This window comes from Microbulbifer sp. MKSA007, from assembly GCA_032615215.1.
Classification (GTDB): domain Bacteria; phylum Pseudomonadota; class Gammaproteobacteria; order Pseudomonadales; family Cellvibrionaceae; genus Microbulbifer.
Map to the genome: position 1 here is coordinate 1,288,874 of CP128433.1, position 230,686 is coordinate 1,519,559.

Annotated in this window: 219 protein-coding genes, 1 tRNA gene, 1 other RNA gene and 4 pseudogenes (2 of these 225 cut by a window edge); 93 read left to right on the forward strand and 132 right to left on the reverse strand. The window is 47.4% G+C overall.

What is annotated here, in order from left to right; genetic code table 11:
• The 12 genes and pseudogenes from nuoG to QT397_08410 all read right to left on the reverse strand — a co-directional run.
• A protein-coding gene (nuoG, locus tag QT397_08355; protein ID WNZ57335.1) for an NADH-quinone oxidoreductase subunit NuoG crosses the window boundary here: on the reverse strand, positions 1-1,522 show its 5' portion. 1,322 nt of this gene lie to the left of the window's left edge; only the first 1,522 of its 2,844 coding nucleotides appear in the window; its start codon is at positions 1,520-1,522; its stop codon lies beyond the left edge, outside the window.
• A gap of 69 nt (positions 1,523-1,591) precedes the next feature.
• Positions 1,592-2,092 (reverse strand): NADH-ubiquinone oxidoreductase-F iron-sulfur binding region domain-containing protein, encoded by a 501-nt coding sequence (locus QT397_08360; protein ID WNZ57336.1) that lies wholly within the window; start codon positions 2,090-2,092, stop codon positions 1,592-1,594.
• A 137-nt stretch (positions 2,093-2,229) separates the two neighbouring features.
• Positions 2,230-2,865, reverse strand: coding sequence for a hypothetical protein (locus QT397_08365; GenBank protein ID WNZ57337.1), 636 nt, complete (start codon positions 2,863-2,865; stop codon positions 2,230-2,232).
• The gene (gene nuoE / locus QT397_08370; protein WNZ57338.1) at positions 2,843-3,409 is read right to left on the reverse strand and encodes an NADH-quinone oxidoreductase subunit NuoE; all 567 of its coding nucleotides are present in this window, start codon (positions 3,407-3,409) and stop codon (positions 2,843-2,845) included. Before nuoE ends, QT397_08365 begins: the two co-directional genes overlap by 23 nt.
• Before the next feature lie 145 nt (positions 3,410-3,554).
• Positions 3,555-4,089, reverse strand: a pseudogene (locus QT397_08375) (hypothetical protein).
• Positions 4,083-5,228 (reverse strand): annotated as a pseudogene (locus QT397_08380) (NADH-quinone oxidoreductase subunit C). Before QT397_08380 ends, QT397_08375 begins: the two co-directional pseudogenes overlap by 7 nt.
• A gap of 165 nt (positions 5,229-5,393) precedes the next feature.
• Positions 5,394-6,041: an NADH-quinone oxidoreductase subunit B family protein gene (locus tag QT397_08385; protein WNZ57339.1), complete on the reverse strand. Its 648-nt coding sequence runs from the start codon at positions 6,039-6,041 to the stop codon at positions 5,394-5,396.
• 18 nt (positions 6,042-6,059) lie between these two features.
• A complete protein-coding gene (gene ndhC / locus QT397_08390) occupies positions 6,060-6,473 on the reverse strand; it encodes an NADH-quinone oxidoreductase subunit A (protein WNZ57340.1) in 414 nt (137 codons plus the stop codon).
• Positions 6,474-7,374: 901 nt separating this feature from the next.
• Positions 7,375-7,695 carry a cobalamin biosynthesis protein gene (locus tag QT397_08395; GenBank protein WNZ57341.1) on the reverse strand — a complete coding sequence of 107 codons (321 nt, stop codon included), beginning with the start codon at positions 7,693-7,695 and terminating at the stop codon, positions 7,375-7,377.
• A 97-nt stretch (positions 7,696-7,792) separates the two neighbouring features.
• Positions 7,793-8,266, reverse strand: a complete 474-nt coding sequence (locus QT397_08400; GenBank protein ID WNZ57342.1) for a CYTH domain-containing protein — start codon at positions 8,264-8,266, stop codon at positions 7,793-7,795.
• A 108-nt stretch (positions 8,267-8,374) separates the two neighbouring features.
• The gene (locus QT397_08405; protein ID WNZ57343.1) at positions 8,375-8,779 is read right to left on the reverse strand and encodes an ACT domain-containing protein; all 405 of its coding nucleotides are present in this window, start codon (positions 8,777-8,779) and stop codon (positions 8,375-8,377) included.
• A gap of 426 nt (positions 8,780-9,205) precedes the next feature.
• A complete protein-coding gene (locus QT397_08410) occupies positions 9,206-10,075 on the reverse strand; it encodes a LysR family transcriptional regulator (GenBank protein ID WNZ57344.1) in 870 nt (289 codons plus the stop codon).
• A 113-nt stretch (positions 10,076-10,188) separates the two neighbouring features.
• On the opposite strand from QT397_08410, the gene QT397_08415 reads away from it, so the two are divergent.
• The gene (locus QT397_08415) at positions 10,189-10,626 is read left to right on the forward strand and encodes a DoxX family protein (GenBank protein ID WNZ57345.1); all 438 of its coding nucleotides are present in this window, start codon (positions 10,189-10,191) and stop codon (positions 10,624-10,626) included.
• 300 nt (positions 10,627-10,926) lie between these two features.
• Here QT397_08415 and QT397_08420 read toward each other — a convergent pair whose 3' ends face one another.
• From QT397_08420 to QT397_08430, 3 genes are all read right to left on the reverse strand, one after another.
• Positions 10,927-11,298: a hypothetical protein gene (locus tag QT397_08420; GenBank protein WNZ57346.1), complete on the reverse strand. Its 372-nt coding sequence runs from the start codon at positions 11,296-11,298 to the stop codon at positions 10,927-10,929.
• A 143-nt stretch (positions 11,299-11,441) separates the two neighbouring features.
• On the reverse strand, positions 11,442-11,792 hold the full coding sequence (locus QT397_08425) for a hypothetical protein (GenBank protein ID WNZ57347.1): 351 nt from the start codon (positions 11,790-11,792) through the stop codon (positions 11,442-11,444).
• 58 nt (positions 11,793-11,850) lie between these two features.
• Positions 11,851-12,240 (reverse strand): hypothetical protein, encoded by a 390-nt coding sequence (locus QT397_08430; protein ID WNZ57348.1) that lies wholly within the window; start codon positions 12,238-12,240, stop codon positions 11,851-11,853.
• Positions 12,241-13,474: 1,234 nt separating this feature from the next.
• Between QT397_08430 and QT397_08435 the strand changes: the two genes are divergently transcribed.
• Both QT397_08435 and QT397_08440 read left to right on the forward strand, forming a co-directional pair.
• Entirely contained in the window at positions 13,475-14,887 is a 1,413-nt protein-coding gene (locus QT397_08435) for a DUF945 family protein (protein WNZ57349.1), read from the forward strand.
• Positions 14,888-15,815: 928 nt separating this feature from the next.
• A protein-coding gene (locus QT397_08440; protein ID WNZ57350.1) for an IS3 family transposase occupies positions 15,816-16,953 on the forward strand; the annotation gives its coding sequence in 2 pieces (ribosomal slippage) (positions 15,816-16,069 and positions 16,068-16,953; 1,140 coding nt in all).
• Between the two features lie 265 nt (positions 16,954-17,218).
• On the opposite strand, the gene QT397_08445 is transcribed toward QT397_08440, so the two are convergent.
• A complete protein-coding gene (locus QT397_08445; GenBank protein ID WNZ57351.1) occupies positions 17,219-17,836 on the reverse strand; it encodes a LysR family transcriptional regulator in 618 nt (205 codons plus the stop codon).
• A gap of 90 nt (positions 17,837-17,926) precedes the next feature.
• Between QT397_08445 and QT397_08450 the strand changes: the two genes are divergently transcribed.
• Positions 17,927-18,376 carry an SDR family NAD(P)-dependent oxidoreductase gene (locus QT397_08450; GenBank protein WNZ57352.1) on the forward strand — a complete coding sequence of 150 codons (450 nt, stop codon included), beginning with the start codon at positions 17,927-17,929 and terminating at the stop codon, positions 18,374-18,376.
• Complete coding sequence (locus QT397_08455; GenBank protein ID WNZ57353.1) at positions 18,373-18,675, forward strand: SDR family oxidoreductase; 303 nt, start codon at positions 18,373-18,375, stop codon at positions 18,673-18,675. The genes QT397_08450 and QT397_08455 overlap by 4 nt, the downstream gene beginning before the upstream one ends.
• A gap of 44 nt (positions 18,676-18,719) precedes the next feature.
• On the opposite strand, the gene QT397_08460 is transcribed toward QT397_08455, so the two are convergent.
• The 10 genes from QT397_08460 to QT397_08505 form a co-directional block, all read right to left on the reverse strand.
• Positions 18,720-18,953 carry a DUF5062 family protein gene (locus tag QT397_08460; GenBank protein ID WNZ57354.1) on the reverse strand — a complete coding sequence of 78 codons (234 nt, stop codon included), beginning with the start codon at positions 18,951-18,953 and terminating at the stop codon, positions 18,720-18,722.
• Between the two features lie 1,019 nt (positions 18,954-19,972).
• Positions 19,973-20,575 carry a class I SAM-dependent methyltransferase gene (locus tag QT397_08465; GenBank protein ID WNZ57355.1) on the reverse strand — a complete coding sequence of 201 codons (603 nt, stop codon included), beginning with the start codon at positions 20,573-20,575 and terminating at the stop codon, positions 19,973-19,975.
• A 465-nt stretch (positions 20,576-21,040) separates the two neighbouring features.
• Entirely contained in the window at positions 21,041-22,306 is a 1,266-nt protein-coding gene (locus QT397_08470; protein ID WNZ57356.1) for an amidohydrolase family protein, read from the reverse strand.
• A gap of 788 nt (positions 22,307-23,094) precedes the next feature.
• Positions 23,095-23,445: a hypothetical protein gene (locus QT397_08475; protein ID WNZ57357.1), complete on the reverse strand. Its 351-nt coding sequence runs from the start codon at positions 23,443-23,445 to the stop codon at positions 23,095-23,097.
• A gap of 60 nt (positions 23,446-23,505) precedes the next feature.
• The gene (locus QT397_08480) at positions 23,506-23,916 is read right to left on the reverse strand and encodes a hypothetical protein (GenBank protein ID WNZ57358.1); all 411 of its coding nucleotides are present in this window, start codon (positions 23,914-23,916) and stop codon (positions 23,506-23,508) included.
• 596 nt (positions 23,917-24,512) lie between these two features.
• On the reverse strand, positions 24,513-24,716 hold the full coding sequence (locus tag QT397_08485) for a cold-shock protein (GenBank protein WNZ57359.1): 204 nt from the start codon (positions 24,714-24,716) through the stop codon (positions 24,513-24,515).
• 837 nt (positions 24,717-25,553) lie between these two features.
• Complete coding sequence (locus QT397_08490) at positions 25,554-25,904, reverse strand: hypothetical protein (protein WNZ57360.1); 351 nt, start codon at positions 25,902-25,904, stop codon at positions 25,554-25,556.
• A 119-nt stretch (positions 25,905-26,023) separates the two neighbouring features.
• Complete coding sequence (locus QT397_08495; protein WNZ57361.1) at positions 26,024-26,506, reverse strand: YcxB family protein; 483 nt, start codon at positions 26,504-26,506, stop codon at positions 26,024-26,026.
• 668 nt (positions 26,507-27,174) lie between these two features.
• Positions 27,175-27,744 (reverse strand): hypothetical protein, encoded by a 570-nt coding sequence (locus QT397_08500; protein WNZ57362.1) that lies wholly within the window; start codon positions 27,742-27,744, stop codon positions 27,175-27,177.
• Positions 27,745-28,627: 883 nt separating this feature from the next.
• Positions 28,628-29,272: an SIMPL domain-containing protein gene (locus tag QT397_08505; GenBank protein ID WNZ58526.1), complete on the reverse strand. Its 645-nt coding sequence runs from the start codon at positions 29,270-29,272 to the stop codon at positions 28,628-28,630.
• 129 nt (positions 29,273-29,401) lie between these two features.
• Here QT397_08505 and QT397_08510 point away from each other — a divergent pair, with 129 nt between their 5' ends.
• Positions 29,402-30,529 carry an ISAs1 family transposase gene (locus QT397_08510; GenBank protein WNZ57363.1) on the forward strand — a complete coding sequence of 376 codons (1,128 nt, stop codon included), beginning with the start codon at positions 29,402-29,404 and terminating at the stop codon, positions 30,527-30,529.
• 589 nt (positions 30,530-31,118) lie between these two features.
• Here QT397_08510 and QT397_08515 read toward each other — a convergent pair.
• The 6 genes and pseudogenes from QT397_08515 to QT397_08540 all read right to left on the reverse strand — a co-directional run bounded on the left by QT397_08515 (position 31,119) and on the right by QT397_08540 (position 36,139).
• Positions 31,119-31,625, reverse strand: a complete 507-nt coding sequence (locus QT397_08515) for a HEAT repeat domain-containing protein (protein ID WNZ57364.1) — start codon at positions 31,623-31,625, stop codon at positions 31,119-31,121.
• A 771-nt stretch (positions 31,626-32,396) separates the two neighbouring features.
• Positions 32,397-32,879 carry a hypothetical protein gene (locus tag QT397_08520; protein WNZ57365.1) on the reverse strand — a complete coding sequence of 161 codons (483 nt, stop codon included), beginning with the start codon at positions 32,877-32,879 and terminating at the stop codon, positions 32,397-32,399.
• 597 nt (positions 32,880-33,476) lie between these two features.
• A complete protein-coding gene (locus QT397_08525; GenBank protein ID WNZ57366.1) occupies positions 33,477-33,800 on the reverse strand; it encodes a hypothetical protein in 324 nt (107 codons plus the stop codon).
• A 654-nt stretch (positions 33,801-34,454) separates the two neighbouring features.
• Positions 34,455-34,712: pseudogene (locus QT397_08530) on the reverse strand (energy transducer TonB).
• A 565-nt stretch (positions 34,713-35,277) separates the two neighbouring features.
• Positions 35,278-35,622, reverse strand: a complete 345-nt coding sequence (locus QT397_08535; protein WNZ57367.1) for a hypothetical protein — start codon at positions 35,620-35,622, stop codon at positions 35,278-35,280.
• Between the two features lie 82 nt (positions 35,623-35,704).
• Entirely contained in the window at positions 35,705-36,139 is a 435-nt protein-coding gene (locus QT397_08540) for a hypothetical protein (protein ID WNZ57368.1), read from the reverse strand.
• Between the two features lie 322 nt (positions 36,140-36,461).
• On the opposite strand from QT397_08540, the gene QT397_08545 reads away from it, so the two are divergent.
• The gene (locus QT397_08545) at positions 36,462-37,448 is read left to right on the forward strand and encodes a transposase (GenBank protein WNZ57369.1); all 987 of its coding nucleotides are present in this window, start codon (positions 36,462-36,464) and stop codon (positions 37,446-37,448) included.
• Between the two features lie 441 nt (positions 37,449-37,889).
• Here the strand turns inward: QT397_08545 and QT397_08550 are convergent, their stop codons facing one another.
• Together QT397_08550 and QT397_08555 are read right to left on the reverse strand one after the other, a co-directional pair.
• Positions 37,890-38,693 carry an MAE_28990/MAE_18760 family HEPN-like nuclease gene (locus QT397_08550; GenBank protein WNZ57370.1) on the reverse strand — a complete coding sequence of 268 codons (804 nt, stop codon included), beginning with the start codon at positions 38,691-38,693 and terminating at the stop codon, positions 37,890-37,892.
• Entirely contained in the window at positions 38,693-39,775 is a 1,083-nt protein-coding gene (locus QT397_08555; protein WNZ57371.1) for a DUF262 domain-containing protein, read from the reverse strand. The genes QT397_08550 and QT397_08555 overlap by 1 nt, the downstream gene beginning before the upstream one ends.
• Before the next feature lie 851 nt (positions 39,776-40,626).
• Between QT397_08555 and csrA (QT397_08560) the strand changes: the two genes are divergently transcribed.
• Complete coding sequence (csrA, locus tag QT397_08560) at positions 40,627-40,815, forward strand: carbon storage regulator CsrA (protein WNZ57372.1); 189 nt, start codon at positions 40,627-40,629, stop codon at positions 40,813-40,815.
• Positions 40,816-40,945: 130 nt separating this feature from the next.
• On the opposite strand, the gene QT397_08565 is transcribed toward csrA (QT397_08560), so the two are convergent.
• Positions 40,946-41,200 (reverse strand): hypothetical protein, encoded by a 255-nt coding sequence (locus QT397_08565; protein WNZ57373.1) that lies wholly within the window; start codon positions 41,198-41,200, stop codon positions 40,946-40,948.
• Between the two features lie 718 nt (positions 41,201-41,918).
• Here QT397_08565 and csrA (QT397_08570) point away from each other — a divergent pair.
• Positions 41,919-42,125, forward strand: coding sequence for a carbon storage regulator CsrA (gene csrA, locus QT397_08570; protein WNZ57374.1), 207 nt, complete (start codon positions 41,919-41,921; stop codon positions 42,123-42,125).
• Between the two features lie 83 nt (positions 42,126-42,208).
• On the opposite strand, the gene QT397_08575 is transcribed toward csrA (QT397_08570), so the two are convergent.
• From QT397_08575 to QT397_08600, 6 genes are all read right to left on the reverse strand, one after another.
• A complete protein-coding gene (locus tag QT397_08575; GenBank protein ID WNZ57375.1) occupies positions 42,209-42,613 on the reverse strand; it encodes an ABZJ_00895 family protein in 405 nt (134 codons plus the stop codon).
• A gap of 96 nt (positions 42,614-42,709) precedes the next feature.
• Positions 42,710-43,333, reverse strand: coding sequence for a suppressor of fused domain protein (locus tag QT397_08580; protein ID WNZ57376.1), 624 nt, complete (start codon positions 43,331-43,333; stop codon positions 42,710-42,712).
• 545 nt (positions 43,334-43,878) lie between these two features.
• Positions 43,879-46,653, reverse strand: a complete 2,775-nt coding sequence (locus tag QT397_08585; protein ID WNZ57377.1) for a valine--tRNA ligase — start codon at positions 46,651-46,653, stop codon at positions 43,879-43,881.
• A 173-nt stretch (positions 46,654-46,826) separates the two neighbouring features.
• Entirely contained in the window at positions 46,827-47,627 is an 801-nt protein-coding gene (locus QT397_08590; protein ID WNZ57378.1) for a hypothetical protein, read from the reverse strand.
• 113 nt (positions 47,628-47,740) lie between these two features.
• The gene (locus tag QT397_08595) at positions 47,741-48,163 is read right to left on the reverse strand and encodes a DNA polymerase III subunit chi (GenBank protein ID WNZ57379.1); all 423 of its coding nucleotides are present in this window, start codon (positions 48,161-48,163) and stop codon (positions 47,741-47,743) included.
• A 129-nt stretch (positions 48,164-48,292) separates the two neighbouring features.
• The gene (locus QT397_08600; protein WNZ57380.1) at positions 48,293-49,759 is read right to left on the reverse strand and encodes a leucyl aminopeptidase; all 1,467 of its coding nucleotides are present in this window, start codon (positions 49,757-49,759) and stop codon (positions 48,293-48,295) included.
• 189 nt (positions 49,760-49,948) lie between these two features.
• Between QT397_08600 and lptF the strand changes: the two genes are divergently transcribed.
• Complete coding sequence (lptF, locus tag QT397_08605) at positions 49,949-51,082, forward strand: LPS export ABC transporter permease LptF (GenBank protein ID WNZ57381.1); 1,134 nt, start codon at positions 49,949-49,951, stop codon at positions 51,080-51,082.
• Positions 51,075-52,136 (forward strand): LPS export ABC transporter permease LptG, encoded by a 1,062-nt coding sequence (gene lptG, locus QT397_08610; protein ID WNZ57382.1) that lies wholly within the window; start codon positions 51,075-51,077, stop codon positions 52,134-52,136. The genes lptF and lptG overlap by 8 nt, the downstream gene beginning before the upstream one ends.
• A 13-nt stretch (positions 52,137-52,149) precedes the next feature.
• On the opposite strand, the gene QT397_08615 is transcribed toward lptG, so the two are convergent.
• Positions 52,150-52,644: an RDD family protein gene (locus QT397_08615; protein ID WNZ57383.1), complete on the reverse strand. Its 495-nt coding sequence runs from the start codon at positions 52,642-52,644 to the stop codon at positions 52,150-52,152.
• A gap of 88 nt (positions 52,645-52,732) precedes the next feature.
• A complete protein-coding gene (locus QT397_08620; GenBank protein WNZ57384.1) occupies positions 52,733-53,221 on the reverse strand; it encodes a hypothetical protein in 489 nt (162 codons plus the stop codon).
• 165 nt (positions 53,222-53,386) lie between these two features.
• Between QT397_08620 and QT397_08625 the strand changes: the two genes are divergently transcribed.
• Entirely contained in the window at positions 53,387-53,539 is a 153-nt protein-coding gene (locus QT397_08625; protein ID WNZ57385.1) for a hypothetical protein, read from the forward strand.
• Between the two features lie 26 nt (positions 53,540-53,565).
• Here the strand turns inward: QT397_08625 and QT397_08630 are convergent, their stop codons facing one another.
• On the reverse strand, positions 53,566-54,255 hold the full coding sequence (locus QT397_08630) for a class I SAM-dependent methyltransferase (protein WNZ57386.1): 690 nt from the start codon (positions 54,253-54,255) through the stop codon (positions 53,566-53,568).
• 84 nt (positions 54,256-54,339) lie between these two features.
• On the opposite strand from QT397_08630, the gene QT397_08635 reads away from it, so the two are divergent.
• Genes QT397_08635 through QT397_08650 form a run of 4 tightly spaced genes read left to right on the forward strand, consistent with a single transcriptional unit; the run spans position 54,340 to position 57,696 of the window.
• Positions 54,340-55,977, forward strand: a complete 1,638-nt coding sequence (locus QT397_08635) for a GMC family oxidoreductase N-terminal domain-containing protein (protein WNZ57387.1) — start codon at positions 54,340-54,342, stop codon at positions 55,975-55,977.
• Positions 55,974-56,777, forward strand: coding sequence for a methyltransferase domain-containing protein (locus QT397_08640; GenBank protein WNZ57388.1), 804 nt, complete (start codon positions 55,974-55,976; stop codon positions 56,775-56,777). Before QT397_08635 ends, QT397_08640 begins: the two co-directional genes overlap by 4 nt.
• A gap of 39 nt (positions 56,778-56,816) precedes the next feature.
• Positions 56,817-57,272 (forward strand): tRNA adenosine(34) deaminase TadA, encoded by a 456-nt coding sequence (gene tadA, locus QT397_08645; GenBank protein WNZ57389.1) that lies wholly within the window; start codon positions 56,817-56,819, stop codon positions 57,270-57,272.
• Positions 57,259-57,696: an ion channel gene (locus QT397_08650; protein WNZ57390.1), complete on the forward strand. Its 438-nt coding sequence runs from the start codon at positions 57,259-57,261 to the stop codon at positions 57,694-57,696. The genes tadA and QT397_08650 overlap by 14 nt, the downstream gene beginning before the upstream one ends.
• A gap of 11 nt (positions 57,697-57,707) precedes the next feature.
• Here QT397_08650 and QT397_08655 read toward each other — a convergent pair whose 3' ends face one another.
• Positions 57,708-58,811, reverse strand: a complete 1,104-nt coding sequence (locus QT397_08655) for a glycosyltransferase family 25 protein (GenBank protein WNZ57391.1) — start codon at positions 58,809-58,811, stop codon at positions 57,708-57,710.
• Between the two features lie 281 nt (positions 58,812-59,092).
• Between QT397_08655 and QT397_08660 the strand changes: the two genes are divergently transcribed.
• Positions 59,093-60,298, forward strand: a complete 1,206-nt coding sequence (locus tag QT397_08660; GenBank protein WNZ57392.1) for a multidrug effflux MFS transporter — start codon at positions 59,093-59,095, stop codon at positions 60,296-60,298.
• 100 nt (positions 60,299-60,398) lie between these two features.
• Here QT397_08660 and QT397_08665 read toward each other — a convergent pair whose 3' ends face one another.
• Positions 60,399-60,899 (reverse strand): lactoylglutathione lyase family protein, encoded by a 501-nt coding sequence (locus QT397_08665; protein WNZ57393.1) that lies wholly within the window; start codon positions 60,897-60,899, stop codon positions 60,399-60,401.
• A gap of 90 nt (positions 60,900-60,989) precedes the next feature.
• Here QT397_08665 and QT397_08670 point away from each other — a divergent pair, with 90 nt between their 5' ends.
• Positions 60,990-61,859, forward strand: coding sequence for a LysR family transcriptional regulator (locus tag QT397_08670; GenBank protein ID WNZ57394.1), 870 nt, complete (start codon positions 60,990-60,992; stop codon positions 61,857-61,859).
• Positions 61,850-62,725: a nucleoside deaminase gene (locus tag QT397_08675; GenBank protein WNZ57395.1), complete on the forward strand. Its 876-nt coding sequence runs from the start codon at positions 61,850-61,852 to the stop codon at positions 62,723-62,725. The genes QT397_08670 and QT397_08675 overlap by 10 nt, the downstream gene beginning before the upstream one ends.
• A gap of 8 nt (positions 62,726-62,733) precedes the next feature.
• Here QT397_08675 and QT397_08680 read toward each other — a convergent pair whose 3' ends face one another.
• Positions 62,734-63,636 carry a LysR family transcriptional regulator ArgP gene (locus QT397_08680; GenBank protein ID WNZ57396.1) on the reverse strand — a complete coding sequence of 301 codons (903 nt, stop codon included), beginning with the start codon at positions 63,634-63,636 and terminating at the stop codon, positions 62,734-62,736.
• 130 nt (positions 63,637-63,766) lie between these two features.
• On the opposite strand from QT397_08680, the gene QT397_08685 reads away from it, so the two are divergent.
• Positions 63,767-64,387, forward strand: a complete 621-nt coding sequence (locus tag QT397_08685) for a LysE/ArgO family amino acid transporter (GenBank protein WNZ57397.1) — start codon at positions 63,767-63,769, stop codon at positions 64,385-64,387.
• A 97-nt stretch (positions 64,388-64,484) separates the two neighbouring features.
• Here QT397_08685 and QT397_08690 read toward each other — a convergent pair whose 3' ends face one another.
• The 7 genes from QT397_08690 to QT397_08720 all read right to left on the reverse strand — a co-directional run bounded on the left by QT397_08690 (position 64,485) and on the right by QT397_08720 (position 69,916).
• The gene (locus QT397_08690) at positions 64,485-65,591 is read right to left on the reverse strand and encodes an acyltransferase (protein ID WNZ57398.1); all 1,107 of its coding nucleotides are present in this window, start codon (positions 65,589-65,591) and stop codon (positions 64,485-64,487) included.
• Between the two features lie 177 nt (positions 65,592-65,768).
• Positions 65,769-66,227 (reverse strand): hypothetical protein, encoded by a 459-nt coding sequence (locus tag QT397_08695; protein WNZ57399.1) that lies wholly within the window; start codon positions 66,225-66,227, stop codon positions 65,769-65,771.
• On the reverse strand, positions 66,224-66,427 hold the full coding sequence (locus tag QT397_08700) for a hypothetical protein (protein WNZ57400.1): 204 nt from the start codon (positions 66,425-66,427) through the stop codon (positions 66,224-66,226). The genes QT397_08695 and QT397_08700 overlap by 4 nt, the downstream gene beginning before the upstream one ends.
• 8 nt (positions 66,428-66,435) lie before the next feature.
• Positions 66,436-66,933 (reverse strand): patatin-like phospholipase family protein, encoded by a 498-nt coding sequence (locus QT397_08705; protein WNZ57401.1) that lies wholly within the window; start codon positions 66,931-66,933, stop codon positions 66,436-66,438.
• Between the two features lie 552 nt (positions 66,934-67,485).
• Complete coding sequence (locus QT397_08710; protein ID WNZ57402.1) at positions 67,486-68,505, reverse strand: cytochrome c peroxidase; 1,020 nt, start codon at positions 68,503-68,505, stop codon at positions 67,486-67,488.
• A gap of 463 nt (positions 68,506-68,968) precedes the next feature.
• Complete coding sequence (locus QT397_08715) at positions 68,969-69,346, reverse strand: hypothetical protein (GenBank protein ID WNZ57403.1); 378 nt, start codon at positions 69,344-69,346, stop codon at positions 68,969-68,971.
• 258 nt (positions 69,347-69,604) lie between these two features.
• Positions 69,605-69,916 carry a cupin domain-containing protein gene (locus QT397_08720; GenBank protein WNZ57404.1) on the reverse strand — a complete coding sequence of 104 codons (312 nt, stop codon included), beginning with the start codon at positions 69,914-69,916 and terminating at the stop codon, positions 69,605-69,607.
• A 1,701-nt stretch (positions 69,917-71,617) separates the two neighbouring features.
• Between QT397_08720 and QT397_08725 the strand changes: the two genes are divergently transcribed.
• Together QT397_08725 and QT397_08730 are read left to right on the forward strand one after the other, a co-directional pair.
• Positions 71,618-72,274, forward strand: a complete 657-nt coding sequence (locus QT397_08725; protein WNZ57405.1) for a class I SAM-dependent methyltransferase — start codon at positions 71,618-71,620, stop codon at positions 72,272-72,274.
• Positions 72,275-72,876: 602 nt separating this feature from the next.
• Positions 72,877-74,817, forward strand: coding sequence for an aconitate hydratase (locus QT397_08730; protein WNZ58527.1), 1,941 nt, complete (start codon positions 72,877-72,879; stop codon positions 74,815-74,817).
• Positions 74,818-74,873: 56 nt separating this feature from the next.
• Here the strand turns inward: QT397_08730 and QT397_08735 are convergent, their stop codons facing one another.
• The 5 genes from QT397_08735 to QT397_08755 all read right to left on the reverse strand — a co-directional run bounded on the left by QT397_08735 (position 74,874) and on the right by QT397_08755 (position 79,494).
• Positions 74,874-75,890, reverse strand: a complete 1,017-nt coding sequence (locus QT397_08735; protein ID WNZ57406.1) for a patatin-like phospholipase family protein — start codon at positions 75,888-75,890, stop codon at positions 74,874-74,876.
• 290 nt (positions 75,891-76,180) lie between these two features.
• A complete protein-coding gene (locus QT397_08740) occupies positions 76,181-76,540 on the reverse strand; it encodes a hypothetical protein (protein WNZ57407.1) in 360 nt (119 codons plus the stop codon).
• A 20-nt stretch (positions 76,541-76,560) separates the two neighbouring features.
• Complete coding sequence (locus tag QT397_08745) at positions 76,561-77,133, reverse strand: hypothetical protein (protein ID WNZ57408.1); 573 nt, start codon at positions 77,131-77,133, stop codon at positions 76,561-76,563.
• 599 nt (positions 77,134-77,732) lie between these two features.
• Entirely contained in the window at positions 77,733-78,206 is a 474-nt protein-coding gene (locus QT397_08750) for an NYN domain-containing protein (GenBank protein ID WNZ57409.1), read from the reverse strand.
• 343 nt (positions 78,207-78,549) lie between these two features.
• A complete protein-coding gene (locus tag QT397_08755; protein WNZ57410.1) occupies positions 78,550-79,494 on the reverse strand; it encodes an alpha/beta hydrolase in 945 nt (314 codons plus the stop codon).
• Between the two features lie 170 nt (positions 79,495-79,664).
• On the opposite strand from QT397_08755, the gene QT397_08760 reads away from it, so the two are divergent.
• Positions 79,665-80,393, forward strand: a complete 729-nt coding sequence (locus tag QT397_08760) for a WYL domain-containing protein (GenBank protein WNZ57411.1) — start codon at positions 79,665-79,667, stop codon at positions 80,391-80,393.
• Positions 80,394-80,514: 121 nt separating this feature from the next.
• On the opposite strand, the gene csrA (QT397_08765) is transcribed toward QT397_08760, so the two are convergent.
• The gene (csrA, locus tag QT397_08765; GenBank protein WNZ57412.1) at positions 80,515-80,694 is read right to left on the reverse strand and encodes a carbon storage regulator CsrA; all 180 of its coding nucleotides are present in this window, start codon (positions 80,692-80,694) and stop codon (positions 80,515-80,517) included.
• Positions 80,695-81,564: 870 nt separating this feature from the next.
• Here csrA (QT397_08765) and QT397_08770 point away from each other — a divergent pair.
• The 4 genes from QT397_08770 to QT397_08785 all read left to right on the forward strand — a co-directional run bounded on the left by QT397_08770 (position 81,565) and on the right by QT397_08785 (position 84,208).
• Positions 81,565-82,062, forward strand: coding sequence for a hypothetical protein (locus QT397_08770; protein WNZ57413.1), 498 nt, complete (start codon positions 81,565-81,567; stop codon positions 82,060-82,062).
• A gap of 434 nt (positions 82,063-82,496) precedes the next feature.
• Complete coding sequence (locus tag QT397_08775) at positions 82,497-82,724, forward strand: hypothetical protein (protein ID WNZ57414.1); 228 nt, start codon at positions 82,497-82,499, stop codon at positions 82,722-82,724.
• Positions 82,725-82,749: 25 nt separating this feature from the next.
• Positions 82,750-83,016 carry a hypothetical protein gene (locus QT397_08780; GenBank protein WNZ57415.1) on the forward strand — a complete coding sequence of 89 codons (267 nt, stop codon included), beginning with the start codon at positions 82,750-82,752 and terminating at the stop codon, positions 83,014-83,016.
• Positions 83,017-83,530: 514 nt separating this feature from the next.
• Complete coding sequence (locus QT397_08785) at positions 83,531-84,208, forward strand: hypothetical protein (protein ID WNZ57416.1); 678 nt, start codon at positions 83,531-83,533, stop codon at positions 84,206-84,208.
• A gap of 262 nt (positions 84,209-84,470) precedes the next feature.
• On the opposite strand, the gene QT397_08790 is transcribed toward QT397_08785, so the two are convergent.
• The 5 genes from QT397_08790 to QT397_08810 form a co-directional block, all read right to left on the reverse strand.
• Positions 84,471-85,208 carry a LytTR family DNA-binding domain-containing protein gene (locus tag QT397_08790; protein WNZ57417.1) on the reverse strand — a complete coding sequence of 246 codons (738 nt, stop codon included), beginning with the start codon at positions 85,206-85,208 and terminating at the stop codon, positions 84,471-84,473.
• Entirely contained in the window at positions 85,205-86,236 is a 1,032-nt protein-coding gene (locus tag QT397_08795) for a histidine kinase (GenBank protein WNZ57418.1), read from the reverse strand. The genes QT397_08790 and QT397_08795 overlap by 4 nt, the downstream gene beginning before the upstream one ends.
• A gap of 151 nt (positions 86,237-86,387) precedes the next feature.
• On the reverse strand, positions 86,388-87,764 hold the full coding sequence (locus QT397_08800) for an amidohydrolase family protein (protein WNZ57419.1): 1,377 nt from the start codon (positions 87,762-87,764) through the stop codon (positions 86,388-86,390).
• A 174-nt stretch (positions 87,765-87,938) separates the two neighbouring features.
• A complete protein-coding gene (locus QT397_08805; GenBank protein WNZ57420.1) occupies positions 87,939-88,106 on the reverse strand; it encodes a hypothetical protein in 168 nt (55 codons plus the stop codon).
• A 276-nt stretch (positions 88,107-88,382) separates the two neighbouring features.
• Positions 88,383-88,649, reverse strand: coding sequence for a hypothetical protein (locus tag QT397_08810; GenBank protein WNZ57421.1), 267 nt, complete (start codon positions 88,647-88,649; stop codon positions 88,383-88,385).
• Positions 88,650-89,360: 711 nt separating this feature from the next.
• Between QT397_08810 and QT397_08815 the strand changes: the two genes are divergently transcribed.
• A complete protein-coding gene (locus QT397_08815; protein ID WNZ57422.1) occupies positions 89,361-90,260 on the forward strand; it encodes a hypothetical protein in 900 nt (299 codons plus the stop codon).
• Between the two features lie 516 nt (positions 90,261-90,776).
• Here the strand turns inward: QT397_08815 and QT397_08820 are convergent.
• The 3 genes from QT397_08820 to QT397_08830 form a co-directional block, all read right to left on the reverse strand.
• A complete protein-coding gene (locus QT397_08820; GenBank protein WNZ57423.1) occupies positions 90,777-91,433 on the reverse strand; it encodes a hypothetical protein in 657 nt (218 codons plus the stop codon).
• Positions 91,434-91,435: 2 nt separating this feature from the next.
• On the reverse strand, positions 91,436-91,855 hold the full coding sequence (locus QT397_08825; GenBank protein WNZ57424.1) for a hypothetical protein: 420 nt from the start codon (positions 91,853-91,855) through the stop codon (positions 91,436-91,438).
• 719 nt (positions 91,856-92,574) lie between these two features.
• Positions 92,575-93,006 carry a GFA family protein gene (locus QT397_08830; protein ID WNZ57425.1) on the reverse strand — a complete coding sequence of 144 codons (432 nt, stop codon included), beginning with the start codon at positions 93,004-93,006 and terminating at the stop codon, positions 92,575-92,577.
• Positions 93,007-93,501: 495 nt separating this feature from the next.
• Between QT397_08830 and QT397_08835 the strand changes: the two genes are divergently transcribed.
• Both QT397_08835 and QT397_08840 read left to right on the forward strand, forming a co-directional pair.
• Entirely contained in the window at positions 93,502-93,909 is a 408-nt protein-coding gene (locus tag QT397_08835) for a hypothetical protein (protein WNZ57426.1), read from the forward strand.
• Between the two features lie 30 nt (positions 93,910-93,939).
• Positions 93,940-94,188 carry a hypothetical protein gene (locus QT397_08840; protein WNZ57427.1) on the forward strand — a complete coding sequence of 83 codons (249 nt, stop codon included), beginning with the start codon at positions 93,940-93,942 and terminating at the stop codon, positions 94,186-94,188.
• Positions 94,189-94,239: 51 nt separating this feature from the next.
• Here QT397_08840 and QT397_08845 read toward each other — a convergent pair whose 3' ends face one another.
• The 4 genes from QT397_08845 to QT397_08860 form a co-directional block, all read right to left on the reverse strand.
• Positions 94,240-94,428: a hypothetical protein gene (locus QT397_08845; protein WNZ57428.1), complete on the reverse strand. Its 189-nt coding sequence runs from the start codon at positions 94,426-94,428 to the stop codon at positions 94,240-94,242.
• Between the two features lie 100 nt (positions 94,429-94,528).
• On the reverse strand, positions 94,529-95,602 hold the full coding sequence (locus QT397_08850) for a hypothetical protein (GenBank protein ID WNZ57429.1): 1,074 nt from the start codon (positions 95,600-95,602) through the stop codon (positions 94,529-94,531).
• 89 nt (positions 95,603-95,691) lie between these two features.
• Positions 95,692-96,132, reverse strand: coding sequence for a hypothetical protein (locus QT397_08855; GenBank protein WNZ57430.1), 441 nt, complete (start codon positions 96,130-96,132; stop codon positions 95,692-95,694).
• Positions 96,133-96,507: 375 nt separating this feature from the next.
• Positions 96,508-96,594: transfer RNA gene (locus tag QT397_08860), tRNA-Leu, on the reverse strand.
• Positions 96,595-96,772: 178 nt separating this feature from the next.
• Here QT397_08860 and queA point away from each other — a divergent pair.
• The 4 genes from queA to secF all read left to right on the forward strand — a co-directional run bounded on the left by queA (position 96,773) and on the right by secF (position 102,080).
• Entirely contained in the window at positions 96,773-97,846 is a 1,074-nt protein-coding gene (queA, locus tag QT397_08865; GenBank protein ID WNZ57431.1) for a tRNA preQ1(34) S-adenosylmethionine ribosyltransferase-isomerase QueA, read from the forward strand.
• Positions 97,843-98,979 carry a tRNA guanosine(34) transglycosylase Tgt gene (tgt, locus tag QT397_08870; protein WNZ57432.1) on the forward strand — a complete coding sequence of 379 codons (1,137 nt, stop codon included), beginning with the start codon at positions 97,843-97,845 and terminating at the stop codon, positions 98,977-98,979. Before queA ends, tgt begins: the two co-directional genes overlap by 4 nt.
• 219 nt (positions 98,980-99,198) lie before the next feature.
• Positions 99,199-101,067, forward strand: coding sequence for a protein translocase subunit SecD (gene secD, locus QT397_08875; GenBank protein ID WNZ57433.1), 1,869 nt, complete (start codon positions 99,199-99,201; stop codon positions 101,065-101,067).
• An 11-nt stretch (positions 101,068-101,078) separates the two neighbouring features.
• Positions 101,079-102,080, forward strand: a complete 1,002-nt coding sequence (gene secF / locus QT397_08880) for a protein translocase subunit SecF (protein ID WNZ57434.1) — start codon at positions 101,079-101,081, stop codon at positions 102,078-102,080.
• Between the two features lie 105 nt (positions 102,081-102,185).
• Here the strand turns inward: secF and QT397_08885 are convergent, their stop codons facing one another.
• The 3 genes from QT397_08885 to pyrC all read right to left on the reverse strand — a co-directional run bounded on the left by QT397_08885 (position 102,186) and on the right by pyrC (position 104,384).
• The gene (locus QT397_08885; GenBank protein ID WNZ57435.1) at positions 102,186-102,380 is read right to left on the reverse strand and encodes a hypothetical protein; all 195 of its coding nucleotides are present in this window, start codon (positions 102,378-102,380) and stop codon (positions 102,186-102,188) included.
• 170 nt (positions 102,381-102,550) lie between these two features.
• Positions 102,551-103,222 (reverse strand): ribonuclease T, encoded by a 672-nt coding sequence (gene rnt / locus QT397_08890; GenBank protein ID WNZ57436.1) that lies wholly within the window; start codon positions 103,220-103,222, stop codon positions 102,551-102,553.
• A 130-nt stretch (positions 103,223-103,352) separates the two neighbouring features.
• A complete protein-coding gene (pyrC, locus tag QT397_08895; protein ID WNZ57437.1) occupies positions 103,353-104,384 on the reverse strand; it encodes a dihydroorotase in 1,032 nt (343 codons plus the stop codon).
• A 319-nt stretch (positions 104,385-104,703) separates the two neighbouring features.
• On the opposite strand from pyrC, the gene QT397_08900 reads away from it, so the two are divergent.
• From QT397_08900 to QT397_08950, 11 genes are all read left to right on the forward strand, one after another.
• Complete coding sequence (locus tag QT397_08900) at positions 104,704-105,924, forward strand: argininosuccinate synthase (protein WNZ57438.1); 1,221 nt, start codon at positions 104,704-104,706, stop codon at positions 105,922-105,924.
• Positions 105,925-106,079: 155 nt separating this feature from the next.
• The gene (gene ccoN, locus QT397_08905; protein WNZ57439.1) at positions 106,080-107,534 is read left to right on the forward strand and encodes a cytochrome-c oxidase, cbb3-type subunit I; all 1,455 of its coding nucleotides are present in this window, start codon (positions 106,080-106,082) and stop codon (positions 107,532-107,534) included.
• An 11-nt stretch (positions 107,535-107,545) separates the two neighbouring features.
• Positions 107,546-108,163 (forward strand): cytochrome-c oxidase, cbb3-type subunit II, encoded by a 618-nt coding sequence (gene ccoO, locus QT397_08910; GenBank protein ID WNZ57440.1) that lies wholly within the window; start codon positions 107,546-107,548, stop codon positions 108,161-108,163.
• Between the two features lie 18 nt (positions 108,164-108,181).
• Positions 108,182-108,415 (forward strand): cbb3-type cytochrome c oxidase subunit 3, encoded by a 234-nt coding sequence (locus QT397_08915; protein WNZ57441.1) that lies wholly within the window; start codon positions 108,182-108,184, stop codon positions 108,413-108,415.
• Entirely contained in the window at positions 108,415-109,323 is a 909-nt protein-coding gene (ccoP, locus tag QT397_08920; protein ID WNZ57442.1) for a cytochrome-c oxidase, cbb3-type subunit III, read from the forward strand. Before QT397_08915 ends, ccoP begins: the two co-directional genes overlap by 1 nt.
• 139 nt (positions 109,324-109,462) lie before the next feature.
• The gene (gene ccoG, locus QT397_08925; protein ID WNZ57443.1) at positions 109,463-110,881 is read left to right on the forward strand and encodes a cytochrome c oxidase accessory protein CcoG; all 1,419 of its coding nucleotides are present in this window, start codon (positions 109,463-109,465) and stop codon (positions 110,879-110,881) included.
• Between the two features lie 85 nt (positions 110,882-110,966).
• Positions 110,967-111,491 (forward strand): FixH family protein, encoded by a 525-nt coding sequence (locus QT397_08930; GenBank protein WNZ57444.1) that lies wholly within the window; start codon positions 110,967-110,969, stop codon positions 111,489-111,491.
• Positions 111,488-113,398, forward strand: a complete 1,911-nt coding sequence (locus QT397_08935; protein ID WNZ57445.1) for a heavy metal translocating P-type ATPase — start codon at positions 111,488-111,490, stop codon at positions 113,396-113,398. The genes QT397_08930 and QT397_08935 overlap by 4 nt, the downstream gene beginning before the upstream one ends.
• A complete protein-coding gene (locus QT397_08940) occupies positions 113,350-113,919 on the forward strand; it encodes an HAD-IC family P-type ATPase (GenBank protein ID WNZ57446.1) in 570 nt (189 codons plus the stop codon). The genes QT397_08935 and QT397_08940 overlap by 49 nt, the downstream gene beginning before the upstream one ends.
• A gap of 34 nt (positions 113,920-113,953) precedes the next feature.
• Positions 113,954-114,139: a cbb3-type cytochrome oxidase assembly protein CcoS gene (gene ccoS / locus QT397_08945; GenBank protein ID WNZ57447.1), complete on the forward strand. Its 186-nt coding sequence runs from the start codon at positions 113,954-113,956 to the stop codon at positions 114,137-114,139.
• Positions 114,140-114,889 carry a sulfite exporter TauE/SafE family protein gene (locus QT397_08950; GenBank protein ID WNZ57448.1) on the forward strand — a complete coding sequence of 250 codons (750 nt, stop codon included), beginning with the start codon at positions 114,140-114,142 and terminating at the stop codon, positions 114,887-114,889. It begins immediately after the preceding gene.
• Positions 114,890-114,916: 27 nt separating this feature from the next.
• Here the strand turns inward: QT397_08950 and nadC are convergent, their stop codons facing one another.
• Positions 114,917-115,771 carry a carboxylating nicotinate-nucleotide diphosphorylase gene (gene nadC / locus QT397_08955; protein ID WNZ57449.1) on the reverse strand — a complete coding sequence of 285 codons (855 nt, stop codon included), beginning with the start codon at positions 115,769-115,771 and terminating at the stop codon, positions 114,917-114,919.
• 433 nt (positions 115,772-116,204) lie between these two features.
• On the opposite strand from nadC, the gene QT397_08960 reads away from it, so the two are divergent.
• From QT397_08960 to QT397_08995, 8 genes are all read left to right on the forward strand, one after another.
• Positions 116,205-118,664, forward strand: a complete 2,460-nt coding sequence (locus QT397_08960; protein WNZ57450.1) for a DUF1631 domain-containing protein — start codon at positions 116,205-116,207, stop codon at positions 118,662-118,664.
• A gap of 190 nt (positions 118,665-118,854) precedes the next feature.
• Entirely contained in the window at positions 118,855-119,412 is a 558-nt protein-coding gene (gene ampD, locus QT397_08965) for a 1,6-anhydro-N-acetylmuramyl-L-alanine amidase AmpD (protein ID WNZ57451.1), read from the forward strand.
• An 89-nt stretch (positions 119,413-119,501) separates the two neighbouring features.
• Complete coding sequence (ampE, locus tag QT397_08970) at positions 119,502-120,377, forward strand: regulatory signaling modulator protein AmpE (GenBank protein WNZ57452.1); 876 nt, start codon at positions 119,502-119,504, stop codon at positions 120,375-120,377.
• A 237-nt stretch (positions 120,378-120,614) separates the two neighbouring features.
• Positions 120,615-122,042: an aldehyde dehydrogenase family protein gene (locus tag QT397_08975; GenBank protein WNZ57453.1), complete on the forward strand. Its 1,428-nt coding sequence runs from the start codon at positions 120,615-120,617 to the stop codon at positions 122,040-122,042.
• 113 nt (positions 122,043-122,155) lie between these two features.
• Positions 122,156-123,142 carry a threonine/serine dehydratase gene (locus QT397_08980; protein WNZ57454.1) on the forward strand — a complete coding sequence of 329 codons (987 nt, stop codon included), beginning with the start codon at positions 122,156-122,158 and terminating at the stop codon, positions 123,140-123,142.
• A gap of 15 nt (positions 123,143-123,157) precedes the next feature.
• Positions 123,158-123,730, forward strand: coding sequence for a YbhB/YbcL family Raf kinase inhibitor-like protein (locus QT397_08985; GenBank protein WNZ57455.1), 573 nt, complete (start codon positions 123,158-123,160; stop codon positions 123,728-123,730).
• 92 nt (positions 123,731-123,822) lie between these two features.
• On the forward strand, positions 123,823-125,175 hold the full coding sequence (locus QT397_08990; protein ID WNZ58528.1) for an AmpG family muropeptide MFS transporter: 1,353 nt from the start codon (positions 123,823-123,825) through the stop codon (positions 125,173-125,175).
• 236 nt (positions 125,176-125,411) lie between these two features.
• The gene (locus QT397_08995) at positions 125,412-126,683 is read left to right on the forward strand and encodes an AmpG family muropeptide MFS transporter (GenBank protein WNZ57456.1); all 1,272 of its coding nucleotides are present in this window, start codon (positions 125,412-125,414) and stop codon (positions 126,681-126,683) included.
• Between the two features lie 20 nt (positions 126,684-126,703).
• On the opposite strand, the gene QT397_09000 is transcribed toward QT397_08995, so the two are convergent.
• The gene (locus tag QT397_09000; GenBank protein WNZ57457.1) at positions 126,704-127,009 is read right to left on the reverse strand and encodes an MGMT family protein; all 306 of its coding nucleotides are present in this window, start codon (positions 127,007-127,009) and stop codon (positions 126,704-126,706) included.
• Between the two features lie 241 nt (positions 127,010-127,250).
• Here QT397_09000 and QT397_09005 point away from each other — a divergent pair, with 241 nt between their 5' ends.
• Entirely contained in the window at positions 127,251-128,282 is a 1,032-nt protein-coding gene (locus QT397_09005; GenBank protein ID WNZ57458.1) for a DUF481 domain-containing protein, read from the forward strand.
• An 84-nt stretch (positions 128,283-128,366) separates the two neighbouring features.
• The gene (locus QT397_09010; protein ID WNZ57459.1) at positions 128,367-129,128 is read left to right on the forward strand and encodes an SDR family oxidoreductase; all 762 of its coding nucleotides are present in this window, start codon (positions 128,367-128,369) and stop codon (positions 129,126-129,128) included.
• Positions 129,129-129,218: 90 nt separating this feature from the next.
• Here the strand turns inward: QT397_09010 and cfa are convergent, their stop codons facing one another.
• Entirely contained in the window at positions 129,219-130,367 is a 1,149-nt protein-coding gene (gene cfa / locus QT397_09015; protein WNZ57460.1) for a cyclopropane fatty acyl phospholipid synthase, read from the reverse strand.
• A 144-nt stretch (positions 130,368-130,511) separates the two neighbouring features.
• Here cfa and QT397_09020 point away from each other — a divergent pair, with 144 nt between their 5' ends.
• The 5 genes from QT397_09020 (at position 130,512) to QT397_09040 (ending at position 134,240) form a co-directional block, all read left to right on the forward strand.
• Positions 130,512-130,997 (forward strand): FxsA family protein, encoded by a 486-nt coding sequence (locus QT397_09020; GenBank protein WNZ57461.1) that lies wholly within the window; start codon positions 130,512-130,514, stop codon positions 130,995-130,997.
• Positions 130,998-131,212: 215 nt separating this feature from the next.
• Entirely contained in the window at positions 131,213-131,506 is a 294-nt protein-coding gene (locus tag QT397_09025; protein WNZ57462.1) for a co-chaperone GroES, read from the forward strand.
• Between the two features lie 48 nt (positions 131,507-131,554).
• Positions 131,555-133,195, forward strand: coding sequence for a chaperonin GroEL (gene groL / locus QT397_09030; GenBank protein WNZ57463.1), 1,641 nt, complete (start codon positions 131,555-131,557; stop codon positions 133,193-133,195).
• Positions 133,196-133,435: 240 nt separating this feature from the next.
• The gene (locus QT397_09035; GenBank protein WNZ57464.1) at positions 133,436-133,852 is read left to right on the forward strand and encodes a PaaI family thioesterase; all 417 of its coding nucleotides are present in this window, start codon (positions 133,436-133,438) and stop codon (positions 133,850-133,852) included.
• 37 nt (positions 133,853-133,889) lie between these two features.
• Complete coding sequence (locus tag QT397_09040) at positions 133,890-134,240, forward strand: hypothetical protein (GenBank protein WNZ57465.1); 351 nt, start codon at positions 133,890-133,892, stop codon at positions 134,238-134,240.
• A gap of 84 nt (positions 134,241-134,324) precedes the next feature.
• Here the strand turns inward: QT397_09040 and QT397_09045 are convergent.
• Positions 134,325-135,304 (reverse strand): annotated as a pseudogene (locus QT397_09045) (IS5 family transposase).
• A gap of 236 nt (positions 135,305-135,540) precedes the next feature.
• On the opposite strand from QT397_09045, the gene QT397_09050 reads away from it, so the two are divergent.
• From QT397_09050 to QT397_09060, 3 genes are all read left to right on the forward strand, one after another.
• Positions 135,541-135,924 (forward strand): zinc ribbon domain-containing protein, encoded by a 384-nt coding sequence (locus QT397_09050; protein WNZ57466.1) that lies wholly within the window; start codon positions 135,541-135,543, stop codon positions 135,922-135,924.
• 132 nt (positions 135,925-136,056) lie between these two features.
• A complete protein-coding gene (locus tag QT397_09055; protein ID WNZ57467.1) occupies positions 136,057-136,830 on the forward strand; it encodes an SDR family oxidoreductase in 774 nt (257 codons plus the stop codon).
• Between the two features lie 18 nt (positions 136,831-136,848).
• A complete protein-coding gene (locus QT397_09060) occupies positions 136,849-137,847 on the forward strand; it encodes an AraC family transcriptional regulator ligand-binding domain-containing protein (GenBank protein WNZ57468.1) in 999 nt (332 codons plus the stop codon).
• 548 nt (positions 137,848-138,395) lie between these two features.
• Here QT397_09060 and QT397_09065 read toward each other — a convergent pair.
• The 3 genes from QT397_09065 to QT397_09075 all read right to left on the reverse strand — a co-directional run bounded on the left by QT397_09065 (position 138,396) and on the right by QT397_09075 (position 140,883).
• On the reverse strand, positions 138,396-139,841 hold the full coding sequence (locus QT397_09065) for a coniferyl aldehyde dehydrogenase (protein ID WNZ57469.1): 1,446 nt from the start codon (positions 139,839-139,841) through the stop codon (positions 138,396-138,398).
• Positions 139,842-140,078: 237 nt separating this feature from the next.
• Complete coding sequence (locus QT397_09070; protein WNZ57470.1) at positions 140,079-140,345, reverse strand: PepSY domain-containing protein; 267 nt, start codon at positions 140,343-140,345, stop codon at positions 140,079-140,081.
• A gap of 130 nt (positions 140,346-140,475) precedes the next feature.
• Positions 140,476-140,883: a hypothetical protein gene (locus QT397_09075; GenBank protein WNZ57471.1), complete on the reverse strand. Its 408-nt coding sequence runs from the start codon at positions 140,881-140,883 to the stop codon at positions 140,476-140,478.
• A gap of 149 nt (positions 140,884-141,032) precedes the next feature.
• Between QT397_09075 and QT397_09080 the strand changes: the two genes are divergently transcribed.
• Both QT397_09080 and QT397_09085 read left to right on the forward strand, forming a co-directional pair.
• Positions 141,033-142,064, forward strand: coding sequence for a Fe(3+) ABC transporter substrate-binding protein (locus QT397_09080; protein ID WNZ57472.1), 1,032 nt, complete (start codon positions 141,033-141,035; stop codon positions 142,062-142,064).
• Between the two features lie 122 nt (positions 142,065-142,186).
• Positions 142,187-143,872, forward strand: coding sequence for an iron ABC transporter permease (locus tag QT397_09085; GenBank protein WNZ57473.1), 1,686 nt, complete (start codon positions 142,187-142,189; stop codon positions 143,870-143,872).
• A 6-nt stretch (positions 143,873-143,878) separates the two neighbouring features.
• On the opposite strand, the gene QT397_09090 is transcribed toward QT397_09085, so the two are convergent.
• The 4 genes from QT397_09090 to QT397_09105 form a co-directional block, all read right to left on the reverse strand.
• The gene (locus tag QT397_09090) at positions 143,879-144,922 is read right to left on the reverse strand and encodes an ABC transporter ATP-binding protein (GenBank protein ID WNZ57474.1); all 1,044 of its coding nucleotides are present in this window, start codon (positions 144,920-144,922) and stop codon (positions 143,879-143,881) included.
• A 127-nt stretch (positions 144,923-145,049) separates the two neighbouring features.
• Entirely contained in the window at positions 145,050-145,511 is a 462-nt protein-coding gene (locus tag QT397_09095; protein WNZ57475.1) for a hypothetical protein, read from the reverse strand.
• 48 nt (positions 145,512-145,559) lie between these two features.
• Positions 145,560-145,871, reverse strand: a complete 312-nt coding sequence (locus QT397_09100) for a hypothetical protein (GenBank protein WNZ57476.1) — start codon at positions 145,869-145,871, stop codon at positions 145,560-145,562.
• Between the two features lie 928 nt (positions 145,872-146,799).
• On the reverse strand, positions 146,800-147,501 hold the full coding sequence (locus QT397_09105) for a type II CAAX endopeptidase family protein (protein WNZ57477.1): 702 nt from the start codon (positions 147,499-147,501) through the stop codon (positions 146,800-146,802).
• A gap of 255 nt (positions 147,502-147,756) precedes the next feature.
• Between QT397_09105 and QT397_09110 the strand changes: the two genes are divergently transcribed.
• Complete coding sequence (locus tag QT397_09110) at positions 147,757-147,921, forward strand: hypothetical protein (protein WNZ57478.1); 165 nt, start codon at positions 147,757-147,759, stop codon at positions 147,919-147,921.
• Between the two features lie 840 nt (positions 147,922-148,761).
• A protein-coding gene (locus tag QT397_09115) for an IS3 family transposase (protein WNZ57479.1) occupies positions 148,762-149,924 on the forward strand; the annotation gives its coding sequence in 2 pieces (ribosomal slippage) (positions 148,762-149,020 and positions 149,020-149,924; 1,164 coding nt in all).
• 27 nt (positions 149,925-149,951) lie between these two features.
• Here QT397_09115 and QT397_09120 read toward each other — a convergent pair.
• From QT397_09120 to QT397_09170, 11 genes are all read right to left on the reverse strand, one after another.
• Entirely contained in the window at positions 149,952-150,827 is an 876-nt protein-coding gene (locus tag QT397_09120) for an alpha/beta hydrolase (GenBank protein WNZ57480.1), read from the reverse strand.
• 910 nt (positions 150,828-151,737) lie between these two features.
• On the reverse strand, positions 151,738-152,226 hold the full coding sequence (locus QT397_09125) for a hypothetical protein (GenBank protein WNZ57481.1): 489 nt from the start codon (positions 152,224-152,226) through the stop codon (positions 151,738-151,740).
• An 837-nt stretch (positions 152,227-153,063) separates the two neighbouring features.
• On the reverse strand, positions 153,064-153,744 hold the full coding sequence (locus tag QT397_09130) for a hypothetical protein (protein ID WNZ57482.1): 681 nt from the start codon (positions 153,742-153,744) through the stop codon (positions 153,064-153,066).
• Between the two features lie 902 nt (positions 153,745-154,646).
• Positions 154,647-155,051, reverse strand: a complete 405-nt coding sequence (locus QT397_09135) for a DUF2007 domain-containing protein (GenBank protein ID WNZ57483.1) — start codon at positions 155,049-155,051, stop codon at positions 154,647-154,649.
• Between the two features lie 1,399 nt (positions 155,052-156,450).
• A complete protein-coding gene (locus QT397_09140; GenBank protein ID WNZ57484.1) occupies positions 156,451-157,137 on the reverse strand; it encodes a hypothetical protein in 687 nt (228 codons plus the stop codon).
• A gap of 815 nt (positions 157,138-157,952) precedes the next feature.
• On the reverse strand, positions 157,953-158,411 hold the full coding sequence (locus QT397_09145; GenBank protein WNZ57485.1) for a DUF2314 domain-containing protein: 459 nt from the start codon (positions 158,409-158,411) through the stop codon (positions 157,953-157,955).
• Positions 158,412-158,940: 529 nt separating this feature from the next.
• On the reverse strand, positions 158,941-159,465 hold the full coding sequence (locus tag QT397_09150; protein ID WNZ57486.1) for a hypothetical protein: 525 nt from the start codon (positions 159,463-159,465) through the stop codon (positions 158,941-158,943).
• A gap of 469 nt (positions 159,466-159,934) precedes the next feature.
• Positions 159,935-160,702 (reverse strand): hypothetical protein, encoded by a 768-nt coding sequence (locus tag QT397_09155; protein WNZ57487.1) that lies wholly within the window; start codon positions 160,700-160,702, stop codon positions 159,935-159,937.
• A 648-nt stretch (positions 160,703-161,350) separates the two neighbouring features.
• On the reverse strand, positions 161,351-161,806 hold the full coding sequence (locus QT397_09160; GenBank protein ID WNZ57488.1) for a GNAT family N-acetyltransferase: 456 nt from the start codon (positions 161,804-161,806) through the stop codon (positions 161,351-161,353).
• Between the two features lie 558 nt (positions 161,807-162,364).
• Positions 162,365-162,991, reverse strand: a complete 627-nt coding sequence (locus QT397_09165; GenBank protein WNZ57489.1) for a LysE family translocator — start codon at positions 162,989-162,991, stop codon at positions 162,365-162,367.
• 422 nt (positions 162,992-163,413) lie between these two features.
• The gene (locus QT397_09170; protein WNZ57490.1) at positions 163,414-163,749 is read right to left on the reverse strand and encodes a hypothetical protein; all 336 of its coding nucleotides are present in this window, start codon (positions 163,747-163,749) and stop codon (positions 163,414-163,416) included.
• A 286-nt stretch (positions 163,750-164,035) separates the two neighbouring features.
• Between QT397_09170 and QT397_09175 the strand changes: the two genes are divergently transcribed.
• Both QT397_09175 and rho read left to right on the forward strand, forming a co-directional pair.
• Positions 164,036-164,407: a hypothetical protein gene (locus QT397_09175; protein WNZ57491.1), complete on the forward strand. Its 372-nt coding sequence runs from the start codon at positions 164,036-164,038 to the stop codon at positions 164,405-164,407.
• Positions 164,408-164,932: 525 nt separating this feature from the next.
• Positions 164,933-165,871: a transcription termination factor Rho gene (gene rho / locus QT397_09180; GenBank protein ID WNZ57492.1), complete on the forward strand. Its 939-nt coding sequence runs from the start codon at positions 164,933-164,935 to the stop codon at positions 165,869-165,871.
• Between the two features lie 742 nt (positions 165,872-166,613).
• On the opposite strand, the gene QT397_09185 is transcribed toward rho, so the two are convergent.
• The 13 genes from QT397_09185 to QT397_09245 all read right to left on the reverse strand — a co-directional run bounded on the left by QT397_09185 (position 166,614) and on the right by QT397_09245 (position 177,242).
• Positions 166,614-167,471: a PA4780 family RIO1-like protein kinase gene (locus tag QT397_09185; GenBank protein ID WNZ57493.1), complete on the reverse strand. Its 858-nt coding sequence runs from the start codon at positions 167,469-167,471 to the stop codon at positions 166,614-166,616.
• Between the two features lie 524 nt (positions 167,472-167,995).
• On the reverse strand, positions 167,996-168,565 hold the full coding sequence (locus QT397_09190) for a hypothetical protein (GenBank protein ID WNZ57494.1): 570 nt from the start codon (positions 168,563-168,565) through the stop codon (positions 167,996-167,998).
• 823 nt (positions 168,566-169,388) lie between these two features.
• Positions 169,389-169,784, reverse strand: coding sequence for a hypothetical protein (locus tag QT397_09195; protein ID WNZ57495.1), 396 nt, complete (start codon positions 169,782-169,784; stop codon positions 169,389-169,391).
• Between the two features lie 69 nt (positions 169,785-169,853).
• Positions 169,854-170,339: a hypothetical protein gene (locus tag QT397_09200; protein WNZ57496.1), complete on the reverse strand. Its 486-nt coding sequence runs from the start codon at positions 170,337-170,339 to the stop codon at positions 169,854-169,856.
• Between the two features lie 558 nt (positions 170,340-170,897).
• Positions 170,898-171,290 (reverse strand): hypothetical protein, encoded by a 393-nt coding sequence (locus QT397_09205; protein WNZ57497.1) that lies wholly within the window; start codon positions 171,288-171,290, stop codon positions 170,898-170,900.
• Between the two features lie 123 nt (positions 171,291-171,413).
• Positions 171,414-171,887 carry a hypothetical protein gene (locus QT397_09210; protein WNZ57498.1) on the reverse strand — a complete coding sequence of 158 codons (474 nt, stop codon included), beginning with the start codon at positions 171,885-171,887 and terminating at the stop codon, positions 171,414-171,416.
• Positions 171,888-172,002: 115 nt separating this feature from the next.
• Positions 172,003-172,281 (reverse strand): hypothetical protein, encoded by a 279-nt coding sequence (locus tag QT397_09215; GenBank protein ID WNZ57499.1) that lies wholly within the window; start codon positions 172,279-172,281, stop codon positions 172,003-172,005.
• A gap of 17 nt (positions 172,282-172,298) precedes the next feature.
• Entirely contained in the window at positions 172,299-172,733 is a 435-nt protein-coding gene (locus QT397_09220; protein WNZ57500.1) for a hypothetical protein, read from the reverse strand.
• A 750-nt stretch (positions 172,734-173,483) separates the two neighbouring features.
• On the reverse strand, positions 173,484-174,017 hold the full coding sequence (locus QT397_09225; GenBank protein WNZ57501.1) for a hypothetical protein: 534 nt from the start codon (positions 174,015-174,017) through the stop codon (positions 173,484-173,486).
• A 579-nt stretch (positions 174,018-174,596) separates the two neighbouring features.
• Positions 174,597-174,890 (reverse strand): hypothetical protein, encoded by a 294-nt coding sequence (locus QT397_09230; GenBank protein ID WNZ57502.1) that lies wholly within the window; start codon positions 174,888-174,890, stop codon positions 174,597-174,599.
• On the reverse strand, positions 174,887-175,351 hold the full coding sequence (locus tag QT397_09235; GenBank protein WNZ57503.1) for a hypothetical protein: 465 nt from the start codon (positions 175,349-175,351) through the stop codon (positions 174,887-174,889). Before QT397_09235 ends, QT397_09230 begins: the two co-directional genes overlap by 4 nt.
• An 819-nt stretch (positions 175,352-176,170) precedes the next feature.
• Positions 176,171-176,896, reverse strand: coding sequence for a hypothetical protein (locus tag QT397_09240; protein WNZ57504.1), 726 nt, complete (start codon positions 176,894-176,896; stop codon positions 176,171-176,173).
• A gap of 175 nt (positions 176,897-177,071) precedes the next feature.
• Entirely contained in the window at positions 177,072-177,242 is a 171-nt protein-coding gene (locus QT397_09245; GenBank protein WNZ58529.1) for a transposase, read from the reverse strand.
• 114 nt (positions 177,243-177,356) lie between these two features.
• Here QT397_09245 and QT397_09250 point away from each other — a divergent pair, with 114 nt between their 5' ends.
• Positions 177,357-178,343, forward strand: a complete 987-nt coding sequence (locus QT397_09250; protein WNZ57505.1) for a transposase — start codon at positions 177,357-177,359, stop codon at positions 178,341-178,343.
• Positions 178,344-178,899: 556 nt separating this feature from the next.
• Here QT397_09250 and QT397_09255 read toward each other — a convergent pair.
• Both QT397_09255 and QT397_09260 read right to left on the reverse strand, forming a co-directional pair.
• Complete coding sequence (locus QT397_09255) at positions 178,900-181,974, reverse strand: AAA family ATPase (GenBank protein WNZ57506.1); 3,075 nt, start codon at positions 181,972-181,974, stop codon at positions 178,900-178,902.
• Between the two features lie 260 nt (positions 181,975-182,234).
• Positions 182,235-182,855, reverse strand: a complete 621-nt coding sequence (locus QT397_09260; GenBank protein WNZ57507.1) for a hypothetical protein — start codon at positions 182,853-182,855, stop codon at positions 182,235-182,237.
• Between the two features lie 1,323 nt (positions 182,856-184,178).
• Between QT397_09260 and csrA (QT397_09265) the strand changes: the two genes are divergently transcribed.
• Positions 184,179-184,367, forward strand: a complete 189-nt coding sequence (gene csrA / locus QT397_09265; GenBank protein WNZ57508.1) for a carbon storage regulator CsrA — start codon at positions 184,179-184,181, stop codon at positions 184,365-184,367.
• A gap of 124 nt (positions 184,368-184,491) precedes the next feature.
• Here csrA (QT397_09265) and QT397_09270 read toward each other — a convergent pair whose 3' ends face one another.
• The 4 genes from QT397_09270 to QT397_09285 all read right to left on the reverse strand — a co-directional run bounded on the left by QT397_09270 (position 184,492) and on the right by QT397_09285 (position 189,797).
• Positions 184,492-184,908, reverse strand: coding sequence for a hypothetical protein (locus QT397_09270; protein WNZ57509.1), 417 nt, complete (start codon positions 184,906-184,908; stop codon positions 184,492-184,494).
• Positions 184,909-185,312: 404 nt separating this feature from the next.
• The gene (gene bioA / locus QT397_09275; protein WNZ57510.1) at positions 185,313-186,584 is read right to left on the reverse strand and encodes an adenosylmethionine--8-amino-7-oxononanoate transaminase; all 1,272 of its coding nucleotides are present in this window, start codon (positions 186,582-186,584) and stop codon (positions 185,313-185,315) included.
• Between the two features lie 40 nt (positions 186,585-186,624).
• Positions 186,625-189,075 carry an FtsX-like permease family protein gene (locus tag QT397_09280; GenBank protein ID WNZ57511.1) on the reverse strand — a complete coding sequence of 817 codons (2,451 nt, stop codon included), beginning with the start codon at positions 189,073-189,075 and terminating at the stop codon, positions 186,625-186,627.
• Positions 189,075-189,797, reverse strand: a complete 723-nt coding sequence (locus QT397_09285) for an ABC transporter ATP-binding protein (protein ID WNZ57512.1) — start codon at positions 189,795-189,797, stop codon at positions 189,075-189,077. The genes QT397_09280 and QT397_09285 overlap by 1 nt, the downstream gene beginning before the upstream one ends.
• Positions 189,798-189,842: 45 nt before the next feature.
• Here QT397_09285 and QT397_09290 point away from each other — a divergent pair, with 45 nt between their 5' ends.
• Together QT397_09290 and ttcA are read left to right on the forward strand one after the other, a co-directional pair.
• On the forward strand, positions 189,843-190,511 hold the full coding sequence (locus tag QT397_09290; protein ID WNZ57513.1) for an arylesterase: 669 nt from the start codon (positions 189,843-189,845) through the stop codon (positions 190,509-190,511).
• Between the two features lie 120 nt (positions 190,512-190,631).
• Positions 190,632-191,549, forward strand: coding sequence for a tRNA 2-thiocytidine(32) synthetase TtcA (gene ttcA / locus QT397_09295; protein ID WNZ57514.1), 918 nt, complete (start codon positions 190,632-190,634; stop codon positions 191,547-191,549).
• Here the strand turns inward: ttcA and QT397_09300 are convergent.
• Positions 191,434-192,039: a hypothetical protein gene (locus QT397_09300; protein ID WNZ57515.1), complete on the reverse strand. Its 606-nt coding sequence runs from the start codon at positions 192,037-192,039 to the stop codon at positions 191,434-191,436. The genes ttcA and QT397_09300 overlap by 116 nt on opposite strands.
• Before the next feature lie 210 nt (positions 192,040-192,249).
• Here QT397_09300 and putP point away from each other — a divergent pair, with 210 nt between their 5' ends.
• The 3 genes from putP to QT397_09315 all read left to right on the forward strand — a co-directional run bounded on the left by putP (position 192,250) and on the right by QT397_09315 (position 194,953).
• On the forward strand, positions 192,250-193,716 hold the full coding sequence (gene putP / locus QT397_09305; protein WNZ57516.1) for a sodium/proline symporter PutP: 1,467 nt from the start codon (positions 192,250-192,252) through the stop codon (positions 193,714-193,716).
• A gap of 152 nt (positions 193,717-193,868) precedes the next feature.
• Positions 193,869-194,381 (forward strand): O-acetyl-ADP-ribose deacetylase, encoded by a 513-nt coding sequence (locus QT397_09310; GenBank protein WNZ57517.1) that lies wholly within the window; start codon positions 193,869-193,871, stop codon positions 194,379-194,381.
• A 107-nt stretch (positions 194,382-194,488) separates the two neighbouring features.
• Positions 194,489-194,953 carry a DUF962 domain-containing protein gene (locus tag QT397_09315; protein WNZ57518.1) on the forward strand — a complete coding sequence of 155 codons (465 nt, stop codon included), beginning with the start codon at positions 194,489-194,491 and terminating at the stop codon, positions 194,951-194,953.
• Positions 194,954-195,003: 50 nt separating this feature from the next.
• Here QT397_09315 and QT397_09320 read toward each other — a convergent pair whose 3' ends face one another.
• A complete protein-coding gene (locus QT397_09320; protein WNZ57519.1) occupies positions 195,004-195,489 on the reverse strand; it encodes an Lrp/AsnC ligand binding domain-containing protein in 486 nt (161 codons plus the stop codon).
• 195 nt (positions 195,490-195,684) lie between these two features.
• Here QT397_09320 and ald point away from each other — a divergent pair, with 195 nt between their 5' ends.
• On the forward strand, positions 195,685-196,830 hold the full coding sequence (gene ald / locus QT397_09325; protein ID WNZ57520.1) for an alanine dehydrogenase: 1,146 nt from the start codon (positions 195,685-195,687) through the stop codon (positions 196,828-196,830).
• A gap of 292 nt (positions 196,831-197,122) precedes the next feature.
• On the opposite strand, the gene QT397_09330 is transcribed toward ald, so the two are convergent.
• The 3 genes from QT397_09330 to QT397_09340 form a co-directional block, all read right to left on the reverse strand.
• Positions 197,123-198,514 (reverse strand): phosphate ABC transporter substrate-binding/OmpA family protein, encoded by a 1,392-nt coding sequence (locus QT397_09330; protein ID WNZ57521.1) that lies wholly within the window; start codon positions 198,512-198,514, stop codon positions 197,123-197,125.
• Positions 198,515-198,724: 210 nt separating this feature from the next.
• Complete coding sequence (locus QT397_09335; GenBank protein WNZ57522.1) at positions 198,725-199,441, reverse strand: 16S rRNA (uracil(1498)-N(3))-methyltransferase; 717 nt, start codon at positions 199,439-199,441, stop codon at positions 198,725-198,727.
• Between the two features lie 54 nt (positions 199,442-199,495).
• The gene (locus QT397_09340) at positions 199,496-200,356 is read right to left on the reverse strand and encodes a 6-carboxytetrahydropterin synthase (protein ID WNZ57523.1); all 861 of its coding nucleotides are present in this window, start codon (positions 200,354-200,356) and stop codon (positions 199,496-199,498) included.
• A 134-nt stretch (positions 200,357-200,490) separates the two neighbouring features.
• Between QT397_09340 and ffs the strand changes: the two genes are divergently transcribed.
• Positions 200,491-200,588: signal recognition particle sRNA small type (gene ffs / locus QT397_09345), an RNA gene on the forward strand.
• A gap of 250 nt (positions 200,589-200,838) precedes the next feature.
• Entirely contained in the window at positions 200,839-202,698 is a 1,860-nt protein-coding gene (locus tag QT397_09350) for a M2 family metallopeptidase (GenBank protein ID WNZ57524.1), read from the forward strand.
• 109 nt (positions 202,699-202,807) lie between these two features.
• Here the strand turns inward: QT397_09350 and QT397_09355 are convergent, their stop codons facing one another.
• The 6 genes from QT397_09355 to purM all read right to left on the reverse strand — a co-directional run bounded on the left by QT397_09355 (position 202,808) and on the right by purM (position 209,566).
• A complete protein-coding gene (locus QT397_09355; GenBank protein ID WNZ57525.1) occupies positions 202,808-204,124 on the reverse strand; it encodes a DUF1116 domain-containing protein in 1,317 nt (438 codons plus the stop codon).
• Between the two features lie 2 nt (positions 204,125-204,126).
• The gene (locus QT397_09360; GenBank protein ID WNZ57526.1) at positions 204,127-204,900 is read right to left on the reverse strand and encodes a type IV pili methyl-accepting chemotaxis transducer N-terminal domain-containing protein; all 774 of its coding nucleotides are present in this window, start codon (positions 204,898-204,900) and stop codon (positions 204,127-204,129) included.
• Between the two features lie 506 nt (positions 204,901-205,406).
• Positions 205,407-206,810, reverse strand: coding sequence for an outer membrane protein transport protein (locus QT397_09365; protein ID WNZ57527.1), 1,404 nt, complete (start codon positions 206,808-206,810; stop codon positions 205,407-205,409).
• Positions 206,811-207,054: 244 nt separating this feature from the next.
• A complete protein-coding gene (locus QT397_09370) occupies positions 207,055-207,759 on the reverse strand; it encodes a DUF3108 domain-containing protein (GenBank protein WNZ57528.1) in 705 nt (234 codons plus the stop codon).
• A 101-nt stretch (positions 207,760-207,860) separates the two neighbouring features.
• Positions 207,861-208,505 (reverse strand): phosphoribosylglycinamide formyltransferase, encoded by a 645-nt coding sequence (gene purN, locus QT397_09375; protein ID WNZ57529.1) that lies wholly within the window; start codon positions 208,503-208,505, stop codon positions 207,861-207,863.
• The gene (gene purM / locus QT397_09380) at positions 208,505-209,566 is read right to left on the reverse strand and encodes a phosphoribosylformylglycinamidine cyclo-ligase (GenBank protein ID WNZ57530.1); all 1,062 of its coding nucleotides are present in this window, start codon (positions 209,564-209,566) and stop codon (positions 208,505-208,507) included. Before purM ends, purN begins: the two co-directional genes overlap by 1 nt.
• A 277-nt stretch (positions 209,567-209,843) precedes the next feature.
• On the opposite strand from purM, the gene QT397_09385 reads away from it, so the two are divergent.
• The 5 genes from QT397_09385 (at position 209,844) to QT397_09405 (ending at position 215,476) form a co-directional block, all read left to right on the forward strand.
• Positions 209,844-210,941 (forward strand): DUF2066 domain-containing protein, encoded by a 1,098-nt coding sequence (locus tag QT397_09385; GenBank protein ID WNZ57531.1) that lies wholly within the window; start codon positions 209,844-209,846, stop codon positions 210,939-210,941.
• 1 nt (position 210,942) lies between these two features.
• Positions 210,943-211,656: a DnaA regulatory inactivator Hda gene (gene hda, locus QT397_09390; GenBank protein WNZ57532.1), complete on the forward strand. Its 714-nt coding sequence runs from the start codon at positions 210,943-210,945 to the stop codon at positions 211,654-211,656.
• A 274-nt stretch (positions 211,657-211,930) separates the two neighbouring features.
• Positions 211,931-212,863, forward strand: coding sequence for a universal stress protein (locus QT397_09395; protein WNZ57533.1), 933 nt, complete (start codon positions 211,931-211,933; stop codon positions 212,861-212,863).
• A 127-nt stretch (positions 212,864-212,990) separates the two neighbouring features.
• The gene (locus QT397_09400; GenBank protein WNZ57534.1) at positions 212,991-214,808 is read left to right on the forward strand and encodes a DUF885 domain-containing protein; all 1,818 of its coding nucleotides are present in this window, start codon (positions 212,991-212,993) and stop codon (positions 214,806-214,808) included.
• Positions 214,809-215,080: 272 nt separating this feature from the next.
• A complete protein-coding gene (locus QT397_09405) occupies positions 215,081-215,476 on the forward strand; it encodes a cupin domain-containing protein (GenBank protein ID WNZ57535.1) in 396 nt (131 codons plus the stop codon).
• Between the two features lie 224 nt (positions 215,477-215,700).
• Here QT397_09405 and QT397_09410 read toward each other — a convergent pair whose 3' ends face one another.
• The 3 genes from QT397_09410 to sodB form a co-directional block, all read right to left on the reverse strand.
• Positions 215,701-217,587: a DUF885 domain-containing protein gene (locus QT397_09410; GenBank protein WNZ57536.1), complete on the reverse strand. Its 1,887-nt coding sequence runs from the start codon at positions 217,585-217,587 to the stop codon at positions 215,701-215,703.
• 428 nt (positions 217,588-218,015) lie between these two features.
• A complete protein-coding gene (locus tag QT397_09415; GenBank protein WNZ57537.1) occupies positions 218,016-219,893 on the reverse strand; it encodes a DUF885 domain-containing protein in 1,878 nt (625 codons plus the stop codon).
• Between the two features lie 235 nt (positions 219,894-220,128).
• Entirely contained in the window at positions 220,129-220,710 is a 582-nt protein-coding gene (gene sodB, locus QT397_09420) for a superoxide dismutase [Fe] (GenBank protein WNZ57538.1), read from the reverse strand.
• A 332-nt stretch (positions 220,711-221,042) separates the two neighbouring features.
• Here sodB and QT397_09425 point away from each other — a divergent pair, with 332 nt between their 5' ends.
• Together QT397_09425 and QT397_09430 are read left to right on the forward strand one after the other, a co-directional pair.
• Complete coding sequence (locus QT397_09425) at positions 221,043-221,801, forward strand: hypothetical protein (GenBank protein WNZ57539.1); 759 nt, start codon at positions 221,043-221,045, stop codon at positions 221,799-221,801.
• 151 nt (positions 221,802-221,952) lie between these two features.
• Entirely contained in the window at positions 221,953-223,461 is a 1,509-nt protein-coding gene (locus tag QT397_09430) for a fumarate hydratase (protein WNZ57540.1), read from the forward strand.
• A 42-nt stretch (positions 223,462-223,503) separates the two neighbouring features.
• Here the strand turns inward: QT397_09430 and QT397_09435 are convergent, their stop codons facing one another.
• The gene (locus tag QT397_09435) at positions 223,504-225,327 is read right to left on the reverse strand and encodes a DUF885 domain-containing protein (protein WNZ57541.1); all 1,824 of its coding nucleotides are present in this window, start codon (positions 225,325-225,327) and stop codon (positions 223,504-223,506) included.
• A gap of 207 nt (positions 225,328-225,534) precedes the next feature.
• Here QT397_09435 and QT397_09440 point away from each other — a divergent pair, with 207 nt between their 5' ends.
• From QT397_09440 to QT397_09465, 6 genes are all read left to right on the forward strand, one after another.
• On the forward strand, positions 225,535-225,879 hold the full coding sequence (locus tag QT397_09440) for a 4a-hydroxytetrahydrobiopterin dehydratase (protein WNZ57542.1): 345 nt from the start codon (positions 225,535-225,537) through the stop codon (positions 225,877-225,879).
• A 155-nt stretch (positions 225,880-226,034) separates the two neighbouring features.
• Positions 226,035-226,508, forward strand: coding sequence for an OsmC family protein (locus QT397_09445; GenBank protein WNZ57543.1), 474 nt, complete (start codon positions 226,035-226,037; stop codon positions 226,506-226,508).
• Positions 226,509-226,590: 82 nt separating this feature from the next.
• Positions 226,591-226,986 carry a GNAT family N-acetyltransferase gene (locus QT397_09450; GenBank protein ID WNZ57544.1) on the forward strand — a complete coding sequence of 132 codons (396 nt, stop codon included), beginning with the start codon at positions 226,591-226,593 and terminating at the stop codon, positions 226,984-226,986.
• 120 nt (positions 226,987-227,106) lie between these two features.
• Complete coding sequence (locus QT397_09455; protein ID WNZ57545.1) at positions 227,107-227,847, forward strand: NUDIX domain-containing protein; 741 nt, start codon at positions 227,107-227,109, stop codon at positions 227,845-227,847.
• Between the two features lie 204 nt (positions 227,848-228,051).
• Positions 228,052-229,239, forward strand: coding sequence for an alpha/beta hydrolase-fold protein (locus QT397_09460; GenBank protein ID WNZ57546.1), 1,188 nt, complete (start codon positions 228,052-228,054; stop codon positions 229,237-229,239).
• 214 nt (positions 229,240-229,453) lie between these two features.
• Positions 229,454-229,630, forward strand: coding sequence for a hypothetical protein (locus QT397_09465; protein WNZ57547.1), 177 nt, complete (start codon positions 229,454-229,456; stop codon positions 229,628-229,630).
• Here the strand turns inward: QT397_09465 and QT397_09470 are convergent.
• Positions 229,619-230,122, reverse strand: coding sequence for a thermonuclease family protein (locus tag QT397_09470; protein ID WNZ57548.1), 504 nt, complete (start codon positions 230,120-230,122; stop codon positions 229,619-229,621). The genes QT397_09465 and QT397_09470 overlap by 12 nt on opposite strands.
• 374 nt (positions 230,123-230,496) lie before the next feature.
• Here QT397_09470 and QT397_09475 point away from each other — a divergent pair, with 374 nt between their 5' ends.
• Positions 230,497-230,686 carry the start of a DUF885 domain-containing protein gene (locus QT397_09475; protein WNZ57549.1) on the forward strand. It continues 1,502 nt past the right edge of the window, so 190 of the gene's 1,692 nt are visible here — the first part of the coding sequence; its start codon is at positions 230,497-230,499; its stop codon lies off the right edge, out of view.

Genomic DNA, 230,686 nt, shown 5'->3' on the forward strand with positions numbered 1-230,686 from the left:
AGATTCTTTCAGCTTCCTCCAGATTCTCTGCATTCAGTGAAGTTTTGTTGCTTTTAACCTCCAGAATATTATTGGCAATTGCCTGGCCGATTTGGGCAGCCTGTTCCGGCAGGGTATAGATCGCTTTACAGGTAATATCTGAGATCTGATTGAGTTCGGTGCCGATAAAAATAATCGGGCTGGGTTCACCCTCTAATTGTCGAACAGAAGCATCCTGCCACAAGGGTATTCTTAATGATTCAGCTTGTTCTTTTTGGCGGCTCCGTGCTGCTTGGCGAACTGCCAGGGCAACCCTGGGGGCTGTGTTGTAGATATCTTCTCCGAGTATCAATACAACATCTGAATTTTCTATCTCAGGGATGGTCGGGCTGTGGATATTGGCATCGCTCTGAATTCTATCGACAAGGTGTAGTAGCTGCATATCCCGCTGGTTGAGGCCAGAGAAGAAGTTATCCCGCCCTACAAACTTTAATAGGGCGAAGTTATTTTCCAATGATGCCCTGGGTGAACCTATGCCTATTAAGTGATGCTCACCTCTTTGCGCAGATGCGAGTTTTTCTGAAAGTGAGAACACCGCGTCCTTGGGAGAAACCTCTTTGTGCAAACGTTCATCAGTTTCTGCTGTAGAGCTAATCACATCATCTTTGCGCGCAGAAAGTACTTGGGTTATCCGGCTCTTACTGTTGACATATTCGTATCCAAAGCGCCCCCGATCGCAGAGAAAATAGCCGTTGATATCGTGGTGATATAAGTTGACCACACGGCGCAACATCGGGTCTTGGTTGTTGCCGGATTCCCTCGCTCCAGGCGCGGTGTTGCAACCCACGGCACAGTGTTCACAGACTGAGGCAGCTGTTTGCAAATCCCATTTTCGGACAAAGTGCTGGCTGAAGGTCTTATCGGTAAATACTCCGGTGGGGCACACTTCGACAAGGTTCCCACTAAAACCATTTTCCAGCATGCCCTCGGTATTGCGGCCAAAAAAGACCTGGTGATTGCGACCCAGTGCTTGCAAATCCTCGCCGCCGGCATAGTCGTGATAGAACCTGACACATCGATAGCAGGTAATACAGCGATTCATTTCGTGATTGATAAAGGGGCCGAGATACTGGTTTCGGTGGGTGCGCTTGGTACCCTGATAGCGGCGCATGGTATGACCGGACATTTCAGTCATATCCTGTAAGTGGCACTCGCCGCCCTCCTCACAAACCGGGCAATCGTGAGGGTGGTTGGTCATCAAGTCTTCTATCACAGAACCGCGAAAATCTTTCGCGGCTTCCAAACTGACACTGTAAATACCGCCGTCTTTTATCGGCGTCATACAGCTCATAATCAACCGGCCCCGTTGATCTTCGCTGTCCTTATGCTCGATAACCGCACATTGGCGGCAGGCGCCAACAGAACCCATGGCGGGGTGCCAGCAAAAATAGGGGACATTCAAACCCAGGGACAGGCAGGCAGTGAGCAGGTTTTGATCTCCATCAACCTGGTATTTATTACCGTCTATTGTGATGGTTGGCATTTGAAATCCATTTTCTTTTTATTAATGCTTTCAGGGGCAGGGTTGTTGTACTAAGTTAGTCGCGCTAATTTATTGGTAGGGGCAACAACCGCCTTCAATATGGTCGATAAAATCCTGTTCAAAAAGTTTTAACGCGCTTTGTATCGGCTCGGCGGCACCGGGAGCCAGGGCGCAAAAAGTATTGCCGGGGCCGATACGCTCGCACTGTTCCCTGAGGAGTTCCAAGTCTTCTTTAGTCCCCTGGCCAGACTCTATTCTCTCCAGAATTTTGACGGCCCAGGGCAAGCCGTCCCGACAGGGGGTACACCAGCCACAAGATTCCCGCGCGAAGAACTGGGTCAGGTTCAGTACCAGGCCTACAGGGCAGGTTTTATCGTCGAGCACGGTGATCGTGCCGGTCCCCATACGGCTGCCGGCCTTGCCGATAACGTCGTAATCCATGGGAAGATCGAGGTGGTCCGGGCCGAGGAAGTCGGTCGATCCTCCACCGGGAAGAATGCCCTTCAGTTGCAGGCCATCTTTCATGCCACCGGCATGTTGTTCAATAATTTCGCGAATGGGCGTCCCCATTGGGAGTTCCCAAGCCCCTGGATTATTAACCTTGCCGCTAACACCAAATATTTTGCTTCCCGCATCGTTACCCCGGCTAAGGTTTTTGTACCACTCCACGCCGTGGCTAATTAAATGGGGGAGGTTGCACAAGGTCTCTACATTGTTAACGACAGTGGGTTTGCCCCAAAGCCCGCTGACCTGTGGAAAGGGGGCTTGGCGCGGGGAATGGCCCGCTTGCCTTCAAGAGCGTTTAGCAGTGCGGTTTCTTCACCACAGATATAGTTACCGGCGCTGCGGTGCAGGCAGATCTCCAGATTAAAGCCACTGTCGAAAATATTTTCGCCAATCATGCCCTGCTGCTTGGCTTCATCGATTGCCTGTTCGAGCCGGTTTGCAGCCAGGTGGTATTCACCACGAATAAAAATATAGGCGTGAGAGGCGCCAATGGCATAGGCGGCTATAGCCATTCCCTCAAGGAGGAGGTGAGGATCTCGCTCCATTAGCAATCGGTCTTTGAAGGCGCCGGGTTCCATTTCATCGGCGTTACAGACAACGTACTTTTGCTTGGGCGAATCTTCACCCCTAGGTACAAAACTCCACTTCAGCCCAGTGTTAAACCCCGCTCCACCACGTCCGCGCAGGCCTGCATCTTTTACTTCGTTGATAATATCGTCCGGTACCATGGTGATGGCTTTGCGCCAGCCCTGGTAGCCGTCGTTTTCCACATATTGCTCTATAGTGGCGGCAATATTTTCACTGGAAATATTTTTAGTCAGTGGATTTGTCAGCATGGTATTTTTTCTTCTTATCGATTAATTCATCAATACCTTTCTCATCCAAGTGGCGGTGCATTTCCTCGCCAAGCATAAGGACTGGGGCTTTGTCACAATCTCCCAGGCAGGGCGTTTCCAGCAGGGTGAAAATCCCATCTTCGGAGGTCTCCCCAGGCTGGATATTTAAGCGCTCAGATATTTTTTTCTGCAAATTATCGCAACCCATAATCCAGCAGCTAGAGCTTTTGCACAGGTAGATCACTTCCTTGCCTACTGGTTGGCGGAAAATCAACTGGAAGTAGGTGGCGACACTCTCAAGTTCTGCAACGGGAATATCCAGATAATTGGAAATTGCCTGGAGGCTCTCATCGGAAATCCAGCCGCGATGTTTCTGTACAATCCGCAACGCCTCGAGCCCCACTGAAGTTTTCTCGTGGTAGTGGGTGGCTTCCTGATCAATCTCCTCTTTTTCTTGTACTGTTAAGGTCGCCAGGTTGTCTGCTGAATTGCTATTGCCTTGCTCCATTACTTCAATCAATTCCGGTTCTAATAAGCTGGACATAGTCGCCCCCGAGATAGAACTTGCGGAGGTTTCGTTGAGGCGCTGCTGCCATCTGTGTGTGCGATGACTGAAACGCTGGGTGTATTTCCGTGCACTTTTCTACTCCGCTGCTGTACGGCCCTGTGCCTGCCGTAGTTTTTTATTGTTATCTGTCCACATCCGCCATGACGAAGTCGATGCTGGCGATAATGGCAATAAGGTCAGCAATCAACAGTCCGTTGGACATCAACGGAATCATTTGCAGGTGTGGGAATGAAGGGGTGCGAATTCGGGTCCTGTATGAGGTGCTCCCCATCACTAACGATTTGGTAGCTGTTGATACCTTTAGTGGCCTCAATGGGATAACACACTTCGCCGGCTGGCATTACCGGTCCCCAGCTGTTATTCACAAAGTGCTGAATTAAAGTCTCGATATCCTCCATGGTGCGCCCCTTTCGCGGAGGGGTAGTCAAAGGATGGTCCGACTTATAAGGACCTGCCGGCATATTTTCCAGGCACTGGCGGATAATCCGCAGGCTCTGCCATATCTCGTCCACCCGGACCCGGCAGCGGTCGAAACAGTCCCCACCATCGTAGCTGGGAATCTCGAACTCGAACTGATCATAGCCGCTGTAAGGGCGCTTTTTGCGCAGATCCCAATCCAGGCCCGTGGCGCGAAGCCCTGGCCCGGTAACCCCCACTCAAACGCCTCCGCCGTATCGTAGACACCAATGCCACGGGTGCGGCGTTGCAGGAGTTTGTTTTTAATCACCATGCCGTCGTAATCGGCTAATCGTGCGGGCATATAGTCGAGAAATTCCCGCACCATCTTGTCCCAACCCTGGGGTAAGTCCTGCGCTACACCGCCGATACGGAACCATGCTGGGTGCATCCTGCCGCCGGTAATGGCCTCGACAATGCCAAACAGTTTTTCCCTATCGATAAACATATAGAACACGGGAGACATCTGCCCCACGTCCTGGGCAAAGGTGCCAAAAAATACCAGATGACTGGATATGCGGAAGAACTCGCACATCATCACCCGTATCATCTGTGCGCGTTCAGGGACCTTAATGCCGGCGAGCTGCTCCAGTGCCATCACATAGGGCAGGTTGTTCATGACACCGCCGAGGTAATCGATACGATCGGTGTAGGGCACATAGGTATGCCAGGCCTGGCGCTCGGCCATCTTCTCTGCACCGCGATGGTGGTAACCGATATCTGGCACTGCATCGATAATCTGTTCACCATCCAGCTGAAGGGCTACGCGGAACACCCCGTGCACACTGGGGTGATTCGGGCCCAGGTTGAGGAACATAAACTCTGAGTCTTCATTACTCCTGGCCATGCCCCAATCTTCCGGCCGGAACAGCAGGGCGTCTTGTTCTTTGCGCTCCTTCTCTTCTGACAGACTAAATGGGTCGACTTCGGTAGCTCGGGCGTGGTGATCCTTGCGCAGTGGATGCCCCTTCCAGGTCAGCGGCATCATGATTCTCTGTAAATGGGGGTGACCGGGAAAGTCGATACCGAATAGATCCCACACTTCCCGTTCATACCAGTTGGCATTCTCCCAAACGGCAGTAATAGTCGGTGCGCTCAGATCACTCTCGGGAAGAGCCACCTTGATACGGATAAATAAATTGCGGGTAAATGAAAGTAGTTGATATACCAAGGTGAAATCGCTGGAAGGCTGTTTTTCGGTTCCCTCCCCACGGTTGACCCGCAGCCGTTCGTCGATAGCACTCAGGTCATACAGCATTTCAAATGGCTGGGCGATATCCCGCTTGAGAAAGAGCAAAAGAGGGATCAAGGCATGTTTCTCGATCCACAGTGTGGGCATATCATCACAGTGTGGCTGCCACCAGAACGAGTGAAGCTTGTATCCGGTGTCGAGATCCCGAATAAATGCCTCTGCTGCTTTCCTGTAGGGAGTTGCTGTGTGGACAGTTTTCGCAATTACGCCAGTCATTGGCTATTCCGTTGTTTTTTTCTTATTCCATGAAGCCTAAACACTGTCGGGCGCACGTAGCATGTCAGCTTTCATACGTTCCTCCCTATGGAGATCACGCTGACTGGGCTTTGGAACCTTGTGAGTTCCTTGATCATCCACAACCCAGCTGAAGGCTCGTCTCTCCGCAGCCACCGACTTTTGCAGCAAGGTCAATCCCTGCAGTAGGGCCTCTGGGCGTGGTGGACAGCCGGGCACATAAACATCGACCGGGAGAAACTTATCGACCCCCTGAACCACACTGTAGATATCGTACATACCGCCGGAATTTGCGCAGGAACCCATGGAGATGACCCAACGGGGCTCGATCATTTGCTCGTAGAGTCGCTGTACCACTGGTGCCATTTTCAGGAAAACCGTCCCTGAAATTACAATCAAATCCGCTTGTCGCGGGGTTGCACGGATGACCTCAGCGCCAAAGCGGGAGATGTCGTGGCGGCTGGTGAAGGCGGTGGCCATTTCTACATAACAACAGGACAACCCGAAGTTAAATGGCCATAGGGAATTTGAACGGCCCCAGGAAACCAGTTCTTCGAGTTTGGTAAGGAGAATATTTTTTTCTAAATCTTGAGTGCTTATTTCTTCAGAAGGATTGCCGTGTTCGGTAGCAATCAGGTCGTCGGCTTTGCTCAGCTTCCAGCGCATTATGAATTCTCATTGTTGTTATTGGGGTTTTTGGCGTTTCTCCAAACTCTTCTGGTATCCGCCCCAGTCAAGTGCACCCAGGCGCCACAGATAAATAAGCCCCACCAGCAGTATCACGATAAATACGGTGGCCTCGATAAACCCGAGCAGGCCAGTTTCATAAAATGCGATGGACCAGCTAAACAGGTAAATCGCCTCCAGGTCGAAGACGATAAACAGGATGGCAACAAGGTAATAGGCGACAGAGAGGCGCAGACGCGCATTGCCCTGGGAAACAATACCCGACTCATAGGGCTCATCGGTAGCCGGGTCTCTGCGTTTCTGACCGAGAAAATAGGAAAGGCTGAGCATTAAGGTAATTAGGGCAAATACGGCCAGACAATAAACAATCAATGGCCAAATCTGAGGAGTGAACTGATCCGGGTAATTCAACTTCGCTCTCCCATGTTTCTGCGGGCGAAGCCCGTATCAATCACTGGTCTTGCAGTAAAAGGGCAAATCAAGAATTCTGATTTTGAGGGTGCTCTCACGCAAGAAGAGATAATTTGAAAAACGATTATTGCTTTTCTGAGAAATTTTTTAGTTGTCGGTAATCCTATTCGCTTGTCTGATTTATAAATCGTTGCGGGAGATAGCGCCAGTGGTGCGAAGGAACGTTTAATTCTTATGTGTATACTTTTTATTCGGTAGGGTTATGTAATGTCTTGCGACAGCTGAATAAATGAAAATGTGCGCCAGTTTTCAGAAGATGAAGGAGGGTCCTATTGCTATTAAACTATTCCTCTGATTAAAAGCAGATCGGTATTTTAGGGATACGCTGTACTGGAATTAGAATGTGATGTTATTGATTTGTTTGGCACCTAATAATTCCATCATAGTGCACTCCACTTGCGGTTCTGTATGGGACCTTCCACTTGTTATGAGTGAGGTAGTTTGGCCAAGCAAGTACATTTATCCAATTCTTCTCGGTATTTCTAACAAGGTACACATCGCTTGCGTTACATTGAAGCTTGTACCTACGGAACCCTTCTTCTATCACGGAATAATCTCGCCCCTTAAACTGAACTTCAGAGTCACCCCAATGGCCATCTGAGCTTTCAAAGCTTACATCGGGGTTGTGGATTTTTATAATGCCAAAGAGGAATGTGATTCCTAAAGCCAAAATTAATAAGCAAATTGCTCTTATTGTGGTGGTAGTCATCGCTTGCTTCTGAGTAACTTTTAGTCTCTTTTTAGGCATGCTTTCGGCGTAGGTATATAGAGCTTAACTTCTATAAGAATTGTAATATATAAGCAGTTTGTTGATTGGCGACAATGATTTGCTATGTGTAGATTACTTGCGAATTACAAGGTCACCACCACTAAATCGAATTTTCTGTCCTTCGAAGATAGCTTCCTCCCAGTTATCAGGGTTGGACGACTCGTTTTCATTTACCACTAAGTAGCAAAAATTTGGATTTTCAGTTTTGGGTAAACTACTTACTAGTGAACCTGCACTGATGCCATACTTTTCGCATAGTTCAAGCTGTCCTATCGCCGACTTTACCTGAATTAAAATGCCAATATGTTCAGCTTTAAGTTCTATCGATTCAAAGTCATTCACCGATTCTAGCTCGATTAAATATCTTTTTAATTCTTCTATGGCTGGGTTCATAGTGATTTACTCATGATGCCTCGCTGAGCCGAGGGCATACAGAATTTATTTTGTGATTAGCTCAACGAAGCATATGTAAATATTGTGCACATTCTAGTTATGATTTGTACCAATCTTTAAATGGAAAATCTAATAAATTGGAATTGTAATACTTTGGATCTCCAGTAACCTCTTTATCAATCCACTCCGGCAATTCCACACTCTCAGATTCACTTTGCATCTCGACCTCAGCAACAATCAAGCCGTCATTATCTCCATGAAAGATATCTATTTCCCAAGTGTGTTTTTCGTGTTCTACTATGAACCTCGTTTTATCTATGAGGGGACCATCACATAGCTCCGCAATCATTTCATTTGCGTCTTCAAAGGATATTGGATACTCAAACTCAGTCCGTGTAATTCCTTTACTTTCACCTTTCAATGTTAGATATGCATGATCTCCGATTACGCGAACTCTGACTACAGCTTTGGACTCCGTACTTATATAGGCTTGTTTGATTCTCTTTCCACCTGTAAAAGAAGCAATAGCCTTTTTATCAACTAAGAACTTCCGCTCAATTTCCTTTGCCATACTTTCTCAACCCTAAAATCTTAACACTTGCTTAATAGGCATATACGAGGTGGTCAAAATCTGAAACGTAGCGTAGTAGTCAGCCAGTATATGCCCTTGTTGGAGCACTTATAAACTGTTCTTGCCGACTTCTTTCAATGCAATCAACGCTTCCCTTGCTTTTTCAGATTGTACAAAAATATGGTCATGGAAGTATGCTGCAATTACATTTGCGCTAATACCCTTAGAAGCCAGTTTGTTTGAAACAGCGGCTGTTAATCCAACAGCCTCTAAACTAGAATGTACGGTTAAAGTTATTTGTTTATAAGTATTTTTAAACTGCAACCCCTCACGGCTTGCGATATCTTTTGTTAAGACAAGTGTTAATCCTTCTTTTTCGTTTAAGCTCGCAAGTGGGTTCCATTCAATATATTGAGCTAATGAGCCTGAAACAGTGCAAAATACAAATTCATCTTCAATAAGTTCGGGATTCATTTCGCTCAAAAGACGCTCTAATTCTATAATTCCTGACATTGCTTGAAAATTCCATATTTTTACTTGTACAGCAAGCGCCAATCAACATGGAGCATGGCTGCAAAATGGTGGTGGTCCAACAAATACTTGTTCTTGTGATCGTGCTTGGCTTTGTATGGTTGTTCTTGCCTGATTCTGATACTGAATTCCTTTTTGTTAGCGGAAAATGAAAGCCCATATTCAATGGTAACCTAAGTCCTTGATTTGTAACATATTGTTTGATAGCCAGCCTATCAAGGGCCGCATAAACGGGGACTTATCAGAAACCTATTAAGTGTAAATTGCATAGTCAGGTTTGGGCTTTAGGCAGAAAAATAAGATGACAAGAAAATGAAGAAGAGATAGAGGAACCTTTGGTGTTGTAACATATCGTCATACATAGGATTTTATCTCCCCCTGATAGTTCCATGCATAGGAATATGCAAATCATTGAACTTTATAACTTTCCATTTTAGTAATTAAGAAGTCCCAAAAAGCCTTGATACGTGCTGTGTTTCTCAGATCCTTATTAGCCAGAATCCACAAGGATGAGTTGTATTTAGCGTCCAGTTGATAGAGTTCAACTAGATCGTATGAGTCATCAGTTGGTAACAACGCTATCCCTTGATCATTAAGCGCAGCGTTCAATGCTGTAGTGATAGAATTACAATGTATGGATTTAGCGTTGTGTTTAATTCGTTTCTGATACCAGTGCACTGCTGGGTTGTCTAAGTGCACGTAGTCAATAGCTGTTAAGCGTTCAATTTCGGACAACTTGAAAGGAGCGTTATACCCACTAACTTTCAAAAAGTCTTCAGAAGCATAGATGCTTAAGTTTACATCTCTCATTTTACGTGCAATAAGGTTTTCCGGTGCTGTATGACTTGCCCTAATGGCAATGTCCGCATCGCGATGCTCGATATCCAGAGCCTGCTCACTTTCAAGGATCTCAAACTCAACGTCGGGGAATGACCTCCGGAATTCACTAACCCACTCGGGCAAAGTGGTCGTTGCCATTGTTGAGGGTGCGGTAACACGAATTAAACCTTGAACTTTGTCATGTTGCAGAGAACTTTGAATGAGGATGCCATCGGCCAATGACTCCATTCGCTTGGCACTATCCAAAACAGTTCGCCCCGCCTCAGTCAGTTGGTAGCCGCGACGACTAACAATAAATAGCTGCGTTGAAAGCTCGCTTTCAAGCTGCTGGATCCGCCTCCAAACAGTGGTTGAATTAACATTCAACTGACTAGAAGCCGCCTTTAAGGTTCCTTTCTCTGCAAGCGCGATAACGACCTTCAAATCGTTCCAATCCATGACATTACCCTGATGTTGCATTCATGCAATATAAGTTTGCCTTTTTGTCTATATAACTGCAATAAGGGAACACCTAGTCTGTGCTCGTCATTTAACGAAATAGGGTTCCCTTCATGAGAAAACAGGTAGTCATCTTTTACGTGGCCTCATCTATGTTCGCGGTGCTGATGATGATATCAGGCATGGCCAAACTAACAGGGAAGGAAGCCATTGTTCAGGCAACGGTTGATTTAGGCTACCCGCTTTATTTGTTGAAAATCTTAGGAATCGCCTATTTGATTGGCGCGATTGCAATTCTCCAACCAAAGTTCAAAACACTTAAACAGTGGGGATATGCAGGCTTCTCCATCGCTCTGATCGGGGCTTCGGGATCGCACCTACTGGCCGGGCAAGCGCTCAGCACCGCTTTACCAGCTACTGTCCTATTAGCCGTTTTAGCGGTTGTTATAACCTTGAATGCGAGACTGACTCGCCTTAATTTTTCTGATGAGGAAGTCAGAAATAATATCTCCTCACCGCAAAGAGCAATGTCAGAGGCCAATAAGATATGACCAGTTACGGTGTATTGGATAGAAATATGTCGGCTTACTCCGTTGATTGATCTGACAAGAGTAGCAATCAACAGGAATATAGTTTTATGGAGGTTGCTAATGTTGGATCACTGGGAAAATAGCCTTACCTGACACTCTTCAGGATACCTTGGAAGATGAGGTAACCGGTTCAGGCCGTATTAGCTGTCGGTCGAGTGAGTGTCCTGAAGAATTTAAGCATTGCATTTACACTCAGGAGTCTCTATCTGTTAGCCTCGATTTGCCTCCAATAAAATTTTCAGGGTCTGCTGGCAATTCTTTTTAAAAATTAGATACATTGAGGACAATCTTACGCCCTCCGTATAAAGGCTCAAGGACCATGCGTGCTTGTTGTAGCTCAAGGATATTGTACGTATATTCTTTTTGTTCTTTCTCATAATATTGATCGTATTCTACATACAGCACAGAGTCTTCTATAGACCAAACAAAATCATAAGTGAGCGGAAAGTGTGGGTGGCCAATATATGTATTAAACTCGCCTTTCTCTCCCTCTTGATAGGTCCAATGTTCTCCGGGCCTACTCCAAGTTTGAATTAACAGGCTTCTGGTAAGGTTGTCGTCACCTTCATAAGGTACCTGAATTGCGCAACTGATAGCAGTAGCTATTACTAAAATAATCAGAACGATACGCATAGTATCCTGGAAAACGCACTGTTTTGTAAGATTCTAGCAGGCTATCTACTTTTTTAGTTTTCATTAAGTAGTAGTTTCCATTGCTCTTAAAATATACTCCACCTGATTTACCCTCATGCCGCCTGCTTGGTCAGTTAGGCACTTTATCCTCGAATTTTGTAGCTATAGACAGATTCATGGATTTTTTTATAGCTGGGGTCAGAGCCATCAGATTCTACAACAGTGACTCCCTTTGCAGGCATATACAAACCGTACTCTGAAACGAATACACTACCATATTTGATATAAGCACCACTTTGGTCGCAATAGGAATGTCTTTTTCCAATGGGCTCGATATGTTCTACCTCGCTAGAAAAATACTCCCCTTTCTCTGCACATTTTAATAATAGCCGCTCCAAAGACTCAGTCGCTGCTTCTATATTTATGCTGTCTTCATCTATACTTGACGAACAGGAGCATAGAATTAAAACCATAGGTAAAAATACGTTTTTCATTATAGCTATTTTTTATTCCTAACACTTTAATCGATCAGCTGTATTGATTTTTTGGTAATTAGTTGTACTCTGGGCTTAGTACTAGGTACTTGCCCTGAACCCTAAAATTTAGCTTTTGTAGATCGGGCATCCATGTACCTTTATTGCTCCCCTGTGAATCCCATTGAGCTTGTTCATGCCAACCTTCATGGAGGATGGGATCTTTGCAATAAAAGCCATCTTTTCGAATGAGAAATTTGTTACATGGCAGAAAAGGGCGCTCCCAGGTGGGGTCTGGTAACCAATATGTCCCATCGGAGTAGGGCACTACGAAAACTGTCATTTCAGGATTTTTGACCACAAGAGCTTTATACCATTGATAATCGACTTCTAGTGCTCCAGCCTCTGGGATCTCGGACAAATCTATTCTGATTTTTGAGCTGCTCTTAGCAGCTTTATTTGGGTTCATAGAGGCGTGTTGCGACAAAGACTAAGCCAATTAAGATGCTCAAAGTGGTAACTAGTGATAATAGCTTGCGTCGATTCATAGGATTACTTACGCCTTTTGCACGTCCTGTTACATAAAGCCTCCACCGGTAAAGTAGACGCTAGCTTATATTCATCTTATGTGGTCATTTTTTCATATTGATCTTAAGGAAGGACACATCACTTGTCCATTAGGAGTCTAGCTCAGTCGGTATACTTGATTCTCTTTATAAACTTTCAACCCTAATATAAGAGATCCCAGTAAAGAGAGTTAACGAAAGATACTTACTGCTTTACACAAGGTTTCAGTCTCACTCTTATGGAACTCAACGCATTTGTGGTTTATTCGTGCATCATTAACTTTCTGCTCTACCCAAATTTTGGGTTGCATAACTACCATTACATTGGGGTTAGGTACCCCGTAATTCGACGGTTTTCTCTGTCTCGCATGCTCTCCTCACGGCTAAGCTGTTTGTAAAAGACGTGAGAGGACGTAATTGAATATCTATACAGGTATATGGTACCAGAGTGCCGTTGTTTGTGGGCAATGAATGTAAATCTTTCAGCTTTTAGAAACGTGTCGCACTTTTTTGGAGAATCAACTTCCTTATGCAGTTTCTCAACTTGTTTTGCTAGATATTCGTCTTCTGTCAGAGGTTGAGGTTTCATCCCTTTTCATACTCATACTACGGCTGGTCTTCTAGACCAACTTTTTCTCTCTACTTTCCCGTTGTTATCTATACTTCATTTCTGGATGTAGTCCGATGATGTCGGAGGTGGTACTCGTATCTACCATTAGTTGATTAATGATAGCGATCACTTTAACTATGAACGCTGTTGAGAATGCAACAAGGTGCTCTTCGCAAGTATTTTCGGAACCTTCTCCCGATATATTCAAAGAGAAGGCGATTATTCAATGGAGCAAAACTTCATCCAAGATTTGATTCGCGATCTCCCAAGTACCACGTAGTAAATTTCTTCCACCATTACCGCGCATCAGTCAAGATAACGTACGCAATAGAATTCATAGAGCTTGCCTTACTTATTGCCATTATAGGTACGCTTGTTTTGTAATTGATATCTATTGCGCCTGAAGTCTTTACTAGAAAAGTATATATTTTGACTTACAGTCGTCTGTAAATATGAGATAATGCTGGAAATAACTCTGTCGATAATAGACCTGTCTTCCATCCCATTTGTAAATTGGATTTATCTCAATGAAAAAAGTATTAACAGTATTGCTTCCAGCAGCAGTGCTTACAGGTGTTGTTGCGCCGAAAATTGTTGGCATTCAACTTGAGTCATCCATTGATGAAATAGTCACTGCCGCGAATGAAAATTCGGCATACACGGTTGAAGTAAAAAGCATGGATTCATCCTGGTTTTCAACCCAGACAACCTTTTTGGTGAGCTTGGATGTCAGTGCTTTCTCGGATGTATCAGGTGCCCCTGAAATTGATCCTTTTTCTGTAGAAGTAGACTTTAGTGCTTCCCACGGCCCCTTCCGTTTCGGCGAGCATGCTGGTTTTGGTTGGCTTGGCTGGACGCTAGAAGTTGCCGGTGATCAATTGCGTGAACATTTGGTTTGGGCTGAGGAAGCTCCTTTTTACCAGATCCATGGCAATATGAATGCCTTAGGTGGTTATTACTATAACGATAGCATTACGCCATTTACTACTGATGTTGAGAATCAAAAAGCTCAGTTAACCTTTAGCGGTTTTCAAGGGAAAGGGCAATATCAGGATGAGCAACTAGCTTATCAGGGGAGTGCCGATAGCCTTACCGTTACTTCCGAGCTAAGGGATTTTAAGGTTGAAAGGTTGACTATGGATATGACCATGCCTTCCTCCCTTGAAGCAATTTTTGAGAGTGCTTTTTATGATTCTGATACAACAATTAACCTTGGCGTCATCAAGTTAATAAATGATAAAGAGCAGGAAGAAAATGTTGACATTGCTGATCTATATATAAAAGCCAGTACTGAACTTAACCCAGAAAATCAGCTGGGGAATATGCAAGTTGCCTATGGAACTAAAAAGGTTGATATAGCTGAATTCCATGGTGAAGACCTGGCCCTTGAGCTTGAGGTCACCAATATCAGTCAGGAATTTTTGAAGTCTTATCAGGACTTTGCCGTCTCACTCAATAAACTACCTACGGAAGAAGCAACCGCTAAGACAATGGAGTTTATGAGCGAAAACTTGCTATCTTTAGTGGCTGGCGAGCCTCAACTGAACATTACCAGCTTACGTGGCACTTTCCCACAAGGCAGCTTTAACAGTAACCTTCATACTAGCTTAGTTGGCATCAGTGCGTTACCGGAGCAACCGCTAGATCCGGCTTTTTGGCTGTCACACACCTTAGTTGACGGAGAGCTAAGTGGCGATAAAGCTGTGATTGAATTTATTGCCGTACAAGTGATGAAAGCCCAATTGAAAAATAACCCTCAAACTCAAGGTATGAGTGAAGAGCAACTGGAGCAAATCGCTGCTCAACAAGTGCCGACGATATTAGCGTCTCTTGAACAGCAAGGTTTGTTAGTGTCTACCAATGACGGCTACATCTCAAATGTCAGCCTGAAAGACAGCGAGCTTAAGGTGAATGAAAAACCTATGCCGCTACCGCTTTAGCAGATATTAGCTGTTTGTGATAGAAGTGGCTTATTTTAAGCCACTTCATACTTCCCCTTCTCTTGTTACTCTTCCAAGGCTGATGATTCATTTGTTTTCCTGTTTTAACAGTGTTGTCCTGGGTTGCCAATAAGGTTGGACATAGGTTAGTGTTGTAGACGGTATAATCGCAATAATATCTCATCTAAACATTGCTGCCCCGTGGTTATCATGAGCTCATATGTGACTCTCTAAATACTGATGATGTAGTTATTAAATCAAAGCTAAGTAATAATAAGTGTTATAGCTTGTGGTGCTCTATTTTTAATTTTAGTATTTTTTTTGGTAAGTAATTATCAATATATTTAGATTGCGAAAGATCGCTTTGTGGATATCTTTAGGGTGGGGTATTGTTAGAACTCTATTTTCAGTTTTTTGATTTCTGATTTGCTAAATTTTTTATCTTCAATATCACATGTATCCCTTACTTTATTCATGTGTTCTCCGTTCGGCATTTTACACTTGTGTATATAATGTGTGTATTTAGCATTGTTAGCACCTAGCAAAACATGTAGTGCTGAGTCTGGTGCCTAATCAAGTTACGTGACTATGACTTTTTGCTTTTGCGGATTTTAAACATTATTATTTCCAGAACTCCTTACATCAATTAGCTACGAGACCGCTGGATCAATATTTCCTGAAAATATTTTACTTGTAGATGGATTAATTCCATAAGGCTATTAACGCTTGGGGTTATCTGTAAAGCTTCGCCGTGTCCAGCTAATTGATTATTGTTAAGCGATGCCTTATCTCTCTCCTGACTTGCATTGAACAGCTTGATTTACCTCGCTGAGTATAAAGTTACGAAATGCCTGTACTCCAGGAGTGTAGTGGTCTAATCCTTCCGGACACTTCGCTAAGATGGTAAAACTACCAAGCGAGGTGAAGTATGACAACAAAAGGTACACGTCGGCATTTCAAGCCGGAATTTAAGAAAGACGCCGTAGCGCTAGTCTCTGAGCAAGGGTATTCAATTTCTAAAGCAGCAGAGGTTGTAGGAACAACAGCCAATAACCTGCGACGCTGGATAAAGGAACTGAAGCAGGAAGAAGACGGTGTGAGGTTGGATGTAGGTGAGCGCGCAGAATTAGAGCGATTACGACGTGAAAATAAGCAGTTGCGGATGGAGAAAGAAATCCTAAAAAGGCCAGCGCCTTCTTTGCGAAAGAAATGAAATAAAGTACAGCTTTATTGAAAAACAGCAAGGCAGCTTTCCTGTTAGGGTGCTCTGCCGGGTAATGCAAGTAAGTAAAACTGGTTATTACGATTGGTGTTGCCGTGGTAATAGCTCAATAGATGCTCAAACATGGCAACTATGCCATCGTTTGAAGGCCCTATTTGCAGAATCTAGACAGAGCCTGGGAAGTCGTCGGTTAATGAAGCTGTTACGTAAAGAAGGCTTTGAAGTCGGGCGCTATCGAGTCCGCAAGCTCATGAAAAAGCTAGGCTTGGCAGTAAAGCGTAAGAAGCGATTTACACTGACGACAGACAGTAAACATCACCTGCCGGTCGCAGAGAACCTTCTGAATAGGGAGTTCTCACCGAGCGCTAAAAATCAAGTTTGGACGACTGATATTACATATATTTGGACTTCGCAGGGCTGGTTGTACTTGGCGGTAGTGATTGATCTCTATTCGCGCCGGATTATTGGTTGGCATCTAGATCGCAAGATGGAAACGGCCCTGGTAACTCGTGCGTTGATGATGGCTGTCAATTTGCGTTCGCCCCCAAAAGGTCTCCTGCATCACTCTGATCGTGGCAGTCAGTATGCCAGCCATACCTACCAAACGTTATTGAGTCAGCATGGGATGGTGTGTTCAATGAGCCGTAAGGGAAATTGTTGGGACAACGCACCGACTGAACGTTTCTTCAGCAGCCTGAAGCGGGAGTGGGTAACGGGAAACCTTTATCCGACAAGGGAGGATGCGGTAGCAGATGTAAGAGCCTATATTGCTTATTACAACTCACGCAGAATACATACAACACTGGGAGACCTAGCCCCTATCGAATTTGAGAAATGTGCTTAAAGAAGTGTCCGGTTGGAGTTGACCACAACAGAGTATCAAGTTTTTCGTATGGGCAGACAAGATAATAAGAGAAGTTGGAATCAATACTTACATCGAATGGTTTTACGATTCTTCCAGATTTTAAGTCATCCTCGATTAGCGATATTCGGCCCAGCGCAACGCCTTGGCAGTTTTCGACTGCAATTGCGAGAGAGTTACTATCATTCATGACGCTACCTGATCGCGGATCGACATCGTCGACCCCGGCTGCTTTGAGCCACGATGCTCAATCGTCAAAATTATCTTCATGCAGTAAGGTTTGATGCTTGAGGTCGGAAGGCTCTTTCAAAGGATTTTTGCCGTTAAGCAGCGAAGGGTGGCAAATCGGGCTTAAATCGAGCGGCAACGAAAGCCTGGTCACTGAGCCTTGCCAGTTTCCATCACCAGCTCGAATGGAAATATCGACGCCATCGTTAGTGAAATTGGCGAGAGCCAGGGTATGGTGAACATTCAACTGTATATCAGGGTAGGCTCTCCAGAAGTTACCTAACCGCTGTATTAACCATTTGCTGGCAAAACTGGGGGTTACGCTCACGGTTACCACCGGAGATTGACTCTCGGCTTTGATGAGGTGGAGCGTATTTTCGAGTCGATCAAAACATGCACTGGCTTCGGATAACAGCTTTTTCCCAGCATCGGTCAATGAAATCGACTTTCCCGCACGATGGAACAATTTTACACCCAGTCTCGACTCCAAATTTCTCACTTGGTGACTGATCGCCGTTTGCGTAACGCTCAACTCCTTCGCAGCATCGGTAAAACTCATATGCCTTGCCGCAGCCTCAAACCCACGCAAGCCGGCCAAAGATGGTAAAGATCGTGTTTTGGTATGAATTAAACTCATAAGTACATGTAATTATATCCTTTTGCTACCAATTTTAAAGATCGTATATTGATCTCCACCCATGAATTATTTGCACTAGAGGATAGCGTAATGTCCGAAACAAGAGTTGCTATTATGACTGGAACTGGTCAGGGAATTGGTGCCGGCTGCGCCCGCGAAATGGCTAAGGCGGGTTACAAAGTCTCGTTGATGTCCCCCTCCAACCGCAGTGTTGAACTGGCCAAGGAATTAGGTGGTATAGGGCGGCAGGGTTCGGTTCTCGAAACCGCAGATCTGCAAGCAATGGTCGACGACACGATGCAAACCTATGGCCGTATCGACGCCGTCGTTAGCAATATGGGCCATGGTGGCGGGGTGCCGGAAGAAATTAAAACAGTAGGGTTCGATCCTGATTTCAACGGCCCCCTGCTCGAGCTAAGTGATGATCTCTGGCATGAGAGCCTCGATATGTACGTGCTCAATGTCGTCAAGCTTGCCCGTATCGTCACGCCGATTTATATCGAGCAGGGGGAGGGGCATTCGTCAATATTTCTTCAATGAATACGGTTGAGCCGAGAGCGCCTTATCCGATGAGCATGCTGCGTGGCGCTTTACATAGTTTTGCCAAGCTCTATGGTGATCGTTATGCAAGATACAATATTCGCATGAATAATTTAATGCCGGGCTTCTGTGAAAACGTAAACCTGTCGGAGTTTGCCCGCAGATCCATACCCGCACAGCGCACTGCCACGTTCGAAGAAATCGGGCAGACCTGTGTCTTTCTTGCTTCACATGAAGCCCGATACATCAATGGGCAAAGTATCTTGTCTGATGGCGGTATGAATCGGGCGGTTCGCTAGACACTAGCGACTACTTGATTTAGTTGAAAATCCTATTAGAGCGCTCAGTACTTTGAAGCCCAAATTGCCAACCTATGCATGATTGCCTTCTGTGATATCTTGTCTTCTGGAAGCGGTTGAATTACTTTATCGTGAACTAAAAGACGGTAAATATATTCGAGTTTCTCGTGAGCTGAATCGGTAGCTTCGAACTCGACAACTCCTCGCTTGGTGCCATATGCAGTACCGAGTGCTATAGCCTTTTTCACTAACTCTTTTTCGTTTTTGAGTTTCTTCATTATTATGTCTCAACGAGGTTGTCGATATTACGCACCTACCGTTTTTAGCAGAGGGAAACTGCGGAACCGCAGGTCTAGTAATTTTTCAGCTTACCTAAATTTGTTAAGGACTGAACCTCGGCACTAACTCTCCAAGTATGCCCCAACAACCGATTCTAATTCTTGAACTAACTCTGAGTCCATGTACTTGTATTCATCTGGGATATCTAAGACATGAACTGGCTTATGATCCAGGATTCTAGAGAATTCTGCTATTAGCCTATTTTTATGCTTTTGTTCCATGATGAATATCACGTCAGCCCAGCGAACATCCGCTGAGCTGACTGTTTTTTTAGCTCGCGGGCTGGTACCCGCAGATTTAGCGTTGAAATCAGGGTGTTTTCTCCAAATGGCTTCAGCTGTAGGACTACGCCACTGATTCCGGCTACATATGAATAAGAGATTTCGCATATCTTAATCTTTCTCAGGAAGCTCAGTATTTAGGATTTGAAGCATAGTTCGCTTGGGGTACTCGATCCCTAATTGCTTAGCTCTACGAAGCTTTTCAGAGCATGTATACATCAACTTCCAGTTTTTCTCCGAAATCCTCGGCTTTTCAATTCTAGCACTATTCTTATGGGGCTTAGCTTTGGTCTTGGATCTTCTCGCAGCCCTGTTTCTTAAATCATCCATTATTCTTTCCTCTATCAATTATCGGGTTCAGCAGCCGCGATAAAACGGAGAGGACTCCTAATCTTGCGTGTGTTTAACACTTGGCGCGACGAGGAAGCACACAATGCTGAGTCCAGCAACACCTAGCATGGGCATGGACTAATGGAGTTATAGCCCACTGTAGGAAGATTACCGTTCAATGGATTCCATTAAATGCTAACTACTAGCGAATGGCAACTGCAGCACTGTGAGATCTTATGGAGAGGAAGCCGCTAGTAAAACGGAGATTCATTACGGATAGGGAACCGCCAATTGCGGAGCCGCACGATGGGTGGCATGGGGGGGCTAGAAACTACCGGCTACCCGATTTAGGTTTTTTTCGCTACGATGGAGAATATATGCCAATGATGCGGTGTACCATCTGTAGTTTCTCCTGAAAGGTCATGTTCAGTCCACTTTAATAGCTCAAAGTTACTGAGGTATTTTCTTATCTTCGATTCATTCATAACTAGAGTATCACTCCAAAATGCTTCCTTATCATACTCAGGCCCAGCCATTGTGTCTTTCGGCCCTAGGAATGAACCACAAAAGATTCCACCCTCTGTCAAAGAGTCAGTTATTTTCAACCAAACTGACTCAAAATCTTTTTCAGGACAAAAGAAAAGACTGGCATCAGCAACTACCAGCGAGGACTCAGGATAGTTAAAAGTATTAAAACTATCCTTTGATAGAATAACCTGCTCATCATCTTTGAATCGTTTACGACATCTAGATATAGATTCATTTTCGATATCAAAGGCATGAACTGTGAAATCTTTACCGCGCAAATAAGCGATATCTGATCCTGCTCCACAGCCACAATCAATAGCAACCTTTCTTCCTTTTACTTCGCTAAGAGCAAAAATTAAATCTTCTCGAGTATCACTGTGTTCTGTTGAGTCATAATATTTGGAGATTTCTCTCGTTGACATTCCCTATCTCCGATAAGCAGAAAATCTAACGTCGCCAACAGCGGCCGAGCGTAGCGAGGTCCAGCTCCCGAAGGGGGATGCTACTTGGCCTTGGTATTCCCAGTATGGGCGTGGACCAATCCCCTGTAGGAATATCACTGCTGAATGGGATCCATTAAATGCTAACTACTAGCGAATGGCAACTGCAATACCGTAAGGTATCGTGGGGAAGAACCGCTGGTAAGACTACGAGCTGACGGACCGAAATATCCTAGAAGGCTTAGCTTGGAGGCGAGGTGGACAGGGATACCGAAGCCATATGATCTAACGGGTAGAGTAAATGATATCGTTGCGTGATCGCTGGGTAGATACTCATTACCGATAGCGAGCTGCCCATTGGGGCCCGCACGATGGGTGGTGTGGAGACCGGTAGATAAAAACTACCGGTTACCCGATTTATAAATCGTTAACGGGGGATCAGGGTATTTAAATCGATGTCAGTTCACGTTTATCCAACGCAATTCGTCCTGATAGAACGACCATCTTGATATTTTTAAGGTCACGAATATCACTCCAAGGCTGACCATCGACAAGTAGTAGATCAGCAGATTTACCAACTTCAATAGTCCCCAGTTGATCAATTAACCCTAAAGCTTCGGCACCATTTCTAGTGGCGGCTATAAGCGCTTTCGCATCAGGTAGTCCAGCATCAACCATGCGTGACAATTCATTGTGGTAGCTGTCACCAACAATCATTTTGCCTTGTGTATCAGTGCCAACTCCAAATTGAACTCCAGCCTCGTGTAGGGCCGGTATATTCAAGTGTCCCTTGGGTTCTCGGCCTAAAGTTGGCACATAAACTATATTGTGCTCGACAATTAATTGCATTGTTTCTAGGCTAATGAGATTGCCATGTCGCACACCATGCTCAATGGTAGTTATTCCAGCTTTAATAGCTTCATTAGTTTCTTGTGGAGAGCCTGTGTGTACCGCAACCCAAAGCCCATGCTTGCGAGCTTCTGTTGTAATAGCCTGCAAGGTTTCCTTTGAGATGCGTGGTAACGTGATTTCGCCTTGTTCATTTGTATGGCCCTGATAGACGGCTTTAATACCGTCAATGCCTTGCTCAACCAGAGCAGCGATTTTCTCCTTTACATATTTTGGATCATCGGATTGCACGACCATTTGCTCGATCATCCGATTTGGTATTCTTTGAACCGGATGTCCACCAGGAGCAGTAAATATAGGCCCCGCAATAAACATATGTGGCCCAGCAACCTCCTGGTCATCAAGTGATTTTTTTAGCTTATAAATTCCCGAGCTGGGATCGCCGACGGAACGATAACTTGTAATACCTGATTCGATCAGCTTCCGTCTAACATCTGGTTGCAATCGGATCGAATTCCAAATCATTGCAGGTAAGCTGCTCTCGCTAGAATCAGCTTTACCACTGAAAAAATGACCGTGAAGCTCTATGAGTCCAGGTACAATTGATTTACCTGTTGCATCAACTTGAATAGCATCTATTGGTACTTCACAAGTATTCCCCAGACAGGAAATTTTTCCATCTTCTACAAGGATTCCAGGGTTCTCAATGGGCAACGTACCAGTACCATCAAATAAGCTACCATTGCTAATCCACATGCTTCTACTTGGTTGCTCCCAAACATATAGATTATGGTTGTAGGCGACTATAAATGCGATCCCACCAAGGACAACAAAGCTGGCAAAATATTTTAGAAATTTTATCAATGAGAATCTCCCTTATAATTATAACGCCCGACCACCGAGCAAATTTTGATAGCGATTTGTGTGTAATTTCGCTTAAAAAGTGACAGCTAAAATTTATCCCGTGCAGCCACCTGGTACGCCCAGCATGAGCGTGGATTAAGTGGGGTGAAAGTCCCATGTAGGAGGATCACCATTTAGTGGGTTCCATTAAATGCTAACTACTAGCGAATGGCAACTGCAACACCGCGAGGTCTTATGGGGAAGAGGTCACTAGCAAAACTACCAGCTGACAAATAGAAACATCCTAAAAGGCTTAGCTTGGAGGCGAGGTGGCCAAGGATACCGAAGCCGGGTGATCTAACAGGTAGAATTAATGATGCAGTTGTGGAGTGAAAGATCACGCTCCTATCTGGGGGGATCTGTTTCACTTGCTGCTGCGAAGCTGTCTGCCCAACCCGTTAGCTGACATCACGGGAATAGAGAATAAGTGGCGAACACAGCAGAGCCTCGGTCAGTAATGGCCAAAGTGATTAAACAGAGGTCAGCCGACGGCATAGTAGCTAAGTGCCTAGATTAATACCTTGGATACGGTCAAAGCCTCAATCCTAAATCCTCGCTCTAAAAGACAGGGCTAGCCTACCGATACGTTTTCAGTTGGATAAAGTTGAGGTACCGCACTGCCATGATACTCAACTCAATTGAAGAGCTGTTTGAGACTATCGTTCGCCCGTACAGATAGGGAGCCGCCCATTGCGGACCCGAACGATGGGTGGTGTGGGGGCCGGTAACTAGAAGCTACCGGATTTAGATCAATTAACCTTGATGAGCCCACCAAAACACCCCTTTGGCCCACCAACACCATAGGTATACTCGTATATTTCACCTGCTTTGACGGTTAGCTCAAAATCATTTTCATTGCCAGCGCACGACATAGTAATTGTATGTTTGCCTGGGCTGACTGCTACAGGGCCATTTTTTGTATTTGCAGGTAGGCCATCAATGGCAGTCAAAGAAACCGTTGAGCCGCCGCTTGTTATTGACCAAATATTGGTTGAGCCTGCCCTAATAAATGCTGATTTCTCTAGATCTTCCTTTGGGATAGAAGCTGCGCAACCAGCTAGAAAAAATACCAGTGACAATGCTATTAAAATGCATCTCATTTTTTTCTCCTTAGAATTTGCGCCCTGTTGCACTTTCGGGGGTTAGATTGCAGCTGCATGTTATGGCTGGAGCTTACCCTGTCGTTGAAGCCAGAGTGCCCGCTCCTGATGTTTTGATAATCTTGGCCTTGTAATTGTTATAACTATAAACATGTTCATTAGACCGATGAAAAAAGTAAATGGATTTCCTGTTACCAGTAGCAACAACGGTCCAAGTAGAAATATTAATCCAGCAGGAATAAGCCTAAGCTTAATACTATGGGCGCTAATTGCCAGCTTAACAAAACCTCCGAGGACTACTCCTGGAATAACCCATCCTAAAACAGAAACAAATAACTCCGGCGCAGCATAAAAGACTGCTAATGTTGGAAAAATTCCAATCAGTGTGGCTATCAACATGCCCCACAGGCTTTCTCGTTTATTCAAGTTTCGTAATATCTCTTTTTCTTCTTGATATTTTTCTATTGTCATCTCTTACTCGATTACCAACTTAACCATAGTGCGTCAATAACCCACAGCTGAAACGTAGCGAAGCGGATTGTAAGCTGTTGGCCGCTTAAAGTGCGAAGTTAACTGACTTAGTGCACCCAGCGTAGGCGTGAACTAATGGGGTGAAAGTCCTCTGTAGGAAGGTCACCGTTTAATGGGCGCCATTAAATGCTAACTACCAGCGATTGGCAACTGCAATACTGCGAGGTCTTGTGGGGAGGAAAAACTACGAGCTGTCTAACAACCTCCTGTAAGGCTTAGTCTGGAGGTGAGGTAGACAAGGAGCCGAAACTGGGTGATCTAACGGGTAGAATCAATGATGCAGTTGTGTAACGAAAGTCCGCGTTCCTATCTGGGAAGATCTGTTCAACTTGCCGCTATGAAGTTGTCAGCGTGGCCGGTGACTCAGAAGTAGCGCATTGCCATGATACTTAGCTCAAATGAAGAGCTGCTAGACACTATCGTTGGGTAGAGATTCATTATGAATAGGGAGCCACCCATTGAGGACCTGCACGATGGGTGGCGTGGGGACCGGTAGCTAGAAACTACCGGCTACCCGATTTATGCTGTTAACTATCTTACAGCAACTTTACATTGTTGGCGCACGGTCCTTTTTGCCCTTGCCCCACAACATATTCTACTTTTTGCCCTTCATCCAGAGATTTGAAACCACTCATTTGAATTTCAGAATGGTGAACAAATAGATCTTTGCTTCCATCATCTGGAGTAATAAAACCAAAACCTTTGTCACCATTGAACCACTTTACTGTACCTGTACTCATACTAAATATGACTCTTCTTGGGTGATTGCTATTACCTATTTTCGTTATCACCATCACAAAAAAGGTTTCTTAACCATATTTACACATACGCCCAGCACATGGGAGGCCGAAACAGAGCGAAGCGGCGTGTAGGCCGTCCTGCCCATTTTTTTGCTGGGCTTACGTGCTGCTGCTTGGTGCTCCCCGTATGGGTGGGAACTAACGGTGCCCATTAGATGCTAACTGCTATTGAATGGCAACTACAATACCGCGAGGCCTTGTGGGGAGGAAGCCGCTAGTAAAACTACGAGCTGACGAACAGAAACATCTTATAAGGCTTAGTCCGTAGGCGAGGTGGATAAGGATGCCGAAGCTGGGTGATCTAACGGGTAGAGTCAATGATGCAGTTGTGTAGTGAAAGCTTAAGTTCTTATCTGGGGAGATCTGTTTAGCTGGCTGCTGTGAAGCTGTCAGTATAGCTGCTGAGTCATAAGTAGGCCTAAGCCGCTAACCACCGTCGTGGGGATAGAAAAAAGTGGTGGGACATGGCGACGCCTCGGTCACTAATGGTCGAGGTGATTAAAAAGAAGTCAGCCGACGGCATAGTAACCTAATGCCAGGATTAATACCTTGGGCAGGGTGAAGGCTTAAATCTAAATCCATGAGTTAAATGGCAGAGCTAACCTACCGACATGTTTCCAGTCGAATAAAGTTGAGGTAGCGCACTTCAATGATACTCAACTGAAATGAAGAGCTGATCGAGACCATCGTTGGCTCGTACGGATAGGGAGTCGCCCTTTACAGGCTCGCACGATTGGTGGTGTGGGGCCGGTAGCTAGAAGCTACCGGCTATCCGATTTAAGTTTTGGCTAGTTTTGAACATAGAACCTCGACCACACCAGCTGCATTAAAGTTTAATTTATAGTGAATCCAATTTTCACCTTCCCAGGCTTCACCCAGCTTAAGATGTTCTTTTACCCACTCAGAATCATGTACGGTGTGACAAGAATCAAAGCGCTCAGACTCAGAAATCTCGTATTCTGCATTTTGAAATTTAAACCCTAGCGTATTCTCGCACTTGATAGTGATGTGGTTTTTTTGCCAATCATTAAATTCCAATAGGAGGTCAGTACCATCAAACTTGAAGGTGATATCTTCGGCGTCTGCAACAGAAAAACCTAGATCTATGATTTCAATACTCTGACTCATAACTTCTTTGGAAACTTAACGCCTTGCCAAGCGGCGGCCCCGTAGGGTCGTCGCGTTTGGGAAACTTTTTATGTATTGTATTATCTGCATTGTAGGCACAATTTCAATTTTTATTGAAATCAATGTTTACCCTTAATCTTGGTAACTATCTCATTAATTAATTCAGCAGGTAATAACGATTTAGATAAGTACTGCTGCCCCCCAGATTTAGCCACCAACATAAGCCCTAAATCGGTTTCAATAATACGCTCGATATCTGCCCACGACAGAGCTGTTATCGTATAAGGATTCTGTGTCTGGATTCCATCCTTATCTATGGTTAATTTCACTTCACTACCGGCACTTTTCCCAAGCATCTGTCGTGCTAACCACCAAGCTCGTCGATATCGAATGTGAATCAGTTCCAGCACACCTAATGCAATTAACGTACAACTTGTGATCTTAGGTTGCTCAGTAAATAACAGTAATCCCACACCAGAAGATAATAATAATGTAGGAAAAAGATAATTGGGCTTGACATTTTTCCCATAGTGTAGAGACTGATCATAGCATTCGGCAAGGTAATCTCTAGATAAGGTAAATTGAGTATTAAAAGGCTGCATAAAAACAACTTATTGTGTCTGGTAAATTTGTCGTAGCGCTACAGTGAGTGCCAGGGTGATTCTTTAAGCTAATGTCAATTACGCCACATCTATCAATAAGCTCTCGACTTAGCCCCACATAACACCTTTAGCAACGGCAAATTACGGAATCGAAGGCCTAGTAATTTGTCCGCTTTCTTAAATTTGGCACACCCAGCATGGGCGTGGACTAATGGAGTGAAAGTCCCGCGTAGGAAGATCACCATTTAATGGGCGCCATTAAATGCTAAGTAGTAGTGAATGGCAACTGCAATACCGCGAGGTCTTGTGAGGAGGAGGCCGCTAGCAAAGACGAACAGATATGTCTTATATGATTTGGCCTAGAGGCGAGGTGGTCAAGGGCATCGAAGTCGGGTGATCATCCGGATAGAGTCAATGGTGCAGTTGTGTAGTGAAAGTTCTCGTTCTTATCTGGGGAGATCTGTTTAGCATGCTACTGTGAAGCTGTCAGGGTGGCCGCTGACTCAGAAGTAGCATACTGCCATGACACTCAGCTCAAATGAAGAACTGCTCGACACTATCGTTGGATAGAGATTTATTACGGATAGGGAACCGCCCATTACGGACTCGTATGGAGTGTGATGTGGGGGCCGGTAGTTAGATACTACCGGCCCCCGGATTTAAATGTTTTACTGAATACAACCACTTTCCGCATTTATTGCATATTCGAGCAGTCTACTATTTTTAACTCTTGCATCCTTTATAAATTTTTTCACTATTTTGGGGGCATCTTTGTAGTAAAGCTCTAGATGACCCAATCCATGAAGACCACTTTCGATACATGCAAGGTTATCTAGCGATAAAGCATATTCCATGACCTCAGCAACAGCTGAATATAGAGCATCTGAATCAGGAAGTTCCTCACAATAGCTAAGGGGGGTTGTATCCCAAAGAATATAGCAAAAATTATTGAGTGGATTTCCTACCTCAGAAAGGTGTCCGAGAGAATCTCGGCACCGAAAATTTAAACACTTTGAATACAAGTGCTTTAACGAGTGTATAGCTTGTAGTCGCTTTTCTAAAGAAGATGGACCATCTCTTAAATAGAAAGATAGATCGGAGAAGGTATTGTTAAAAATGTACTCTAATCCTAACGCTAATTGCCAGTCGCTGTACTGTGCTAAATCACTGTCATAATTATCAAACATGCGAATAATATAAGAAACCAATGACTCTCCGGAGATGTCAGGTTCATCCAAATCAATATCCCATCTCCACTCACCAAGAGATTCATTCCTGTTGAATAGGAACTCTAAGAATTCATTGTAAGTCGACTCACTCATATCATTTAACGTTCGTATTTGCAGCGGGTGAAGCGTAGCGTAAGCTGTCCGACCGCGATAGCGGCGAACCAAATGTACCCAGCATGGGCGTGGACTATTGGGGTGAGAGTCCCCTGTAGGGAGATCACCTTTTAATGGGCTCCATTAAAAGCTAACTACTAGCGAATGGCAACTGCAATACCGTGAGGTTTTGTGGGAAGGAGTCCACTAGTAATGCTACGAGCTGACGGACAGATACATCCTATAAGGCTTAGCCTGGAGGTGAGATGGCGAAGGGCACCGAAGCCATGTGATCTAACGAGTAGAGTCAAGGATGCAGCTGTGTAGTGAAAGTTCACGTTCTTATCTGGGGGGATTTGTTTAGCTTGCTGCTGTGAAGCTGTCAGCGTGGTAGCTGACTTATAAATAGGCCCAACTCGTTAGACACCATCGCGGGAAAGAAAAAAGTGATGGAACACAGCAGCACCTCGATCAGCAATGATCTAGGTGATTAAACAGAAGTCAACCGATGGCATAGTAACCAAATTCCAAGGCAAATACCTTGGACAGGGTAAAGACCTGAACCTAAATCCACGAGTTAAAAGACAGGGCTAGCCTGCCGATAGGTTTCCAGTCGGACAAAGTTGAGGTTGCACGCTGCGACGACACTCAACTCAAATGAAGAACTGCTCGGCTCTATCGTTGGGTAGAGATTCATTGCGAATAGGGAAACGCCCATTGCGGACCCGCACGATGGGTGATGTGGGGGCCGGTAGTTAGAAACTACCGGCAACCCGATTTACACTTTTTATCACTTAAGCTAGTTAAGTTCATATATTGCGGTAATTCTTTGGCCCACTTTAATATATTCCGGTACCGCCATAACTAAGTCCATACCGTAAGAATCTGCGGCCATATCCAATGCATATTCTTGGGGGTTGTACTCTAAGGAAAATATAGCGTACGCCTGACCAAAGTTTTCCTCCGTAGTTATACCGTATACACTTTTCAAATTTCTAGATTGGGCTTGGGCAAGAGCATTAGCTTTTTTCCGAGCTTTTGCACTAAGCTCAGTTATCATTTTCTCCTTGTACTCTTCTTCTTTAGACGTCTCAAAGAATGCATCTATATTTTGAATACCATCTAGCTGGATCAGTTCATTCATAAGGCTGGGATATTTATCGAGGTTCGTTAATCTCAAATTGAATCCTTGCTGTACCTCATAACCCAAAATTTCCAAATTATAAGTTCCGTCTTTTCTAGCTCGCTTTGTGTTTTTGTCAATTTGGGTTGACTCTAAACTTGAAATGAGTATTCCATGCTTTTTAAGAGCCTCCAACATCAGCGCTGAGGATTTTGTTAATTGCTCCATAGCTCTATTAGAGGTTTGTTCATAAGCCAATATACTAAAGCGTACTTTTGCTACATCGGGCTTTACCTTTTGCTCAAGTTTCTCCGTGACAATAACGAACGGAAAGTTAGGTACTGGATTTGCAGTAACTGCAGGGCTGTCCCATATAAATCGGTGTAAAAACGAACAAAATAGACCTAGAATAGATATCTTTTTTGATAAATAGAGTGTTTTTCAGACAAAATGGATAGCGTTAGCCTTTTACATCACTTTGACGACATGGAAGATCCTCGAGTTGATCGGCACAAGCTGCACGCCCTGCCCGATATTTTACTTATCATGTTTTGCGGTGTTATTTGTGGTGCTGAAAGCTGTAGAGATTTTGTCGATTTCGCAGAATCTAAAATAGATTACCTAAAACGATTCACCCCGCTAAATAGCGGAATACCCTCAAAAAACACTTTTAGCCGTGTTATTTCAAGCTTAGACCCCGAACAATTTAAGCGCTGCTTTCTGCAGTGGGTCCAAGGTATTCAGCAAGAACTCGGTAACGTGATTGCGATCGATGGCAAGACGCTAAGGCGCAGCTTCGATCAGGCCAGTAAACGATCTCCTATACATATGGTGAGTGCTTTTGCGTCCGAGGCGCGACTTGTCCTTGCTCAGCAAAAAGTAGAAGAAAAGTCGAATGAGATTACGGCCATACCGAAGTTACTGGAGGTTCTTGATCTTAATGGTGCGATTATTACGCTTGACGCCATGGGCTGCCAGAAAACGATCACCCAGAAAATTATCGAACGAGGCGGCGATTATGTGATTGCTGTGAAGGGCAATCAGGACAAACTGCACCAGCAAATTACCACGCATTTTAATAATTTGTTCGATATGCAGTACCACAAGCATGTCGATACTGATTGTGTGGAAGAGGTGAGCCGAGGCCGAATAGAATCCAGAAAATGTCTCTCTACTAACAGTATTGATTGGCTCGGAGGTGAAGAGCAATGGCACGGTCTAAGAAGTGTTATCGCAGTCCAGGCGAAGCGAACTGTAGATGGGCGAACTAGTTGCGAAACGCGCTACTATATCAGTAGTTTAGAGCCGTGCTCAGCAGAACTCAATCATATTATTCGCTCTCACTGGGGTGTTGAAAACTCGTTACACTGGATTTTAGATGTGGTTTTTCGTGAGGATGATAGTCGCTTCAGATCAGGAAATGCACCAGAAAACATGGCGATCTTGAGGCATTCGGCACTCAATCAGTTGCAAGCGGCAAAGCCCAGATTTAAAAAAGACATGAGCATTAAAAGGCTTCGAAAAAAGGCTGGCTGGGATAATGAAACCTTGGGCAAGATAATTACAGCCACCATTTAGACTGATTTATATGGGACAGCCCTGGCAGTAACTGCTAGTGACATAGTAAGTGATAAAGCCAAAACAATAAATTTCACGCACGATTCCTTTTTGAGTTTTAACGCCTCAATCACCCGCAGCTGAAACATAGCGAAGCGGAGTATAAGCTGTCGGGCGCCGAAGGCGCGCAGTTAATTGACCTGGTACGCCCAGTATGGGCGTGAACTAATGGGGTGAAAGTCCTCTGTAGGAAGATCACCGTTTAATGGGTTCCATTAAATGCTAACTACTAGTGAATGACAACTGCAATACAGCGAAATCTTTTGGGGAGGAAACTTCTAGCCAAACTACGAGCTGAAGAACTGAAACATCTTATAAGAATTAGTCTGTAGGTGAGGTGGCCAAGGACAGGAAGCCCTGTGATCAAGCGGGTAGAGTCAATGATGCAGTTGTGTAGTGAAAGTTCACGTTCTTATCTGGGGAGATCTGTTTAACTTGCTGCCATGACACTCAACTCAAATAAAGCGCTGCTCGACTCTAGCGTTGGGTAGAGATCCATTGCGGACCTGCACGATGGGGGGCGGTAGCTAGAAACTGGCGGCTACCTGAGTCAGACATATTTTCCACGTATTTTGATGTTTCTAAGTGTTACTTCCGCCTTCTCAACCACAAACTTGCTTTTATCAGTAAGCATCTTTTTAATTGCATCTATTTCTTCATCCCCAACAAAATCCATAGCGATAAATGAACTTAGGACATTACACCTTACAAATTCATTCTCATCCTCTAACTTGCTAATTAGAATTTTGTTTATCCTAGGATCTGACGGAGATATTTTTGAAAGAGCCATTACGGCCGATTGACGAACCGCCAGGTAAGGGTGATTACAAAGCTCAATTATTCTCTCGGTCGCTTGATTGGATCTAGAGCATAATGCTCCTAAAGCTCCTATTACCCAAAACAGTATTTTTTCATTCTCTGTTTCTAGTGCTGAGGTTAGAGCAACTACGTCTACTTCAGAATCAGTGTTTAGACCGCCGAGAGCAAGCGTAGCTTCCTTCTTTTGCTTTTGGTTACCGCGTGTTAACCAATAAATCCACTGCTCTGTTTGATTCATAATAAATGCCTAATAACTGCCAGCACAGGCTGAAGCATGCAGGTCCAGCCCCTGTAGTTGGTGATGGTGCCTTGCCTTGCCTTGGTACGCCCGGTATGGGCGCTAGTGGGGTGAAAGTCCCCTGTAGGAAAATCACCGTTTAATGGGCGCCATTAAATGCTAACTACTAGCGAATGGCAACTGCAATACCGTGAGGTTTTGTGGGGAGGAAGCAGCTAGCAAAACTACGAGCTGACGAACAGGAATATTCTATAAGGCTTAGCCTGGAGGCGAGGTGGCCAAGGGCACCGAAGCCGGGTGATCTAGCGGGTAGAGTCAATGGTGCAGCTGTGTAGTGAAAGTTCACGTTCTTATCTAGGGAGATCTGTTTAGCTTGCTGCTATGAAGCTGTCAGCGTGGCCGCTGACTCATAAGTAGGCCCACCACTATCGTGGGGGAGACAAAATGGTGGGACACAGCAGCGCCCCGGTCAGCAATGATCCAGGTGATTAAACAGAAGTCAGCCGACGGCATAGTAGCCTAATGCCAAGATGAATACCTTGGACATGGTGAAGGCCTAGACTTGAATCCACGGGTTATAAGGCAGGGCTAGCCTGCCGATATGTTTCCATTCGGATAAAGTTGAGATAGCGCACTGCGATGACACTCAACTCAAGACCTGCTCGACACTATCGTTGGGTAGAGGTTCATTACGGATAGGGAGCTGCCCATTGCGGACTCGCACGAAGGGTGGTGTGGGGGCCGGTTGCTAGAAACTACCGGCTGCCCGATTCAGACATGTATTTGTAATTTACCAGCGCGTTTAGCTTCCCAATAGCCATCTCTTACCGATTTCTGTATATCCTTCCCAAGTGATGCATACCTGAGAATTAAGCCATCACAAACCCATACTCCGGCATATGGTATTAATGCAGTTTCAATTAAAATATAGTCTTCAACAATTTCTTCCAATGGTGAAGTAAGCGCATGGACTTGGTAATACATATTGTTTGAGGTACTTAGCATTACGTACCCCTTCTGATACCTTTTCAAATATACAAACTTATCAAATACGGCCTTCTCTATAGAGGCTATAAATTCATTCCCAACTAGTTTAGAAAATGAATTCTTGTTAAGGCGGAAATCAGAGTATATTTTCTCTCTGAGCTCAGCATACTCACTTGCTCCGTTCGCATTTTCTCCATTATTCAAAAACGCCATTATGGATTTATATTTTTCTAAGAAATCTTCAGCTATATACTTTTCTACAAACATCTCTTAATACTCAAAATGCCTAACGTCACCAACACGGGCCAAAATGAAGCAGCGATGCTGCGGGATGTAGGTCCAGCCAGCTTTGCTGCCGTTCGCGCTTGGCTTTGGTACGCCCAGCATGGGCATGAATTAATGGGGTGAAAGTCCCCTGTAGGAAGATCACTGTTTAATGGGTTCTATTAAATGCTAACTACTAGCGAATGGCAACTGCAATACCGCAAAGTCTTGTGGGGAGGAAGACGCTAGCAAAGCTACGAGCTGACGAACGGGAACATCCTATAAGGCTTAGCCTGGAAGCGAGGTGGCCAAGGACACCGAGCCAGGTGATCTAACGAGTAGAGTCAATGAGGTAGCTGTGTAGTGAAAGTTCATGATCTTATAGGGGAGATCTGTTTAGATTACTACTGTGAAGCTGTCAGCGTGGTCGCTGACTCATAAGTAGGCCTAACCTGCTAGTCACCAGCTTAGGGATAGATCAAAAAATGGTGGAATCCAGCAGCGTTCTCGGGTAGAAATTTATTGCGAATAGGTGGGCCAGCAGGATGGGTGGTATGGGGCCGGTAGCTAGAAACTACCGGCTACTCAATTTATGCCAAGTTATTTCTTGGTAGCCTTTACCCACGATTCGTCACTATTATGAATAAATAGCATACCATAAATTGAATTTTCTGATTTGATTTTGAACCATCCCCTTCCGCTAACCGGGTCATGCTCAGATGATCCCTCCCATGAAAAATCCACTTTAGTTGGGTGTTTTTCGTTGTCATAACGGCAGTCAATAAAACCATTTACTGTGCCAAACACAAACTGTCCTTGACCACCTTTCTCGAAATTGAAATAACCAGGTTCAACAAGATCAATATATTCTTGATCCCATTGTTCCATTTCAATAATCGCCCATTTACCAATAAAATTATTCATATTGGGGATCCTTTTTTTAACGCATAACGCCCCGCACAAGAGTAAACAAATAAGCGCAGCGTTTTGGCTGTCCTAGCGACCAAAGGGAGCGATTGCTGCGGTTTAGTACGCCCAGCGTGGGCGTGAACTAATGAGGTGAAAGTCCCCTGTAGGAAGATCATCGTTTAATGGGTTCCATTAAATGCTAACTATTAGCGAATGGCAACTACAACACAGCGAGGTCTTTTGGGGAGGAAGCCGCTAGCAAACGAGCTGACGAACAGAAACATCCTATAAGGCTTAGACTTGAGACTAGGTGTCCAAGGATACCGAAGCCATGTGATCTAACGGGCAGAGTCAATGATGCAGTTGTGTAGTAAAAGTTCACGTTCCTATCTGGGGGATCTGTTTAGCTTGCTGCTGTGAAGCTGTCAGTGTATCCGCTGACTCATAAGTTGGCCCAACCCGCTATCCACCATCACGGGGATAGAAAAAATGGTGGAACACAGCAGTGGCTCGGTCAGTAATGGCCGAGGTGATTAAGCAGAAGTCAGCCGACGGCATAGTAGTCTAATGAAGATCTGCTCGACACTATCGTTGGTGAGAGATTCATTATCGATAGGGAATCGTCCATTGCGGACCCGTACGATGGTGGTGGGGGCCGGTAGCTAGAAGCTACCGGCTATCCGGTTTAAGATATTTCTCTGACAATTTAAAGCTAGTAACCAGAATATAGTCTTTTAGGTAGACTGCCTGCCCATTTACTATGTGTGGGGCGAAAATACTCCCACTTACATTATATTTTGCCGCTTTAATGAAATCTTTGTTGGGACTGTAATCAACAACCCTGATGTTATTGGGTGCACCAGTTTCATCTATATCCACTTTAAGAATAACCCATCCTTCTTGACCTGCTTCAAGCATACTTTTGGGATATTTTCTCGGGGGGCATTAACTGGGCTTCCTAATGTCACTTCATTTTTGAATGAAGGGAGATTTTTCACAGGTAGCACTTCGATAGTGGTGCATCCTGTAAAAAATAAGATAAGTATCGAAGTGATAATTCTGATCTTCATATGCTTATTAACGCTATGTTCAGCGACACGATGGTGAGTGACTTGAATGACGTTGCAATGTAATGAAAGCATAATTCAAAGCGTGCAGTATCGTGTCCGATCCCAACATTGTGGTACGCCCAGCATGGGCGTGAGCTAATGGGGTGAAAGTCCCATGTAGGAGGATCACCATTTAATGGGTTCCATTAAATGCTAACTACTAGCGAATGGCAACTGCAACACCGTGAGATCTTGTGGGGAGGATCAGAAGTCGCTAGCAAACTACGAACTGACGAACAGAAACATCCTACAAGGCTTAGCTTGGTGGCGAGGTGGCGAGGTGGCGAGGTGGCGAGGTGGCTAAGGGCACCTAAGCCGAGTGATCTAGCGGCTAGAGTCAATCATGTAGCTGGGCATGATTCATGGGTGTCCTATTTGTGGCACTACAAGCCAGAATAACTTTGGTAAACCTCATGATCTTTGTAGCCTCCTTGCTCGTTTAAGTTGATATATATTTGAATGGTGCAGTCATAGAGTAGCCAAAGAAATATAGATTCAAATTTACAGTCAGCCTCATTTTCTCGTACGATGGCTTGATACCTAAAATAATGCTTGTCATAAGAGTGCGCAATGTTGGTTGAAGCTAAGTATTCTTCAATTACTTGCTGACTGTCGCCTTGCGAAAGATTTGCAGAAATACTCTTCTGTATTTTTTCGACTGTATTGAGGCTATTACCCCAAGCAGGATTACCAATTATTGCTAGTACTAATATGATAGCTACCTTCATTGCTCTTCCTTGAACGCCGAGTGCCATTTTTACCCGGTAGGCAAAGCACAGCTTTGACTGCCGGAACGTGTGAAATGCCTTGTTATACCTTTTCTAGTTTTAGGTAATGCCGACGAAACCAAAATTTAGGCTCCCTCTGAAAAATGGCCTCCCAAGAGAAAGACCTGAAGCCAAGTTCGCAAATACGTAGCCGCCAGCGCTCATTACTATCAAAGATGCCGAACTCCAAGAGGTCTTCACCTTCGACTGTGAGCTCTTCAATAAATCCGAATCTATCTGGTGTTGAAACACGATCTATGATGCTGCCATTTTTACCAAGCAGGCTATACCAATAACTTACACCATCGTAATAATCATAATTAGAAATCAGCAGAGTAAGATCACCATATGAATATTCATGGCGCAGTTCATCTCCCGGCAACACTAATTTACGTGTACCATCGGAAACCACAATAGAGTATTCTCCATCGGGTTGTTCTTTCCCATTTGCAGGGCTGTAACTGTAAGATTTCTTCAAGACCCTACCTAGCATAACGCCCATAGCTATGAGCAGTTTGTAGTGAGGAACGATCGGATAACTGGCCCGCCAGCCTGCGCATGGTGCGCCCAGCATGGGCGTGAGCTAATGGGGTAAAATCCCCTGTAGGAAGATCACCACTTAATGACTGCATTAAATGCCAACTACCAGAGAATGGCAACTGCAACATCGTGAGGTTTGTGGGACGGTGTTAATCCTGGACACCCACCAAATAGAAAGTATAAACCGCCATCCCTATTGACAAAAGATTGAAATCCCACAAAATGCTGTATGTTTATACAGATAAATGCGCGTGCAGCCGATGACTCTACCGCGAAGCACCCAGATATCTCTTGATGCAACACCGTACTATCACTGTGTCTCCCGCTGTGTACGGCGTGCATTTCTCTGTGGCAGAGATACTGAATCCGGAAAAGATTACGAGCATCGGCGCGAATGGATTGAAAGCCGTATGCATAAGTTAGCCGAGGTGTTTGCGCTAGATATTGCCGCCTATGCAGTAATGAGTAATCACTACCATATAGTGCTCTATATCGACACAAAATCGGCTAACAAGTGGTCTCTTACAGAGGTAATTACTCGCTGGCAAAAGCTATTCAAGGCTTCCAGCTTATCTCAGCGCTATCTTCAGGGCGATACTCTCGATCACGCTGAGGAAGACAGGCTAAAAGAGGTCGTTTCCCTATGGCGGGAGCGTCTAATGGATATCAGCTGGTTTATGCGCTGTTTAAACGAATCTATCGCCCGCCAGGCCAATGCTGAAGACAACTGTACCGGCCGTTTTTGGGAAGGCCGGTTTAAGTCTCAGGCTTTACTGGATGAAAGAGCACTCGCCGCCTGTATGGCCTATGTAGACCTTAACCCCATCCGTGCCAATATTGCCAAGACACCTGAAGAGTCTGATTACACTTCGATTCAACAGCGTATTCGTGCGGCAGTCTCAGGTAAGCAGCCCAAAAATCTCCTTCCGTTTGTCGGCGGTGAGCGTTTGAATATGCCGAAAGGGCTACCTTTCCAGCTGGATCACTATTTGGAGCTAGTGGACTGGAGCGGCCGGCATTTAGACCCCAGAAAACGAGGTTGTATTGCCGAAAACACGCCGCCTATTCTGGAGCGGCTCGGTATTTCACCCAAGTACTGGCTCTATCTCAGCCGGAATTTTGAAAGCCGCCTTAAAGGCTTGGTGGGGTCTGCAGAGGCGGTACAACAAGCTTGTACGCAACTCAATAAACGCTGGGTACACGGTATAAGCGACTGTCGGCGCCTCCTCTCAGCTACACCCTGCTAATCTACCCCGTCCTCAAGTACTCAACAGCACGATTACCGCCCTTTGATCGAAAAACAGCGATCCCAATAGCCTGAAGACCAATTCCAAGTATTTAATCTCCTTTACCTGTAAACCAAAGAGAAAGAGCCGCCAGAGAGGGAGGTAGTTTTATTGCCGGCACCACCTCCCAGTCTTTGGCTGTCCTAGATCTTCTTTCAGAGAGGGAGGTAGTTCTATTGCCGGCACCACCTCCCAGTCTTTGGCTGTCCTAGATCTTCCGCCGCTGACTCATAAATAGGCGTAACCCACCAGCTACCACCTGGGGGTGGAAAAAATGGTGGAACACAGCAGCATCGTTGGGTAGGGATTCATTGCGGATAGGGGATCGCCCATTACGGCCCCGTATGATGGATAGGGCGTGGACCGGTAGCTAGAAACTACCGGCTACCTGATTTAGCCATACTAGGAGACTTCCACCTTGTCTGAAATAGTACTGGCAATAAGTTGTACCAAACCTAGCTGCAGGTATACGATCTTATTTTTTCTCGACTCCAATACGTTAACACTCTCACCATTTTCAAAGTCATTTCCATGTGCAACTTCGTGCCTCTTCTGATTTATTTCATCTAGAAACACTTGCCATAAAGTTCTTTCTTTAGATTTATTTTTGCTGGTCTGAATCCCAAGCGCTTCTTTAGTGCATGGATAAGGAAAATTATTTGTGCTAGCTTTTAGATATTGCTTGGATACACTTATTTTATTTTCTAACTCCTTGTCTGACTCAGAAAATACTTCATCTAGCGTTGACTTGTGTAGTTTGGTGAAAACATCATTTACCCCAAAGTTTTCAAAAATTGTCTTTATTACATCCGGTTTGGGGTTTTTATTTGAGGATTTCAAAAATGGCTCATGGCTAATCTTCCCTCCTACTTCACAAAATTTTTCAATTAATTTCTTTAGCTTTGATTCATAATTTCCATTCACTTCATGTTGCTCACCCAAGTATTTTCTGCAGTATGTACGCTGCATGGCAATGGAGAGGTTGCCAAATGCAAGTTCTTGATTGACGTCTCTTACAATTGCTTTCACTAAATCCTTGGTGAATCCTTCTAGGTGGGCAACAATCAATACAGTTATCGATCTACAAAGAGCGTTATAAAGTTCGGAATTGGATTCTTCATGTTTTTTTGCCTCATTCAATAAAGTGTCTACTTCCTTCCATTTTTCATCTAATTGCTCTACGAAATCTAAAAGATAAGTAGACATTACTTTACTGCCTCGAGACCTTTGCTAATACGGGTGGCTAATTTGGAGACATCATTCACGCTACCTTCAACTGATGAAAAATATTCCTGATCATTAAATAGTTCTCTAAAGCTTTCTAAGTTTAAAGGTATATCTTTTTTAGAGTTAACAACTGCTAAAACTAATGAATCGAACACTGCAGCATTGAATTTTGACATTCGCTTTAATTGATTTTCTTCACTCTTATATTTTGCAAAAGGGGCTTCATCATTGGCTGCATTTATATGAGAGAAAGCATCTTCAAAATCATGCCTCATTTCATCAATTGTGCTCTGATCGAAAGAGTTAAATTCTTGCATCTTCTCGGTCAGAAATGATTTAAACCCGCCCCTATATTCTTTGTAACCATTTTCATGTGAGATCGCGAAGAACCTTAAAACCAATTCTTCATCTTCCATTTTCTTGACTCTTTTACCTTCCGGATCAAGTTGGCATGCGGCAACGAAATTTTGGTTTTTTGCTAGTTCCTTTATGAGTTGCTTAAAAGGCCCACGACATGTTGCATTTCTTAATTCCTGTGGCTCTAATTTCACTGAGCCAGAATTTAATCGTTCAAAAATATCATATTTGACTTGCCCATCAAGAGTAGAGTCTATACGTAAACACCTGATGGTTCTCTCTTCTAGTCGTCTAACTAAAAATGGTGGAAGATCTCTATAGTAGGCGTTGTTTAGGTCTGTTAAAACGTCAAGCCCCTGCAAGCAATATTTGTTTTTGAAGAAACCATGCACAGCAGTTAGTCTTTGTTGGCCGTCAATAACGGAATAGCGAGCAATATCATCATCAACATCGTCATCGACATCAACATCCTGAGATATATAAACGAAAGGTACAGGGATATTTAAAATTAAACTTTCAATCAATCTAGAGGAAAAGTCATCTGTCCAGCGATGGTTTCTCTGATACTCAGGATTTAGTTTGATTATATTCTTATCTATTTTTTTTACTAACGTTTCCAAGTCATACTCAATAGTTTGAGTTCTAACTGTTCTTTCTTTAGCTTTCTTTTGGAGGATTTCCAGCTTTTCTTTTAATCCTGTCATGTCTTCCTCTTAACAATGATATTAGAATTGAATACATGGAGGCTAACAATGTATTCAAAAGCGGCAGCATTATATCACCAGTCAATATATCCCAAGAGGAGAAAACCCCTCTCGTCAGAAAAAACATATAAATCAGTATGTTAGCCTGAACTGGTGGGAAATTATTCTAGTGGATATATTGCGACTGTTCTTGATATCTGTCATTAAGAGTGCAGTAAAACAACAATATGTATATAAAATCAGCAAAATGAAGCCGCTGGGGAGGATCTATTGTTTCTGGGTAAAACGAAAGGCATGGAAGAGTACCAGTCTTAACGACCATTTTAATACGCAACTGAAAATTATCAAAGCGTGAGCAGCGAAAAATATAGGCACAGAAATAATCTTATTGGATTTTATTCAGTTTGTTTTAGTGTCAAAGCTGCGTAAAATCGGTGGATATTTATTGGTATTTGGGCCGTCATTAAACAGACTTCTAAAAGCCGATGACCAAGTGATTCGAGAATTCCCTAAAAACCATTCCCTCAAAGGAGAACGGTAGCGTGACGTAAGAGTAAGTAAAAGGCGCTGACCCAAGGTGCGCTAACACCTGGGGCCAGCTAACCAAATTGATAATCGACCTATCAAAATGGCTATATGGATCATACGCTAGAAACCCGCTCGTCTTCAATAAAGTGGAGTTCATTCAGTAGTTTGGGGCATGTTCCCTGGCTCTGGAAGTGTTGCGTCTGCCTTTTCTACCTCTATGCCTACCGTTCTCGCGCTCCACCTGATGCTTCCTTAACAGTTACTTTCAAATCCTTCCATTAAGGGAGGTCTACGCATGGTTTGAGTATTAATAGGAAACAAATATGTTGATCTTAAAGCGCCGAACGGGTGAAAACTTACGGATTGGAGCGAATGTCTCAATTACGGTGTTAGAAGTTAAGGGTAATCAGGTAAAGATAGGCATACGTGCTCCCAAATCTCTACCCGTTCACCGTGAGGAAATCTATAGACGTTTGCAAAAGGAGGGGGTGTTGGGGGATGGAGTTGGTTGAGATTACGAAGCGCCCTAAGCAAGGGCGCGCGTTGGCGAGTCCAGTCCGCTGGGCGATCTAATAACTGGCAGATGGAGCGTATCGTAAGCTGCCCGACGCGTGTCTTTCACGCGTGAAGTTTATTAGCTTGTTATAAGCTACCATGTACCTCTCTCTTATTTTCAAGATCTTCACCACAAAATGGGCAGTATCTTATAAGGAGGTGATGAGAGCACATCTGTGAGCCAACTTCCCCTTCATAACCATCCTCAATATCAAATTCAGTTGCAGATTGCCACTGCGAAAGAACCCAACCCCATGCCACCCGATTAATTTTTTGATAGAAAATTTCAGCATCTTCGTACTGATTTTGTCTACAACAATGCTTTAATTTTTCTTTACTCATATGGATTTATAACGCCTTTGTAATGGGCAGCCTTGTGGCGAAGACACGCTTAAGGTCGGCCAGTCCGAAGGACGATCGTCGACAAACTTGTTATAAATCGTTGCTAAGTACAAGTGAATGAAAACGTTAACCGACAATCTATGTGTTTTAGCAATTGGTTCACAATATTTGGGGCTTCCCATATTTCAGTATCACTGCCAGTAGATATCGAAAGAAATATATCACACGACTCTGCGGCAATTTGGTATTTACTAAAGAAAGCCACTATTTCTGCCATGGTATCTTCATTCAGAGGAATACGTCCCACAAAGCAAGGATTCTTGAAATGTGCCCGATACTTTGACAGCTTAACCTCATGGACGAGATTGCCAGCTTGCTCCTCTGTTAACTCCAGAAACCGAAAGCTAACATAGTCTTTAAAATGATAATCTCGATGATTTGACATATTTTAGGTTTATAAAGTTTATATAGTAATCATTCTGACTATTATTATCATGATTACCATCCTGGGATCAATCTTACGAAGAAGTGCGTAAAAATTTCGAGGAATTAATAAATCACATGCAAGTCCGAATTCTTGCTCCAGATGCGTAAATGATCACTTTGCCCACTATCCCCAATAAATAGACTTTCTTTAACTCATTTCCTTAAAAGTTACTTTCAAATCCTTCCATTAAGGGAGGTCTACGCATGGTTTGAGTGTTAATAGGAAGCAAATATGTTGATCTTAAAGCGCCGGACGGGTGAAAACTTACGGATTGGATCGAACGTCTCAATTACGGTATTGGAAGTTAAGGGTAATCAGGTAAAGATAGGCATACGTGCTCCCAAATCTCTACCCGTTCACCGTGAGGAAATCTATAGACGTTTGCAAAAGGAGGGGGTGTTGGGGGATGGAGTTGGTTGGGATTACGGAGCGCCCTAGGCAAGGGTGTGCGTTGGCGTGTTCAGTAGGGAAGGCAAAACCAAAGCGAAGCGGCGGTTTTGGCGTCCCTCTGGCTGGTCTTCTTAACTCTCTATGATGCCTTGCTTAATTAGTGTTTTTTTCGCAAACCCTACGAAGAAATAGATAGCGACTGCATGAATAGCTCCGATAATTGCAACTGAGAGCAAAAGAACTGAACCGCTTGTTTCATGACCAGATTCGGAAAGTGCGATAGCCCCGAAAATAGCTTGAATAACTACGTTAATAGTGATGAGGACAATTACTACCCTGGTTTTTTCACTTTTATTGAAATAGCGGCGATTCTTATTAGCAAAAGAAGAGCATACCCAAAATATCGAGCCCATTAATATTCCGAAATTTACGCCGCTATTACTGTCAACGCCAAAGTAGTTAAGTGTAAATCCTACGATGAAAATTAGTGTTATATAAGTTAAAGCGAACCTGGTTAATACTCCTCGAATGCTCATTACTTCTCCTTGTGTAGTTGATGCCCTCAGCATGAGCGAGGAGCGCGGCGACGAGTGCAGCTGGATGGGCGTTTATGGCCGAACTCGTTATATGATTTATGCCACACTTTCTCGTTCCTTACTTGTGACCAATCCACCTGTGTTACTAATTATTTTTTGTCTTATCTCATCAGATGATGTTTCTTTTGCGGCCTCTAATTCTGATGGTGTGATACCCACAACCTGAATAAGATCGACTGCTCCAGATTTAATGGCAAAGTTTTCTGGGAAATTCACAGGGTGAGTAAACATCATCGTTTTTATGGAAGTAGAAAGTGCAAGGGGAACACGGTGCCCATAATAAAGGGGCGGAAAATTGCCCATCTGACCGGAAATGAGAAGTAAATTATAAGCCATTAAGGTTTGTAAAACTCCAATTGCCCAATCCGCCTCTTCGTTTGTTTCCATGACAAACTCTACGCCCAATCCAGAAAACCCTTCTGGCTCCTCAGTCTCCCAAGGGTTGGACATACCAGATGTAACATAAGCCCAGGTATTCCTTGTTTCGGATGGCTGACTCTTGAAAACTCCATGCGTTAACCAGCGAGGATCAACAGCCTTAGCATTCATGCGATCAAAGGTTTCGTTTGATAAAGTATAAATTCCGGGTCCTAGATCACCAAATATTCCCCTGTATATTGTTTCTTCTCGTTCTTTCCAGGAGTCTTCAAGGAAGCTCATACTTTTTCCTTCACATAATATTTATATAGTAATCAATCTGACCACTATTATCATGATTATGATCCTGGAATCAATCTAGCGAAGAAATGCGTAAAACCTTGAGGAATTAATAAATCACACAAGCTTGAACTCTTGTCCCAAATACAAAAATGATCACTTTGCCCACTATCCCCACTGAATAGACTTTCTCTAACTCCCTAGACCTTTGAATCTATCAGGATCTTTATAAGAAATAATATTCAAGCCGATTGAAAATCATATTGATTTCTTATCTGGTACTCAGGAGGGTCGAATGATTGAGCGTAGCTTGAAGCGTTTTAGCGCGCTTTAGGTCGTATACCACTTGGGTAAAGCTGTTTTTGGAGCTGACAAACCCATAAGCGATGCAGGTACATTGAGCACATACTCGGGTTCTGAAGTTGATAGAAAATCGAAAGGCACTAGGGCAAGAAGGGGTTACTTGATTTATATCAAAAAAAGAAAAGGGGCAGAGCCCCCTTTTTTAAGTCAGATCCGTTTTTTATCGGAGCGGATTACCAGCACCATTAAAGGTTGCTGATTTCTTCAAGTTGCTGTTGCAGACGCTCGTGAGCACCTTTCATTTCTGCAAGCTTGTCCTTCTCCTTGGCAACAACGGCTTCGGGGGCTTTGTCTACAAACTTGGGATTGTTGAGTTTGCCTTCAACTCGTGCGAGTTCTTTGGAAAGTTTATCAATCTCTTTTTGTAGACGGGCGCTCTCGGCTTTAACGTCGATCAGGCCAGCCATGGGTACCAGCAATTCCATATCGCCTACCAGTGCCGTGGCGGAGGCGGGGGCCGCTTCTCCACTTTCCAGCCAGGTGATTTCTTCGAGGCTCGCCAGTTTGGTCAGTAGGCTGCGGGCTTGCTCCAGCAGTTCTTTGTCTCGGCTGGAACCGCCGCGCAGGATCAGTGGGATTTTCTTCGCTGGGGAAATATTCATTTCACCGCGAATATTACGCACGCCTTCAATAACCTGCTTCAACCAGGCAACAGCCGCTTCCGCTTCTTCGTCGATCTTGCTGTTATCGGCTTCCGGGTACTGCTGCAGCATAATGGTGTCACCGTTGGAGCCGGCGAGGGTTTTTACACGCTGCCAGATTTCTTCGGTGATAAACGGCATCAGCGGGTGAGCCAGGCGCAAGATGGTTTCCAGTACGCGGATCAGGGTGCGGCGGGTGCCTTTCTTCACTGCGTCGGACGCGTTGTCGTCCCACAGTACCGGTTTGGACAGTTCCAGGTACCAGCTGCAGTACTCGCTCCAGATAAAGTCGTACAGGGCCTGGGAGGCGAGGTCGAAGCGGTAGGTGTCCATCGCTTCGCGTACGGTGATTTCGGTGCGCTGCAGTTGGGAAATAATCCAGCGGTCGGCGATGGTCAGTTCAAAATCGGTGCTGCCATCTTGTCCGCAATCGTGCTCTTCGCAGTTTTGCAGTACGTAGCGGGAGGCATTCCAGATCTTGTTACAGAAGTTGCGGAAGCCTTCAATACGGCCCACATCAAACTTGATGTCGCGGCCGGTGGAAGCCAGCGAGTAGTAGGTGTAGCGCAGGGCATCGGTACCAAAAGCAGAGAAGCCTTCGGGGAAGTCCTTGCGGGTTTGCTTTTCGATCTTCTCGCGTAGGTGAGGTTGCATCAGACCAGAGGTGCGCTTCTCTACCAGGGGTTCCAGGTCGATACCGTCGATCAGGTCGATAGGATCGATCACGTTGCCCTTGGATTTGGACATCTTCTGGCCGTGGTTGTCGCGCACCAGGCCGTGTACGTACACGGTGTTAAACGGTACTTCTTTCTTGAAGTAGAGGGTCAGCATCATCATGCGCGCGACCCAGAAGAAAATAATATCAAAGCCGGTGACCAGTACGGAGCTGGGGTGGAAGGCTTTCAGTTCTTCGGTATCTTCTGGCCAGCCCAAGGTGCCGAAGGTCCACAGGCCGGAGGAGAACCAGGTGTCGAGTACGTCGTCGTCCTGGCGCAGGCTGATGTCGGCGCTCAGGTTGTGCTTGTCGCGCACTTCCTCTTCGCTGCGGCCAACATAGACTTTGCCTTCGTTGTCGTACCAGGCGGGGATGCGGTGGCCCCACCACAGCTGGCGGGAAATACACCAGTCCTGGATATCGCGCATCCAGGAGAAATACATGTTTTCGTAGTTTTTCGGTACGAACTCAACGCGGCCATCTTCAACGGCGGCGATGGCTTCATCGGCCAGGGGCTGGGTTTTTACGTACCATTGATCGGTGAGCCAGGGCTCGATCACGGCGCCGGAGCGATCGCCGTGAGGTACCTTGAGGGTGTGGGGCTCTACTTTTTCCAGCAGGCCGAGGGCGTCCAGGTCATCGACAATCTGGGTGCGCGCGGCAAAGCGCTCCATGCCCCGGTATTTTTCCGGCACTGCGTCGTTCAGGTGGGCGTCGGCATCGAGGATGTTGATCATCTCGAGGTTGTGGCGCTGGCCCATTTCGTAGTCGTTGAAGTCGTGGGCTGGGGTGATTTTTACACAGCCGGTGCCGAATTCACGATCGACGTATTCGTCGGCAATAATCGGGATTTCGCGATCCGCCAGGGGCAATTTGATGGTCTTGCCAATCAGGTGCTGGTAGCGCTCATCTTCCGGGTGTACGGCTACGGCGGTATCGCCGAGCATGGTTTCCGGGCGGGTAGTGGCAACTACCAAGTGGCCGGAGCCGTCGGAGAGCGGGTAGCGGAAGTGCCACAGGTGACCCTGCTTTTCTTCGTTTAATACTTCGAGGTCTGAGATCGCAGTGTGGAATTTCGGGTCCCAGTTCACCAGGCGCTTGCCGCGATAAATCAGGCCGTCTTCATACAGTTTGATAAAGACTTCCTGCACTGCTTTGTAGAAGCCGTCGTCCATGGTGAAGCGTTCGCGGGACCAGTCGGGGCTGGCACCGAGGCGACGCAGCTGGCGGGTAATGGTGCCGCCGGACTCTTCCTTCCACTCCCAGACTTTCTCAATAAACTTGTCGCGGCCCAGGTCGTGGCGGGATACGCCTTCGGCGCCCAGCAGGCGCTCTACCACCATCTGGGTGGCGATACCGGCATGGTCGGTGCCCACTTGCCACAGGGTGTTGTCTCCCTGCATGCGGTGGTAGCGAATCAGGGCGTCCATGATGGACTCCTGGAAACCGTGGCCCATATGCAGGCTGCCGGTGACGTTCGGCGGCGGGATCATAATGCTGTAGGGTTTGGCCTCAGTATCCCCGGAAGGCTTGAAGTAGCCGTTCTCCTCCCAGGTTTTGTACCACTGCTGTTCGATGGCGTTGGGCTGGTATGTTTTGTCCATGCGGGCGGGAAACCTTGTGTTTAACTGACTGCGTGCACAGCGTTTTGGCTCAGGATAGTCTGGTGCTTGCTCGGGCTGCGCGGAAAAGGCGGCAATTATACCGCCGGGGTCTGGTGGGCAAAAGGCGGTATTTGAGCTTAGGGAGTTATTCAGAGGCTCCCTTAGGCCGTCTCTTAATCCCAAACGCCGAGCTCGTCGACCACGTGTTCTATTTGGGCGCGCAGGCGGCGCTCCAGTTTAGGCAGTTGCTGGGCGACGAGTTGCTCGATCAATTCCTGGCGCTGGCGCTCTTTGGCGGAGGGCTCAGGAGCTGCGGCCGGATCTTCTTCGGCGGCTTGGGCCTCAGTGCTTGGAAGTTCAGCTTCTTCCTTTACTTCAGGGGCCGGGGCCACTGTTGCTGGGGCTTCTGTTTCCGGGGGCACTGTTGCTTCGGTTACTTGGGTATTTTCTTCAACTGGCAGGGGCCGTCCACCGGTGAGGCGGGAGCGAATATGATTTGGCAGAAATGGGTTTTCCGCCCGGGGCTCCGGCTGCGGTTCGGGCTCTCTCTCCAGTTCGGCCTCTGGGAAATCTTCAACTTTGGTTTCCTGGGAAATCTGCTCTAACGGTGTTTCAACCGGTTTATCTTCAACGGGCTCTTCTTCGATTTGCCCGGTTTCTGCGGAAGTCTGTGGTTCTTCATCCTCTACAGCCAGCTCTTGAAGCGGGCGCAATAGAGCCAGGTCAGACTCTGCCAGCGACAGGGATTGCTGGGCCAGCATCTCTTCTTCAACCGGTGAAAATAAAATCGGCAAGTCGATATCTTCCAGTGAGGTATCGATATTTTCGAACTCACTGGTAGCTGGTGTCCCACTGGGTTTTGGTATGTCGGCAATAGTGGGAAGAGTGGGGGGCTCAGGGGTTACAGGATTACCCTGCTTGGCCACCTGGCTGAGCACGGGGATTTCTTCATTGTTCTCGTCGGTGACAAGCAAGTTGTGCAGTGAATTAAGTTCATCCAGAAATTCACTGGGCTGCTTGCGCTGCTGTCCGCGTTGCTTGTGTTTGTTTTTTTGCCGGACATGACTCTCGGACGTAGTTAGAGGCTCTAATTGATCTTATGGGATTGTAACGGATATCCGCGATCGCGGAAGTGACCAAATCGCAATCGGGACCGTTTTAATGGTTCCGGTTGTTGGATAACAACTTCTGCCAAGCGTTCAAAGCGGCTAAACCACTTGGGTACTTTGGAGCAGAGATTGATCAGTAAGCCGTGGTGATCTGCGGGGTCTTCGCCACTGTTAATTTCTATTTGCGCCTGTTGGTTTTCAGTTTGTGGGGCGTGGGGCAGGAAACTGTCCTCGCGAAATGTCCACAGCAGTTGATCCATCTGCTCCGCCCGTTGCGGGTCGTCCACCGCGATTAATACACGCATACCCGCGCGGAAGGCTTTCTCAGCCAGGCGGCAGGCAAAAACATCGGCGTGTTCCGGTTGGTCGGAAGAGAGAATATAGAAATCAATGCGAGTCATTACAGATACTGGTCAAATAATCCCGGCCATATTGATACGCTGCCAAAAACAAAAGCGGCCCATTAATCAATGGACCGCCCGGCGCGCCGGGCACCGATGGTGCCGGCGGCTATTGTGCGCTTTGGCTACTTATTTGCCCAGTAGATATTCAACCAGTAGGGGAACCGGACGGCCGGTTGCACCTTTCTGTGCGCCGGACTTCCAGGCACTACCGGCAATATCCATATGTGCCCATTTGTAGTCTTTGGCAAAACGCGCCAGGAAACAGGCAGCGGTTACTGAACCGGCTTCGCGCCCACCGATATTTTGGATATCGGCAAAATTGGAATCCAGGGAGGACTGGTACTCGTCCCACAGCGGCATTTGCCATGCGCGGTCGCCAGTAGTTTCGCCAGCCTGGAGAAGGCTCTTGGCCAGTTCTTCGTTATTGGCGTAGAGACCGGTGGCGTGATGGCCCAGGGCGATAACACAGGCACCGGTGAGGGTGGCGATATCAATCACTGCGCTGGGCTTGAACTTGGCTGCGTAGGTGATCGTATCGCACAGAACCAGGCGGCCTTCGGCATCGGTGTTGAGGATTTCGATGGTTTTGCCGGACATGGAAGTCACAACATCACCGGGCTTGCTGGCGCCGCCGCTGGGCATATTTTCAGCAGCGGCAACCAGGCCTACTACGTTGATAGAAGGCTGCAGTTCAACCAGGGCGTTCATTACGCCGAAGACACTGGCGGCACCGCCCATGTCGTATTTCATTTCGTCCATAGCCTGGCCCGGCTTGATGCTGATGCCGCCGCTATCGAAGGTGATGCCTTTACCGACCAATACCACAGGTTTTTCGCTGGCCTTGCCACCTTTGTAGTTCATGGCAATCAGCGCGGGGGGCTCGTCGCTGCCTTTGGAGACGCTGAGGAAAGCACCCATGCCCAGGGCTTTCATTTTCTTTTCGTCCAGCACGCTGGTGGTGAGCTTTGCATGTTTTTTAGCCAGCGCCTTCGCCTGGGCAACCAGGTAGTTGGGGGTACAAATATTGCCTGGGAGATCCCCCAAATCACGGGCGACATTGCTGCCCAGTGCTTGAGCGGCACCCACTTCCATGCCGCCTTGAATAGCTTTCAGCTGCTTTTTCTCTGGAGCGTGGATGGTAAATTTCGCCAGGGGCAGGGGCTTTGCATCGGTGCGGGACAGGGTGTAGCGATAGCTTGCCAGGCCGGCGGCCATGGCGATTTGCTGTGCTTTCCAGCGATTATCGGCACCTTCAACCTCTACTTCGCACAGGTAGCTCGCGGCCTCTTTAAAGTTCTTTACCCCATTGGCACTGCTGGCTGCCAGCTTGCGGAATTCCGCCTGGCTGATGGTGCCTTTACCGGTGCGTACGACCAGAACGCGCTCGCTGGGAACGTCGATAAGATTGATCAGCTGGATGCTGCCGGATTTGGCCCCCAAGTCCCCGCGCTTGAGGATTTTTGCAATCATTCCCCCGGTCAATTTATCCAGGCTTTTTCCACTTTCGCTGAGGTTATTTTTGGCATCTGCTGAAATAATAGAGCAGGCACTGCGTTGTTTACTGATATCTGCAACCTTGGCGGAGAACTGCATTTTTCGCTTTCCTTAAAATCTGACAATAGATTGCATGTCTCTAGGCCGAGACATAGCAAGAATTTTTAGTGATAATGCGTCGCACAAGTTTAACCCGCCTGCCTGTGGATTGCTGTACCTAGAGGGAAACTTGCTCGTTTTTGATTCAGACACCATCACACCGCTGTCACCAAGGAATTTGTTCGCCCTGTGATTATTTTTCGCTATCTCTGCCGCGAGCTGCTGTTTGCCACGCTAGCGGTTAGCGCAATTTTGCTGTTAATTGTGATGAGCGGCCGATTCGTGAAATACCTTGCGGAAGCTGCCGCCGGTGATATTTCGGCGAATATCCTGTTCTCCCTGATGGGATTCCGTTTGCCGGGATTCCTGGAACTGGTATTACCGCTGGGCCTGTTTGTGGGGATTCTCCTCTCCTATGGCCGCCTTTATATAGAAAGTGAAATGACGGTTCTGCACGCCTGTGGCTTTAGCGATTGGCGTTTGCTGGGCTACACCATGATTCCAGCACTGATGCTGGCGCTGGTGGTGGCGTCCATGAGCCTGTATTTCTCTCCGGCGGGTATGGAGCGTTCCACCAGCCTGTTAAATGCAGAAAAGGCGCGCAACGAATTTGATCACCTGGTACCAAAAAGATTTGTGTCCTCCCAGGGCGGCCGCGCGGTTTATTACGCCGATGCGCTGAGCGAGGACAAGTCCACCATGTTGGGGGTGTTCCTGGCTGAGTTGGGTGGTGCGGAAGAGGAAACTGAGGCAGACCAGCAGATTGTCATCCGCGCTCGTGAAGGTGTACAGGAGATAGATCCTGAGACAGGCCTGCGCTATTTGGTACTGCGCGACGGTTATCGCTATGAGGGTGTTCCCGGTGAGCGGGAATACCGCCAGATGAAATTTGACAGTTACTCGGTGATTCTGGAGGTGCCTCGCGAGCGCAGCCGCTTGCAGGACCAGATGGAATCGGCTTCAACCCTGGATCTTCTTAAAGGCGATGATCCGCAACAGAGGGCCTACCTCTACTGGCGCTTCAGCCTTCCGATATTGGTATTGGTGGTTGCAGTACTCGCAGTGCCATTATCCCGTACCAACCCTCGCCAGGGGCGTTTTGCGAAGATGATCCCGGCCATTCTGCTGTATATCACCTACCTGGTAATCCTGCAGGGTGTCAGGGGGGCGATTGAGGACGGCAAGATTTCCAATCCGGCAATGATCTGGCTGGTTCACCCGCCGTTCTTACTGCTCGGCTTGCTGCTGTTAGCGGGAAGAAATTGGCGCAAGGCGCCGCCCAAGCGTTTGCCCGAGGATGTGAAGGAGTCGCCAGGTGAGTAAGCTCGATTTATATATCGCCCGCACCGTTATTGTTGCTGTGGGTGGCGCGCTGATGATTATTCTTGGCCTCACTGTGGTCTTTGCATTAGTGGACCAGTTGGGGGAGCTGAAGAAGGATTATGGCTTTGCCGATGCCCTGAAGTATGTGGGTTGGACATTGCCGGCGCGTATCTATGAACAGCTGGGCTTTTCCGCCCTGGTTGGGTGTCTGGTGGGGCTGGGCTCATTGGCAGGTACCAGTGAGCTGACCGTTATGCGGTCTGCCGGCGTCTCAATCGGTCGGATTACCTGGGCGGTGATGAAGCCCATTATGCTGCTGATTTTACTGGGTTTGGGCCTGGCGGAATTTGTTATTCCCAAGACCAATGTAATTGCCGAGAGTGACAAAGCCCGGGCATTGGGTGAGCTGGAGGCGAGCGGTCTGGAAAGTGGCCTGTGGCTGAAAGACAGCGGCGAGTTTGTGCACTTCAACGCGGCGCTGCCGGATGGTGAACTTTACGGTGTTACCCGCTACCACTTCGGTGCTGATCGAGAGCTGGAGCAGGTGGAGTTTGCTGAGCGCGGCCATTTTGATGGTAAGCGCTGGGAGCTGGAGAATAGCCGCACGACGATCTTCACCGGTGAACATACCGAGAGTGAGGCGCTGCCTACGACTGAGTGGAAGGCGGAGATTTCGCCAGAGTTATTCGCTTTGGTGGTGCCTATGCCGGCGGATCTGTCACCGCGCAGCCTTTGGGCTTACGGCAAGTTCCTCGATCGCAAGGGTGAAGACTCCAGTCGCTACTGGTTGCAGTTCTGGAAAAAAGTATTGCAGCCACTCACTATCGCCAGTCTGGTGATGGTGGCGATCTCCTTTATTTTTGGCCCTCTGCGGGAAGTAACCACCGGACTACGTGTGTTTACCGGATTGGTGGTTGGCCTGGTGTTCCAGTTTGTCCAGGATATGTTGGGGCCATCTTCCCTGGTATTTGGTTTCCCGCCTTTCCTCGCGGTGTTACTACCGATATTGCTGTGCTTTGGCGCGGGGTGGTACCTACTGCAGCGGGCCCGTTAGGGCCCCTAGCCTTCTACTTTTTAGACTTCTTGGGAAGTACGCGCACCTCGGATTCGGAGATAAGGTCATGCCACGTGGCCTTGTCGGATCTGGCCCAGGCAGAGAAGTAACCGAGTCCCAAACAAGCAATAGACAGCGGCGCTACGATGGCGCGAAGGATACACTGGCGCCAAGTGAGCTGGGCTCCGTTTGGGCTCGCCAGCAGCAGACGCCAAGCGCGCATCCCCACAGTTTGACCCGCAGCCCTCCAGGACCAGAAGTAATACCCTACGATAACCGCTAGAGCGCCCAGCTGGAAGAATGGTCCGCTGACACAGGGGTTGTAGTCATTTGCCTCGGGCTGGCAGTTGAGGCCCACCACGGTAGAGGCAACCATCAGCGCGATAAAGCCGTAAACCACCAGTAGGCCCATCAATATCAGCAGGTCGTAGAGCAGTGCGGCCAGGCGTGGACCCACCCCGGCAACAGGGAGTTCAGGAAAGGATTTGGGGGTGTTCGAGCTACTCACGGTTATCTCCGCCGGTTTTAAGTGGCGGAGATTCTAACAAACCTGTAAACGGGGAAGGAGAGGTAGCGCGCCTGAGTTCAGGGGCTCCCTAAAACTCCAGCTCAAAAGAGAACTTGAATTTGTCATCGGACAGAGAGATGCCATAGTCCACCGAGCTGCCAATCTTACCCTTATTGTTGGTGTACCTGAGCAAGCCTGTACGTGCGGCGCGGGAGTTTTGTGCCTTGTAAGTCTCAAGCCCCATTCGCAGGATTTTGGACAGGGCTTTGCCGCCTTTCAGGGGCTTAAACTCATCTGGATTGGTGTGCATCTGCAGCCATTGGTAATTTAGGCGTCGCTGTACGTTGCTCATACTATTGGTGCGTAAGTACTCGGCGGCCTGGACCAGGGCTTCGTTATCCATTGCAAATGCACTGTCGGAGAAAAACAGACTGCCGGATTCCATATTCAGGGTTTCATGGGAATCCGGGATAAATAACTCATCGGCAGAACAGACGCAGCACGCGGGCAGAAGAAATAGGCCAACGGTTTTTGGCACTAGTTGATTGGCGCTGAATCGGAAACTGCAGAGTAGCATTCTGTTTACCCCTGGGTGTCAACTTCTCATTTCGATGGCCGCAAGCGGTCGTTGAATTTATTATGGGTCACCCTTAACAAAGCATTTTTTCGAATTAATTAGGCGGCTGATGCAACTCCACTTACTGGACAGTCCGAAAAAGTCATCTCTTTCCTTGGAGGCCGCATGAAATGGATACTTTTTCATTTTTGTCTAAGTGGTCGCGAGCGTGAGCAGGAGCCCGCCAATGTTTTTTTATTATTGTTTTGGTATTTCTGTGCCAATGCTGATGAAAAAATTGTCTTGAATAGCTCCTCTTTCCACCGGATCGGGGCTTAGGTGCCAGGAAAGAGTTCCAAAATGCGCTACCGCAAAATTCTCCCACAAATAATCAGTGAGGATGGGGTTGGTTGGCTATCGGCTCTGGGTTCGTGAATCGCTTCTATGGCAAAGCTGTTGTCACGAAATAGCTGGACCCAACTTTCCAGGGTGCGGAAATACCAGGGAGCGGCCTCTTCAAAATCTCCGTCAATACCTTCCCAAGATCCCGGGCGCCATCCATCTCGATAGGGCTCATTACCGCAGGCCTGATGGGGGTGAAGAGTTTGGATGACAAAATACCCACCGGGCAGTATTAACTCGCGTGCATGGCTGAATAGTTGCTCGACAGATTCCTTTCCGATGAGGGAGAAGTTGCACACGATAAGTTCAAACTGCTGTTCCAGTTTTTCGGCGCAAATTTCTTCGTACTGCAATCGCCGGTAGGATTCATTGGCGCCTGCTCGAGCGCTGGCAATATCCACTAAATCCTTAACGCCATCGACACCACAGACTCGAATACCTTGCTCCGCCAGTTTTCTACTGAGCCAGCCTTCACCGCAACCGATATCTAAAATGCTCGCAGGTTGGTACGCCATGATTGTGCTGACAATGGCAGCATCAGTAACTAGTCGGCGGCTGGGAATGGCGGCATTGTCTACTACTTTAGTCCACTCATGAGCATTCTTATGCCAGCAGGTGAGTACCTGATCATCACTGAATTCGGAATTGGGCATGCTTGGGTGACCTCCAGCCTGTCATTATTCACAGCTTGAGTGTACCGTCAGTGGACCATCCAGCTACAAAGGTGCTGAGGTCCCATGTCCACTCAAATGATTTTTGATTATGTGATCGTAGGTGCCGGCTCCGCCGGTTGTGTTTTAGCAAATCGGCTCAGTGCCGAAGAGCAGAATCGAGTTTGTCTTCTGGAGGCGGGTCCTAAAGACCGGAGCCCCTTGATCTCCATCCCTGTCGGTATTGGCGAGTTACTGCCGGGTACTCGCTACAACCTACACCACCATACCACGCCACAAAAGCACCTGAATGACAGGAAATTATTTTGGCCGAGGGGCAGGACCCTCGGGGGTAGTAGCTCTATAAATGCCATGGTTTATATTCGTGGAAACAGCGATGACTACGATGCCTGGGAAGCGGAGGGTAATCCCGGTTGGGGTTGGAAGGGCTTGTTGCCTTACTTCTTAATGTCGGAAGGCAATGAACGGGGTACTGATGCGCACCACAGTGGCTACGGCCCTCTGTCGGTCTCGGATTTAAAGTGGAAAACCCGATCGGGCCATGCTTTTTTACGCGCAGCTGAGTCCCTGGGACACCGGCCGAATAATGATTTTAATGGCAGTCAGCAAAATGGAGTGGGTTTTTACCAAGTAACCCAACGGCGCGGACGCCGCTGCTCTGCGGCTACAGCTTATCTGCACCCAGTTTCCAGCCGCTCTAACCTACATGTTCGTACCAACAGCCAGGTGGCGAGGATTATTCTCAGGGGAGAGAAAGCGACCGGCGTCGAATTGCTTGATGGCACTAAAATCCTGGCGAATAAGGAAGTGATTTTAAGTGCCGGTGCTATCCAGTCGCCACAGCTATTATTGCTGTCTGGTATTGGGGATCAGGACCAATTGCGTAAATCTGGAGTGACTTCGCAAGCGCATCTTCCCGGTGTCGGAAAAAACCTGCAGGACCACCTGGATATCATTCAAGTTGTGGAAGCTTCAGAAGCGGTTAGCTTTTCCGAGGCACTATGGCCGAAGCTTCTCACTGCAATGCGCCTGCCAGAACTGATCTTTTTAAATAAAGGGCCCCTAACCAGCAATGTGGCCGAGGCGGGGGGCTTTGCCAGTTCCAGTCTGGCGGGTGGCAATCCGGATATTCAATTCCACATGACGGCAGTTCCGACTTTCCAACATGGATTTAATAAGCGCACCTGCTACGGTTACTCCCTTCACGCCTGTGCCCTGAGGCCTAAGAGTCGCGGTGAGATCACTCTGGACTCCACCGATCCACGCAAACTGCCCAGAATTGAACCCAACTACCTGAGTGAGCCCGAGGATCTGCAGGTAATGGTGGAGGCATTTGAAATGGCACAGGATATCCTCGCCCAGGAGGAACTGAGTCGCTACAAGAAAAAGTCCTTGCGCCCAGAGCAGAAGTTGAGTGATAGAGAGTCAATCATCCACTATATTCGCCAGCATGCAGAATCCATCTACCATCCGATAGGTACCTGTCGAATGGGGAGTGATGAATTGGCTGTAGTGGACAGCGAGCTAAAAGTACACGGTGTGGATGGACTGAGGGTTGTGGACGCCTCCATAATGCCCACCCTGATCAGTGGCAATACCAATGCGCCTGTGATCGCTATTGCGGAGAAGGCGGCAGATTTGATTATGCAGCGGTCTTCGCGCTCGTTTGTAAAAGAGAATAGACACACTCAGGAAGTTGAATGAATTGGCAATGCCCGCTTTGTGCTGCCCCCTTAACTTTAGGAAAAGATACTTGGCACTGTACCAATCGACATAGTTTTGATCGCGCGCGTGAGGGCTACGTCAATTTGTTGCCCGTTTATCGCAAGCGCCGCAAAGATCCCGGTGACTCTTCGGAGATGCTTCACGCGCGGCGGCGCTTTCTTCACGCCGGCTACTATCGGCCTCTGGTTGATAGTATCTCGGCGCTCTTGCCCTACAAGCCCGGCCGCCGTTTACTGGATATCGGTTGCGGTGAGGGGTATTACCTGCGAGAGCTTGAGTCCGCTGGCTGGCATGGCCACGGCCTTTCCGGTATCGACATTTCAAAATCCGGCGTGCGTATGGCGGCCAAGCGCGACAGTGGCGCTCAGTTTGTGGTTGCCAGCAATGTGAATTTACCGGTGGTCTCGGAGTCGGTGGATAACCTGCTGAAGATCTTTGCCCCAGCCCCCGATCATGAAATGGAGCGGGTAATCAAAACCGGTGGCCATTTGGTAGACGTATCCCCTGGCCCCGATCACTTGTGGTCACTAAAGAAGTACCTCTATAAAGAGCCGCGTAAACATCCCGCACCAAAAGTGATTGAGAAGTTGACCCCAGAAGTCGATATGCGCTGCTGTTTCCCTTTCGTATTGAAGAGCAAGCAGGCCATTTCAGATTTTCTCGCTATGACGCCTTTTGCCTGGAAGGGCAATCGTGAAGAACGGCAGAAACTCGAAGAGCGCGACAGCCTGGAGCTGGAGGCGGACTTTGTTATTCGTCGTTTTATTAAACATAAATAACAGGCACTTGATAGAAGGTAGAGGTAATAGAGCAGCGTTATGGCGACTCCCAGAGACTTTGGATTTATGCGGCGAGCCCTGGAGCTTGCACAACTCGCTGCTGAGCGCGGTGAAGTACCGGTGGGTGCGGTTTTGGTCCAGGATGGAAAAATCATAGGGGAGGGCAGTAATCGCCCGATTGGGAATTGTGACCCCAGTGCCCATGCGGAAATCGTAGCCCTGCGGCAAGCGGCAGATAAACAACAAAACTACCGCCTGCCAAACACCACTTTATATGTGACGATTGAGCCCTGTACTATGTGCTTTGGCGCAATGGTACATGCGCGGGTAGGGCGGCTGGTATACGGCGCTACCGAACCCCGGGCCGGTGTTGTGGAGAGCCAGCTGGAATTGGCACAAGCCAACTTTTTCAATCACAAGATTACGGTGGAGTCGGGAGTCATGGCGGAAGAGGCAAGCAATTTAGTGCGCGAGTTCTTTCATGATCGACGCTGATCTGGCATTTGCTTTTGTGGTGAATTCAATAGTTGTCGCCACCGTCGTCCTGATTCACCACGAAGTATTGAGTGCCCTTGCCCGGATTGGCCGCTGGATTCCGATCAAGCATAACCTGGCGATTGTCTTGGGGGTGTTTGGCGCTCTGATCGCCCACGTGGCTGAAATATGGCTGTTTGCTTACTGCTACTACTTTATGGTGAATTCGCCTTATTTTGGTACTTTGGTGGGCAACTTTAATGGCAGCCTGTTGGACTGCGCCTATTTCTCATTCACCACTTATACCTCACTGGGTTTTGGTGATATTGAGCCCCTGGGGCATCTGCGTTTTACTGCTGGCCTTGAAGCCCTTACGGGACTGGTGATGATTACCTGGACCGCTTCTTTTATGTTTTTAAAAATGCAGCGTTATTGGGAGAATTGATCGCAGGGTTCTTAAGATTTAATTCGCGCCGTACGCCCTGTGCGTTGTGTGGGTTTTTCTGCTGGATAGAATTCTTTTGAGTGGAGCCTTAAATAAAAGTGTCTGCCCACACTGCGCCAGAGTTTTCCGAAAGGGTGCAGCCAATAGAGCCACCGGGCGACTTTCGTGCGGTGGATATTGGATTTAACAATATTGGAGATGTGTTCGTTTTCCCACAGAAGGTGGGGCTCAACGCCATACAGTTTTAGGTCAAATTGCCAGAAGTGATCGAATACCTTGTCGATGGGTTCGAAAATACGGTTGGCATATTTTAAGATTTTCTCCATCCCGCGCCGGTTAATCAGATATCCCTGTGCTCCACACCACCCCCGCTCTGGTCGCACTAACTGATGAACACCGTCATTCAAGGTTTGCACGACTTTTCGCTTGCGGACCTTAAGTCCCATCAGTCGAATCATCTCGATATTTTCAGGGAGTTGCTCTAACTCCGCTAGGACGCGGCCAAATGAGGGTTCTAGCTGTACATCATCTTCCAGAATACAGACCCGGTCCAAGCCGGAGCGGTATGCCCGGCGAATTGCTCTCAAGTGGGCGAGATAGCATCCAATTTCGGAGCTTTTGAGTTCGCACAAGTGGCGCCATCGGGTGACGTTATTCGCGATATGCTCATTATCTTCCAGTTCCGGAATGCCTGAGCGCCCATCAATCCCCTCAATCGTGTTGATATGCAGTCGCTGCATTTTCCCGGCGCTGAGTAATAGGTCAACGTCATCACTGTTTGGTTGCAGAGTGATAATCCAACAGGGGGTATTGGCGATATAGGGTCGCTGACGGCGGCCGCGCGGGGTAATTGGGCGCCTAGAGCTTAAAGGGAGGCGGCGACGTTGTCTTGTTGGTGGGGAAAGCGGGTGCCGCTTGGGCTTGTGGCTGGTAGCAGCCAGCAGGCCAGGCAAAAATTCCTGAGCTACCACAGTTGCTAGAATGACAGGGCTTTTCCACCAAGAGGCGCTGAACAAGTGCCGGGCACCACAGGAGTCCCTTGGACGCTTGGAGGTCAGGGTTGGAAAACCTTTAGTTATACCGTCTGCAGACGGTATAGAAGCGTCATGGGCCATTAACTCCCCTGATCTTATGGTCCTAAGTTAAGTTGCTACGATTGAAGGTTAAGGTTTGACCTGCCAGTCCGAAAAAGGATGAGGGAACTTACTACTGGGGTGGAAGGAAAGAATACACCGCTCTCGAGACACGCTGTGAATACATCCCTGTAAGCTCCTAATCGGCATCCATGCCTCATAGGGTCCCAAGCGCGGTGTATTCTTTCCTTCTCCCTTTTTAGTAATTGTGAGAGGTGTCTTGTAGAGGTGCCAAGGTGGAGTTGGTTCAATAGGGACTGTGGATGAACTCAGGCTTTATAAAAATGGCGTTGATCCTGGGGCTTTTGAGCTCTGTTGGTCCTATGGCCATTGATATGTATCTGCCTGCATTACCTGCGATGACAAAGGCCCTCGACACCTCAACCCAGGTCGCGTCCTATACGCTGATGGCCTATTTTATTGCGTTCGGGGTGTGTCAGATTTTTTATGGCCCCGCTTCCGATATGTTTGGCCGCAAACCGCCGCTCTATTTTGGTTTGCTGGTTTTTACTTTCGCATCTATTTGTTGTGCCCTGGCAACCACTATCGAGTGGTTAATTGCCTTTCGCTTCCTGCAAGGAGTGGGTGCCGCCTCAGTAATGTCGATTCCCCGAGCAATAATTCGAGATTCTTATACGGGTACTCAAGCAACTCGCCTTCTTACCACAGCAATTCTTGTCCTTTCAATTTCTCCTATGTTGGCGCCATTAATTGGTAGTCTGCTATTAATTTCGTTTGGTTGGCGCAGCATATTTTGGGGGATATCCATTGCTACTTTTTTAAGTCTGATACTTGCTATTACAAGCCTTCACGAAACCTTACCAGTGAATAAGCGCATACCATTTAAAATAGGTGCGCTGCTTGAATCTTATTCAATATTACTGCGTGACCCGATCTATATAGGGCTTACTTGTATAGGAGGGTTTGGCTTCGCCAGTGTACTTGCTTTTTTTGCGGCAGCTTCATTCTTATATACGAATTACTACGGATTGACCCCAACCGAATTTAGCCTCGCCTTTGCTCTGAACGCGCTAAGTTTCTTCTTGTCGAGTCAATTTTCAGCAAATTTCGGTGCCCATTTAGGGATGGTGAAGCTGGTGAAGTGGGGTGTAGTTGGATTTGTGATAAGCTCGGTGACTATGTATTTAGTGATAGAGGCCGGTTTTGATCATCTCGTACTACTGATATGCATGCTTATCGTATGTAATATGTTTCTTGGTTTGGTTCTTCCTACGGCATTTATTCTTTCCATGGAAAGACATGGCCCTATAGCGGGAACGGCTTCTGCCCTGGCTGGTACTATGCAGTTGTCAATCGGGGCTGTAGCTATCCTGATAACCAGTTTGGTTTTTAATGGAACACCAGAATCGCTTGCTGGGGTAATTGCGGTGTGTGGAATTTTGGCCTTTGTGGTTTCTTGGTTGGTTTTGCGTAATGTAGTCAGTATCACAGCAGACCAGAGCGATTGAGTAATACCAAAATAAATTAGGGAGCCCCTGAATAACTCTGTGCCGGCATTTCACTCAGCATCGTTCGAATGATGCTGAGTGAACTCTGGAGTGCTTAAGATCAGTAGGCACCAGCACTGTAGATCAGCTCATAGCTGTGGCTGTAAATTTCCAGAATATTGCCAAAAGGATCTTCCATATAAATCATGCGATAAGGTTTTTCACCGGGGTAGTAATAACGGGGCTCCGGCATACGTTTTTTACCTCCAGCCGCCACAATCTTATCCGCCAGTTCTTCCAGGTTGGGGTCTTGTACGCAGAAGTGAAAAATACCGGTTTTCCAGTATTCAAAATTATCTTCTGGGTTTTCCTGATTTTTAAACTGGAATAGCTCTACGCCAATCCTGTCCCCTGTCGACAAGTGAGCAATACGGAAACTACCCCAGTTTGGGCCAAATACGTCGGTGCACATTTCACCGATAGCGCTTTTGTCCTCTGTGATATCTGTGGGCTTCATAATCAGGTACCAACCAAGTACCTCGGTGTAAAACTTCACAGCTTCTTCAAGATTCGGCACTGAAATACCGATATGAGAAAAGGTTCTCGGGTATGCGCTACTCATAGCTGTCTCCTTTGTTGAATGCGGTTAAGTTACAGTCTCTAATGCATTACGTATAATTATCATTTGTGATATTTTTAAGTAGCGTTCGTAATGATAAGTCCAGTGTGGTTAAGAAGCTTCTGTACTTTAGCTGAAGAGGGGCACTTCACTCGTACGGCGGATCGCTTGCATATGACTCAGTCTGGGGTCAGCCAGCATATACGCAAGTTAGAGGAGCACTTAGGTGTCGCTCTGTTAGTTAGACAGGGTAAACACTTCACGCTCACTGATGCTGGTGATCGGCTCTACCGGGAAGGGCAGGGGATTATTCAGAAGCTTGCCAGCCTGGGGCAAATTGTTGGTGAAGACCCTCCCCACCGTGGGGATGTGCGAGTAATGTGCCCCGGGAGTGTGGGGCTGAAGCTCTACCCCAAGTTGTTGTCCCTGCAGAAAATCCATCAGGGTTTATCGATGAGCTGCCGTTTTGCTCCCAACCTGGATGTAGAGAAGGCCATTGCGGAAAACGGCGCTGATATTGGATTAATGACCAGCCCGCCACAAGCAGAGGAGCTTGACAGTCGGCCGGTCGCCAGTGAAAGGTTGTTGCTAGTGACGCCGGCTGAAGTAAAAACTCCTGACTGGGAGAAGCTTTTAGCGCTGGGCTACATAGGCCATCCTGACGGTATACACCATGCGAGTCTATTATTGGGAGCAAACTTCCCGCAATTTAGAAGTCTTGAAGCTTTTCAACAAAAAGGGTTTTCCAATCAGATCAGTTTAATACTGGAGCCCGTTAGTATGGGATTGGGTTTCACAGTTTTACCTGCCTATGCGGTAAGTGCATTTCGAAAGCCGAAATTGATTAAGGCACATAGCCTTGAAAATCCTGTTAGTGAGACACTATATTTGGCGCTTAGGCGCACTCAACTTGTACCCGCCAGAGTCAGGTTTATTATTGGTGAAATGGAGAAATGGCTTTAATCGGGCTCCTAAGTATCAAAAAGCTGAACAGTTTTGGTAAAAATACCGGGTTGCTTCGCTTCCTGCTATTTTGGGCTCTATCACAACTTTCTCTTGTGGGAATAGCTGAAGCTGAGAGTGTTAAGGATGAGCAAGATAAAATACTGATGTTGTTGGCTTATTCTATAGTATTCCAGGACTGGGTCAGACCTACTGATAAAAATAAAAGAGGCCATAATATTGGTGCGGTTTTATTTGATAATGATGCCAGGAAGATAGTCGGGGCCCAACTAAATTCAGTTTTGCGTTGCGATGACAAAACTCAACACGCTGAAGTGCGTTTAATGCAGCAGTGTCTATCAGAAAAATGTCTCGGAGAAAAAAGCCAATATTTGACCAAGGCCAATGTTACGATCTACACATCTTTAGAGCCCTGTATGATGTGTAGCGGAATGATGATTTTTTTGGGCGTTTCAGGTGTTGTATACGGGCAAACTGATCCAGACTATGGTCAAAGTATCGAACGACTTAAGCAAAGCTTTGACAAAAATTGTGGCTATGAGCATTCTCAGTGTATCGTAGATAAACCGGGAAATTATTACACTCGCCGTATAACTTCAGAACCATCGAAGCTTTTACAGAAAGAGAAGCTGGATGGGGCTTACTTTAATTATGAATTACTACATGGAGACTATATTGTTAGCTTCCTATTGAGTGACGATGCTAAAGAAATTTATCAGGAAGCTTTTCGGAACTTCAAAAACCTGGATATTAGGCATAAGGAAAATCGGTCTATATATCGCCAAGCACTTTCAACCCTAAAACAGCTGGAAAATGGTGAACTGCAGTTGGGTTACTGTCCATCCTGGCAGTCGCACCATCACTAACTTTTCGACTATTGGTTTAGAGCTTTTCGAGCATGTTCTGTGAGGTTGATAGTGATCTCTTTAATCAATTTCGATTTTAAGTTCCAAACATGCCAGTAAAGAGGAATCTTCAAATACTGGTCTTCAGCGAGTTTCACCAACTTTCCACTTTTTAGCAGGCTGGCGATCTGAATATCTGGCGCCATTCCCCAACCCAGCCCCAGAGTTAAGAAACTGAGGAAGCTCTTTGAAGAGGGGATTTCATGAGATGGGTACTGACCGGTCTCCACGCCCCAAAACTGTTTAAGGTAACGACTCTGCAATTGATCCTTATAGTTGAACTCCAATGTGGGAGCGTAGTGGAGCTCTTCAACCTTAATCGGGTCTGAAAAAAACTTCTTCTTAAAAGCCTTGGTGCATACCGGGTAATAGGCCATATGACCGAGCAGTACCGATTGGCAGCCCTGGAGGTTACTGGTTGTTGAACTGATACAGCCAATGACTTCACCATTCTTCAGCAGTTCATGGGTAGCGTCCTGATCGTCAACCTTTAGATCCACGAGCAACTGCTGGGATCGAATCAATGGTGTGATGGCAGCCAGGAACCAGGTATCCAAACTATCTGCATTCAGTGCGATACGAACCTTATTCTGGTTGCTATAGCGGGTCTTGCCCCCCTCTGGATCGATATCAGTGAGAAGCTCTTGTTGTAACAAGTGCATTTGCTGGTAGTACCCCAACACTTTGAGGCCGGCTTCAGTGGGCCGCAAAGGGTTGGAGCGTATCAATAGGGCTTGGCCAACCTGGCTTTCTAAGGCTTTGATTCGTTGGGAAATCGCAGACTGGCTGACATGGAGTAGGGCGGCAGCCTTGTCAAAACTGCGCTCCTCTATGACAAAGGCAAAGGCCTGGAGTTGCTTTAGGTCTAGCATAAGAATTTCTTATGAGGGATCAGTATAATTAAGTTTACTTATTCTAGTTTGACTCTTAATCTCGCGCCACTATTAAGGCCCGCAGCCCTGCGGGCACTTCCAAATTAGAGAATGAAACACAGGAGGCATCGTGTTCTCAGGGTTGTTGCTGGCGCCGCTCGCAAAAGGTTTTTTGACTACCATCAGTTTGATTATGGCGATCGGAGCGCAGAATGCGTTTCTGCTGACGCAGAGTATCCGTCGACAATATCACTTTAGTATCGCGGCTTTATGCGTACTGATGGATATTGCCTTGATCACAGGCGGCGTGTTCCTGGTTGCAAACCTCGCACAAGCGGGTGGCGACTGGATGATCTGGCTGACCTGGCTCGGTGCTGCTTTCCTGTTCTCCTACGGTGCTATAGCTTTCCGTTCGGCCTTCACTAATAAAGGTCTTGGAGAGCAAAAAGAGTGGATGAAATCCCGCCGCTCTGCCTTGATTACCGCGGTAGCCTTAACCCTGCTTAATCCACACGCGTATGTGGACACGGTTGTACTGATTGGCTCAGTAGGGGCGCAGTATGCTGGCAATGGAACCTGGTTTTTTGTGCTGGGGGCATGTAGTGCATCCCTGCTATGGTTCACCCTTCTTTCAGTGGGTGGCAGCATGATGCAGCCGCTATTTAAGAACCCCAGAACCTGGCAGGTACTCGATGTACTGGTGGGCATTATGATGTGGACTATTGCTATCAGCTTGTTGTGGGCGCAGTAGACACTCGATAACGGCTGCTAAAAATAGCTGTAGACTAATAAGTCTACGGCTATTTTTTTGCTTCCAGGCCCTTAACTTATTCCTATAGTTTTCCACACTAACTCTCCCTTAACATTCCCCCTGACCTGTTTAACCCACCATTTCGATTGCTCAAAAAGCGCCCAAATTGCATACAGGGCCTCTCCACCAACCAATAAATGGCTGCTGCCAGAGCAAAGCTAAGTAGTGTTACTGCCACAAGAAACGTGGATAGAGAAATACTTGTAAACCCTTGCCCCCAAGGTTGGCTTATGACCCAGCTGCCGAAAAAGACAACGACTAAATGAAACAGGTAAGTGGAGTAGCTGATAGTCCCCAGAGCTACTAAATGCCGTATTGGCTTTAGTGGAAGTAATACAAAAACAAGGAAGATAGCTAAAGCGATGAAATGAGATGAGAAAAAACGGAGGGGAGTTTCGCTGATCGACCTACCTAATAGGTGCATGGCCATAACGAGTAGTGGTATCGAGAAAGTCGAAACCAAGCCCCAAAGCATGTAACGATAACCGCGCCTTGTTTCGTAGCAATACCTGATCAGGGTTCCGCAGAACATAACTGCGATAGCAAAGGGGAGGTAAGTAGTGGTGGCGGGAAGCTGGGATATTGGAGTCGATGATTGCCCTAAAAGTTGCATGCTGATAAATACCGATAGTGCCCCCCAGCACACTAAGAGTAGGTACCTGGGATTCCCTAGTAGTCGAAGGGAGAACATCAGTGCGCAGAGACAGTAAAAAAGCAGTTCTGCAGTAAGAGTCCAATATAGAATCTGAACACTTTCAAACCCTATAAGACCTTGCAGCATTGTGGTATTGGCAAGAATGGTAGATGCAGAGAATGTTCGGTCAGCGAGCAACCATGTAAGTCCGATAATTGCAGTCAGAGATAACCAGTAAGTGGGATACAAGCGGAAGAAGCGGCGGATAGCAAAGCTCTTGAGAGTACGGTTAGATGCAAGAAGACTGTGGGGAATGACAAAGCCGGATATTAGGAAAAAACAAAGTACTCCTATCCGGCCAAAATCCAGTTGACTGATAAATTCAGCCAGAGCCGAGCCGTGCTGGGCGATGGATGGGTTGCGGATAAATACTTCACTACTGTGTTGCCAGACAACCAAAGTTGCAGCTAGCCCCCGTAGCACATCGAGATTAAGAAGGCGTGTGTTCATTACCGATGGACCATACCCTTGGTCAGTGTACTTTCATTCCGCCCAGAATATGATAACTATGCCTCTTGCAAAAGCCTGAGAGCTGAGAATTGTCAAGAAGAAAGGTAATAGTTGTCTGTATTTGCTGTGTACTAGTCTAGACCCAAGCATCTTAGTGATGATTGATTAACGGTAGCGCTATCCATTTTTTTTGAGCCTCTCGACGACTTGATCAATCTCGGCTTTATTCTCCCTGATAAGTCTGTCTGATAAAACTTTTAGCTTATTACTTGCCTTGTAGTCAAACGGGTCAACATATGGATTTACAAGTTCAACATTGAAATAATTATAATTAATCCGTCCCTCAGGAGTGAGAGATTTCGCAATTTCCAGTGTATATAACTGTTGATTATCCATAGACCTTTGTACGTTTGAAATTAGGTCTTGGATCCAGTTAATTTGCCCCCAGTTTTTTAGGCTTCTATAGTCAGTTTCCGTGGTAGCTAGTGGTTGCGTGCCAGCCCCAAGGACTAGTACATAATAGTTTTTTCCGGGGAACTCCCTGATAATATCACGTAATACAATACTGGTGGGATTGTTAGCGTCTACGCCAGCATCGGCATAATACTGATGATGTATGTCTTGTCCGGTAGTCATAAAATCGACGGGGGGAATACTGTTTCCGCGCTAGCTGCGGCTGTAACTAATTGGTAGAGTGTATTGGTGGGTAGCTTAGTAATTGCCTCGCCACGATTCTTGAATAATTGAAGCTGGCCCATGTGAATATTGAGGGAGGGGATGATGACGTAGTTTTTCAGGCTCGTAAATTTTAATTTGTCAGTGAAATTTTTTTCCATGGTTTCGCTTAAGCGATCACCGCTAAAGCGGGGGAGATAAAACCATTAAAGGTTAGTAATTTGTGATACCAAGGTACGGAGAATACGTATCTGCTATCTTTTTTATAAATATTAATGATTTTATCACTTTGAGATTTTAGGTTTTCAGTTCCTGGGTGATCATCTTCAAATGATTCTTGGGTCACATTGAGACCAGTAGCGATGATGGCACCAGTGGATACTCCACTAAAGACATCAAACAATTCATCAATAGGTTTGCCGGTCTGTTCTTCGATATGTTGAATAACATAGAGTGGTATCAAACCACGTATTCCACCGCCATCTATGATAAGGATGTTGATAGTATCTTTGTCTTTAAGGGAAGCATTACTTTTGATGAACTCTTTTGTAACAGGGTGGGCATCAAACCGAATACTTTGGGTCAGTCGGTAATTGTAGACGTACACCAAGCCTAAAAACGCTATGATAATTAGTATGGTGAAGGCTGACGCTAGCCGAAGTTTCATTGATCTGCCTATACTCTAAACCTTAATACAGAGAGTGTGGCAAAGTAGATAAGTTTTATTTCTTTGCGTTATTTAAAAGATACTAAAGGCTGTTTTATTGTCTTGTTTTTGGGTTGTGGCAAGGGATCAAGCAGTATAAGCGGTTTTTATCTGTAAGAGGGGGCGTAATTTCTATTCTCTGAGGCTCTTACGGGAAATTTCACTATCTTTACAGCGAAAAGCACATAAAGTAATCTGATGACTGAAAGCCCAGGTAGTGAACAGTAATTTAATGGAACTCTCCCAAGTCGGTGGCTGAAGCCTGCACATTTCCCTAGGATTTCAATTTACTGGCTTGATATAAGTATTGGTGGAGCGCTAAATATTATAAGCTGGTCGGCAATCAGGAAACCATTTAGTCTACTGGATGCTGTCTCTGAGTGTGGCTGATACACAAAGTATCCGCAAGGTTGAATGGTTATAAGTTATCAATGAGCTAGTGAATGAAAACCCGCGAGCCTAGCCAAAATTGATTAGAGTGAAAGGGGCCCACCCCGAAGGGTGGGAAATAGTTTAATGAGCTTGATGTTCTAAAGCGTTTAGGAAAGTTGCAATATCATCTACTTGTTGTGTGCTTAATTTCTGTCCCAATTGGTACCAAGCCATATCGTAAATTGCCTGCTCGATGGTTTCTACACGCCCGTCGTGGAAGTAAGGAGCGCTTCTGCTTACGTCGCGTAACATTGGAACTTTAAACATCATTTTATCGTTTTCAAGGCCTGTAACTTTATATCGACCTAAATCTTCTTGGTGTGGATATTGGTTGACCAGCCCCATCTTCTGGTACATGTTTCCACCCAAGGTTGCGCCATTGTGGCATGCTGAACAACCAGTGTTGATAAAGGTTTGCAGGCCCTTTAACTCACTTTGTGTCATAGCCTGGTCATCACCATTTATAAAATCATCAAAACGATCATTTGTAATCAGTGTGCGCTCAAACGCAGCTATGGCTTCAGCAATATTGTCGTAAGAGATAGCATTCTCTTTACCAAAGGCGTGTTTGAAACTTTCTTGATATTCGGCAATTTTTGAAATCTTTGCCTCAACAGCCTCTTCTGAAGGCATTCCCATCTCTACAGGGTTTAGAATTGGACCTTTGGCCTGTTCCTTCAGGTCCTCTGCGCGACCATCCCAAAATTGAGCCACTTGAAATCCGGAATTCCAGACCGTTGGAGAGTTTCGATCACCCTTGGTACCAGGTAAAGCTCCCGGTGATGTCGCTTCATTGTCGACACCCGAGCCGTTGTAGTTCCCTACTTGATGGCAGCTGTTACAGGACTGGCTATCATTGACTGAAAGCCGTTCGTCCATGAACAGTGTTCTTCCAAGCTCAACCATCGCTGGGGTGTCATTCTCACTGCCTGGCATAGTTTCTGAGAGAGTGCCGAACATAATTTTTGATTGTTGACGTAATTGATTTATATCAACTTCGGCCGTTGCCGATACAGTTGTTGATAGCAAGCTTGCTGCCGCTATCAAGCCGCCAACGATTGGAAGCTTTAGATCTCTTTTCGAAAAAATTTTCTTAATCACTTTGGTATCTCTCCCACATCTCAAAAAACAATGACAACTAACCTATTTTTAATCAAAGTTAGGCGGCGCCACTATATAGGGAAGCTCGTTCGGCTGATACCATGATTTAAGAAAAAAGCTGTGGAGTTTTAGAATATCCAGAATTGGTCACAAAATATTTTTTCAAATATTATTCAGAACTTGGCCTATACATTGAATGCACTGGATTTGGCGAGATTGAAGTCTTGCTATTTACCTTTAAAAATTGCAGGACAATTTCTGAGATGGCGAGGAAGTGTAGGGTTTAGGGGATAGCTATCAGAATCTCCAAAGAGAAATGATTCGTATTTCTGCTAGCCGGTTGGTGGTGTAATATCTACTCGAAGATTAAAGACTCATTAACTATCTGAATGTGGTTAATTTTTTAGGTAGGACCTTTAGGTTTTAGGAAGCTTTTAATCTTATTGTTATATCTGGTTAACTTTTATATTGGTCTACGTATTCTAAATAGAGGCGTTTCGCTACCTATCAAGCTACCGGGCTTAATGAGAATCTCTTCGACTATTCCGCTGCAAGGGCTGGGCAGCTCAATTGTGTAAGTTCCAAAATCGGCAACGAGTATCGTTTGTCCACCGTAAATTGGATAATCAACACCAACCATGACTTCTACTACCTCACCAAGTTCTTTTGGGCGGACTGAGCCGGACAAAGGTTCTTGTTTGTGCGGAATCGAATCAAAAGAGGGGGCGCGTACGATTCCATCGGATGGAAAGCGTTCTTCCTCTAGGGGTATTCTCTCACCACTTTCAATGGAACTTATACCAAGAGCACCATTTATAAAATCAAGTATGAATTTCCACATATATTTCTAGGCTGTTTAGTGTAATTGCCTATAAATTAACCGGTTATTTTAAATTATTCCCTTATCCAATGATTCAGGGCTGTTTACGGGATAAAGATCCCCGGTGGCTATAGTATTAGGATCATCATCGCGCCTCCAAGTAACATCTTTATCCAAAACGATATCTTAAGCTAATAAACTATATCTACCCTTTAATAGCTTAATTTTCAAGATTTATAGTTTTATACATGTAAATTGATCTGTAGTAGAAATTTAATCCTATTTATCTTTAAACCAAAATTCGATCTCATCGGTTTCGACATCAAATGTCGCAGAGTGTTCTACATGTGCTGGTACATGGTACCACTGTCCAATGCCAATCCGTTGGGTGGCACCATTCATGGTGAGTATTAGTTCCCCCTTTGTGATAACGCCATGATTATCTGTGTCATGAGTATGGGGTGGAATGAACGTTCCAGCTGGATATGATGCGAAAAGAACATCACTGTTTTCTGCCTTAAGCTTGTAAGCATCAAAGCGACCATCGTAGAGAGGTAATTCCTTAATTTTACTTGGATAACTGCCTGACATCTCTGCTTCCTTGTTGAGTGCGTATAAAATAGCTTTGGGTTAAAGGTCCTGTAGGTAGAGTAAATCACCGCCCTTATAGTTCCAAGACTATCTTTATTATCTTTGTAGTTGGATTTTTGATCTGTTCTTTTCTATTGGTATGCGAAAGGATGGAGTTTTGGGAATAGCGTGCTAGTTATTGGTCTAATTAAGAAGTAGCATGCCGTCAATAATGTCCCAATATTTAATGAGATAAATTGTTAGTGGAACAAAATGGAGTCAACATTAAGTGCTCAAAATCCATCTTACCCCACTCTCAAAAAATCCCATATTGACTACCCAATAGGAAGTGATAAATGAGCATGTCGTTACCCCAAGAGCCACTTTTATTTGACCAAATCTCCATTTCTCACGAATTCCTAAGTATATTAGTATTCCTATGGTGGTTAGCATCATAGGCTCGTAAAAATACCTAATAGGAGCATTGAAGGGAAATAGGAATAAACCGTAGATAAGCCTTCCTAGTCCCGGCGGTAGTATAGCTACCAAGCTCAGCATCATGCAGAGCATATGCTTTTGGGGAGACTTTCGGTACTGGAACCCAGATAACAGAGAGAATACAAAAAGTGGTAATAAGAATAAGTCAACCCAATATACAAGTTTAAATATTTCACTCTTCTCTAAGGTTGATTCAATAGTGCTGAAAAATGCCCAGTATGAAGTGCCTATAAATATTGTGGCAACGACAACTGACAGCCAACCTAGATATTTGTGAAGAGATGTGCTCCCTTTGAGCATTAAATAAGACTGTAAACACATGATTCCAATCCATAGAAGGGAAACTATTCCATGGATGTGATGCATTGTGGATAGGTTTCCGTAGGCCATAACATAACTTGGTGTAAATCCAAGAATAATGATTGCCGATAAGCCGCAGAACCAAAAGAAAAGTGACCTAGGATTCAAATAGCTATCCTCATGTACTTATACCTAAATTAAGAGGATTTTCTGTTTTAGGTGGTAGGGTTAATGGTTGGCAGCATCCTAGCCATACTGTTAGAATTATGCAAATATGTATCTCATTACAGGTCAAGCTAATAGGTCAAACCTAAGGGTTCATTGGGTTTGAACCGTCAATACTTATTGTAAATTTTTCAATTGAATAGCTATTTCCCGTGGTTAAAGATATAGCTTCTTATATATTGTCCTAAGGTAGCGTCCGATAAACTTAAACCAAATTAAGCTGCAGATATTTACTCTTTCTTATTGTTAAACTCAATAAATGAAATTAGCTTTAAACCTTTACTGAAAGCCCGAATACCTTAATCCTGTCACAATAAATACCCACATGTCCTTACGCAGCCTATCTCAAGAGAGGATGCATCATAGGGAATGGTTAAGGGGCAATCTCTATCCGGAAAAGGGAGGATCGGATGTCAGGTGTGAGAGCTTACTTGCTTATTACAACACCCTCAGAATGCATGCAATACAGGGTACTTATAAAATATATTTTTATTTTGAATTGATTTGCATTGCGCTAAAGGCCCAAAAGTATGTGCAGAATTTCTAAATAAATGTTCTATCTGCGTCTAATTTTTTCCTAAAATAATCAATATAGAGGTTGAGCAATAGCGTAGTGTAGAGTAAGTTGTATTTTATATTTATATTCAAAAAAACCGGTTGTCTGGTTAGTATTCTATTTTTGACGCTGAAGGAATAGTAATGTCAAAAGATCCAAAGCTCGTTGCTGAGCAGCTTAGAAAACCATCTGGTACATTGGCTTCAGAAACCGCGCAGCAAATGAACAAAGCGAATGAAGCAACGAATCTTGCCGCTTTAACAGCTCTCAATGTGGTAGATGGTGATTCTGTTCTAGAAATTGGTCCGGGCAATGGCAAATTTGCAGTCGACGTAATTCGTAAGGGATCTAGTGTCCGCTATACCGGTATTGATTGGTCGAGTGATATGGTTGCAACCGCAAAAGGCCTAAATTTTGAATATATAGAGTCGGGGCAAATGGACTTTTTAGTTGGTAGCTCAGAAAGCCTGCCGTTTGCCGATAGACAGTTCGATAAGATTCTAGCCGTACACACAATATACTTTTGGGACACCCTAAAAACTCATCTAGCAGAGATCTCCAGAGTACTAGCATCTAAAGGAAAGTTATGCCTGGCTTTTGGCGATAAATCTTTTATGCAAAATCTACCATTCACTCAATATGGATTCAGGCTGTTTGATGAGGGTGATATTTGTGCCCAATTGTCTGATGCTGGATTTAAAGTTGTATCCCGTGGGAAGCACAGTGAGTATGGAGAAAGTAATACAGGGCAGCTTGTGGAGAAGAAAATTAATATAATTGTGTGTGAGTTGAATCCATAAGCAATTGCCAATCTTGGAAAATTGTATCTTTCCGAAGAACACTTTTTATTTTGGCTGATTAAACCCCTATCTAATAGTGATTACCCCCTATCGAGTATATGTAGCAGCATTTACTCAGTCACTTGCCAGAGATTACAAAACTGCGGAAGCAAACGGTTCAGGTAGCTCTAGCGTATGTTAGGGCTACTAAGAGTCCGGGGGTATAGCATTGGCGCTTACATAGTCCTGCAGCTATAACGGTGCTTCAGCCGAGGAAGCTAGGGAGCCTCTGAATAACTCCGTAATGCCTCTGCGGGCCTTGAAGGCTGCAGATGTTAGGCGCAGCTCGCCGGGAATGGCCGTAGCCCTTTGCAAGAGCTGCAACGCAGCAGCTGTGGCCTTCAAGGACCGCCCTTTGGGCTTGCAGAGCGATTCACACTCCGCGTTGCGACTTCTTGAAAGGTCTAGACATTCCTGCGAAGCCGCGCCTTGATTGTGAACCGCTCTGCATGCCAGAGGTGTCACGGAGTTATTCAGAGGCTCCCTAGAGCTACAATGATCAAGATCTAGTTACATCAATACTAGAAAGCTCCAGCTCACTCACCGGGTACCCCTTTATGCCTATGAATCTCGCGCAGAAACTTATCCAAAGCCACCTTGTGAGTGGATCAATGGAGCCTGGCAGCCCAATAGAGATAAAGATAGATCAGACGCTAGCTCAGGATGGGACGGGAACACTTATCATGTTGGAGCTTGAGGCACTTGGTTTGTCTCAAATCAAGACCGAGCTTTCAGCACAATATGTAGACCATAACCTGTTACAGACGGACTTTAAAAACGCCGACGATCATATATTCCTGCAAAGTGCCTGTCGTAAATTTGGAATTTGGTTTTCGCGGCCCGGTAATGGTGTCAGCCATCCAGTACAGATGGCTTGTTTCGATGTGCCTGGTAAGACGTTACTTGGTGCCGATAGCCATACTTGTGCAGCGGGTTCTATGGGGATGCTGGCGATTGGAGCCGGTGGCTTACAGGTAGCAATGGCCATCGCAGGCGTCCCTTTTGCACTGAAAATGCCCAAAATACTCGGTGTGAAGCTCGAAGGTGAGCTGCCGCCATGGATTAGCGCTAAGAACATCATTCTGGAAATGTTGCGTCGGCAGACCGTCAAGGGCTGTGTCAACAAGATTGTTGAGTATCACGGCCCAGGTCTAGCCCATTTGACTGCGATGGATCGCCATGTGATCGCCAACATGGGGCAGGAGATGGGTACCACTACCAGCGTCTTTCCTGCGGATGAGGCTGTGAGAGCTTTCCTTAGACAGCAGCATCGTGAAAGTGACTTTGTCGAGATGAAGGCTGATGAAGGCGCGAGTTACGACGAAGAAGATACTATTGATTTATCAACTCTCGAGCCGCTAATTGCTTGCCCATCAAGCCCAGACAAAGTTGTGACGGTCCGAGAAGTGGCGGGCCGTTCGATCTACCAGAGCTATATAGGCTCTTCTGCCAACCCTGGATTGAGAGATTTTGCGATACCGGCACGTATGGTTTCAGGTCGCCGAATAGCCGATGACGTTTCCTTTGACATTAACCCGACCTCACGTCAGTTGCTCGAAGAACTCAGTCGGAGCGGCGATCTAACAAAATTGCTTCAAGCTGGAGCTCGTTTGCATCAGACAGGATGCGGCGGCTGTATTGGCATGGGGCAGGCTCCCGCCAGTGGTGGTATCAGCCTACGTACAGTCCCTCGCAACTTCCCCGGCCGCTCCGGCACCGCAGATGACCAAGTCTATTTGTGCAGTCCCGAAGTAGCCACTGCCAGTGCGTTGAGAGGGGTGATCACCGACCCTCGTGACCTGGATATGGACTACCCCAGCTTCCATGAGCCGGAATATCTACCTGATATACGTCCGTTATTACAGCCACCTCAAGAAATCCCAGTAGCAGTGGAGTTAATTAAAGGGCCAAATATCAAGCCCCTTCCTGATTTCGAAAAGCTACCGAAAATTTTAACTGGCCCATTATTGCTGAAAGCAGGGGACAATGTTTCCACAGATGAAATATTACCTGCTGGAGCAGAAATCTTACCGCTACGCTCAAATATCCCCGCCATCAGCCGTTATACATTCTCACGAATCGATGAATCGTTTTATGATCGGGCAGTGAAGCTCAATGGAGACTGTTTTGTTGTCGGTGGTGAGAATTATGGACAAGGCTCCAGCCGTGAGCATGCGGCAGTATCTTCACGCTTTCTTGGGGTAAGGTGCATAATTGCAAAAAGTATGGCCCGTATACACCGGCGTAATCTTATTAACTTCGGTGTGCTGCCATTGCTATTTGAGAATTTTGATGATTACAATCTTCTTCAACAGGGGGTAGCTCTTGAAATTGACAATCCAATTGCACAGATAAAGTCAAACAGTTCAATTAAATTAATAATTAAATCATCAGGAGAATGTATTAACTTGCGGAGTGATTTGGCTAAGGACGAAATTGAAGTGTTGGAAGCAGGAGGTATGATTAATCAGGTAAGAGAAAAATACCTAAGCTCTAATAAGTAGAATGACTTTCTATAGCTGTAATTTGATAAAGTCAGCGCTGGTCCCGATCGGTAGCATTACTGATACCTATGGCTCCCTTGGTTGTTGACTAATATAGTAGCTATTTCTTCCAGCTCTTTATCAAAATACTCTGCATTCCTTTCTCCCGCTTTTTTTAACTTCTTCAGGTTTTCTGGTGTCGCATTGTCCATAGATGAGTCAGCAGCGTAAAGCTTTGGTTGTATCCGGTAGTAATTTGAATTCTCTACGGTAGAAGAAATTTGCTTCATATAGTAATGAACCATTTGCGCGCTTCCATTTACGGCGATATCAATGGCGGGCCTTGCCCAATTGAGTATCCCCCAATCTTTAACCTCCTTGTATTTGTATCCTGAAAGTTGCCTGCCGGTACCCAGAGATACAATAACCATATCTTTCATCCCAGAGACCCCACTGAATTTGATGGCTTCGGAGTAGGCGCATAAAGCAGGATCACTGGCTACCATGCCGCCATCAATTAAAACATATTTATTGTTGGATGGAGGTAGTGAAAAGATACGTGCTGGCTCAAAATAGGTTGGTACCGCGGTGCTTCCGAGTAGAAGGTCTTTAACCAGAAAGTCTTCATTCTTTACTATGGCACAATGTTGCCTAAAAATGATTTGTTCCCGCTTTTTGATATCATAGGAAACAAAGCAGCAGGGCTTTAATAGATTACTAAGTTTCATTTTCCCAAAGAATTGCGATAAAACCCTGTCCAACTCCATGGAGCAGTACTTTTCCTCCTTCAATAACTTTAACTTTTCTAGAAAAGGCCATGAGCCTGAGCCAAATACCTTCTCGCCTTCCTTAAGGTAGAGGCTGACAGCATCCTGGGCAGAAAATTTTGGTTTTCCTTGCTTGTTAGGACAGATGTAGGCGGCACCTAATATTGCACCGGTACTTGTTCCGGCCACCAGGTCGAAGTACTCGCCTATCCTGGCGTCAGGATTGCCTGATTTCACCTTTAGCTTGTGCTCAAGGGACACCAGTATCTGGCCAGGCAAGATTCCCCGGATTCCTCCACCATCGATAGAAAGGATTCTGATAGCCATTGCTGATGCCCTCTGGCTCCGTAGATTGTACGCGACCCTAGAAACATAGCATTTGGTAACAGGGGTAATACTTCATATACCCTGAATACCACTAAAAAAGCATATAATATCAATAAGTTAGGCGCACCTATCACCATGCTGAGTTTATTAATATGGTTAAGGTAAAGAAACTAATATAAGGATTGATAGGCATGGGAATTAGCGGGTCTCTGAGCTGACGCCTAAAGCTCAACGGCTAGAGTCTCGTGGAGTTAGTCGGAACATAAAATTAGATTCTTACGCAACGCCGATTACTGTGCACCGGTGCAGCCGTTTGAAGTCTCTATGGTATATTGGGCGACTCTCAAGCTATTTTTATAAGTGATGCTTGCAATACAAACCGTATCACCTGGGTGTAGGTTCATATCGCTGCCCACATCAATCACCTTGCGATTCTTCAGCTCTACTTGATATTGGTATTTTGGTATGTGAGCAGCATTGGAGCGACCAATATAAAACTTTGATTTGATTGTACCATTTTGCTTTACAACCTTCTCGGTGTTACTGGCAAGGTTAATAACATGAAGTAACACCAGTAATAGAAGGAGAACTATTAGGCTAAATCCTTTCCACTCCCTAAAGTAAAATAATAGAATCTTAAGTGTTCTCATTGAGTATATATAAAAATAAATTATTCCTTAATTTCAGAGTCAAGTATATTTAGGAGAAAATTTGCAGTTCTACTAAAGTCCCTTTCCACATAGGGAGCAACACTTAGTCCATTCCAGCGCTGAACGGCCCTTTTTTGGCCTCCATAGGCAGCCTCAATATAAACGGTCTCCCCATCGAGCCCCAAAGGGCATTTATTAGGTTCGGAGGAATCTATTTTCGTTGATAATTTTGGAGGCTTGGCACAGTACAAATCAATTAATCTATCATAACTTTCTAATTTAAAGAGGTTGAGATCCTTAAATTGGGAAACCATGTCCTTGTACTGGGATAACGATAGAGGATATTTACCATGTACATCTAGTGTCCCGTCATGGCGTTGGTAAACCGTTGTTATCTTGGCTTGTCCGAATGATGGAGCAAAAACAATACGAAATCCTGCAACATACTCAGGACTTAGGCCGCATAGTAGCTGAGCATTGAATTTTTTGAGCTGATTTTTATAGCGATCTGAGTCTCCGTCGCTAGTACAATTTATACCTCCTGCAAAAACTGCTGCGGGGATAAGTGTAATCAAGAGTACCAATATACGCATAAAATCTCTAAACGGTACCATTTAGCTTTTCTAGTTTTTGACTATGGGGATTGTGAGGGAATCTTATAGATCACATACTGACGCCCACGATAGTCGATACCTTCTGAAAGGTAAAGCCATCTTGATACGGCGACTTTAACGGGGGTATCCCATGCTTTATCAGATGAACCTTCGATCTTTATTTCCCCAGGAACAAGACCTCCTCCTTCAGACGTCGTTTTCTCCACCAGTCTAAAGGACACGACTACGCATACGGGTAAGTTCCTGTTAGTGCCTATTGGACGCAGTGGTGCGACCTTTATTACTGGGTTGGCTTTAGATTCAGGAATGTTGAGATTTAATTTAGGGCAATTATTTACATCCCCTCTTGCTATAGAAGCCATAGAGAATAGGGTCAAAATTATAACTAATGAGCTCTTCATTTGTTGACGCCTTGAGCCTTACTAAGGTGTAATTAGATAGTATAAAAGCCAATAATAGACTTGTCTGTTGACTAATAGCATAGGTATTTGTTCTAAAATCACATAAGTGACTAGATGGTTATTTTGAGTGAAATTTCTTTAAGGCCACTGAACACCAGTTAGTAGCCTTGGTAGTTATTACAGCAATAACCTATCTTCAATTGGAGTGAATTTGCTCGCCGCATTAATTAATGCTCCAGCCGTCAATTCCGGAACACCATATACTTCAACTTTCTTGCCTCTATCTAACCTGAGCTTATGGGCAAGAATGTCAAAGTCGCCATCTCCTGACACTAAAATCACTGTATCTACCGAGCTTGAATATTCCATAGCATCAATAGTTATGCCCACATCCCAGTCGCCCTTGGCTGATCCGTCGGATCTTTGGGTGAAGGGCTTTAACTTCACTTCGAAACCAATCGACCTTAAGATGTTTTGAAATTCATACTGTTTTCTATCACCACGGTCGATGGCGTAAGCTATGGCTTTAACAACTTTTTTACCCCCTGTCACCTTCCGCCAAAACTTGTTGTAATCAAAGTTTCGTTTATAGATTTGTCGACATGTGTAATAAACATTTTGTACATCAACAAATATGGCAACCTTTTCCATTTGGTAATCCAGTTATTATAAAATTCTGAAATTGACAGTGAAGTTATGATCTGCCTGCATCAGGGTGGATGCATTAAGCCACTAGTTTTACATACTTAAGCGATGATTGTCAGCCAAAATTAGAGGTGAGGAACATCTCGGCAGCAAAGCCAATTTATCAGTATCTGATGAGTTGTGTCGAGATATATAGTGCTGAGCAGTGGCCTTATGAAGTAGCATGTCTCGCATATATGCACATGCTATCCCCAGACGGCCACTTTACAGTGGGTATCCTACCGTGAACGCCTTCTTTGCGGGATTCTGTGTGGATAATCAGAAAGGAAATTTTCTAGAAAAATGGATACTAAGTAGCGGATTGTTGTTCCAGCCAGTTTAAAATCACTTGATTGGTTTCTTCCGGTCTTTCCTGTTGAATCCAATGGCCGCAATTAAGGTTCACCTCATCTACATTGGGAACGAAATCTTTGATATCTGGAGACCTAGGTATCAAATCATGATCGCCGTAAATCATAAGGGTCGGCTTTTGGATAACTGGGTCTACATCTGCCAAGATGTGCCAATTGCGATCCAGGTTTCTATACCAATTTATGCTACTTGTAAAACCCGTTTTTTCAAATGCGGAAACGAATACAGCCAGTTCACTATCATTCAGCAAGGGGGCACCAAGCGGTGATACTGCTCTCGCGAGATTGATCATTACCATACCAGGCTCCGGCGGTGTAGGAGGTACGTCTTTGCGGAGCAAATTACGAAGAAACTGGGAAGCGTTCTTGTCCAACACTGCGTCCGCAACACCTGGCTGCCTATTGAAGTGCACAAAATAATAATCGCTCCCAAGGAGTTCCTCCATAATCTCGATCCAAGGTTTTTCTGTTCGGGCTTGATAGGGCAGTGCGAGGTTTATAATTTTATTAACACGGCTTGGATGTAATAGCGCTATTCCCCAAACGACCATTGCACCCCAATCATGACCGATGAAGGTTGCATCTTGGTATCCGTAGTGATCCAGAAGTGCAGCTAGATCGCCGGTTAATTGTTCGATGTCATAGCTGGTTACTTCCGTTGGGCAGGATGAGTTGCCATAGCCTCGCTGATTGGGAACGATAACGTGGTAGCCCGCTGCGGCGAGAGCGGGTATTTGGTGGCGCCAGGAAAAGGCATGTTCCGGCCATCCGTGACAAAGCACAACGGGGTTTCCTGTGTTCTGTTGGCCCGCTTCAAAGACCTCCAGCTCTATGCCATTCACTGAGATAAGAGTAGGTGTGGGGAAATCGGGTATTCTAGACAATTTACTTCCTCTTTTTTGGGGAGGCCTTGAGAGCTGCTGTTTACCAGCAGGCTCCGCTCTCTATCCTTAAGGGTTGTTCCAACTTCAACATCCCTTTGCTGGATCGTGAGTGCATAGGCTAGAATCTAATGGTGCCAAAAACTGTCACCATTTATTAATGTCTGTGTAAAATGAATGTACGTCTCCGACAAGACGCCATAGTGCGAAGCCTTCGGCGAAAGGGCACTTTGACGATTGCCGATTTAGCCGCTGAAGTTGGCGCATCCAGGCGCACCGTGCTGCGTGATATCAGCTCATTGCGGGATGAGGGTTTTGTTATCCGTTCTGAACCTGGCCCTGGGGGCGGCCTGCAACTTGATCCGCAATCGGTTCAAACTACAGCTCGGCTCTCGGTCGCTGAGATTTTTGCGTTGCTTATTAGCGTTGCATCCGTGCGTGCAGCAGGGAGTTTGCCCTTTTCGGATCTTGCGGATGCCGGGCTGGCAAAAATAGAGAAGGCTTTACCCGTTGATAAGGTGCGTGATTTACGCAGGTTTATGGATTGCCTGTACATCGGTAAGCTTTCGCCGGAGGTAGACGTATCTAATGTCGGAGAGATGTCGCCCTTACTACTGCCTACATTTGAAACGGCTTTTCTTCAGCGACTATACCTGAGCTTCCAATATCGTGATGCAAAAGGGGCAGTAACTAGCCGTGTTGTTGAACCGCAAGCTATGTTGATCTTGCCACCCTTATGGTATCTGGTAGCTTGGGACCCTGCTCGCAATGACTTTCGCCATTTTCGAATGGATCGAATTAGCCAGCCGGAATACCTTCAGGATAAGAAGTTTCGAAGACGACATATAGTCTTCGAAGATGGCGTATCTCCAATTCGTGATAATCCCAAAGTTTCAAAATGATTGGGTTCTTGACGGTAAGTATGATTGCTCCCGCGAAAGGCCAATAATTGGTGGCAGTGTAACTCCTTAGCTTACTCGGCTCTGCCCCCAATAATTGGTCCAGGTTTTCCGCTTACAGATTTTACTTGCCTATCTTCTGTTCTCTCTGGATACGGTTATAAATTTCTTCGCGGTGGACGGCTAAAGATTTGGGGGCCTTTATTCCTACTTGTACTTGATTGCCTTTAACGTTCAATACAGTGATTGAGACATTAGCCCCAATTCTGAGGTTTTGGCCAATTCGGCGAGTCAAAATCAACATATATTATTCCCTAATGATACTCAAACCATGGGTAGCCTTCCCGCAATGGGAAAGCTTAGAAAGAAAGTTGAAGAGTGAAGGCGGGGTGGGGCACGGGAGCGGTAGGCATAAAAGTAGAAAAGACGGACACAACGCTGCCAGAACCTGAGTAATTGCCTCAAGTTACTGAATGTGCTCCACTTTATTGAAGGCGAGCGGGTTTCTAGCGTATCATCCATACAGCCATCTTGATAGGTCGTTTATCAATTTGGTTAGCTGGCCCCTGGTGTTGGTAGCACCTTGGGTCAGCGACTTTTACTTACTTTTATGTCACGCTACCGTTCTCCTTTGAGGGAATAGGCAAGTTATAAAGTTCTGCAATATTTTGAATTCGACTTTCTCACAAATAACACTGCTCAACAGCGATCAAAATATCGAGAAATATTCACTTACCTTACGCAGTTTTGTTGCTGAAAACAATCTGAATAAATTCCAATAAGATCATTTCAGCGCCTATCTTTCCAGCTGTATTTAAGGTTTTAAAATATGCTACCTGCTGTTTGAGTTTGATATTGTTGGGCCCATGGTTGATCTAGATTAAATTGGCTAAATTAAATCACTGGTATACATCGCAAATATCTCTTTTGATTTTTGTAAGTAAGTAGGTATCTTAGTTTAAGGGTGGTTTGTATTTTTCTATTTTATTTTTGGGGCTCTTATCGCAGTAATTATGGTCGCGAATTGAGATTTACGAAATGGCACAAATTGAAGTAATCTCACTCTTCGTTAGGTTACAGTGCTGCAGGATGTGGAGTAGGTGCTTCAGCTGTTGAGTTAAAAGATATAATCTAGAAAGTATTGAAACTTATAAACATTTAAAATATAGACGGTATGAGTACACAAGATATAGAAAGCCGGCTTCTGGGCATCAAACAACAACTTAAACGGCTGAGTGGTTTGGATCAGGATTGTTCTCTCTTTGGTGCAGAGCGCTGGAAATATAACTTCCGTCGGTTTTCGGAGGAAGAAGTTAACGGTATCGAGAAACAGTACAACATTTCTTTACCGCAGGAGTTTCGAGCCTTTCTTCTTGAGATTGGTTTTGGGGCTGCGGATTCTTATGGTGCTAATGTAGAGGGTCTTCCGCACTACTACCAGGATGATGAAGATGAATACCCGATGTCAGAAGGCACCATTGATATTGCAGAAATAGGCTGTGGTATTGAATTTATGTTAGTTATTAACGGTGTTCATCGTGGGGAAGTATGGGTTACTCAGAGTTACCGGGAGCCACAGCCTTGGTCTAGTAGCTATCTTAACTGGTATGAAGACTGGCTGGCTAAAAGCCTAGAGAGCTTAGAGGTACCGCAAAACCCTCCTAAAGGCTGACTACCCAAGCATTCCCCAAATACTCCTGGTAGCTAGCAGGATACACATTGTTCTACGACAACCCCTCTGCTTCTCCCTTGCATTGAGTTGAGCGGTGTAGCCTGTGTACTACTCACCGGTGTTCCCTCACCTCAAGCCTTGTTAATCATTTTTTAATCAAAAAATAGATCGCTGATCGTTTCTTATACAGCCTATGGCTTGTCCCAGCACTTTATACGACTGGGTTGCCAATACACAGGAAGTGTATATCTGCGGATATGGGCGTAAGCGGTAATTCCCCACGTGCCAAACTCCTTGATAACACTGGTAATTTTGCGTGCAGAAGGACGATATGGGCGGAGTGGCGCGTGGACTGGCGGCAATAGTGACTTGACAGTTCCTGAACCTCTTACCGTATACTGTATGCATGTACAGTATGTTGAGTGGAGGTGGCAATGGGAGCCAGAAATATCACTATTGACGGGGAGCCGATCCGGATCTGCCGTTACCGATCGGGTTATAACAACCGGCCAATGTACGCTATCTGTATCCTTAATTATACAAAATACGTGCGCAGCTTCTCGGTATCAGTGGAGATGAATCTACGCGAGGAGTTAGAGGTGACCCTGGCGCAAATGCGAGGAGTTGAGCGAAGTATAAATTGGATGGAAGTATCAGCTTAGGAATGTAAGGACTTAAGCTGTTTTTATGGATAAGGAGCAAATTATGGGAAGAAAAATCAATCGGTTCGCAATTTTTGCAGAGCGGGTTCATTTAATGAATGGTGGTGCAAAAAGCTTTAGGGATTCTGCACCCACAGAGGAATCCGCAAAGGAACTGGCAGAAGAAATTGCTAAATCTGAAAAAGCGCTGTTTTATTCCTGGTTACAAATTCTCGATATAATGACCGGAAGTTATACAGAATACTCAATCAAGAGGGGTGGGGTATTGGAAGAAAGGGAGTGTCCCGAATAATAGGAGCCTGGTAACTAAGGTAGACTTAATGAACGAAGACAGAGGGTAGAAAAAGTAAGTAATAGTTACATGTATAGCGTGAGTAATTTAAAGTTCAGGTTAAGGCAGGTTGTGGTTTGATAATCTACCGGGTGACCAGAGCTATTTACAGGGGTAAAGTTGAATGGCTCTGGCTACGGCACAGTTAGAAAAACTCCAAGCTGAAATTGATTAAAATCAATTTCTGAAAAATATCATTAAAATAAAGCCCCTTTGTACATAATCAGGCTCAGTAGTGGTAGAGTCTAGTTCTAACAGAAATAGAACGCTGGCGGTCAGTACCTAACTTATCCATCTACTCAATTTACGAATGAACCGATGGTTATTAGCAACTAACTGGATGGTAAGCACACATAGTTAACTTCACTCTCGACTTTCCTAGCCCAGGAAGTTTCAATCCAATAGTTTTCTTAAGCAGAAAAGGCATGACAGCGATAAAGTTGTGCCGTTGGCAGTATTTATAGGGAGCCTCAAAATGGCAAATCGTTCTTATCTTTATAGCCTTAGTAATCAACCTAAATCCTATTCAGACCGCCCCGAGACTATCTCAGGCTTATCTGAATGGCCATATAGTATTCCCTTCACCTACCGTGTACTAATGTCCGGGAATCCCAATCTGTGCGCGTCACTGGTCTCGGATGGCTTTGAGGACGATTCACCTGATGATAAAACTCAACTTTATGCTATTAGTAGTGACTTTGAGGCAGGATTTGCGCGGTTAAAGAAATTTGTTGAAGTTCTGCGAGTTATTAGCAAAGACATTACGGATCTGCCGGATTCAATGTTAAATGAAACGTTAGAATTCCTTCAAGAGCATAAGGATAGGCATCTACTGCTTGAGACTATCGAGCTCGACTGTATGGATGACTCTGAAGAGTCAGTCCTGCGTGGCTACGTTGAATCTGAAATTATCGCTTGCCGTGAAGCTGGAGCAGCTATTGATGCACTTCCTGAAGACCCAAAGGTATCGGCTGATATTGTAAAGAGTGCAGCAGAAAACAATTCAGAATCTGCTTTAAGTCCATTTTATGGGCTCCAGTTCAATGATAAATTTGACAACGTTGAGAGTGAGCCTCCGGTGGGTTTGTATTGGAGTGATATCCTTTATTACGATTTAGAGAGCAAAAAGGAATTTGAAGAGTCTCTTGAATAATTGAATATCGAAACTCTTGTTTTTACTTAAAGAAATGCTGAGCCGGTTTTAAAGGTTTCTGTTTCTTTACCAATGTATTAAATTGGTTCAGCACTTTATCTTTGTCGATATGAGTTATGATGTTGGAATGATTACTTGATAGTGCTTATGAGGTGGTATCAAGAACGTACTTGCCAGTATTCCAGATTAAACTCAGCCCGATTTCCATTTATGGTGTAAGCACGGTCTAATCATGTAAGAATAAAGAAACAAATAGCGATTTCTAGCTTCCCTGCTCGAATATCATTTTCAATCTATCGGCTCCGGATCGGCTAGATATTAAAGTGGTTTTCTGTTCGTCATCAATAATCACCGCCAATTTTCCATTTAAATAACGCTGAATTTCCGAGACTCTGTCCAGGTTAATCAGATAGCTACGATGTAGGCGTAGAAATTGATCTGGATTAAGCTTTTGCTCCAGTTGATCTAAGCCCATTTGTAAGGGTTTGATGCCTTTCTCTGTATGAGCAATAATTGAACCTTGTTCAGACTTAATATAAGAAATATCGTTCAGATCAATAAAGGTCATGCGATCATCGCACTTACTTACGAGGCGCTTTAGTGCTATCGAATCACCCCCTACCCGAGTACTGTTATGAATAAGTTTGATTCGCTTCTCAGCTTTTTCAATGGCAGCTTTTAAGCGTTGCAATGGGAAGGGTTTAAGCAAGTAATCTATTGTATCGTGGTTAAAAGCATCAATGGCAAATTTAGAATACGCAGTTGTGAAAATAATATAGGGTTGGTAAGTTAGGGCATCTAGCACATCCAATCCACTAAGATGAGGCATTTCAATGTCCATCAGTAGTAGTTGTGGTTGATACTCCTCAATCAATGTTAATGCTTCCAGTCCAGATTTTGCTTCTGCAACCAATTCAATAGAGTTAATAGTTGCCAGCTGAGCTTTTAATTTATTCCTTGCCGGTGCTTCATCTTCGGCAATAATGACCCTTAAATTCATACAGACATCTCAACTTTAACGTGGGCACCGCTTTTATTGCTTAGAGTAAGTTTTCCATTTGGTCGTAGCTCAATGCGCTGGCGCAAATTATGAATTCCAGTTCCCTGTGAGTGGATAAAACTAAGAACGCTTTCCTGAAATCCATATCCGTTATCTGAGACTTCAATAATTACCTTGTCATTCTTTAAGTAAATGCGACATTGAATATGTAAGCTTTCTATTGTACGGCAATGTTTGAAGCAATTCTCAAAAATTGGCTGTAATAATAGGGGAGGGATAGAGATATCACTGGCTCTTGGGTCTACCGTAATCTCTACTTTCAAGTTATCACCAAAACGTACTTTTTCTATTTCTAAATACTTATTAATCAGTTCAATTTCTTCTTTGATTGTAGTTTCTTCTAGCTCGCCAGTGTCGAGAGAATATCTCAAAATATCTGCTAGTTTATGTAAAACTTCATCAGCAAGGTTTGGATCGCTATGAATATAGGAGGAGATAGTATTAAGACTGTTAAACATGAAGTGTGGATTTAGCTGATAACGTAATGTTTGTAATTTTGCTTTCTGCATGGCGAGCTTTTGCTCAGAGGCTTTATGGCGGTATTCCAGCATGGCGTAAGAACAGTATAAACAGGTAGCCCACATTAGCCCATTAAAGATAATGCCCAGTCCCATATTCAAGCCGCCTTCGACATTAAAGGCGTACTCTATAAACCAGCTAACGCACTGATTGCCGATAGTCATATGGACTACCAGGATCATCCACTCGATTAATAATGAATGATACCCTCTGCGTCTAAGGCGCAATACAATGAGAGCTGTGGACCAGGTGGGTAGCCAATAAAAGAAAACAAACCATATCGGAGCACCAGTGAGAGCACTACTAACCGAGCTTATATCTCCTGATTCAAAAAAAACAAATACGCAAGCTATATCTAGTAATAGAACGACGACAAATGATTTCGCGAAGAAAGGATGCTTGAGATCTTTTAGTATTGACATAAAATATTGATGAGCAATAGCTATCATAGCTTATTCTGGATTGGCCAATTATATTGGGATTAAATAAGATAAGATAGTTTTAATTCAAGCCCGCTTGATATGTTTGCTTATTAGCTAAAGGTGTGTATCAGCACCCATAAATTACAATTTAAATGGGTGCTGACATTATGAGGTTCTTTTATGTTCTGTGGCCTTTCTTCTCCGATGAAGATTCACAACTAGAACCAATGGGGGGAGTGGCGTAACTCTTCTCGATAAGCTGTTTTCTCTCTACTGCCACACCTCCAAGATAGATTTTTTCTGGGTTTGTAATTGCTTGTATGTTCTCAATAGGATTTTTGTTTAGAAGAATAAAGTCAGCACGTTTTCCCTGGGATATTGACCCTATATTCTCACTCGCATTCAAAGTTTTTGCTGCAACCTGTGTCGTGGCGAGTAAAATTTGCTGGTTGGATAGACCCGCCTTGTGCAAGGCTAATATCTCGCTTATTAAGCCCAGTCCGTGTGGCGAGTAGGGGTTGCCGGAGTCAGAGCCAGCGCCAATTTTTATTCCGGCTTTAGCTAGCTTGATCACGTTATTATATGCGATAGATTTTTTCTGCCAGGCTAGTTTTCTACTGGCCGTTGGTGCCTGGACTTCATTAAACAGGCAGTCCTTCATTTTTGGGTGTATAGGTGCCAAGTCTAATTGAGTGATAGATTGATTTTCATGTTCATCAGCCTGATTATGAAGGACTGATAGAGTGGGTATATAGGTAACCTCGTTTTGTAGCATGAGCTTTACAAATTCATTGTCTACTGGTTCAAAGTTAATACCGTGGGCTAAAGCAGTAGCCCCGGCCTTGATTGCTCGTTTCCCATCTTCCAGGGTGGAGACATGAACAAAAAACGGTAAGTCGGCGCTTTGGGAGCGTTTTCCAATCTCTTTGAGTACATCATCTGAGAGCGGGACGACAGTACCATCAAAAGTTTCTATGATGGCTTTGGTCAACTTTGGCTGGTAACTTAAATGTGCATCCCAGCTCGCACTGATTTGCTCGATACTGTCAATCTCATGAACTTTCACTCCGAATTGGGTACCGTGACCTCTAGGGTTGGTGAAGGCGGGTCCGGAGGCAAATACTAGTGGAGCCAAATCGTTCAACTGGGATATGGATTGCATCATCTCGCTTGACATCAGAAGGTCAGTGACAGCGGTAACGCCATAATAGAGTTGATTGTTTAAGTTGGTTTCTAACGGCAGATGCTGATAATTCTTATACGTTGACCCAGATGCACTTAAGTGCACATGTAAATCGATTAAGCCCGGTATCGCATATTTACCCTGTGCGTCGTGGGTATTCTCGGCAGGTAGAGCTGTCCTGGTCATTGGAGTGATTCTGGCTATGCGGTCATCTTGAATGTAAATACGGCTTTTCTCGCTAAAGCCTTCTGCATTGCTGGTTAATATTTGTACATTGTCGATTCTCAAATCGTAGTCATTCTTTTTGGTTTCGAGGGCGAAGCTATTACTTGAGGCTAATAGTAAACAGGAGGCAATGGCTGTAACTTTCATAAGAGTTTCTTTTCCTATTGAGTTTTGACCTAGCTTATAGCGACAGTAATCTCGGTGTTTAAAAAAGTGACGAATCGACATATTCGTAGACGAACGAACAGTTTAAGTCTGTGAGTGGTATGGCATTGAAGTGAGTTGCGGTGTCTGCTCCTGGCTTCTCAAGGCTAGCCTTGGCTATGGAGGACAGTTCAAAGCGGTCTTTTTATTGATATAAAGGACGGCAGGCTTGTAATTGCTTGTTGTGGTATAAGTTGCCGCATCTTGGGAAATCTGCCAGCTGGCTTTTGCCGCCCCAATTGAGACGATGTCCATATCTTTTACCCGGCCCCATATTTTTGCCATCTTTATGTACTCAAGTAAGTGCAGTGGCCACTCATGAGATTTGCGCGCTGCGTGGAATAGGCATTGGTTACCCCCTATTTGGCTGGCCATTTATGCAGAGTTTGATTCAGCGTTTTATGCGGTATCAATATGGATTGTCTTTGAAGCTACTACTTTTGTGGGTGCCCAGAATTGTTGGGATAAAGGCTTGAGATGGTAGTTGTACTAGTCAGCTCAACACTAAGCTGGTTTGTAGAGCTTCTATTTTCAATTCTTGAATAATGAGTATTGGTACTATTAAGCCTGTTTACTCACTCTACACCATACATCGTAGAAGCCTACTGATTGCATATAATCTGATATTTCATATTCGAGATCAGGTAACATTTCAAGATTGCCTGCGCTGCTCATTATCTGTATTTCGTTTTCCTGGTCACCATGAATAGAATCAACAACCCGCCAAATAAAGAGAGAAAACTCTTCTGCTTCACTAGTGCTATTTACCCCTTCCTTTAGTATTTTAAGTATTGAGTCATCTTTGTATGATTTTGCATAGCAAAGCATTAAGGAGCCTCTGAATAACTCCGTGATACCTCTGGCTTTCAGAGCGGTTCACAATCAAGACGCGGCTTCGCAGGAATGTCTAGACCTTTCAAGAAGTCGCAACGCGGAGTGTGAATCGCTCTGCAAGCCCCGAAGGGCGGGCCTTGAAGGCCGCACCTGCTGCGTTGCAGCTCTTGCAAAGGGCTACGGCCATTCGCGGCGAGCTGTGCCTAACATCTGCAGCCTTCAAGACTCGCAGAGGCATTACGGAGTTATTCAGAGGCTCCTTAAGTCTTCAATGTGAGTATATCTTTTAAATTCAATCATAAATAACCGGCACTTTTGGGTTCTAGTAAAACTATTAATAAAAGATAGACTTATGTGGTTGCTCACCCATTTGTCTGACGGATAATATGCTCATTCTAGACGCGCGCAAGATAGCTAAGATCTATTGGTGCTCATTACCAATGAGCAATGATTCCACATTTTGTGAACTTGCTTCAAGAATTTTTTTGGTTGACAAAGAATCCCCTCAGAATGCTATTTTTTTCACATTTGTTAAGTACCTAGCAACGTGAACGCTACCTTATTTACTCTAAATACGTGAACTATATATGATCAGGTGCAAGATCTGCCTGCATAGGTTTTTGTAGGCTAAAAGCAGTATTCATTGAGGTAATAATTATGTTTAAACGGAGGAAGTCTTACAGCTTTCTACTGGTTATAGCTTTTATGAGCTACTTTGTTTCTCCTCCTGCGTGGTCTCATGTACGCTGGTTTGTACAAAACGATGGTAATGCAGTTGAGTTCGAGTGGAATTGGATATATGCGTTAGTTCTTTTGGGGGGCTTTCTATACTGTATGGTGAACAGATCCTTACAGTCGCTTGAAACAGTAGCTGTTCACAGAGCATCTAATAAATTTCCCTACCTCTGGTCCGACATTGGTCGTCACAAAATTTGGCATATCACGTCTGCATTGATTGGGTTAACCTTTGTTTTTAATTATTTTTCGGGTGTATTACTGGCCCCTAACCTGGAATTCTCTGTCACACAAAGTCTTGTTAATGAGTTTCAGCTGGTAATTGGTATTGTGTTAATTTTAGATGTCAGCCTAAGAAGCTCCGGGTATCTAATCTTCGCGCTTTTGCTCTCAATAATGGCTACTTATCCATTCTCAATCTGGATTGATTACGGCTTCGAATTTTTAGGGCTTTCACTAGCATTTATTTTGTACCAAAAGCCAGATCTTGGACTGCTTGCCTTACGCTGCGGGCTAGGCCTTCAGCTTATGACTCTGGCAGTTCACAATAAGTGGCTCAATCCTCACTTGGGTCTTGAATTTCTGCAGCACTATCATTGGAACTTCATGTCTAATCTGGGGTGGCATTCTTTCTCCGATTTGACCTTCGTTTTTTCTGCGGGAATGGCTGAGTTCTGCTTTGGTTTGGTTATCTTGTTGGGGTGGTCAACACGGTTGGCAACCATTACGGTATTAAGCTTCTTCATTTTGACCGCATCCATTCTCGGTGTTCATGAATTGATAGGGCATTTGCCAATACTTGGAGCTGGAATTTTACTGATTATATTTGGTGGGGGAGATTTTGAGTTCAAATATACTAGAGTAGCGTAAAACTGGGTGCATTTAACACTAAGAAATATTCAGTGCTTGTTATTTACAAGGAGGTTTTATCCCGTTATGTGGGCGTAATTAATCTGCTAATAGAGATCTAAAGTCTCCATAGAATTGCTGGGCATCTCATCTATGAACTGGATGTTTTTCAACTGAAATTTTAAAGGTTTCTTTTTGTAGCTTAGTGGGATAAGTGGAGGCTGCAGAGCAGAGCTAATTCTCCGCTCAATAAATACTGGGTAGATGGTGTTCGACATTTCCTATAATCCGCGCCCGGCTGATCTACTCCTTTCGGTAGTTTGAATCCCGCTCTTTTATTCAGGATATGAATATAAATTCAGAGCATTTACTTGTAAATCAAATAGAATGAGTTACCAGATGGGGAGCTAGTTCCCTAAGTTGGATCATACTCCAAATTATGGGGTCATAAATTGTTCCTGGTAACCCAATTTATATACTAGCTGTAAATAATTTACTAACTAGATCGATCAGGCTTTATATTTCATGTCGATACAGTTAAAACTCTAATTTTGCCACATGCATATTGGTTCTAATATTGGCGCCCTTACTACCAAGGTTGTTTCCTGACTTATACTTCATATTTCTAGGGTCTGTAACAACTGAAGAGGCTCCTCCATCTTTCATTGCTTGATGTAAATCTTTCTGAGGAATTTTTGGGTTTATATTGGAGCTATATACATGGAGATTTACTTCACTATTTATACCAAAGTGCCTGCAGGCCTCCATGATAGCCTCAGTTGTTGCTCTATATAAATCTTTATTCAGCTGGACCAAGAAGTTGAGTTCAAGACCGGCTTCTCCTTCGGCATTCAGATTTTTCACATATATATTACTAAGAATATCCCTAGGCTCAATCATATAGAATTGGGAGGCTACTGTTACTGCGTCAATTATATGGTTTGAATTAGTGCCATCTATACCAAAAACCCAGATTTCATTGTCAATTAAAGCTGCCTCTTTAATGCTGGTCTTTAGGCGGGGATAGAATGGCGATACACTGACTGCATATTTGGTTTTCCAAACTGACAGTGAATCAAAAGCAGTACGAAGAACATATTGATGTTCTTGTACTCCGTTTAAAATAAGTGTTGCATCGGTTTTAAATTTTTTGTCCTGACTTCCTTCGGCTATTGTCATGGCTCCCTTTGTCACAATTAATCCTCCATTGATAGCTCTGACGAAAAACAGCCGAATGCGATCTCTCCCGTTTGGAGGGCTTCCTTATAAGATTCCTTGGTCTCAAAGTCTTCATCGGCTTCGGTTTCCCACTGCTGACTATCATATGTAGTCACGTTGGAAACCTCCTCAACTAGCATGAAGTCCTCTTCAAGTGCGGCGGTTAATCTAGCTACAGCACTTTCTTTAGATTCGTCTGGAACTATAGATCTTCCAAAGTAGAAGGTACTACCATCTTGAGGTAGCGAGCTTTGTGGTAAAACTCTTACTTTAGTATCAACCACCCAGAAAATAGACATATACATCCCTCTTGATGTTACTGGTTTGGAATTAAAAAACCAAATGGTGCTGGAATTATCTAGTGATGTTATAAATAATTCAATAACATTCACTTTCATATGAATTTCTGGAAATCAATATTTTTCTAATATGATAATGTTTCAACTATCCGGGTAGAATCTTAGAGGTTCATTAGGTAAACCAGTCCGATAACAAATGGACTTAGGTGTCTGCAGTTTAATGAGTAGTCACTACCATATAGCGCTTTATGTGAACACCAAATCTGCAAATAGGCAATCTCCTTCAGGGGTAATTACTCCTGGTAAAATCTATTTAAAGCTTCCAGTTTTTCCCAGTGTTAGCCTCGAGGCAATACCCTTGATCACTGTGAAGTAAAAGTGCTACAAGAAGTCATCTCCCTATGGCGGGAGCGTCTAATGGATATCAGCTGGTTTATGAGCTGTTCAAACGAATCTATCACTCGCCAAGCTAATGCTTAAGACTACTGTGCTGGCGTTTTGGAGGGGGGCGTTTTAAGCCCTAAGCTTTACTTGATGTGCCTGTATGGCTTATGCAGATCTCAGCTCAATCTGTGGCAGTATCGTCAAGACGCATGAGGAGCCTGTCCACACTTCGATTCAGTCCGGTAGTCTTAGGTAATAATCCCAAAATCTGTTCCATTTGACGGTGGTGAGTATTTGAACATACCGAAAGGGGTGCTTTTCCAGCTGAATCACTATTTGGAACTGGTGGGCTGGAGCAGGCGGTATTTAAGCTCTTGAAAACGAGGCCGCATTACCGAAAACATGCCCCTATCACTCTGGCTCAAAAAAATAACCTATTTGTAGTCATTGACTAGTTGCCCATCAGATGACTCCTTGAATTGAGGATGTTCGTCATCGATTTCGTAAAAATCACACTTTTCGCCGGTGAAAATATGCCCCATAGTTTTCAACCCGGTTGGGCCATCCAGTGATCCTGCAATAATTCCAGTTGCATCGAGATTAAATGGTTCCCAGAATAGGCTTGAACCACATTGCTGGCAGAAGCCTCTGCGGGCTACTTCTGATGTTTTATACCACGCCAGCCCGTCATCTTTTGTTATTTTAATGTTGACCTTGCGAGCCTTTGTATGTGGGCCGAAACTTCCATGTAGTTTTTGACACATACTACAATGACAGTTAACTACGTTGCGTAGTGGCCCTTTAACCTCGTACCGCACAGCTCCACACAAGCAACCACCAGAAGTAATTGAATTCTCATTATTCATATATTGAGCCTGTAGATGTAAAAATTTATTTAAAATAAGAATCTAAATTAAGTATGCCTTTTTATCATCTATAAGATTATTTGTTTAAATTATAAACGCCAGTCTAATTAAGTGATGTAAACATAAATATTTATGGCTTGGCTAGTTATTTATCCGTTCTTTGTCGATATAAGCTACGAGACGGTAGTGGTTTGTTAGTTGATCGCTTGCCATTTTTTATACTGTTACCGTTGCACGATGCAGGCAATGGCGGATAAGCCATTTATTTGCACGGTGTTATCGCACAGGGTAGGACTCCCAGCGCTCGACAGTGAAGGTTTAATTTGGGAGCAATGCGACTCTTTGCGGCAAGAGGTGGACGCCAGTGCAGAATGGAGCCGGGAAACGCACGGTGACATACGGGAGAACTAATTACGCAGAATTACAAAGGCTACTGAAGTCAAAGCGAGCTGCGATAGCGAACACCGACAAGTGCGGGAACATTCTGTAGAAGAGGTGGCCGGCGTAAAAATAATTGAAGTTCTTGGAGCTTTACGTTTCTTATCTGCCGGCGGCCTGAACTTATCCGCGCTTGACAATCTAAATATTACAACAGCCAGTGATATTAATATTTCAGCGGGCCGCGACATAAAGGAGCAAATCGGAAATATTTGCGAATCAGTGGCCAAGGTCCGCCAAACTATCAAAGTAAAAGATCGTGGCAAGGTTTGGTTAGGCAGCGAATCTTTAAATGTACTGAAAGTGCTAGAGGATTTAATAGGCGTAGTGTCTGCCCTGGCCGCCACCCTTGCGACTTACTCGCACCCTGGGAATGGGCAGAAGCCAACCCAAGAGGCGGCAATTTATGGGCACAAGAGCAGCGCGGACAGTTTGAAATCTCAGCTTGGCGCGGTTCGGGCTTAAGCTGGTTATACACTTAAAAGGAGAGAAGTTATGAATAATAGAGTAAACAGGTATGCCATTTTCGCAGAGCGGGTTCACTTGATGAATGGCGGAGCAAATAGCTTTAGAGACTCTGCGCCAACTCAAGAGGCGGCAAAAGAGCTGGCACAAAAAATTGCTAAATCTAAGGAAGCGCTGTTTTATTCCTGGCTGCAAATTCTGGACATTGTGACAGGCAAGTTTACTGAGTACTCGATTGAGTGGGGCGGGGTACTGGTTGAGAAGCGTTGCCCTAGTTAAAGGCAGAGATTTTTAAAATTCAGCTTAAACTTACATTGGTTTAAGCTGAATTTAAATTGTCAGTGTATCATTTTCTAAATCGTCTTTTTTATCCGTTACAAGTTTAAAAATCACCACGCCTTTAACCGGATCTATAAACCACTCTTTAGTTATTATTTCTGTCCCTGGTTTCGTTTTAAAGTCGTCTGCAAAATATTTCACAATAGTGTTGAGTGATACTTCCTGATAATTTGTTTCCACTTGTCTTTCCCCTTATGTTTAATATTGAGGTTTAATTGTGGGGAAACTGGTTTGTCTATAATTTTATATTGAAGTTGTAAAAGCGGTCAAAATTTTAGAGTTAGGCTGGCTCAGGATTTGCCTGTGGATTGGCTATATCATCAGATGTGTTGGGGTTGCTTCCAAACTCAAATTTTTCCCTAAGCTCTATGCTTGGTTCAATGTTTTTACTAAGTACAGTGTATGTTTTTATATTTGGTATAGCTATGTTCAAATTGTAGTTTCCTTCTCCTACTCTATGACCAAATGTAAACACATACATATACCTTCCATTTGATGACAGTTTGCTGTTTCGAAATTCAGCTTTTTTCCTTGCTGCCTCGATGAATAATTGATAAATATCATATGTCAGCCAAGGGATGTGTGGTGCTCTCTCTTTATTGCTTGACAGAGCCGCAATCGCATTAACTATTTCGCTGATTATTTTAATTGTTTCAGCGATATCATTTTCAAAGGGGAGTGGTTCAGGCTCTCCATATTTCCTTTCAATTCTTAGCTCGTACGCTGTGTGTTTTAAGTCTTGAATCATGCTATTAACGATTCGACTTGTTGACATTCGTGCCGCATGATCTTTTTCTGCCGTTTCAAGTAATCTCTTTAATATTTGAATTGCAAATTTCGGCCCTGAGCCCCAGCGGTCTAAAGTTATATCAAAATTATCTATAGTGTTATATGGGAACCATTCACTATAAGTCTTTTCCTTCTGTACAAACTTTAAATTGTATGAGTCTTCCATTTTTTCTATTAGTTTAATAAATGCTTCTTTATGCTCTAGAAAGTTACTGAAATTAGTTTTCCTGTTTTCATGTTCAATTTGTCGTGCTGTTTGATCGCTTCTAAATTTTAAAGCAATTATTGTTGCCAGGGTGATTGCTCCCGTAGCTATTTTAATTACTGGCTCAATGTGTGAAAGGAAGTTACTTATGCATCCACTATTAAAACAAAGCTGGTAATCTTTAAGGGGTATGCATACGGCTATTAGACAGGCTGTAACTAATATCAAACCCAGTATTGAGGTAATTAGAAAAGGCTTATACCTAGTTAACGTGATTTCCTTTTCATTTCTTGGCGGTGGCGCCTGGCGTAGTTCAAAGTTCCTCTTTCTCTGCTTCTTTTCCCTTCTTTTTTTGACCACTCGTAAAATTTTTTTCTAATTCCTAGTTTGTTACTAGATTTTTCTTTTGTTGTACACATTGTATTACTTATTAAGTATAACCAGTCGGCTTAAATTTTTTTTACAACAGTAAAGGCTAAATGGTAGCTTTTATTGGTGCCAATTAATTTTAGATCTATAGTGGCGGTGCTGTTTGTATTTAATGCTACGGCAGTATGGTGATCCTTAGCTTGAATATATTTTATACCAATCCAATCACACTCAGTTATGACTCTATCTTTAGTGTTTATCGAACTGAGCGCAATTGTACTTTCTAAATTGGTATTGGAAACAGAGATATTGCAGAGGCGGTTAGGGGATTCACCGGTGATGATTTGGAGATCGTTATCGATGTTTCGACGCTCCATATTTTTTAGCCGATTGGCTCCAACTTCGATTAGGTTGCCTGCCGTTGGGTAGATTTCATTTCTCTTCAGTGCGTCCTGGCAGCCTGATAGAGCGACCAAACACCCCTCAGCCTTTGAAAACCCCTTAAAAATTCGTATTTCCAACTCCCACTGATTCTACGTGATCAATAATTGTGCAGTAAAAACGGGTACCGGTCACTCCTCCCCACGCCTGCCGATTTTGGGCACTCTTTTAGTTGATGAAATGAGACTAGTGACCCTAGCCTGAGCTGGTGCGGGATTTGGGAATGCTTTGGATTTCACACTTTGAAGAGTTGTGAAGAGAAATGAAGAGGAGTTTCACAAGGGGAAAGCAATAGATTGATGGTGTCCACATGTGGGCAGGGGAGAGTCAAAAAAATCCTGTGTGGACACAATGTGGACACTCTGGAGCTTTTAAGCGCCATTCTTCAAAATTGAGGGAAGGTAATTCAGAATTAAAAAACCCGCGAAAGCTAACGCTATCGCGGGTTTGATATATGGTACCAGAGGCCGGACTCGAACCGGCACGCTTTTAAGGGCGGGGGATTTTGAATCCCCTGTGTCTACCAATTTCACCACTCTGGCACTTTCGCTGCTCGACCTTGGGGTCGGTGCGAAGAGGGCGTGATTATAGCAATGCTTTCGCTTGGGTCAACCAGTGATTTCAATAACTTAGCGCATTTTCTGTCGTCCCAGTTAACAGCTCCTAAAATTTCCTATAACCTTCGCGACCTCTCCATAGTTTCTAGATTTCCAGGATTCCATGCAGCGTCAGGACTTTGACTTTCATCTGCCCGATGAGCTGATCGCCCGCGCGCCCACTGAGGAGCGCCGTGGCAGCCGTCTTTTGTGTCTGGATGGGCCCAGCGGGGCCATTGCACATCGGCAGTTCCCAGATATTCTCGATCAGGTCCAAGCTGGTGACCTGATAGTCTTTAACGATACCCGGGTGATCCCGGCGCGTTTGTTCGCGCAGAAGGAGACCGGCGGTAAGTTGGAAATCCTGGTGGAGCGGGTGCTCAACGAGACGGATATCTGGGCCCATGTGCGCTCCAGTAAGTCGCCAAAGCCCGGTTCCACCATCGTCCTTGAAGACGGTACCCGTATAGAAGTGACCGGCCGCAAGGATGCATTGTTTGAATTGTCCTTCCCTAAAGAAGAGGGTGTGCTGGCGATTCTGGATCGCCTGGGCCATATGCCGCTGCCTCCTTATATTGATCGTGAAGACGATGCCAGCGATCGCGAGCGCTACCAAACCGTATACGGCCGCAATGCCGGTGCTGTGGCGGCGCCGACGGCGGGGCTGCACTTTGATGATGAGATGATCGGTGCGTTGCGGGATAAAGGTGTCGAGGTTGTCTTCGTTACCCTGCATGTGGGTGCCGGTACTTTCCAGCCGGTGCGCGTGGACAATATTTATGAGCACCAGATGCATAGCGAAGTGCTGGATGTCTCCCAGGATGTGGTGGATGCGGTAACTGCTTGCCGCGCTCGCAATGGCAGCGTGATTGCGGTGGGTACCACCAGTGTGCGCGCGCTGGAAAGTGCGGCGCGCAGTGGCCAGTTACAGGCCACGGTGGGGGAGACAGATATCTTTATTTATCCCGGTTATGAATTCCAGGTTGTGGATAAGTTGATCACCAACTTCCATCTACCGGAATCCACCTTATTGATGCTGGTGAGTGCCTTCGCGGGGTACCAGCACACGATGGCCGCTTATAAGGCCGCTGTTGAGGAGCGCTATCGCTTTTTTAGTTACGGCGATGCCATGTTTATTACCCGCGATCCCAATGCCAAAAAAGAAGAAGTCGCACCAGCGAAAGGAGATACCCAGTGAGCCGCGAATGTTTTATGCAGTTTGAAGTGGATACCACTGATGGCAAGGCCCGTCGCGGCCGCTTGCGTTTCCCTCGCGGTGTAGTGGAAACCCCGGCGTTTATGCCGGTGGGCACTTACGGCACCGTGAAAGGTATGTTGCCGAGGGATATCGAAGGGATCGGTGCACAGATTATTCTGGGCAACACCTTCCACCTGATGCTGCGCCCGGGTACCGAAGTGGTTAAAGCCCACGGCGATCTGCACGATTTTACCCAGTGGTCCGGCCCGATCCTCACCGACTCCGGCGGTTTCCAGGTGTTTAGCCTGGGTGAACTGCGCAAGATTACGGAAGAGGGGGTTTCTTTCCGCTCGCCTATCGATGGCAGTCCGGTATTCCTGGACCCGGAAGAGTCCATGCGCGTTCAGCGGGACCTGGGTTCCGATATCGTCATGATCTTCGATGAGTGCACCCCTTATCCGGCCACCACTGACGAAGCGCGCAAATCTATGGAGTTGTCCCTGCGTTGGGCGGAGCGCTCCAAGAAAGCTCATGGCGATAGCCCGTCGGCGCTGTTCGGAATTGTGCAGGGCGGTATGTTCCCGGAGTTGCGCGATGTGTCACTGCGCGGCCTGACTGAGATTGGTTTCGATGGCTATGCCATTGGTGGCCTGTCTGTGGGTGAGCCTAAAGATGAGATGATCAAGGTCTTGGATCACCTGGCTCACAAGATGCCGGAAGATAAGCCGCGCTACCTGATGGGCGTGGGCAAGCCGGAGGATATTGTCGAGGCGGTGCGTCGCGGTGTGGATATGTTCGACTGCGTTATGCCTACTCGCAATGCGCGCAACGGCCACCTGTTTACCTTCGAAGGCGTGGTGAAAATCCGCAACGCCAGGCACCGTCACGATACGGGTCCCTTGGAGGAAGAGTGCGATTGTTACACCTGTGAGAATTTCTCCCGCGCTTACCTGCACCACCTGGATCGCTGCGGTGAAATTCTCGGTGCGCAGCTGAATACGATTCACAATTTGCGCCACTACCAGCGCCTGATGCAAAAGCTACGCGATGCCATTGCCGCCAATGAGTTGGAGGCTTATGTCGCCGAGTTCTACCGTGGTCTGGGCCGCGAGGTTCCGGCGCTGGAGGCCTGATCAGGCGTCGCTTTTACCCTGCCTGGGGTGCTGCCCGTCTCATTGCGGCACCCCTGTAATTTGTCCGTTCCCACGATCCCCGTATAATCAGCCCCCACTTTTATTGGGGGCGGTGTACCTTGCATTCTGCGTATACTGCCCGCATATCCAGGCAAATTGCTTAGGCAGATTGCCAAGATTTACCGGCCCTCGGGGTCACACTAGAACAATGAGAACAGCATGAATCGCTACCCGATCTGGAAGTACTTTCTGATTCTCGCGGTTGTGGCCTTTGGCCTGATGTACGCCGCGCCCAATCTCTATAAGCCGGACCCTGCCGTGCAGATTTCCGGGCAATCCAGTGCACTCACCATCGGCCCCGATGTCCTTGCGAATGCACAAAAAGCCCTGGATGAAGCGGGTATTGCTCACTTCGGCGGCGAAGTTGGGGACAAGTCAGTACTGATTCGCTTGAACTCCATGGAGGAGCAGTTGCCGGCTAAAGAGGCGATTCAAAAAGCGCTTGGAACCACCAACTATGTTGTCGCCCTGAACCTGGCTTCCACCACACCCCAGTGGATGAAAGATATCGGCGCTAGCCCGATGAAGCTCGGTTTGGACCTGGCGGGTGGTGTGCACTTCCTGATGGAAGTCGACACCAACACCATCGTCAAGAACAACATGGAAAGCTACGAGCAGGAAGTAAAGAGCAAACTGCGCGAAGCCAAGGCCCGTTACCGCAATGTGGAACTGGTAGATGATCGCGAGATTATTGCCCGTTTCCGCAACGATGAGCTGCGCAGCCGGGCGATGTCCACCCTGCGCAAGGAATTCCCGCAGCTTCAGTTGCGGGAGTCCGGCAGCGGCGAAAACCTGGAGATCCGCGCAACCCTGACCGATCAGGAAATCAAGCAGCTGGAAGATTACGCAGTAACCCAGAACCTCACTACCCTGCGCAACCGGGTGAACGAGCTGGGTGTTGCTGAGCCGATCGTACAGCGCCAGGGCCGTAACCGTATCGTTGTGGAGCTGCCCGGTGTACAGGACACCGCAGAGGCCAAGCGTATTATCGGTAAAACTGCCAACCTCGAATACCGTATGGAAGCTCGCCCGGATGAGCTGGTTTCCAACAAGGAATACTTCGATTACCGCGATGATCGTCAGGCGCAGATGTATGGTGGTGCCTGGTTGGAGCGCCAGATCATTATCAAGGGTGACAGCGTTACCAATGCCCGCGTCGGTTACGACGAGAGCGGCTTCCCGCAGGTAAATATCACCCTCGACGCCCGTGGCGGCGAGATGATGCACCGCGCTACCTGGAAGAATGTCGGTCGCCGTATGGGCACCCTGTTTATCGAGACTCGCTTTGAGCCGGTAACTGAGATCGACGAAAACGGTAACGAAGTTACCGTGCAGAAGCGCACTGAAGAGCGAAAAATTATCAGCTTGGCTACGGTACAGAGTGCCTTGGGCAAGCAGTTCCGCACCACCGGTCTGGACAGCCCGGCCGAAGCCCAGGAATTAGCCCTGCTGCTGCGTGCTGGTGCCCTGGCTGCGCCCATGTACTTTGTGGAAGAGCGTGTGATCGGCCCATCCCTGGGTGCCGATAACATCAAGGTGGGTGTGCAATCCGTACAGATCGGTCTGCTGGCCGTGATTATCTGTATGCTGATTTCCTACCGCGTATTTGGCTTGGCCGCGAACCTGGCCTTGGCGGTGAATATGATCCTGTTGGTGGCGGTGATGTCGCTGCTGGGTGCAACCCTCACACTGCCTGGTATCGCCGGTATCGTATTGACCGTGGGTATGGCGGTGGATGCCAACGTGCTTATATTCTCGCGAATACGGGAGGAGCTCAGGAATGGGATGCCTCCCCAGACAGCGATCAGTGCCGGTTTTGACAATGCTTACAGCACCATTGTGGATGCGAACATCACCACCCTGATTGTGGCGGTGATCCTGTATGCCATTGGTTCCGGTCCGGTACAGGGCTTCGCGGTAACCCTGTCTATCGGTATTCTCACCTCCATGTTCAGTGCCATCATGGGTACGCGAGCAATTGTTAACTTGTTCTACGGCGGTCGCCGTGTGCAGAAGCTCTGGATTTAAGGGAGTCAGTCATGAGTGAGACCAAAGTGGATAACGGCAAAATTACCGAGTACATGGGCAAGCGCGTCTACGACTTTATGCGCTGGCGCAAGATCGCCGGGATTGTCTCGGTGGTGCTGGTACTTTCCTCCATCGCCGCACTGGCAATGAACGGCCTGAAGTTTGGCCTGGACTTTACCGGTGGTACCCAGGTTGAGGTGGGCTACGAGGTAACGCCTTTTATTAGCGACGTGCGCGATCAGTTGGATGCTGCAGGCTACGATGGCGCTACAGTAGTGAATTTTGGTTCTGAAAAGGATCTGCTGATCAAGTTGCCCCCTGAGGTGACCGAGGAGGAAACCCAGATCAGCGCTACCGACCAGGAAACAACGACACCGATCGGTGACAAGGTTGTCGCTCTCCTGAGAGAGGGCAGTGAGGGCGATGTTGAACTGCGCCGTGTTGAGATGGTGGGACCACAGGTAGGTGCTGAGCTGCGCGACGACGGCGGCCTGGGCATGATGCTGGCCCTGTTTATGGTGATGATCTACGTTGCCCTGCGCTTCCAGTACAAGTTCTCTTTCGGCGCGGTAGCGGCTCTGGGCCACGATGTGATTATCGTGCTGGGCTTCTTTGCGGTGATGGGATTGGACTTCGATTTAACCGTGCTGGCGGCGGTGCTGGCGGTGATCGGTTACTCCCTGAACGATACCATCGTGGTATCGGACCGTATCCGCGAGAACTTCCGCAAGGTGCGCAAGGCTGAGTCTGAGGAGATTATCAATATCTCTATCAGCCAGACCCTGGGCCGTACCTTTATGACGTCCTTCACCACCTTGCTGGTGCTGTGGGCGCTGCAGTTCTTCGGTGGCGAATTGATCCACAACTTCTCCCTGGCCTTGATCGTGGGTGTGGTTGTGGGTACTTACTCCTCTGTTTACGTTGCTGCCAACGTGCTGATGGCTTTGAATATCAACAAAGAAGATCTGATGCCGCCGGTGAAAGAGGGTGCGGAACTGGAAGAAATGCCCTGATGTGAATGAGAAGTGGCTGCGTTGACGCAGCCATATTCGAGCGGCCCCGGCCGCGCTTTGCTGCTGGTCAGCGGAGCGCCGTCGGGGTTTTTTATTGTGCGGAGTTTAGGCTCTGGGCTTTTTGCCGAGGGTGATGTGCTTGGGGCCGGAAGTGTTGGTCTGGCCGCTTACCCCTTTGGGCACCTGCTCGATCTCACCGCCACCGGCGAGGAACGCCTTTACCTGCTCCTCGATACTTTCGCTGGTCTCGAGGGGAGCGGCTTGTTTGCGATTGGAGGAAGAGGAAGGTTTCTTGGCCACGGCGCTATCCGGTTTTTATGTGTAAGCGGGCCATATTAGCACGGCTTGCACAAAAAATCACCCAAGTGGCCAGAGTCTGCACATAGCGGGTGTTTTGTCGACAGCTTTCGAATAATTCTGTCGTTTTTGGATAAATCGGGCTGCTGCGAGGCAGCCCGGAAGATAGTGCGTTATTCAGCTTCTTCTGTGGTCTCTTCGGTTTCCAGCGGCCAACCGCCCATCTCTTTCCACTTGTTCACGATGCCGCAAAACAGGGTTGCGGTTTTTTCTGCGTCGTACTCGGCGGAGTGGGCGCAGTTGTTATCAAATTCGATTCCAGCAACCTGGCAAGCTTTGGCCAGTACGGTCTGGCCGTAGGCGAGGCCAGCGAGACTGGCGGTATCGAAGCAGGAGAACGGGTGGAATGGGTTGCGCTTGATGCCGGTCCGCTCGACGGCTGCATTGACGAAGCCCAGGTCGAAGTGGGCATTGTGGGCAACCACGATGGCGCGGGTGCAGCTGTGCTTTTTCACGGCGCTGCGAATCTTGCGGAACAGCTCGGGGATGGCGATTTCTTCCGGCCAGGCGTCGCGGTCCGGGGATTCCAGGTCGATGCCAATAAAGTCGAGAGCGGATTGCTCAACATTGGCGCCCTCAAAAGGCTCCAGGTGGAAACTGTGGGTCTCCAGCGGGAAGAGGTTGCCGGAGTCATCCATGTCGAGGATAACCGCAGAAATTTCCAGCAGTGCATCGGTGCGGGCGTTAAAGCCGCCGGTTTCAAGGTCGATGACCACGGGCAGAAAGCCTCGGAATCGCTGGGCGAGAGAGCTTTTTGGTCCTGTGGGTTCTTCGGCGGGTGTCACGGTGGTTCCTTGTAAATCTTGTCTTCAGGCCAGCAGCATTTGGCGCTGGTGGGGCAGGGTATTGTATTCGAATTGCGGCGCCTGCCGGGAGTGTTCTCCCCGCAGGCGCTGTAATCAGGCCATTCGCCGATTACGCAAGTTGCCAGTTTAAGGTTTCACCGGCTGCGAGGGGAATCAGATTTTCACCACCCATATCCAGTTTTTCCGGCAGGGTCCAGGGGCTCTTGACCAGGGTGATGGTGCCCTCGTTGCGCGGCAACTCGTAGAAGTCTGGGCCGAACTCACTGGCAAAGCCTTCCAGCTTGTCCAGTTTGCCCGCGCGCTCAAATACTTCTGCGTAGAGCTCAATAGCGGAGTAGGCGGTATAGCAGCCGGCGCAACCACAGGAGTGTTCCTTCTTGTGGTGGGCGTGGGGGGCTGAATCGGTACCGAGGAAGAACTTCGGGTTACCGCTGGTGGCCGCTTCGATCAGTGCATTTTGATGGTAGCCGCGCTTGAGAATCGGCAAGCAGTAAAAATGCGGCTGGATACCACCAACCAGCATATGGTTGCGGTTGTACAGCAGGTGGTGCGCGGTAATGGTTGCAGCAACGCCTTCGCGGGCGCCTTGTACAAACTCTACTGCTTGGGCGGTGGTGATATGTTCAAACACCACTTTCAGCGTGGGGAAATCATCTACCAGGCGGGACAGGGTTTTCTCGATGAAAGCCTGCTCGCGGTCGAAGATATCGATATCGCTGGTGGTCACTTCACCGTGTACCAACAGCTTCATACCGCAGGCCTGCATCTCTTCCAGGGCTGGGTAGATGTTGGCGATATCGGTAACGCCGGAATCGGAGTTGGTGGTTGCGCCCGCTGGGTACAGTTTGGCGGCGATAACACCCGCTTCATGAGCCTTGCGAATAACGGCAGCATCGGTCTTGTCGGTGAGGTAGATCACCATCAAGGGTTCGAAGTTGGTGTCGGCGGGAACATTGGCGTTGATACGTTCCTTATAAGCCACTGCACTTTCGGCATCGGTCACAGGGGGTACCAGGTTGGGCATTACAATCACGCGGCGGAATTGTTTTGCGGCATCGGGCACGGTGCGCCCGAGAGCGGCGCCGTCGCGCAGGTGAATGTGCCAGTCGTCGGGGGCGCGAAGGGTAATTTGCTCCGTCATGGTACTCCGTAAAGCTTCTTAGCGTAGTGAGTCGTTGTGCGGCGCGAATGCTACCCGAAGCTGTACAAAATTGCGATGCACGAAAAGGTTAAAAATCAATCAATTGTGCTTACTCGCGCCTTGGCGCTAGTCGATCGCGAGCTTAGGCGCTACAATCGCGCCCCGACAAAGAGTGTGGGTATTGTTGTGCCCGCAATTTACCGATCCTGGGCATATCTCCAAGAATAACTCCCCCAGACCGACACTAGTTTCGCGTAGTGGCATTCCCCGTCTCCGCGGTTTAGTCGTGGCGGCGTATTTCCGGCAGCAGAGGACAGCAATGAGCAAAATCGAAAAGGTGGTACTGGCATACTCCGGTGGATTGGATACGTCAGTAATCGTGCGATGGTTGCAGGAGACTTACGGTTGTGAAGTGGTGACTTTCACCGCTGATATCGGCCAGGGTGAAGAGGTGGAACCGGCCCGTGCCAAGGCCGAGGCCCTCGGGGTTAAAGAGATTTATATCGACGACCTGCGCGAAGAGTATGTGCGCGATTTCGTTTTCCCGATGTTCCGCGCCAATGCGATTTATGAAGGGGAGTACCTGCTGGGTACCTCTATTGCGCGCCCGCTGATTGCCAAGCGCCTGATTGAGATTGCCAACGAGACTGGCGCCGATGCCATTTCCCACGGTGCTACCGGTAAAGGTAATGACCAGGTGCGCTTCGAGCTGGGCGCCTACGCGCTGAAGCCGGGCATCCAGGTAATCGCTCCCTGGCGCGAGTGGGACCTGAACTCCCGCGAAAAGCTGATGCAGTACTGCGAGCAGCACAATATTCCGGTGGACTTCTCTTCCAGCAAGAAGAAATCCCCTTACTCGATGGATGCCAACCTGCTGCACATCTCTTACGAGGGCGGCAACCTCGAAGATCCCTGGGCGGAAGCCGAAGAGGATATGTGGCGCTGGAGTGTGAGCCCCGAGGCGGCTCCGGAAGAACCCACCTACATTACTTTGGGTTTTGAGAAGGGCGATCCCGTTTCTATCGACGGTGAGCGCTTAAGCCCTGCTACTTTGCTTGAGAAGCTGAACAAGTTGGGCGGAGCCAACGGTATCGGTCGTCTGGATATCGTGGAAAACCGCTACGTGGGAATGAAGTCCCGCGGCTGCTACGAAACACCGGGCGGCACCATTTTGATGAAGGCGCACCGCGCCATTGAGTCCATTACCCTGGATCGCGAAGTTGCGCACATGAAGGATTCCCTGATGCCGCGCTACGCCGAGCTGGTTTACAACGGTTACTGGTGGTCCCCGGAGCGCAGCATGCTGCAGGCTGCGATCGATGAGTCCCAGGATGTGGTTAACGGCGAAGTTCGCCTGAAACTGTACAAAGGCAGCGTGAGTGCTGTGGGCCGTCGCTCTGCGGACAGTCTCTTCGATGAGCGTATCGCTACCTTCGAAGACGATGCTGGCGCTTACGACCAGAAGGATGCGGAGGGCTTTATCAAGCTCAACGCCCTGCGTCTGCGCATTGCCGCAGGTAAAGGAAGAAAATTGATTTAGTTGATTTAGATCAGCAATCACCGGGCAAGGATGCGCTTAAATCCTTATCCGGCCAATAGTAACCACAGTGCCTCACACATTGTGGTTACACACCTTCTGTGGTGGGCCAGTCCCGCACAGTGGAACCGAATCTTAAAAGCAACGGAAGTAAAAACATGACGACAACGGTGGCAAAGACCGGCCCTGTGCCGGACTATGACTACAATATCGTGCGCCAGTTCACCATCATGTCCGTGGTCTGGGGCATTTTTGGTATGGGCATGGGCGTATTGATCGCAGCCCAGCTAGCCTGGCCTGAACTCAACGACTTTTGGCAGCCCTTCTCGCACTTCGGGCGCTTGAGGCCCCTGCACACCAATGCGGTAATTTTCGCCTTTGGTGGTAGTGTTCTCTTTGCCACTTCTTACTATGTGGTACAGCGTACCTGTCAGGTCCGCCTTTGGGGTGGCTGGCTGATCCCCTTCACCTTCTGGGGATGGCAGGCCGTTATCGTCGCCGCGGCAATTACCCTGCCGATGGGCTTCACTTCCACCAAGGAATACGCTGAGCTCGAGTGGCCTATCGATATCCTGATTGCCCTGGTTTGGGTTGCTTACGCGCTGGTGTTCTTCGGCACCATCATGAAGCGTAAGACTTCTCACATCTACGTGGCGAACTGGTTCTTCGGTGCTTACATCGTAACTATTGCTGTTCTCCATATCGTTAATAACCTGGAGATTCCTGTTGGCCCGTTCAAGTCCTACTCTATCTATTCGGGCACTAAGGACGCAATGATCCAGTGGTGGTATGGCCACAACGCAGTAGGGTTCTTCCTGACTGCAGCCTTCCTCGGCATCATGTACTACTTCGTACCTAAGCAAGCTGGTCGTCCGGTTTATTCCTACCAGCTGTCTATCGTTCACTTCTGGGCGCTGATCTCCCTGTACGTATGGGCTGGTGGTCACCACTTGCACTACTCAGCGCTGCCCGACTGGGCTCAGAGCCTGGCGATGGTTATGTCCCTGATTCTGCTGGCACCTTCCTGGGGCGGTATGATCAACGGCATCATGACCCTGTCCGGCGCATGGCATAAGCTGCGTACCGACCCGACCCTGCGCTTCCTGGTGGTATCCCTGTCCTTCTACGGTATGTCTACCTTCGAAGGTCCGATGATGTCCATCAAGACTGTAAACGCTCTGTCTCACAACACTGACTGGACCGTTGGCCACGTACACTCCGGCGCTTTGGGCTGGGTTGCCATGATCTCTATCGGTGCTCTGTATCACCTGGTTCCGGTTCTGTGGAAACGCCGCGAAATGTACAGCTCCAAGCTGATCAACGCGCACTTCTGGCTGGCCACTGTAGGTACTGTTCTGTACATCGCCGCTATGTGGGTTAACGGTATTACCCAGGGCCTGATGTGGCGTGCATTTAACGCCGACGGCACCCTGACTTACAGCTTCGTAGAGAGTGTTGTAGCCAGCCATCCGGGCTATGTAGTTCGCTGGTTGGGCGGCGCCATGTTCCTGGTGGGTATGCTGCTGATGGCTTACAACGTTTACCGCACGATTACCGAGAAGGTAAACGATGCCGAAGCCGATAACACCGTTCGAGCAGTGCCTGCGGCATAGGAGTTTAGATCGTGAAGAATCATGACCTCGTAGAAAAAAACATCGGCTGGATGATCTTTTTCACCATTATCGCCATCAGTTTCGGCGCCCTGGTTGAGATCGTTCCGCAGTTCTTTACCAAGGATAACTACACGCCGCTGCCGGGGCAGAAGCCGCTGACAGCAATGGAGCTGGAAGGTCGCGATATCTACATTCGCGAAGGCTGCCACGTTTGCCACACTCAGATGATTCGTCCTCTGCGTGCGGAAGTTGAGCGTTACGGCCACTACTCCATGGCTCAGGAATCCATTTACGAGCACCCCTTCCTGTGGGGCTCCAAGCGTACCGGTCCAGACCTGGCGCGCGTAGGTGGGCGCTACTCTGATGAATGGCAGCGCGCGCACTTGTACAACCCGCGCAGCGTTGTGCCTGAGTCAATCATGCCTGCTTACCCCTGGTTGTTCGACAATGTGGTAACTGGCGAATACACCGCACGTAAGATGGAAGCGCTGCGCTTCGTCGGTGTGCCCTACACCGATGACGACATCGCCAACGCCGCTGAGCCTTTCAAAGGTGGCAAGGTCAAGGAAATTGACGCGCTGGTCGCTTACTTGCAACAGCTGGGTACCCTGGTTACCCAAAAACGCTAATAGCGAGGAAGGAAACTCGTGACTATTGAAACTTTGCGGGAAATCGGTCTGGTTCTGGGCTCTGTGGCTTTTCTGGCTATCTGCTGGTGGGCCTTCTCTCCGAAGCGCAAGAAGCGCTTCGAAGAAGATGCCAATTTGCCATTTGCCGATGAAGAGCGACAAGCCGACAAGGACAAGTCGGCCGCTCAGCAGGACGAATCCAATTCCGGGGATAAACCCGGAGCCAATCGAAAACAGGGGCAGGATAAGTAATGAGTACATTCTGGAGTGTGTGGGTAATTGTGCTCACCCTCGCCAATCTGGCGTTGATTACCTGGGTGCTGTTCGCCAACCGAAAGGTGGCAGTGGATGACCAGGCTGAACCGGAAAACAAAACCACGGGCCACGTTTACGACGGCATCGAGGAATACGACAACCCGCTGCCCAAGTGGTGGTTCATGTTGTTCGTCGCCACCCTGGTGTTCTCTGCGGGATATCTGGTGGTTTACCCGGGTCTGGGTAACTTCAAAGGTTTCGGCAACTGGACTTCTGTCGGTGCATTGGAAGCTTCCCAGGCTAAGGCTCAGGAGAGATTCCACGAGACCTTCGGTAAGTACGAGAATATGCCGATCGAGCAGATTGCGCAGAGCCCTGAAGCTCTCAAGATGGGTTCCCGGATCTTCGCTAACAACTGTGCGGTATGTCACGGTGCAGATGCCGGTGGTAACTTCGGCTTCCCGAACCTGACTGATAACGCCTGGCTGTACGGCGGCACTCCGGAGAAAATCCTGGAAACCCTGTACAACGGTCGTCAGGGCATGATGCCTCCTCAGGGTCCGGTGATCGGTGAAGAAGGTGTTAGAAATGCGACAGAGTATGTTCTCTCCCTGAACGGCCTGGAGCATGACACCGCCATGGCCGCCGAAGGTCAGAAGGTATTCAACACCGTGTGTATGGCTTGTCACGGTATGGATGCCAAAGGCAACCAAATGCTGGGTGCGCCGAACCTGACCGACGACATCTGGCTGTACGGTAGCAATCGCGAACAGATCCAACACACTATTCGCGGTGGTCGTACAAATATGATGCCCGCGCAAAAAGACAAATTGCGTGAAGACAAAATCCGCCTCGTAGCGGCCTATGTCTACAGCCTGTCCCAGCAGGAAGAAGAAAAGCAGTAATTAACTATTGAGGCCCGGCATTTGCTGGGCCTTGTTTTATCAAGGGACTCCGGGCGCTGCAGGGACGGAGAAAAAAGCCTCAACATAAGGGGCTACCTGGCCCACGTACAAGATGTGCCCGTGCGAGAGTGAGGTTTGTGTGAGTGATTTAATTCCAACCCGTGAGGAACAGGAAGGTGATGGCGAAGTTCGCTATCGCATGCTGTATGAGTCGGAAGACAAAGTCTACATCCGACATATCAAGGGTGTTTTCACCCGTGTTCGCAAATATACCGGCCTGCCTTTGCTGCTGGCTTTCTTCTTCCTACCCTGGATCAATATCGACGGGCGCCAGTCGGTCTTCTTTGATCTCCCCACCCGCCAATTCCATATTTTCTGGACTACTTTCGGCCCCCAGGACGGCTTCCTTTTAGGTTGGCTGCTGATCATTGCCGCCTTCGCGCTGTTTGCGGTCACCACTTTACTGGGCAGGGTGTGGTGTGGCTTCACCTGTCCGCAGACCGTCTGGACCATGATGTTTATCTGGGCAGAAAGGGTTTGTGAAGGCGATCGCAACAAGCGAATGAAGCTCGACAAGGCCCCCTGGAACCTGGAAAAGGTTCTGCGCAAGGGTGGCACACATACCATCTGGCTGTTGATCTCGCTGGCAACTGCACTGGCCTTTGTGGGTTATTTCTACGGTGTGCGCGAGCTGGTCGTGGATCTGGCGACGTTTAACGCGCACCCGCAGGGTGTTTTCTGGGTCGCTTTCTTCACTTTTGCCACCTATATGAACGCCGGCTTCCTGCGTGAGCAGGTGTGTAAATACATGTGCCCCTATGCCCGTTTCCAGTCGGTGATGTACGACGAGGATACGCTGGCGGTTTACTACGATGCCAAGCGGGGTGAGACCCGTGGTCCGCGCAAAAAGAACGTGGATTACAAGGCGGAAGGTATGGGCGACTGTATCGACTGCTACTGGTGTGTTCAGGTGTGTCCGGTGGATATCGATATCCGCGACGGCATGCAGTACGAATGTATTAACTGTGGCCTCTGTGTCGATGCGTGTAACAGCGTGATGGACAAGATGGGCTATGAGCAGGGCTTGATTCGCTTCACCTCTGAGGACGAATTGCAGGGTGGAAAGACCCGCTTCCTGCGCCCGCGCCTATTTGGCTACGCGTTGATATTGGTTGCGATGACCGGTCTGTTTGCACAGCAAGTGATGACTCGAAGCCCAATCGAGGCAGAAATCACTCGCGACCGCGGTGCTCGTATGTTCCGTGAGTCCCAGGGGCAGGTGCAAAACGTCTACACGGTGAAAATCAACAATATGGACCAGGCTCCCCACGAATTCACCATCAAGGTGGAAGGCAAGCCTGAATACGATTACTCCATTCGCAAGCCGAAGACGATTTACCTGGTGCCTGGAGAGATGTTCTCCGTTCCCATTCGGGTAAGCGTTCCCAGAGACCAGCTGAAGGATACCAAGCACGATATCGAGATTGTTGTCCAAGCAGTCGACAATCCTGAGCTGGTTGATAAGCACCGAACGGTGTTTATTGGTCCAAAGCAGTAGACGGGACGCCAATCCCGTTGCAAAGTACGGGCCCGCCCAGGCGGGCTCGACTTTTGTGCACAAACGGTAACTTTTTGGTAACGCGATGAATGAACCAACCCCAAAACCCTGGTACCGGGAACCTTGGGCGTGGATGGTACTGGCCCCACTGATTACAGTGGTGGTTGTCTCCACAATTACAGTCTCGATAGCGGTGCGCTTTGCTGACGATAAAGTCAGTGATACTTACTACAAAGACAGCCGCATGTATCACTTCAGCGCCGAGCAGGACTTGCGCGCGAAAGAGCTGGGTCTGGCCGCTTTGGTCCAGTTTCAGCCGTCTGAAAAATCGGTTGTCGTGGAGCTGAATGGCGACCTCGACTACCCCAAGGCCCTACTGCTCACATTGAGCCATCCGGTGGAGTCTGACCTGGATAAGCATATCGAGCTCTCCCAGCTCTCCGTGGGCCGCTACCAGGGCACCTTGCCTGAAGGCGTTGGGAATCGCTGGTATCTCCGCTTGATGCCGGAACTCGATCCCGATGCGCATCAGGACGCCAACTGGCGCCTGAAAGGTGAAATCAACTTCGATCTCGGCAATGCCGCGCCACTGAACGCAGTAACTCAATGACTTCGTCTTCCTCCTCCTGTTATCACTGCGGACTCCCAGTCCCTCCCGGCAGCAACCACTCGGTGGTTATCGACGGGGCCGCCCGGGATATGTGTTGTCCAGGCTGTGAGGCGGTAGCCAGCGCTATCGTTTCCGGTGGTCTGGATGGCTTTTATCGCTTCCGGGAGAAGGAGAGCGACAGGCCGGAGGAAGCTCAACCCCAGGACCGCTGGGCGGCATACGATTTGCCGGAAGTGCAGCAGCAGTTTGTCCACGATTGGGATAACGGCAACAAGATAGCCTCGCTGTTGATTAGCGGTATTACCTGTGCGGCCTGTGTGTGGCTGATAGAAAAGCACCTGGGGCAGTTGGACGGGATTGAGAAGGTCTCTGTCAACGCCAGTACCCAGCGTGCCCAGATCGGTTTTAATCCCGACAAGATCAAACCCAGTGAGCTGTTTGGCGAACTGGAACGGATTGGCTACCGGCCGGCCCCGGCTACTGCGGCCAACCAGGAAAGTGTGATCCAGAGCGAGCACCGCGCCGCCCTGCGCCGCCTGGGTGTCGCCGGACTCGGCACCATGCAGGTGATGATGTTTGCCATCGCCCTGTATTTTGGTGCTGCAGCGGAAGAGGGTGTCGGTGAGTTTGAGCGCTACTTCCGCTGGGTTTCCCTGCTGGTGGCGACGCCAGTGGTTTTCTATGCGGCGCGCCCATTTTTCAGTGCCGCTTTGCGCAGTCTGCGCGCCCGACACCTGAGTATGGATGTGCCAGTGTCCCTGGCGATTGGTATGGCCTATGTCGCCAGCTTTTACGCCACGGTATTCGGCACCGGCGAGGTGTACTTTGAATCTATCTCCATGTTCACCTTCTTCCTGCTGTTGGGACGAACGGTGGAGATGCGCGCCCGCCACCGGGCGGGCTTAGCCAGCGGTGGTTTGGCTCAGTTGCTGCCGATGACGGCGGCCAAATATCAAGGGGACGATATTGTCCATGTACCGGTGGCCGCATTGGTCGCTGGGGATAAAGTTTTGTTGCGCCCGGGAGACACTGTCCCCGCCGATGGGGAGGTGCTGGAGGGCGTTAGTGGTGTGGATGAATCCCTGCTCAGCGGTGAATCGGCACTGCAACAGAAGTCTGCTGGCAGCCCGGTTTATGCCGGTAGTGTCAACGGCGATTCCACCCTGACTATTCGAATCACGGCAGCGGGGCAGTCGACTCGCTTGTCCGCTATTGAGCGCCTGGTAGAACGGGCGCAATTAGATAAACCCAACCAAGTGGCCCTGGCAGATCGGGTTGCGGGTATTTTTGTCGGTGTCGTTTTATTCGCGGCACTGGCGGCGTTTGTTGTCTGGTGGCAAATCGACCCCAGTCGCGCTTTTTGGGTATCTCTGTCTGTGCTGGTGGTGACTTGCCCCTGCGCACTGTCGCTGGCAACTCCTGCTGCCCTGGCTTCCGCCACCCTGCGTTTACAGCAGTTGGGGCTTCTTGTGGCTGGAGGCAGTCTACTGGAAACGCTGCCGCGTATCGGCCGGGTGCTGTTCGACAAGACCGGTACTCTGACGCGCGGTGAGCCGAGAATCCTGCATATTGATTTGCTGCGGGCCAACTGGAGCGAGCAGCGGGTTAAGGATGTTGCCGCTGCCCTGGAATCCCAGACCAATCACCCCCTGGCCAGGGCCTTCCGCGCCTGGCGTGGCAATCTCATCGCCACTGATCTGAAAGTTCATACCGGGGCCGGCCTGAAAGGGCAGATTGAGGGGGTAGTTACCGACTGGGTAAGGCGAGCTTTGTCTCCAGTGAGGATATTTCCACGCCCGAAGGGGAGGGGCAGTGGCTACTGCTCGGCGACTCCCTGGGCCCTATTGCCTGGATTGCGTTGGGGGATAAGTTACGGGACTCGGCAACCACCGCTGTTGAGGGTTTGACTGAGCAAGGTCTTTCAGTGGAACTGCTCAGTGGTGACCAGTCTGCGGAAGTTGAGCGGCTGGCAGGGCGAGCGGGTATCGATAACTACCGCGCCGGTGCCTCGCCAGAGGACAAGCTCAGCCATATGAAGCAGCTGCAAAGCGATGGTGAGAAGGTGCTGATGGTAGGGGATGGCATCAATGATGTGCCAGTGCTCTCTGGTGCCGATGCCTCTGTGGCGATGATGTCTGCGGCGGATCTGGCCCAGTCCCGCGCCGATGCCATTTTGCTGAACGGTGATCTCGAAGTGCTGCCCAAAGCTATAGAGCTGGCGCACAAGTGCCGCCGAATTGTGCGGCAAAACCTGGCATGGGCTCTGGGCTACAACGTGATTGCCCTGCCGCTGGCATTTTGCGGTCTGGTGCCGCCCTGGGCTGCGGCAATCGGTATGTCCCTGAGTTCTCTGATCGTAGTGCTAAATGCGTTGCGTCTGTCCCGTGGACAGAAAGTCGACGAAAACCCTGTGAGCGCCGAGGCTTAATCCCGTGCTCACAGAAAGAGAGGAGGTGTAACTGATGGAAAGTCTGTATTTCCTGATTCCCATTGCGGTGATTTTGGTTGGCTTTGCGGTGAAGCTCTTTTTCTGGGCCGTGAATAACGGGCAGTACGATGACCTGGAAACGGAAGGTCGTCGCATTTTGTTTGATGACGATGATGTTCAGCAGGATAAATCTGACGCGGAAAGGAAGCAGGAGAAGTAAGTGGGGGACTGGGGTTTTTTAGCGGCGGCGCTAGCTATCGGTTTTTTGGGTAGCAGTCACTGCATCGGTATGTGTGGGGGAATCTCCGGAGCGCTGGGTATGGCGACACCGGGGAAAAAGACTGCTTGGGTGCAGCTGGGCTCTTACCAATTGGGTCGCCTGGGTAGCTATGCGCTGATGGGAGCGCTCGCCGGTGCCCTTGGTGCGGCGATATTGCCCGCTCTAACTCCACTGCGATTTGCTGCAGGGATCATGCTGATCCTGATGGCGCTGTATATCGGCGGTATCTGGCAGGGATTGGCTTGGATTGAAAAAGGGGGCCGTTACCTTTGGCGCTATGTGCAGCCACTATCGGCCAAATTGTTGCCGGTTCGCTCAGCGGGGCAGGCATTAGCACTGGGCTCCCTATGGGGCTGGTTGCCCTGTGGTTTGGTTTATAGCGCGCTGACGTTCGCCCTGGCCCAGGGCAGTGCCGAGCGGTCTGCCCTGGCTATGTTTGCTTTTGGTTTGGGCACCGTGCCCGCCATGCTGGCTACTGGTGCTGCGGCGGCGCAGGTGCGCGGCATAGTGCAAAAGCCGGGGGTTCGCTATGGTTTCGCCGCAGCGATTTTGCTGTTTGGTATCTGGACCATTTGGGGGGCTATGGGCCACGGTGGACACGGAGACCACGCCAACCACGGGCAGATGAGTGGGATGGAAACTCCCGCCGAAGACACGGAAGAGCAGGGACACCATCATCACCATCACTAAGTACAGTGATGATGGGTCTTGTGGGCGCTAGAGATCGATTCGCAGGGATAGATCGATAGCGCGCAGGTGCTTGGTCAGGCTACCAGAAGAGATATAGTCCACTTCCAGTTCGGCTAACTGAGCGATGCGATCCCGGTCGACACTGCCGGAAAGCTCAATTTTGGCTTTGCCTTTGGCCAGTTTCAGGGCCGTTCTAGTGTCTTCATCATTGAATTCGTCGAGCATAATCACGTCCACACCGACGGCGAGCGCCTGCTCCAGCTCTTCAATATTTTCCACTTCGACTTCAATCAGGGCTTCCGGCTTGATCACTCGCGCTTGGGCGACGGCGTGTTCAATGCCTCCGGCGGCGAAGATATGGTTCTCTTTGATCAGGAAGGCGTCGTAAAGACCGATGCGGTGATTGTGGCAGCCACCGCAAAGTACGGCGTACTTCTGTGCGCTGCGCAGACCGGGAATGGTCTTGCGGGTGTCGAGAATCTTCACCTCAGTGCCTTCAGCTCGCGCGGCGAACTCCGCAGCGGTTGTGGCAGTACCGGATAAGGTTTGCAGGAAATTCAGTGCGGCGCGCTCGCCGGTCAGGATAGCGCGGGCATTGCCTTCCAGCTCAAAAATAACGGCATTGGCGCTGATACGGTCGCCGTCCTCGAAGTGCCAGGTGAGGACGAGCTCCGGGTCCAGGGCGTGGAATACAGCCTCTACCCAGGCGCGACCACTCAGAGTGCAATCTTCGCGGGTGATTACCCGGGCCCGCGCATTGCGGTCCTCTGGGATCAGCTGGGCGGTGATATCGCCACTACCAATATCTTCTTCCAGGGCCACCTGAACTGAGCGTTGCAGGTCGGCAGTGATATTGGGAATAGCCGTGTCTTGTGGTCGCATTGGGAAACCTCGAAATTAACGCCGGCGCAGTTTACCAAAACACTCGGGGTTTTGACTGCTCAACTCAGTCATTGGCAAGTAGCAGTTGGCTCTACGAATAGCTGTGACAAGTGTCTCAAATATGTCGCAGAACTGTGTAAAACAGTCCTATAACGCGAGTAGAATGACCGAAGAGTTAGGCTTGATCGCAGCCTGAATTGTTTCAGAGCAGGGCCGGTAAACGCTGTTCTCTCGCGGTCAAAACTTGAGTGAAATCAAGAACTTCGGCAGATTTTTCGCGCATGATCGCGGCGGGATTTCAACAGTTTGGGAATGTGGTTAACGGGGAACAGAAAGCCCCCGTTCCCGATTGGGAGACCACTTTTCCACTCACTAATTTTTGCTTTTGGCCTCAGCGCTACAAGTCGGACGGCATTCGAAGGACCTCTTGGAAATGAGTGAATCCAGAAAGGTAGTTTCCCTCTCAGAGAAAAGTGGAGCGCGAAATATTTCTGCATCAGGTAAGCCCCCTGTTCTGCCCGCCGCAGTAACAATGCTGAAGGACAAAGCGACGGCACAGCTGCTGGAGCGGATTAAAGCGCTGTTTGGCAAGGTGGATGATTCCCTGTTTGCAATGGCCGAGCGAGCTCATGGCCAGGAGGAGCAGGATGGGCTTTTCCAGGCACTGCGCCTGCTGCGCGTTGAGCGCCGCAATATTGCCGAGCACTTTATCCAGAACGTCTCCCGCGCTTTTCAGGTCCGCCAGGAAGAAAAGACGGAAAGCAGTTTCGCCTCAGATAACCTGTCGTTGGTTCACAACGATGACCTGGAGCAGTTGGTCGCTGCCGATACCATGGTGGCCAATGCCAAGCGCGATTTCGCTGAGCCCCTTACCGAGCTGTGCATGAGGCTCGATACGCTCTACTCCGTCAAGGTGTACGACAAGAACAACCCTCTGGGGCCAGACGTAATCTGTGACGCCTTTGTAGAGGCGATTCAGGATCTGGACCTCTTTATCCGCGCTCGCCTCACCCTGCTGAAAAAGTTCGAGCAGGTGGTCATGCTGCAGCTGCGGGACTTCTATGAATTCTGTAACCAATTACTTGTAGAGCAGGGCGTACTGCCATCTCTGCGTGAGCAGCAGCGTGTAGCCAGGCAGCGTTCGGCCTACAACGGCGCTCCCCACGCCGCCAGTGCCCCCACTGGTAGTGCCGGCGGTGTAGAGGCTGGCAGCCAGCCAGTACAAGGTGGAGTCGCAGCTACGGGGCACTTCCCTCCAGGATTGGTGCCCGCAGCCGCAGGTGTTACTCCAATGCCTGCAGGGGATCTGCTTTCCCACTTGGGCGCGCTGCAAAGTGGCAGCCACTATCAAGGTGGAAGTGCGGTACAGCTTTTGAATGTGGGCGAATTGCTACAGCAGCGCTTGGTGGATTCCAACCAAGCTGCTTCGCTGGCAAAAGTCGATAGCGATGTGATCAAGCTGGTAGAGATGTTGTTTTCCTTTATCCTGGAGGACCGCAGCCTTGCCACCCAAATCAAATCACTTCTGGGCCGCCTGCAACTGCCGCTGTTGAAAGTAGCCATTGCAGACAAATCATTTTTCAGTAAAGGCGGCCACCCTGCGCGCAAATTGCTGAACGAGTTGGCCGATGCCGCTACCGGATGGCAGGCGGGGGATAACTACGAATCCGATCCCCTGTACAAAGAGATATCCGAAATTGTTGAGCGCGTGCTTAATGAGTTTGATCGGGATATCAATATCTTTGCCGTTTTGCTGGAATCCCTGCGCGAATTTATCGTCCGCGAGCGCAAGCGTGCCGAGATGTTGGAGCGCCGCGTGGTGGATGAGGCTGATGGTCGGGCTAAAACCCAAGCTGCCCGCGCACGGGTTGCCGCAGTAATGGATGCCTTGGTTGCAGAGCGGGATCTGCCACAGGTGGTGCAGGATTGGTTGAACAAAGTTTGGAACAACGTGCTGTTCCTGACCTGTGTCAAAGAGGGGACAGAGAGCGACGCCTGGAACCGCGACGTGCGCACAGCGAGAGATCTCGTGTGGAGTGTGCAGGCCCCAATGCCGGATTCCCGCAAACAGTTATTGAGCTTACTGCCTGTTTTGCAGGAGAGATTGCGCGAGGGAATTGAGGCGCTTTCCTATAACGCTTTCGAAGCGCGTACCCTTTTCACCGGCCTCAAAGAAGTTTATCGCGAGCGCTTTGCCCTGGCCCAGCAATTGGCGGAGCAGCGTGAACGTGAAGTGGCAGAGCAGGTTGCCCGCGAAGTGCGCGCAGCGAAATCTGCTGAGCCTAATGTTGCTGACAAGCCTGTTGCCCCTGTCGTGGAGCAGGAAACTGCTGCTGATGCTGGATTCGCTGATGTTACTGAAGCTACGGTTGATGAAGCTGCAGTGACTGAAGCGGTTATTGCAGAAGCCGTGGTTACCCAGGAAGTGATTTCAGACACTGCCGAAGACCAACTTCCAGATGAGCCAGCTGAAGTTCCTGTTGAAGCTGTCCAAGCCGAGCCCCAGGAAGTGGCCGTGCCGCAGATGGAAGAGCTTGAGCAGGCAGTTGCTGAAGCAGAGGTGGCTGCACCGGAGCAGGGTGGACTGGCCCCCCTTGACGAAGATGATCCCCACTGGCAGATGACCTTCCGCCTGGCACAGGGCAGTTGGTTCGAGCTGAAGCGCTCTGAGGACGAGCAGTTCCGTTGTCGTCTGGCGGCGGTAATTCGCGATATCGACCAATTTATCTTCGTTAATCGCAATGGCGCCAAAGTCGCTGAATTCGCCCGACTAGAGCTGGCCCATGCGCTGCGTTCGGCGCAACTGTTGCCGCTAGATGACGGCATGTTGTTTGAGCGGGCGCTGCAGTCCGTAATTGGCAATGTGCGCAAGAAGCGCAGTGAGCAGCGCTAATTTTCAGGAATGTAACGAGCGGACGTTGAGTATTTAGCAGGGATACTCAGTGGCCAGTGGTTTTCCGCAAGTTATGTCGCGATACTGCTCCGATCAGATTGGCATATCGATCAACGCTTCCATAGAATGGTAACTGCTGAAGCCTCGGGCGATACCGGGGCTATCAATAGGTTGCAGCGGAGATCGCAGATTGAAATATCAAGTGGAGTCTGGCTGGTTGGCGGGCGCGCGCCGGGTTCCGAGTCCTCATTGCAATAGCCGCCCGGAAGACTGTGCGGTGGATCTATTGGTGATTCACAGTATCAGCTTGCCGCCCGGACAGTATGGCGGCCCCTACATTGATGCCTTTTTCCTGGGGCAGTTGGATATCGATGCACACCCCTATTTTGCCGATATTGCTGCGTTACAGGTGTCTGCGCATATTTTGATCGACCGCGATGGCCTGGTAACCCAATACGTGCCCCTTGATCGTCGTGCCTGGCACGCGGGCAAGTCCGAGTTTAAAGGTCGCACTAACTGCAATGATTTTTCCATTGGTATTGAGCTGGAAGGTTTGGATACCGATATTTACACCGACTCCCAATATCACGCACTTGCCGAGGTGAGTGCTGCGATTATGCAAGCTTATCCCGCTATTGATATCGATAGAATTGCCAGTCATTCGGATATTGCTCCCGGAAGGAAATTGGACCCGGGTCCGGGGTTTGACTGGGAGCGCTACCTCAACAAGCTGAAAGAAATCGTCTGATACCCAGTAGCGGACCATAAAAGTAGGAAGGGTTTCTGTAACAGGAGCCGCAGCACGATTTTGATAACTGAAACAGTCTCGGATTATTTATGACTCTGTTAATTGTTCTGATCACCGTTGCCCTGGTGCAAATCTGGGGCTCAGGGGCTCCGTTACATCGCGATGGTTGGTTCAGTCGCTGGAGTCAGTACTTACAGGCATTGCCCAGCATTAATGGCAATAGCGGTCTGCTGCTTGGTATCACTATCCTGGTTCCAGTATTGATCTCTGCAATTGCGATGACGCTGGCAGAGGGCGCTGCGGATGGTCTGGGCTACCTGCTGTTGGGGGTGCCACTGCTGCTCTATTGTCTCGGTCGCGGCAACTTCAACGATATCGTCGCAAACTACCTGCGCCACTGGTATAGCGGAGACCTGGAAGGTGCCACCAAAGCGGCAGCGCCCATTTTGCGCGAGTTACACGAAGCGCCCTCCGATGACACTTGTCTGCATGAGCAGGTATTTCGCGGCGCTGCCTACTGCGCCTTTGAGAGACTCTTCGCCGTGCTGTTCTGGTTTATTTTGCTGGGTATTCCCGGGGCTGTACTCTTCCGCTTGAGTGCTTTGTACGCAGAAAATACCCGGGGCTCCTCCGAAGAGGCGACGGCGGCGCGTTGGTTGTGGTTGTTGGAATGGCTGCCGGTCCGTGTGATGGGGCTGAGCTTTGCCATTGTGGGTAACTTTGCCGGTTGTTACCGCGCCTGGCGCAGGGTGTTGATGTGTCGTGAGAGCCATACCGATCAGGTTCTCGAGGCTTACCTGGAAGGAGCTCTCGGCGGTATTGACGCCAGTGAGTGCAGTGGTGGTTCCGATCTGTCTCAGATGCAGCGCCAAAGTGGTGCGGAGATTGAAGGGCTGCAAGCGCTGCTATCCAGAACCTTGCTACTGTGGATCACTGGTTTGGCCCTTCTGGTTCTGTTTATCTGAGAAGCCTCTGAATAATCCCACAATGCCTGTACCATCGCCCCAGAGCTACTTTTGTCTGCTGGGGCGATTGTTGAATTTGTCGCCATTTTCAAAATTTTCTTTCCTTCCTATCTTGACTTATCCCCCCTTCCTACGAAATTGCGCGCCCCAGCGGCCGGACTTCGGTGCTTTGCCATATCAATAAAGCGAAGCTAGTCATTGCCTGCGACGGCTTATACTCATTGGAGGAAGTAGGGTTTGGAAGTTTCGGTATTGGAACCGCAAATGTTGTCAGATCTGGCTAGGGCAAACGATTGGAACGCAGCCACATTAGTGGCGGGCTTGCGAACCTATTTTCGCAGCGGCAGCACCACTGAATTGAGTTGGCGGCGCAAGCAACTGTCTCAGCTGCGCAAGATGATCTCCGAGAACGAGGCACATTTTGTCCAAGCCCTTCGCGATGATTTGCGCAAAGCTCCCCAGGAAAGCTACCTCACTGAAATTTCATTTCTCTACAACGATATCGATCACACCCTGAAGTCCCTGAAGAAGTGGGTGCGCCCGCGCAAGGTCCAATCGCCGATGATGACCCAGCCGGCCAAGAGCTATGTGCAACCGGAGCCACTGGGTGTTGTGCTGATTATCGGTGCCTGGAATTATCCGCTGCAATTATTGTTATCGCCGCTGGTACCGGCGATTGCCGCCGGCAATTGTGCGGTGGTAAAGCCCTCTGAGTTATCGCCAGCAACCTCCCGGTTAATCGCAGAATTATTACCGCGTTATCTCGACAACGATGCCTTTGCGTGTGTCGAAGGAGGTGTGGCGGAAACCACGGCGCTGCTGGAGCAGCGTTGGGACCATATTATGTACACCGGCGGTGGCCGGGTCGGCAAAATCATAATGAGTGCGGCGGCTAAATACCTGACTCCGGTAACCCTGGAACTCGGCGGAAAGAGCCCTTGTATTGTTGCCGATGATGCCAACTTGGAAGTGGCTGCACGGCGAATTGCCTGGGGTAAATTTACCAATGCGGGGCAGACTTGTATCGCCCCGGATTATGTTCTCTGTAGTCGGCGTACAGCCGATCGGCTCACCCCCATGTTGCAGCGGGTGCTCTGGGAAATGTATGGGGAGCATCCGCGAGAATCTGCCGACTATGGGCGCATTATTAATAGCCAGCACACCCTTCGCCTGTCGGATTACCTGGGGGATGGAGAGGTGGTATTTGGCGGTGAAGTCGATGTGGACGACTGCTATATGACGCCCACCATAATGCGCAACGTCAATCTCTCTGCGGGAGTTATGCAGGAGGAGATCTTTGGCCCGATACTCCCCATTATTGAACTGGATGATTTCTCCAAAGCGGAGGAGTTTGTCAATGAGCGAGAGAAGCCCCTGGCCCTGTATGTATTTACCCAGGATGAAGCATTGGCGGATCGAATTCTATCCCGTTGCAGCTCCGGCAACGCCTGTGTGAATGACTGTATGATGTTTATGCTGGCCCAGGACCTGCCTTTTGGAGGCGTCGGTGCCAGCGGTATGGGGTCCTATCATGGAGAGCATGGCTTCCGCACTTTCAGTCATTACAAGGCCGTAATGCGGCGCAGAAATATCCTCGATATCGATATACGATATGCACCCTTCAACGACAGGAAAATGAAATTCCTGCGTATGCTCAGCAAATAATCCCTTATCGACAGGCACGGTTTTCCACTGTGCCTGCTCCGTAGAACACTGGATGTTATCGACGGTGGATAAGCTGGATTATTCCTATGTAGTCGAAAAGGATACACAGTGTTATGCCCCTGGATCGCAACGAGATACCTGCCAGTGAGGATGTATTTAGTGCCGCACAAAATATTGCAGGTATGGTGCACGAGACCCCTCTGCTCAGCTCTCGACAACTGAACGAGCTGACGGGCGCCAATTTGTGGTTTAAGTGTGAGCACTTGCAGAAAGTGGGTGCCTTTAAAGCGCGGGGCGCGGCTAATGCGCTTTCGCTGCTCCCGGACGGGGTCGAGGAAGTTGCCACCCATTCGTCCGGTAATCACGGTGCGGCGCTCGCCTGGGCAGCAGCCCAGCGGGGATTGGCCTGTACGGTGGTGATGCCCGAAACGGCTCCCAAGACAAAACGCATGGCGGTTGAGGGGTATGGCGCGAAGGTAGTGACTTCGGGCCCCAGCCTGGCTGATCGCGAATCCACTTTGGCAAAGGTACTTGAGGAAACCGGTGCGCACGAAGTCCCGCCCTATGACGATAAGCGCATTATTGCTGGGCAGGGCACTGTGGCCATGGAAGTGCTCAAGCAGAGCCGCGAACAGGGTTTTGCGCCAGACGTTATTGTGGCGCCAGTGGGAGGCGGTGGACTTTTGTCTGGCGTGGGATTGGCTATGGCTGCGCTTGCCCCCGATATCCTGGTGATTGGTGCGGAACCTGCCGGAGCGGATGATGCCCAGCGTTCACTGCGCGGTGGCGTTCATATCACCACACAACAACCTGATACGATCGCCGATGGTCTGCGCACAACATTGGGCGGCAAAAATTACGCCGTTATTGAGCGCACGGTGCGGGATATTGTGACAGTCAGCGAAGCTGGTATCGTCAATGCGATGCGGCTATTGTGGACGCGAACCAAACAGCTGGTAGAACCGTCGGCTGCGGTGGGTCTCGCTGCGATCATTGAGCACAGCGCGCGCTTTCGCAATAAGAATGTCGTGGTTGTTCTGACCGGCGGAAATATGGATCTGGACAAAGTGGGCCCACTGCTGTCCAGTGAAGAAAACTAAAAGGGGAACTGGGATATGAGCCATGTATTGAAAAAGGGCGGCCGGGGTTTGGTCGGGCTGCTTTGTGCTGCTGCGCTGTCACTGACTGGAACCAACGCGATTGCTGAGAAGCTGACACTGTCATCCAGCTCCCTACAAGCTGGAAAGAAAATGCCCATGGCTCATGTTTATGGCAGCTGCGGCGGTGAAAACCTGTCTCCCCAATTGAGCTGGAGTGGGGCACCGGAGGGCACAAAGAGTTTTGCTATTACCGCTTACGATCCCGACGCGCCCACCGGTAGTGGTTGGTGGCACTGGGTGGTATTTAATATCCCAGTGGATACGACCAATCTGCCGGAAGGGGCCGGTGACCTGAAAAACGGCCTGATTCCAGAAGCAGTGCAGGGGCGCAATGACTATGGTAATTCCGGTTACGGTGGCGCCTGCCCGCCCAAGGGGCACGGGGATCATCGCTATCGTTTTCGTGTCTATGCCTTGAAAGTGGAATCCCTGCCGCTGGATGAAAACACTTCTCCTGCTAAAGTTGGCTTCAATATCAATGCCAATAAGTTGGCCGAAGCGGAGCTGGAAGTTTTGTGGGGCCACTGAGTAAATAAATCAATCTAATCCCGCTGCACGGTGATCGCTGTTGTAGCGGCTCAGGCTCTGGAGGCCCGCGCTTGACCAACTTACAAAAACAAATGACATGGGGGCAAGCGCTGGCCGCTTATTTGAAGCCCCGTGTACTCACCATGTTTTTCCTCGGCTTTTCCGCCGGCCTCCCATTACTGCTGGTTTTCTCTACTTTGACTGCCTGGCTGCGGGACTACGGTGTCAGCCGTACCGCCATCGGGTTTTTTGCCTGGGTGGGGATTACCTTTTCGATCAAGGTTCTCTGGGCCCCTATTGTCGATCAGCTGCGTCTGCCTTTTTTCACGGACAAATTGGGCAAGCGACGGGGCTGGATGCTGGTATCCCAAATCGGGATAGCGATTGGCCTGATAGGTATGGCCAGTGTAAATCCCCAGCTCTCCCTGATGCACGTAGCCCTACTGGCCCTGTGGGTCGCTTTCTGTTCGGCCTCTCAAGATGTGGCGATTGATGCCTATCGAATTGAGGCCATGGATGACGACTATCAGGGCGCTATGGCTGCCAATTATGTATTTGGCTATCGGGTGGCAATGTTGATAGCCGGAGCGGGCGCCCTGTTTATTGCGGATATCTTTAGCTGGTCCGGTGCTTATCTTGCGATGGCTGGATTGATGGGCGTGGGCCTGATTACCACCCTGATTATTGCCGAGCCCGATCACAGCAAGGTAAACAAAGAAGCCGATGAGCTGCAAAGCGAGTGGGCCCAGCGCCTGTTGGGCAAGGGGGAGCATGGTCGCCTGAAGCAGTGGTTTATTCGCGCCGTGGCCTGCCCCTTTATCGAGTTTTTTCAGCGCAATGGCCGCTTTGCAATCATTCTGTTGTTGTTTATCGGTATCTTCCGTTTAAGTGATATTGCGATGGGGGTGATGGCCAATCCCTTCTATTTGGATCTGGGCTTTACCAAAACGGAAATCGCTGAAATCAGTAAGCTGTTTGGCTTCTTCTGTACCATTATCGGTTCCTTTCTAGGCGGGCTGTTAGTGGTGCGATACGGTGTTGTGCGTCCGCTGATACTGGGTTCGGTTATGGTCGCCTGCACCAACCTGTTATTTGCCCAACTCGCTGTGATCGGTCCCGATAAAGCCTGGTTGGCGCTGGTAATTAGTGCGGACAACATCAGTGGAGGAATTGCCAATGCGATACTGATCGCGTTTCTCTCCAGTCTTGCCAATAAAGCTTATACCGCCACTCAATATGCTTTGTTTAGCTCCCTGATGACCTTGCCGGGGAAATTTATTAGTGGTTTTTCCGGCATAGTGGTGGATGCTCAGGGTTATGCCTACTTCTTTATTTATGCGGCGCTTATGGGAATACCAGCCATTCTGCTGTCCATTTATTTTTGGCGCCGCGAGCAGCGCGACTGGCCGGGAGAAGAGGTTCAGTCGGGAGCGGGCACTACATAAGGTTTACAGGGATGCTATTTCCTCTCTAAGAGTACATCCCGAATTCAGCTCTTTTCTAAATCCCTATGTCATATCAAAACTCTTCGCCGGGCATTCTGCCCGGCTTGTGTCTATGGTGGTTGTAAAGGTAAAACCCACCCCTCCATAGACTCGCCCTTATGTTTGATTGTGTGTCTGTTGCCTGTCGGGTCGGGTATCACTGGTAGATGATGCTCAGCGAATAAAAGCGACAAACTATGGCCCACGAAACCATCCGGGAGGCGGTGTTTAATCGGCGTATGCTGATTTGTATTGGCACCGGTTTCTCTTCGGGGATGCCTCTTTTTGTATTGATACAGTTGGTGCCCGCTTGGCTGCGTACCGAAGGCGTGGATCTGGCCACTATCGGTATTTTTGCATTGCTCGGATTGCCCTATACGTGGAAATTTATCTGGTCTCCGCTGATGGAGCGCTACGCATTCCCCATGCTCGGCCGCCGGCGGGGCTGGATGCTGGTAATGCAGCTGTTACTGATTATTTCCATTGGCGTCCTGGGGATGTTCAGTCCCCAGTTTGATATCTGGTCAATTGCTGCAATTTGCTTTGCCGTGGCTTTTTTTAGCGCCAGCCAGGATATAGTCCTGGATGCTTTTCGACGAGAGATTCTGCCGGACCAGGAGTTGGGCCTGGGCAATTCCTTCCATGCCAACGCCTATCGTATTTCCGGCTTGATTCCGGGATCCCTCAGCTTGATCCTGTCGGATCACCTGGCCTGGGACCAGGTGTTTATGATTACTGCGGCCTTTATGTTGATTGCCGTCTTTATGACCTTGATGGTGGCTGAGCCAGACCATCCAGCAGGTCGCCCGAAATCTTTGCGCGAGGCCATAGTTTTACCCTTCGTCGAATTCTTTAATCGCAATGGCGTAAAACAGGCGGTGCTTGTACTGGCCTTTATGTTTTTGTACAAGCTTGGCGATAGCATGGCTACGGCACTGGCGACGCCCTATTACCTGGATATGGGATATTCCAATACGGATATCGGCATAGTGGCAAAGAATGCCGGTCTGTGGCCTGCGGTAATTGGCGGTTTCTTTGGCGGCTTGTTAATTGTGAAGATCGGGATTAATAAGTGCCTATGGATTTTCGGGGTAGTACAGCTGGTTTCAATTTTCGGGTTTATGATTTTGTCTGAAGTGAATGGTGAGCTGGTGGGCACACCAGATTTCAATCCTAGCCTCTGGCTATTGGCGATAGTAATTGCCTTTGAGTATCTCGGGGTGGGGTTGGGGACAGCGGTGTTTATTGCATTTATCGCCCGAACTACCAGCAAGTTGCACACCGCCACTCAATTTGCCTTGTTTACAGCATTGACCTCGCTCCCGCGCACCTTCGCCAATGCCTCCACCGGTTATTTGGTGGAGGGAATGGGGTGGACACATTTCTTTCTCCTGTGTGCCGTTCTGGCGGTGCCTGGAATGATCCTGTTATTTTGGGTCGCGCCCTGGGGGGCTGATGAGGTAGCGTAGTTTTCTGTATGCGATTGGGGCTAAGGTTTCCAGCGGTATTTGCCCATATCCACTCGCCCTTTCAGCAGTATGACCCCCTCTCTTTCCAGTCTTTCACGCTGGCGGCTGGCGCCGGGTTCCGGCAGGGAAATGCGCCCCTGGGCGTTGATCACCCGGTGCCAGGGTAGCTTGGTACCCCGGGGTAATTTACGCAGGGTCTGACCTGCAAGTCTCGCAGCGCGTGGGTAGCCGGCCATCTCAGCCAAGTCCCCGTAGGTGACAACCCGCCCTTTGGGGATCGCCGCCAAGGCTTGGCATATTCTTTCCAGGGAGTTCTGTTTTTCCATAAAAAGCTCTAAATATCGGCGAATTACGCCAACTGGGCGCAATTTTTTACTTTGTAATCTCCTGAAAATGAGATTTTTATTCGCCATTTATGGATACTTTACCAGCTCGCAAGGTCACAGTCCCCAGGGCGCGAAAGCCTCCGCTGTGACGGCGTGCCACATGATTCTAGTTATGGCATCATGGTGCGATTGTTGAGGCTGTTTGCACCGTTCATACACCTAAAAAGTCCAAGGTTTCTTAGTGGTTTTATCGACACGACTTCCCAAGCTCTTTGCTCGAACTCTCTTGTTTCTTGTGCCATTCCAGGCCCATGCCGGTGTGCTGACCCTGGAAAATGGCGATCGTATTCAGGGCGAGTTGGTGCTGGTAGAGAAGGATCAGGTCACTTGGAAGTCAGAGACTTTTGGTGAAGTTAAAGTCGACAAATCCAAAGTTGTGTCGATGGATGTCGATACCGATATCAAAATTGCCGGCAGGGATGAACCCTGTACCTTGGCTGGCCACCGCCAGGAGCGCTGGGAAGTGTACTGCGCTGAAGGGCGCGGTTGGCTGATCGACTTCCCCGGTATTGAGCGGGCAGAACCCTACAGCACATTTACCACCAGTCCGGTGTTATTCAGCGGTAATGTTACCGCCGGAGGCGTATTCGAGAGCGGAAACCGTGAGCGTGAAGACCTCGATGCCAATATTAACTTGGATATCCGCCATGGAGATTTTAACCACCTGATGGGGGCGGTTTACCAGAATCAGGAGAGTGAAGAAGACGGTGACCTGGAAAAATACCAGCTCAATTATGATCTCCGCTGGATCTTTGCTGAGAAGTGGTTTGCCGCGGCTAACAGTGAGTTGGAAAGGGAAGAGGCTCAGAACTTAGACTTGGGAACTACGCTCGGTCTCGGTATGGGTTATCTGTTTTACGATACCAGTAAAACCACTTTTTCCCTCGAAGGTGGTGTGAGTAGCCTGCACGAGAGTTTTATCGACGAAGAGTTGAGTGAAGACCAGGATGAGCGCTATGTCGCCGGTCGAATTGCACTTAACTACCGCTACAAGTTTTCCCTTGGGCCGGAAATTTATTTCGACCAGGAGACCTTACAATCCTTTGATCACAGTAACGACTACGAAGCTAACGCCAAGCTGGGTGTGCGCACACCGCTGGTTGAAGGCGTGCTGATGGAGATCGGTTACGAGTGGCAGTACGACAATACGCCCTCCCTGGAAAGTGAAAAAGAAGATACCAAAGTGACCGTTGGTGTCGGTTACGAATGGTAATTCCCCCTCGAGCCTGCATAGGGCAGGTTCGAAGGCAGTCATAAACGATAAATCTAAAAAACGAGCGACGACGAGGAGTTCAATATGCAAATCGCTGACAGTATTGTTGCGATTACCGGTGCGGGCCAGGGGTTGGGCCGAGCCATGGCCGAGTATCTGGCTGCGCGAGGCGCCCGCCTGGCCCTGATCGATGTTAATGAGGAAGGCCTGAAAGACAGCGTTGCAGCTTGTGAAAAGCTTGGTGCAGAGGCTCGCAGCTACTTGATCAATGTTGCCGATGAGGAAGCGGTGGACTCCGGCTTTGCGAAAATCGCAGCAGACTTTGGCGGACTCCAGGTTCTGGTTAATAACGCCGGCATTATGCGCGATGGCATGTTGCTCAAGTGTAAAGACGGCAAAGTGACAGATCGCATGTCCCTGGCACAGTGGCAGTCTGTGATCGATGTGAACCTTACCGGTGTATTCCTTTGTGGCCGTGCTGCAGCGGGCATTATGGCGGAAAGCGGCAAGGGTGGGGTGATGGTCAATATCTCCAGTTTGTCCCGTGCGGGCAATATGGGGCAGACCAACTACTCCGCCAGTAAAGCGGGTGTTGCAGCGATGACGGTATCCTGGGCACGCGAACTGGCGCGCTACGGCGTGCGTGTTGCCGGGATTGCCCCGGGCTTTATCGGCACCGATATGGTTGCGCAAATGCGCCCTGAGATTCTTGAGAGTCTGGTAAAACAAGTGCCCCTGCGCAGGTTGGGTGAGCAGGATGAGATCGCCTCGACAGTAGCGTTTATTCTGGAGAACGACTACGTCACCGGTCGAGTGATAGATATTGATGGCGGAGCGCGCTTGTAAGCTTCCCTCTTTCCCAGCATAAAAAGGGTGAACTGAGTTCACCCTTTTTTGATTCTGTAATTAGTTTCTGGATCTACAGCAAATAGTACTTTAACTCAAACGCGTAACACCATCGGCGCGGAACTTCGAGTACATTAGCTGCCATAGCTGAAGTGTGCGCCCCCGGAATGCACCGGCGTAAGATAGTAGATAGTAGCGCCACATCCTGTAGAAGCGCTGGCCGTAGCGATCGGCAAAGCGCGGCCAGTTTTTCTCAAAGTTTTCATGCCAGGCCATCAGGGTTTTATCGTAGTAGTATCCAAAGTTGTGCAGGTCTTCGCACACTAGCAAGCGATCGGTCGCGTCGCCCAGCTGTCCTACGGAAGGTAGCTCACCACCTGGGAATATATATTTTTCTGTCCACAAGTCCGTAGATGCGGTGCGCTGGTTGTTGCCGATCGTATGTAACATCATCAACCCATCTTTGTTCAGACAGCGCGCTGCTGTTTCCATAAATGTTCGGTAGTTCTTGCGGCCGACATGCTCAAACATCCCTACGCTGGCAATGCGGTCGAAGGGTTCTTTGAGTTCTCGATAGTCCTGAAGGCGGACAGTAATTGGCAGTTCACCATAGCGCTCTGTCACATAGGCTTTTTGCTCTCGGGAAATCGTAATTCCAACACACTCCACTTGATACTTTTGCGCGGCATAGCTAACCAGACTGCCCCAGCCACAGCCAATATCCAGCAAGCGCATCCCGGGTTTCAATTCCAGCTTGCGGCAAATCAGGTCCAGCTTGGCTTCCTGGGCTTGGTCGAGGGTTTCAGCCTCTTTCCAATAGCCGCAGCTGTACGTAAGCCGATTGTCGAGCATGGCACTATAGAATTCGTTGCCCAGGTCGTAGTGTTGCTCTCCCACATTAAACGAGCGGTTCTTGCTTTGTAGATTCACCAGATAGCTGCGTGTGGCGCGCCAAAAGTAGCGCCAGTTCTTGATGCTGTGATGAATTTCAGCACTGAGTAGCCGGTGGAAGAATTGATCCAGGTCTTGGACATCCCAATCGCCGCGCATATAGGACTCACCCAGGCCCAAGCTGTGCCGGGCGATGACCTCATCAAGGGCTGCTTCCCGATGGAGTTGCAGGTCCCAGGGCCTTTCCCCGTTAATTTGAATGTCCGCTTTCGCCAATATATCGTCCACTAAGTGGCGACTGCGTCCGATGGCTGGCACTTCTATAGCATCCTGTTGCTCGCTTGCCATTCAATCCTTCCTCTCTCCAGTTACTGTGGGGTGGAATAAGGCGCCCTTGAATAATTTGCCTCCCCACTCCATTTACTACAGCATATTGAAAAAACCATGATCGTCCCGGCTCTCAGCGAAGCTGGTTAACTAGGAATTTCCGCAATGCGCCCATTATTACTTCTATTTATAGCCCTACCTGTACTCGAAATGTGGGTGTTGATTGCCGTAGGGAGTGAAATTGGCGCCCTGCCAACGATCGGCCTGGTCATTTTGACCGCAGTAGTAGGAGTGACACTGCTTCGCCGCCAGGGAATCTCTACCCTGATGCGGGCCCAGGAGAAGATGCAGGCTGGAAATATTCCCGCCAAAGAGATGGTTGAGGGGATATTCCTCGCGGTGGGTGGTGTGCTGTTGCTCACCCCGGGCTTTATCACTGATTTCTTCGGTTTTATTTGCCTGATTCCCGGGCTCAGAAACCTGTTGCTCGGTTTTATCCTTCGCCATGTCAAAGTGGTTCCCCCGCAGAATTTTAACCAGTCGCCAAATCACAAGCGTGGCGATGACATTATCGAGGGGGAGTATTCGAAAGATGAGAAGCGCCCCGGAGAGAATCAACACTCCGTTGAAGACAAGCGTCCCAAGCCTTAATTAGATCAAAAAGTGGACAAAATGCCCGTCGTGAGAATTTGCTTTGCAGTTTTTTCGCCTGATGGTGTTGAAATCCTTATTCCCGCCCATAGATAGGGTTCAACTGAGAATTAAGCCCCGCCTCTGAGGATCAGAGAGGGGTGAGGTTACCGGCCCAAAGGGCCAGTGCCGCCCATGTTGGAAACCATTAAAACGACTCAATGGAGAACTTATCCATGAAAATTCGTCCTTTACACGACCGCGTCGTAGTACGCCGTAAGGAAGAAGAAGCGATGTCAGCTGGCGGTATCGTGCTGCCAGGCGCTGCCAAAGAAAAGCCGAACCAAGGTGAAGTGGTAGCCGTGGGTGAGGGCAAGCAGCTGGACAATGGCGACGTTCGCGCACTGTCTGTGAAGGTAGGTGACACTGTTGTTTTCGGTCGCTATGCCGACAGCAATACCCTCAAGGTGGAAGGCGAAGAGCTGATCATCATGAGCGAAGGTGACATCTACGGCGTGTTGGAAGGCTAAGGCCAGCCTTTAACTTTACTCGCAAAAAGAATTTGAGGAATAAGAATCATGGCAGCTAAAGACGTAATTTTTGGTGACGACGCTCGTCAGAAAATGCTGAAAGGCGTAAACATCCTGGCAGACGCTGTAAAAACTACCCTGGGTCCTAAAGGCCGCAACGTAGTTCTGGACAAGTCCTTCGGCGCTCCTACCGTAACCAAAGACGGTGTTTCCGTAGCGAAAGAAATCGAGCTGAGCGACAAGTTCGAAAACATGGGCGCACAGATGGTTAAAGAAGTTGCTTCCAAAGCTTCTGACACCGCTGGTGACGGCACCACCACCGCTACCGTTCTGGCCCAGGCTATCGTAACCGAAGGTCTGAAATCCGTAGCCGCTGGCTTCAACCCAATGGACCTGAAGCGCGGTATCGACAAAGCGGTAACCGCAGCTGTTGACCACATTGCTGGCCTGTCCACTCCTTGTGCTGACACCAAGTCTATTGCTCAGGTAGGTACTATCTCCGCTAACAGCGACGAGAGCGTTGGTACCATCATTGCTGAAGCCATGGAAAAAGTTGGCAAAGAAGGCGTTATTACTGTTGAAGAAGGTTCCGGCCTGGAAAACGAGCTGGACGTAGTAGAAGGCATGCAGTTCGACCGCGGCTACCTGTCTCCTTACTTCATTACCAACCAAGAGAACATGACTGCCGAGCTGGATAATCCGTTCATCCTGCTGGTAGACAAGAAAATCTCCAACATCCGCGACCTGCTGCCCCTGCTGGAGCAAGTAGCTAAAGCTTCCAAGCCGCTGCTGATCATCGCTGAAGACGTAGAAGGCGAAGCACTGGCAACTCTGGTTGTAAACAGCATGCGCGGCATCGTTAAAGTTGCTGCTGTTAAAGCACCTGGTTTCGGCGACCGTCGTAAAGCCATGCTGCAGGACATCGCTATCCTGACTGGCGGCACCGTGATTTCTGAAGAAGTTGGCCTGGAGCTGGAAGGTACCACTCTGGAGCACCTGGGTACTGCTAAGCGCGTAACCCTGTCCAAAGAAAACACTGTAATCGTTGACGGCGCTGGCAATGTTAAAGACATCGAAGCTCGCGTTAGCCAGATCCGTGCACAGATCGAAGAGTCCTCTTCCGACTACGACAAAGAGAAGCTGCAAGAGCGCGTAGCCAAGCTGGCTGGCGGTGTTGCGGTAATCAAAGTAGGCGCCGCTACTGAAGTGGAAATGAAAGAGAAGAAAGCCCGCGTTGAAGACGCGCTGCACGCTACCCGCGCCGCAGTAGAGGAAGGCGTAGTACCTGGCGGTGGTACCGCTCTGGTTCGCGCTACCCAGGTTATTTCTGTAACTGGCGACAACGAAGACCAGAACCACGGCATCGCAGCAGCCCTGCGCGCTATGGAAATGCCTCTGCGTCAAATCGTTTCCAACGCTGGTGACGAAGCTTCCGTAGTTGTTGACAAGATCAAGCAAGGCGAAGGCAACTTCGGTTACAACGCTGCTACTGGTGAGTACGGCGATATGCTGGAAATGGGTATCCTGGACCCAGCTAAAGTAACCCGCTCTGCTCTGCAAGCGGCAGCTTCTATCGCTGGCCTGATGATCACCACCGAAGCCATGGTTGCAGAAATTCCGGAAGACAAGCCGGCTGCTCCTGACATGAGCGGTATGGGTGGCATGGGCGGTATGGGCGGCATGATGTAAGCCGGCCTTTAGCCTATCTAAAAAGCCCCGCAATTGCGGGGCTTTTTTTTGCCTTGTTGAAAGTGGTTTACTGGGGGCAGATTTATCCAAGGTGTGAATTGGCGTAGATGAGAGCACTTAACTGCTGGAACTTGGTGTGATACAGGGCAGCAGTAAAATCGAGTGGAGCAGGGCTGGTAAGTGATGGTGAATCTGACTTAAGTTGAAATAACAAATATAGAATGAAATCGGTGCGGAAATATGGATATCTACGAAATGGTCGAGTCGGGAGATTTGACAGTACCTGAGTGTGCGAAAACTCTGGGATTTGAGTTAATAAGCTATTCACGTGAAAAAATGGAGATCAAAGCCCGATTTTTTGCCGGTGAGTCATTCTTAAACCCTGCGGGAACAATACAGGGTGGGTTTCTATGTGCAATGCTCGACGACGTAATGGGTCCTGCACTTGTATTTTCACTGAATATTGGTCAGTTTGCTCCGACATTAGAGCTAAAGACTCAATTTGTTCGCCCAGCTAAAGTGGGGCCAGTTGAGGGTGTTGGCAGAGTTGTATCTAGAGGTGGAACTGTCTGCTTTCTGGAAGGAGAGCTTCTTCAAGAGGGGAAACTAATTGCTAGGGCAACCGCTACCGCTTTAATAAAGGGACAAAATTTATAAATCCTTGATGAAGGATGTGATGTTTTCTGAGGTAAAAATGAGTTTTGAACAAGGCATATATAGCTCCCCGGAAAGTGAGCTTTGCCCGGAGGGAAATAAGCGGGTTAGGTTGGGGAGCGCTCTTTCTATATTGGGTACTGCTCTTCAAACCCCGATTATTGTGTTCTTTTATTTGGGAATGTTGGGTTTTTGGGAAACTTCTCAGATCGCCCAATCACTTGATACATCCCCTGAAGTAATGGCAGGCATGATGAGCCAATCCCTCTCTAATTTTGTTATAGGAGGTCTATTGTCTGCTCCAGGCTTGTTGATTTCCTGTACTGCTTTGTTTTTATCGTCTTTTCGAGCTAAGGATCCTCTGATCAACGAAGCATTTTTCCAGAATTAAGCTGAGCTGCTTGAAAAATTCACTTTATTACGCACAAACGCGTAATTTTCGCGTAATAGTCCCCTAATTTTTCATCTGAAACCCTCAATAGGTGGGTTTCAGGCGAACCACCCCTAGGCAGCCAAGTATTTTCTCCCTATTAATAAGTTGGTAAAGCCTGCCAGTAAGCACAGCCTCTCAGTATTTTTTACCAGTCCCCGATAGCGGACCTTGTCATAACCAAATACCCGTTTGATGTAGCGGAAGGGGTGCTCGACCTTCGCTCTTATCTGCGCCTTGATCTTTTCCGCTTTACGGAGTGCATCACGCCCTGGAAGAGTTTTTAGCTTGCTCGGCTTCATTGCTATATACCAATCCGCCTCCCGCTCTTTCAACTCTTCACGTTTCTCCGCACCAATGTACCCAGAGTCTCCCCAGATTCTTTTCTCCTCCCCGTGGAGAACTCGCTCTGTGGTTGTGACATCATGCGAATTCGCTGCTGTTGTATCTATGCTATGTATTACTCCGAGCACATCATCAACCCCGATATGCATTTTCATCCCAAAATGCCACTGATTGCCTTTCTTTGTTTGATGCATTTCCGGGTCACGTTCTTTCTTTTCATTCTTAGTTGAAGTTGGCGCAGAGATAATAGTGGCATCTACAATCGTGCCTTCACGCAGTACCATCCCATTCTCAGCAAGGTGTTTGTTGATTTCATCAAAAAGAGCTGCACCTAGCTGATTGAGCTCCAGTAAGTGGCGAAAGTTAAGAATCGTTGTTTCATCGGGAATTGGGCTACTCAAAGTCAATCCAGCAAAACTACGCATGGATTCAATTTCATACAGTGCATCTTCCATAGCGGGATCACTGAGATTGTAAAATAGCTGCATGCAATGAATACGAAGCATGACACTCAATGGATATGGCTGTCGGCCACGTTTACCTTGTGGGTAACAAGGAGTGATCTGAGCTTCTAGTCGCTGCCATGGGACGAGGGTTTCCATTTGAGAAAGAAACTTCTCTCGGCGAGTTATACGACGCTTTAGCTTATATTCTGCTTCGGCAAAGGTGACTTGGTGCATGATTCATCGTAGTCTTGATGGGTAGGTGAATATTACCAAATTGACTCAGAATTATTCAGAGGTTCCCTAAGTGGTTATTCTGGTATTCTTTAATACTCTCACTGATTTGGATTGGCTCTTTTCCGTTTGGGACATTATTTGGTTTGATATATCTGTTAATAATTTTGATTAAACGAAAATCGTAAATGCAGATTTGATCCATTTTTTATTCTGATTTTTTAAGTGAAGTGAAATAAATGTTAGACACTATTTGGGATTATTTTCAGCAGCGAGAAATCGATGATGCGAGATATCGAGCTCAAAATGCAAAGCAGATGGCCGCTAACCTGGAACTGGAAGTCGGTGATATTCAGGGACGTATAGATACATTAGTGTTGGCGAATCAGGCTATGTGGGAGCTTTTATCGGAAAAATTAGGGGTAACCGAGGCCGAACTTATTGAAAAAATGGGGCAGATTGATCTGCGAGATGGTAAGCGCGATGGAAAAATATCCACTGGTAACCTGAAAGAGTGCCCTTCTTGTGGCCATAAGGTGAGAAAGCAAAGGGCCAATTGTTACTGGTGTGGAACAGAGCTGACTTTATCCAGCCCGTTTATGGACTCAAAGCGGACTGATTAATTTCCCATTTGATGGAAGAACTACCAATATGGTTTTTGGCATACTTGGATAGTCACTTGGCATCATCGGATTCTTAGTTGGCGCCTTCTGATCATATACTGATCTCAAGATTAACGCTTGGGAGACAGATAGATGGAAACGGCACTTATTACTGGGGCCTCTGGTGGCATCGGCCTTGAACTGGCCAGGATACATGCATCTAAGGGTGGCAACTTGGTTTTGGTTGCCCGGTCTGAAGGGAAGCTTTCAGCACTCAAACAGCAGCTGGAGAAGGAGTTTGGTATCCAGGCAATGGTTATTGCCGAGGACCTTTCTGACCCCATGTCCGCGCAGAGAATTTTTGAGCGAACCCAAAGTGAGGGTGTGGAGATTGGCACTCTAATCAACAATGCGGGTTTTGGTGGTCATGGTCTTTTCCATCAAAGGGATTTGGAAGCTGAGCAGGGTATGATGCAGGTGAATATGGTTTCCCTTACCAATCTCACCCACCTGTATTTAAAGGGGATGGTTGGCCGCAATAGTGGACATATTCTTAATGTTTCATCTACAGCCTCTTTTATTCCCGGCCCTTTACAGGCGGTTTACTACGCAACTAAAGCCTATGTAACTTCATTTAGCCAGGCACTGGCGGAAGAGTTGAAAGGCACAGGTGTAACAGTAACGGCTTTGTGCCCGGGTGCTGTTGCAACAGGGTTTGTGGCGGCTGGTGATCTTCAGGGTGTCGATATTTGGAAAAATGCCCGCTCGGCTGAGTCTGTTGCCAGATGTGGCTATCAGGCAATGGAGCGGGGAGATCTGGTTGCTTTTAATGAGACACGGCTCAAGTTGTTTCTGAATTGGATAATGCCTTTACTGCCCCGTAAAATGGTACTGAAGTTTTCCCGTCAGACGATGGAAAAGTCTTAATTGCAGGCAGGTCCGATAATGATCAAACGTGCAGCGAAATTCCTGGTACCTCCCAGCTGGAAGTTGATATTACACGATATGAATATCGATACAGCGCTGGCTCTTGCTTATGCCGGGTTACCTGCGGACCTGTTACAGCGGGAGGCTGTGACACTCTCTCCGGTGGAATATTTCCGTTTTTGGTGTGGTATTGATCGGGCCTCTAAGGATCGGCCACTACCACTTTTACTGGCGGAGCACCTTTCGGCTGAGTCGTTTGACCCTCCCATATTTGCGAGCCTGTGCAGTGCAAATCTGAATCAAGCTCTACTGCGGATACAGCAATACAAACCATTGATCGGCCCCATGGAATTGCACTTGGATATTACTGATGAGTACACCAAGCTCAATTTAGAGTGCTATGGAAGTGATGGAAATATTCCTGAAGCTTTGGGCCTGAGCGAATTAATTTTCTATATCCGCCTGGCTCGGTTGGGAACCCGGGAGGAAATTCAACCATTGGAATTGGCACTACCGCAGCTGCCTGAAGATCAAACGCCTTATCGGGAGTTTTTTGGTTGTTCAATTAAGCAGTCAGACCGGGTGAGAATTTGTTTCTCAGCGCAAGATGCACAAAAGCCATTTCTGACTGCCAATGCCCCTATGTGGGATTTCTTTGAAGGTAAATTGAGTCAACAGCTCAAGGATCTGGATAGCGAAGCCACAATGGGAGAGCGGGTAGGTTCAGTATTGATGGAGTTACTACCGGCCGGTGAGAGTTCTGTCGAAGCGGTGTCTGAACGCTTAGCTATCAGTAAAAGGACTTTGCAGCGGAAACTGGGGGAGGAAAATCAATCCTTCCAGACAGTATTACAGGGAGTTAGATCAAGTTTGGCTGATCACTACCTCGCCAAGTCCAGCCTTCATTTGGGTGAGATTTCTTTTATGCTGGGATTTAAAGAACCCAATTCGTTTATTCGGGCCTACCGGGGCTGGAAAGGAATGACACCATTGCAATACCGGGACTCTATTCACTGAATAGATCCCTTAGTTAAAAACCAATGTTTGCATATCACTGTAAATTTTTGTGACCCGTTTGGACCTAGAGGTTTAGTTTTAACATTTAAACAGCGATTAATTGGCTGGTCGGTCAGCAATAATTATTCCGTTGTCCGGATTCACTTCCAGAGCCCTCAATTCTCCTCCGTAGACCGCCTGGATTTTCCATCTTCCGCCCACAAATTCGATATGCGTGATGGGGTTGAACCCTAGACCATGCAGTTTCGCTTTAATAGTGGATAAGTCCAAGGCAATGACCGAGGGTTCTGCTCCGTAAAGGTCGGGGCTGTCGTAGATGGGGGCGGGTTTATTGGGATCGAGGCCGGGGGGATTGGGTTAGTGAGATTGCCAACTAAAGCTATGGCGGTAAGAAAAATCATCTACGGCTCCATACTGCTAACAAGCCATAGTATTAGTTTGGACTAGGGATTATCGCAGTGCCAGCGGGCTGTAGTGATTTCGGTCTTACCTGAGTGCGATTATAGCAGTGAATGGCCCGGCAACAGATATTGCCGGACCTAGGGAGCCTAGCGTGTAAGCTTTAGCATAAAATCGATAACACGAGTTGAGAGTTTGCCATAGGGAGGCCGCAGTAATTTTAATAGATCGATTGGGCCCTGATAGAAGATGGGGCGAAGTTTAGAGAAGGTCAAAAATCCCTCGTAGCCATGGTAGTGGCCCATACCGCTTTCACCAACGCCGCCAAATGGAATATCGTGCTGGCCAACGTGCAGTACACAATTATTTACCGACACGCCTCCAGACATTACCTTGTTGATATATAAATCTTGTAAGGTTTTGTCGTGAGTGTAAGGGTAAATCGCCAGGGGTCTGGGGCGAGCATTAATATAATCAATAACTTCCTCTGGCTTGGAATAAGTGATAATCGGCAATAGCGGGCCAAAAATCTCACGCTGCATTGCCAGCATCTCGCCGTCTACGTTGGTCAGGATATGCGGAGGGAATTTTCGCAGTTTATTGTCCCTATCCAATTTGCCAGCACTTAAATCTATGGCATTAGCACCCTTAGCCTTGGCGTCATCCAGGGTTGCCCAGATTCGCTGGTAAGATGTGTCGTCGATAATAGAAGTGTAATCCTGGCCATCTAAGTTGGGGTAGCGCTTCTGAACATAATGTTTTGCGTGCTCGATAAACTCTTCGAGATGCTCCTCCGGCAAGAAAAGATAATCCACGTTGACACAGATCTGCCCGGCGTTTACCAGCTTCCAGTAAATTAGTTGCTCGGCGGCTTTCTTAACCGGGTAATCCGAGCCAACAATTGCCGGTGATTTACCTCCAAGCTCCAATGTGACTGGAGTTAGGTTTTCTGCGGCGGAGCGCATTACTGCACGACCGGTATTACTGGAGCCAGTAAAGATTAAGTGATCGAATTTAAGGCTGGAAAATACCGGGCCTATTTCATCGGCATCGGGAATAAAAACCAGCTTTTCTTCCGGGAAGTATTGTTCACAGACTTTACTGAGTAATTCTGCAAGGTGCTTGGAATTGGTGGACATCTTGACCATCGCCTGATTGCCTGCGGCGAAAATATTGGTCAGTGGTGAAAAGCTTAAGTTTATTGGGAAGTTCCACGGCACTATGACGCCAATTACCCCCAGAGGTTGTGGGACCACACGATTTTTAGAGAGGGGATAGGATTTAAAATCTGTATGGCGCCCCCTGGGTTTCATCCACTTCTTTAGGCGCTTGATAGTCTCTTTAATGCCGGAGAGCGCTGGGTAGATATCGTAGAGCAGTATCTCTTCCCTGGCTCGATTGCCGTAGTCGTTACTAATTGCCTGGATAATGGATTCCTGCTGTTCACGCAGGAGCTGGGCAAGGGTTCTAAGATCCTGCACACGTTGCTGATAGCTGGGAGCCGGGTTGGCCAGGTAGGCACTGCGCTGTTTGTCCAGATAGTTTTGCAGTACCGCTTTGTCTGCATCCTGCCGGGTCAGGGTTTGTGTTGTCATTTTATTATCCTGTGGCGTTGATCTCAGAAAGACTAAACGAAATTGAATCGGAGTGATTGACCAATCCGGTAAATTCCTTTGATGATCGGAGAACAAATTTTATCCGGGGAATGGCCAAGTTTGTTTTGCCATCGCAATTTATGGCGCGGATTACATCACTATGTTCAAGCAGAATAGGTTAGGGCCGGCTTTGGCAGCCGGCCCTGTCAGGATAGCTCGGAATGAGGACAGTAATCCTTAATCGTTGTCCGGTTTTTCCGACAAAACTTCCGCAGAGTTGGGGTCTACGTGCAAGTCGTACTTTTGGTCACCCTTATAGGCTTCAATCTTCCACTTACCCTTGTCCAGATCGACCTCAACAATTGGGGTGTAGCCCTGCTGTTCCAATTTGGTCAATACGGTGGAAAGGGCCATAGCTCCGGGTGGGGGCTTTTCTTTGGCGAGTGCATAGGGTAGTGCTGTTGCGGCGATAAAGGCCAGCAACAACTTGCTGATAGGTTGCATGGTGCTATTACCTCGCTGTCTATTTGCTAAATCGCAGTATCCTATGAATCAAATCTTCCCTTAACCGAGCGATCGGTATTTCCAAACTGTAAAATAAAAACTGATACGTTTGCGTTTGGTCTCCAGGCACTTACAACGGGTTTTGTGGGCTGCCCTGGGTAAGGTGCTTCTGGATTGCCTCGCACCACTCCATTCCTCCGGGTTTGAGACCGTTGGTATTGGCTCTGCTGAGCCGGGTGATGGCTGTGAACCATTCCTCACTACCGGTAGTCGGCATACCGGACGGGTATAGTTTCGCCATATCGCCATTTTGCTGGGCAAGCACTTGCTGTTGAACCCAGGCAAACCATTCCGGGGTGCATATAGCTGCAGCTTTCTTTTCCGCTTCCGCTCCATTGCCCGGTGGGGCAATGGGCTCCTTCATGGCGCTGGTAGCCGACTCATCTGCAGGAGGGGTTGCAGGTGACTTGGAGTCCTTCGGGCCCCCACAGCTGCAGAGGACAAAGATCAGTGCTATTAAAGGGCCAAAGCGGTACATAGGACCTCTATGGGTGGCGGTATCAAGCCTAAGCATAGGAGGAAATTGACGACTTTGCCTTATCGCCTTAGGTCATATGTATTTTTATTGACATTGCCATTAAATCAAATGAGAATGTTTCTCGTTTAATCCAAGGGTGATCTACGATAATGTCTACCAGAGCTCTATTTCAAAAAGTGCTGGCTGTAGCCGGCTTGTTGGGTGCTGTGGGTGCCAGTGCGGCCGAGCAGGTAAATATCTACTCCTACCGACAGCCTTTCCTTATAGAGCCGATCTTAAAGGAGTTCACCGAGAAAACCGGTATTGAGGCCAAAGTGGTCTACGCCAGCAAAGGCTTGAACGAGCGTTTGCAAAGGGAAGGGCGCAACAGCCCCGCTGACCTGGTCCTGACTTCCAATACCAGCAGCCTGATGGATCTGCTTAATAAGCAGCTGACCCAACCGGTAAGCAGTGAAATCCTGGAAGACAATATCCCATCACAATTTCGCGATAAGGCTGGCAACTGGTTCGGCCTGACCACCCGGGCGCGTTTGATCTACTCCTCCAAAGACCGCGTTAAGCCCGGTGAAATTACTCGCTACGAAGAGTTGGTAGACCCTAAGTGGAAGGGCCGAATCTGTACTCGTAGCGGCAAGCACCCCTATACCCTGTCCCTGATCGCCTCCATGATCGCCCATCACGGTGAAGCAGAAACCAAAGAGTGGCTGCAAGGTGTGAAAGCGAATCTGGCGCGTAAGCCCCAGGGTAATGACCGCGCTCAGGTTAAAGCTATTAGCGAAGGTGTCTGCGACCTTTCCCTGGGTAACAGCTACTACTTCGGTAAAATGATTACCAATAAGGAGCAGCCGGAGCAGGTGGATTGGGCCAAGTCTGTAAACCTGGTCTTCCCTAACCAGAAAGATCGCGGTACCCATATGTTTATTTCCGGTGCGGCGCTGACTAAGCATGCCCCCAACCGTGAAAATGCCGTTAAGCTGCTGGAATTCCTCAGCGGCGCCGATGCTCAATACTCTTACGCTGAGAAAAACTTTGAGTTCCCGGTACGCCCTGGCACTGCCCGCTCTGAGTTGATTAAGGAGTATATGGGTGAGTTTAAAGAAGACGATCTGAGTCTCACGGAGATCGGCTCCTACGTTCCAGCGGCTTCCCGCATGGTTGATGAAGTACGCTTTGACTTTTAGAATGGTTAACTGAATGGGAATTGCTGCCGAGTAAATTGACAGCACTATCTCAGCCTTATTCGAACGGCCCTGTCGAGAGACCAGGGCCGTTCTTTTATAATGAGCTTTTGATTCCTTAATCCATGCTAAACCGAGCAAACTTATCAGCTTCCCGCTGGCTGCTATTGGTAGCTACTATCTCCCTTCTGGTAGCTCTGCCAGTGCTATCCATTTTTTGGTTGGCATTTTTCCCTGAAGAAAATATCTGGCCGCACCTGGTGGACACGGTTTTGTTTCACTATGTGTCCTCCACATTGATTCTGGCTGGCGGTGTCGGTTTGGTAACACTGATAACAGGCGTGGGCAGTGCCTGGCTGGTGAGCATGTGCCAGTTCCCCGGGCGTCGTTTGTTTGAGTGGGGGCTGTTATTGCCGTTTGCTGTTCCCGCCTATGTGATTGCCTACGTTTACACGGACTTGCTGGAATATGCGGGCCCTGTGCAAAAGTCCCTACGCGCCTGGTTTGGTTGGCAGACAGCCAGGGATTACTGGTTCCCGGAGATCCGTAGCATGGGTGGGGCGATTGCCATGCTGTCACTGGTGCTCTTCCCTTATGTCTATATGCTCGCGCGAGCAGCCTTTATCGAGCAGTGCGGCAGTATACGTGCCGCGAGCCGGTCATTGGGCTGTACGCCCTGGCAGAGCTTCTTGCGCGTATCCCTGCCAATGGCACGCCCGGCAATTGCGGTGGGTTTATCACTGGTATTGATGGAAACCCTGAATGATTTCGGCACAGTGGACTTCTTTGCCGTACGCACCTTGAGTGTCGGAATTTACGATACCTGGTTGAGCCACGGCAATTTAGGAGGCGCGGCGCAAATTGCCTGTAGCACTCTGATTTTTGTTGTTCTGTTAATTACGCTGGAGCGAATGGGGCGGGCGAGACAGAAGCACTTTGTACAATCGCCAAATTCCCAGCGTGAACGCTATGATTTGCGCGGCTGGCGATCCGGTGTAGCCCTATTGTTCTGCGGGTTACTGTTGGTGGCCGGTTTTATTATTCCCCTGCTGGTTCTGGGAGGTTACGCACTCAGCAACTTCTCCAGTTATTGGAGCGAAGATTTTATACAGATCGCCAGCAATAGCTTGTTGCTGTCAATCGCAGCGGCACTGGTCTCTGTACTGCTGGGCCTGCTGTTGGCTTACGGTAAGCGACTGCAACCCAAAAGATCCGTACGGGTCTTGGTCGGCTTTTCCAAGCTGGGTTATGCAATGCCCGGGGCAGTACTGGCGATTGGTGTCCTGATTCCCCTGGCCGCTTTTGATAATGCGGTGGATGGTTTTTTACGTGAACACTTTGATATCTCCATAGGGCTGCTGTTAAGCGGCAGTATTTTCGCCATTATTTTTGCCTACACGGTGCGCTTCCTGGCAGTGTCCACAGGGGCCATAGAATCCAGCCTGGAGAAAGTAACCCCTTCAATGGATCGCGCTGCCCGCTCCCTGGGACGCAATAGCTGGCAAACCCTGTGGGCTGTACATCTACCTTTGGTGCGTACAGGTCTACTAACGGGTAGCTTGGTGGTCTTTGTGGATTGTATGAAAGAACTGCCGGCGACTTTGTTACTGCGCCCCTTTGGCTTTGACACCCTGGCGACTTATGTTTATCAGTTCGCTTCCGATGAGATGCTGGAGCGCTCGGCTCTAGGGGCTTTATTGATTGTCCTGGTGGGATTGATACCGGTGATTTTACTAAGCCGTTCCATTGGTTGGCGCAGGGGTGAGGAGCGCACAGCCGTGGCGGACTCAGAAGCGCCCGCCCTGTCCTGATAGCTTTTATCGGGCCTGGTCAAACACCAGAGCAGAGGAAAGGTACAGGGGAAGTTTATCACCGGGAGCGGCTTGAACATCTGCATTCAAAGCGGCCTCGACAGTTTCCCCTGCGGCTAGCTGAAAGCGATAGCTCACCTGGTTGCCGAGAAAATTCTTTTCCACAACCTGAGCCATCACAGCACTGGGATGTTCGCCTGCGGCAATATCCTCACTGCGCACAAACAGTTCGAGCTGATCTCCACTTTCGTATGCAGCTGTTGGCACCTTCACTTCCCCCAGAGGGGTGCTAATTAGGTCATTGCCCACAACAGTACCGGAAATGATATTCCCTTCACTAACAATCCTTGCAACTGCCAAGTTTCTAGGTGTTTGATAAGTGTCTTGAGGGCTGTCCCACTGCTGTAATTGGCCTTGGCTGAGTACTCCCAGCTTATCTCCGGCAATAAAAGCCTCATGGCGGTCGTGGGTAACAATAATTGCAGGGATCTTCTCTTCGCGCAGTATATGGCGGACTTCGGCGGCGAGACTGCGGCGCAACTCGGTATCCAGGTTGGAGAAGGGTTCATCCAGGAGTAACAGCTTGGGGCGCGGTGCCAGTGCCCGAGCCAGAGCGACACGCTGCTGCTGACCGCCAGAGAGCTGATGTGGGTACTGTTGCCCGAAGCCTTCCAGACGCACTAACTTTAGCAAAGACTGGGTGCGGGATTGCCGCTTGCTTTTCGGCATGGACTGGATACCGAAGGCAATATTCTGTTCAACGGTAAGGTGTGGGAAGAGGGCGTAGTCCTGAAATACCACCCCAATATTCCGTTGCTCCGCGGGAATCTGTTTCTCACGGGAGGAAATCACTTCCCCGGATAGCTGGATACTCCCCGCTGCGACCGGCTGAAAACCAGCGATGGCGTGCAACAGTGTTGTCTTGCCACAGCCGCTGGGGCCCAACAAACAGGCAATTTCCCCTGCCTGTAAAGCAAAGGAGACCGATTCGATAACTACCTGTTCACCGTAGCGGCACTGCAGGTTTTCTATAGAGAGTATAGGGAGCACGGGTTTTCCGGTAGTTTGGCCTGTAAACGATTAGGGCAGCTTTCGGGTTCATAGTTATCACTACACTAACCGGTAGCCAGTCCAGAGTGAAGTATACTTTTAGCTGTGCAGTAGTGTTGGATGTTTTTTAGGCGAGTGAATTATCTAAACACTCGCCATCAACCTCGTATACTAAGGTATCCATTCTCGTGGATATTGAAATCTCGCCTGTTCCAGATTCACAGTGCTCAGCTGAATAGTAACGATATTTGATTTTAAGATAAGCCGGCCCAACTCCGATTATACCATCAGCCCCCGCATTTGGTGCATGTATCGGACTATGAGTGATCTCGAGAGAAGATAACAATACATTTCTTACATTGAATTTTTCAGGGAGGGATATCTTCACGGGGCGTTCATCAATACTGAGGTCGATATAACTAACGGAATTATCATCTGGTGAGAGGGAAATTTGCAGTGAAAATTCTTTAAAGGGGCTAATTAAACTTCCGCTTACTCTTGCGTTTAGAATCTCGGCATATAGATCTTGAGCTGTATGCGCTATAGCAGGTGAAATAGCAAAAATTAATACAGATAAGTACTTTATCAAGTGAACTACCTAGCGCTTGCTGACAACGATATGTACTAGTGCGTTGCTTTATTGCCAAGCATTTTTGTCACTCTTGGAATTTCCTCCCAGCAATCGCCGAAAAAGCCCGGAGAAAATATCTGCAACGATATCCTCTTTGTTGATAATGTCTTTTTCTCTTAGGTTCTCGGCCTTTTTGTCTAGTTGTGTAGCCATAGAATAGTTATTGCGGACCCTAGCTTCCTCTGCTTGAGCTTCAAGTTCGTTAGCTTTCGCGTTTCTTTCATATATGTTTGGGGTTGAGGCACACCCGGAAATAAATAAAAAGGACAGTATAAAATATAAACTCTTGATGTTCGGTAAAATAAATTCGAGTTTCATAAAATTATAACTGGTCGGTGTTGGCCTGTATAGGATTACCAGCAATATACCATAGTAGCGAGCTAAATGCTGGGTTCCATATAATTGCAGCCCTCAAGATGAGAACACCAGAACTCTACGCTTTTGCTGTAAGACAATCTTATAGGGTTATTTAATTCTAGATGCCTGATCCAGGGTGCATATAGCTACTTGTTTAGCTTTATCCCAAGCTGGGAGTAGGTCAAGGCCTGAGTGAAGAACCCTAATATGTAAATGGTGTGTAACGTTAAGAATGAAATTACTATCTTTTTCATAGAATTGTACTGATCTTGTATTTAACACTTAAAGTGTGCTACACCATAACAAAATAGAGGCATTCCCACCACGACTGCGGTAAAGTCACAGTACATTTAGTGCGCGATCTATATGCAGGCATATCAGAAATGTCAGGCTACGCAGCGTACGTATAATTTTAGGTATTACGATGATTTATTGATGTCGCTCTTCAATACAAGCACTGCAAGATATATCAAAGAAAGCGGAGGGATAAATGAGGTTAGAAAACCTAAAATGGAACCAATGATAGGCGTGTCTGTCTTTCTCGCGCATAGATAAATTGAAAGAGTCGTTGCTAGGGGGACCCATACCATAAAGAATGTTCCCAAAACACTGATGTTTATATTCATTTTCTTCCTTAAAATCTCATAATCTTTATTTCCCTTAAGTATACATTAATTCTCAAAAGCATTCATGGCTCTTAGAGGGGGTGATTCCATTCACTCCAGTTTTTCTTCACTTTGCTAGCACTGAAATTTAAATCGATAACAAAGTAACACGTAACTTGCATTACACTAAGTATCAACATGTTGACGATTACTAAAAAATACAATTACATAAAGCAATGGCGCCTATGAGTATATAAAAAGATTGAGTAAGTAGTTTTTGGGCTTTAGCCCTTGATTGGTACATGGTTTGAGTTGCTTTTCGCATAGAACGCGATCGTTCCTGAATATACATCTATTATTATGTGGGCAATGATTGCAACCACAATACTCTCAAAGTACAGATATACACCGCAAAAGACGATGCCAATGATAGCAGTTCTGAGAACATGTCTCCAGCCAAGGTAGAAATGCCATAACCCAAAAATCATACTGCTGCCTAAAATGGCAACTATCCAATTGGTTTGCTGCTCAAGAAAGCTGTACAAATACCAGCGGAATATCAGCTCCTCACATATCCCGGCAGTAACCGAAACTAGGAAAGTGAATAGTAAAAGCTCCTTCCGTGATTTTGGCAGTAGATCGACAAGAGAATTGCTGCCATTTTGTAGTTGACCTAGAACCTGTTGCCTAATAAGTTCGTTGTTATTTATGGAGGAGATTAAATATACAAAATATGCAAGAAATGCGATAAAAATAGAAATGGCAAAATAAATCTTCCAAGTAGAGGCAGGGAGACCGTCTGGAGCTTGAATGCTTAATTCGCCTCCAAAAAAGCAATAACACAAGAAGCCTGTGATGACCCACAATATCACTGCCGTCTTTACATATTCTTGACTTTTACTTTTAAATCTATATTTCTCTAAGAGTAAATCTGCTAAAGGAAATACCAAAATTATAGATAGTAACGCTATTTCTGATGTTTGCATACTAATCATCCTAATTCAACACTAATGGTTTAGAGTCTAGATTACAGTAATAATCCGTATAATTTTCCCCTAGACTACATTTGTGATATTTGTCTGTCTCTAATATTGGAAATCCTTTCTATTAATAAATAAAGGTCCATCATCGGTGGCTACTTGTGGCCTTGATTACCGCAGCTTGTTAGAACACCGAGTTGTAGAGAGTTCTAACAAGTACGAACGTAATAAGCTGTCTATAGACATAAATCGTGTATCTATGTGGGCCACGAACCAGCGTATGTAGGCTATCTTAAAGAGCCTCGAGAGATCAATATCGGCAAGGATAACAACAGCAACTTCGTTGATATTTATGCGAGGCCGGAAGAATATTTCCTAAGTGGTGTTGTAGATGAGGGTGGTATTATTGGCTCATTAAAAAACTAAGACCTCTTTACCTGAAAAGTGTACTAATTGAATCTATAGGGATATTTGAAGTAGAGTTTATCTGTGTGTAGGCAAGGGTGGTCAGTTTATTACTACTTACAGCCCATTCTAAGTAAGAAGATTCACCGAATCCTCAGGGCACCTCAGCCAAACTAGATGCAACTAAAACCATTCGCCCTGGTCGGATATCAAACCGGAGCCATCGGTGTTTAGATTAGAAAATCGTAAAGGTATTTGTAAGCTAATAACTTTGATAAATTAGCACTTCGATGTCAGTATAACCCCAAAGGACCACCTCTAACGGATGGCTAAATTGATATACAACCATATAAGGCTGACCCAAATACCCTAAAAAAAGGAGGTTGACCATAAAACGAATCTAAAAGACTAACAAGTAACAATGGCCAGTCTGACCATGTAAAATTCACAAGAAATAAGTTACTTAATGCGATCAATCTATACACTATTTCCAACTACCGTAATGTTTAGCCAAGGGCAAATCTGATGTTATATACGCGATAATGAAAGCGCAGCAACCGTACATAAGGTTTAGCTGTCAGTTTGTAGCGCAATGTTATACTTATCGTGGAAAGGTTTTTTGTAACCACACTAAAATCTCAGCGCTTAACTTTTCGGGGTTTTCTTCAGAAGGGAAATGGCCGCAATTCTTAAGTTCCACACTTTCTAATTTGTGTATGAATGACTCCATGTTAACACTGAGACCTAGCTGATTAATGGGGTCTTCATTTGGCCACAGGTAAAGATATGGGAACTCAACTGATCCTACCCATCAACGATGGACACTCTCTTAAGCGATAAACTACGCAGCAGAGGTGCTCTATGACAAGATCAAATAAACCAACCAAAACCACTCGTAAACAATACTCAGAGGAGTATAGGAAGGATGCCCTAGCACTGGCGCTCAAGGTCGGGGTAAGCGTTGCCGCTAAACAGCTTGGATTGCATCCTTCCCAGATTTACGGATGGCGAAGTAAGTCTAAGTTACATCAGAGCCGAGGGGATGCGGAGAGAGAGCTGGCCACAGAAAATGCTCGACTTAAGCGGCAGCTGGCTGAGCAGGCAGAGGAGCTGGCGATCTTAAAAAAGGCCGCAGCGTACTTTGCAAAGAGCCTGAAATGAGGTACGCCTTCATGCAAAAGCACAGGCATGAATTCAGCATCAAAGCGATGGCCAAGGTATTGGGCGTATCTCGCAGTGGCTTTTATAACTGGGTTTCAAGATCGGCTGACCAATCCAAGCACCAGCAGTACCGAATGCAGCTCGATAGCTTGGTACAGCAGCGCTTTATAGCCAGCAAAGAACGTAGCGGCGCCCCTCGTCTGACGAAGGAGTTGGCCAGTGAGGGGAGTAAATATAATCAGAAAACAATTGCTGCCAGCATGCGTCGACAGGGCCTACGGGCTAAAGCAGGCAGGAGGTATAAAGCCACAACCTACTCAAAACATGGTCTGCCAGTAGCTCCAAATTTGCTTGAGCAGAACTTTAATGCTGAAGCGCCGAATCAGAAATGGGCTGGGGATATTACCTACCTACGAACGGAAGAAGGTTGGTTATATCTGGCTGTAGTGATAGACCTATATAGTCGGCTGATTATTGGTTGGGCGATGTCAGAAACGATGACGGCTACATTGGTCTGTGACGCCCTTCAAATGGCTTTATGGCGACGTAAGAAACCTACGAATGTTATCGTGCATACTGACAGGGGAAGCCAGTATTGTTCTAAAGATTATCAATCTTTAATTACAGCGTATGATCTGCGGTGCAGCATGAGCGCCAAAGGTAATTGCTATGATAATGCTTGTGCAGAAACGTTCTTCCACTCACTTAAGGTAGAAGCAATCCATGGTAACCGCTTTCCTACAAGGTGCCTCATGCGAGAAACCGTATTTGAGTATATAGAGATAGACTACAATCGAAATCGCTTACACAGCGCCAATGGCTATCTCAGCCCTGAGGCGTTTGAGGAACAACTAGTCGCTTAGTGGTGTGTTCGTTGTTGATGGGTAGGATCAAACCTCATAGGTTCCACCTTTCTTGCTGAGTTCGTGCCATGAAAGTTCCATAGCTCTATACCAGTTGATACTCCCATTGAACCCACTTTTTTGGAAGGCGCGAACATAGAATTCAAGCTCTTCATTGCTTAGAAACGGTTCGCCAGGGAAGGTTTCTTTTTTGAGAATCTTAGGCAAATCCATTTTTCTTTCAGCCGAGCTAGTTGGAAGACTTCTTAAGTATGAAGCATGAAAGAATTTACTTCGCATAAATGTTGTAAAAAATTTTTCAACATTTTCATTAAGAAGTTTCTCGGAAATTAATGGTGTTTGCAAGAATTGATTGAAGGCTACCTTATCTATTACTGGTACAGATTCAGAAGGAAGTTCGTCTGCGTATTCTGGACGAAATGCATGTGGTGCACCAATATTAATAACTCCTAAACAGCGCTCCGGATACAAAAATGCTATTGACTGTACAAGAAAACCACCCCAATCATGACCACAAAAAATAGCCTTGTCTAAATCTAAATGATCTAACAGACCAACTAAATCATCACAGATTTTAGGTACGGTATAATCCTCAATATTGTTAGGGCTTTGAGTAAGGCCATATCCGCGCAAATCTGGAGCAATTGCTCTATATCCATTTATCGAGAGAGTCTCAATTTGATGTCTCCAAGTAAAAGCCAGCTCTGGAAATCCATGACAAAACACTACAGGAACCCCTTCTCCTTTCTCATAGTACGCCAACTTAATTCCATTTACATTTACAAAATTCGGTGAACTGAAAAAATTAAACGAACTTTGCGATTCAGCTAATGCTGCAGTGAGCTTCGATTGCAATAATGCTGCCAGGCCAAATGAAAGATTAAGAAAGCTCCTTCTTTTCATTATTATTTACTCTTTGCTTTTTATATTGTTGAAGGATAACGCTCTGCTTGTATTTTATACATATATTTCAATGCTATTCAAAGCCTTGTGCGGGCAAATAGCTCAATTCCCCCTTTAAAACACATGTAATTCAATCATTTGTACTACTTATTTCTCTGGAAATCGCTTGAATTTTACGATAAGCCTAGAATATTCGTTGATGTAGAAGATATGTTACTAGGATGTTTTTTTGTCTTCCTAGCTAATGTGTACTTGGGCTTATTTTGAATTGATAGTACAAAAGTACTCGGTACTCTCGTAAAATTCATTGAAATAGTGGTTTTCACGGTCGTGTTTGTGGATAAGGTTCACCGACCGAATCATGGAACAAACTGTTTGGTGAAATTTATGGGAAAGGGTAATGCTGGATTTTTCCGGTGGAGTTGTTGTTTAGCTTTTGAATTTATATAGCTGACAAATCTGTCTCTACTAATTGAGGCCAACTTTCCCAAAGATGTTTTGAGTTTTATTTGACGATACCATAAATGTTTACACCGCTAGTTCTGGCCTCAAACACAAAACCATTTTGATATAACCGATTAAAGGTACTATGGTAAACGAAGTTGGGTCTGTCTATTTCATAACCAGGGCAAACTTCAGCTGAGTATTGATGGACTAATTCAGGGTAGATACCAGATATTTAAGTAAATCAAAATCCATACCAAGTACAAAAATAGTAGTGATATTTAGGTAGCTTTTAGCTGATCATAGGCCTCCAGTTACTGTCACGTTTGAGCATGTCTTTTATTGTTGGTCATTTGAGTTTGGGTAAGGGGAGCTCTCTAATGAACCTTTGCTCATAAAATAAGTGTTTTTAATATTATCCTTAATGTTGAGACCCTATTTATCTTTGTTACTACCGCTATAAAGTCTATTTATTTATTTTTGCTTTATAATCATTTGTTAATAAAAAATAAATCCATAATGTGGATATCGCAGCAAAGAAGCACCAGGTTGATACCCATGTTTCGCGTTGAGTGAAATAAACGATAACACCTAGTGCCATGACAAGTGCCCAAAATTTTATAAAAATTCGATTGCTCGATAATAAAAATAAAAATCCAAGTAAAGAATAGATAATATGTCCAGTTGTAATGGCGAACAAGCTGTAATCGGATGTGATATAGCATAAGCTATGGCCGCATACGCTCGTTTTTATTAAGTGTCTTGGTCCTGTTTCTAATAGGATGGGTATCCAAAGATATAAGCCAAAAATAAAACCTATGATTGTTAATATAATAAAGAAAATTCTTTTCCATTTTTTTGTCTCAAGACTAAAGGCAACGATTGGTATCCAGACAAGCCAAAAAAATAGAGCAAAAAATAAGTAAAAAATAGAAGACGCTGCCGTCAGTGACACTAAATTTTCGTTGTATCCAATCCATACTACCCCTTCACTTGCTTGCTGTAACGCAAAAAGGAGGGGGTAACTGCGAGTAATAAATAGGTTTTATCATTTTTCATAGCATGTGTTGTACACAAGGCACCACCGACAATAAGCAGAGCCGCTGATCCGAACGATGCCGTGGCTGAAAAACACATAATGATTTTCTCTATATGTTAGATATTCTAACTTAAGCCAAAGCCATATAATTTGATATGCAACATAACAATATCCTTAGCGTAGAAAATCAGTTGATTTTACTATTTTGTACTAAGCTTATGAATTAGTCTGCGATGACTAGGTCTACTTCAACGTTTTCAATTCACCTTATGAGTTAAGTCTATAAAATTCGCAAAGATACATTTAGTTTGCCTTTGGATGTTGATGCTTACAGAAGTAAAGCCTATTTCGATAGGGCGTAACAAGCCCAGTGTAATACTAATTGGATAGTTGCTGTTCTTTATTCCACTTATCAAAATTGGTCACCTATATAAGCCTTGGGTTAAGGGTTACTGGTTGAATGCTAGAGTGATGATGTTTCCACTAAATTGGGGGATTTATTCTAGTCGGTACTCTCTGGTCATTCATGTTGAACTAACTAAACGGGGATCTCCAATGACTAGGACGTAACAGAATTGCTGGACGTGTCACGACTACAATCCGATTTTTGCATGTTTATTTGAGTATTAAATACCCCCAATTCTATTAGTAGCGCTAATGCTTCTTCGACCGGAAATTATTTGTTGTCTGTTTTTACGAATTTCCTATAGCTCATCTTTAGAGTGCCAATCTATACATACTAATATACTGCGATCATGAAGCTTGTTTTTTCATCTTTGCTTTAAAATCATTTATTAATAGGAAATAAATCCATAACGTTGATATCGCAGCAAAGAAACACCAGGTTGATACCCATGTTTCACTCTGAGTAAAGTAAGTGATAACACCGAGTAGCATGACAAGTGCCCAAAATTTTCTAAATAGATGATTGCTCGATAACAAGAATAAAACACCTAGTAAAGCATAAATGCTTTCTCGAACTGTGACGGGTAGTAAACCACCTTCGGATAACTCATAACATAAACTATGTCCACATACACTTGTTTTTATTATGTGTCTTGGTCCTGTTTCCAATAGAATAGGCACCCAGAGATATAAGCCAAAAATAAATCCTATAATTATTAATATGATATAAAAATTTCTTTTCCATTTTTTTGTTTCAAGCATATAGGCTACAAGAGGTATCCAAGTAAGCCAGAAAAAGAAAGCAAAAAACAGATACAAAATAGAAGCTTTTGTCGTTAGTGAAATCAAATTTTCGTTGTACCCAATCCAAACCATCCCTTCACTCGCTTGCTGTAACGCAAACAAGAGAGGGGTAACTGCGAGTAATAAATAGGTTTTATCATTTTTTATAGCATGTGTTGTACACAAAGCACCACCGACAATAAGCAGAGCTGCTGATCCGAACGATGCCGTGGCTGAAAAGCACATAATGATTTTCTCTATATGTTAGATATTCTAACTTAAGCCAAAGCCATATAATTTGATATACACCATAACAATATCTATAACCTAGAAAATAAGTTGACTTTGCTAATTTGTACTAAGCTTATGAATTAGTCTGTGATGACTAAGTCTACTTCAACGTTTTCAATTCATATAATGAGTTAAGCTGAAAAGCCTAATAAGGCTATATTGAGTTTACTTATGTAGGCCGATACCTACATAAGTGAAATCTATGCCGAGAGGGTTAAACAAGTCAGTGTAATGTTACTGTGGTGGTTGCATTATCTATTTCATTAATCAAAGTGGGTCTCAGTTTTGTCTCTTGGGTGTGGGATTGGCTTTTACGCTTAACAGTCTTAATACGTCCGTTAAATTAAATACATTGGGGGTATTAATCCTAGCGATACTCACCGGTCATTTACGATGAACACATTTATCAGAGAGCGCTAATAAGTCGTTGATATCAGAGTAATTTCCTTTTACTCAAGATATCGTAGATTTCAGATGTGCGTGTCACAAATAAGCCTATCTACCGTAAATGAGAACTGACAGTCATAGGTTTTCAATCCCATAGCCCTCGGTATCCTTGCCATACTTTACGATTCACTTTGGGCATTGCGATTAGGGCTGGCAATCACGTCCATTCGACCCCCTATTTTTCCAGATGATTGGCCATATAATAATGATTGGGGTGTTTAAAATGGCGTTGTCTTGTTCGCGGTGATTGTAAATGAGGCAATTAAGGTTTAATCCAGCAGCTTGGTGAATGGATATACCTTATTTGTTTAGTCTAAAACTCATATTCAAATCAATAGGCTTTTAACAAAGAGTATGGGTGGGGGTATTGGCGCCGCGTTCAACATTAAAGGGGCAATATTTTATGATCTCTATTTGTCAAGCTTTTGAAAGTGGCCGCAGTCTTTGCACTTAACTCCATGTTGATAGAAAAATAGAGGCATACCCAAAAGTAGGAAAACCAAAAATGCAGGCTTTTTCCCCTTGGTAAACGACTCGACATTTCGTGATGAGCAGGACTCGCATACTCTTTCTTCATCATGCCCTAATTCTTGGTCTACAAGAATGGAACGGTCTTGATTTAGTATTTCATTGGCTTCATCAAGGTCGCTTTCCGACACTTGAAGCCTGACTCCACCCATAGCATTGGAATATAGCCACTGCATATTGACTGTGTGCTCATCTGCAATGAAAGCGTGTATTCCTTCAGATTCAAGTCGTGCTTTTGCAATCTGCGCTTCATATGGAAATGAGAATCTAGCAACAGTTACTAGCAAGTGATCACCTTAGCGCTTAACGTCTTGAGCTGCGGGACGAAGTGTCTGAAAACTTAGACGTGTTATGTTTTTATAGCCCACTAAGGAAACCCCACAACTTACCCCAGCGTTCTAGCTTTTGATCAGCGCTCAATAGCCTCGGCTGAACTTGAATAGGGCCGCCAAGTTGATCTACACCTTTCAATAAGTTGAGATTTACTGCTCCACGAAGCTGGTTATTTATATTGCAGCCTACGGCTAGCAGTTGATTACAACCTTTGCAATGGTAGAAAACTGCTAGCTGATCTCCATTTTGATTAGTTGAAATTCCATCGCCAATGAAAACCGTAGACATAGTTGGGTCACTTATAATTGGGTAAGGATTGGCTTGGCAATAACTGCAATTGCAAATGCGCGGATTCAAAGCTTCGAGCGGCTTTGCTAACTGAACTTCAATATGCCAACGGTGACATTTACACGATCCCTTAAAGAGCATAAAAATTAGTTCCAATTATGATGAAGCATAATGTCTATATAATGGGCAAGTGCAGCGGCTCCAGAGCTTTATCGCACCTGCCACCGTAAGGACCGTAGCAACGAATGCCTGGTTCATTTGATTGTAATGCCGCTCAGCTTGAACAGGACACATCGTTTGCCCCCCAACAACAATTACGAAGTTGGTGAAAAACTCACTCGCAGTGAAGTAACCATATTCCCCAGACAAATCCACACCAGAGTTCAAAGCAATTGTGTATTTGTAGCTTCCATTATTTTGCTCAATGACCGGTAAATTGTCCGGGACTCATCTGGTGCTACAGCACCAAACCTAAGTCTATTGCTTGGAAGCTGAACAACTGCCGAGTCTACCTATATTCCACTTTGGTTCTTGATCATCACATTCGGCATCACCCCAAAGAAGCCTATCTAACACCAATAATCAGCAATACAGCGGTAACTAGTAAGCAATATCTTCTCTTCAAAATCGGATACTCCACAGAACGGAATAATACCCGCCAGCAGTGGCCGCAGAGAAGTGGAATTTCCTCTGGCTGAGCTTGGATTAATGGAATGAAAGCCCCTTTAGCAAGACCGCCGTTTATGACTCCCATTAAATGCCAACTACTAAAGAATGGCAACCAAAAGACGGCGAGATTCTGAGGGAAAGACACCCTATAGAAGTAACGAGCTGACGAACAGAAAACGATATAAGGCTTGACCTGTAGGTGAGGTGGTCAGGGACACCAAAACTACATGATCGTGAATGCGGAGGATGTATTATGAAAGTTCATATTCTTATATAGCGAGCTGCTATAAAGCTATCAGTGTGGCCGCTGACTCATAAGATGAATAGTGTTGGAGCCGGTAGTTTTAAACTACCGGCTACCCGATTTAGGCTGGCTGTATCTTTGTATTGCGCGGATTAGAATTTGGGTCTGTGTTTTTCGATGATTTGCGCATCTACCCAATAGATATCACCCTCAGGATCGACACCGTCTTCTCTCTTAATGGGGTTGTGATTGAAGAACAGATACTTACCGTCTGGTGACACATACGCGCTGGCCTCATTGCCGGCGGTGTTTATGGTATCTCCCAGGTTTATTGCCTTACCCCAGGAACCATCTTGTTGGCGGAAACTGATGTAGAGATCTTTATCGCCGTAACCGTCGCCTTTTTCGCTGTCCCAGATGAGGTAGGAGCCATCGGCGGCAATGAAGGGGTGGGCTGTCCACTTACCAGAGTTGATATGCGGCCCCAATAATACAGGTGGCTGCCGCTTGCCGTTTCTAACGGTTGAAATACGTAGCACGTCATCGCTTTTGTAGTCGTCAAATACTATGGTGCCATCAGCTGAAGACGTCAGACGCATGATGCCCCAATCTTTGCGGTCGAACATCGTCCCCATACTTTTAATATCTGACCAGCCTGATTCGGTACGCACCATGTACTTGTTCCCCAAGTGCATGGTTTTGCCATCTGGGGCAAGTAGAGGGCGGCCGACCCTTGGGCCAACAACGGATTCGTGCCACTGGTTACCTATCTGCTTGAAACGAATGAGCAACCACTTTGCAGTATCGACATCCATTCGGCTAAAGTAAAACTCGGTCATATCTGGTGTGAAAGAGCCGCTATAGTCACGATGTCGGGTTCGACATAGCCCGGCGCGAATATTTTGGGTGTAAGTCCCGGTGGTGTTTGCCCAAGGTAGGGGCCTTCCAGCAGGGGAAGTGCTTCTTGGCTACAACCGTGGCTACTCACGGCAAGAAGAGAGATCAGGAGGATGATAGAACTACAAAAATGCTTCACAGCTTGTCCTTGTTTTTACATCAACGAATAAATAGAACTGCGGGCAATTTAATCAGTTCGACATGAAAACACCTGAAGTACTTATGATTTTTAAATGATTTTGAGCTGACGGCACCAAACTTTTAAACCTAACGTGCACTAAAACCGACACACTTGGCAAAAGTAAAGATCGGCAGCTGGGTACTGTAGACTGGTCAACTTTCAAATATCTAGGGCAGGAAGATCATGGAAATCCGTACCAACCAACTGTCCTTGAAAGAAGGATACTGGATGGAAGCGCTTACTGGACAGAAGTCTTCAGTCTAGGCCATCGCTTAGTGCTTCTACCGAGGCAATAAAGTCGCCTCTCGCTGCTGTGCCGAGAGTACCCACTAAGGATGTTGCAGCGCCAGCACGAAGCTTTAAACACACCAAACTCAACTCTGCCATATTAGTGTAAATCGATCACCAGCTAAAAAAATCAGGTCCTGAGAAATCGTTGGGCGAATACGGCTAGTTGTTTAACGACTCATTACTGGGTGGCCGATATGATGTTAGAATTTGCTGCGGCTGGAGTGTGAAGTAAGCTGTCTGGTCGCGATAGCAACGAACAGCATTCGCTAGTTAGGCGCTTGCCTTCTAAATTGGCTCATATGATGAAATTCCAATATATGAGTCATATTCCTGTTTTTCTTTTTCCGAACCAAGCTGTTCTCTTGTTACCCGCAAGGTGTAAGCGCCTATTACATGCCCGTTTTCAATCACCATCCAATCAAATACATCTTCTGGATCGAAACCAAGTCGCTCACCTACTTGATGCCACTTTGTAAGCTCTTCTGGGACTTCGAAGAATACTCCTGAAAGGAAGTTTCCTTCGACATGGAAATATATATTTGACAGCCAGAGGTATAGAGACCGGTCTTCTCCAAGCTTTTCAGATAAATCCGGATCTCTAAATCTTAGCTTTGCTGCGTAAATGGCTTTAGGGCCGGATTTCACAAGATCGATGAAATCAGCAATAGTGTTCGATGCTTGAGCGAATGCCTTAAGCATTTCTTGATCTTGATTATGCGTGTTTCTGAATAACGGTTCGATCATTCTCGATTTTTCCTTGCTTGCTAGCGCCCAGTATATCAGCGCCCATAGCAGGGCGAAGTAGTACCTATGCAGTCCAACTCAGTATTTTACAGAGTGTACGAGCTATTGTTTGTTATGTATTTTGTACCTATTAAAACTACCTGGCAGCAAATAAGCCTGCTATAACTATTACAACAAGGCCGGTGGCACTACACCAAAAACCGTGACTATTGCCGCTATAACTATCTAGATAGGCAGTTTGTTTTGGTGAAGGGTAGCGGCCGAGAGTGATTAGTTTACAGATGGGCCAGTCAATCCAGTAGCAGATGGTGCCCAAGAATATTTCCGCTAAGATATATCCTATACCCCGGAGAAATCCCCTACCTATCTCCCCAATTAACTCAACCATAATTACCTTCCTGTTTATACGTAAAAGGCATTGCTTAGCGGCTCATTGGACGGTAGCGTAGTTTTGGCTACGCTAGAAATTCCCGCCCAAAATAAAGCGGAGCTCAAAGCATCCACTGAATTAATTTTCTATAATTTCTTACTAGTATTCTCTGTATTTAACATTTGCTTTAAATGCTTCGGCTTCAATAGGGGAATCCTCATACCCATGCTCTAACACACCTAACAAATGACCAGAGAGGACGTCCTTAAAGCTTGCTCGCTCTACTTGCAAAACATGAACAAGCTCATGTGCCAACTTCGGAGTATCCATCTGGAATCCCTTTCTTATGTATATAGAATAACCAAATACCTGAGCATTATTCACAACTCCGTCGCCTATAAGTCCGGCTGTCTCGCCAATAAACTTTAGAAGTGAATTCTCGCGTGGAAATGGCACTTCATCCACATAAACCAATCTTATTTTTTCAGGGTTCTTAATGCCTATCTCTTTCGCAATATCAAGGTGCTTCTGATCTAGAGGGTGACCAACTTGAAGGCCTTCAGTATCAATTTTTTCAGCCCACTCTGCATATGGGTTTACAAAGGTAAATTCAATTATTTTCTGATGAAAAACAAAAGGCAAAGCTAAAATAGCTAAACCACAAAGCAAAAATTTACTTTTCATATTTTACTACCGCTTTATCCTATTCAAGGATCAATCTACCATAAAAGCACTCAAAAACCATTAAGAATCAGTGGGTTATATCTAAATTGTAGCGATGGTGTTAAGTGCGATTACAGCGATTTGGCTACTATTCCTTGTGCATGAGCAGTCCCTAAACACTCGGTAATATAAAAGCTTTTCAGGCCTTTTAGTCTTTTATAAAAAAACGTTCAAGCAGATTAAGCATATAATCTCCAGCTCTACCTAAATCAGAAGTTCTAAAAGCTATTTCAAACTTTTAGTCTGTTCTGAGTTGGATAAACGCATGGATGCATGGTTTACTCGGGGGGGATGCCTATTTGCCTCAAAATAGATAACTGTCTGCGAGTCGGATTTAATTATGGATAGAGAATCGCACATTACAGAGCTGAATACTGAATAGTGGGGTAGCCGACAGCTAGAAACTGCCAGCCACCCGACTTCAATGCGTTTAGCACGGAAGTACCGAAAGTGCCGAGCCCAAGGCGTTTGCTATACCATTTATTAGCTCAGTTGTCACTCGTGCCTTATTAAGTGCGATGTCAACCAGCAAGCCAAAAATGACTGAGATATAGGCCAGGTATCCAAAACCCATATAGTCATTATACAAGATGGTATAAAACCAATCTTGACCATATGTGTATATGGCGGAAGATATGATGGTAGCAACGAATAAAAGCACTGCAGGTAAGAACAAGTGAGCTACTGCTTTTGGTTTAGCGAAAGATACAGCCAAGAGAATAAGAAACATTAGAAAATTTGATCCAAGGAATATACGAAGGTCAAGTTTTAAATTTCCCACTATCTCAAAGTACTTTCCCTTTATAAGATCGCCGAGTGTATCTTGCGCAACTTTAATGCTCTTAAGGCGATCGAGGTAGCCTGCTGTGATTGACTGAGCCAAAGCCTTTTGCCTTTCACAGTCATAACCACACATTGAGGCAATTACACTTGCTATTTTTTGCGGTAGATTGTTATCTAAGTCTTCTTTAATTTTTTCCGATTCCAGTCCAACTCTATTGGCAATGCTCAGCGCTTGATTTGCAACTGTAGATTCGCTTACAAGATGCTGTTTTTCTCGAACTTCCTTCTCTATTTGGTATTTTACAAATCCTTTTGCTGATTCTTCTATGCTCTCCGGCGACAAGAATGTAATAGAGAATAGAATTCCAAAAAATAGAATTCCAAATAACCCGGTTGAGCGTAATGTAATATTCATAGTTTCCTTAGCATTTAACGCCTTAGTAACCCGTAGCAAAGCGTGAGCTGTCCGGGGCCGAGGGCACACAGTACGCTGTCTTGGTACTGCCGTATGGGTACGAACTAATGAGGTGAAAGCCCGTTGTAAAAAGATCACCGTTTAAGGGAGGTATTAAATGCCAACTACCAGCGAATGGCAACTGAAACACCGTGAGATCTTATGAGAAGGAAGTCTATAGCAAAGTTATGAAATGACGAAGGAGAATGTCATATAGAGCTTGGCCGTGAGGCGAGGCGGCCAGAGGCAACAAAGCCAAGTGATAAAATGGGTAGGTAAATGATGTAGTTGTGTAGTGAAAGTTCACGCTCTTATCTGGGAAGCTATGCTTAGCTTGTTGCTATTAAGTTGTCACTGTCACTCCTGATTATATAAATAGACACAATCAATTAGCACGATCACAGGAATAGAAAAAGTGGTGGAACAATACTGCGTAATAATCAAGGTGATTAAACAGAAGTCAGCTGATCATCTAATAGCCTAATACCGAGACTATTACCCTGGAGATGGTTAATGCCTTCTTGAGGCTGTCACCGGATAGAAATTCATTGCGGACTCTATGATGGATGGTGTGGGTAGCCGGTAGCTAGAAACTACCGGCTACTCGTTTTAGAGCGCATTTTTTAATGATAATGCCACCTTTTTAATGCCATGAGGTGGAGTCCATCGTTTAAACTCAACAAAACCATGCTTTTTATATAAATTAATTGCGGGCTCATTTACAGCAGCTGTTTCTACAATTGATTCTATAAATTCATATTCATCTAGAATGTAGTTCAGCAATTTACCTGCTATTCCTTTCCTGAAATAATCTGGGTCAACAGTTAAACTATTAATTTCTAATCGCTTATCTTCTATAGCAACCTCAATAGTTGCGGCTAGACATTCATTGTCAATAAATCCATAAAATTGCGATTTAGAATTCATTATATCTTGCGCACTTCGCGATAGTGGAGGAAAGTTAGTAACACCTATCAATTGAGCTTCAACCTTATAGGAGCGTTGAAATATTGTGAAAATATGATCTGCTATTTCTTCGTTTAAATTGTCAAGTTTTATTATCATGTTAAGCCTAGTCTAAAATTTCGTGGGCTCTCTGACTCTTACCGCAACAGCATCTAGGGAGGAGGCTTATAGGTGCAGCGACCACAAAACAAATGTTAGGATAAATGTCGGATTGCTGGTACTTGGTACATCCAGTATGAGTATTGTCTGAATGGGGTAAAAGCCCTCTGTAGGAAGCTCACCCATCAATGAATTCCATAAAATGCTAACTACTAGCGAATGGTAACTATAACACAGTATTCTTTTGGTGAGGAAACCACAGAATCATCACGTAAGGTTTATTTTGGAGTGTAGGCATTCAAGGGCAGAGGAACGATATGATTTAACAAATAGAGTAAATGAGTTGTGATTGTTTAGGTCCTTATTTGAGCGGGATCTGTTTAGCATACTGCTATTAATTTGAGGTGGTTTTCTGCCATGTCATTCAATTCAAATGAATGATCCGTTTGACACTAACGTTGTGAAAAATTTATTACAGATGCTGAGCCGTCCTATGCCGATCCGCACTATGGGGGAGGGGTCGGTAGCTAGAAACTACCGGTTACCCAGTTGATACTACTAACGTTCAGTGAAGGCAATTTTCCCAGCCAGCCCGATGAGTAGAGTTCCAGATACGCCTTCGAGTGCTCGAGAGAATTGCTTAGAATTTGATTTGCTAAATAACCAAGTTCCAGCTGAAGCATATAGAACATTACATACTGTAGCTAAAGTACTAAAGAGTAAACCTAGTATCAATATTTGTAACGATACTAAATCGGTCGAGGTATCGACGAACTGAGGTAAGAATGAGAGAAAAAACAATGCTACTTTCGGATTCAAAACGCTAACAATGAGACCTTGAATAAATATGTTTTTATTTGTATCAGTATTTTCTTCAACAACAATTTTATTACCTCCTCGCCACATGGAAAGTAAAGACTGGGCACCCAAGTATACCAAGTAGGCTGCACCCAACCACTTCACTATGCTAAAAGCCATGGCAGAACTTAGGATTATCGCCGATAAACCCAAACAAGCTGCTAGTGTATGGACAAAATATCCCACGCCTAGCCCAATAGCAGCTTTTACACCGCTTGCCATTTGACCTTTCATTGTATTCGATACGATGTAGATTACGTCTGGGCCAGGTATCATATTGATTGCTAAGCAAGCGACAACAAATAAAGGTAGAGAACTTAAATCCATTTTCTTTCCTCAATATTAATAATTTGTGATATTACGCTTGAAGGGTCCAGTTGAAAACCAAAGCGGTGGTTTCTATGCCGATCAGATGCCTTTATTTGGTACGCCCAGTATGGGCGTGGACTAAGGGGGTGAAAGTCCCTTGTAGGGAGATCACCATTTAATGGGTTCCATTAAATGCTAACTACTAACGAATGGCAACTGCAACATCGAGAGGACTTGTAGAGAAGAAGCCGCCAGCAAAAAAACTGTGAGCTGACGAGCAAAAACTTCTTATAACGCTTAGCTCGGAGGTGAGATGGCAGGGGCATCGGAGCTATGTGATCCAATGGGAAGATATTCATTACGGATAGGGAGCTGCCTATTGCGGACCCGCCCAACCGATGGATGGTGTGGGGCTGGTATCTAGAAACTACCGACCTGGTTTATGAGATTTCCTTTGGATTAAAAACAAGACGAATTTTACTAATTCGACCCGCCTTATAATGAAATGTTTGGGCCATTAATGTACTTCTATAATTTTTAGTGAATTTATATATGTAACATATTGAATTCGGATTGTGAAACTCTTCTACCATCTCATACGATACATCAACTGGAGGTGTAGCTTTCAGAGATTCTATATATTCTTTGGCCGATTTACATTTAAACAATGGCCCTTCAAAATTCAGCTTTTCATCTAGTATTAGGTCTAATGAATCAAAGTCCTTTGATTCATAGAGTATGTCCATATATTTTCGAGCAAGCTCTATTTTGTTCATATCGATTTCACATAAGGTTTTACTCAGCCGCCACAGAAATGGGGCCGGTTTATGTTATCTTAGAAGGCCGTTTCCTGACACCTATCAAAGGTAGAGCTTAAGGCGTTACCGCCATTGACACAATACGGAAATTAATAGTTAAGCTCATACCTCATAACCCAGCCTCGCCGGTCACAGATCTCTCTTGATGCGACTCCAAACTGTCACTGCGTCTCCTGCTGTGTAAGCAGAGCATTCCTCTATGGAGGAAGGGAAGGATTATAAGTACTAGCGTCAGTGGATTGAAATGCAAAAGCTGGCTGTTATCTTTGCTCGGGATATCGCTGCCTATGAGGTAACGAGTAATCACTATCATGTGGTGTTCTATATTGATGCTATAACGGCAAATACTTGGTCTGATGCTGAGGTCATTCCCCGCTGGCAGGAACCATTTAAAGCTTCTAACTTGGCTCAGCGCTTCATTCATGGTGCCTCGCTGGACCGGTGTGAAGAGAGCAAACTTAAAGAGTTGATTGAGCTATGGCGAAAGCGATTAATGGATATCAGCTGGTTTATGCGCTGCCTAAACGAATGTATTGCCCACCAAGCCAACACAGAGGATCACTGTACAGGCCGCTTCTGGGAGGTCCGTTTCAAGTCTCAGGCGCTATTGGATTAAAGAGCTTTGGTCGCCTGCATGGTCTATGTCGATCTCAATCCAATCCGTGCCGATATTGAAAAAACCTTGGAGGACTCCGATCACCCTTCCATTTCGCAGCGACCTCTAGTGAGCAATTGAAAGGCCTATTTGACCAAAGTGACGCAGTTTTAAGAACTTAAGCACAATTTTCCAGCATTAAACCTCGCGCTACACAGACTAGGAGAAATGGCCGTTAAGGTGGAAAGCCTGTATCATTTCCAGTGTCATCTTTCAATCTGTGGGTGTCCTTGTGTGAACCCTCAATCAGAAACAATTCTTCGTTTTTTTCAACCTTCTGGTCGGTGTTTCGATGGTTACGGCTGACGTTAATCGGTGTTCTCGGGTTTTAATAGAACTATTTGTCTGCCTGGGGTTCGGAAAGGTAATCGCCTAGCCGCAAGTTGTGGCTATAGTATCCAATTTGGGGGAGTACTAATCTTTTGTCCAGCCATCGACAATCATTAATAATCTTCCTGGTCTCGATTGATTTGTAAAGAGTATGTTATGTCCAGAAAAATATTATCCTTAAAGGTAAAGAGAAATACGGAGCCTAAGAAGGCTGATGAAAAGCAAGAGGATACTTCTGATCCAAAGAAACGCTTCTTAAATGGAGTAGCTATTAATCCATCTGAGCCTATTCGCCTTGAGTCTGGTTCTCAGCAACTTACGGTAAGGGCGATGGATTTGATTACGCCAATTGGTAAGGGGCAGCGTGGCTTGATTGTGGCTCCACCAGGTTGTGGTAAAACCACTATTCTGAAACATATCTGCCAAGCAGTGGGGGAGGCTTACCCCGAAATAAAGCTGTACGCTTTGCTTATTGATGAAAGGCCAGAGGAGGTTACTGACTTTAAGCGAAGTGTACCGGCCGAAGTTTATGCGTCCTCTTCTGATCATAGCTATGAAGAGCATGTGAGAGTAGCTAATGAACTCCATGATAGGGCCTGTAAGGAAGCCGGTGAAGGCCAGGATGTGATGATCGTGGTTGACTCGTTGACAAGACTTTCACGGGTACATAATGCGCAGCAGAGTGGTAGGGGGCGTACGATGTCTGGCGGGATAGATGCCAGGGCTATGGAGATACCCAGAAAGCTGTTTGGTGCTGCGAGGAAGATTGAAGGTGGTGGCTCACTTACGATTCTGGCAACGATACTCGTGGATACTGGAAGCCGAATGGACCAGGTGATATTTGAGGAGTTTAAGGGTACGGGAAATATGGAGGTAGTATTGTCAAAGGAAATTGCGAGACAGCGAATTTTCCCTGCCTTGGATATTGCTAAAAGCAGTACTCGCCGTGAAGAAATCCTGTTCAACTCGAAAGATATTGCAACGATAAGAGCTTTACGAAGAACGCTTGCTAGCCTAAAGCCTGTAGATGGCACTAAGAAACTTATTGAACTCCTTGAAAAGTACCCGACAAATGCGGAGTTACTTGACCATTAATTTTTTAGTTAAGTTTAAGGGTAGTATTTAGCCGCTTAGCATTTTTGGAGTTAGTTGCTTAGCGACCGAGTCCTTATTAGGACAGCTGTTATTCAGTTAAGGGCTTTACACCTCAATCCTCTGGTGTGTTTTTACAGGATACCGCCCAATGAGGAGCTTAGTGGAAAAGTGGCCTTAATATGCCGAAAGGGTTGCCCTTTCAGCTGGATCACTATTTGGCGTTAGCAGACAATGGTTGGCATTTAGCCCCCCAAAAGCGAGGTGCCATTTCTCAAAAGGCGCCCCCTATCTTGAGCGGCTGGACATCTCAGCAAAACACTGGCTCTATCTCAGCTGGAACTTTGAAAGCCGCTTTAAAGGTTTGGTGGGATCAGTTGAGAGGGTAAAGCAAGCTTGTATCCAACTCGATAAACGCTGGGTACACGGAATAGGGATTGCCGGCGTTTCCTATCAGCCACACCCTGCTAATCTACTCCTACCCCAAATACTCTATAACACGATTACCACTCTTTCATCCAAAATATCATTTCCAAAAATCTGCATATCAATTCCCAGAACTTAATCTCTCTTACCTATAAGTCAAAGGGTAAGAGCCCCCAGAAAGAGAGCTTGCTCTACAGTTCACAGTATCCTCCAGCCTTTGGGTGTCTTAATGTGTGTGTGCACTAATTTTTGCAATAGGATAATAAACAACACCCGCAGCAACCAATAAGGTTACTAAGCCGGGTGCTTTCATCTAAATTTATGCATCTTCAGAAGATTCACGTATACGCTCTTTTCGTTCCAGTTCCTCTTGCATCACCGCTTTGATTTCTTCCAGCACGGCGTCGACATCAGCGCTGTCATCATCATCATCAAACTTGCCGCTGAGCGTTGAGCTAGTCGTTAAGTTACCCTCTTCAAACAGTGCCCACATTTCCTTGGCGTATTGAGTCTGTAATAAAGAGGGGGCAAATCTGCCATAATAACGACGCATATTGTCGACGTCGCGAGTGAACATTTCTTGTGCACTGTTATTGGCAGCGGCACTAACAGCTTGGGGTAAATCGATAATCACAGGGCCGGAATCATCCACTAGGACGTTAAATTCGGATAAATCACCATGTACAATTCCCTCGTGAAGCATGAGCATGATGTAATGAATCATTAATGCATGATCTTGAATTGCTTGCTCTTCTGACATTGTCACATCGCCAAGCCGTGGTGCGACATTGCCTGCTTCGTCAGTGATTAACTCCATCAATAATACACCGTCAACACAACCAAAAGTCTTGGGAACTCGTACATGAGCGCGTGCTAAACGGGATAAAGCATCAACTTCGGCATTTTGCCAAATTTCTTCTTGCTGTTGGCGGCCATAATTCGACCGTTTTTGCATGGCACGTGCTTGACGACCACTGCGAACTTTACGCCCTTCTTGGTATTGTGCGGCCTTTTTAAAACTACGCTTAGTTGCGTCTTTATAGACTTTGGCGCAACGAATTTCGTCACGACAACGGACAATAAATATATCGGCTTCTTTGCCGCTCATTAGGCGGCTGATAACTTCATCGATTAAGCCATCATCGATGAGAGGCTGTAGACGTTTGGGAGTTTTCACTAGATACCAGCTTCGTGTGTTCGGCAATTATTCATATATGCTATTGACATATTTCCATGTGTATTTGAGGCAAGAAATCTAATCCTGCTTATGGATAAAGAGCGATTATGGGGCTCTATAATGCTCGCGTAAAGGATGGGGGCAATGAGAATCGCACTTGACATGTGAAAACCCCTAGTAGGAAGATCACCGTTTAATGATCTCTAACTACCAGCGAATAGCTATACCGTAAGGTTTTGTGGGGAGGAAGCCGCGAGCAAAACTATGAGTTGGCGAACAGAATCATCCTATATGGCTTAATCTGGAGGCCAAGGGTGCCGAAGTCACGTGATCTAATGGATAGGGTTAATGATGCAGCTGATTTGTGAAATTTTATGCTCTTATCTTGGGGAATGTGTGTAATTTGTTTCAGCGATTCTGTCAGCGCGGCTACTGGCTGGTAAGTAGGTCCAACTTGTTAGCATTCATGACTCGCATGATGGGTGGGGTGGGGGCCGGTAGTTAGAAACTACCGGCTACCCGATTTATATTTCTTCTTGTTGAGGAACAAAAGCCTCTTTACTGCCAACGAGAACCACAATAAGAAGTATTATATCGATGACAATGCTAGAGATTGAACCAGGTATTTGAGCCATCAAGAACCCACTATTTGACTGTGAGCTAATTACTGCTTGAATAATGGCCCAAATAACAGACGCAGCGATAGCTATATAGAAAAGTTTTATCGCGAAATCTTTAGTCATCATTAGAAATATTCCAGATATAAGATACAGACCTGCTACGACCATAGATACTATACCAAAAACAATTGACCAAGATTCATACCACTCTGGGACCTTAAACTGTTCTTGCATAGACTCCATCATTTGAGAAAACTCAATTCGTTTGGGTTCACCTTCCTCTTCAATTTCTAGTGTCAATTGGGGCATATCCTTTCCATCAGGAGTCTCCCCTTTACTGAATTCAGCCATCATTTCTTTCTGCATTTCGAGGATCGAGGGCATGGCTATTTCCTGAGCGCCACCAAGAACCCCAAATATCCCGAAGATAATTGCCAACACTCCAATTATTGTCGCCCATGTAGGTCTTTTCATTTACTACTCCATAGTTCAGTAAAAATATAACGCCATTTGTAATGGGCAGCTTTGTGGCAAAGCCACGTTTAAAGCTGTCCAGCCCTAAGGACGATCATTGAAAAACTTGGTACGCCCAGCATGGGCGTAAACTAATGGGGCGAATGTCCTCTGTAGGAGGATCACCATTTAATGGGTTCCATTAAATGCTAACTACTAACGAATGGCAACTGCAGCATCGCGAGGTCTTGTGGGGAGGAAGTCGCTAGCAAAACTAGGAGCTGACGAACGGAAACATCATATGAGGCTTAGCCTGAAGGCGAGGCGGCCAAGGACACCGAAGCCATGTGATCTAACGGGTAGAGTAAATGATGCAGTTGTGTAGTAAAAGTTCACGTTCTTATCTGGGGAGATCTGTTTAGCTTGCTGCTATGTAGCTGTCAGCGTGGCCGCTGACTCATAAGTAGGCCAGCCCGCTAGCCACCATCGCGGGGATCGACAAAATGGTGGGAAATAGCAGCGCCTTGGTCAGTAATGGTCAAGGTGATTAAGCAGAAGTCAGCCGACGGCATAGTAGCCAAATGCCAGGTTTAATACCTTGGACAGGGTGAAGGCCTGAACCCAAAATCCACAAGTTAAAAGACAGGGCTAGCCTACTGATATCTTTCCAGTTGGATAAGTTGAGGTAGCGCACTGCCATGACACTTAACTCAATTGAAGAGCTGCTCGACGCTATCGTTGGGTAGAGATTCATTACGAATAGGGATCCGCCCATTGCGGACCCGCACGATGGGTGGTGTGGGGGCCGGTAATTAGAAACTACCGGCTACCCGATTTATGAGCCTCACCGCTCGTAGACCTGAATAGTAATCGCACGTCTGTTACCACGTACTCTGAATATTGTCAAAAGACCATATTGTTTGAAGTACATGATTTTTTCCCATTCTGGAAAGTTACTACTGCCCGGAAGACTAGATTTAGGCTGAAGCTTCCAGGAGCCACCCTCCTCAACGATCCTCATGAATGAAGCATGATCATGCTCTGACATCTCTATATAGAAAATTTCGTTATAGTTACCGAAATACTTTGCAATATTAGAAGCCTTCTCCCGCGCGACAACTACGAAATCCTCTTTAGGCTTGAAGCCGATAGTTTCATTGACTATTAACGAAAGATCATATTGCTTCGTACAACTGACAACTAAAAATAGAAAAAAAACAAATGTGGCCCGAGTCTTCATCGTTCATAACGCCCGCATTTACGGCTGGTTTGGAGCACAGCGGAAAACTAGTCCGACAACATGTGCTAGCTAGGCCTTGACAGCATGATAAAAGACTCCCAGCCCCTCGGGATCATAAAACTCCCAGCTAGCATTTTCATACCTAACGAATACATCATTAGTCTGTAGAGTATCCCACCAACTATTCAATGCTTCGAAAAAGATCGATGTAGTAAAATCACCGCATAGATCGTTTGGAAAATACGATATTTCAACAGCTATTTTTTCACCTTCAGGCCAATCGAGAAACAGATGAACCTGGCTTACAAAGCTATCTCTAGATTTCAGCTGTCCATGAATACAACCTTCTTCACGTTGTGTGATGTAAGACACTACACTTTTCGAAGACATTTCAACTACTTCACCGTCTTGATCTAGGAGCTCGCCATCGCTGAATTCCTCGAGAAATAGTTCAATGAACTTTCCGACACAAGCCAAAGTGGTTGGAGTAAACGTAATATCCCTAGTACTACCATCACTGTCGGTTAAATATTCAAGTACTTCAGCTTCATTCATATGAGAGCCTAACGCCTTTAGCAACGGCCGAAATGTAGCGGCAAAGCCGCGTAATGTAGGTCCAGCCACGCAGTGGAGATGTTGCCTAAATTTATTAGGTGACGCCTTACTGTCACTATCTATCCTTAATTGCACATTGGGTAAAGGGAGATAAGCTATTACACTCAATTTCGACTTTATGAACTGGCCCACTGTCTACAAGTGCATATGTCTTGTCCTGCGCGATAATAACCCATGAGTCGTTGCTAAGGGCTCAAACAGACCAGGGAAAGAAGCTGTGCTCCATAATGACTGACATAAAATTAAATTTCTCAATAGGCGTTAAGTGAAACGCACCAAGCGTGTCAGTTTTACCATCGGAGCTCCTACCTTCACATTGCTCGACTCCAATCCCGGCTACAACGCGTACGGGCAGGTTTTTCTTAGGTGATCCTGATTCACTAATAACACCTGATATTTCAGGAGTAAGATTACTGTAATGCGGGATTGGGACACACCCAGTCAAACCAAGAAGCATTAGTAATGTTAAAACTCGCACTCTAGTCACCTAACTTTTATTTAACTAAGTTGGTCATAGAACAATTCTTTGTCTTTCCAAGGATCCTGGTAGGCATCTAGAATATGCTCAATAACTGGAATAGCTCTAAAGTCAGGGATACTCTGTGCCTCTCTTAACCGTTTTTCTAAATGAGCGTTGTACCTCTTTAGCCTAAGGTGATACATACAAACCTGCGCCAGCTCCCAGGTACACTCTTTGAAAATATCGAAATCCTCGATAAATGCCTCTTCAAAATCCTCTTTGACAGTATCTTTGAGTTTATAGAGCTCCAGTATCTGTTCACAGAAAGGGACTAAATCTGGATTTCCCAAAGATTCTGGTGCAGCAAAAACGACTTCAGACTTTCTGAAGATTTCTCTTAGCTTTGACCTAAAGCCTGAATCCATATTCACAGTTAACCCCGAGTTCTGGGACGACCGAAGCGACGCACCTCCTTGTGTATAATGTGAGCGAAGCGAACTACACAAAACAGGTGCATAGCTTTGGGAGTCCACTGCAAGGCCGTATTAACAATTTTATCCAGGCATGCAGTAATTGTCATAGGAGTCCAGCCACTGTTGCGTGATTTCCTGACGCTCAACATTAGTACAAACGACCGTGTTTTGATCAATTTGTATAATAGCGATAACAAAGCCCATTTCATTTTTTGGAAGATACTCAATAGCTGGAGCTATCACGTGCTCACCAATTGAACTAAACAATTCTTCTTTGGAGTTTACTTCACCAGGAATAACATTATTGGGATTGCAAGTAATAAATGTTCTCTCTACTTCAGATTTACGATCAAATACAAAGCCCGAATAATTACAAGAAATACCCTTCTGTTGTGCATTCGCGATATAACCGGATACAGCAACTTGCCGCTCATCAGGGGAAAACAAAGATGGTATTTTTGAAGCGGCATAACCCAAGCCTACCAACACCAAGATAATTAAAAGGGCATAATTTTCGAATTTTTGCCACTTGGTTTTTCCCATTGGCCTATTCATAAAAACTCCAAATTACTTATTATTGCTAACGCCCACAGCATGAGCAGCCGAAGCACAGCGAAGGTCCAGTCCCAAAGGGGCGTTGCTGGCTTAACTTGTTAGGTTTTGTCCCAAATCACTCATTTATTTTACCAATAACAAGCTCCTTATCCATAGGGAGCACGGTGATATTTGGAATTTCTAATTCATCTAAATGTTTGTGGTAACTTGGAATCTCACAATTCGCCACCTCAATTATTTTAGCCGCCAACGCAAGCAATCCATCTTTATCGCCCGACAAGCACACACCGCCTTTATCTATATCGATTGCAAGCTTTCCTTTGCTAGCTCTGTTACTGAATGGAATGCCATTGGAATTAATTATAAATTTGTGGGTGAACTCAATTTCTTTCATAGAAACCTAACAGCTATTTAGTTGCTACTTGCTCGCAGCTCCCTTTTTAAGGTGAACCAAGCGCTAAAAGAGCTAGCGGCCCCAATAGAGCAGATTATGGCCATGCGGCTAATTGTGCCCCATTTCTCATCAGGTGAGTACGGGTCGATGCCATGAGCATGAATTTGATTTAAGCCATGCTGCAATAGCAGCGGAACTACTATACCAGCGGCTAAAAAACTAATACAGGAAAAAGAAAGTGGGTATTTATTGAAGATTGGCTTTAGTGGGAATAGAAGGATGCTCGCGCATAACAGCCCCAAAAGGCCATATAGAAAAATGTCCAGCATCCCGGGAAACAAAAATGAAAAGCCATCCCTGAAGAATATGAGTTCATTTAATGCAAGATAGAACCCGCCGACCACTCCGGCGGTGAGGGATGCTATGTATGTTGCATTTGTATGCTCATTCATGGATAGCAACTAACGCCTTTAGCATGCGCGGCTGCGTAGTAGCCGTCATATGCTTAAACTTGGTACGCCCAACATGGGTGTGAACTAATGGGGTGAAAGTCCCCTGTAGGAGAATCACCATTTAATGGACTCCATTAAATGCTAACTACTAGCGAATGGCAACTGCAACACCGTGAGGTCTTGTGGGGAGGAAGCCGCTAGCAAAACTACGAGCTGACGGACAGAAACATCATATAAGGCTTAGCCTGGAGGCGAGGTGGCCAAGGACACCGAAGCCGAGTGATCTAACGGGTAGAGTAAATGATGCAGTTGTGTAGTGAAAGCTCACGCTCTTATCTGGGGAGATCTGTTTAGCTTCCTGCTGTGAAGCTGTCAGCGTGGCCGCTGACTCATAAATAGGCCCAGCCCGCTAGCCACCATCGCGGGGATAGAAAAAATGGTGGAATACAGCAGGGCTCCGCTCAGTAATGAGTAGGGTGATTAAACAGAAGTCAGCAGAAGGCATCGTAGCCAAATGCCAAGATTAATACCTTGGACAGGGTGAAGGCCTGAACCTAAATCCACGAGTTGAAAGACAGGGCTAGCCTACTGATATGTTTCCAGTCGGTTAAAGTTGATGTAGCGCACTGCCATGACACTCAACTCAAATGAAGTTTTGCTCGACACTATCGTTGGGTAGAGATTCATTATGGATAGGAACCGCCCATTGCGAACCCGCACGATGGGTGGTGTGGGGGCCGGTAGCTAAAACTACCGGTTACCCGATTTAAGTGCAGGACTATCTACCTGCACCACAGTTAATTTAAACCCTTTGATACCTAAGCCATCAAATTTTTTACGATGCTCTGGATACCAAATTGACACATTCGTTGTTTCAGCAGCCGACTCAATTCTGGGCTTTTGCCAATAGCTATAACTTTCTCGCCCTGCTAAATATGCGTTGTTAGAGTTTACTAGCCCAGAACAGTTTGGGGTGCCTATTTTAAATGTGGCACTATCTGAGAGCGGTGCTGATAAAGTGATGCTCTCGGTCGGGACTGTTTCCCAGACCTCTGCAAGCCCCATTTCTCCGGCGTGGCACAGATAATCTACTACGTTGCACTGGATGGTTGTTTTTGCCTCATGCTCACCTAGCTCGCTGGTAAAAACCATTTTTGCCTCGAAGTACTTCGTTTTTTCAACTAACGAAGTAAATGGCTTTTCTACGGCACAACTTGTAAAAAGAATTGGTTCAATACAACCAGTAAGTGCAATCGATGCAATTGTAAGTATGAGTAGCTTCATTTCCTTTGTACACTTAACGCCTAAAGCAACGGCGAGCGTAGCGAGTCCAGGCCCGCAAGGCCGATTTTGGCTTTACTTGGTACGCCCAGCATGGGCGTGAACTAATGGGGTGAAAGTCCCCTGCAGGAAGATCACGGTTTAATGGATTTCATTAAATGCTAACTACTAGCGAATGGCAACTGCAATACCGCGAGGTCTTGTGGGGAGGAAGCCGCTAGCAAAACTACGAGCTGACGGACAGAAATATCATATAAGGCTTAGCCTGAAGGCGAGGTGGCCAAGGACACCGAAGCCGGGTGATCAAGCGGGTAGGGTCAATGATGCAGTTGTGTAGTAAAAGTTGATGTTCTTATCTGGGGAGATCTGTTTAGCTTGCTGCTATGAAGCTGTCAGGTGGCCGCTGACTCACAAATAGACCCAATCCGCTAGCCACTATCGTGGGTTAAAAAATGTGGTTGAACACAGTAGTGATCGTTGAGTAGAAATTCATTACAGATAGGGAGCTGCCCATTGTGGACCTGCACGATGGATACTGTGGGGGCCGATAGCTAGATACTACCGGCTACACGATTTAGAGCCTTACTCTTGATCCCACTCTTCTTCATAGCCATTACTTACCAAGTAGCCATTCAGTGAGTGAAAAATATACTCCATCCACTGCTCGATTCCTTCTTTCTCCAGCAGAGGGAATCCAGAACCTTGATCATCAGCAGCAACGTCTATCATTCCCCAATAGAATTGAGAAAGAGCTAATGCCTGCTCTCGATTAGAAACTACGCCTTTTTTAAGAATATCTAGTGCAGTTTCATTCTCCATCTTTTCAGCGTAGTGAATAAGGATCTCGCGTTCTTCTGGGTATTTATATTCAATCATAGTGCGTCTTGAGCCTCTTTAATTACTGACATCCGATCAGCAACCCAAGTTAACTTACTTACCAAGTCTTCAACCCTCATTCTTTCAGTAACTACAAGCAGGTAGTGTTTCTTATCTTTGGGGTCAGGTGAAAATTCTAAACCATTCGGTATATCTGCTTTTTCAATTACCCAAAATACATTAATAGGAAGGCCTTTTGTCACCTTTTTCTTCATTCTATAGATGCGCTTTAAATGCTGCCAATGCGCCGAGAATGAGAGCCCCATTTGTGGATGTGGTAAAACCCAGCGCTCATCTTGTGAGAAAAGATAATCACGTTTTCTAACGCCACTAATGATAGATGCATCATTGCTATTTCTATAGAGAGTTGGGTGTGCTCCAGCCTCTGTAGGACGTGCATAGAAAGGGCCAAGTTTACTTATATATTCCCTTAAATTCTCTACGGTTTTAAACTGTTCCATACATACATTCCATGTGAACTACTTAATCAACTCTAATGCTTGCCTCAACCGTGAAGCACATTGTACTGAGTCCGACAGCCAAAGGCTGCGTATTGCTGCTACCTGGTACGCCCAGCATGAGCGTGAACTAATGGGGTGAAAGTCCCCTGTAGGAGGATCACCATTTAATGGGTCCATTAAATGCTAACTACTAGCGAATGGCAACTGCAATACCGTGAGGTTTTGTGGGGAGGAAGCCGCTAGCAAAACTACGAGCTGACGGACAGAAACATCATATAAGGCTTAGCCTGGAGGCGAGGTGGCCAAGGACACCGAAGCCATGTGATCTAACGGGTAGAGTAAATGATGCAGTTGTGTAGTGAAAGTTCACGTTCTTATCTGGGGAGATCTGTTTAACTTGCCGCTGTGAAGCTGTCAGCGTGGCCGCTGACTCACAAATAGGCCCAACTCGCTAGCCACCATTGCGGTGATAGAAAAAAATGGTGGAACACAGCAGCGCTCCGCTCAGTAATGAGTAGGGTGATTAAACAGAAGTCAGCAGACGGCATAGTAGCCAAATGCCAAGATTAATACCTTGGACAGGGTGAAGGCCTGAACCTAAATCCTCGAGTTGAAAGAAAGAGCTATCCTACTGATATGTTTCCAGTCGGTTAAAGTTGATGTAGCGCACTGCCATGACACTCAACTCAAATGAAGATCTGCTCGACACTATCGTTGGGTAGAGATTTATTACGGATAGGAACCGCCCATTGCGGACCCGCACGATGGGTGGTGTGGGGGCCGGTAGCTAGAAACTACCGGCTACCCGATTTATGAGATTTATTTCTCAGATAAAGATGACCTCAGATATGTTTCATTTTCATAGATGTCTAATCCCGAGCTCCCATTTAACTCTAGTTCGTAACATTTACCATCTACTAATACACTCGGGATACTCAGCATTCCGGTATTCTTGTCATATGTAGCTGGAGCGAGTTCTTCTTGATTACCGCATCCTCCTTCAACAGATGATATTGCACCAACGGCATCAATATCTGCACCTGCCCATGGAGATCCACTTTGAGTTGGGAGTTGATCTACGATTTTAACGAATGAATAGCTTGCTCCTAATTCGACACCATTATTGACGAATGCATCAATATCTATGCCACCAGTTCCACCAGATGTCGAGCCCACGGATACCCAGTCAATACCATATTTACTTATATATACATCTGTAGGTTCAAGTTTGCTTCCTATCTCGAAAATCCATAGATCATTTGAGTCGTCCCCCGAGGATGTAAGCGCATTGTTTGTAAATTGTACGATAACCTCACCTTCATCGCCTAAAGACAAGTATTCTGGATCACCACCAGATACATAATCAGGAACACCTTTAATGTTCACGGAGTTTGTATAAGGTGAGGAGACATTTTCCCCTGGAGTATATTCAACGACACGGTCTGCGAATGAACGTATCCCATCTGGAAATTCAATTCCATTTATCTCGAAGGCATTTCCATTTAATGGAAATAGTATTGCAATAGGAACTAAAAGTGCTTTCATAGTAACTCCATTGTTGTTTTACTTCTCATAACGAGGCTTTAGAAAAACAGTTTTATAAAAAGCTGCTATTTCCCAGACTCCTCCAATTGAAATTTCGGCCAAATTTTATCTATACCACCAAATTTCATTCATTGTATTAAATTTAGGCGTCTTGATGCCCTTAATTTATACTCAATCAGTGGATACTGCCATGTCTCATCAACTTTTCAATGTTATGTACCAAGCAGAACATCTTCCATTGTCCTTGAACCTTACTTTTTCCTCGTAGCGAAAAGCGATTCAATCGCTTGTTGGTACCAATGCTCTTAAATACTGGCTCGACAACAGACATTCGATGCCCATAAATCAGGCCGGTTTCTGGACACCCATAAAAGGTAGAGCTTAAGGCGTCACAGCTATTGACACAATACGGAAATCACAATAAAAGTACTGGATATTAAAACAGTTAAATCCATACCCGATGACTCAGCCTCGCCGCTCACAGATCTCATTTGATGCGACTCCGTACTATCACTGCGTCTCCCGCTGTGTACGCAGGGCGTTCCTTTGTGGAAGAGATGATCAATTGGGGAGGGATTATGAACACCGGCGCCAGTGGATTGAGACTGGGATGCAAAAGCTAGCTGCTACCTTTGCGCTGGATATCGCTGCCTATGCGGTAATGAATAATCACTACCATGTGGTGCTCTATATTGATGCTAAAACAGCCAAAACTTGGTCTGATACTGAGGTCATTCTCCGCTGGCAGGAGCTATTTAAAGCTTCTAATTTGGCTCAGCGCTTTATTCAGGGTGCCTCTCTGGATTGCAGTGAAAAGAACAAGCTTAAAGAGCTGATCGAGCTGTGGCGAGAGCGATTAATGGATATTAGTTGGTTTATGCGCTGCCTAAACGAATCTATTGCTCGCCAAGCCAATGCAGAAGACCGCTGTACTGGCCGCTTCTGGGAGGGCCGTTTCAAGTCTCAGGCGCTATTGGATGAGAGAGCTTTGGCGGCCTGCATGGCCTATGTCGATCTCAATCCTATCCGTGCCGATATTGCAAAGACCCCGGAGGACTCCGATCACACGTCCATTCAGCAGCGTATTCGCGCTGTGATCTCAGGTGAGCAGCCTAAAGAGCTACTACCGTTTGTGGGCGGCGAGCGCCTTAATATGCCGAAAGGGTTGTCCTTTCAATTGGATCACTATTTGGCGTTAGTAGACTGGAGTGGCCGGCATTTAGACCCCAAAAAGAGCGGTGCCATTTCTCAAAACGCGCCCCCTATCCTTGAGCGGTTGGGAATCTCAGCAAAACACTGGCTCTATCTTAATCGGAACTTTGAAAGCCGCTTTAAAGGCCTGGTGGGATCAGCAGAGGCCGTACGGCAGGCCTGTATTCGGCTCAATAAACGCTGGGTACATGGCATAGGCGACTGCCAGCGTTTCCTATCTGCAGCGCCCCACTAATTTCCTCCTAACCTTTCGATACTATTCCTTCTGGTTTGGCCAAAATCACGCAATTTTCAAACCTCAAGCATAATTTCTAAAATTTCACCTTGCCCTACACCAGACCAGGAGAAATGGCCAGTCAAGCTGGAAAGCCTGTGCTATTTCCGGTGTTATCTTTCAATCTGTGGGTGTCCTATTGTTCCGGCTAGCCACCATCGCGGGGATAGAAGAAAATGGTGGAACACAGCAGCGCTCCGCTCAGTAATGAGTAGGGTGATTAAGCAGAAGTCAGCAGACGGAATAGTAGCCAAATGCCAAGATTAATACCTTGGACAGGGTGAAGGCCTGAACCTAAATCCACGAGTTGAAAGACAGGGCTAGCCTACTGATATGTTTCCAGTCGGTTAAAGTTGATGTAGCGCACTGCCATGACACTCAACTCAAATGAAGATCTGCTCGACACTATCGTTGGGTAGAGATTCAATACGGATAGGAACCGCCCATTGCGGACCCGCACGATGGGTGGTGTGGGGGCCGGTAGCTAGAAACTACCGGCTACCCGATCTACATGTACTTAGTGGTACTTAATCCTTCTGTTATCAAATGCAGGCATCGTTCCTTCGAGCACGTCAACAACCTTGTTGTTGATCATATTGCATTCAATAGCTCCTGGTGTATATGTGATCTTATGGCCGTTTGTTCGATCAAATTCGCAGTGAATTATTTGCTCAGCATCGCATACGACCGCAAGGTTTGGGTTGTGGGTTACCATAATTATCTGTCGTTTTTGTTTTGCCTCAGATAACACCGGAACAAGCAAGCTAACAATTGTTTCGTTATCTAAATTTTCTTCTGGTTGATCTAGAATTATAGGACTATTGCCTTTATCTACAAGCAGGTAGAAGATGAGAAGCAATGCTCCCCGCTGACCAGGGGAAAGTTGCTCAATTTGCGCATCTTGAAACATCAAAGTATACCTTGGTTCAAGATACTCAAGGCTAAAAATGAAATTATATACTTCATGTGCATCTCGATCTTTACGTAAAATAGATGCAATACCAACTTCATTCTTTGAGGCTCCTTCAAGTTTAGAATGTAATTCTTCTAAGAATGAAAGTACTGACTCTTTATCGTTAAAATCATGTCTGTCAATCAAGTCTTTAATTACAGACAAGCTCTCCGATTCTCCCCTAAACTCACCGGATGCTTGCTTTATAATAGAAAAGAGCTTCGATGAAACTTGATCTATGGTCGTACTCAACTCAGCGCTAAACTGCAGTTTATACTCATCACGTATTAGCGCATTGTTCTGAATAAGTGACTGAATAGGTTCAAATAGCGTTTCACGTGTTTTTCTTTGCTCTTCCAAAATATCAAAAATTTTACCTGCTAGTACTCGTCTTTGACCAATTAACTCCCCCCTTCGGCTAGGCAGTTGCTCAAGCTGTTCCTTTCTATATTTCAGGCCTTCAAGAGTATCGGGTGATTCTTTAGTGCCCTCTAGCTCAGCTTTCCTCTCTTCCCATAATTTGAGCTGATCTAAATATTTTTGGTATACCTGATGCGGAGCATTTAATTGAGCATTTAACGGGGATTTTTGCTCTGTAAGATATTTCTCATCGAGGTCCAGCTGCTGGCTGCTAGCCTTCAGCTCAGTGTCGCGAGCAGAGGTCGCTTCTTCGATATCGGAGATTGAGTTGTTGTCAATTTCGATTTTAATGAGATTACCAATTTCTAAATCCAACAACTTAACATCAGCGCCAAACTCAGAGGTAAACTGTTGAACCGCTCGATTAACAACCTCAAGTCCTTCCTTGATGCTTCTGCAAGCCTTTCGTTTAGCAGCAAGGTTTGTGAGCTCTTCTTGATTCGCTTCCCGCTTATTTTTCAAGTCTTCTAGCTCTGCAGAAATAGAAACTAGTTTTTCTGTAGCCTTTTGTTGCTCGGGGGATAACTCATCTGTTGGCTCAGAAACTTCAGGTGGCCGAGTTTTTATGTGTTCTTCAAACAATCTCTTCTTTTGGATTAGCTGCCCTTCTATCCCTTTACGCACTTCGACGGTCATCTGATGCTCAACTGACGCTATCTGCCAGTTAATTTTGTGCAATTCACTACGCAAGCTTTCTAGATTGCTCCTCAAAGAGCTCTCTTGTTGTTCAATAAGTTGATCGAAGTCATAGGCGCCCAAACGAATTGAGTGATCGGCATGAGAGAAGATTACAGACCTTAGTTCGTTTTCAAAGGCATTTGACTTACCTGACACATGGGTATTACATAGTTCTTCGAAATGGCCCTGAGGGATATATTTAACAAGCTCAACATTTTCGGTTGCTGGATTTTCGTTGAGGTTTTTAACTAGTTCTTGTTCATCAACCCAAGTAATTTTTGCATTGAAGCTTTTGGCTGGCTCACCTGTTTTTCCTCTGAAGCGATTTTCTTTCAAGAATGAAAAGTGGTGGTTTTGCTTAGAGTTTCCAAGTAGCGCAGTTATATCTGCCAACGCACTTTTACCACTGCCTTTATTGCCGATAATTGCAACCATGTCGTGATTTAGAGACAGTTCGGTTTTATCAAGCCATGAATTAGCAAGTACCGAATCACTATCCTTTAGAACTTCCAGCTTATCAATAAATAGGCTTCGGTTTTCTTTAACCAACAAATATTTCGGTGGTGCTGAACCAATGAATGAGCGTTTAGCTGGTTCTTTAATTGCTTGTTTGAGCCCTTCAAAGGTTGGGTTTGCTTTGAGCCATGTAGCTTTACCTGAAGGGTAGTCACCGTAGCCGCGTCGATTATTATTCCCAGGTTCACCTGTGAACCTATGTGCATCACTTCCTGATACTGCGAGTCTAGGTATGTTTCCTAAAGCATATTGAAAATCACCTATCCAATTTCTATTTTCGTCTGTCTCGACCCCCGCAAAAGCAGCCCATAAAGCTGGAGTCCTAGTTTCAAAAATTGGTGAAGCATCGAATAACCTGAGCACATAAGCGTAGTGTTCTTGCCACTTTACATCTGCCAATCCATCGTTGGTATTAAATGGCATAAACCCAAGAGCCAGTCCGTCAGGCACACTTCGAATTGCCTGCTTGTAGCTTTCGCATGTTACTTCTGCGACAGTTGAACCAGCTAGTAACGCAGTCTCATCACTGCTATCCACATCGGATTTCTTGAAGCCTTTTTTACGTAACAGATCCTCACCAACTTGGCGAGCAAGGTGTTTCAATGAATAGTCAGATAGTGGCCGGTCAATCAGCGCGACATTCAATGCTGTACGAAAATCATGCAGAACTTGATCATCAATATCATTTGAGAACAATACATGAGCGTTGAGCCTACCATCCATAGGAGCGACCAACCGTAACTCAATACCGGGAAAAACTGTTTTTTCCAGTTTCGGGGCTCCTGCTTGTCCTAAACGACGTTTTAGTGCGAACCACCCGTCGAAAGTCCAATAATCCATGATAGCGAAAACTGCTGGTTCAGCAGCATTTAATGCATGGATCATTTCATCAACTAGTTCAGTGTTTTCAGGTGAGTTAGGGGCAGAATTAAATTTACGTCCCTCCCAGTGGAAAGATGCTGGAGTATGGATATGAAGATCCCATTTACGCCACTCTGAACCTCGAGTGTACTTAGTATCCATCATGTAAATCCTTGATCATAATTATTCAATATGGGGCAGCAAGTGTGCGCACTTAGGAAGATGTAACGCTCCCATCAAGCGCCGCCGTAGGCGGTGCTTGGATGGGCTTGTTAGGCGCAGAATTTATTCCCAGTATTTAGAGTGTATGAAATTTCGCAGAGTGCTACTTTTTATAGATATAATTTCTTTTTCACGCTCATGCCACCCAACGAATATACCTGATAAACGGCACGCAAATCGAAGCTCGTTTTCTGAATCTATACCTACAAGCTCAAGAACTGGACCACCGCTATTACCGCTAAAGCTGGGGGGGTTACTTTCTTATTGTCGCTATCTACAGCATTTTTCTTACTGAAATGAAATACAAGAGGGTTTCGTATATGAGGTTTGGATTGATGATTTTTTACTGGAGCAGTAAAGCTTGTTCCTTGAATATATTTTTTAATCTTGTTGAGTCTTGGATTGATAATATTCTTCTTTCCAGGGAAACCAATTAAAAAGTTTATCCCTGTTGATTCTGATTCAGTCCTATTGTTATCAATTGGTAAGGCTTTAATCTTCTCAATGCCATTATTACTAAGCCAGTCAATGCCTAAATGACTGACAGCTAAATCATCTTCTTCAGATATAGCAAAAGGCATCTTGTTTAGTGGTATAGAATGACTATTTATGTTAACAATTAATAATTCTTCTGCATGCTCTTTTACAACATGAAGAGCGGTAACAAGAAAAAACTCACTCCTTTCCTGAACAATGAAGCCAGTTCCAAGGAGCTGGGCAACTCCATTATGGTGAGGTTTTTCTGTATAAATAGGGACAAGAATATCACCCCACTTTTGTACCATTATATCTATATCACTTACGGAAGCTTTCACTTCTATCATATTGATTCCATATTGGTGTTGATATGAGGAGCGCCTAACAGCTATATAGTAATCAGTCTGACCACTATTATCCTGATTGTTATCTCAGAATCAATTTCTACGCTAAAGCCTAAATCTTTATTTAAAACCATAGACTTAAGGCATCCTGATACGTCCGTGCAAACTAGAAAAGCGATCACTTTGACCTCTATCCTAATTTTAACGCTAGTCCGTAACCCATTGATTTTATGATTTTTTTTGGGTTTACTTTTTTTCTCCAATATCACTGTCAATACGATCGCAAACCCCTAAGCTAGCACTCGCTAACTTTTACGGGCTGGTATTAGTTGGGGAGTGGTTAAGGTATCCAGGGTGCCTCTGAATCACTCTGTTATATCTCTGTGGATCTTGAAGGCTAAAGATGTTAGGCGCAGTTCGCCGCGAATGGACGTAGCCCTTTGCAAGCGTTGCAACGCAGCAGATGTGGCCTTCAAGGATTGGCCTGAGGGCTTCCATAACGATTCATGCACCGTGTTGAGATTTCCTCTAAGGTCTAGTCATTCCTTTGAAGCTACGCTCTTATTGAAACCACTCTGTAAGTTGAGGCATCACTGGATTCCTCAGAGGCTCCTAAATCTCGCAGTAATATTCTGCAAGTGACTTTGGTCTATGGAGAGATCTTTTCTGTAGATATATGGAGTACGTATTAAGTCGAAGCATTGATGATCTATTGTTGTCTGAACTCCAGCGTGGGAGCGGTGGGTATATTAATCTAAACGGCCATTTTTATATGCAACCGAAATTTTCAATGCGTGAGCAACAAAAAATATAGGCACAAAAATAATCTTATTAGATTTTATTAGGATTGTTTTAGTGTCAAAGCCACGTAAAATCGATAGATATTTATTGGTATTTTGGCCGCGATTAAGAGTCCACCTAAAGCCAATAATCAAAGCAGTTCGGTTCAAGATTATCGAGAGAATCAAGAACCCAAGAATTTTCTAAAGACCACCCCTTAAAAGGAGAACGGTAGCGTGAAGTAAGAATAAGTAAAAGGCGCTGACCCAAGGTGCTGGAACACCTGGGGCCAGCTAACCAAATTGATAAAGACCCTATCAAGATGGCTATATGCATAGTACGCTAGAAACCCGCTCGTCTTCAATAAAGTGGAGCACAATCAGCGGCTTGGAGAGATTCTTCAAGCCCTGGGGGCGTTGCGTCTGCCTTTTCTTTTTCTATGCCTACCGTTCTCGTGCACCACCTCGCAGTTACTCAAAACATTTCTATTCGAACTTCCAATTGTGGAAGGTCTACCTATGGTTTGAATATCAGTAGGAAAAAAATATGTTGATCTTAAAGCGCCGTACAGGCGAAAACTTATGGATTGGAGCGAATGTCTCAATCACAGTATTAGAAGTTAAGGGCAATCAGGTAAAGATAGGAATAATTGCTCCAAAATCTCTGCCCGTACACCGCGAGGAGATTTATGTGCGGATCAGACAGGAAGGAAATCTGGGCAGTGGGAATCGTTGAGAGGTTGATGGAGATCGTGGCGGGGTGGTGTTGCTATGAAAGCGCTAACTACTGTTAGTTAGCGCTTTCAGTCGAGCCAATCGCAGCGAATAGGGTCGCTGGTTCAGCTCGGGAATGCTCTTTATTAGTGATGTTTATGCTTAAATCCAGCTTCAAACTTTTCTGCTAATTTAAAGTAGTGATTCAGATCCTTGCGGGTTTTTTCTGGGCGGTTGTTTTCGGAATTAATGTGGATGTTCTCCACAACAACGGCGATGTCTTTTGCCAGCTTCTGTCTTTCGCCTTTCAGGTTCTCAGCGAAATACTCAACACTTTTTTCGAGGGTGTAGGTGATGACATGAATCTGGTGAAGTTCAGCAGGATTCAGCTTTTGCTTGCTTTTAATTTCTGCTGTTTTCTCAATGAAAATCTTCTTGGCATCCTTCATAGAAGTAACGTCCGCTACTTTGAGATGCTGGATGGGCTTTTCGTCTGATGCGGGGCTAGCTTGAGCAGTGGTAGCAAAAGTAACAGCAAAAAGTAACGCAATTAAAGTTCTCATTTTTCCTCTCTAACGCCCAAACGCTAAGGGTTGATAAGGCATTGATCGGGCGAGGTGAATGCCTAATATTTTTCAGTGATCATTTTGACCACTTTGATCGCTATCGTAAATGAGGATAACTATCATTAACATTCATGATACAGGAATTTTTAGGTGCTCAAAACACTTCGCGTAAAAATTGCTATCAAGCTGATCGAAATTTGTAAGGAATAAGAAAATTGAATCTGGAAAGAATGCACAGGGGAGGGGCAACGGAGGTTTTTAGTCCGGAAGAGGCGCCCCCGTGTTATGGAATTTGATCTGTTACCCCTCTCTTCGCGGTAGCAAAGAGAGGGTTATTTATAGGATGAGTCGGTTAGTTCGGGATTATTGAGACCGGCCTCACAAATTAATTGGTACGGAGGCTAGGAAATCTCTCCCAGTACATCAACCATCGCCGAAGTTAATTGGCTAAGGTCTTGTTTAGAAATCACATAGGGCGGCATGGCGTAGACCAGCTTGCCGAAGGGGCGCAGCCAAACTCCGCGTTCGATTAAAGCTTCCTGCACTTTGGCTGTATTTACCGGCTCGCGCATTTCCACCACGCCAATCGCTCCAAGGGCTCGAACATCGGCGACACCCGGTGCGGATTTTAATGAGGCTAGCTGTTCGGTCAGCTGTTGCCCGATTGCGGTTACTCGTTCCTGCCAGGGTCCGCTGAGTAGCAGTTGAATACTGGCATCGGCGACGGCACAAGCCAGGGGGTTACCCATAAAAGTGGGGCCGTGCATAAAGACACCGGCTTCGCCTCGGCAAATACCTTCGGCCACTTTATCGGTACAAAGGGTGGCGGCCAGGGTCATGGTGCCGCCGGTGAGGGCTTTGCCCAGGGTGAGGATATCGGGGGTGATATCGGCGTGCTCACAGGCGAACATTTTGCCGCTGCGGCCAAAGCCGGTGGCGATTTCATCGGCGATCAGCAGTACGTCGTGCTCGTTGCAGAGTTCGCGCACCCGGCGCAAATAATCGGCAGAATAAAAACGCATGCCGCCAGCGCCCTGGACGATGGGCTCTAAAATAATCGCGGCCAGTTGATCGCGATTCTCTTCCACTTGCTGGCGCAGCTCGGCGATATCACTGTCACTACAGGTACTACCAAATGGTGTTTGCGGAGCGGGTGCAAACTGGTGCTGGTTCAGATGCTCAGCAAACAAATGATGCATTCCGGTGACTGGGTCACAGGTGGCCATGGCCCCGAAAGTATCACCGTGGTAACCGTTGCGCAGGGCCAGCAGGCGGTTCTTTTCGGGCTTGCCATGGGAGTGCCAGTATTGGACGGCCATCTTGATAGCCACTTCCACAGACACTGAACCGGAGTCAGCAAGAAATACCCGGTTGAGGCCAGCTGGAGTGATTTCCACTAATTTCTTGCACAGCTCGATCGCCGGTTCGTGAGTCAATCCCCCGAACATCACATGGGACATTTTGTCCATCTGCTCGCGCATGGCCTGGTTTAGCTCGGGCACATTGTAGCCGTGCAGGGCGCTCCACCAGGAGGACATACCGTCGATCAGGCCGCGCCCGTCTTCCAGGTAAATACGTACCCCTTCGGCCCGCGCTACAGGGTATACCGGCGGCGGGTCGATCAGGGAGGAGTAGGGGTGCCAAATATGTTTGCGATCGAAATCCAGGTCCATAAAAACTAAATCTTTATTTTCAAGAGCCGATAATCATCAGTTAGGCCAGTTCGCGCAGTACTCTGAGCGGGGGCTGGCTGATCGAGCTGTAACAGGCCAGGGTACCGGCGGTGCCAACCAGTACTGCACCGGTGAGTGGCCCGGTTAGCCAAAGGACTGGGTGCAATATCACCGGCAGTTCAAAGACCCAATAAGACAGCACTGCCAAGGTGGCTTCAGCTCCGATAGCCGCGAGCAAACCGGCGGCAAAACCCAGCAGGCCAAATTCCAGTATCAGGCTTCTCAGCAACAAGCGCCTGCGGCCTCCCAGTGTGCGGATAATTGCCGCTTCCTGCAATCGCTCGGCGATACTGGCGCGCACCCCGGCAATTAATACCAGGACCCCGGCAACCAGCATCAGGGCCATAACCGATTCGATAGCAAAGGACACCTGGTTAATGGTGTCGCGGATACGCTGGATGATCTTATCCAGCTCTATCACGCTGACGCTGGGAAAGGCGCGAACCAGGTCGTTGACCAGCAACTTGTCCTCTGGAGGGAGGTAAAAACTGGTGATATAGGTAGCCGGGAAATCATCGATGGTGCCCGGTGCAAATATCATATAGAAGTTGGGGCGCATGCTGTTCCAGTCCAACGAGCGGAAGCTGGCTACCGGGGCTTCTACTTCCAGTCCGCCGATGGAAAAGCGCAACTGATCTCCCAGTGACAGTTCCAGCTGGGCTGCCAGCTCCACTTCTACCGAAACACCTTCGCTGGCCTTGTCCCACCATTCGCCTTCCAAGATACGGTTGTCCGGCGCCAGGGTATCGGTGTAGCTCAAGTTCAATTCCCGGCGAACGCCACCGGGACGATCTTTTTTCTCTTTTATCGAGACGCCGTTAATCGCTACCAAACGGCCGCGCACCATGGGGTAAAACTCGGTGCTGCTTACCTCGCCCTCTGCCAGCATATTTTCCATGGTTGGAACGTCGTGGGGGGCGATATTCAGGAGGAAGTGGTTGGGGGCTTTTTCCGGTAATTGCATCCGCCATTCGTCCACCAGGGCGGTGCGGGCAAAGACCATGGCCAGCATGGCCAATAATCCGGTGCCAAAAGCGGCAATCAATAGGGTGTTAAACGCGGCTCGGCGTTGCAGGCTGCCCAGGGCAATACGCCAGGCTCCCCCGAGGGAGGCCAGCTTTCCGCGCACCAGGAGTCGGTTAACCAGGGCGCTGCCCGCTACCAATAAGAGCATGCCGACAAACAGGGCGAGCGTCATAAGCAGACTGCCGGACAGCCACCAAATCAGAAGCAGCATGGCGCTGGGGCCGAGAATCAACCCGAGCCATTCGCGTCTGTCCGGGTTACTCCAGTCGTGCCGCAGGGTTTGCATCGGGTCTGTACGCGCTAAACGGAAAAGTGGCGGCAGGGCGAAGCCCAGGGCGCAGGCGAGGCCGGTGGCGAGTCCAATCAGCAGTGGGCTCCAGCTGGTGGCCGGGGGCTGAACCGGGAAGAATCCTTCCATCAGGTTGACCGCCTGGCTCTGGATAAAGGTGCCCAGTGCCAGACCTATAGCAGTGGCAATCAGGGTGAGGGCGGCCAGTTGTCCCAGGTAGATACCGAGAATTTTGTTGCGCCCGGCGCCGAGGCTTTTCATTACGGCTACGTAGGCGCCGTGGCGCAGTCCGTAGCGTCTGGCTGCCAGGCCAACGGCGACGCTTGCAAGAAGTACAGCTAGGCTGGCGGCGAGAAACAGGAAGGACTCGGCTCTATCCAGAGCAGAGGCAACCCGTGGCTGGCCTTCGCGCAGGTCCAAGATCCGCTGGTGTTCAGTGAGCTGAGGTTTGAGCCAGTCAAAGTAATCCTTTAGGGCTTGGTCATCACCGGCAAACAGATAGCGGTAGCGCACTCGGCTGCCGGGCTGGATCACACCTGCGGCGGGCAGGTCGGCGGTATTGGCTAGCAGTCGCGCGCCCATATCAAACAGGCTGGTGCCCCGGTCGGGTTCCCGCTCCAGTATGGCTGTCACTTTTAATTGGGTGTCGCCGAGGGCGATAGGATCGCCGAGCTGGATTCCCATCAAAGGTAGAAGGCGGGACTCCACCCAGGCTTCTCCCGGGGGAGGTCCTTGTGGTGCCACCTCTCCGGGGCCTCCTTGGGACTTGCTGATTTCCAGTTGTCCCACCAATGGATAGCCTTTGTCGACGGCTTTGACCGAGACAAACTGAAACTGGTCGTTGGCGGAGATCATGGATGAAAACTGGACTATCTGGCCCTGTTCCAATCCCTTTTTGTCGGCTTCCTCCAGCCATGCGCTATCCACGGGCTTACTGCTGCGCAGCACCCGCTCTGCGGCCAGGAAGGTGAGGGATTGCTGCTCCATGGCGCGGGTAAGGCGGTCGGTAAAATGGGCGATCGCAGTGACACAGGTAACAGCCAAAACCAGGGCCGAGGCAATCAGCGCCAATTCGCCACCGCGCCAGTCCCTGAACAGCAGTCTGAGTGGCAGCATCAGGCGGACACCTCCGACAGGTTGTCCCCGTCGATAAGGGGAGCGTAGGTATCTACGGCGCCTGCCGACATATGCAGGTGGGAGGCACAGCGCTCTGCCAGTCGCTGTTCGTGAGTCACCAGCACCAGGGTGGTGTCAGACTCTTCGTTGAGTTTAAACAGCAGGTCGATAATTTTGGCGCCGTTACCGGCGTCGAGGCTGCCGGTGGGTTCGTCGGCAAAGAGGATGGCATCTTTGCTGCTAAAGCTGGCAAAGGCCCGGGCAATGGCCACCCGCTGTTGCTCACCGCCGGATAGTTGGCGCGGATAGTGGCGCAGTCGCTGCTCCAGGCCCACCCGGGCGAGAAACTCTTCCGCCCGCTTGGCGGCGCCCCGTTCACCGCGCAATTCGCTCGGTAGCATCACATTTTCCAGGGCGGTAAGGCCGGGCAGCAGTTGGAACGTCTGGAATACAAAGCCCACGCAGCGGGCGCGCACCGCAGCGCGCTGCTCTTCGTCCATGGCGGTGATCTCGTCACCTGCCAGCCAGATCTTGCCCTCGGTAGGTTTGTCCAATCCCGCCAGCAGGCCGAGCAGGGTGGACTTGCCGGAACCTGAGGCCCCTGTCACAGCGAGGCTCTCGCCACGGGCGACTTTCAGGGAGATATTGTTTAATAGGGTCAGTGGCCCTTCGCTGGTGGAGACCCTGTGATAGAGGTTTTCTGCCGTGAGAATGGCGGACATACTGTATTCCCTTTGCGGATACGCGAGATTTTTGGAGAGTATGACATGACAACAGCCTTTTTTCGGCAGTTACTGACTCGGTTCGGCTTGGTGCTGATGCTGTCGGTCCCCAATCTGGCACTGAGTGCAAACAAGCCCGGCACTCTGCTCGTATTAGGGGATAGCATAAGTGCGGCCTACGGTATCGATGAGGAGCTGGGCTGGGTCAACCTGTTGCAAGAGCGCTTGCAGGAGAAGGGGCGCCCGGTGAAGGTGGTCAATGCCAGCATCAGTGGGGAGACCTCCGCAGGCGGTCTGACACGGCTACCGCGCCTGATGGAAGAGCACAATCCCCAGTGGCTGATTGTCGAGTTGGGGGGTAACGACGGTTTGCGCGGCTACCCACCCCAGAGCTTGCAGCGCAATTTGCAGCAGATGGTCAAGCTGGCAAAAGATTCTGGGGCCGAAGTCCTGCTGCTGGGGATGCGTATCCCACCGAACTACGGCCGCGCCTATACCGAGGCTTTTGCCGCTGTATTCCCCAAAGTGGCTAAGGCCGAAGAGGTCGCCCTGGTGCCCTTCCTGTTGGAAACCGTGGCCCTGGAGCAGGGCGCTATGCAATCCGACGGTATCCACCCCACCGCCAAGGCGCAGCCGGCCCTGCTGGATCATGTCTGGCCCTGCGTGAAGTCCCTGCTGGGGGAGAAGGCGGCTGGTGAGTCGTGTACTCCGTGATCGAAATGCGTACAATCGCGCCCCCAGGAACAGGAAAGCCTGGCTCTGGTCCCAAAGTTTAAGGTTTTGTGCCGGTACTCTGGGCCCGGTCACTGGTCGCGAATGAGTTAGAGAGACACCATGCCCGAATTGGAAAACCGCCGCGAGCGGCTCGAGTTTAATAAGCTGCAAAAGCGCCTGCGCCGCCATGTGGGCCGCGCCATCGCCGACTTCAACATGATTGAAGAGGGCGACAAGATTATGGTCTGTTTGTCCGGCGGTAAGGATTCCTATGCCATGCTGGACGTGCTGCTGAATTTGCAGAGGACAGCGCCGGTTAACTTTGAACTGGTGGCGGTCAATATGGACCAGAAACAGCCGGGCTTCCCCGAGCATATCCTGCCGGAATACCTGCAATCCCTGGGTGTTCCCCACCATATTGTCGAGAAAGATACCTACTCGGTAGTGAAGGAAGTGGTGCCTGAGGGCAAGACCACCTGCGGGCTCTGCTCCCGTCTGCGCCGTGGCACCCTGTATGGCTTTGCTGAAGAAATTGGCGCCACTAAGGTGGCACTGGGCCATCACAAAGACGATATCGTCGAGACCCTTTTCCTGAATATGTTTTACGGTGGTCGCCTCAAGGCGATGCCGCCCAAACTGCGCGCCGACGATGGCCGCAATATCGTGATTCGTCCGCTCGCCTATTGCCGCGAAGAGGACATCGCCCAGTACGCCGAGTACAAGCAGTTCCCGATTATTCCGTGCAACCTGTGCGGCAGCCAGGAGAACCTTCAGCGCCAGGCGATCAAGCAGATGGTGCGGGAGTGGGATAAGAAATTCCCGGGCCGCAGCGAGAATATTTTCGCCGCGATTACCCGGGTGTCCCCGTCACAATTGGCGGACAGGGACCTCTACGATTTTGAGAGTCTGGAACTGGATCGCTCTACGCCGTCGGCTGTCGAGCGTCCTGACCATTCAATCCAGCGCCAGGTGAATTCTTGGGAGCCTGAGGATGCTCAGGAAGTGGAGCCCCAGTATATCGAGGCGCTGAATCTGTAGGATCTGCACCGCTGACCAGTTGCGCGTAGCTGCATTCAAAGTCCCGGGGACTGGCACTGGGCCCGTGGTGAAAGTGCTGATGCCAGAGACGCGCCATATTGGCCACGTCTGAGGTTTCCTCCTCCTGGATCTTGTGGACTTCGGCCGACCGGTAAATCAGCCAGGCAATGGCTGTGGCATAGCGCAGGTTGGTGGTCAGTTCGCTGTGGGGGTGATCGAGAAAATCCCGCTGGCTCGCCAGCCCCCGCACTTTTGAGGCGAGGCTTGGGTGATCGATCAGGTATTGATCCCAGATTTCCCGGTGGGTGTGGGGCTGGATTTGGTAAATACCCAGCCCGTGGCGCCGTCCCTGTTTGAGGTGGAAGCCCAGTTGCGACTCCTGGGCAGCGGTTCCCAGAAGGAGGTTCTCCATGCCCTGGCTCCAGGCTCTCAAGTGCTTGAGGGTTGGACGGATAACCTGGAGTCGGAGCTCGTCCAGACAAATGCCCATAGTGTTGTCTTTTTTTCTGTAGTTGTATCCAACATATATGTAGTTTGCTGATTGAGTCGGCGCCACCTTATGGGTAGATTTACGCGCAATAAACATAACAATTTTTAGGTGGTGCTCTTTCCATAGCTCAATGCGCTGAAAAATTGAGCAGGAAAACGCAGACTATTCCCGCGCCAAGTACCACCCCACTTTGATCAGAAGGAATCCCTTATGGCCGCCGAGTGGCTGATCGCCCTTACTTTTGTCGCCTATTTGGCGTTGATTGTTGTTATCGGTATTTACGCCTACATGCGTACAAAAAATGCCAGCGACTATTTTCTCGGCGGCCGTTCCCTGCCGCCGGCAGTGGCGGCCCTGTCTGCCGGGGCCTCGGATATGAGTGGCTGGCTGCTCCTGGGGTTGCCAGGCGCGGCCTATGCAGCGGGGCTCTCTGCCGGTTGGATCGCAATCGGCCTTTTCTCCGGCATCGTTCTGAGCTGGGTGACAATGGGCCGGCGCCTGCGCATCTACACCTATGAGCTGGACGATTCCCTGACGGTGCCAGCTTATCTGGATCGTCGGTTTAAGATGGGGCACCCCTATCTGCGCACCGTCTGCGCGATATTCATTCTGTTATTTTTCCTTTTCTATGTGGCTTCGGGCCTGATTGCCGGCGGCAAATTGTTTGAAACGGTATTTGGCTGGGATTATCGCTGGGCGGTGATTATCGGTGCGGTTGCCGTTATTTCTTACACCCTGTTTGGCGGGTTTTTGGCGGTGTCCTGGACCGATGTGTTCCAGGGGCTGCTGATGAGTGCGGCGCTGATTGCGGTGCCTCTCGTTGTTATTTCTGACCAGGGCGGTTTTTCCGCCAGCTGGACTCGCCTGCAAACGGAGATGCCACAGCTGACCCACTGGATGACTGATAACACCGGGCAAACATTAAGCCTGGTGGCGATACTCAGCTCTCTTGCCTGGGGATTGGGCTACTTCGGCCAGCCGCATATCTTGGCGCGATTTATGGCGGTGCGCAGCCCTAACGATATTCCGGTTGCGGCGACAGTAGCGGCGGTTTGGTCCCTGGCCGGTTTCTTGGGTGCAATGGCGGTAGGCCTGTTTGCCCACCTGGAAATCCAGCAGAGCCTGCCGGATGGCGAGACTGTGTTTATGGAAATGGTGCAGGTGCTGTTCCACCCGCTAGTTGCCGGTGTTCTTTTGGCGGCGATTCTATCTGCCATTATGAGTACGGCAGATTCCCAGCTGTTGGTGTCCTCGGCTGCACTGGCGGAGGATATTTACCACGTTTGGTTTGGGCGTGAGACCACCCCGGAAGCCATGGTGAAAGTGGGGCGCTGGGCTGTGGTTGCTTTATCACTGGTCGCTGTGTGGATTGCGATGGACCCGAATTCCAAGGTTCTGGATGTGGTGAGTTACGCCTGGGCTGGTCTGGGCGCTGCTTTTGGCCCGGCGTTGTTGATCAGTCTCTACTGGTCCCGTATGACCGGTAGTGGTGCTATTGCCGGTGTTATCGTTGGCGGCCTCACCGTTGTGGTGTGGGAGCAACTCTCCGGTGGCATTTTTGATGTTTATGAGCTGTTGCCGGGTTTTGTTTTCTCTTCAGCTGCTATCGTGTTAGTGAGCGCGCTGACGAAGTGCCCGGAAGCCGTTGCCTCACAGCACCGCAAGTTGCTTGGTTGAGGGGGCAGGGCAGGACTTGAGCCCGAGCGACTCGCTCGGGCCGAGACAGACCAGCCGCGCTAGGGACGCATCTCTGGCAAAGGTGCGACTGTTGTGAAGTGAAATGGATTTCCATCCGCAGCAATTATTCAAATAGCGGTTGGAGATGCTGAGTGATCAAAGTTCATCTCGGTGATATCACTCGATTGCACGTCGATGTAATCGTCAATGCTGCCAACAGCCGTCTCTTGGGAGGCGGTGGTGTCGATGGGGCCATACACCGCGCAGCGGGGCCCAATCTACTGGAGGCCTGCCGCAGTCTGGGCGGTTGTCCTGTTGGTGAAGTGCGCGCCACTGGCGCTTATTCCATTCCCGTAAAACGTATCTACCACACAGTTGGGCCGGTTTGGCGCGGCGGCAGTTTGGGTGAGCCCGAGCTGCTCTCCAGCTGTTATCGACACTGCCTGGCATTGGCTCGGCGCGAAAACATGCGCTCAATCGCTTTTCCTGCGATCAGTTGCGGTATCTACGATTATCCCCCGGAGCTGGCCGTAGAGGTGGCTGTAGAGCAGGTACAGCAATTCCAGGAGAAGGAGGGGGCACCGCAGCAGGTTGTATTCTGTTGTTTCGAAAAATCGATGGCGGATCTCTATCTATCCCAGTTGGATGCCTACGTTAGGCGCTAAAAGCCACGCTTTGTAGGCCTCGTGGTATTTTCGGCCATTGATTGATATCCATGGGTTGGGGATTATTATTGCTCTGACAATAACAATATAAGAATGAGGAGATTGTCATGCGCAGTGCCCAGCAGTGGTTTTCCGAGTATGGTGAGAGTCATCAGAATCCGATCAACAAATCCATTCATTGGATTGCTGTTCCCGTAATTTATGCAACTGTGGCCGGACTTTTGTGGGCAGTTCCGCAGCCGGACTTTATGGCGACAATTCCCTGGCTGAACTGGGCTGTCGTGGTGACAATCCCGATTCTTCTGTTTTATTTCGCGATGTCGTTTCCCATTGCCCTGGGAATGACGGGATTAACTGTTCTGTGTTTGTGGGCTTGGTCGGTATTGGAGCGGCTGGGGGTGCCTATCTGGCAGACGGCACTGGCCCTATTTGTGATCATGTGGGTGTTCCAATTTATTGGCCACCATATCGAAGGCAAGAAACCCTCTTTCTTTAAGGACTTACAATTCCTGTTGATCGGCCCCGCCTGGGTGATTGGTTTTATTTACCGGAAACTGGGCATTCAATACTGATTGCCGGTTTATGCAGATGAGTGGCTGCGGCCACTCATCGATCAATCCCGCTACCGGTTGTAGTGGACCGGTACTTCCAGTGTCTCTTTAACTTCTTCCATCACCACATAGCTGGTGCACTCCTGCACTTCCGGCAGTGTCAAAAGCGTTTCGCCGTAGAACTTGCGGTAGGCACTCATATCCGCCACCCGGGCTTTGATCAAGTAATCGAAATTCCCGGATACCAGGTAACACTCCTGCACTTCAGGCAGGGCGGCCACGGCGTTGCGAAATTCCTCAAAGGCATCCTGTGCGGATCGATTCAGTCTGATCTGCACAAAAACGACCAGGGCAGCATCGAGGTACTCCGGGTTGATCAGGGCGGTGTAGCCCTGAATGACGTTGTCACTTTCCAGGCGTTTGACCCGTTCGACGCAGGGGGTCGCGGTCAGACCTACCTGCCGGGCCAGCTCTGCATAGCTGGTTCGTCCATTCTTTTGTAGAACACGCAATATGTTCCGGTCGATAGTGCTTAGCTCTCCCGCACGTTTGCGCATAACTGCTGACTCCGAATTGGTCGACATGGTCAAAAAGTAGACTTGCCGACTGGTTGTGTAGTGGATTCCACTAGTTTTATCAAAAATCTACTAAATATCCACTTCTTATCTGTTCTTATACTGGGGAAAACATAGAAATTAGGTACTCCTATTTGATTAAGGCAGTACCGAGCGCACAGAGCGAGGAGAAGGAAAATGTTGATTGGCGTCCCTAAAGAGATTAAGAACCACGAGTATCGTATTGGCCTGACGCCGTCGAGTGTTCGCGAACTGGTTGGCCACGGCCACGAAGTGATTGTACAGAAGGATGGTGGTGCCGCTATTGGTTTCCCCGACGAGATGTACGTTCAAGCCGGCGCCAAGATTATCGATACTCCGGAAGAGATTTTTGCCACTGCCGATATGATCGTCAAGGTAAAAGAGCCCCAGCCCCACGAGTGCGAAATGCTGCGCCCTGGGCAGGTTCTGTACACCTATCTGCACCTGGCTCCAGACCCCAAACAAACTGAGCTGCTGGTGAAATCTGGCGCTACCTGCATCGCTTATGAAACTGTAACCGACCGCTTCGGTGGCCTGCCCCTGCTGGCGCCTATGTCTGAAGTTGCCGGTCGTATGTCTGTACAGTGTGGTGCCCACCACCTGGAAAAAGCCCAGGGTGGTCTCGGCGTACTGCTCGGCGGTGTTCCCGGTGTAGCTCCCGCTAAAGTCCTGATTATCGGTGGCGGTGTTGTTGGTACTAACGCAGCGAAGATGGCCCTGGGTATGGGTGCTGACGTTACTATCCTCGACCGTTCCCTGCCGCGTCTGCGTCAGTTGGACGATATTTTCGGTGGTGCGGTTCGCACTGAGTACTCCACCAACGATGCTATTGAAAAGCACGCACTGGAAGCTGACCTGGTTGTTGGTGCGGTTCTGATTCCTGGCGCGGCAGCCCCCAAACTGCTGACTCGCGACATTATCAGCCGTATGAAGAAAGGCGCAGTTGTAGCTGACGTTGCTATTGACCAGGGCGGTTGTTTCGAGACTTCCAAGGCGACTACTCACCAAGAGCCTACTTACGTAGTTGATGGTGTGGTTCACTACTGTGTTGCCAATATGCCCGGCGGTGTAGCTCGCACCTCTACTATGGCCCTGAACAATGCCACCCTGCCTTACGCGGTAGCCCTGGCAAACAAAGGCGCCAAGCAGGCATTGTTGGACGATTCCAACCTGCTGGAAGGCTTGAATGTTCACGCTGGCATGGTGACCTACCAAGCCGTAGCCGACGTACTGGGTTACGAGTTTGTAGATCCCAAATTGGCTCTGCAAAAACAAGCCGTAGCGGAAGACGCTGTAGCTTAATTGCCCCCGGTGGCCGCCTGCGGGCGGCCGCATTGTAAATAAGCGGTAACGCGCTTGTTGTTGGGTAGTTTCCCCCGGAGCGCTCTTTGCGTTCCTCTCTGTGAGACCTGGTGGCATAGCCACTAATTGATAGCCGCGTATTTACGCGGCTTTTTTATGCGCGTTATTTATGCTTTAGAAAAAGCTGGATGTGTTGTTTAAGGAAAAACTGGGGAAGCGGAGAAGGAAAAACAGAAAGGGTGCTGAGGGACTTCCTTGTCGCCTCACGAGGGAGAGGGGTTTAGGGCTAGGGTTAAATAACCCAGATCTCTACCCGGCGATTTTTTATCTTTGAGCTGGAGCTGTTGGAGGCTATAGGCAGATAGGCACCAAAGCCCTGAACCGGTGCTGTATTAATCTGGTGATCCCTGAGTGCGGAGCGAACGGTAACTGCGCGTAGTTTTGATAAAACGATTGAACGCCCCTCACTGACTTTCTCATCGCCAAACCCGATCAATAGCAGTCGCTTGTGGCTGTTCTCAGGCTTTTGCATAAAGCGGACAAGTCGCTGTATATCCTGTTTTGCCTTGTTATCTAAAGAGGCGCTGCCTTCAGAGAAACGGAAGTTAATGCTCAGGCGCTCTGCATTTTCCGTTAATTTCAGGTATTCACTGGGCCCATCCCGGTTGGCTTCAGGTTTTACACCGATTGGCGTCTGCGCGACAAACCCAGTGGCCTTTACCAGCTCCTGCCCCTGTTCACTCTGTACAAAGTGCAGGAACTCTTCGGCGACGGGTTTTAAACCGTAAGCAGCGGTATAGAGAAATAGACGGCGGGAGAGGGGGTAGTCTTCAGTTGCAATTGTCAGATGCTCTGGAGCTTGCGGTTGGGTGTTCTGGTCAGATACCGATACGGCCTTGGCTCGTCGAATAGATGCCAAGCCGACAAACCCAATACTGTTGGGGTTTGCCGAAACGCGGTCCGACAATTGATCATTTGATTCGAAGCGTTTTGCATTGGCAATAAGGGAGTGCTGTTTTCCAAGCACCAAGCTTTTAAACGTATCCCAGGTGCCGGACTGATTATCTCTCGCCAGAACTTTGATACGACCTTTCCGCCCGCCCACTTCAGACCAGTCGGTAATTTTCCCGGAAAATATTGCTGCTATTTGTTGCAGGGTTAATTGAGTAATGGGGTTTTGAGGGTGAACAATAATGGCGAGTCCATCGATGGCAATGACATGTTCTGCACCTTGACCGCGCATATCTCCAAAGCGACTCAGCGCTGCATGCTCAGCATCTTTTATTGGTCGCGAAGCCATGGCGATATTGGCCTGGGACCGTTCAAGGCCTTTAAATCCAGTGCTTGAACCGTGTGCCGCAATATCGACATAAATTTTATTGCTGCCCAGATCCCCCTGTACTCGAACCTCATTTTCTTTCTCTAGAGGAATAACCTCCAGATTACTGCCACCTCGGGATTCCAGGTAATTACTCACCAGGTTGGGTGCCAGCTTTGCACCGATAGTATTGGAGCCGTGTAGAGTAAAAAGCAGGCCCGTTGTATCGGGAGGGAAACGGGTTTGGGCTGTAGAAGTTGCAGCAGCCAGTGCCCCCCAATAAGAAGTAAGGTAAGGGTTTGCTTTAGCCGGCTTAAGAATACGCTCATAGTAATTCGACCGTAAGGTGGTAAAACGAGGGCGCAAAATATGACTTAATTGTGACAAATTGATGAAATATTGATTGCTGAATTGTGCAAATGTCTCATCGCAAGAGATAGGTAACTTTACTGGGGGTTATTTGAACAATTGAAGTATGGGTAGTTAAGCTTTCGTAAAAGCTTAAAAAGCAATACGTCGGGTAAGTACTCAGGTGCTCCTGTGGATATGCAGCAGAGCCTCGTAAAGTCCGATAATTTAAAACGCGGGAAATAACCGGCTAATTAGCACTGGCAGTGCAGTTTCTACCCGTAAAATACGTGGCCCCAGGTGAACGGATTGAAAACCTGCTTCCTGGAGTTTCTCGACTTCATAACTGATAAAGCCGCCTTCAGGGCCAATGGCTAAAGTGGTCGGTTGCTTTATGTCCACAGGGCAAGCCGTTCCCCCTACTGGATGAGCCACCAGTTTACGGGAGTCACTGGAAAGGGAAGGGAGTTCGTCTTCGACAAACGGTTTAAAGCGTTTGCGCAACAGAATTTCCGGCATTTGCGTATCGACAGCCTGCTCGAGTCCGAGCAGGCATTGCTCAAAGAGTTTGTCTTCCTGCAACCAAGGGGTTTGCCAGTAAGACTTTTCGACCCGGTAACTATTGATCAGAACCAGTTTTTTGACCCCGAGCGCAGTCAGGTGCTGGATAACCCGCTTGAGCATTTTGGGGCGAGGCAGGGCCAAAATAAGTGTGAGAGGTAATGGCTGGGGCGGATCGGTTGCGAATGCCACTTCAAGCTCAACGCACTTCTCGTCGAGCGTAACAATCTCGCCACTACCTATTTGCCCGTCGAGCAGCCCGACACGAAGTTGTTGTCCCGGTGCTGCTCTGTGAACCTTAGTGATGTGCTCCAATTGGCGTCCACTAAGGCGGACGCGATTGGGACTAATAAAGTCGTACTTTTGTAAAACAATCAGGTTCAAAGTCGGGCGCCTTGGTACTTCAATTTATAATGGTGTCGATGCTATGGGGCTGGATTAGCTGGTTTGAGCTGAAGCAATCGCGCCTTTGCCAATACCTTCGTAGGCTCTTACGGTAATCGCTTTCCCCGGTTCTCTTGCCGCCAGGGTGTTGGCGATATATTGGGCCAACTGCTCCACCGTGGTATCACAGTCAAGAATTTCACAAACTTTGGCAGGGATGGACAGGGTGAAGTTTCCCTGTTGCGCACTGTAAGCAAAGTTATGGATTTCCTCACCGCGATCATCGGCAGTTGTTGAAACCAGATCCTCGCGAGTGCCCAGGTAGATATCTTCCCAGCACCCAGCCCAGTACTTTTCCAGCTCTGTATCGCGTTGGCCACCCGTCATGACCTGAATGCGTGAACGGTGTCCATGGGCGATACGTTGGCAGTTACCAAGGTGTTTTTTCAGGCCATGGCTGTAGTGGTAGAAGGCATCTTCAATCACTTCACAGTGGAAGCTGAGCTTGAGCTTCTCCACGCTGTCGGGGAAGTGGCTGGCCAGCTGCTGGACACACCAGACGGCGACGCTCTCAGGGGTAATTACCTCGGCGTCCACTAAGGCAAAAGCTTGTTCCGGACCTGACACTTTAATAGATGCCCCGTTTTCCAATAGCCAGGTCAGGTTAACCTGGTCTCCACTGTGCTCCAGGGTCAGTTGGGGTGAGCGGGTAGGTACCAGGAGGCGGTGGTCGACTTGATCATCCAGCCAGTGCCTTAGGGTCTTTTTCACTATGCCAAAGTCGCAAACCATCCCCTGTTCATCCAAGGCGCCATCGAGGGCTGCGTTTGCCAGCCAGGTCTCGCCTACGATGCCTCGTTTTGAGTCGAGGTAGCTGAAGTCAACGTTGGTTAAATTATCGACAAACAAGTGCATGAGTAACTCTTTGCAGGGGGTGAGATAGTAGTCGTTTATTATAACCTGTTAATAGGGCTGGATCTTATTCGTTTATGCCTCTATAATCGCGCCCTCTTCGGATGCACTGACACCGAAGATCGTTGTGGCGGCCCTCCCGGTCCCCTCGCAATGAGCAGCTGTGAACTCCGCCAGGCCCGGAAGGGAGCAACGGTAGCAGTGGTATCATGTGCCGAGGGTGTTGCTGGTTGGGCTGCCTCCAATCTCTCCCTTCTTTGTTTCAAAAATCATCCCCTGAAATTCCCCGTTGAGAGTGTTTTGCTCGACCGTATCCTGGGTTTTTGCTCTTTTCCTCACCAAATTTTTTCTCGCAAAGACGATATAAAAGGGGATTTTGTGTCGATCTGGCTCGATCTTCGGCCTCGTCGTCGCTGATTGTGTGGGGCTTATGCTATAAACGGCGTCAACTATAAGCAGATCTAAAAATGATTCTTGAGGAGAAAATGAAAAAAGTTGCTCTCTCGATAGCGGTTGCCGTTGCACTGTCTGCCTGTGACAGTGGGCAGCAAGCGGTAAAACCGGTTGGTGTAGCCCAGGCGACTGCGGAAAGCCCAGCTGATAATTCCCAGCTGACAGTCAAAGATGCGCAAGCTTTCTTAAAAGATGCCCAGGCTCGCATGGAAAAAATGGGACAAGAGGCAAGCCATGCCGCTTGGCTTGCTTCTACCTATATCAATATTGATTCCCAATACGTAGAAGCTTTGGCTTCAGAGCGATACACCACCCTGGCCGTGGAGCTGGCTTCAGAGGCCGCCAAATTTAACGACTTGGACCTGGACCCGGATACCCGTCGCCAGTTGACCATGTTGAAGCAGGGGTTGGTTTTCCCCGCGCCGAAAGATCCGGCATTAACTTCTGAGCTGGCGCAAATTGGCTCAAAAATGCAGGGCATGTACGGTGCCGGTAAATACTGCCGCGAAGATGCTGGTGAAGAAAAGTGCTACACCCTGACCGAGATGGGGCAGGTGATGGCGACCAATCGCGATCCTGAATTGCTCAAGGATCTGTGGGTTGGTTGGCGTAAAGTTTCTCCTCCCATGAAGCCTCTGTATGAGCGCCAGGTGGAGATTGGTAATGCGGGCACCAAAGAGCTGGGTTATGACAACCTGAGTGTATTCTGGCGTTCCAAATACGATATGGCTCCGGATGCCTTTGCTGCGGATATGGATACCCAGTGGGGCAAAGTGAAGCCGTTGTACGAAGCTTTGCACTGCCATGTTCGCGCCAAGTTGAATGAGCATTACGGCGATGACGTAGTGCCGGCTCAGGGTAAAATCCCTGCACACTTGCTGGGTAATATGTGGGCCCAGGAGTGGGGTAACGTCTACGACATCGTAAAAGACGACGACATGCAGGCGCCCTATGATCTGACTCAGCTGGTGGTTGATTCCGGCATGAGTGAAAAAGACATGGTTAAAGTGGGGGAGAAGTTCTTCACCTCCCTGGGCTTTAAGCCTCTACCGGAAACTTTCTGGGAGCGCTCCCAGTTCACCCAGCCACGCGATCGCGATGTGGTTTGTCATGCCAGCGCCTGGAATATGGACGGGCAGGACGATCTCCGCATCAAGATGTGTATCAATAAAACGGGTGAAGACCTGGTTACCATCCACCACGAGTTGGGCCACAACTTCTACCAGCGCATCTATAAAGATCAGCCTTTCCTCTATAAAAATGGCGCTAACGACGGTTTCCACGAAGCTGTTGGCGACACCATCGCGCTTTCCATCACGCCGAAGTACCTCAAGGAAATCGGTTTGATGAATGAGGTGCCGGATGAGAGTAAAGATATCGGTTACCTGATGCAGCAGGCGCTGGATAAGATTGCCTTCCTGCCATTTGGTCTGCTCGTTGATAAGTGGCGCTGGCAAGTATTCAACGGTGAGGTGAAGCCGGAAGACTACAACAAGGCCTGGTGGAAACTGCGTGAAGATTACCAGGGCATTGCCGCTCCGGTAGAGCGCTCCGAAGAGAACTTCGATCCGGGTGCCAAGTACCATATCCCCGGTAATACGCCTTACGCTCGCTACTTCCTGGCGCGTATCCAGCAGTTCCAATTCCACCGCGCGCTGTGTGAAGCCGCTGGTGAAACCGGACCGCTGCACCGCTGCTCCATCTACCAGAACGATGAGGCTGGTAAGAAGCTGCGCGCTATGTTGGCAATGGGTGCAAGCAAGCCCTGGCCGGATGCTATGGAAGCGCTCACCGGTCAGCGCGACCTGGATGCTTCCGCCATTATCGATTACTTCCAGCCGCTGATGGCGTACCTGGAAGAGCAGAACCAAGGGCGTCAGTGCGGTTGGTAATCTGAGTTTTTAGTTTGTCGGTATTAGAAAAAGGGGCTTAGCCCCTTTTTCTGTTTTATGCTCACGTGAATTAGAACTCTTGAATATTATTAGTTGTGAGGCTCAGTTATTAGTGGACTGGGGGTTGCTCTTCCTCTGAATCCAGGAAGCTGGCAGCAGCATTTAAAAATGCTTCCAGTGGGGGGTGCAGAGACCCGGTGCCGACTTGGTAGCGGTTCATGCTTTTGTGGGCCAGGCCGGAGTTGATGGTTGGTGTCGTACCGGTTCTAATGATTTTTAGCAGGTCAAAACCAAATGGTGCGCCTCTACCCTCAATGCCTGGAGTAACGACAAAGTCGCTCTCAGAGTGACACACATCATACATTTTCAGTATGTTGTCGATGTTGTCTTGGTATGTTCCTGAGAATGTTCTGTGGATGCCGCCAAATCCCATAGTTTCTGTGATAGCGCTGTCTCCCATATCCCGGTTGACATCTGCGGGTGTGATTCCTGGCATTAACAGTCCGTGGCCAACCCCGGCCAAACCGGTAAACCAGGCCTTGTCCAACCCTGAAACTTGAATACCAAATTCCGTCCCATTGCGAGCCATGGTTGTGATAATACTGCTGTGAGGAATACCGCTGCCGGCATCGGAAATAACTTTGCAAGTGGCCATGATCGGATTTAACGGGAATGTCTCATCCTTGTAGATTTGGTTGGTAATCCTTTCAATATCTTTTCGCTTTTTACTGGCCCGAATAACTCCTGGCATTAAAATTCTGGAGAAAATAAGTGTGGCGGCATTAGTCATTACATGGCAGTCGTCTCCCATAAGGAGACTCCGGCCAATTATAGGTACAAAATCAATTCCGCCTTCATCTTGGATTGCTTGATTCAGTACGGGGGCAATTTCGTCCTCTATCCAACGAAGGTAATCGATGGCCTCTTTGTCATACACGCCAAAGCGAATAGAGCTACCGCGGTAATCGGCGCGATCATCACTAAGGTTGGAATAAGCCCGATTGCCGGATAGCTTATCTTCGACAATATACACAGACATTGAATGGGTAATAATGCCAGCCATGGGCCCGACGGCATTGTGGTTATGGCAGGGCTCAAGATCAACTCGGCCTTCCTCCATAACCCGCTCCGCTTCAGCTTTATTTTTAGCCAGGCCTTCATAAATCAGACCGGCAATGATTGCGCCTTTTAACGGTCCAGATGCCCGCTGCCAGGTTATTGGGGGGCCGGCATGCAGGACTAAATTTTTTCGCATTCCAGGGATGTTGTTACTGGCTTTGCCTATCCCAATCAAAATCGGCACAGCCTGCTTCATGCGCTTAATGGATTCGTCATTCGCTTGCTGATTGAGAGCTTGGAACTCAGGGGTTGCCAGTTTATGGAGGATTTCTTCGGTGCTGGGCCTGAATTCAATATCTGTTCTCATCCCTACTCCCCTGAATTTAATAACTCAGCATATTGTTCAGTAACGATGTTCATATTGCGCAGCATCAGATCAGTGGTGCCGGTGATTACCTGTATTTGGCGTGTTTCAGATATTTTCATGTCTCCCTCAAACCCTCGGCTGGCGTAACTCAGGTGGTCTTTTGCTTTGCGTAGATTGTCATTGATCTCTGGCGTATTGAGGGGGCTCTCCAATAGTTGGTTCAGTCGGTTGGAGTATTCGGAGAGATCTTCTTGCAATCCGGTTTCGGCATCATCCAAGGATACTTCCCAAAGTTTAGCAGCGTAGTTCTTGGCGATTCTCTGCGAAAGCATACGCTGGCGGCCGGCGATATTAATGAGCTCGGCGCTGTTGTGATTGGCGACTTGTTGGAGTTGGACCACATAGGTGTGGGCAGCAGAAAGAAGGGAGTTGCTGCGCTTAAATAATTCGCTGGCGCTTTGTTTATTGACGGGTTGTGAGGCGACAGACTCAAACGCTTTCCATTCTCTTTCAACTTTAACAAGTTGATCCCTGATCTTTTCTGCGCCATGAAAATTATTTAGTTTCTCGTGATTCTTTTTAAATTCGTGAATTGATCGGGCAAATACCTTTTCGTGGCGCTCTGCATCCGGTTGAATCCCGCGCAAGATATAAGTCTGGGTGATGCGTTGGGATAGCATTCTTTGTCGACCAGCCGTATTGATGGCGTCTCCCATAGAGAAGGCTGCGACATCCAGGCTTAAAATTAACAAGATAAATACTGCTGACAACTTCATGATTTTACTCTTGTAGTTTGACTTACTTCACAATTTAAGTGGGTTTTATGTTTGCAATGCATGCGTGAGCCCTCTCGGTTAATGAGAGGTTGCAGGGGTATTACGGAGTTATTCAGAGATCCTTGAGTAACAGTGATGTGAGCTTATAGGGGCTGCTTTCTGAATAAGGCGATTTTGAACAATATTGATAAGTTAAACAAATAAGCTCCAAATTCCATTGATTGAGCAAAAATAAATAATTTAAATACGTTGTTAGGAAATATGATTTTGCAAACTCATCTGGTTTTAGGATTTGACGTTCCTTATATCAAATTTAAGGATGGAGATATCTAACCCTTTTTTTCGGTGTTAACGCTTTGGTGGTATTTGGATTGGGGGTGAGGGGGAGTTTTCTGGTGAGTGGATTGTTGTGGGGTTAATGGAGGCTTAGGTGAGGAGGATAATAGCTGGAAATAAAAAAGGCCCTACCAGGGGTAGAGCCTTCTTCTCATCAGATCTAAGGTGACTTAGAACTGGTAATTCAGAGCCAAGCTGAACAGGTAAGCTTCGGTCTTGGTGGTGCCACCATCGAAGTAGGTAATCAGGGTGTCGCTGATGTTGTTAGCTTCCTGGATAACTTCGTCATCACCCCAGATGTAGGCGAAAGCACCATCAACGGTAAGTTTGTCAGTCAGTGAGTAGGTACCGCCAACAGTCAGCCACTGGCGATCAGTGTCAGGAATAGACAGGGTACGCCAGGTAATCGGGAGATCTTCATCTACCAGCTCTGAGAGCTCTTCAGTTTCTTCGCGGTTTAAGCCGTCACGGGCTGCGCCTTGGTCGTAAGCGTAACCAAAGCGGAAGGTCCACTCGTCATTGCGGTAGTATTCACCACCGATGCTGAAGCGAGAACCGCTCTGGAAGTTTTCTTCTTTCAGCAGAAGCGGGTTGTACTCTTCACCAGCGGAGGGGATAAAGGCTTCGAGGCGCTCGAAACGGTCCCAGTTGGTCCACATGTAGCCTACCGCCACACCCCAGTTATTGTTGAAGCGGTGGTAGAAGCCCAGCTCCAGGGTGTCAGGCAGGTTCAGGGTCAGGTTGCCGGAAGTATCGTCAAATGAATCCAGCGGGCTCGGAGCGATGTCGGAGCTTACTTCACCCTTAATTTTGGGGTCGTACTTAGCGTGGTAAGAAATACCTGCGCGAGTGTTGTCGCTGATGCGCCACAGGCCGCCGATGGTCCAGCTCAGGTCCCAGGCATCCCCTTTTACGTCCAACACGGTGGCGCCGGCGGGGTTAAATCCTAAGACGGGTTCTACAACGTCACCGATCAGGAAGTCATCGGGGAAGGTGGTGTTCAGTTCTGCATCAACGTAGAAAATATTCGCTGCCAGGCCAATGCTGAATTGATCGTTAAAATCGTAAGCAACAGATGGCTGGATGTTTACGGTCAGCAGAGAGGTTTTGTTGGCGATTGTAGTTGCAGGGAAGTTATCCGGGAAATCAGTTTCCAGGCCAAAGTCGGTGTACATGGCAAGGCCCCAGGACCACTCATCATTGATGGGGGCGGCCAGGTAGCCGTTGGGGATTACCGCGCTGGTGGCGTAGTCTTTGGCGCTCGCGGGAGTTTCGAATCCCAGGTAGCCAGTTTCCTCACTGCCGACGTAGTAGGTGACATCACCATCAACATCGATTTCGGGGTCAACGTAAGTCGCACCAAGAGAAATGGTGTAAGTATTGAATAGTGCTGAACCGGCTGGGTTGCGCGCCAGAATTGCAGCGTTGTCGCCGATAGTATTTTCGGCAGCAAATGCGCGGCCAAGGCCTGTTGCACTGGTTTCCTGCAAGTAGAAACCTGCAGCCATAGCGCCTTGGGAAACGGAGCTGATAGCTGCGGCCAGAACTGCGTGTCGCAGGTATTTTTTATTCATGAGAACCCATCTCTAAGTCTGCTGATTACTGAAAGCCATAAACAGGTTGGAAAAAACTCTGCCATGGCAGGAAGGCCTTTAGACTTATATAAGTACCTTCCACTTCCGTAGCAAATCCCTTACTAAAAAGTCTAGCAATACGTCATTGCCCTAGTGAGGGAGAGGAGTGACTTTATAAAGACAATGGGGACAAAAATCTATCCAAGTCGACGGATTTTTTTTCATCAGTCGAAAATGTGGCCATTTATTGGCTGGCAGCGACTTTTTCGCCGTTGATGGATAAATTTGTCAGGTTGATTTGATACCTTTTGCCATTTTCTTCTCTTTGGATAAGTTTCACCAAAGCGTAGTTCCATTGCGGTGCGATCCAGACAGTTGTCTCTCTTCCTGAGTCTTTATCTCTCACTCGAGCGACTTTAATTGTCTCCACCGGACCCAGAGGTGTTTTTAGGGTTTCAGTGCCAACTTGACTGAATTTGTAATCGCGAATTTTTTTGCCGTCGGCAACTTTGTATTGAAGGTCTGTTTTTCCAGCGGCGACATCGAGTGCTAGTTGGATTTGATAGCTCACCTTGTCAAGAATATTAGGTGGGGCGTCTTTGAGATCTCGCTCCGGATTATGGACGTTAAAGATCATACCTTTTGACGGTTCGAAATTAAGCACCGTGGCGCGATTTCGACCAAGGCCTTTGCGGCGATATTCGTAATGTTGGGGGGTGATATGGCCATCCTGGCTGGTAAAGCGAGAGTACTCTTTAATGCTGGCAAAAAGGGCGCTGCTATCGAAGTCCAGGCGCCAATTGCCGTCCTGTCCGGACAATTCCCGAGTGGCGGTAATGCTGATCCCATTAAATCGGGCGGCGTAGGTGGCTTTGAAAGGTTCCAGCTCAGCAGCAATTGCCTGGCCGGTAATTAAAAAAAGAAACAGAGAGGTAGCAAAAAGGCGCACTGTGATATCCCACAAAAAACTGAACCCTTTTGAATACTAGCTGGCGAGGCGCGCAAAGTACATTGAAGGACTTTTACCCCGCCAGCTATCAAGGGCTGGTTTTATGCGGAAACCTGAACCCCGTGGTGAGGTAGTAATTTACCATCCAGCTGAACTCGATCATCCGCCATTTGCAGGCGTTGCTGAGCAAACCAGGTAACCGCCATGGGGTAAATGATGTGCTCTTGAACCTGCACTCGCTTGGCCAGTAGCTCTGGAGTGTCTCCCTCTTTAATAGGAACAATGGCCTGGACGATAGGTGGCCCGCCATCGAGTTCCTCGGTGACAAAATGCACGGTTACTCCGTGTTCTTTGTCACCGGCTTCCAGTGCCCGCTTATGGGTATGTAGGCCCTGGTACTTCGGCAGTAAGGAGGGGTGAATGTTGATCAGGCGGCCGTTGTAGTGGCGCACAAAGTCGGGTGTCAAAATACGCATAAACCCAGCCAGTACAACCAAATCTGGTTTGCACTTGTCGATCTCTTCGATCAAGGCGTGATCGAAGGTTTCTCTGCTGGAGAAATCCCGGTGATCCACCACAGAGGTGGGAACGCCTGCCTGTTCTGCGCGAGTCAGCCCATAGGCATCTGCCTTATTGCTGACAACTGCAGTCACGGAAAAAGGCGCGTCCTCTTGTGCGGCGGCATCCAGCAGAGCCTGCAGGTTGCTGCCACTACCGGAGATTAATACGGCAACTCTACAAGACATTACAGCCCCGCCAGCTCTACTGCTTCCGCCCCTTCTTTGGCATCTTCGATAGTGCCAACGACAAAGGCGTCTTCGCCCATTTGCTTGAGAGCGGATAGTGCCGACTCGGATTGCTCTGCAGGCACGCAAATAACCATGCCAACACCGCAGTTAAACGTGCGGTACATTTCGCGGCTATCGATATTGCCTGCATCACGCAGCCAATTAAATACAGGAGGCATTTCCCAGCTGGTGACATCAATACGCGCGCTGCAGCCTTCGGGCAGTACGCGGGGCAGGTTTTCCAGTAAGCCGCCGCCAGTGATATGGCTTAGCGCATTCACCTGGAAGCTCTTCATTAATTGCAGCAGGTTTTTAACGTAAATACGGGTCGGGGCCATCAACGCTTTGGCCAGGGTTTCACCGCCGATGTCCTGCTGGAGATCGGCACCGCTGACTTCTAGAACCTTGCGGATCAGGGAGTAGCCATTGGAGTGGGGGCCACTGGAGGCCAGGCCGATCAATACGTCGCCAGCTTTAACTTTGCTGCCGTCGATGATTTCAGATTTTTCTACGACACCGGTGCAGAAGCCTGCCAGGTCATAATCGTCGCCTTCGTACATGCCGGGCATTTCGGCGGTCTCGCCGCCGACCAGTGCGCAGCCTGACAGCTCACAGCCTTTGCCAATGCCGGTAACTACTTCTGCAGCAATATCGACATTGAGTTTGCCGGTTGCGTAATAGTCGAGGAAGAAGAGGGGTTCAGCTCCTGCTACGATCAGGTCATTCACACACATGGCGACAAGATCGATACCGATGCTGTCGTGAATGCCCAAGTCCATTGCCAGGCGTAACTTGGTACCTACACCGTCGGTGCCGGAAACCAAAACCGGCTCTTTATAGCCGCTTGGAAGTTCACACAGGGCGCCGAATCCGCCCAGTCCGCCCATTACCTCGGGGCGGGATGTGCGTTTGGCGACATTTTTGATGCGCTCTACCAGTGCATTACCTGCGTCGATATCGACACCGGCATCTTTATAAGAGAGGGATGTTTGCGTAGATTGCGGCTTGGAATCGCTCATGATTCTTCCTGCGGTGGGTATTCGAAGGGCGCGTATTCTATCTGGGTCTTGCCTCGGGAGCCACGCCCAGACGGCATCTCGAAGGGGGATTTCGGCATTTTCTCACCATTTGAACTGTGAAATCACTCCGATAGTGAGAACTCGGGGCTGAGAGAAACGTCTGACGCTGATACAATAGCCGCAATTTTTAGTCCGCCCTAAAATCTGGCGTCTTGCACATCGATAATAATTTCTGCAAGCTCAGGGGCGGAAAATAAGAGGTTTGGAGAGAAGTCCTATGCACAAGCTGCTCCGGCAGGGATTGGTGTTGCAGTTGCTGGCTCTGATCATCAGTGTTCTAGCCCTACCGGTCCAAGCTCGAGTCATCTCGGATTTGTACGAAGTTGTCGAGGCTGTGTCGAGTCGCGGAGCCACGGATCGTGCAGCAGCCGGAAGTCGCGGCCTGGAACGGGTGTTCGTACGTGTTACGGGAGATGCCGCTGTCGGTAGTAACCCAAATGTGCAGCCGATATTAAAAAATGCACAGCAGTTTGTTCAAGGGTATCGCTATACCCGTGAGGACAATCAGCTCTACTTGCACCTTTCCTTTGATCCCCAAGCGATCTCCCGGCAAGTTAATCAAATGAACTTGCCCATGTGGCCTAACAATCGCCCCGGCACTTTGGTGTGGCTTGCAGTAGATACCCTGCAAGAGGGCCGCAGTGCTCTGAGTGAAGAAGCGACCCCGGAGCTCTTCTCTGTACTTGAGGCAATGGCTATCGAGCGCGGTGTCCCCCTGGATTTCCCGGTAATGGATCTCAATGACCAGCGCAATATGCCTTTGGGAGCTCTCTGGGCCCAGGATGAGCAGGCAGCTGAGAAGGCGGGCTTTCGCTATAGCCCCGATGCCACTTTGATGGGCCGGGTGCTTCAAGCTTCGGGCCATCGCTGGCAGGCAGATTGGTTGCTAATTCACGGCGGTCGCAGCTATGCCTTCGATACTGCCGGAGGTTCGCTGGAAGAGGTCGCTCTGCGCGGCGTTAACCAACTGGCCAATATTCTCGCTCAGCGCTATGCGGTGTCCCCGAATGGCCAGGACAATCAGTTAGGCGCGGTGATTGTTGAGTTGTCTGGTATCGACAGTTTTGCTGATTATGCCAAGGCATCTGGTTATCTACAGGGGTTGGCACAGGTCAGCAGTGCTAACCTGCTCTCTGTTGAAGGGGACCGAATGCGCCTGGCACTGGTCACTTCGGCAGGGTTGAGCAATTTGCGTGATACCCTGGCTCTAAACCATAAATTGCGAGCACAAGCGGACGGAGACGCCATTAACCTGAATGGATACCGTTCACCCTTGGGCAGCGCTGAGAATCCGTTGCGCTATCACTGGGATTGAGATGAGTATTCCGCAACAATTGCCGCTGGGGGTATCCCTGCGGGATGACGCCACTTTTGATAACTTCTACCTGTCGGATTCAGATCCAAATCGACAGGTAGTTGCCCTGCTGCAGTCTTTTGCCAGTGGCGAGAATCCCGAGTCTGTAATTTACATTTGGGGTGAGGCGGGTAGTGGTATTAGCCACTTGCTTCAGTCTGCTTGTCAGTGCGCAGAGGCCAATGGTCGCTCTTTCCATTATCTCCCTCTCGCAGACCTAATGAATATGGACCCGGCTGTTATTCTCGACGGACTCGAACGCCTGGACCTTGTCTGTATAGATGACGTTCATTTGTTGGAGGGGCAGCCCGAGTGGCAGACCGCTATTTTCCATCTCTATAACCGAGTTAAGGATGGCGGCAGGCAATTATTAATGGGGGCTCGCAAGTCACCCCGCGGTATGGATATTGCCCTGGCTGATCTGCAGTCACGCCTGCACTGGTCCCTGGTGTTCCAGCTCAAAACCCTGAATGACAGCGATAAAGTTGCCGCCCTGCGCCGTCGCAGCCGTCTGCGCGGTTTTGACCTGCCGGAAGATGTGGCCCAGTACATATTGCACCGCGCCCCGAGGGATACTCGAGCACTCTTTCTGTGTCTGGAGGAGCTGGACCGGGCTTCACTTATGGCTAAGCGTAAAATCACCATTCCTTTTGTTAAGCAGGTTTTGGATATCTGACCCCAGCATTGGACTCTGGCCGACCTGCTTTAGCCTCCTGAGCTCATTTGGGCTCCTCTGTCTCGTGTTATAGCGACACTTGACGCTTTTTCCGTCTAATATGGTTTGTGTTTACTCACTTCACCTTCCCTATCTGCTCCTGCGCCATCTCCTTCACCTGTGTATTTCCGTGTGAAATCTGCTCTACTCACGATACCAATTTGAGGCAGCGAGTGGGTTTATGGTGAGTCTTGCCCCTGTTTGCTCCCAAATATCTCTGGTTGAGGGCAGCGTTATGCCAAACATTCATAAAATCCTGTATGTCAGCCATGCTGCTGAGGATGAAAGCAGCGGACTCATGCAGGCTTTTGCAGTGGCGCGCAATCATCAGGCGGAGATTAAGGTTTTACTGGTCTGTCCGAAGGTGCCGGAGGGGTTTGAGGAGTTTAGTCGGCTCTGTGTGAGGACAATGCTTGATAGGGTCAGGAGTGAAATTGAGTCGGCCCGCGTACATATGGAGTTATCGGCGGAAAGGACCAATTTGGAGATTGAGTCAGATTGTGGTGCCCGACCTGCCGAGCGGGTGATCCGCCGGGTATTGGCTGAGGGCTATGACCTGGTGATCAAGAATGTTGAGGGTCGCAGCCAGCTTAAGGGCTTCAAGGCAATGGATATGGATCTGCTGCGAAAGTGTCCCTGCCCGGTATGGCTGTGCCGCCCAATCAAGGAACATCGCAACAAGATTCAGGTGGCTGTAGCTCTCGACCCTGAATGCGAGGATGGCAGCACTTATGACTTGGCGATCCGGTTGCTGCGTTGGTCGCGAGTACTCGCTGACAGTTGCAGTGGGGTGTTGAACGTTATTTCCTGTTGGGACTTCGATATCGATGAATACTTGCGGCGCCATTTTCCCTTGAGCGCTTCTGAGGAAGAGTTGGATGAGGCCACTGAATCAGCGCGGGCCCAACACCGATCAAAGCTCGATGTATTGATACGTGCATCCGGAATTGAGGGGGAAATACGTATTCACCATGTGGTTGCCCATCCAGATAACTTTATTCCATTGCTGATTGATGAAGAAGGTCTCGACTTGCTGGTTATGGGCACTGTTGGACGGGCGGGTATTCCCGGTTTCATTATGGGGAATACTGCAGAGAATATATTGCAGAAGGTCAGTTGCTCCCTGCTGGCTCTGAAGCCCAGTGACTTTGTATCGCCGATAAAATAGTTGTGAATTATGGGTCTAATTCAGCTTGGCCCCTGCGCTGATCGCTCTATCGGAATTCTCTGCTGCGGGAGTTGAGGTGATCCTGATACCGGGACAAAATTACAGCTAAGAATTCGGGAGAAATATAATGATTAAGACTATTGCCAAATGGTTTGGCGGCTTATTTTTCGTGGGGGTTTTGGCAGTTTCTGCTTTTGCTATTAATGCAGTTTATTTCAAGCCTTGGTCTATAGATGTATTTTTTGAGCGTGTCTTTATAAAAATCGGCAGTAGCAGTCCGGAAATCCTTTCACAAATTAGAATTTTGGAACAATTTGGAATTGATGGACACAATGCGCATCTCGATGATTTGTCTGAAGAAGAGCAGTTGCGTGTTATTGAAATGATGAAGAGCGAGCTGGCGGTATTGCGCAGCTATGATCGCGAAAGTTTGGAAGGGCAGCAGGCCATTTCCTATGATGTGTTAGAGCATCTTCTCAGTATAAAGACGGAAGTTGAACGCTGGAGGCACCATGATTACCCGCTTAACCAAATGTCGGGTGAGCAGAATAGGTTGCCGGAGTTTCTCGCTGAAGTACATCAGATCAACAATGTAAAAGAAGCTGATTATTACTTGTCTCGTCTGGGAGAGGTCGGACGTAAGTTTGATCAATTGCTGGATGGTCTGAAGATAAGGGAAGAGAAAGATATCCTGCCCCCGCGCTTTGTTGTCGATAGTGTTTTAGAGGAAATGCAGGGTTTTATCGCCGCGCCGGTAAAAGAAAATATACTTTATACCTCATTACTGGAGCGACTTAACAAAATTGAAAAGCTGGATAAACAGGAGCGGGAAGGTATTCTCAGCCAAGCTGAGTTGCTGATTGGTACAGAAGTTTACGCCGCGTATCAAGGGCTAATCGATTATTTCAGTACTCTCCGGTTAAAAGTTGGAGAGAACAATGGTGTTTGGGCATTGCCGGATGGGGATGCCTACTATGTCTATCAAGTACGCAACTTTACCAGTACAGATATTGCACCGGAGGAACTCCATCGTATTGGATTGGAAGAGGTTGCAAGAATTGAAACGGAAATGAATGAAATTTTTTCATCCGTTGGTAGAACCAGTGGCACTATTAGCGAACGTTTTTCTGCACTGAATAATGATCCCCAGTTTCTTTATGAGGATTCAGATTTAGGACGAGAGAAAATTATTGCCGATTACCAGGTAATGATTGATGAAATTGATGCGGGCCTGGGTGACTATTTTGATTTAAAACCCAAAATGGGTGTTGAGGTGCGCCGAGTCCCAGAGTTTAAAGAGCAAGGTTCTGCGGGAGCCTACTACAATCCTCCAGCAATGGACGGGTCTCGCCCCGGGGTATTTTATGCAAATTTGCGGGATGTTCATGAAACCAAAAAGTTTGGAATGCGTACCTTGGCTTACCATGAAGCGGTGCCTGGGCATCACTTCCAGTTGGCAATTGCACAAGAGCTAAAAGGTGTGCCGACTTTCCGTAAAATGGGGTTGTTTAATGCTTACTCGGAAGGGTGGGCACTGTACTCTGAGAAGCTTGCTAAAGAAGCCGGTTTCCAGGAAAACCCCTACGATGATTTGGGTCGGTTGCAGGCGGAAATGTTCCGGGCTGTGCGGTTGGTCGTGGATACTGGAATACACTATAAGCGCTGGAGTCGTGAGCAAGCGATTGAGTATATGCTGGAAAAGACCGGTATGACTGAGTCTGAAGTCACCACCGAGATCGAGCGATATATGGTTTGGCCCGGCCAGGCACTGGCCTACAAAACCGGTATGCTGAAGATTCTTGAGTTGCGTGAACGCGCTAAAGAAGCGCTTGGTAGCCAGTTTGATATCCGCCAGTTCCACAATGTAGTTCTCACCAATGGCGCTTTGCCATTGGCAGTGTTGGAGCAGCAGGTAGATCAGTGGATAGCAACCAACAAGAGTTAGGATTCACTTTTGCAGAGTATTCGGCTATAGGATCGTCAAAAGAGTAACTTAAAAGTTTGAGCATCTTTACCGCTAGAAAGGGTGAAGGTGCTCGGATTATGTGGTTTTAGTAACTAAAAAGGGAGAAGGGAAGAATACACCGCGCTTAGGACCCTATGAGGCATGGATGCCGATTAAGAGCTTACAGGGATGTATTCACAGCGTGTCTCGAGTGCGGTGTATTCTTTCCTTCCACCCCAGTAGTAAGAGTAGTACTTGTAAGGGGTTGGTAAGTGCCGAAGTCAAAAGCTATTACGATAGATGATGGGTTTTCTAGAGTTAAATTTCTAATAGGAAGAACTCCCGAAACAACGGATGAGGAAGCTAAAGATGCATTTGCCTTATTGTCCGAGTATAGGGATGGTGGAATATACGTAGCCCACTATTCAGGGAATAGCGAGTGGGAAAGACACACCAATGGAGATGAGTTTGTTCAAGTTATAGGTGGGGAAACAGCTCTAATTCTTCTCGTTAACGGTGATGAGAAGCGGAACGAATTATCAGCCGGGCAAATATTGGTAATACCAAAAGGTATCTGGCACCGATTTGAAACACCTAGCGAAGTAAAAGTTATGACTATCACCCCGCAGCCAACTGAGCACAGTATCACTAAGCCATGCGATACTTAAGAAATAGGATCATTCTACATGCTGCAGCGGTTTGCAGTACAAGAGTGCGTGCTGTTAGCTGGGGCTTTCAACCTTGAGCTATAGGGTTCTAAAAATGCAGGTAAACCAAGTATATCGCTTGTCCTCGTGTATATTTGGCTCTCGAATTGTTAGGTGTTCACTAATAGCTCAAACAAAAAAGGCCACAGATAGTGGCCTTTTTTAATTCTGTTTTAACCTTTTAGTTATACTTTTGGAGTTCTGGTGTTTGCTATCCACTCGTCAATAATTTCCTCCAGGGCATCCAGTGGTACTGGGCCGTTGGCCAGAACTGCATTGTGGAATTGGCGAATATCAAACTTTTCTCCCAGTTCTTTTTTGGCTTTCTCGCGGAGCTGTAAAATTTTGAGCATGCCAATTTTGTAGGCTGTTGCCTGGCCGGGTAATACGATATAGCGCTCGACTGCTTTAATCACATCCCCCTCAGGATTAGGGGTGTTTTCCATCAGGTATTGTATGGCTTGTTCTCGGGTCCACTTCTTAGTGTGAATTCCGGTATCGACTACAAGGCGTCCTGCTCGCCACAACTCCATGGCGAGGCGCCCAAAATCTGAGTAGGGGTCTTGGTAGAGTCCCATCTCTTTTGGCACCATTTCAGAGTAAAGGCCCCAACCCTCGGTATAGGCGGTATAGTGACCATATTTGCGGAATTTAGGGATATCCTGTAATTCCTGGGTGATAGAGAGCTGCATATGGTGGCCGGGGATACCCTCGTGGTATGCCAGTGCTTCCATCTGGTAACTGGGCATATCGTCCATGTTGTAGAGGTTGGCATAGTAGATGCCTGGGCGTGATCCGTCGGCAGCAGGTTGCAGGTAAAAAGCTTTACCGGCAGATTTCTCCCGGAATGGTTCTACCGCTCTCACATCGAGGTCCGCTCTAGGTTTGGTGATAAATAACTCGTCCAGCCTACCCTTCATGGTATCGATAATGGTAGTAGCCTTCTCAAGATATGCAGCTTTCCCCTGTTCAGTGGTCGGGTAATAAAATTGCTGGTCGGTGCGCATGAATTCGAAGAAGTTTTTCAACTTACCTTCGAATTTTACTTTACGCATAATTTCACGCATCTCATCATGGATGCGAGTCACTTCTTCAAGGCCAATCCTATGAATTTCTTCGGCTGTCATATCGGTAGATGTGTAAAAGCCGAGACGAAAATTATAAAAGTCACTGCCATCTGCCAGTTTCCAGGCGCCATCATCAGTAGTGGCGCGTATCTCAAGCTCTTGCAGGTAGTCGATTAGGGTTTTATAGGCGGGACCAGTGTTGTCTTTTAGTGCTATTTTAGCTTTATTTATTAAGGACTTTTTCTGCTCTTTACTAATATCGAGATTTTCTACTTTTCCCTTAAAGTCAGCAAATAGAGGGCTGTCCTTTTTTCTGTCAAAAGGAGCACCAGTAATTAGGTTTTGTGCATCTCCAATAACATAGGGGAAAACGAATTTTGGAATAGTGGTGCCAGCTTTGGCGTTTTCCTCCAGTTGGTCTTGCAGCTGTGCGAAATACTGGGGAATTCTATTTAAGCGGGAAATATAAGCTTCGGCATCCCTAATGTTATCGATACGGTGCTGGCTGATAAGTGTTGAAGCGGCGCCGGTATGGATGGCGAACATTTGGTTGACTGGGTAATTATGATTTCGCCACTTATAGGCTTCGATCTCTTGTTGCAAAGTGCGTTTTGCCAGTCGAAGATTAAGTTGGGTAGGTCGATCCAGTATAGCGGGATCAATTTTATTCAGCTCGGATAATTGACGCTTATTAATTTCATGGGTTTCTTGCGCAAATTCAGGAGTTAGATCATTCCATTTGCCGTACTCCTCTTTCAGACCCAAGAATGTTTTGAATTCAGGGCTGCGGTCTAGATGCTCCTGGAAGAACTTATCGAATAGCAAATTGACCTTCTTGCTGGCCTCACTCATTTCTTTGCTGACTTTCGGGGGAGGTGACTGATTAAGTGCACTTTCCTCTAAGGGGGCAATCTTATGTGCATCTGCATTGTTGGTACTATCGTTGCAGCCCGTGAGGATGAGTGAGCTTACTGCCGCTGCAATCAGAGTTACTTTTAACTTCATGAGTACAATCCTTGCGTTCAAAGAGTAGCTCTTACTTTTTTATCATTATTTTTGCAGTTAATGGACTTTTTTATGTAAAAGCATCCCATTATTTGGTTTTGTGGATATAAATTCAGCAGAAACTCAGAGCGGTGCACTTTTTTGGTATGGGGAATACTGGGTATGTTTTATTTTGGTGCTTTTATACGACAGTGGCGGCTAAGGTGAGCTGAAAATAGGGGGAGTTGAAATAAGACCCCAGTGCCAATCATGCTGGGAGCTGGTGATTGTTTAATAAGAAGTCCGGAGTGTCATTCCGGACTTCCCTGTAAAACAATAAATGCCGTATTGTAAAAACTATACAGAATTATTATTTCTGCAATGCTCTACTGACGATAAGAAAAAGACAGACAAGTAGTTATCAGGTACTTATCTGCCGCTTCTATTAATTATTGTTGGGTTTTTACTTTTGCAACCCACTCATTAACCAGTTCTTCCAGTACATCCAAGGGGACTGGGCCACTGGCCAGGATAGTGTCGTGGAAGCCGCGAACATCAAACTGATCACCCAGTTCTGTTTTGGCTTTTTCACGCAGCTCGACAATTTTCAGCATACCGATTTTGTATGCGGTCGCTTGGCCAGGCATCACGATATAGCGCTCGATCGCTTTAACCACGTCGCCTTTCGGGTTCGGGGTGTTCTCTACGAGGTAGTCGATCGCTTGCTCGCGGGTCCATTTCTTGGCGTGAAGGCCGGTGTCTACCACCAATCGGCCAGCGCGCCACAGTTCCATAGCCAGGCGTCCAAAGTCAGAGTAGGGATCTTCATAGAAGCCCAACTCCTTGGGTACCAGCTCGGAGTAGAGGCCCCAGCCTTCGGTATAAGCAGTGTAACCACCGTATTTACGGAACTTGGGAATATCCTGTAATTCCTGAGCGATAGAAAGCTGCATATGGTGGCCGGGGATACCTTCGTGGTAAGCCAATGCTTCCATCTGGTAAGACGGCATATCTTCCATATTGTACAAGTTGGCATAGTAGATGCCGGGGCGCGAACCATCGGGAGCCGGGCGCTGATAGAAGGCCTTACCCGCAGACTTTTCGCGGAAGGCTTCTACGGCTCTTACATCGAGATCGGCTTTGGGCTTGGTGATAAACAGTTCATCCAGGCGGCCCTTCATAGTGTCGATAATTGCGGTGGCCTTTTCCAGGTATTCCGCTTTACCTTCCTCAGTGGTGGGGTAGTAGAACTGCTTGTCGGTGCGCATGAATTCGAAGAATTCCTGCAAGTTACCTTCGAACTTCACCTTGCGCATAATCTCGCGCATTTCGTCGTGAATACGGGCAACTTCCTTAAGACCGGTTTGGTGGATCTCATCGGCAGTCATATCCGTAGTGGTGTAAACACCGAGGCGGAATTTATAGAACTCTTCGCCGTCTGCCAGTTTCCAGGCGCCGTCGTCAGTGTTGGCTTTTTTCTCAAGCTCTTGCAGGTAGCTGATCAATTTTTCGTAAGCGGGGCCGGCGCTTTCAGTCAGGGCCTGGCTGGCTTTATCGACCAGTGATTTCTTCTGATCTTCACTGATTTCCAGCTTTTCTACTTTGTCTTTAAAGTCTGCAAACAGTGGGCTGTCTTTTTCACCGTTAAAAGGTGCGCCGGTGATCAGGTTGCGGGAATCACTAATAACGTAAGGGAATACGAACTTAGGTACGATTGTACCGACTGCAGCATTGGCTTTCAGTTGTTCTTCCAACTGGGAGAAATACTTGGGCATACCATTCAAACGGGCGATATAGGCTTCTGCATCGCTGACATCATCGATACGGTGCTGGCTGATCAGTAGCGATGCTGCGCTGGTGTGGGTGGCATACATCTGGTTGACGGGGTAGCCGTGATTGCGCCACTTGTAGCCATCGATATCCTGTTGCCAGTTGCGCTTTGCCAGGCGCAAGCTCAAGCGGGTAGCGTCATCCAGAGTGGAAGGATCAATTTTATTCAGTTCCGCCAGCTGGCGCTTGTCGATCTCCAGGGTTTCCTTGGCAAACTCTGGGGAGAGGTCGTTCCACTTATCGTAGTCTTCTTTTTTGCCCAGGAAAGTTTTGTACTCGGGGCTGCGGGCGAGGTGCTCCTGGAAGAAGTCCTCGAACATCTGGTTTACGCGCTTGACTGCGGCTGGGTCCACTTTTCCTGCGACTTCTTGAGTCGCCGTGCTTTCCGTGGCTGTGGCGGTTGCACTCTGCTCGGCTGTGTTCGGGGCGCCGCGGTCACAGCCGCTGATTACCAGCGCGCTTATGGCGGCTGCGATCAGGGTTGGTTTCAACTTCATGAGCATATTCCCAGTGTTCGGTTCTTCGTTGCTAATTTGTGCCACTCCAGTGGCATTCTTTAGGTTGATTGCCTAAATCCCCCACACTTTATGCGGGATGTGTAGTGCAGATCAGCAGGTATTGTGCTGACTGGAGCAGCATTTGGCCAGTAGTGGGGAGAATTTGATTGGGAGGAGGGCATTAAAGAAATAAAAAAAGCGGGCACATGACCCGCTTTTTCTGGTGACTTCGGGATTAAGCGAAGTTCTGGTTTACAAACTCCCAGTTCACCAGGGCCCAGAAAGCTTCCATGTACTTCGGGCGCAGGTTGCGGTAGTCGATGTAGTAAGCGTGTTCCCAAACATCGCAGGTCAGCAGGGGAGTAACGCCTTCTTCAGTCAGCGGGGTTGCTGCGTTGGAAGTGTTTACAATAGCGACTGAGCCGTCAGCATTTTTTACCAGCCAGGTCCAGCCGGAGCCGAAGTTGTTCACAGCACTGGTAGTAAATGCTTCTTTGAACTGGTCGAAGCTACCGAAGGCTGCGTTGATAGCCTCGGCAATCGCGCCAGTGGCTTCGCCGCCACCGTTAGGGCTCAGGCAGTTCCAGTAGAAAGTGTGGTTCCAAACCTGGGCTGCGTTGTTGAACACACCACCGGAAGAGGACTTGATCACGTCTTCCAGAGATTTGTCAGCGTCAGCAGTGCCTTCCAGCAGGCCGTTCAGCTTGTCTACGTAAGTTTTATGATGTTTGCCGTAGTGGTACTCCAAAGTCTCTTCGGAGATATGCGGTGCCAGGGCGTTCTTAGCGTAGGGGAGTTCAGGCAATTCGAAAGCCATGGTGTTTTCCTTCCTTTGTCTGAGGGTTATTGGTGAGGGCATTCTACACGTGCCGCATCTCAGAATTAAGCCGGCGCGATGGATTAGGGAAGTTTGGGACGATTTCCTCAAACACAAGGGGGGAAGCTTTTGCTGTCAGCTCTATTCGACTGTCGTCTATTATTACTGACGACCGCTTACTTTTTCGTCAATTTTTGGTATAACTGCCGCAGAATTCGACGAATCTGAATGGATTCTATTGTCATATATTTCTGAAAATACGGTACCGGAAAGAGCAGCATAGAACTGGCGGGTACCGGACTCATCAGCACAGTTATCGGGTGTATCGAACCATGCAACGCAAAGAGCCCACACTGGGCGGCAGCGCCGCTCTTGAACCATCACTGGATCTCACTACCAGCGAAGAAAGGAGTGATTCACCAGAGCCCCAGGTGATCGTGGAGGAGCGCCGAGGTGGTTTCTCTTTCTTGGGGCTATGTGCCCTGATTATGGCGATGGGTGGCCTGGGTGCCTCGGGTTTCCTGTACCAGCAATGGCAGGACAGCCGGACCCTGTTGAGTGATGCTGAGACTCGTATTGCCGATGCGGAAAACCGTATTGCTGAACTGGAGAAGCGCTTTAGCCTCTCCGATGAGGAATCTACGGCATCGGTCGAAGTGCTGAATGCAAAAGCCAAGGAAAACTCCTCGGAGATCCGCAAACTGTGGGGTGTTGCCTATGACACCAACCGCAAGAGTATCTCGGCAAATAAAACAGCAGTCGCAGCTAACAAAAAGCAAGTTGCCGCTCTTAGCACAAAGCTCAGCGGCCTCGAGTCCAGCGTGAAGAAAATCGCCGCTGTAGAGGCTTCGCTGGCAGAGTTGCGCAAGGGCAATACAGATTCCCAGCGTGAGATGACCGACAAGCTTGCACGCCTGGAGCGCCAGCTGGCTTCAGTGCGCAGTGACCTGACTATGCGTGTCGGTGCGAATGAAGAGGCTGTAGAGTCTATCGATGCTTACCGCCGTTCGGTGAATAAGGATCTGGTGCAGCTTCGCGATGCGATTCGCTCCCTGCAGTCCAGCGGTGATTCCACAGCTTCATCCATGTAGTTTTCCGGTTGAGTTAAAAAAGGCGGACCTGGTGTCCGCCTTTTTTATTCCGTTTTCCCTTAAGGTGAATGGGATTTCTGGGAATATCTGGGTCAATAACCCTACATTTCGTGTAGAATCGCCGGCCTCGAGACGTTAATCGGAGTTGGCAATGACCACTATCCGCCAGGATGATCTGATCGGCAGCGTGGCCGATGCGCTGCAATTTATTTCTTACTACCACCCACAGGACTTCATTCAGGCCCTGAACAAGGCTTATGAGAAAGAGGTCAACCCGGCGGCCAAGGACGCCATGGCCCAGATCCTGATCAACTCACGCATGTGTGCCGAGGGCCACCGCCCAATCTGTCAGGATACCGGCATTGTCACCGTGAAGTTGAAAGTGGGCATGAATGTGCGTTGGGAAGCGGATATGAGCGTTACCGATATGGTTAACGAAGGTGTTCGCCGGGCCTATCAAAATGCCAGCAACGTGCTGCGTGCCTCTATTCTGGAAGATCCAGATGGTGCCCGTAAGAATACCGGAGACAATACTCCGGCGGTGATTCACTATGAAATCGTTCCCGGTGATACCGTAGAAGTTTATGTGGCAGCTAAAGGCGGCGGCAGCGAAGCCAAAACCAAGTTTGCGATGCTGAACCCATCTGACTCGGTGGTTGACTGGGTGCTGAAGATGGTTCCGCAGATGGGTGCCGGCTGGTGTCCGCCCGGCATGCTGGGTATTGGTATTGGCGGTACCGCTGAGAAAGCGATGCTGTTGGCCAAAGAATCCCTGCTCGACCCCATCGACATTCAGGAGCTGCAAGAGCGCGGAGCCTCTAACCGCGCTGAAGAGCTGCGTCTGGAACTCTATGATTCCGTCAATAAACTGGGCATCGGTGCCCAGGGCCTGGGTGGACTGACCACTGTGTTGGATGTGAAGATCAAGGATTATCCTACCCACGCTGCCAACAAGGCTGTAGCGATCATCCCCAACTGCGCGGCTACCCGTCACACCCACTTTACCCTGGATGGCTCCGGGCCCGCACGCCAGACTCCGCCTAAGTTGGAAGACTGGCCGGAAATTACCCGCGAAGCGGGCAGCAATACCCGTCGGGTAAACCTGAATAACATTACTGCAGAAGATATCCAAAGCTGGCAGCCCGGTGAGACCCTGCTGCTGAACGGCAAGATGCTGACTGGTCGCGATGCGGCGCACAAGAAAATGGTAGATATCCTCGCCAAAGGCGAGAAGTTGCCTGTGGATCTCACCGGCCGCTTTATCTACTACGTAGGCCCGGTAGATCCGGTGCGCGATGAGGTTGTTGGTCCCGCTGGTCCAACCACCGCTACCCGTATGGATAAATTCACTCGCACTATGCTGGAAGAAACCGGCTTGGCGGGGATGATCGGTAAGGCGGAGCGCGGCCCCATGGCAATTGAGGCGATCCGCGATAATAAAGCGGTATACCTTATGGCCGTCGGTGGCGCTGCTTATCTGGTTGCCCAGGCGATTAAAGGCTCCGAAGTTATCGCCTTCCCTGAGCTGGGAATGGAAGCGATTTACGAGTTCGAAGTAGAAGATATGCCGGTAACTGTGGCTGTCGACAGTCAGGGTGAGTCAGTACACACTACTGGCCCGCTGATCTGGAAAGCCAAGATTGCCGAAGGTGAGGTGTAACGCTTCCGCCATTTAAAGAAAAGGCCCCAACAGGGGCCTTTTTTATTGGAATTTATTGCCTTGCTCAGCTAAGTCCGCCAGCATCAGTTCGCGAATAATTGGTATAGGTGCACTGCCATAGCTCAGGAACATCTCGTGGAACCCCTTGAGACTAAAGTTGTTGCCCATTTTCTTTTTGATTTCCTCACGCAGGGCCAAAATATCTGTAAAGCCAGCAAAATAGCTGGTGAGCTGCACTTGGCTTAAGGTCGCCCTGCGCCATTTGCCCTCTGCTTCAGCCTGTTGTTGAAAGGCATCCCTGACCATTAACTTCATCGCCTCTGCTTGGCTGATACCCTTTACCTGTACCTCATAATCCAAAATGGTATTAGTGATAGTGCGCAAGTTCCACTTGTAGTACATCAGCCACAGCTCGGGGGAAAAATTACCGTAACCCGCATCCAGCATCATGCGTTCCGCATAGACGGCCCAGCCTTCGATCATGGCAGTATTGCCGAGAATAGTTTTCAGGATACTGGGGGACTGATTGGCGTAAACCAGTTGAGTGTAGTGCCCGGGGATCGCTTCATGGATATTGAGTATCTGCAGGATATAGTCGTTGTACTCTCGCAGTAAGCTCTCCGCCCGTTGATCGGAGTAGGTCTCTATGGGCATCACGTTATAATAGGTATTTGCATTTTTATGGTAGGGGCCAGGCGCATTAATGGAAGCTACAGCAAAGCCTTGCATATAGGCTGGAGTTGTTCGAACTACCAGTGGCTTTTCCTTGTCCAGGCTTAACAGGTTTTTTTCGGTCACAAACTCTGCCAGCTCCGGGATCTGTTGCTCTACTTTTTTCTTGAAAGTTTCTTTGGTGGCATGATATTGGGAAAGCTTGTTCAGCAGCTTTTCAATTTTTGCCAGTGGCTCGTTGGGTGGGGAATCAGAAGGAAAGTATTTTGGCCAGAGTTGATCGGCAAGCTTGGTCATTTTATCGTGGGTTACCTGCTTCTCTATGATGGCGCGCTGGTATAGTTCAGCAGCGCTCATTCCAATATTGATATCAAACTGGAATTTTTCTTCGTAGAGTTTTTCACCGATACGAAAATCACGGAATTTTCCGGATTTAGTCAATTTCTTTTGCAGGTTTTGTAGGAAGTGGATATAGCTTTGAATCGCTAAGCGGGAATCGTGCATTCGCCGCAGGAAAATCTCCTTTGCGTCCGCAGGCATCTGACTTTCTTTAACCGTTTTTTCCAGCTCTTCGCCAAAGACTTCCAGTGAGCCTGTACTCTGTTGAATTGCTAATTCAAGCTGTGGCGCTGCCGGACGATAGATAGCTGCCTTAGCGGCCTGATAGTACTCGGGCACTTGCAGCATACGAGTGCTAACGGTATGTAGGCGCTTTAGAAGTGGCGCATAGTCGGTGTTTAGGATCAGGGCAAAAGAATGGGAAACATTATATATGGATGGGTCCCATTGGTATGACTTAAAGCGGGTATATTGCCATTGCAGTCGATGCAGAAAATTTTCTATAAGAGCGAGATTACTGCGTGAATTGATATTGAGCTGGCTTTTATCCAAGGCTGCAAATTTGCGTTCATAGATTTGAGCAAAGTCCAATACAAATTCACGATAACTCTTATCGGGCACCTGAAGCTCTTTGGCTACTTCATAGTAGCCTTCACTGAGCGCCCAGGATGGGAATAGATTCCATAGGCCGTGTATAAATTGCTGACAGAGCTGCTCGAATGCCAGGTTTGTCTCGGAGCGCATTTCCTCCAGGATAACCTTCTCTGGTGGAGGAAGGCGCTCTCTATCCACTTGCTGGCGCTCACAGGCTCCTAGAGATACTAGAAGTAGTAATAGACTGAGGTGTGCTTTCATGACAATCCTCACGTTAATCTGCCGATGTCGACCCAAGGCTGCGGTGGCTATAGATCGTCCAATATTTTTAGCATGCGGTTCCATTTTGTGATGGTAAAACCGGATAAAATGCGTTTTTGAGCCCTGTACTTGTTTCGTTAAGGGGGGCGGGTAGAGTGAGGCCGGCCCAATTGAGCCGATAATAAACAAGGTTTTGAGGACCGATTCATGACCGAACTAGCTCAACAACAATGTGAAGCCTGTCGTGCCGATGCGCCGCTGGTGAGTGATGACGAACTGCCAGGACTGCTGCGGCAGATCCCTGACTGGACGCCGATGACCCGTGACGGAATCATGCAGCTGGAACGCGTGTTTACGTTTCGTAACTTCAAGCAGGCTCTGGCGTTTACCAACCGTGTCGGCGCGATTGCTGAAGAGGTGGGGCATCACCCCGCACTGCTGACTGAATGGGGTAAGGTTACGGTTACCTGGTGGAGTCACGAGGCTAAGGGCCTGCACAAAAATGACTTTATCATGGCTGCTCGCACCGATGAGCAGGTGGATGCCGCTTAACTAGTATTTCTTGTGGCGCCTATATCCGGCTTCGGGAGGCGATGGACCATTTGAAATAGCACTCACCGGTTCTTGGTAATCTTAGGGCTGGTGAGCATCCCAATTTAGCCCCTTTTCCCCCAAGACTAGGGGTGTCGTCTAAAGGGAAATAAGTCTTGTCAGAGTATACTTCAACGGTGACCTGGAAACGCGACGAGCAGATTTTCACCGATAATCAATACAGTCGAGCCCACACCTGGCAATTTGATGGTGGGGCATCTATCCCAGCCTCCTCTTCCCCCCATGTTGTACCCATTCCCTATTCAGTAGTTGAAAACGTTGATCCAGAAGAAGCTTTTGTAGCGGCTCTGTCCAGCTGCCATATGTTGTTTTTTCTATCGATTGCAGCCAAGCGAGGGTTTGTGGTTGATGAATATTGCGATGAAGCTATAGGAATTATGGGGGCCGATAAGGATGGTCGAATTGCTATGACTAAAGTTACCCTGCGTCCTTCAGTGCGCTTCTCCGGTGAAAAACAACCCAGTCGCGAGCAGTTAGAAAAAATACATCACCTTTCCCACAAACAGTGTTTTATTGCGAACTCCGTGAAAGCTGAAGTGGTGACAGAGATCCAGGAAGTTCCAATTTAAGGAGCCTATAGCGGTTTGGTTGTCGCTGGGTACTAGATAGGCTTAGCGGCACTATTAATTTGTTTATTTTTTTCGGCAATATATGTACACAATTATTGAGAAAGTAGCTTCTACCGAGGATTTCCTCAAACTGCGAGAGATAGCAGGCTTAACCCCCAGAAGCCGTGAAGCAGCGGAAAAAGGCCTTCCAAATAGTTTGTATGGTATCCATATAAAAAGACAATCTGAAACTGTCGCTATGGGGCGGGTAGTGGGGGATGGCGCACTTAATTTTGAGATAGTGGATGTTGCTGTCGATCCAAAATTCCAAGGTATTGGTCTGGGGCGTCAGATCATGGAGCACATTATGGCTTACCTGGATCGAGAAGCCCTTCATTCAGCATATATTACGTTGATGGCAGATGTTCCCGAGCTTTATAGAAAATTTGGATTTGAATTGAGCCGTCCAGACACTGAAGGGATGTATCTTATCAAATAATGGCACAGAGCTATTATTGTGGATTCTAAGTTGGCTTTACATCAATGAACGAATGATTGATTCAGTGTCGGCTATATCGTTTATGGTATTGAAATCATTTAGGTGTTGAATAGGTTGCTTGTGTTTCATCATACAGTTGATTCCTTTAATTGCGTTACTTTGGATCTTGAGAATTTTTCTGGTACGGAAAATCAGTTCCTGGTTGAACTGGTAGCCATTATAGAAGTATCCAGAGTTAACAGCCGAAAGTTGATATGGATAGATCTCCGAGATGCACTTACCCGGTTTATCCCGATATGCCTAAAGCATGGTTTTACATTTCATAGCTGTCGGGATTCTGCTACAAGGCTGGTTCTTAAGCTTCAGGAAGATGCATATGTTCCCTTCTACCCAACCCATACGGTGGGAGTTGGGGGATTCGTACTTCTTGATGGGCAACTGCTCTGTGTCCAGGGCCACAGTACAGCATCGAGCCCGAAGCTGCCTGGAGGAACCGTTGATCTGGGTGAAAAGATAGCCGATGCGGTGATTCGTGAGGTTTATGAGGAGACCGGTGTGTCCTGCGAGTTTTCCTCAGTACTAGGATTTGCTACCCGATTTCCTACGAATTTAGGCTATACGGATATCTACTTCGTATGTGAATTGAGCGCCTTAAATCGGGATATTGTAATAACAGATACGGAAGAAATTAAGCATGCTTCCTGGGTAGATATTGACCACTATTTAAATGGAGGGCATATCTCAGCATTTAATAGACATGTAGCTGAAATGTCCATGCAAAGGCTTGGTTTAACCCAGGTCAGCCAGGATTCTTACAAGGATCCCTTCGCAAAGCAGGAAATATTTTGGACTAATGCCTAAAAGGTCCAAATGATTGGTTGAGTATATATCGCAGTTTAACCACTTACTTTTGAGGCAGGGGGAAAGACTAAGCTGCATTCTAAACACATTGTGAATTCTTCATTCTCATTGAGCCCAGAACGCGGCGTATGCTTTTCTTTCTCTTATGATTATTAAATTATTAGTGGGTTAAATGGTTAGCTGGTGGAAAGATGGAGTGTTCCTATGAAAGGCAAATTTATAGCAATTTTAATTGCCGCAGTTTGGAGTTTGACTGCTCAATCCAATGAGTCAACTATTGGTGAGCGCAAGGTCATTGTCTCGCAAATTCTCGAAGAGAGAAGGGAGTATTGGATTTCTCTTCCCGCATCCTTTAAAGAAGGTGGATATAAAGATTATCCGGTTCTTTATTTACTTGATGCAGATTTTAATAGTTTCTTTCATGTCTTCACAGGTATGGTTCGGCAGCTGAGTTCTGATGCCACTCCAGTAATTCCTGAAATGATTGTTGTAGGTATCGTAAGCCAAGAGCGTGTAAGAGATAGTTCACCTACTCGATCGCTAACTGAATATGGTGGACGTAAAAATCAGGCGCTATCCAATACAGGGGGCGCTGATCAATTTCTTGAGTTTTTAAGAGAAGAGCTTATCCCAGAGATAAACGCGGAATATCCGATATCTGGGTATCAAATTCTTGCAGGTTACTCATTTACAGGTTTACCTGTTATCCATAGCTTATATTCATCGCCTGAAGACTTTAATGCGTATATCGCTATTGATCCAAGTATGTGGTGGGATGAGCAGATTATGTTAAAGCGGTATTCTGAATTCCTACAAGGTAAATCAACTGAAAAGCGCAGGCTGTTTATCTCTACGTCAAAGAGAGTAGAAGGTGTATATCCTGATGAAAACTATGTTGCAGAATTTATCAGGCTGCTAAATGAGAAGCCTAAGAAAGGGCTGTACGTAGATTCAGTAACCTATGGGACAGAAGAAAATCATCATACAATGCCCGTTATTAGCTTTTATAGAGGGCTTCGATCAATTTTTGATGGTTATATGATCGATGATCAAGCTAGATTTCGCCCCGCAGTGAATGTTAAAAATCACTTCGAACAGTTTTCAAGAAAGCTCGGAGGAACGTTCATGTTGAGGGAAGATGTTATTAGTTTCTTTGGCTATGATCGTCTCTATAATGATCAGTTTGGCATAGATGTTGATAAGGCAATAGAGTTTTTCGAATTGAATACACAGTTTTATCCAGGTTCATATAAGACCTGGGATAGCTTGGCTGAAGCTTATATGGTAAAGGGGAAGAAAGAGCTTGCTATAGATTGCTATAGAAAATCATTGTTAATTAATCCTGATAATGAAACAGCAAGAAATAGAATGGCTCAACTTGAGGTCGATTAGATTTATTTTCAGTAGTTATGCTTAACCTGGTGATCTGAAGTGCTGCCGTTGCCCTAAAGTCAGATCCCCAAGCTATTTGATGCTGTTTTGTCTGAGTTTTATTGAGCTTGATCTCGGGAGCCTCTGAATAACTCCGTGATACCTCTGGCATGCAGAGCGGTTCACAATCAAGGCGCGGCTTCGCAGGATTGTCTAGACCTTTCAAGAAGTCGCAATGTGGAGTGTGAATCGCTCTGCAAGCCCCGAAGGGCGGGCCTTGCAGGCCACAGCTGCTGCGTTGCAGCTTTTGCAAAGGGCTACGGCCATTCGCGGCAAGCTGCGTCTTACATCTGCAGCCTTCAAGACCCGTAGAGTCATTGCGGAGTTATTCAGAGGCTCCCTAGTTATCTAAAATTAAGTTGTTCTCTGGATTGTAGTAGCAGTAATCGTAGTCCAAGTTCTTGCGAAAACAGTAGGGGTCTATAGTATCAGTGTTCGACCACAACCCAAGGCCGTAGTAGTAAGCAAATTCCTGCTCGAGTTCAAACTCGCTGCCGCAATAGTATTCATAATTCCAGGCAGCTCCCCGTATTACCATTTCTTGATTGATATTGTACCCATTCACATGCAGATACCCAGTTTCCCGACCATAGATGTCTTTCCCTGTAGATTCAAAATCAACTGAACCAAATGACAATAGGTCGCTTAGGGTTTGAGTGGCTTCGGGGCCGTACGTTTGGGTGCTGGGGTTGGTCTCAGGGGCATCAATGCAGTTCAAGCGTATTTTTACATACTCATTGTCGACGTAACCGTGAACTGTATCGCCATCAATAACTTGATAGTTTGTTAGCGGAGCTGCCTGACTAGAAGTGGATAGGACCGCCATGATAAGTAATTTTTTCATTATGTTTATCCTCGATAGAGTTACATGGCGCAGCATAGGTGTGGGTTGTTACGGGGCTATGTAGGAATGGTGATGGAAATATAAAGCTCTTAAATTTCTGATAAGGCGTTTTTTGATTTTTTGTTTTTGCTAAGAAGTGCATAGCGAAGGGGGTGACATTGGTTGGCAAATAACGTGGCTTTTTTGGCTGAATATACCTCGAGCTTAAAATATATTTGAATGAGATCGAGGGAGATGTGGTGGTTATAGAGAAAATTTTAATTCTAAAGTATGAATATCATGTGGGTTAAGTAAATATTATTTCACTTTCTTTTTTCTACTAGGCATTATTATTTTGGTTGCATAACATAACGAAGCGTATTCAAGGAAGCTCTATGAAGAAGTTAAAATATGCCTGGGTTATTCTCTGTGTTTTTATTGGTTTGCCGGCTAAGGCTTATGATCAGGAATTTGATTATTTTATAGAGGTATCTAATGCTGAGCTGCTTAGGCGAGATCCTGAGTTGGCATTGATTCATCAAGTGCATGAAGAAATAGGGCTTTTATCACCTGGCATTACACCAA

What these genes read in the sequence shown, in the direction of transcription:
- QT397_09435 (WNZ57541.1), bottom strand. Translation starts at nt 225,327, where the DNA reads ATGAAAGCACACCTCAGTCTATTACTACTTCTAGTATCTCTAGGAGCC.
- QT397_08405 (WNZ57343.1), bottom strand. Translation starts at nt 8,779, where the DNA reads ATGTCAGGAATTATAGAATTAGAGCGTCTTTTGAGCGAAATGAATCCC.
- QT397_08475 (WNZ57357.1), bottom strand. Translation starts at nt 23,445, where the DNA reads ATGAGATGCATTTTAATAGCATTGTCACTGGTATTTTTTCTAGCTGGT.
- QT397_08805 (WNZ57420.1), bottom strand. Translation starts at nt 88,106, where the DNA reads ATGGCAAAAATATGGGGCCGGGTAAAAGATATGGACATCGTCTCAATT.
- QT397_08410 (WNZ57344.1), bottom strand. Translation starts at nt 10,075, where the DNA reads ATGGATTGGAACGATTTGAAGGTCGTTATCGCGCTTGCAGAGAAAGGA.
- QT397_08625 (WNZ57385.1), top strand. Translation starts at nt 53,387, where the DNA reads ATGAAATGGATACTTTTTCATTTTTGTCTAAGTGGTCGCGAGCGTGAG.
- QT397_09210 (WNZ57498.1), bottom strand. Translation starts at nt 171,887, where the DNA reads ATGAATAGGCCAATGGGAAAAACCAAGTGGCAAAAATTCGAAAATTAT.
- QT397_08535 (WNZ57367.1), bottom strand. Translation starts at nt 35,622, where the DNA reads ATGAAGGTAGCTATCATATTAGTACTAGCAATAATTGGTAATCCTGCT.
- QT397_08735 (WNZ57406.1), bottom strand. Translation starts at nt 75,890, where the DNA reads ATGGCTATCAGAATCCTTTCTATCGATGGTGGAGGAATCCGGGGAATC.
- QT397_08775 (WNZ57414.1), top strand. Translation starts at nt 82,497, where the DNA reads ATGGGAGCCAGAAATATCACTATTGACGGGGAGCCGATCCGGATCTGC.
- QT397_08455 (WNZ57353.1), top strand. Translation starts at nt 18,373, where the DNA reads ATGAATACGGTTGAGCCGAGAGCGCCTTATCCGATGAGCATGCTGCGT.
- QT397_09020 (WNZ57461.1), top strand. Translation starts at nt 130,512, where the DNA reads ATGCGCCCATTATTACTTCTATTTATAGCCCTACCTGTACTCGAAATG.
- QT397_09105 (WNZ57477.1), bottom strand. Translation starts at nt 147,501, where the DNA reads ATGCAAACATCAGAAATAGCGTTACTATCTATAATTTTGGTATTTCCT.
- QT397_08900 (WNZ57438.1), top strand. Translation starts at nt 104,704, where the DNA reads ATGAGCAAAATCGAAAAGGTGGTACTGGCATACTCCGGTGGATTGGAT.
- ald (WNZ57520.1), top strand. Translation starts at nt 195,685, where the DNA reads ATGTTGATTGGCGTCCCTAAAGAGATTAAGAACCACGAGTATCGTATT.
- QT397_08435 (WNZ57349.1), top strand. Translation starts at nt 13,475, where the DNA reads ATGAAAAAAGTATTAACAGTATTGCTTCCAGCAGCAGTGCTTACAGGT.
- QT397_09230 (WNZ57502.1), bottom strand. Translation starts at nt 174,890, where the DNA reads ATGATTGAATATAAATACCCAGAAGAACGCGAGATCCTTATTCACTAC.
- QT397_09085 (WNZ57473.1), top strand. Translation starts at nt 142,187, where the DNA reads ATGCTAAACCGAGCAAACTTATCAGCTTCCCGCTGGCTGCTATTGGTA.
- csrA (WNZ57412.1), bottom strand. Translation starts at nt 80,694, where the DNA reads ATGTTGATTTTGACTCGCCGAATTGGCCAAAACCTCAGAATTGGGGCT.
- QT397_08415 (WNZ57345.1), top strand. Translation starts at nt 10,189, where the DNA reads ATGAGAAAACAGGTAGTCATCTTTTACGTGGCCTCATCTATGTTCGCG.
- QT397_08465 (WNZ57355.1), bottom strand. Translation starts at nt 20,575, where the DNA reads ATGTCAACGAGAGAAATCTCCAAATATTATGACTCAACAGAACACAGT.
- QT397_08630 (WNZ57386.1), bottom strand. Translation starts at nt 54,255, where the DNA reads ATGCCCAATTCCGAATTCAGTGATGATCAGGTACTCACCTGCTGGCAT.
- QT397_08720 (WNZ57404.1), bottom strand. Translation starts at nt 69,916, where the DNA reads ATGTCAGGCAGTTATCCAAGTAAAATTAAGGAATTACCTCTCTACGAT.
- QT397_09365 (WNZ57527.1), bottom strand. Translation starts at nt 206,810, where the DNA reads ATGAATAAAAAATACCTGCGACACGCAGTTCTGGCCGCAGCTATCAGC.
- purN (WNZ57529.1), bottom strand. Translation starts at nt 208,505, where the DNA reads ATGTCTTGTAGAGTTGCCGTATTAATCTCCGGTAGTGGCAGCAACCTG.
- QT397_09065 (WNZ57469.1), bottom strand. Translation starts at nt 139,841, where the DNA reads ATGACAACACAAACCCTGACCCGGCAGGATGCAGACAAAGCGGTACTG.
- QT397_09290 (WNZ57513.1), top strand. Translation starts at nt 189,843, where the DNA reads ATGACAACAGCCTTTTTTCGGCAGTTACTGACTCGGTTCGGCTTGGTG.
- QT397_08565 (WNZ57373.1), bottom strand. Translation starts at nt 41,200, where the DNA reads ATGAGTAAAGAAAAATTAAAGCATTGTTGTAGACAAAATCAGTACGAA.
- ccoP (WNZ57442.1), top strand. Translation starts at nt 108,415, where the DNA reads ATGAGTACATTCTGGAGTGTGTGGGTAATTGTGCTCACCCTCGCCAAT.
- secD (WNZ57433.1), top strand. Translation starts at nt 99,199, where the DNA reads ATGAATCGCTACCCGATCTGGAAGTACTTTCTGATTCTCGCGGTTGTG.
- QT397_08650 (WNZ57390.1), top strand. Translation starts at nt 57,259, where the DNA reads ATGATCGACGCTGATCTGGCATTTGCTTTTGTGGTGAATTCAATAGTT.
- QT397_08635 (WNZ57387.1), top strand. Translation starts at nt 54,340, where the DNA reads ATGTCCACTCAAATGATTTTTGATTATGTGATCGTAGGTGCCGGCTCC.
- QT397_09460 (WNZ57546.1), top strand. Translation starts at nt 228,052, where the DNA reads ATGAAAGGCAAATTTATAGCAATTTTAATTGCCGCAGTTTGGAGTTTG.
- QT397_09140 (WNZ57484.1), bottom strand. Translation starts at nt 157,137, where the DNA reads ATGACCGAGTTTTACTTTAGCCGAATGGATGTCGATACTGCAAAGTGG.
- QT397_09050 (WNZ57466.1), top strand. Translation starts at nt 135,541, where the DNA reads ATGTTAGACACTATTTGGGATTATTTTCAGCAGCGAGAAATCGATGAT.
- QT397_08365 (WNZ57337.1), bottom strand. Translation starts at nt 2,865, where the DNA reads ATGCTGACAAATCCACTGACTAAAAATATTTCCAGTGAAAATATTGCC.
- QT397_08585 (WNZ57377.1), bottom strand. Translation starts at nt 46,653, where the DNA reads ATGGACAAAACATACCAGCCCAACGCCATCGAACAGCAGTGGTACAAA.
- QT397_09200 (WNZ57496.1), bottom strand. Translation starts at nt 170,339, where the DNA reads ATGAATGAAGCTGAAGTACTTGAATATTTAACCGACAGTGATGGTAGT.
- QT397_08660 (WNZ57392.1), top strand. Translation starts at nt 59,093, where the DNA reads ATGAACTCAGGCTTTATAAAAATGGCGTTGATCCTGGGGCTTTTGAGC.
- QT397_09010 (WNZ57459.1), top strand. Translation starts at nt 128,367, where the DNA reads ATGCAAATCGCTGACAGTATTGTTGCGATTACCGGTGCGGGCCAGGGG.
- QT397_08740 (WNZ57407.1), bottom strand. Translation starts at nt 76,540, where the DNA reads ATGAGAACACTTAAGATTCTATTATTTTACTTTAGGGAGTGGAAAGGA.
- QT397_09000 (WNZ57457.1), bottom strand. Translation starts at nt 127,009, where the DNA reads ATGGAAAAACAGAACTCCCTGGAAAGAATATGCCAAGCCTTGGCGGCG.
- ccoN (WNZ57439.1), top strand. Translation starts at nt 106,080, where the DNA reads ATGACGACAACGGTGGCAAAGACCGGCCCTGTGCCGGACTATGACTAC.
- QT397_09385 (WNZ57531.1), top strand. Translation starts at nt 209,844, where the DNA reads ATGCACAAGCTGCTCCGGCAGGGATTGGTGTTGCAGTTGCTGGCTCTG.
- QT397_08790 (WNZ57417.1), bottom strand. Translation starts at nt 85,208, where the DNA reads ATGAATTTAAGGGTCATTATTGCCGAAGATGAAGCACCGGCAAGGAAT.
- QT397_09440 (WNZ57542.1), top strand. Translation starts at nt 225,535, where the DNA reads ATGACCGAACTAGCTCAACAACAATGTGAAGCCTGTCGTGCCGATGCG.
- QT397_09430 (WNZ57540.1), top strand. Translation starts at nt 221,953, where the DNA reads ATGACCACTATCCGCCAGGATGATCTGATCGGCAGCGTGGCCGATGCG.
- purM (WNZ57530.1), bottom strand. Translation starts at nt 209,566, where the DNA reads ATGAGCGATTCCAAGCCGCAATCTACGCAAACATCCCTCTCTTATAAA.
- QT397_09070 (WNZ57470.1), bottom strand. Translation starts at nt 140,345, where the DNA reads ATGCAACCTATCAGCAAGTTGTTGCTGGCCTTTATCGCCGCAACAGCA.
- QT397_09285 (WNZ57512.1), bottom strand. Translation starts at nt 189,797, where the DNA reads ATGTCCGCCATTCTCACGGCAGAAAACCTCTATCACAGGGTCTCCACC.
- QT397_08420 (WNZ57346.1), bottom strand. Translation starts at nt 11,298, where the DNA reads ATGCGTATCGTTCTGATTATTTTAGTAATAGCTACTGCTATCAGTTGC.
- QT397_09150 (WNZ57486.1), bottom strand. Translation starts at nt 159,465, where the DNA reads ATGAAAAGTAAATTTTTGCTTTGTGGTTTAGCTATTTTAGCTTTGCCT.
- QT397_09255 (WNZ57506.1), bottom strand. Translation starts at nt 181,974, where the DNA reads ATGATGGATACTAAGTACACTCGAGGTTCAGAGTGGCGTAAATGGGAT.
- QT397_09315 (WNZ57518.1), top strand. Translation starts at nt 194,489, where the DNA reads ATGCGCAGTGCCCAGCAGTGGTTTTCCGAGTATGGTGAGAGTCATCAG.
- QT397_09360 (WNZ57526.1), bottom strand. Translation starts at nt 204,900, where the DNA reads ATGAAGTTGTCAGCAGTATTTATCTTGTTAATTTTAAGCCTGGATGTC.
- hda (WNZ57532.1), top strand. Translation starts at nt 210,943, where the DNA reads ATGAGTATTCCGCAACAATTGCCGCTGGGGGTATCCCTGCGGGATGAC.
- nuoE (WNZ57338.1), bottom strand. Translation starts at nt 3,409, where the DNA reads ATGTCCAGCTTATTAGAACCGGAATTGATTGAAGTAATGGAGCAAGGC.
- QT397_08725 (WNZ57405.1), top strand. Translation starts at nt 71,618, where the DNA reads ATGTCAAAAGATCCAAAGCTCGTTGCTGAGCAGCTTAGAAAACCATCT.
- cfa (WNZ57460.1), bottom strand. Translation starts at nt 130,367, where the DNA reads ATGGCAAGCGAGCAACAGGATGCTATAGAAGTGCCAGCCATCGGACGC.
- QT397_09055 (WNZ57467.1), top strand. Translation starts at nt 136,057, where the DNA reads ATGGAAACGGCACTTATTACTGGGGCCTCTGGTGGCATCGGCCTTGAA.
- QT397_08665 (WNZ57393.1), bottom strand. Translation starts at nt 60,899, where the DNA reads ATGAGTAGCGCATACCCGAGAACCTTTTCTCATATCGGTATTTCAGTG.
- QT397_08715 (WNZ57403.1), bottom strand. Translation starts at nt 69,346, where the DNA reads ATGTGGAAATTCATACTTGATTTTATAAATGGTGCTCTTGGTATAAGT.
- QT397_08815 (WNZ57422.1), top strand. Translation starts at nt 89,361, where the DNA reads ATGAGCTACTTTGTTTCTCCTCCTGCGTGGTCTCATGTACGCTGGTTT.
- QT397_08680 (WNZ57396.1), bottom strand. Translation starts at nt 63,636, where the DNA reads ATGCTAGACCTAAAGCAACTCCAGGCCTTTGCCTTTGTCATAGAGGAG.
- QT397_09215 (WNZ57499.1), bottom strand. Translation starts at nt 172,281, where the DNA reads ATGAAAGAAATTGAGTTCACCCACAAATTTATAATTAATTCCAATGGC.
- QT397_08670 (WNZ57394.1), top strand. Translation starts at nt 60,990, where the DNA reads ATGATAAGTCCAGTGTGGTTAAGAAGCTTCTGTACTTTAGCTGAAGAG.
- QT397_08830 (WNZ57425.1), bottom strand. Translation starts at nt 93,006, where the DNA reads ATGAATAATGAGAATTCAATTACTTCTGGTGGTTGCTTGTGTGGAGCT.
- QT397_09145 (WNZ57485.1), bottom strand. Translation starts at nt 158,411, where the DNA reads ATGATCGAACCGTTATTCAGAAACACGCATAATCAAGATCAAGAAATG.
- QT397_09220 (WNZ57500.1), bottom strand. Translation starts at nt 172,733, where the DNA reads ATGAATGAGCATACAAATGCAACATACATAGCATCCCTCACCGCCGGA.
- QT397_08785 (WNZ57416.1), top strand. Translation starts at nt 83,531, where the DNA reads ATGGCAAATCGTTCTTATCTTTATAGCCTTAGTAATCAACCTAAATCC.
- QT397_08460 (WNZ57354.1), bottom strand. Translation starts at nt 18,953, where the DNA reads ATGAAGAAACTCAAAAACGAAAAAGAGTTAGTGAAAAAGGCTATAGCA.
- QT397_08840 (WNZ57427.1), top strand. Translation starts at nt 93,940, where the DNA reads ATGAATAATAGAGTAAACAGGTATGCCATTTTCGCAGAGCGGGTTCAC.
- QT397_08425 (WNZ57347.1), bottom strand. Translation starts at nt 11,792, where the DNA reads ATGAAAAACGTATTTTTACCTATGGTTTTAATTCTATGCTCCTGTTCG.
- QT397_08995 (WNZ57456.1), top strand. Translation starts at nt 125,412, where the DNA reads ATGGCCCACGAAACCATCCGGGAGGCGGTGTTTAATCGGCGTATGCTG.
- QT397_09080 (WNZ57472.1), top strand. Translation starts at nt 141,033, where the DNA reads ATGTCTACCAGAGCTCTATTTCAAAAAGTGCTGGCTGTAGCCGGCTTG.
- QT397_08400 (WNZ57342.1), bottom strand. Translation starts at nt 8,266, where the DNA reads ATGGCAAAGGAAATTGAGCGGAAGTTCTTAGTTGATAAAAAGGCTATT.
- QT397_08525 (WNZ57366.1), bottom strand. Translation starts at nt 33,800, where the DNA reads ATGAATAATTTTATTGGTAAATGGGCGATTATTGAAATGGAACAATGG.
- tadA (WNZ57389.1), top strand. Translation starts at nt 56,817, where the DNA reads ATGGCGACTCCCAGAGACTTTGGATTTATGCGGCGAGCCCTGGAGCTT.
- QT397_09450 (WNZ57544.1), top strand. Translation starts at nt 226,591, where the DNA reads ATGTACACAATTATTGAGAAAGTAGCTTCTACCGAGGATTTCCTCAAA.
- QT397_08810 (WNZ57421.1), bottom strand. Translation starts at nt 88,649, where the DNA reads ATGCTTTGCTATGCAAAATCATACAAAGATGACTCAATACTTAAAATA.
- csrA (WNZ57508.1), top strand. Translation starts at nt 184,179, where the DNA reads ATGTTGATCTTAAAGCGCCGTACAGGCGAAAACTTATGGATTGGAGCG.
- QT397_08600 (WNZ57380.1), bottom strand. Translation starts at nt 49,759, where the DNA reads ATGCAGTTCTCCGCCAAGGTTGCAGATATCAGTAAACAACGCAGTGCC.
- csrA (WNZ57374.1), top strand. Translation starts at nt 41,919, where the DNA reads ATGTTGATCTTAAAGCGCCGGACGGGTGAAAACTTACGGATTGGATCG.
- ampE (WNZ57452.1), top strand. Translation starts at nt 119,502, where the DNA reads ATGACTCTGTTAATTGTTCTGATCACCGTTGCCCTGGTGCAAATCTGG.
- QT397_08990 (WNZ58528.1), top strand. Translation starts at nt 123,823, where the DNA reads ATGACATGGGGGCAAGCGCTGGCCGCTTATTTGAAGCCCCGTGTACTC.
- QT397_08485 (WNZ57359.1), bottom strand. Translation starts at nt 24,716, where the DNA reads ATGAGTACAGGTACAGTAAAGTGGTTCAATGGTGACAAAGGTTTTGGT.
- QT397_09465 (WNZ57547.1), top strand. Translation starts at nt 229,454, where the DNA reads ATGTGGAGTGTGAATCGCTCTGCAAGCCCCGAAGGGCGGGCCTTGCAG.
- nadC (WNZ57449.1), bottom strand. Translation starts at nt 115,771, where the DNA reads ATGCGACCACAAGACACGGCTATTCCCAATATCACTGCCGACCTGCAA.
- QT397_09160 (WNZ57488.1), bottom strand. Translation starts at nt 161,806, where the DNA reads ATGATAATAAAACTTGACAATTTAAACGAAGAAATAGCAGATCATATT.
- QT397_08930 (WNZ57444.1), top strand. Translation starts at nt 110,967, where the DNA reads ATGAATGAACCAACCCCAAAACCCTGGTACCGGGAACCTTGGGCGTGG.
- QT397_09225 (WNZ57501.1), bottom strand. Translation starts at nt 174,017, where the DNA reads ATGAAGCTACTCATACTTACAATTGCATCGATTGCACTTACTGGTTGT.
- csrA (WNZ57372.1), top strand. Translation starts at nt 40,627, where the DNA reads ATGTTGATCTTAAAGCGCCGAACGGGTGAAAACTTACGGATTGGAGCG.
- QT397_09075 (WNZ57471.1), bottom strand. Translation starts at nt 140,883, where the DNA reads ATGTACCGCTTTGGCCCTTTAATAGCACTGATCTTTGTCCTCTGCAGC.
- QT397_08520 (WNZ57365.1), bottom strand. Translation starts at nt 32,879, where the DNA reads ATGTTTGTAGAAAAGTATATAGCTGAAGATTTCTTAGAAAAATATAAA.
- QT397_09240 (WNZ57504.1), bottom strand. Translation starts at nt 176,896, where the DNA reads ATGAAAGCACTTTTAGTTCCTATTGCAATACTATTTCCATTAAATGGA.
- QT397_09035 (WNZ57464.1), top strand. Translation starts at nt 133,436, where the DNA reads ATGGATATCTACGAAATGGTCGAGTCGGGAGATTTGACAGTACCTGAG.
- QT397_09260 (WNZ57507.1), bottom strand. Translation starts at nt 182,855, where the DNA reads ATGATAGAAGTGAAAGCTTCCGTAAGTGATATAGATATAATGGTACAA.
- QT397_08640 (WNZ57388.1), top strand. Translation starts at nt 55,974, where the DNA reads ATGAATTGGCAATGCCCGCTTTGTGCTGCCCCCTTAACTTTAGGAAAA.
- QT397_08595 (WNZ57379.1), bottom strand. Translation starts at nt 48,163, where the DNA reads ATGACTCGCATTGATTTCTATATTCTCTCTTCCGACCAACCGGAACAC.
- QT397_08825 (WNZ57424.1), bottom strand. Translation starts at nt 91,855, where the DNA reads ATGAAAGTGAATGTTATTGAATTATTTATAACATCACTAGATAATTCC.
- QT397_09270 (WNZ57509.1), bottom strand. Translation starts at nt 184,908, where the DNA reads ATGAGAACTTTAATTGCGTTACTTTTTGCTGTTACTTTTGCTACCACT.
- QT397_09355 (WNZ57525.1), bottom strand. Translation starts at nt 204,124, where the DNA reads ATGAGAACAGATATTGAATTCAGGCCCAGCACCGAAGAAATCCTCCAT.
- QT397_09425 (WNZ57539.1), top strand. Translation starts at nt 221,043, where the DNA reads ATGCAACGCAAAGAGCCCACACTGGGCGGCAGCGCCGCTCTTGAACCA.
- QT397_08655 (WNZ57391.1), bottom strand. Translation starts at nt 58,811, where the DNA reads ATGGCCCATGACGCTTCTATACCGTCTGCAGACGGTATAACTAAAGGT.
- QT397_09170 (WNZ57490.1), bottom strand. Translation starts at nt 163,749, where the DNA reads ATGAACAAAATAGAGCTTGCTCGAAAATATATGGACATACTCTATGAA.
- ttcA (WNZ57514.1), top strand. Translation starts at nt 190,632, where the DNA reads ATGCCCGAATTGGAAAACCGCCGCGAGCGGCTCGAGTTTAATAAGCTG.
- QT397_08620 (WNZ57384.1), bottom strand. Translation starts at nt 53,221, where the DNA reads ATGCTACTCTGCAGTTTCCGATTCAGCGCCAATCAACTAGTGCCAAAA.
- QT397_09410 (WNZ57536.1), bottom strand. Translation starts at nt 217,587, where the DNA reads ATGAAGTTAAAAGTAACTCTGATTGCAGCGGCAGTAAGCTCACTCATC.
- ccoS (WNZ57447.1), top strand. Translation starts at nt 113,954, where the DNA reads ATGGAAAGTCTGTATTTCCTGATTCCCATTGCGGTGATTTTGGTTGGC.
- groL (WNZ57463.1), top strand. Translation starts at nt 131,555, where the DNA reads ATGGCAGCTAAAGACGTAATTTTTGGTGACGACGCTCGTCAGAAAATG.
- QT397_09175 (WNZ57491.1), top strand. Translation starts at nt 164,036, where the DNA reads ATGCAAAAGCTGGCTGTTATCTTTGCTCGGGATATCGCTGCCTATGAG.
- QT397_08980 (WNZ57454.1), top strand. Translation starts at nt 122,156, where the DNA reads ATGCCCCTGGATCGCAACGAGATACCTGCCAGTGAGGATGTATTTAGT.
- QT397_08700 (WNZ57400.1), bottom strand. Translation starts at nt 66,427, where the DNA reads ATGGAAAAAAATTTCACTGACAAATTAAAATTTACGAGCCTGAAAAAC.
- secF (WNZ57434.1), top strand. Translation starts at nt 101,079, where the DNA reads ATGAGTGAGACCAAAGTGGATAACGGCAAAATTACCGAGTACATGGGC.
- QT397_08780 (WNZ57415.1), top strand. Translation starts at nt 82,750, where the DNA reads ATGGATAAGGAGCAAATTATGGGAAGAAAAATCAATCGGTTCGCAATT.
- QT397_09100 (WNZ57476.1), bottom strand. Translation starts at nt 145,871, where the DNA reads ATGAAACTCGAATTTATTTTACCGAACATCAAGAGTTTATATTTTATA.
- QT397_08675 (WNZ57395.1), top strand. Translation starts at nt 61,850, where the DNA reads ATGGCTTTAATCGGGCTCCTAAGTATCAAAAAGCTGAACAGTTTTGGT.
- QT397_08745 (WNZ57408.1), bottom strand. Translation starts at nt 77,133, where the DNA reads ATGCGTATATTGGTACTCTTGATTACACTTATCCCCGCAGCAGTTTTT.
- putP (WNZ57516.1), top strand. Translation starts at nt 192,250, where the DNA reads ATGGCCGCCGAGTGGCTGATCGCCCTTACTTTTGTCGCCTATTTGGCG.
- bioA (WNZ57510.1), bottom strand. Translation starts at nt 186,584, where the DNA reads ATGGACCTGGATTTCGATCGCAAACATATTTGGCACCCCTACTCCTCC.
- QT397_08515 (WNZ57364.1), bottom strand. Translation starts at nt 31,625, where the DNA reads ATGAATCAAACAGAGCAGTGGATTTATTGGTTAACACGCGGTAACCAA.
- QT397_09120 (WNZ57480.1), bottom strand. Translation starts at nt 150,827, where the DNA reads ATGAAAAGAAGGAGCTTTCTTAATCTTTCATTTGGCCTGGCAGCATTA.
- QT397_08480 (WNZ57358.1), bottom strand. Translation starts at nt 23,916, where the DNA reads ATGACAATAGAAAAATATCAAGAAGAAAAAGAGATATTACGAAACTTG.
- QT397_08430 (WNZ57348.1), bottom strand. Translation starts at nt 12,240, where the DNA reads ATGAACCCAAATAAAGCTGCTAAGAGCAGCTCAAAAATCAGAATAGAT.
- QT397_09195 (WNZ57495.1), bottom strand. Translation starts at nt 169,784, where the DNA reads ATGAAGACTCGGGCCACATTTGTTTTTTTTCTATTTTTAGTTGTCAGT.
- QT397_09130 (WNZ57482.1), bottom strand. Translation starts at nt 153,744, where the DNA reads ATGTGCTTTTCAGCCACGGCATCGTTCGGATCAGCAGCTCTGCTTATT.
- QT397_08550 (WNZ57370.1), bottom strand. Translation starts at nt 38,693, where the DNA reads ATGTCTACTTATCTTTTAGATTTCGTAGAGCAATTAGATGAAAAATGG.
- QT397_08545 (WNZ57369.1), top strand. Translation starts at nt 36,462, where the DNA reads ATGACTCTACCGCGAAGCACCCAGATATCTCTTGATGCAACACCGTAC.
- QT397_09165 (WNZ57489.1), bottom strand. Translation starts at nt 162,991, where the DNA reads ATGGATTTAAGTTCTCTACCTTTATTTGTTGTCGCTTGCTTAGCAATC.
- QT397_09400 (WNZ57534.1), top strand. Translation starts at nt 212,991, where the DNA reads ATGATTAAGACTATTGCCAAATGGTTTGGCGGCTTATTTTTCGTGGGG.
- QT397_08690 (WNZ57398.1), bottom strand. Translation starts at nt 65,591, where the DNA reads ATGAACACACGCCTTCTTAATCTCGATGTGCTACGGGGGCTAGCTGCA.
- QT397_08510 (WNZ57363.1), top strand. Translation starts at nt 29,402, where the DNA reads ATGGATAGCGTTAGCCTTTTACATCACTTTGACGACATGGAAGATCCT.
- QT397_08385 (WNZ57339.1), bottom strand. Translation starts at nt 6,041, where the DNA reads ATGCGCTGGAAGCTGAGCAAAGCCGACGACCTGATTGCTACCGAACAC.
- QT397_08705 (WNZ57401.1), bottom strand. Translation starts at nt 66,933, where the DNA reads ATGAAACTTCGGCTAGCGTCAGCCTTCACCATACTAATTATCATAGCG.
- QT397_08395 (WNZ57341.1), bottom strand. Translation starts at nt 7,695, where the DNA reads ATGAACCCAGCCATAGAAGAATTAAAAAGATATTTAATCGAGCTAGAA.
- sodB (WNZ57538.1), bottom strand. Translation starts at nt 220,710, where the DNA reads ATGGCTTTCGAATTGCCTGAACTCCCCTACGCTAAGAACGCCCTGGCA.
- QT397_08935 (WNZ57445.1), top strand. Translation starts at nt 111,488, where the DNA reads ATGACTTCGTCTTCCTCCTCCTGTTATCACTGCGGACTCCCAGTCCCT.
- QT397_08580 (WNZ57376.1), bottom strand. Translation starts at nt 43,333, where the DNA reads ATGAGCTTCCTTGAAGACTCCTGGAAAGAACGAGAAGAAACAATATAC.
- QT397_09250 (WNZ57505.1), top strand. Translation starts at nt 177,357, where the DNA reads ATGACTCAGCCTCGCCGCTCACAGATCTCATTTGATGCGACTCCGTAC.
- QT397_09025 (WNZ57462.1), top strand. Translation starts at nt 131,213, where the DNA reads ATGAAAATTCGTCCTTTACACGACCGCGTCGTAGTACGCCGTAAGGAA.
- pyrC (WNZ57437.1), bottom strand. Translation starts at nt 104,384, where the DNA reads ATGACGGAGCAAATTACCCTTCGCGCCCCCGACGACTGGCACATTCAC.
- QT397_09395 (WNZ57533.1), top strand. Translation starts at nt 211,931, where the DNA reads ATGCCAAACATTCATAAAATCCTGTATGTCAGCCATGCTGCTGAGGAT.
- QT397_09340 (WNZ57523.1), bottom strand. Translation starts at nt 200,356, where the DNA reads ATGCACTTGTTTGTCGATAATTTAACCAACGTTGACTTCAGCTACCTC.
- QT397_08555 (WNZ57371.1), bottom strand. Translation starts at nt 39,775, where the DNA reads ATGACAGGATTAAAAGAAAAGCTGGAAATCCTCCAAAAGAAAGCTAAA.
- QT397_09235 (WNZ57503.1), bottom strand. Translation starts at nt 175,351, where the DNA reads ATGGAACAGTTTAAAACCGTAGAGAATTTAAGGGAATATATAAGTAAA.
- QT397_08750 (WNZ57409.1), bottom strand. Translation starts at nt 78,206, where the DNA reads ATGGAAAAGGTTGCCATATTTGTTGATGTACAAAATGTTTATTACACA.
- QT397_09040 (WNZ57465.1), top strand. Translation starts at nt 133,890, where the DNA reads ATGAGTTTTGAACAAGGCATATATAGCTCCCCGGAAAGTGAGCTTTGC.
- QT397_08985 (WNZ57455.1), top strand. Translation starts at nt 123,158, where the DNA reads ATGAGCCATGTATTGAAAAAGGGCGGCCGGGGTTTGGTCGGGCTGCTT.
- QT397_08495 (WNZ57361.1), bottom strand. Translation starts at nt 26,506, where the DNA reads ATGCAGCCTTTTAATACTCAATTTACCTTATCTAGAGATTACCTTGCC.
- rho (WNZ57492.1), top strand. Translation starts at nt 164,933, where the DNA reads ATGTCCAGAAAAATATTATCCTTAAAGGTAAAGAGAAATACGGAGCCT.
- QT397_08760 (WNZ57411.1), top strand. Translation starts at nt 79,665, where the DNA reads ATGAATGTACGTCTCCGACAAGACGCCATAGTGCGAAGCCTTCGGCGA.
- QT397_08800 (WNZ57419.1), bottom strand. Translation starts at nt 87,764, where the DNA reads ATGAAAGTTACAGCCATTGCCTCCTGTTTACTATTAGCCTCAAGTAAT.
- QT397_09415 (WNZ57537.1), bottom strand. Translation starts at nt 219,893, where the DNA reads ATGAAGTTGAAACCAACCCTGATCGCAGCCGCCATAAGCGCGCTGGTA.
- QT397_08360 (WNZ57336.1), bottom strand. Translation starts at nt 2,092, where the DNA reads ATGGGGACGCCCATTCGCGAAATTATTGAACAACATGCCGGTGGCATG.
- QT397_09300 (WNZ57515.1), bottom strand. Translation starts at nt 192,039, where the DNA reads ATGGGCATTTGTCTGGACGAGCTCCGACTCCAGGTTATCCGTCCAACC.
- QT397_08445 (WNZ57351.1), bottom strand. Translation starts at nt 17,836, where the DNA reads ATGAGTTTAATTCATACCAAAACACGATCTTTACCATCTTTGGCCGGC.
- queA (WNZ57431.1), top strand. Translation starts at nt 96,773, where the DNA reads ATGCAGCGTCAGGACTTTGACTTTCATCTGCCCGATGAGCTGATCGCC.
- QT397_09155 (WNZ57487.1), bottom strand. Translation starts at nt 160,702, where the DNA reads ATGAATATTACATTACGCTCAACCGGGTTATTTGGAATTCTATTTTTT.
- QT397_09190 (WNZ57494.1), bottom strand. Translation starts at nt 168,565, where the DNA reads ATGAAAAGACCTACATGGGCGACAATAATTGGAGTGTTGGCAATTATC.
- QT397_08960 (WNZ57450.1), top strand. Translation starts at nt 116,205, where the DNA reads ATGAGTGAATCCAGAAAGGTAGTTTCCCTCTCAGAGAAAAGTGGAGCG.
- QT397_09320 (WNZ57519.1), bottom strand. Translation starts at nt 195,489, where the DNA reads ATGCGCAAACGTGCGGGAGAGCTAAGCACTATCGACCGGAACATATTG.
- QT397_08795 (WNZ57418.1), bottom strand. Translation starts at nt 86,236, where the DNA reads ATGATAGCTATTGCTCATCAATATTTTATGTCAATACTAAAAGATCTC.
- QT397_08450 (WNZ57352.1), top strand. Translation starts at nt 17,927, where the DNA reads ATGTCCGAAACAAGAGTTGCTATTATGACTGGAACTGGTCAGGGAATT.
- QT397_09060 (WNZ57468.1), top strand. Translation starts at nt 136,849, where the DNA reads ATGATCAAACGTGCAGCGAAATTCCTGGTACCTCCCAGCTGGAAGTTG.
- QT397_09470 (WNZ57548.1), bottom strand. Translation starts at nt 230,122, where the DNA reads ATGAAAAAATTACTTATCATGGCGGTCCTATCCACTTCTAGTCAGGCA.
- QT397_08490 (WNZ57360.1), bottom strand. Translation starts at nt 25,904, where the DNA reads ATGAGTCAGAGTATTGAAATCATAGATCTAGGTTTTTCTGTTGCAGAC.
- QT397_08770 (WNZ57413.1), top strand. Translation starts at nt 81,565, where the DNA reads ATGAGTACACAAGATATAGAAAGCCGGCTTCTGGGCATCAAACAACAA.
- QT397_08730 (WNZ58527.1), top strand. Translation starts at nt 72,877, where the DNA reads ATGAATCTCGCGCAGAAACTTATCCAAAGCCACCTTGTGAGTGGATCA.
- QT397_09280 (WNZ57511.1), bottom strand. Translation starts at nt 189,075, where the DNA reads ATGCTGCCACTCAGACTGCTGTTCAGGGACTGGCGCGGTGGCGAATTG.
- QT397_09350 (WNZ57524.1), top strand. Translation starts at nt 200,839, where the DNA reads ATGAAAAAAGTTGCTCTCTCGATAGCGGTTGCCGTTGCACTGTCTGCC.
- QT397_08575 (WNZ57375.1), bottom strand. Translation starts at nt 42,613, where the DNA reads ATGAGCATTCGAGGAGTATTAACCAGGTTCGCTTTAACTTATATAACA.
- QT397_08695 (WNZ57399.1), bottom strand. Translation starts at nt 66,227, where the DNA reads ATGACTACCGGACAAGACATACATCATCAGTATTATGCCGATGCTGGC.